Here is a 227,872-nt window from a genome sequence, read left to right on the forward strand (position 1 = left end):
GTCACCTTGCCCGCAGCTTTGTCGTCAATGTAAGAATAACGAGTAAGTTACGATGAAAAGAATGTTAATCAACGCAACTCAGCAAGAAGAGTTGCGTGTCGCCCTTGTGGATGGGCAGCGCCTGTACGATCTGGATATCGAAAGTCCTGGACACGAACAGAAAAAAGCGAACATTTACAAAGGCAAAATCACCCGCATTGAACCAAGCCTTGAAGCTGCATTTGTCGATTACGGTGCTGAGCGTCACGGTTTTCTCCCTCTGAAAGAAATCGCTCGCGAATACTTCCCTGCTAACTATAACTCCCACGGTCGCCCGAACATCAAAGATGTGCTGCGCGAAGGTCAGGAAGTTATTGTTCAGATTGATAAAGAAGAACGTGGCAATAAAGGCGCTGCGCTGACCACCTTTATTAGTCTGGCAGGAAGCTATCTGGTACTGATGCCAAACAACCCGCGTGCGGGTGGTATCTCTCGCCGTATCGAAGGCGACGACCGTACCGAGCTGAAAGAAGCGCTGGCAAGCCTTGAGCTGCCGGATGGCATGGGACTTATCGTTCGTACCGCAGGCGTAGGCAAATCTGCCGAAGCACTGCAGTGGGACTTAAGCTTCCGCCTGAAGCACTGGGAAGCTATCCAGAAAGCAGCTGAAAGCCGCCCTGCTCCATTCCTGATCCACCAGGAAAGTAACGTCATCGTGCGTGCTTTCCGTGACTATCTGCGTCAGGACATCGGCGAAATTCTGATTGATAACCCGAAAGTGCTTGAGCTGGCTCGCCAGCACATCGCTGCACTGGGTCGTCCGGATTTCACCAGCAAAATTAAACTGTACACCGGTGAAATCCCGCTGTTCAGCCATTATCAGATTGAATCCCAGATTGAGTCTGCCTTCCAGCGTGAAGTGCGCCTGCCATCAGGTGGTTCTATCGTTATCGATACCACTGAAGCGCTGACCGCAATCGACATCAACTCCGCACGTGCAACACGCGGTGGCGATATCGAAGAAACAGCCTTTAACACCAACCTTGAAGCAGCCGATGAAATCGCCCGCCAGTTGCGCCTGCGCGACCTGGGTGGCCTGATTGTTATCGACTTCATCGACATGACCCCGGTTCGTCACCAGCGCGCGGTTGAAAACCGTCTGCGTGAAGCGGTGCGTCAGGACCGTGCGCGCATCCAGATTAGCCATATCTCGCGTTTCGGTTTGCTGGAGATGTCCCGTCAGCGTCTGAGCCCGTCACTGGGTGAATCCAGCCATCACGTCTGCCCGCGCTGCTCCGGCACCGGTACCGTCCGTGATAACGAATCTCTGTCCCTCTCTATCCTGCGTCTGATCGAAGAAGAAGCGCTGAAAGAGAACACCAAAGAGGTTCACGCCATTGTGCCTGTGCCAATTGCGTCCTACCTGCTGAACGAAAAACGTGCAGCGGTTAGTGCCATCGAAGCACGTCAGGGTGGTGTTCGCTGCATTATCGTGCCAAACGATCAGATGGAAACCCCGCACTATCATGTGCTGCGTGTCCGTAAAGGCGAAGAGACAACCACGCTCAGCTACCTGCTGCCGAAGCTGCATGAAGAAGAGATGGCTCTGCCTTCCGATGAAGAGCCTGCCGAGCGCAAATTGCCTGAGCAACCTGCGTTAGCCACCTTTATCATGCCTGAAGCACCACCTGAAACGGCGCTGGAAAAACCTGCTGCAAAACCTGCAGCACAGAAATCAGCAGCCACAGTGGAAAAAACCCAACCGGATCAACCAGGTCTTCTGAGCCGCTTCTTTGGTGCGTTGAAGAAAATGTTTGCCGGCGAGGAAGCTCAGCCAGAGCAACCGAAAGAAGAGCCTAAAGCGACCAAGCCTGAGCGTCAGCAGGACCGTCGTAAGCGTCAGAACAATCGCCGCGATCGTAATGACCGCAACGACCGTAATGACCGCAGCGAGCGTCGTGACAACCGTTCAGACAACGATGAAGGCCGTGAACAACGTGAAGACAACCGTCGCAACCGTCGCGAGAAACAACAGCAAAATGTTGAAGATCGTGAAATTCGCCAGCAGGCGGGCGATGAGTCTGAGAAGAGCAAACAGCGTGACGACCAGCAGCCACGTCGCGAGCGTAACCGTCGTCGTAACGACGAGAAACGTCAGGCGCAGCAGGAAGTCAAAAACCTGAACCGCGAAGAGCCTGTCGAACAGCAGGACGGTGAGCAGGAAGAACGGACTCAGGTTATGCCGCGTCGCAAGCAGCGCCAGCTTACTCAGAAAGTTCGCTTCGCCACCGAAGCTACCGAAGAGCCAGCCATTGTCGCCGCTGAAACAAGCGAGAGCGCAACCGGTACCCAACTGGCAAAAGTTGATCTGCCTGCTGTGGTAGAAAACACGGTTGAGCAGGATGAAAACGGTGAAAACCGCGATAATGCCGGTATGCCTCGCCGTTCACGTCGTTCTCCACGCCATCTGCGCGTCAGCGGGCAGCGTCGCCGTCGTTATCGTGACGAGCGTTACCCTGCTCAGTCACCAATGCCATTAGCCGTGGCATGCGCATCACCTGAAATGGCATCCGGTAAAGTCTGGATCCGCTACCCGGTCGCTCGTCCGGAGCAGGTTGTGGAACAACAGGTGGTGACAGAAGAGTTGATTGCGCCAGTCGCAGCAGTGGAAGAAGCCGTAGCTGAAGCAGCCATCGTGGTTGAACCGCAAGCTATTGAGGTTGAAAACCCGCATGCCGTGACGGTAGAAACCACGCATCCGGAAGTGATTGCCACCCCGGTTGATGCTGCACCGCAGCTGATTGCTGAAGAAGATACCGTAGTGGCAGAAGAGGTCGCGGAAGAAGTACAGCCTGCTGCTGTTGAAGATACCGCTGAAATCGTGGCCGAAACCGTCACTGAAAATGTGGTTCAGGATGTTGAGATTGTCGCTGAACCTGTTCGTGCAGCCGAAGAAGTGAAAGCACCTGAGGTGAAACCGGAGCCGGTTGTGTCTGCTCCAGCTTCTGCCCACGTGGCGACAGCTCCTATGACGCGCGCTCCGGCACCTGAGTACGTGCCTGAAACCCCGCGTCACAGTGACTGGGTACGCCCTGCTTTCAATTTCGAAGGCAAAGGCTCAGCAGGTGGTCATAGTGCAACGCATCAGGCGACTGCACCGGCGACTCGCCCGCGCTCTGTCGAGTAACGGCATCAAGTAAAAAGCCGACCTCCGGGTCGGCTTTTTTATTGCTTGTTTACAGGCTTTCTCATTCCGGCAATGTCCGGCATCACCTGCTTCATCATCTCAAGAAAACGACGTAAACGCGCCGGATAGTATCGCGACCAGGGATAAACCAGATGGACTGGCAGAGCCGCAGGTTGCCACTCAGGAAGAAGATGAATCAGGCGCCCTTCCTCAATATCCTCTTTCACCGTCCAGCTGGAGACCATCGCGACACCCAGCCCGGTTAATACCGTATTGCGCGCCACGTACAAACTGTCAGTACTGAGACGCGGCGTAATGGCGATACGCGTTGGTTGTGCCGAGCCGTCAAATAACTCTATATGTCGCTGATAAAAGGTACTGATGGCGATCCAGGGAAGTGCCTGCAAATCCTCTGGCGTTTTGACCTCCGGAAAACGCGCCAGCAGTACCGGGGATGCCACGACGGAGCGCGGCACCTCTGCCAGTTGCACTGATACCGTCGCCGGATCGACCTCAGCCCCTACTCGGATCGCGCAATCAATGTTGTCACTCAGGAAATCTACCGACCTGTCATGCAACATCCACTCAACGGACAACTGCGGATAACGATGCAAAAATTCGGTTAATGGCTTCAGAAACTGATCCTGCCCGAAAGCGTGCGGTACACGCACCCGTAATACCCCCACCGGTTCATCTTCAGCCTGTCCGACTTCATCCTCAAGTGCCAGCCAGCTGTCAATCACGCGCCGGGCGTGTTGATAGCAGCGCTCACCATCGTCAGTAAGTCGGGTCGCATGGGTTGTACGCAGCAGCAAGCGAGCCCCCAGCAGGGTCTCCAGAGACTGCAAACGTCGGCTAACCGTGGCCTGAGTGGTTGAAAGCTGCCTTGCCGCTGCTGATAACGACCCGGTTTCAACGATACGAACAAACGTTCGCATCAATTCCACTCTGTCTAAACGCTCAACTCGTTTCATACACCTCCCTGACATACGTTTAACGTATAAGCGTTTTACCACCAGGCTGGCTACCCTCGCAAGGCAGACTGATAAAAAATAGCCCCACACGACGAATGAGGAACATCTTATGAACACAACGACTTCCCCCCACGCAGCCAGCCGCTGGGTAATTTTCATGCTGGCGCTGGGCGCTGGCTTTAGCGTGGCATCCATCTATTACGCACAGCCCCTTCTTCCGCTAATGGGGGCCGATCTTCATCTGAGCATTGAAGGCATGGGGTTAGTACCAACCTTAACTCAGGCAGGTTATGCGCTCGGCATTCTGTTCCTGCTTCCACTGGGCGATCGTCATGACCGCAGGACGTTAATCCTGATTAAAAGTGCGGCGCTGGCGCTGTTCCTGCTGGGCTGTAGCCTGACCGGGCAACTCCATTCCCTGTTGCTGGCAAGTTTACTTATCGGCATGGCCGCCACCATGGCACAAGATATCGTTCCGGCGGCGGCTATTCTCGCGCCGGAAGGGAAGCTGGGTAAAACCGTGGGTACGGTAATGACGGGGCTGCTGATGGGCATCTTGTTGTCGAGAACTGTTAGCGGCGTGGTGGGAGAAGCCTTTGGCTGGCGCGTCATGTACCAGCTGGCTGCGGTGAGCATTGCGTTTATCGGGGTGATGATGTGGATTGTACTTCCCCGTTTCGCCATTCACTCCACGCTGAGCTACCCCGCGCTGATGCGTTCTATGGAACATCTGTGGCGTCGTTATCCGGCATTGCGCCGTGCAGCGCTGGCACAGGGTTTTCTCTCGATTGCCTTTAGCGCCTTCTGGTCCACGCTGGCGGTTATGCTTCTGGAGCGTTATCACCTGGGTAGTGCCGTAGCCGGTGGTTTTGGTATTGCGGGTGCAGCAGGTGCATTAGCCGCCCCGCTGGCGGGTGGGCTGGCAGATAAACTGGGAGCCGGAAAAGTCACACAGCTTGGCGCATTACTTGTGACCGTCTCGTTTGCCCTGATGTTCCTGATGCCTGCTTTGGGAATTCACGGGCAGCTGATTCTGATTGCCGTCTCCGCCGTTGGGTTCGATCTGGGTCTGCAGTCCAGTCTGGTGGCCCATCAGAATCTGGTCTACAGCCTTGAACCACAGGCCCGGGGCCGCCTTAATGCTCTGCTCTTTACCGTTATCTTTATCGGCATGGCACTGGGCTCAGCCATAGGCAGTAATATTTACTCGCTGGCGGGCTGGACGGGCGTGGTCGCTCTGGCAACCGTCTGTGGCGTCATTGCGCTGGGGATCCGTCTGGTTGAAAGCGCCCGAGTCGCCTCCACACCAGCAGAAGTTGCATAAAAAAATGCCCAATCCTGACGGATTGGGCAGTAAAACATGCCCAGTTTCAAGACATGTTCCAAGAGGTCAAGATGTTATTTGTTCAGCTGGAACAGAGACATGCCCTGCATATCGCTAAACGCTTTATAAGACGCCTGCAAGGCCGCCTGCTGCATGGTGTAAGAGGAAATTGCCGCATTCCAGTCAACGTCCACAAGATCGCTCATTTGCGAAGTTTGAGAGAGCGAACGGTCATTACTCAACGTGTTCAGTTTATCCAGTTCGTTAAGCTTGGTACCCAAATCGGCCCGCACGGTTAATACATTATCAAGTGAGTTACGCAACCCCCGGTTTGCAGCATCAATAGCTGCATTCTCCTGATCCACCTTAGTTTGATCGTCACCGACGGGTGTGTTCAACGAGGTGATAGCATTATCCAGTATCTTGAACAAATTCTTTTCCGGCGTTCCACCACCCGGCTCCGGTGTTGCATTGCTGGTAAACGTGGCGAAAACCTCTGTGCCAGTGTGGCTGATCTGCATGTTTCGCGCAGAATCCACCTGCTGGTTAATCGGGGTAGTACCACCGATATAATCGCCGCTGGTTTGGTCAAACGCGACATTATCCGTCTTATAACCTGCGAAGATATATCGTCCATTACCGTCAGTGCTGTTGGCCAGGTTCATAAGCTGATCGCGAATCCCTTGCAGATCCGTCGCCAGCGATGCCCGATCGCTGTCACTTAATGTCCCGTTCCTCGCATAAACAACTTTTTCCTGAGCGCTCTGAATGGCCGTTGTAACCTGAGAAAGGACACTCTCCTCAAGTGATACTTTCTGCGTTGCAAAGGTACGCGCAAGATCGAATTGGCTATTCTGGGCCTGAGCCTGAGACAGAACAATTGCCTGCGACGCCGCGATAGGATCGTCCGACGGACGATTGACGCGCTTTCCGGTGGACATTTGCTCGCCGTAGTTCAGCCACTTGCTTTGAGAGTCGGTGATCCCCCGCATGTTCTGATCGTACATCATCTGGGTGCTAATACGCATTTTTCACCTCAACCTTAGCGAATATTGATAATTGCATCGAAGAGCGTACTGGCAGTTTGTAGAACCTGCGCATTGGCCAGGTAATACTGCTGATAACGCTGCAAATTGCCATACTCTTCGTCGAGGTTTACCCCTGAGATGGACTGCTGCTGCTTAGTTAACTGTGTTTCCACATTCGCTTTCGTCTGGCTGCTCACTTTCAGTGACGCCGTTGAGCTCCCGACGGTACTGACGAGAGAAGCGTATGCATCGTTGAATGTTTTGTTTCCACCCACCACTTTGGCGTTTTGCAGATCAAGCAGTTTTTGACCGTTACGGTTGTCACTCTCACCGCCGTTCTGCACAGATGCCATCGCCAGTTTGGACTCGTCACTGATTGCCAGATCCATGTTCATGATGACATTGGAAACAGGCTTCACAATGAAACTGTCTTTGGTGTTTGCTGTGCCGCTCACATTGACGTTAAGACCGTCAAACGACAGATTGCCGCTTGCATCCGGGCTCATCGTAAAGCTGGTTTTATCGGAGGTACGGGTGACCGTCCAGTCGGTGCCATTAAATTGCAGTTTATAGTCTGTCGCCTGGACTTGTTTGCTGTCCGTTACAGAAGCTGTAACAACGGCCGAACCGCCATTCTTGCTATTGGACAGAACCGCCGGAGAACCGAAGTCGAACAGCTTACCGCCCGCATCACCGTTTGCATCAAAACCGGCTTCATGCTGCGTGTTCATTGCATCGGCAAAGGCCAGTGCCATTTGGTTCAGGGTGTTACGGGCTTTATCCAGATCTTCATTACGGAATGTCAGCAAACCACCTAAAGAGCCGGTCGTAATCATTTTTTCCGGGATCTCAATATTACCCGCAACGTCGTCGACGTAAGCCACGGTCGTACGAGCCGGATCTGCGCTGGACTTAACGGCCGCCAGCTGGTTGGCTTTGCTGCCCTGCACCAGGCTGTAACCGTTGCCGAAAGAGATGTTAAACGTGCCACCATCCTGAACAGAAACTTCCACACCTACGATTTTGTTCAGCTCACTGACGAGCTGATCGCGCTGGTCGAGCAGATCGTTAGGGGATGCACCCGCACCAACACCAGTCAGACGGGAAATCTGATCGTTCAGATTCGCAATCTGTTTGGCGTAGTTGTTGATCTGAGAAACGCTGGTCGAAATTGCAGTATTTACCTGAGAATCCTGATCGCGGAGATACTGATCGTTGGTTTTAAACTGATTGACCAGACCGCCCGCTTTTCCCAGCACCGTCTGGCGTGCAGCCGGATCTTCCGCGTTACTTACCAGCGTTTGCAGACTCTTGAAGAAGTCCTGCAACGTCGTAGAGAGCGAGTTGGTCGTATCGGACAGCACATCGTCGATTTTTGACATCTGCTGATAGCGCGTCGTCAGGCCGCTGCTCTGCGTTTGCGCGGCACGCAACTGGTTGGTGATGAAAGCGTCATACTCACGCTGGACACCGGAGACATAAACCCCGTTACCCACCCAGCCACCGCCGGTCAGCGTGCTGTTAGACGCGCCCAGCACCGTGGTCTGGCGGGTGTAACCTGCCACGTTATAGCTTGAAATATTATTACTGACGGTATTGAGTGCCGACTGCGCAGCACTGAGGCCACTCATGGCGCTGTTAATCAAACTGGACATGGGGGTTCCTTTTATACGTTCAGACACGAGTCCTGATGAAGGTTATCGGCAACCTCCACCGGGACTTGAGAACTTTCAGAACAGATTTTCAATATCTGTGCTATAGGCTTTGCTGACCTTCTCGCCCATGGATTTCAGCTGCTGGATCATGCTGGTGAGCTTACGCGCATAGTTCGGATCGGTCGCATAACCTGCATTTTGCAGAGCCTGAGCCCCCTGCTCCGCCGTCGCCGCCTGGGTAACGGCGGTATAACGCGGATTTCGGCTCAGCAGGCCGACATAATCGGACAACGCTTCCAGATAAGAGCTGTAAACGCGGAATTTTGCTTTGACCTTCACCGCCGCACCGTTCTCGTATTCGGTGGTCGTGATCTCCGTGGTTGGCCCCTTCCAGCCGGAAGTCGCCTTCACGCCGAAGATGTTAAAGCTCGGCTCGCCGTTTTCCTTGCGGATCTGTCGCTGACCCCAGCCCGACTCCAGCGCGGCCTGTGCCAGAATCAGGTGGTGTGGAACACCGCTCTGTTCACTGGCAAGTCGCGCAGGCAGAGAAAGCTGCGCCAGGAAGTCTTTGCTGTCACCGGAGAGGGGTTCATCACCGCCCCCCGTTGTTTTCGGGATCGCCTTACGCACCATCTGCGTCAGCGCCTGGTTCTGATAACTGGTCACCGTTTCCAGGTCGAACTTCATCGGCACTTGCTGCGTCTGCTCTTGCGGCTGAATACCTTGCGCGGCTTCGGTCTGTTTCACAATCATGTCAGCCAGACCGAGACCTTTACCGGCAGTCATCTGCTGCGCAATCTGCTGGTCATACATGCTGGTGTACAGACGCGTTGAATCGCTGCTGAACATCCCATCTTTCGGCAGGGTTTCACGCATGCTTTTCAACATCATCTGTACAAACATCCCTTCCACCTGGCGGGCAACCGGGCGGATATTCGCCGCCGGGTCTTTACCTGCTTTGGTTTTCAGTTCGTTGAGCGACTGGGCGTCCCAGGCGGCACTGGTCAACAGTTTGCTATCGGTCAGCATTAGATGATTTCCAGTTTGGCACGCAAACAGCCCGCGCTTTGCATGGATTGCAGGATGGACATCAGATCCATCGGCGTTGCACCCAGGGCGTTCAGAGCACGCACCACGCTGTTCAGGTTGGCGCTGGAGCGAACGCTCTGCAACGACCCGCCGCTCTGGCGCAGATCAATCTGCGTTTGCGGTGTCACCACCGTCTGGCCACCACCAAATGGCGTATTTGGCTGACTCACGTTCGCGGAGCGGTTCACCGTCACGGAGAGGTTACCCTGCGCCACGGCACAACTGTCCAGAGAAACTTCCCGGTTCATCACCACCGAGCCCGTACGGGAGTTAATGATCACCTTCGCATCCTGCACTGGAACATTCACTTCCATATTCTGGATATCTGCCAGCATGCGCACCTGGTTGCTGCTACCCGTTGAGGTACGGATCTGCACGGTGCGCGCATCCAGTGCCGTTGCATTACCGTAACCGCGGCTGCGGTTGATGGTATCGGCAATTTGCTGCGCCATGGTGAAGTCTTCATTATTGAGCTGCAGGTTGATGGTGTTGCCCGCGCCAAACTGGGTCGGCAACTCACGCTCAATGATGGCACCGTTAGTGATACGTCCGCCGTTCAACTGGTTCACCTGCACGCTGCTTCCGCCTGCGGAAGCACCCGCTCCGCCAACCAGAATGTTCCCCTGCGCCAGCGCATAGACCTGGCTGTCAACGCCTTTCAGCGGAGTCATCAGCAGCGTACCGCCGCGCAGGCTTTTGGCGTTACCCATTGAGGAGACCACCACGTCAATGGTCTGTCCCTGACGCGCAAACGCCGGGTAGGACGCGGTAACCATAACGGCGGCCACGTTTTTCAGCTGCATGTTGGTTCCCGCCGGGACCGTAATACCGAGCTGGGAAAGCATGTTGTTTAAACTCTGAGTGGTGAAAGGCGTCTGGGTGGTCTGGTCACCGGTTCCATCCAGACCAACCACCAGGCCATAGCCAATCAGGGAGTTTTCGCGTACGCCCTGAACGCTGGTGAGATCGCGAATACGGTCAGCCTGGGCAAACGTTGCCACCAGCGCCAGCGCCACGGCGAAGATCGATTTAAACATGGGTCACCTCGCTTACATCGGCGATAAATTAAGGAAGAAGCGCTGCAGCCAACCCATATTTTGCGCTTCGTTGATGTAGCCGTTACCGACGTACTCGATGCGCGCATCCGCCACCTGGGTGGACGGAACGGTGTTGGTGCCGCTGATCGTGCGAGGGTTAACCACGCCCGAGAAACGAATGAATTCAGTGCCCTGGTTGATGGCGATCTGTTTTTCACCCACAACGTGCAAGTTGCCGTTAACCAGAACCTGGTCAACCGTGACCGTCAGCGTGCCGCTGAAGGTGTTGCTGGCGTTCGCGCCGCCTTTACCGTTAAAGGTATTGCCGCCGGACGCGTTCACATCCGCACGCGCGTTGCCGAACAACCCTTCGAGATAGCGTGGCACGGTATCGAAGCCAAAATTGGTTTTGCCATCGCGGCTGGCGTTCGCCGACGAGCTCTTGCTCGCGCTGACGTTTTCCTGCAGCACAATGGTCAATGTATCGCCGACGTTACGCGGGCGGCGATCTTCAAACAGCGGCTGATAGCCGTAATTAATCGGCTGCGCGGTCTGGAAAATGGAGCCGTTTACCACTGGCGCGGGGCCAGGAACGGGTTGGGCAGTCGTCGCACCCTGGACCAAAGGTTTAGACGGGATCCAGGCACACCCGCTGAGGGTGACAGCCAGAACAGTCAGTATCGGATAACGAAACGCCGCGTTTTTTTGCATTGCCTTCATCTTCGAAAACAGGGAGCCGGCGCGGCGTTTACCGCACCGGGCTACACCTTAGAGTTGCGTCAGTTTCTGCAGCATCTGGTCGGTCGTCGACACTGCTTTACTGTTAATTTCATACGCGCGCTGGACCTGGATCATATTCACCAGCTCTTCCGCCACGTTCACGTTGGAGGTTTCAACATAGCCCTGATACAGCAGGCCCGCGCCGTTCAGGCCCGGGGTGCTCTCATTTGGTGTACCGGAGGATTGCGTCTCGGTGTAGAGGTTCTCACCAATGCTTTCCAGACCAGTATCATTCATGAAGGTGGTCAGGTTGAGCTGCCCGACCTGAACCGGCGCGGCCTGTCCCTGCTGGGTCACGCTGACCACACCGTCACGTCCGATGGTGATGCTCAGGGCGTTCGCCGGGATGGTAATCGCAGGCTGAACCTGGAAACCGCCCGCCGTGACCAGCTGGCCGTTCTGATCGACCTGGAACGAACCGTCGCGGGTATAGGCAGAAGTCCCGTCAGGCAGCTGCACCTGGAAGAAGCCCTGGCCTTTGATCGCCACGTCTTTACTGTTGTTGGTCTGAGACAGGTTGCCCTGGCTGTGCAGACGCTCGGTGGCTACCGGACGAACGCCGGTACCGATCTGTAAACCCGACGGCAACGTCGTCTGTTCAGAAGACTGTGCACCCGGCTGGCGGATGGTTTGATAAAGCAAATCTTCGAAAACGGCGCGCTGACGCTTGAAACCATTGGTGCTCACGTTTGCCAGGTTGTTGGCAATCACGTCCATATTGGTTTGCTGGGCGTCCAGGCCAGTTTTCGCGATCCATAAAGAACTGATCATAAGGAGTCCTGTTAACTCATAGCCAGAAGTTGGTTAGCCTTGCCCGCGTTTTCATCCACGCTGCTGATGATCTTCATCTGCATTTCAAAACGACGGGCGCTGGCAATCATGTCGCTCATGGCGGCTACCGGCTTAACGTTGCTGCCTTCCAGAACGCCGGACATCACGCGGATGCTCGGATCGGCCTGTAACGTGGCACCACGCGTCGCCTGAGCCGCCTGGGTCAGACGGAACATGCCGTCATCGCCGCGCTGCACCTCTTTGCCTTCCGCCTTAACCAGCTTCAGACGACCAACGGGCGCAACGGTATTGGCCGGATCGCCCGGGTTCAGCGCCGAAATGGTGCCGTCCGCGGCGATAGTCAGCTCCGAGCCTTCCGGCACGGTCAGCGGACCCGCTTCCCCCATCACCGGATGACCCTGAATCGTCAGCTGGCCCGTCGCGCTCACCTGGATATTGCCGTTACGGGTATAGCCTTCGCTGCCGTCTGCGGTTTGCACCGCCAGCCAGCCGTCCTGCTGCAGGGCAACATCCAGTGGGCGTGAGGTGTAATCCATCTGCCCTGGCGTCATATCTGCGCCAGGGGTAGATGCCGTAACCAGCGTACGGGTTGGCAGGGAAAGCCCTTCAACCGGCACCGCGCGCAGCGCATTAAGCTGGGCACGAAAACCCGGTGTCGAGGCGTTTGCCAGGTTGCTGGCCGTAACGGCTTGCTGATTGAGCGTCTGGCTTGCCGCGCCCATCGCGGTATATATTGCGTGATCCATTGCGCTTTCCTGTTAGCCGCTTAACGCAGGTTAACCAGCGTGTTGAGGATCTGGTCCTGGGTTTTGATGGTCTGCGCGTTCGACTGATAGTTACGCTGCGCGACGATCATGTTCACCAGTTCTTTACTCATATCCACGTTGGAGGCTTCCAGCGCGCCGTTGGTCAGCTTGCCGAAGTTACCGGTACCTGCGGTACCCAGCAGCGCCACGCCGGAGGACTGGCTGGCAGACCAGACGTTATCGCCTTCCGATTTCAGACCTTCGTTGTTGGCAAAGTTTGCCAGTACGATCTGACCCAGAACCTGAGACTGTTCGTTAGAGTAGCTTCCCACCACGGTGCCATCGTCGTTGATCTGGTAGCTCACCAGGTCGCCAGGCTTGTAGCCGTTCTGATTGGTTGCCACCACGCTGTTCGCACCGGTGTTCTGCTGCATGGAGTTCTGGAAGCTCAGGGAGAAAGTCGCCGCCGTCGCACCGCTGACAGAACCGGTGGTGATGTTGATTGCAGGGGTTGCGTTTGGCGTTGCGCTCAGCACACCCGCAGCGTCGTAGTTATAGACACCCGCCAGGTTACCGTTCGCATCAAAGTTCATCTGCGCCGCTTTCGCTGCTGTAGAACCCGCAACGCTGCCGTCCTGAGTGTAAAGATCCCATTTATTGTTGGCTGTCTTAACGTAGTAGACATACATGTTATGGGCGTTACCCTGGCTGTCGAAGACGGTCACGGTCCCTTTTTTGTTGTAGGTATCCGGGTTAGTCGCATCGAACGGGGCAGTTTGAACAGGATCGGTTGAGTTCAGGTTGATCTGCTGCGTCGCGGTGGTGGTCGATTTCGCCGCCATCAGGGTATTCGGGATAGTAATCGCCTGTGGGTTCGCACCGGTCTGAACGGTTGGCGGCGTACCCGCTACCGGGTAGCCCGTCAGCTGCATGCCCTGCATGTTAACCAGCGTGCGGTTTTCGTCCAGCTTGAACTGGCCGTTACGGCTGTAGAACACAGAGCCGTTGGAATCAACCATACGGAAGAAACCGTTCTGGCTGATGGCGACGTCCAGACCACGACCGGTGTTGGTGGTGGTGCCGTCGGTAAAGTCCTGAGTGATGCCCGCAACTTTGACGCCCAGGCCGACTTTGGAACCGGCAAACATGTCTGCAAAGGAAGCAGAACCGGATTTAAAACCATAGGTCGCGGAGTTGGCGATGTTGTTGCCAATGACGTCCAGGTTGGTGGCCGCAGCATTCAGGCCGCTGACCGCTTGAGAAAAGGCCATGACTTACTCCTGATAAGTGTTAAGGCTTAGATAATCTGCCGAACTTCGTCGAGTGTGGTGGTACCTGAGGTACCCAAATCCAGTTTGTTGCCGTCGCTTCCTTTAATCACGCCTTGGACCAGCGCGAACTGCAGCGGCTGCGCCACCAGCTGGGTTGTCCCGTTGCTGGCGCTGATTGCCACTTTGTAGGAACCGTTTGGTGCTTTAGTACCGTCGGTCAGGGTGCCGTCCCAGGTAAAGGTGTGAACGCCCGCCTTCAGCTCGCCGATATCAATGGTACGGACAACCGCGCCAGTGGAATCCGTGATCGTGGCGGTGACCTTCTCAGCCGCCTGCTGGAGCTCAACACCAAACGGTGTGGTGGTCGTTGTGGTGTTGCCTTCGGTGGTGCTGGAGCCCGCCAGAATGGTGGTGCCCGGGATCATTACCCCATGACCAATCAGGCTCGCGGCCTGCAGAGACTGGCTGCTACCAATCTGACCAGAGACGGAACCGAGGGTGGTGTTCAGTTTCTCAATGCCGCTAACGGTGCTGATCTGCGCAAGCTGCGTGGTCAGTTCGTTGTTCTGCATCGGGTTAGTGGGATCCTGGTTCTTAAGCTGCGCCACCAGCAGCGTCAGAAAGCTGCCCTGAAGATCGGCGGCGTTACTCCCGGTGAGGGAGTTAGAACCCGTCGTACTCTTTGTGTTGTTAACACCCGAGTTCGTAGGATCATTCACATTTACGGCGATGGACATGCATGTCTCCTTTACTGGCCGAGAGTGAGTGTTTTGAGCATCATGCTCTTCACGGTATTAAGCACTTCGACGTTGGCCTGGTAACTACGGGAAGCCGACATGGAGTTCACCATCTCACCCACCACATCCACGTTAGGCATTTTCACGTATCCGTTAGCATCCGCGAGTGGGTTGCCGGGCTCATACACCAGCTTATCCGGTGCCTGGCTCTCTACCACATCAGACACTTTCACGCCGCCCGTTGCCGCACCAGGTGCCGCATCAACCTGGAAGACAACCTGTTTGGCACGATAAGGCTGGCCGTCTGGTCCAGTCACGCTGTCGGCGTTCGCCAGGTTACTGGCAGCCACGTTCAGACGTTTGGACTGCGCGGTTAACGCCGAACCGGCGATATCAAAAATATTCAGCAAGGCCATCTATCAGTTGCCCCCCTGCAGGACGTTCATCATGCCTTTGATTTGTCCGCCGAGTAGGGTCAGTCCCGTCTGGTATTTCAGGCTGTTATCGGCAAACTGCGTACGCTCCCGGTCCATATCCACGGTGTTGCCGTCGAGTGAAGGCTGATCGGGAATGCGATAGAGTAAATCGGTCGTTGGCGCGGTCATCGCCTGAGCAGGAATATGGCGCGAGGATGTCATGGCGAGTGCAACACCCGTTCCTTCGGCACGTCCACGCTCCATCACCTTTTTGAGTTCACTGGAAAAATCAATATCGCGCGCCTGATACCCTGGGGTATCGGCGTTAGCGATGTTGGCGGCTAAAATCTCCTGCCGCTGGGCGCGTAAATTGAGCGCTTCCTGCTGAAAACGTAACGCGGCGTCGAGTTTATCGAGCATGTCTCCTCCGCTGATGGCAAAATTTCAGTTCACAGCTTAAATCTCACCCGGTCTCCCCTATCGACGGAATAAGCGCAAAATGCGTCGCTATTTATTCCGTTGATGCAAAACCACTGCAGGTAGAATTCACTCAATTCTGGAAACGGTGGAACTTGCGATGCAAACGTTAAAACGTGGTCTGGTGGCAACTTTCTTGCTGTTTAGCCCTCTGGTGCAGGCTGAAGGCTTACAGGATCAACTGACGGCTTTTTTCGCTGAAAAGCTGGCGGGTTTTAGCGATGACGTCACCGTTACCGTACGCACGCCACCGAATCTCTACCCTACGTGTGATCAGCCTTCATTCAGCGTGGTGGGGTTCACAAAGCTCTGGGGGAATGTGAACGTGCTGGCACGCTGCGCCAACGAAAAACGCTATTTACAGGTTGCAGTTCAGGCGACGGGCAATTATGTTGTCGCCGCCGTGCCCATTGCGCGCGGCAGCGTGCTGCAGACAAACAGCGTGACGTTAAAACGCGGCCGTCTGGATCAGTTGCCGCCACGCACGATGCTGGAAATTAACCAGGCGCAGGACGCTGTCAGTCTGCGCGACGTCGCCCCAGGCCAGCCGATACAGCTCTCAATGTTGCGCCAGGCATGGCGGATAAAAGCAGGTCAGCAGGTGATGGTGGTGGCCAACGGAGATGGCTTTAGTATCAACAGCGAAGGGAAAGCGTTAAACAATGCTGCGGTGGCACAAAACGTCCGCGTCAGAATGACCTCAGGCCAGGTGGTTAGCGGAACCGTCGATTCTGATGGGAATATTCTGATTAACCTATAATCTTTTTAAAGATTTCGCGCCGCTTGCCGATAAATATTCAACTAATGATGATGTCAGGCGCAAACGCCGCGAACCCTCGATGAGGACAACACTATGAGCATTGATCGTACATCAGCCCTGAAGCCGGTAAGCGCTGTACAACCTCGCGAAACGAATGACACGCCAGCGCAGAAAGCGCGTCTGGAAAAACCGTCAACGTCTAACAGCACCAGCGTAACCCTGAGTGATGCTCAGGCAAAACTGATGCAGCCAGGCAGCAACGATATCAATATGGAACGTGTTGAAACGCTGAAAGCGGCAATTCGTAACGGTGAACTGAAAATGGACACCAGCAAAATCGCTGATGCCCTGATTCAGGAAGCACAGAGTTTCTTACAGAGTAACTAACCGTATGAGTCGACTGTCAGAAATACTGGATCAAATGACGGTTGTCCTGAACGACCTGAAAACGGTAATGGACGCAGAGCAACAGCATCTCTCTTCCGGTCACATTAACGGCAGCGCGTTGCAGCGGATTACTGAAGACAAAAGTTCGCTTCTGGCAACGCTGGATTATCTGGAGCAACAACGCCGCGCTGAGCAAGATCCTAAGCGCAGTGCAAATGACGATATTGTTGAGCGTTGGCAGACCATTACTGAAAAAACGCGACACCTGCGCGATCTTAACCAGCATAACGGCTGGCTGCTTGAAGGTCAGATAGAGCGTAATCAGCAAGCGCTTGAGGTGTTGAAACCGCATAAAGAAACCGGACTGTACGGTGCGGATGGTCAGACTGCTACTGCACGTATTGCGGGTGTAAAAAAGATTTCGATTTGAAGCAGCAGCGACAAATCATGCAGTGGGGAGCACCATAAGGTGAACTCCCCTTTTGGCGTTTATGCCGTACGACGGGTGAATTCTTTCACCTTGAACCCCAACACGGCGAGCGTGGCAAAGTAAGCCACCACGCCAACCACCACCACGGCCATCAGCCGCATCAGACGGTATGGCATGGTTCCCTGGGACCACTCCGGCATCACGTACATCATGCCGAGCAGCGCTGCAGACATCACCAGCACCGCGACGATCAGTCGCACAAGGAAACGTGACCAACCCGGCTGCGGCGTGAAGATATCCTGCTTGCGGAGTTGCCAGTACAACAGCCCGGCATTCAGACAAGCGGCCAGACCGATAGACAATGACAAGCCCGCATGCTTCAGCGGACCAATAAACGCCAGGTTCATCAGCTGGGTCATAATCAGCGTCACAATCGCAATTTTCACCGGTGTTTTGATGTCCTGCCGCGAGTAGAAGCCCGGGGCCAGCACCTTGACGACGATCAGCCCCATCAAACCAACCGAGTAGGCAATCAGGGCGCGCTGCGTCATGGCGGCATCAAACGCGGTGAATTTCCCGTACTGGAAGAGCGAGACCGTCAGCGGTTTGGCCAGAATACCCAGCGCCACCGCGCTTGGCAGCGCCAGCAGGAAGCAAAGACGTAACCCCCAGTCCATCAACCGACAGTACTCATCGTGATTGCCACTGGCAAAACTCTTCGACAGCGACGGCAGCAGGATTGTCCCCAGCGCCACCCCCAGCACCCCGGACGGAAACTCCATCAGACGGTCGGCGTAGTACATCCAGGAGACCGAGCCGGACACCAGGAAAGAAGCAAAAATGGTATTGATGATAAGTGAGATCTGGCTGACGGAGACGCCAAGGATCGCAGGTCCCATCTGCTTAATAACACGCATTGCACCGGCATCTTTGAGATTGATACGCGGCAGCACCAGCATGCCTATTTTTTTCAGATGCGGCAGCTGATAAGCCAGCTGCAGCACGCCACCCACGGTCACCGCCCATGCCAGCGCCAGTACCGGCGGATTGAAATGCGGTGCGGCGAACAGGGCAAAGCCGATCATGCTGACGTTAAGAAACGTCGGCGCAAATGCCGGAACGGAAAAGCGGTTCCAGGTGTTCAGTATCGCCCCCACCAGCGAGGCCAGCGAGATCAACAGAATATAAGGGAAGGTAATGCGCAGAAGCTGTGAGGTGAGGGCAAATTTATCTGCCGTATCGGCAAAACCAGGCGCGGTTACCATAATCACCCAGGGTGCTGCCAGCATCCCGACGACAGTCACCACAGCCAGGGCTAGCGTCAACAACCCGGAGACATAAGAGACAAATACGCGCGTCGCGTCCTCACCCTGCTTGCTTTTATATTCCGCCAGGATCGGAACAAAAGCCTGAGAAAATGCCCCTTCCGCAAAAATACGACGCAGCAGGTTTGGCAATTTGAACGCGACGAAAAAGGCGTCCGTAGCCATCCCTGCACCAAAGACCCTTGCCACAATTGCATCGCGCGCAAAACCGAGTACGCGGGAAAACATGGTCATCGAGCTGACGGCTGCCAGCGATTTTAATAAGTTCATTAATGTGAATTTCCACAACCCTACGGATTTGTAAGCCGGGTAAGCGTAAGCGCCACCCGGCGAAACCAACAACCGGCGCTTAGTCTACCCGGATTTCAACGAATTACTATCCGCAGATGTTACAGCGAATTATTCACTCATCGCCTCTCGCCAGAGCCGTTCCACAATGCGTTGCGCCATAATGGCCTGCTCGCCGGACGTTTCAGGAACCGTCTGATTTTGCACACAGGTGATAAAGTGGCGGGCACATCCTGCGAACCCGCGCTGCTCCAGGGTGCTCTGCCAGCCAGGCGCCGGAAGCGTCACCACGCCGTTGCCCTTCTCTTCCCGCCACTCACGCATATCGGTGATTTCGTAAAGCGCACCGTCAGTCACCGCTTGAACGGACTCACGCTGACTGCCCGCACGACGATGCATGCTGGTCGTTACCTGCAGATGGTCAATCGCGAAGTGATGTTCGGCATAGACCATCTCGCCCTGCTCATTCGTCAGGAGCGTCCCGCTTTGCAGCTGCGCATTACCGTTACTGAGCCACAGCGCCGTGTCCACGACGTGCAGATAGTCATCCAGCAGCGTGAAGCGTAAATCGTTGGGTCCGATACTGTCGGTACGGTGTTTATCCATACGGAGCGAGGCCAGACTGCCGGACTGCGCTTTCAGCTGTTGGTAAAGTGGCGCGAAGCGGCGGTTGAAACCCACCATCAGCGTCAGTTTTTTACGCGCCGCCAGCTCAATCAGCCGTTCCGCGTCCTGGACATTTTCAGCCAGTGGCTTATCCACACATACATGAACCCCTGCATGGAGTAGCACACTCACCACCTGATAGTGGGTTGCCGTTGAGGTATGAACAAAGACCGCATCGCACTCGTGGGCTAAATCCTGAAGAGAATTGGCATAAGGGATGCGCCACGTTTCGCAGATCCGCTCAGCCTTCTCGCGATTCGGTGACCACGCCCCCTGAAGCGTCCAGTCCGTTGCCGCACCCAATACCGGTAGCCAGGCTTTTTGCGCGATGCCGCCCAGACCCACCACGCCTACGCGTAATTTTTTCATCCTTAGTCTCCCAGGTGTGCCAGCAACGTATCCAGACGCTGTTTCAGTCCTGCGACCTCGTCTTCCAGCGCGGCCACGCGCGTAACCAAATCATCTTGTTCAACACTTACATCGGTTACCAGAGACTTTACTGAAATATCAACTTCGCCGCTGAACAGATGCATATAGCGGCTTTCACGTTTACCTGGCTCGCGCGCCAGACGCACCACATAAGGCCCCTCTTCACGCGAGGCCAGCCCTTCCAGAACCTGCTCAACTTCCTGCATATCCGCAAACTCATGCATGCGGGAAGCACGAGTACGCAGCTCACCCGGCGTTTGCGCCCCGCGCAGCAACAGCGTGGTAATCACCGCGACTTCTGCGGCGCTCAACCTCAGATTGCCAAATTCGGAATTACAGAAACGCTGCTCATATTTCGTCACACGGTTACCGAAGCCGCTGACGGTCCGCAGGTAGTGCCGTTTGACCAACTCATCCAGCACATCCTGAACTTCGTGTTCACTCAGGTTCATGACTGGCTCACGGTTGGTTTTCTGATTGCAGGCCATCGTCACGGCATTGACAGAGAGCGGGTACTGCTCTGGCGTGGTGACCTGTTTTTCGAGTAAGCACCCAATCACGCGCGCTTCGGTACCGCTTAGCTGATATTTCATCTTTTCTCCTTAACGACCTGCAGTCCAGTCCCGGGTGGTTAATGCTGTCAGAACGTGGTCACGCCATTCTCCGTCTATCAACAGATAATCTTTGGCGTAGCCCTCTTTCTCGAACCCTAATCGCGCCAGCAAATTACCGCTACGCTGATTATGCGGCATGTAGTTCGCCATAATGCGATGGATATGTTGCGTACGCTGCATATAGCGAATAGCCACCGTTAGCGCCTCGTACATTAGCCCCTGTCCCTGCCATTTCTGGCCGATGGAGTAGCCAAGGTAACAGGCGTGAAACGATCCCCGCACCACGTTGGAAAAATTGGCAATCCCAATGATCTCTTTCTCCTCGGGATCCAGTAGCGCAAAATAGAAAGCACTTCCCTGCTTGTGAAATTCCGCAATCATGCTGAGACGAGCCTGCCAGCCAGAAGGGTAACAATGGCTCTCATCCCGAACGGGTTCCCAGGGTTTTAAAAACTGGCGATTCTCGGCGTAATAGTCCGCCAGACGCCAGGCATCACGCTCATGCACCAGACGAACGACCAGCCTGTCCGTTGTCAGACGCACTTTTGGCACATTACTGCGATAGCCAAACATCGATCCCACTCCTTCCCGTCACTTCTGCTTACCCATTAGCTTTACTATACCTGCGCCTGCGCCGTCTGTGAAAACAGTGACATACCATTTTGCCCTCTTTTCACCATTTTCGATGAGAACTCTCTATCAAAGCACCCTTTTGATAAAAAAATATTGTCACGTACAGGGGTGGGAAAAAGCGGAATGACACCGCAGAATGTTAGCGTGCTCACCTTCTTATTTTCCCTGGAGGGAAAATGTCCCGCGTATCACAGGCCAGGAGCCTGGGTAAATATTTCCTGCTCGTCGATAACATGCTGGTCGTGCTCGGCTTTTTTGTCGTATTCCCCCTTATCTCCATTCGTTTTGTCGATCAAATGGGCTGGGCGGCATTGATGGTTGGCATTGCCCTGGGGTTACGCCAGTTTGTCCAGCAGGGTCTCGGTGTCTTTGGTGGCGCCATCGCTGACCGTTTTGGCGCGAAACCAATGATCGTTACCGGTATGCTGCTTCGCGCGGCAGGTTTTGCCACGATGGCGGTCGCTCAGGAGCCCTGGCTGCTGTGGTTCTCCTGCTTCCTTTCCGGTATCGGGGGCACGCTGTTTGATCCGCCTCGCACTGCGCTGGTGGTGAAGCTCATTCGCCCGCAGCACAGAGGGCGTTTTTTCTCGATTCTGATGATGCAGGACAGTGCGGGTGCGGTTATCGGCGCGCTGCTGGGAAGCTGGCTGCTGCAGTATGACTTCCGGCTGGTGTGCGCCGCTGGTGCGGTGCTCTTTATTCTGTGCGCGCTGTTTAATGGCCTGTTCCTGCCTGCCTGGAAACTGTCGACGGTCAAAGCCCCCGTCCGGGAAGGCCTCGGTCGTGTGCTGCGCGACAAGCGTTTCGTCACGTACGTGTTAACCCTGACGGGTTACTACATGCTCGCCGTACAGGTGATGCTGATGCTGCCGATCATGGTTAACGACATTGCGGGAACCCCAACTGCCGTCAAATGGATGTATGCCATCGAAGCCTGCCTGTCGTTGACGCTGCTGTATCCGATTGCCCGCTGGAGCGAACGGCGTTTTCGTCTGGAGCATCGCCTGATGGCCGGGCTTTTCCTGATGACGCTGAGCATGATGCCGATCGGCCTGGTGAACTCCCTTCAGCAACTGTTTACGCTGATTTGCACGTTCTATATTGGTTCTATCATCGCCGAGCCCGCCCGTGAAACGCTGAGCGCTTCGCTTGCGGATGCGCGGGCGCGTGGCAGCTATATGGGGTTCAGCCGGCTGGGGCTGGCGCTTGGCGGCGCATTAGGTTACACCGGCGGCGGCTGGTTATTTGATGCCGGTAAAGCCCTGAATCAACCCGAACTGCCCTGGATGATGCTCGGCGTGGTGGGTTTAATCACACTGCTGGCCCTGTGGTGGCAGTTCAGCCAGAAACGCAGCGCGAGCGGCATGCTCGAGCCTGGCGCGTAGCACTTCCCTTGAGCGGGAGTACACTCCCGCTCCCATTTCTCAGTTTTTTCTGCTGGTTTCTGCAATTTCACACTGACATACTGACGTCACAGGACAGAAGCGCCGATTTTTCGTTGAGGAACACTATGAAGAAAATTGTTTTCGCCGCAGCATTGATTGTCAGCGGTCTGCTGGTTGGCTGTAACCAGCTAACGCAATATACCGTCAGTGAACAGGAAATTAATCAGGCGCTGGAAAAACATAACAATTTCTCTAAAGACATTGGCGTGCCAGGACTTGCCGACGCACATATCGTCCTTTCCAATCTCACCAGCCAGATTGGGCGTGAAGAGCCAAACAAAGTCACTCTGGCAGGAGATGCAGATCTTGATATGTCTTCTCTCTTTGGCAACCAGAAAGCTAATATTAAGCTCAAACTGAAGGCCCTTCCCGTTTTCAATAAAGAGAAAGGCGCGATTTTCCTGCAGGAGATGGAAGTGGTCGATGCTCAGGTTTCCCCGGATAAGATGGCTCCGGTTCTGCAAACGCTGATGCCCTATCTGAACCAGTCGCTGCGTAATTATTTTAATCAGCAGCCTGCGTATGTCTTAAGTGAAGACAAGAGTAAGGGTGAAGCCCTTGCGAAAAAATATGCAAAAGGGATAGAGGTGAAACCGGGAGAAATTGTCATTCCTTTCACCGATTAACCTGAAGGGCGCTGAGGCGCCCTTTTTTTTACGGAAAAGTGTGCAAACGAAAACGTTTCCGCTTATGATTTGTGTCCGGCAAAAACAGCCATCCTAATGACTGATTCCTGACAAGCCGGAGCTTCCATGACTGCACAACCCCAGGTTCTTAAAATCCGCCGCCCAGACGACTGGCATATCCATCTGCGTGATGGCGATATGCTGAAAACCGTCGTGCCCTATACCAGCGAAATTTATGGCCGCGCGATTGTCATGCCTAACCTGGTTCCACCAGTCACCACCGTCGATGCCGCAATCGCATATCGCCAGCGCATCCTTGATGCCGTTCCCGAAGGGCATGATTTCACCCCGTTGATGACGTGCTACCTGACCGATTCACTGGATCCGAACGAAGTGGAGCGCGGTTTTAACGAAGGCGTATTTACTGCGGCAAAACTCTACCCGGCGAATGCCACCACTAACTCCAGCCACGGTGTCACCAGTATTGATGCCATCATGCCGGTGCTGGAACGCATGCAGAAACTGGGCATGCCGCTGCTGGTACATGGTGAAGTCACCCACGCTGAGATTGACATCTTTGACCGTGAAGCCCGCTTTATTGAGACCGTGATGGAACCGCTGCGCCAGCGACTGCCTGCGCTTAAAGTCGTGTTCGAACACATCACCACCAAAGACGCGGCAGAGTATGTGCGTGACGGCAACGATCTTATTGCCGCCACCATCACCCCTCAGCATCTGATGTTTAACCGTAACCATATGCTGGTAGGCGGCGTACGTCCGCACCTTTACTGCCTGCCGATCCTTAAGCGCAACATTCACCAGCAGGCCCTGCGCGAGCTGGTAGCCAGCGGGTTCTCTCGCGCGTTCCTCGGTACCGATTCCGCGCCTCACGCCCGCCATCGTAAAGAGGCAAGCTGCGGCTGCGCGGGCTGCTTCAACGCCCCAACCGCCCTCGCAAGCTACGCGACCGTGTTTGAAGAGATGAACGCACTGCAGCATTTTGAAGCGTTCTGCTCCCTCAACGGCCCGCGCTTCTATGGCCTGCCGGTCAATGACACCTTCATCGAACTGGAGCGTAAAGCAAGCCAGGTTGAGGAATCCATTGCCCTGACGGATGACACCCTTGTCCCATTCCTGGCAGGCGAAACCGTTCACTGGACAGTAAAACGCTAAATATTCAGTGCCCCTTGTTGTCAAACCGATAATATGCCTGTATAAATAAACAGTATATTACACAGGGGGCATTTATGCGTATTGAAGTCACCATAGCCAAAACTACCGTCCTGCCTGTTGGCGCGCTGGATGCGCTGGCAGGGGAATTATCCCGTCGAATTAACAACACCTTTCCCGACAATACCGGTGCCGTAACGGTTCGTTATGCGACAGCAAACAACCTCTCCGTCATTGGTGCTGCGAAAGAAGATAAAGATCGCATCAGCGAAATTCTGCAAGAAACATGGGAAAGCGCTGACGACTGGTTCATCACAGATTAATACTGCTCCCTCATTGCGTTTTTTTTGCCGGGTCGCCCCGGCTTTTTTTTCGCCTGAAAATTCTGAAAGTTCAAATTATTCCGATATCTTCTTTAAAAATCGTGAACGAGATGGTGTTTTATTGTTCGAACAATCCTAAAAAGCAGAAAAATGTGTTGCTACCTGTTTATTTTTACCGTCGAAACCCTTATTACTTGGTATACTGAAAAAGCTTCAGAAAAACATGCATTGAACCTCAGAGCCGTTGTCTTCTAACACGCATTAAGGGGGTTATAATGGAAAAGAATAGTGAAGTCATCCAGACCCATCCGCTTGTAGGCTGGGATATCAGTACCGTAGATAGCTACGATGCACTGATGCTGCGTTTGCACTACCAAACCCCGAATCAACTCAACCGTGAAGAAGCGGAAGTTGGACAGACGCTGTGGCTAACAACAGACGTCGCTCGTCAGTTTATTTCTATTTTAGAGGCAGGTATTGCAAAAATAGAATCTGGCGACTATCAGGAAAATGAGTATAAGCGGCACTAAACGAATGCCAACCTTTCACTCAACAGGCACCCTTGCGGTGCCTTATTTATTTCACCCTTGTCTAACCCCGCGTTGTTAATTACTCTGCTCACATAACGTGAGTTTACGAGATGCATATGAGATACGACTTAATCATTATTGGTAGCGGCTCCGTAGGTTCCGCCGCCGGATATTATGCGACACAGGCAGGGCTGAACGTCCTGATGATTGATGCCCACCGCCCTCCTCATACAGAGGGTAGCCATCATGGCGACACCCGACTCATACGCCATGCGTATGGTGAAGGTGAGCGCTATGTTCCTCTGGTGCTTCGCGCACAGGCGCTGTGGGATGACCTGGCGAAACAGACTGAAGATCGCATTTTCGAGCGCACAGGGGTGATCAACCTCGGCCCGGCTAGTTCTGATTTTCTCGCCAACGTCGAACGCAGCGCGAAAGCTTTTAATCTGGACGTTGAGAAGCTGGACGCGACGGGTATTACCGCGCGCTGGCCCGAAATTACCGTCCCGGAAGATTATATCGGCCTCTTTGAAGCCCACTCCGGGGTGCTGCATTGCGAAACGGCGATCAAGACCTGGATCGAGCTTGCCGCGAAGGCAGGCTGCGCGCAGCTGTTCAACTGTCCGGTAGACGCCATCACCCATGACGATAATGGCGTCACGGTAGCGACCCTTGACGGTGAATATTCCGCGGATCGCCTGCTGGTCAGCGCGGGAACCTGGGTTACCCGCCTGCTGCCCGCTCTGCCGATCCAGCCGGTGCGCAAGGTCTTCTCCTGGTTCCAGTCGGATGGTCGTTACAGCGCCCAGAATAAATTCCCGGCCTTCACCGGCGAATTACCCAACGGCGACCAGTTCTACGGCTTCCCGTCAGAAAAAGACGCACTGAAAATCGGTAAACACAACGGGGGCCAGGCTATCTCCTCCCCTGAGGAGCGTAAACCCTTCGGCGCTTACCCACAGGATGGGTCAGAGGCCTTCTCGTTCCTGCGCAATATTCTTCCAGGCATCGGCGGCTTGCTGTATGGCGCGGCCTGTACCTACGACAACACGCCAGATGAAGACTTTATCATTGATACGCTGCCGGGGCATGACAACACTCTGCTCATCACAGGACTGAGCGGCCACGGCTTTAAGTTTGCTTCCGTGCTGGGCGAAATCGCCGCGCAGTTTGCTCAGGGAATAACACCGCAGTTTGATCTGAGGCCCTTCTCACTCTCGCGTTTTAACGGATAATCCCCAACAGGCTCCGGACGTCCCGGAGCCCGTTTCATTCATACTGCATTGCGGAGCGTTATGCGCAGGATCGTTAACTTTCTTATGAATAATATTCGCGAGCATTTTATGCTCTATATCTTATTGTGGGCACTGTTGGCCATTATTGATTTTGTTTACATTGTATTTTATTGAAAAGCCAGACTGACAATAATTGACATTAATTTAGTTTTATTGAAACTCTAAATTTCATCTTGCACGAAGAGATTGAATTACCTTTATCGATCCTTTTCAAAATCGCTGAAATAAATAAAATAAAAATCAATATACATTTATTTCAGTTGCAATATCACACCTTCCCGTTCATTTTTACCCTTCGGTTAATTTGAAAATGGACATTCTGATGCAATTACGTAACTCTTCCCGGCGCTATGGAATAATATCCATATGTTTGCACTGGATATTTGCTATTGCCGTCTATGCTATGTTCGGACTGGGTCTCTGGATGGTAACACTCAGCTATTATGATGGCTGGTATCATCAGGCACCGGAGTTACATAAAAGCATTGGCGTCCTGTTGATGCTGGGACTGGTTATTCGCGTGATTTGGCGACATATTTCTCCACCGCCCAGCGCGCCGAAGACCCACAGTAAATTGACTCGCATTAGTGCCGTTGCCGCGCACATTGCGCTCTATATACTGCTCTTTGCCATCCTCATTAGCGGCTATCTCATCTCGACGGCAGATGGCAAACCTATTAGCGTCTTTGGTATTTTTGACGTCCCGGCAACGCTTAGCGATGCGGGTTCTCAGGCTGACACTGCTGGGGTCGTTCACCTCTGGCTGGCATGGAGCGTCGTGATCCTGTCTGTACTGCACGGGCTTGCCGCCCTCAAACACCACTTTATTGATAAAGACGATACGCTAAAGCGCATGCTTGGCCGCTCGTCAGTTGACTCTGGAGTATAAAATGAAAAAACACCTGCTGGGTATCGCACTGGGTTCTCTGTTATTCACCACCGGTTCCGCCGTGGCGGCTGATTATAAAATTGATAAAGAGGGCCAACATGCTTTCGTCAATTTCCGTATTCAGCACCTTGGATATAGCTGGCTGTACGGTACCTTTAAGGATTTTGACGGCACATTCAGCTTCGACGAGAAAAATCCTGCGACCGATAAAGTCAATGTGACCATTAATACCAACAGCGTCGACACGAACCATGCTGAACGAGATAAACACTTGCGCAGTGCAGAGTTCCTGAATGTCACTAAATACCCACAAGCCACCTTCACCTCTACGGACGTGAAAAAAGCGGGTGATAAGCTGGATATTACCGGAAACCTGACGCTTAACGGCGTAACAAAACCCGTCACCCTGGATGCGAAATTAATCGGCCAGGGAGATGATCCATGGGGCGGCAAACGTGCAGGTTTTGAAGCAACAGGTAAAATTCATCTGAAAGATTTCAATATCACAACAGATTTAGGCCCGGCATCTCAGGATGTCGAGCTGGTTATTTCTGTGGAAGGGGTTCAACAGAAATAATAAATTCGCCCGGCAGGTTTTCACCTTGCCGGGCGTTACCATTATTCCGGGTCGGGGATACCCAGTTTGGTATTCAGGCGGCCGCGAGATTTATTGAAAATCTTATTGCCATTTTCCCGTCCAGCCCGACGGCGACGCTGCTCTTCTTCCGGCAGAATGCTCTCTTCACTGCACAGTTCGCTACAGCAACCGTTAAACTTTTCAGCACAGGCCGGACACTGGATGAACAGCAGATGACAGCCGTCATTTTTGCAGTTGGTATGGGTATCGCACGGTGCTCCGCACTGGTGGCACTGAGCAATCACGTCCTCAGAAATACGCTCACCCATTCGCTCGTCAAAGACAAAGTTTTTACCGATAAAGCGCACCGGCAAACCCTGCTCACGGGCACGGCGGGCGTACTCGATAATCCCCCCTTCAATATGCCAGACCTTATTAAACCCGTTGTGTTTCATCCACGCGCTGGCCTTCTCGCAGCGGATACCGCCGGTGCAGTACATAACGATCTTTTTATCTTTATGTTCCTGCATCATCTCAACCGCTTTGGGCAGTTGCTCGCGGAAAGTATCCGCCGGGATTTCCATCGCATTTTCGAAATGCCCCACTTCATACTCATAGTGGTTACGCATATCAATGAACACGGCATCCGGATCGTCCAGCATCGCATTCACTTCTGCGGCCTTCAGGTAATCACCGACATCCGCCGGGTTAAATTCAGGATCGTCAATGCCATCCGCCACAATGCGTTCACGCACTTTCATGCGCAGCACCCAAAACGATTTTCCGTCATCATCCAGAGCAATATTCAGGCGTAAGCCATCAAGTGCCGGATCGAAGCGGTAAAGGAAATCGCGGAAAGCATTCACTTTACTTTCCGGTACGCTAATCTGCGCGTTGATCCCTTCGTGAGCAAGGTAGACGCGTCCGAAGACATTCAGCGTGGTGAATGCCTGGTAAAGTTCATCGCGAGTCGCTTGCGGATCGTTGATCGTGAAATATTTGTAGAATGAGATGGTTGTGCGCGGTTCGGTTTCAGCCAACATACGCGCTTTTAACATCTCATTCGAAACGCGGTTGTGTAACACTGGCATGGTGTACAAGTCCTGGGATCGTTAGAGAGAATGAAAAATCGGTCGGCATGATATAGCAAACAAAGTTAATTTACATCCACACAATTTACGCTACATTTCACTCGCCCTGGTTAATCAGGCTTAACAATTGCTGTATTCGTGCACGTTTCGAACGCAGATATTTTGGCTATGTCTCAAAAAATGAGACAATAGCGAAACAGGACGTTAGAACACAGGAAAGACATGACCCAGTTACCCAAATTTACCGTCGCCCTTTTGCATCCCCGCTATTGGTTAACCTGGCTTGGCATTGGCTTTTTATGGCTTCTGGTGCAACTTCCCTACCCTGTTATTTTCTGGTTGGGTAAATCTCTGGGCCATCTCGCGCAAAAGTTTATGAAGCGTCGTGCCACAATTGCGTACCGCAACCTTGAATTGTGCTTTCCGCAGATGAGCGAGTCAGAACGACATGACATGGTCTCGAAAAATTTCGAATCTGTCGGTATGGGGCTTATGGAAACCGGTATGGCGTGGTTTTGGCCGGACAAACGTATAGCGCGCTGGAGCGAAGTGACAGGAACCGGCATGGAGCCAGTGCATACGCTGCAGGCGAATCAGACAGGTGTCCTGCTGATTGGCGTGCATTTTCTGACGCTGGAAATCGGGGCGCGAATGTTTGGCATGCAGGCACCGGGTATTGGCGTTTATCGCCCCAACGATAACCCGGTCATCGATTTAATCCAGACCAACGGCCGTATGCGTTCCAACAAAAGCATGATCGACCGTAAAGATCTGAAGGGCATGATACGCGCGCTTAAATCAGGTGAAGTGGTCTGGTACGCCCCTGACCACGACTATGGTCCGCAATCCAGCGTATTTGTCCCCTTCTTTGCTGTTGAAGAAGCCGCCACAACAACCGGCACCTGGATGCTGGCGCGGATGTCCAAAGCCGCCATCGTGCCCTTTGTTCCCCGTCGTAAACCGGATGGTTCTGGTTACGAGCTGATTATGCTGGAACCTGAACTCGCGCCACCGCTGGATGATGCAGAGACCACCGCTCGCTGGATGAACGGCGTTGTGGAGAAGTGCATCATGCTCGCGCCGGAACAGTATATGTGGTTGCACCGTCGCTTTAAAACGCGGCCACAGGGCACGCCTTCCCGGTATTAACTCGCATGCGGTCTTCATGGCCGCATGCTGTTTTAGCATTTAAAGCTCCTCCTCATTGCAGCAATCATAACCCAGGCGCATAATTAGCAGGCTTATTACGTCATGCCTCAGGTGTTCTGCACCTCATTATGCGGATTGTTATGTCACCCTCAGATGCCCCCATAAACTGGAAACGTAACCTCACAGTTGCATGGTTTGGTTGTTTTCTTACCGGTGCGGCGTTTAGCCTGGTCATGCCTTTCCTGCCTCTCTACGTCGAGCAACTGGGCGTAACGGGCCATAGCGCGCTCAATATGTGGTCTGGCCTGGTGTTCAGCGTCACGTTTCTCTTTTCCGCGATTGCCTCACCCTTCTGGGGCGGCCTTGCCGACCGTAAGGGGCGTAAAATTATGCTGCTACGTTCGGCGCTGGGGATGGCCATCATCATGGCATTGATGGGTATTGCGCAAAACGTCTGGCAGTTCCTGATTTTACGCGCATTACTGGGCTTGCTCGGTGGATTTATTCCCAATGCGAATGCCCTGATAGCCACCCAAATTCCGCGTCACAAGAGCGGCTGGGCACTGGGAACGCTTTCAACGGGTGGCGTGAGTGGTGCCTTGCTGGGGCCACTGGCCGGCGGATTGCTGGCGGATAATTACGGCTTGCGGCCCGTCTTTTTCATCACCGCCAGCGTGCTTTTCCTGTGCTTTGTCGTCACGTTGATCTGTATTCGGGAAAACTTCACGCCTGTCGCCAAAAAAGAGATGCTTCACGCAAGGGATGTTCTTACCTCACTGAAAAACCCCAGACTGGTGCTGAGCCTGTTCGTGACGACCCTGATTATTCAGGTAGCTACCGGTTCGATTGCCCCCATTCTGACGCTGTACGTTCGCGACCTGGCCGGTAACGTCAACAATATTGCGTTCATCAGCGGGCTAATTGCTTCCGTTCCCGGCGTGGCGGCGCTCCTTAGCGCCCCGAGACTAGGCAAACTGGGGGACCGGGTGGGTCCGGAAAAGATCCTGATCTGCGCGCTGGTGATTTCCGTTCTGCTGCTTATCCCTATGTCGATGGTGCAATCCCCGTGGCAGCTGGGCGTTCTGCGCTTTTTGCTGGGCGCTGCCGACGGGGCGTTACTCCCCGCCGTTCAGACCCTGCTGGTCTACAACTCCACGAATCAGATAGCCGGGCGTATCTTTAGCTATAACCAGTCATTTCGTGACATCGGTAACGTGACCGGGCCGCTTATCGGGGCAGGCATTTCTGCAAGCTTCGGTTTTCGCGCCGTCTTTATCGTGACGGCGGGCGTGGTGCTGTTCAATGCAATTTACTCGTGGTTCAGTTTATCCCGTGCGTTACGACCGGTGGCTGAATAACACGAACGCCTGACAGCTTATTTTCGCATTCATACTTGCAGGATCTTATATTCAGCTATTATTTCCCTGAAACCTTCTGGAAAACAGGGAGACACCAATGACCATGTACGCCACGCTGGAAGAAGCTATTGATGCCGCTCGTGAAGAGTTCCTCGCCGATAACCCCGGCGTTGAAGAAGAAGATGCTGACGTGCAACAACTTAATATCCAAAAATACGTTCTGCAGGATGGGGATATTATGTGGCAGGCCGAATTCTTTGCCGATGAAGGGGAAGAAGGAGAATGTTTGCCGATATTAAGTGGTGAAGGTGCGCAGGCCGTTTTTGACGGCGACTATGATGAAATCGAACTGCGGCAGGAATGGCTGGAGGAGAACACCCTGCACGAGTGGGATGAGGGCGAGTTTCAGCTCGAGCCACCGCTGGATACGGAAGAGGGTCAAACCGCAGCTGATGAGTGGGACGAGCGTTAATTTACGCTATTCGTAAGGGCCGTGGCTGGCATCGATCGGCAGCAGCAGCGTGTCGAAAATCAGCGAAAACGGTAAATCAAGCACGGTAAGATAGCGCCACGCGGAATCACGAACATCCCATTTCACACCCGGGTAGTACTGATTACCGTGGCCCTGCCCTGGAATGGTGCGACTGATGATGCTGCCGCAGCCGCTAAGCAGGCATGCCATCATGACGACGATGATAATTTTCATCTCAAACCTCTAAAAAAATACCGGCGATTAAGCCGGTATTTTATTTGGCGGGTGGCGCTTCGCTACCCACTCTACTTAACAACTTACTTCGCCTTCAACGCCAGCGGGTTCAGTTTCAGTTCTTTATAGTAATTTACCCACGAAGAGTATCTCTCCGGAGCGGACCAAACGCGGTAGTGAAGACGCGCCATCGTGACAGGGTCGCTCAACAGGACCAGACGGCGGTCGCGATTGAGTTTTTCCGGGGTCTCGTTCAGCGCCTGCTCAACGTGGCGATCGCGGGCAATCTCCAGTACCTGGCTGGCACGGTGGCGTGCTGTCGCCATCGCCGTTGCCAGCGCGTTGAACGACGGGTTAAACACGGCGTGCATAAAACCATCATCCAGCGTGCGATTGCGGTTCTGCTCCAGATATTTGTCGGTATCGACCAGTACCTGCGGCGGGGAATACTCTTCCGGGATCAGGAACAGCTTCCAGCGTTTGGTTCGCAGGCCAACCGTTGAGCGGCTGGAGATGACCGATACAAACGGGGACAGAATCAAGGAGAATACAATCGGCGCCAGCCAGAACAGGAAGCGCAGATCCAGCCACGCCATCCCCGCCGCCCACACCAGGCCCAGCAGAAGTTGCGAGCCATGACGCATAAAGGCTTCACTCCACGGCGTGGAGTCGTCATCACGCTGCGGTGAATTCCAGACCACTTCCCAGCCCAGGAACGCACTGACCACAAACACGGTATGGAACAGCATACGCACCGGCGCCAGCAGCACGGAGAACAGCACTTCCAGCAGGAGTGAAAGGGTCACGCGGCAGAAACCGCCGTACTCTTTCGAGCCTTTGCACCAGATCAGGATGATGCTGAGCAGCTTAGGCAGGAACAGCAGCACCATGGTGGAGGCAAACAGCGCAATCGCCAGCTCCGGACGCCACTGCGGCCACACCGGGAACAGCTGGCGCGGTTGCAGGAAGTATTGTGGCTCAGTCAGGGCATGCACCACCTGCAGCGCAGTGGAGAGCGCAAGGAACATAAACCACAGCGGTGCGGAGAGATAAGACATCACGCCCGTCAGGAACACCGCACGGTGAACCGGGTGCATCCCTTTTACCAGGAACAGGCGGAAGTTCATCAGGTTACCATGACACCAGCGGCGGTCACGTTTAAGCTCATCCAGCAGGTTCGGCGGCAGCTCTTCGTACGATCCCGGCAGGTCGTAGGCAATCCAGACGCCCCAGCCAGCACGACGCATCAGCGCCGCTTCTACGAAGTCATGCGACAGAATAGAGCCGGCAAACGAACCTTCACCCGGCAACGGTGCCAGCGCACAGTGTTCAATGAACGGCTTCACGCGGATAATGGCGTTGTGGCCCCAGTAGTGCGATTCGCCCAACTGCCAGAAATGCAGACCCGCAGTAAACAGCGGCCCGTAAACACGGGTGGCGAACTGCTGACAGCGCGCATAGAGCGTGTCCATACCGGATGCTTTCGGCGATGACTGAATAATACCGGCGTTCGGGTTGGCTTCCATCAGACGCACCAGACCGCTCAGGCAGTCACCGCTCATGACGGAGTCAGCATCCAGCACCACCATGTAGCTGTACTGGTTACCCCAGCGACGGCAGAAGTCATCAATGTTGCCGCTTTTACGCTTCACACGACGACGACGGCGGCGGTAGAAGATCTGGCCTTCGCCCTGCACTTCCGCAATCAGTTCCATCCAGGCTTTTTGCTCTGCAACGCAGATATCCGGGTTGTAACTGTCGCTCAGGATGTAAACGTCGAAATGCTCCACGTTTCCGGTCGCCTTAACGGACTCCCAGGTCGCACGCAGCCCCGCAAATACGCGGTCAACGTCTTCGTTACAGATAGGCATAATCAGCGCAGTACGGTGCTCAGGATTAAGGGGTTCATCCCCGACCGTTGACGCGGAAATACTGTATTTGTCACGCCCCATCAGCAGCTGCAGGAAGCCCATCAGTGCGGTCCAGAAACCGGCCGATACCCAGCAGAACAGGACAGCGAACAGCAGGAGGATGCCGCTCTGAAGGATATAAGGCAGCAACTGCATAAAGGAGACCCAGAGATCCTGGCCCATCATGTCAGTCGGGTTGATGAACGCCCAGCCCTGGTAAGGCAGAATGGTTTTCATATACCAGGTCGCGACAACCGTCTGTGCCAGCGTCAGAAGCAGCAGGATGTAACGACGGATTGTCCCCACGGTACGCCATTTCTGTTCAGAAGCCTGCTCTTCTTTCGTCAGGCGAGACAGATAGCGCGGCGTTACATCACGTCCACGCAGACGATCCCAGAAGCGGCCAACGGGGTTGGTACGCCACGGATCGGGGAACATCGAGGAACGCGTAGCCTTCGGCATTGCCTGAAGCTGATCGCGTCCTTCGTCGTCTTTAATCAACTGCCCTTCTGCCAGCGAGTCCGGCCATGCCTGCTCCAGACGAGCCTTAACTGACCCCAGCGGCGTATCATCATCCCGGGAAAACTGATGATGTTCACCATCCAGCGCGGTATGAACCGCGCGGATGTCGCTCTTAGGCAGTGCCGCTTTTTCGATATCCGTCAGCGGCATGGCATCAATATATTCAGATGTATTATTCATTGGCAGGTAGCTGGTAGCTCCAGGTTTCACTCAGCGGCTGATCGTCACTGACCAGCGCAGCACGCATTTCAGTGGTCTGCTTCGGATCTTTCACTTTCACACGCAGAGTCAGACGCCAGCCCTTCGTTATCGGGTTGTAACGCACGGTATTCTCAACGATTTCACCGTTATCCCCAATGCTGGCCTGAGCAGCAACGGCGGTATCCGGTGACAGTTTCTTCATATCCTGGCCTGTGAAGTCCACAACAAAGGCCACAGTGCCGTCAGGCTGACGGATAAGATTAGACTGTTTCACATCCCCCGTTGAGCGGCGAGTCTGCACAACATACGCGCTATCCGGCGCATGCAGCTTATCTTCGTCGCGGCTGAAGGTAATGGTGTACTTGAAGTTCATCTCTTTACCGGCTTCCGGCAGCTGATCCGGTGTCCAGTAAGCCACGATGTTATCGTTAGTTTCATCGTTGGTTGGAATTTCAACCAGCTCAACCTTCCCTTTACCCCAGTCACCTTTCGGCGTGACCCAGGCACTTGGACGCAGGTCATAGCGATCGTCGAGATCTTCAAAACGAGAGAACTGACGACCACGTTGCAGGAGGCCAAAACCTTGCGGGTTTTCCATCGCAAAACTACTTACGGCCAGATGTTTCGGGTTATTCAGCGGACGCCAGATCCACTCACCGTTACCGGCATGAATAGACAGGCCATTGGAATCGTGCAGTTCCGGGCGGAAGTTCGTTGCTGGTGACGGCTGGTTTGGCCCAAACAGGAACATACTGGTCAGCGGTGCAACACCCAGTTTGCCCACTTTATCACGCAGGTAAACTTTAGACTGCACGTCAACCACCGTGTCACGACCTGGCATAATCACAAAGCGATAAGCACCGGTTGCACGTGGGGAATCCAGCAGCGCGTAAATGGTCAGACGTTTGTCCGTTGGTTTTGGACGTTCAATCCAGAACTCGCGAAAACGTGGGAACTCTTCACCTGATGGCAGCGCGGTATCAATAGCCAGACCGCGCGCAGAAAGCCCGTATACCTGCCCCGCGCCGATCACGCGGAAGTAGCTGGCACCAAGCATGCTGACGATTTCATCGTTTTTATCTTTGCTGTTGATCGGGTAAAGCACCTTGAAGCCTGCGAAGCCCAGGTCTTTCACCGTATCTTTGTCGTGTTGCACATCGCCGAAATTAAAATAATCCGGGCTGTACTTGATCTTACGTACAGCCGTTGCCGTCACTTCATTGATGGCAACAGGCGTGTCGAAGTACATACCCTGATGATAAAACTCAAGCTTGAACGGGGTCTTAATAGTGTTCCAGTACGCTTTGTCGTGATTGAACTGGATCTGCTGATAGTCCGCATACTTCATGTCGCGGAAAACGGAGGGCAAGTTACTTTTCGGCGCTTCGTAGCTCTTGCCTGCCATCGATTTTGCCTGTTTTGCGACATCATCGATGTTAAAGGCCAGTGCCGATGAGGTATACAGTGATAACACGACTGCAGCACCTAACCAACGCATTTTCATCATCTGTGGTTTATGTTTCATAATAAGTAAGCACTTCCCCCTTTGTGTGCTTATATCGATCCGATCCATTTTAATGGAAACTCAGGCAATCCGACAACATTATCACTGCTTTGTTCAGCTGCTGGCTCATGGATTAAGCAAATGAAAGAACCCGCGATTCACTTTACGTGCTTATCCTGGAGACAGGGTGTCGGTCTTGGTGTAGGGTTGGCTTCGAATGTAACCATTATGAGTCTTAGGGATAAGACGAAAAGTCTGAGAATGCACAAAGTTATATGAGCTCAACACCAACAGAACGTGAATATTTCCTCGACTCGATCCGGGCATGGCTGATGCTATTGGGGATCCCCTTTCACATCTCACTGATTTACTCCAGCCACACCTGGCATGTTAATAGCCAGATGCCCTCCTGGTGGCTGACGTTGTTTAATGACTTTATTCACGCCTTCCGTATGCAGGTGTTTTTTGTCATATCCGGCTATTTCTCTTACATGCTGTTTCTGCGTTACCCGCTCAAACGCTGGTGGAAAGTGCGCGTGGAACGCGTAGGTATCCCAATGTTGACCGCCATTCCGCTGTTGACGCTGCCGCAGTTCATTATGTTGCAATACGTCAAAGGCAAGGCGGAGAACTGGCCGAATCTTTCATTGTATGAAAAGTACAACACGCTGGTCTGGGAGCTGGTGTCCCATCTGTGGTTCCTGCTGGTTCTGGTAGTGCTTACGACGGTCAGTGTGTTGATTTTTAGCCGCCTGCGCCACCATTTGAGTTATAAAGCCGATACCTTTTTCGCCAATATTACGATGGGCAAACTGACGGTGCTCTTTTTGCTGTTAGGGGTCGCCTATGCCGCCCTGAGACGTACCCTGTTTATCGTCTATCCGCCGATTTTAAGCGATGGGTTATTTAATTTCGTGGTGATGCAGTCGCTGTTCTACATTCCGTTCTTTTTAATCGGTGCGCTGGCATTTATTCATCCAAAACTTAAATCACTGTTTACCACTCCTTCGCCATGGTGCGCGCTGGGGGCTACACTCGCGTTTGCGGCTTATCTGCTGAATCAGCGCTACGGTAGCGGCGACGCCTGGATGTATGAAACGGAAAGTGTGATCACCATGCTGCTGGGCTTGTGGATGGTCAATGTGGTATTCGCGCTCGGCCACCGCCTGCTGAACTTTAAGTCCACTCGCGTGACTTACTTCGTTAATGCATCGCTGTTTATTTATCTTGTGCATCATCCCCTGACGCTGTTTTTCGGGGCTTACATCACGCCGCATATTACATCCAACACGCTGGGTTTCTTTACCGGGCTGGTGTTTGTCGTCGGTGTTGCCATCGTACTCTATGAGATCCATTTGCGGATCCCACTTCTGCGTTTTCTCTTTTCAGGAAAACCACCCGCGAAAGCGTCATAAACAACGGCGGCGCACTCAGTGCGCCGCCGTTGTTTCAGGCTTCTGATTCCTGCCCACGCTGGGTCAGAAGCCGTTGATAAAGATGGGTGGTTTCTTCGTCAAAACAGACAAAGATAACCTTTTCAGGCATCGGTTTGAGCGACAGATAACGGTAAACCGTTTCTACGGCGATAGTCGCTGCAGCCGCTTTCGGATAGCCATATACGCCGGTACTGATGGCCGGGAATGCCATCGTTTTATAGCCATTATCGGCAGCCAGTCGCAAACAGTTTCGGTATGCCTCCTCCAGAAGACTCGCTTCATGCTGGTCACCACCGTGCCAGACGGGACCTACAGCATGAATAACCGCTTTGGCAGAAAGATTGCCTGCAAGCGTAATCACCGCATGACCAGGAGGGCATTCTCCCTGCTGTTGACGCACGACTTTGCAGGCCTCCAGCAACTGCGGTCCCGCAGCCCGGTGGATAGCACCGTCCACACCACCTCCCCCCATCAAAGATGGATTGGCCGCATTGACGATAACGTCGACGTGCATGGTCGTAATATCGCCATGAATGATTTCAATTTGCGGTTTCATAAAACCCCTCTGCAACCCGCCTTTTTCTTAAGTGTATCGCAGAGGAGCCAGGGAGAAAAAACTATCAGACAACATCCTCTTCCGCCGCGGAGCGGAAGAGTGAATTAGCGATACTGGATCTGGACAATCGCGAGCGTTTTTTCAGGATTAAGGTATTTCATGCTGAGAGTGGCGAGGCTGGAATCGGTCACCGTGCCATTAAGCGCCTCTTCATAACTGACCATTCGCGTTTGCATACGGTTATTATCCGGGCATGACATGGCAAACTGTCGCTGTTGCGGCGTGACTTCACAGGGGTCTGCAACAATGGCACCACGAAAATGAATTACCCCACCATTTGCAAGGGTGGCTGAATAAGCGGGGAGAATGAAAGCAGAAGCGATCAAACCCAAGCCTGTAGCAAGCTGAGCTAAATATTTGGTCATTATATGCACTCCTCAATGAGAATCGTCCTTGAGGGGTAAACGCGCTTCATTAAGGCAAACGAAGGCTCGCGTTACGGAACATCACTACTCAGTTCCTGATATCAGCATAGCTCAACGCCGTAGGCCCGCCACATTCATAACATATTGATTTAATGAATGATTATAAACTCTTTTCCGCCGGCGACCATTGTTGTGATAAATGAAGCGACTTTCCATCAGTAATGGTGACAACGATTTTTACCGTATCCCCCGCGTCAATATTTAAACTCAACCGCATTAAATCAATCGTCTGATTAGCGGGTATAAAAAGTGTATTTTGCTGTCGCGAAGAGCTTTGCCCGCCCTGCCCTTCCCGCACAGAGACAATCTGGACCTGGCAATCGCACGGCTCCGTCAGAGTAACCTGCGGAATAATGGTGGTCATATTTTCCTGCTGTGACGTTTTAAACGTGATTTGGCTGGAAAGCGCGGCGAGGAGAATTAAGGTATTCATGATGAACTCCCGAAAAAAAACAGGGCAGATGCCCTGTTTTTTTGTAGCACAGATTTCAGAATCAGTACTGATGAGCTGTCGCGTGGTTACCAAAACCAATCTGGGTAACGTTGACAGTTGAGTTAGAAGCAGTCTGGTCGACCATTGCACCGTTAAGGCCACCGTACTGGCTAACATTCATAGTAGAATTTTTACTGTTCCACTGATCAAGTGTTGCACTGTTGCCGAAACCGTTCTGGGTCAGGTTAATTTTACTGTCATCAGACCCCTGACCAACATCAGCACCGTTACCGCCACCGGTCTGGCTAATATTCAGAACTGAATTTCTGGCATCTGTCTGCAATGCTACAGCAGAGTTACCGCCACCGTTCTGGTAAATATTCAGGGTAGAATTTGGGCCACCGTATCCGCCATGGCCATGTCCATGACCCCATCCGCCCTGATCAATCAGACCAGCCATTGCACTACCAGAAACTACGATTGCTGCGAGTGCTGCCACTTTGATAAATTTCATGGTAAACCCCCATCGGATTGATTAAAGTCGTCGCGAAATAGTTAGCGCTGGATGACGCGAATTGCCATTTGCGACTGTTTCTGCACTACAACTGCGGTTTTCTGTGTACCGTACTGCGTAATGTTTGCTCTATTACCCGACCCTTTCTGGATAATTTTCGCACTATTACCATATCCATCTTGCGTAATACCTGCATCGTTCCCGTTGCCGCTTTGATCGATCCAGGCCATATTGTAACTCCCTGATTGATCAACTTTCGCTCTGTTACCTGCCCCATCCTGGGAAACTATGGATAATAGTTTTGAACCGTCCTGGTGAACCTGAGCGTCATTTAGAATGCCCCGTTGACCAATAATGGCTGCCTGATTTAAAGATGAAAGACTTAATTCGTTAACCGCGAAATTATATTCAGTATTCGCCATATCTGAATTAGCCGCGGTTACAAATCCAGGCGCACCCAGCAATGTAAACATCATAAATAACGATATGTTTTTCATGTTGTCACCCTGGACCTGGCTATTTAAGAACTCCATAACCATGTAACAATGATATTGTTAAAACGACTCGTGATGTGTTAACGCGTCGTTACGGTGAAGAGTATGTCCGCTGAAACATTTTAAATATCTCACCCACGCGGCTTATTTTTATTTGTCGGGTCACCACAAAGTCGTAATTTAAGGAAAAAATTGCTTTAAACAGGACAGCTTATTTTTTTATTAAACATTTCTTCTCGCCAGCTTGTACAACATCGCGAGGGCTGTCCACGCTTCATCCCGCCTTGTTTAAACGGAACGGCAGGATGCCATTTTTCTCATCGCGTGACACGAGGCGTGTTTTCTTAAGACAGAAACATCGTCATTCCATGACTTAGAAAAAATCGGCATCTCATACCTCTCAACAATCATTAAAAAATAACAAATAAACAATAAAATCAATTAATTATAAATATTTGTATGATTTTTAAAATCTGTGCACACATATTTGCATGTACAACTTTATTATCAAAATGCGGCATTCAATACCGCCAAATATCACAAATTAATATTGATTTTTACATTTAGTTACATGATTAACACTTGCTTTAAACTTCGTAAAAGCTAGATTGAAATTAGATGTACGAAATTGGTTTTATATTTACCTCCCTGTGGAGGTTATGGTCTGATTCTACACACAGCAGTGCAACATCTGTCAGTACTTCTGGTGTCCTCTTTTTACAGGAGGACAGCTGCCAGGTGCCAAAAAAAAGTGGGGTTTCATCATGTATAATGAAGTCCATAGTTTACATGGTCATACATTACTGTTGATCACAAAACCTTCTTTGCAAGCGACAGCTTTATTACAACATTTAAAGCAATCTTTATCACTGAGCGGGAAATTGCATAATATTCAACGTTCTTTCGATGATATTGCACCTGGCAGCATTATTCTTCTCGATATGATGGAAGCTGATAAAAAGCTTATCCATTACTGGCAGGATATTTTAAGCAGGAAAAACAATAATATCCGCGTGCTATTGTTGAATACGCCTGATGAGTATCCTTTCAGAGATATTGAAAGCTGGCCGCATATCAATGGCGTGTTCTACGTCACGGAAGAAGAGGACCGGGTGGTAGAGGGGCTGCAAGGTATATTGCGCGGAGAGTGTTATTTTTCGCAAAAACTTGCCAGCTACCTCATCACACACTCCGGAAATTATCGCTATAACAGTTCAGAGTCAGCACTGCTAACGCACCGTGAGAAAGAGATCCTGAACAAGTTACGCATTGGTGCTTCAAATATTGAAATCGCCCGTTCGTTATTTATCAGCGAAAATACGGTAAAGACGCACCTTTATAATCTTTTCAAGAAGATAGCTGTGAAAAACCGAACTCAGGCGGTTTCGTGGGCAAACGATAACCTCAGGCGTTAATCACATGAAGCGCACGTTGAGTTGGATCGCCGCAGCGAGTTTCCTGCTCGCTGCCGGGAATCTGAAGGCCGTCGAGGTCGAAGTTCCCGGATTGTTAACAGACCACACCGTCTCATCGATCGGGCACAGTTTTTACCGTGCCTTCAGTGATAAATGGGACAGCACATACACTGGAAATATAACAATCAACGAGCGGCCCAGTGCACGATGGGGAAGTTGGATAACAATAACGGCTAATCAGTACGTTATTTATCAAACGTTTTTATTCCCCACAAAAATGGACTTCGACAAAAACGTATCCTTAGCACTGGCACAATCAGAAGACGCTATTAATCGCCTGCAAATAGATAAAGCCCTATTAAGCACCAGCGATTTAGCAAAAGACGAGTTCTAGCGAACCGATATGCGGAGGCTGTCATGCGTATTGCATATGCAGTTGTTTCGATAATGCTGATCACCCCCATAAGTTGGGCCGGGAACATGACGTTCCAGTTCCGTAACCCTAACTTTGGCGGTAACCCTAACAACGGTGCGTTCCTGCTGAATGAAGCTCAGGCGCAAAACTCTTATAAGGACCCGAGTTATAAGGATTTTAGCGTTGATACCCCGTCTGCTCTGGACAACTTCACACAGGCTATTCAGTCGCAGATTTTAGGTGGGTTACTGACCAACATTAATACCGGTAAACCCGGTCGAATGGTCACCAACGACTTTATTGTCGACATCGCCAACACGGACGGACAGCTCCAGTTGAATGTTACCGATCGTAAATCAGGAAAAACCTCAACGATCCAGGTTTCCGGTCTACAAAGTAATTCAACTGACTTTTAAACAACAGCAAAATAAGGACAATGATCATGCAGCGCTTCCTGATATTTGTTGCAGTGTGCTTATTGAGCGGTTGTTTAACTGCTCCACCTAAAGAAGCTGCAAAACCTACTTTAATGCCTCGGGCCCAAAGTTATCGTGATTTAACACATTTACCGTCACCAACCGGTAAGATATTTGTCTCTGTTTACAACATTCAGGATGAAACCGGGCAATTTAAACCTTACCCGGCAAGTAACTTCTCCACAGCGGTGCCGCAAAGCGCCACTGCCATGCTGGTTACCGCACTCAAGGATTCACACTGGTTTATTCCTCTGGAACGCCAGGGGCTACAGAACCTGTTGAATGAACGTAAAATTATTCGTGCAGCACAGGAAAACGGCACCGTCGCGGACAATAACCGGACGCCTCTGCAATCTCTGGCAGCCGCGAATGTCATGATTGAAGGTTCGATTATCGGTTACGAAAGTAACGTTAAATCGGGTGGTGTAGGAGCACGTTACTTCGGTATCGGCGCTGATACCCAGTATCAGCTCGACCAAATCGCCGTTAACCTGCGTGTGGTTAACGTCAGTACGGGCGAAGTGCTCTCTTCGGTGAACACCAGCAAAACCATTCTGTCTTATGAAGTGCAGGCTGGGGTATTCCGCTTCATCGACTACCAGCGTTTGCTGGAGGGTGAAATTGGTTACACCTCTAACGAACCGGTCATGATGTGCCTGATGTCTGCCATTGAAACCGGCGTTATCTTCTTAATTAACGATGGTATCGATCGCGGGTTGTGGGATTTGCAAAACAAAGCAGACGTGCAGAACCCGATCCTGGTGAAATACCGCGATATGTCAGTTCCTCCGGAATCCTGACAGGAAGCGCATAAAAAAGGCGAGATGATTATCTCGCCTTTTTTTATTCACTCACCGCAGTGATGCTTTGCGCTTTTTCCCGCCGCGCCGCCAGCCAAAGACCGCTGTTCTTCATGGCGTAGCCAAACAGCAACCCCAGCGCCAGCGAGGGGACAACCAGTTTCCAGTCACCCTGCCCTGCAAAGGTCGCACACGCCCCCATAAAAGTTCCCGGCACGAACGAAAGCAACAGATGTTTTGCCTGGATGCACATCAAAAAAGCAACCACGCCCGTCATGACATACCCCAGCATCTCCAGATGCGGGGCCAGCGCGCTGCCTTTCATAATCACCAGTGCCCAGATAACACCGCTCATCAGGGTGCAGCCTGAAATAAAGAGACCTTTAACACCCCCCTGCGGGCAGGCGAAATAGGCCGTGCAGCCAAGAAACCCAGCCCAGCTGAGCAGCCCGAGAGACACGGCTACCCATCCCCAAAGCCCGGAGAGAATACCAGTGGTTAATGCGATACAAAGTAATATGTTCATGGTGCGCATCTTAGCAGAAGCGCACCATAGAAATGAGATCACTAGCACATTACGTGCAAGTTGAAATGTATAGTTGCATAGTTAATGTGATCTAAATCACTCTTCGTATTCTTCTTCCAGCTCATCCCACATTGCCGCGATGGCGTCTCGAGTCAGCGGAGCCAGCGTTCTCCAGAATGGCGAAGTCGCATGTGCTTCGACTTTGCCAAGGAACGTTCCGACCCATGGCAACAGATACGTTTCGAACAAGGTTTCGATAGCTTCATTCTCATCATCACCTGCGTTGTCTTCGATCCAGGATGCAGCCAACAGCAGCGTACCAATATGGTCGGCTGGTGTATCGCTCAACGGCATACCGCGAGTGGAGAGGAAAGCACGGACTTCCGCTTCTGTCGCCCCTTCCTGCCAGGCAGAACGGTATGGCGAAACGCGGCATTCATCACCCACGAACAGCGCATTGTAGTCGGTCGCTACCTGCTGCATATCGCAGCTTTTTTGCAGACGCTCCAGTAACTCATCCTGTTCCAGCGGCCAGTTCTGCGCCAGTTTACCTTCACGAATTAACGTAAAGAGCGGAACCAACAGAGGGTCTTGCGGCTGGCGATAATAGAGCGTACCCAGCACGCGACAAAGGATGGAGAACTCGTTCATTTTTATTATTCCATTACACAATTAAAGATCGGCAAATTCGTCAATCGGTTCCATGCCGCGCGACTCGAGGAAATCGAGCAGCCGGCGTGGGGTCACGTTCAGGATTTGCGCTTCCGGGAAGTTAACGTCATTAAGCACCTTCAGGCACTCACTAAAATCACCCAGCGTAAACGCGGTATGGGAGTCAGAGCCCAGCGCCACCATACCTCCGGCATCTCGCACGGCAGCGGCCACTTCACGGCAGTTTGCTTCACTGCCCTTACGCGAGTGAACAAAGGAGGAGTTGTTAATCTCCAGCGCCACGCGGTGTTTCGCTGCCGCCTGAGCGACAGCCTGAATATCAATCGGATATTTTGGATTACCCGGGTGGCTTATAATATGCACATTGCCGCTGGCAATAGTGGCAATCATCGCCGTGGTGTTTGTCTCTTTGTCTTGTGGAGGGAATACCGGCTCGTGGAAACCGGCCAGGATCAGATCCAGGGAAGTGAGCATCGGACCGGTGCAGTCAATTTCACCGTCGGTATTTTTAATGTTCGCCTCGATACCACGCAGTATCCCAATGCCGTCAACCAGACGTGGCCAAATCCGCATATTCACAAAATGCCAGTAGTGCGGCGCATCCGCCATGTCCGGGCCATGATCGGTTATCGCGAACAGCTTGATGCCTTTAAGCTTGGCCTGGGCGATATAATCGTGGAGATTGCTATACGCGTGGGTGCTGGCGACGGTGTGCATATGCAGGTCAACGGGATACATCTCTCTCTCCTCTGCGGTTTTTCCAAAGGATAGCAGTTATCAGCGGCGAATATTAGCAAAAACCCGGCGAACGCCGGGTTTCTCTCAGTAGCCGCGCTGCCTGTCGACCTGTCCGGTGACTGCATTACCCTTTTCCATTTCGCTAATGGTATGGGATATATACGCCACCGCTTCTGCCGGACGCGTCACGGCAGCCACGTGCGGGGTCATGGCCACACGCGGATGCGCCCACAGAGGGCTTTCCGCAGGCAGCGGCTCGCGGCTGTAGACATCCAGCATGGCGCCTTTTAGCTTTCCGCTGTCCAGGGCCTTCAGCAGATCGGGCTCGACCAGATGCACCCCGCGCGCCAGGTTCATCAGGTAGCTCTCATCGGCTAACAGGTTGAGCAACGATTCATTGATGATGCCGACTGTTTCCGCCGTGTTGGGCAGCAGGTTGATGAGCACGCGCGTGCCGTTGAGAAAGTCCGGCAGTTCATCCGTGCCGGCAAAGCTCTTAACGCCTGGATAATCCTTGCGGCTGCGGCTCCAGCAGCGCAGCGGAAAGCCCCACGGTGCAAGCGCTTCCGCCACTTTTGAACCCAGCACACCAGCACCGAGGATACCAATGGTAAAATCTTCGCGCTGATAATCAGGCAGCGGTTCCCAGTGGGATTGCTGTTTTAATGCCTGATAGTCATCAAAGCGGCGGAACCAGTGCAGAACCTGGCTCACGGCATACTCCTGCATTTGCTGGCCCATACCGGTGTCTTCGAGACGGAAAAGAGGAATATCTTCCGGCAGCATTTCCGGGTGAGCCTTCAGCTTGCTCAGAATGGAGTCCACACCGGCGCCCAGGGCAAAGACAGCTTTCAGTTTACGCCCCTGCAGCATTTCTACCGGCGGATGCCAGACCAGCGCGTAGTCAGCATGTTCGTTGTCACCCCGCTTCCACTCGCGAACGCGTGCGCCGGGTAACGCCGCGGTAAGCGCCTTGATCCAGTATGCCGCATCAAACGTGGGGTGATAGAAGAGTATATCCATAGTCATTCCTGCCTTTTATTGCGCTGAATTATTCTGATTTTCAACTGGATTGCCAGCATAACAAATTTATTGCGCGACTGTGCTGCTGATAAAAAAGACGCTTTCAGCACATTTAAGAATCAGGTTGCCTGAAGTTTGTCTAAACACGCTAAATTACTGAAAAAGTGAGTTGACGGCAGTTCGGCTTTTCCTTACATTAGCGCCCGTCCCGGTAACAACGGGATGACAATATGGTGAGGTGTCCGAGTGGCTGAAGGAGCACGCCTGGAAAGTGTGTATACGGCAACGTATCGGGGGTTCGAATCCCCCCCTCACCGCCATATTTAAAGAAGAGCTCGCATGAAAATGCGGGCTTTTTTTTCGCATGTCGCACTCATGCAGGGGGGATGAGAATCCCCGACCGGGGTTCGACAACTGGCGACAGCCAGTTGGACAGACTGAGAGCGCAGCGAACAGGCTGCCCGCAGGGCGAGCAAAGCGAGTCAATCCCCCCCTCACCGCCATATTTAAAAAAGAGCTCGTACGAAAGTACGGGCTTTTTTTTCGCATATTGCACGCTGCGGGGGGATGAGAATCCAGAGACTCCCTGCGCTCTTTATGTCGGGTGGCGCTGCACTTACCCGACCTACAAAAAACTATTCTTCAACCATCTTCGCATATTCTTCGGTCAGAAAATCCACCAGCGTCCTGACAGAAGGTAACAACCCGCGTCTTGATGGATAAACAGCGTGAATCACTTCCCGTCTGGGTTCCCAGGCCTCAAGTACCCGAATCAGTTCGCCTGACGCCAGCTGATCCTTCACCATCAAAATCGGCAGCTGCACCACGCCGATGCCAGCCATGGCAGCTTCACGTAGCGCAAGCATATCGGTGGTGATCAATCGAGGGTGATAATGGATCTCCGCTTTAGCACCTCCAGGCCCGGACAGTGCCCATTTATGAATATGTTTCCCCTCGTTCATGCTTAGCCCGGGCCAGGCACTGAGTTCAGACGGGGCTATCGGTTCTCCCATGCGTTGAATCAACGCCGGACTCGCGACCAGACAATGCCCCCTGTCAGCCAGCACCCTTAACACCAGATCGCTGTCATCAAACGGGCGAGGGCGGACGCGGATCGCGATATCCACGCCCTCTCCCACCAGGTCTACCCGTCGATTGGTAGCCTCAAGCTGAAGATTGATGCCGGGATAACGCGCCATAAATCTTGCCAGCATCGGACCAACATGGACATGCAACAGGGTTATCGGGCAGGTGATCCTGACAATGCCGCGCGGTTCTGCCTGCAGTGCCGCCACGGCCTCTTCTGCCGCCTCCGCCTCCACCATCATCGCTTTACAGTGCTGATAGAAAGTCTGCCCGACCTCAGTCACCGTAAATTGCCGGGTTGTTCGGTGGATGAGCCGCACGCCAAGGCGCTCTTCCAACTGCGCGATCCGGCGGCTTAGCCTGGACTTTGGCAGGTCAAGCGCCCTTCCCGCCGCCGCAAAGCCACCGTAATCCACCACCTTCACAAACCAGACGAAGTCATTGAGATCCTGCATAAATCCTCATCGTTCCATTATTAGAACAGTGAATGCCATTTTCACTATCTACCGGGATATTAAACCTGAATATAAGCTAATTGCATCAACTGAACATCAGGAGTTCATCATGAAAAACGTAACAGGTGTTTATACCGCTCCCCGACAGCACTGGGTGGGCGACGGTTTCCCGGTCCGTTCAATGTTCTCTTATCAGACGCACGGGGAGCCTCTCAGCCCGTTCCTGCTGCTGGACTACGCGGGCCCATACACCTTTCCGGCAGATGGTGCGAAACGCGGCGTAGGCCAACATCCTCACCGGGGTTTCGAAACGGTCACTATCGTCTATTCCGGTGAAGTCGAGCATCGTGACTCCACGGGCAAAGGCGGTGTAATTGGCCCCGGCGACGTGCAGTGGATGACGGCAGGCGCAGGCATTTTGCACGAGGAGTTCCACTCCAGCGCGTTCTCGCAGAAAGGCGGAGAACTCAAAATGATGCAGCTTTGGGTCAACCTTCCGGCGAAAGACAAGATGGCGGCACCGGGCTACCAGAGCATCACCAAAAGCGACATTCCAGTCGTGACGCTTTTGGATAACAGCGGCACGCTGAGAGTTATTGCCGGTCGCTACCAGGATGTGACCGGCCCGGCTCACACCTTTTCACCGCTGAATGTCTGGGATATTGCGCTGAATCAGGGAAGCCATTTGACGCTCAATCAGCCAGAAGGCTGGAGCACCGCGCTGGTGGTACTGGAAGGTAACGTCACGGTAAACGGCACGGCTGAAGCGGGTGAAGCGCAACTGGTCGTCTTAAGCCAGCAAGGCGACAAAGTGCATCTGGAAGCCAGTAGCGATGCAAAAGTGCTGCTGATGGCCGGTGAGCCACTGAACGAACCCATTGTGGGCTACGGCCCGTTTGTCATGAACAGTAAAAGCGAAATCAACGAAGCCATTCGTGATTTCAACTCCGGCCGCTTCGGCCAGATCTGAACGTAATAAAGGAGAAGAAAATGTCCACACCTGCAAATTTCAACGGAGCGCGTCCGGTTATTGATGTGAACGATGCGGTGATGTTGCTTATCGATCACCAGAGCGGTCTTTTCCAGACCGTTGGGGATATGCCAATGCCGGAACTGCGTGCCCGTGCGGCAGCGCTGGCAAAGATCGCTACCCTGGCGAAGATCCCGGTAATCACGACAGCGTCCGTTCCCCAGGGGCCGAATGGCCCGCTTATCCCGGAAATCCACGCCAACGCGCCGCATGCGCAGTACGTACCACGTAAAGGAGAGATTAACGCCTGGGATAACCCGGAATTTGTGGCGGCAGTGAAAGCCACCGGGCGCAGCACGCTGATTATCGCGGGTACCATCACCAGCGTTTGCATGGCTTTCCCGTCAATTAGTGCGGTTGCTGATGGTTATAAAGTCTTTGCGGTGATCGATGCGTCCGGTACCTACAGCAAAATGGCACAAGAGATCACCCTGGCTCGTGTCGTCCAGGCTGGCGTAGTGCCAATGGATACAGCGGCAGTCGCCTCAGAAATCCAGCGAACCTGGAACCGTGAAGACGCGGCCATGTGGGCCGAGGTGTATACCCACATCTTCCCGGCTTATCAGCTGTTGATCGAAAGCTACGGCAAAGCACAGGAAGTGGTAAAAAACAGCGAAGTGCTCGATTCACAGCGTTAATCCGGCTCTAAGCGACATGAGCTGATTAAGGCTTAACCGAACAGGCACTAAAGCAGAAAATCTGCTTGACCGTTTTAGCGCAACTCCCTATAGTAGCGCCCCGTTGCCCCCCAAGCGGTCAGGCAGCAAAACAATATGGTGAGGTGTCCGAGTGGCTGAAGGAGCACGCCTGGAAAGTGTGTATACGGCAACGTATCGGGGGTTCGAATCCCCCCCTCACCGCCATCTTTAAAGAAGAGCTCGCATGAAAATGCGGGCTTTTTTTTCGCATGTTGCACTCATGCAGGGGGGGATGAAAATCCCCGACCGGGGTTCGACAACTGGCGACAGCCAGTTGGACAGACTGAGAGCGCAGCGAACAGGCTGCCCGCAGGGCGAGCAAAGCGAGTCAATCCCCCCCTCACCGCCATCTTTAAAGAAGAGCTCGCATGAAAATGCGGGCTTTTTTTTCGCATGTTGCACTCATGCTGGGGGGGATGAAAATCCCCGACCGGGGTTCGACAACTGGCGACAGCCAGTTGGACAGACTGAGAGCGCAGCGAACAGGCTGCCCGCAGGGCGAGCAAAGCGAGTCAATCCCCCCCTCACCGCCATATTTAAAGAAGAGCTCGTACGAAAGTACGGGCTTTTTTTTCGCCCAAAAGCAGAGCGAGTTTCAGCTAACTTGCAACCAATCTTAAACAAACATTTCACTCGCCAGACACAGTTTATCACCGCTGATAAACTAGGCGGTATCCCCCCTGGAGAGCGGAAGGTTATTGTCATGCAATATGAAGAACAGCAGCTAATCAACGGCCTTTTCGAACGTCTGAAACAGACCGAACACCAAAACAGCCAACGGGATGCCGATGCAGAGCGTCAGATCGCGGAATTCGTCAGACAGCAGCCTGCGGCCCCCTACTATATGGCGCAATCGATTTTGATTCAGGAAGCGGCGCTGAAACGCCTACAGACCCGGGTTCAGGAGCTTGAAAGCGAATTAGCCGCGCAAAAAAGCAAACCCTCGACGGGCGGCAGTTTCCTCGGCGGCCTGTTTGGTGGCGGGAAAAGCAACCCGCAGCCGGACAACAGCTGGAATGCCCAGCAGCAACAGCCACCGGCGCAGGATTATTCACGGGCGGCAGCGCCGGCTTCGGCTCCTCGCGGCGGCAGTTTTATGGCAGGCGCGCTGCAAACAGCCGCTGGCGTGGCCGGTGGGGTCGTGCTGGCCGAGATGCTGACCAGTATGTTCCATCAGTCGCGGCCGGAAGAGATCGTGAACATCATCGAAGAACCGACAACGCCCGCCGGTAATGAGTCGTTTATCGGTAATCAATACGGCGACGTTAATAATGTCTCTGACACCCGCTTCCTCAACCAGGACGATCCGTTCGGCAATAATAACGACACCTGGCAGAACGACGATGCAGATGACGACTACAGCGATGATGACGACAGTTTTATTTAACGACGTTAACTAAAGTGGCTTTAAACATACAAGGGAAAAAAACAAAGCCCGGTTTCCCGGGCTTTGAACAGAACAGCAAACTCAATAATACGCTTGCAGCGTGCGCTGACACAGCGCCGATCGCACGCAGTCATCTTTGGTGAAGCGGACCACCCCAATCATCTCATCTTCCTCAAAACGTGACATAGCGTCGCTCAGTCCGGATTTCACGCCGGATGGCAGGTCACACTGGGTAATATCGCCGTTAACGATAACCGTCACGTTCTCCCCGAGGCGCGTCAAAAACATCTTCATTTGCGCAGCGGTCACGTTCTGAGCCTCGTCAAGAATGACGACCGCATTTTCAAATGTACGTCCGCGCATATAGGCGAACGGCGCGATTTCCACCTTGCCAATCTCTGGCCGCAGGCAGTACTGCATAAAGGAAGCCCCCAGTCGCTTCACCAGCACGTCATAGACAGGCCTGAAGTATGGGGCAAACTTCTCCGAAATGTCTCCGGGCAAGAAGCCGAGATCTTCATCAGCTTGCAGTACCGGACGGGTGACAATAATCCTCTCCACGTCCTTATGGATCAGCGCTTCCGCCGCTTTGGCTGCACTGATCCAGGTTTTCCCGCATCCGGCTTCACCGGTTGCAAAGATGAGCTGTTTACTCTCGATAGCATTCAGGTAGTGCGCCTGAGCCTCATTGCGCGCCACAATTGGAGAATTGTCACGGCTGTCCCGCGCCATGCCAATTGCTTCTACGCCACTCATCTGCACAAGCGAGGTGACCGATTCTTCTTCACGCTGTTTATGGCTACGTGAATCCCGTCTCAGCACACGTTTTGCTTCGCGACGAGCTTTGATCACTGCTTTTTGTCTTCCCATGGATAGCACCTTGAGTTGTTGGTATTCATCACACGCGCCAGTTTCAGCACGATTATGCGCACGAACATCAGAGGGTTGGCTTCCTTGTAAGCCATTGCTTGCTTTATCGGATGACGATACGGAACAGCTACGCGCACCGTTCTGCACGTCGGTCGAATGAGATTCTTGAGGAAGGGGGGAGAATTTAGTAGTGAGGAAATCGCTGCCGGAGTCTGAGCCTCCGCGCCGGGTGCTGCGGTTGTTGTGTTTACCATGTCCAGTACAGGACGCAACCATTCGCGATCTCCATAGTGATTCAGCATCACTGCCGGGAACTACCGCTGTCTTATCTTAATTACATCAGGTGTTATCATAAATGCAACATTTATTTTACCTGATTGCAACCTTTAAGACTGTCCCTACAGTTGAAATCAGTCTCATACAGAAATATTACAGAAATATAACAACAGAATCGTCATATGAAAAAATAATGTCCCTGCGAACGTGGCGCAGGGACAGCGATCAGGCCTCAATCAGCCCTTGAGCGAGATACGCGTGTTGATCGCGTACGCCTGGCAGGGCAAAGAAATAGCCGCCGCCGATAGGTTTAATGTACTCTTCCAGCGCTTCTCCATTTAGCCGCTTCTGCACGGTCAGGAAGCCTTTTTCCAGATCGTGCTGATAGCAGACGAACAGCAGCCCCATATCAAGCTGGCCGGAGTTGGTTACGCCCAGAGAGTAGCTGTAGCCACGGCGCATCATCAGGCTGGACTGCGTATTTTTGGTGCGCGGATTAGCCAGACGAATATGGCTGTCCAGCGCAATCACATCGCCATTGGGATCTCTGGCGTAGTCGGGCACGTCATGCTCGTTCTTCATGCCGAGCGGTGCCCCACTCTGCTTATCACGACCAAAAATCGTCTGCTGCTCTTTGAGCGGTGTGCGGTCCCAGAACTCCACGTGGAACTGAATAATCCGCACGGCCTGATAACTTCCCCCAACGGCCCATGTTGGTTCGCCCTGATCGGCAGTGACCCACACCACCTCCTTCATGAGCGCACCATCGTGGCTGTCCGGGTTGGCCGTACCGTCCTTAAAGCCCAGCAGGTTAACCGGCGTCTCTTTCCCTTTACTGCGGGCAGCATGGTCCGAGATAAACCCTTCCCGCTTCCAGCGCACGCTCAACAGATCCGGCGTGTGCTTGATAATATCCCGAAGGGCGTGGATCACCGTGTCCTGGGTATTGGCGCAAATCTGCAGAAGCAGGTCACCGTGACAGAGAGCAGCGTCCAGCGAGTCATTCGGGAAACGCGTCATTTTCTGCAGCGCTTTTGGCTTCTGTTTTGCCAGTCCATAGCGCGCATCAAACAGCGATTCACCGAGCGAAACGGTCATCGTCAGGTTATCCGGGGCGATAAACGGCCCCAGGATACCGGAGTCCATGGGCGGAAGACGCGGATTTGGCGTTTCCGGTGCCGGCCCGCCTGTGGTGAGAAACGCGATACGTGTCGTCAGCAGACGGAACAGACGCTCCAGATCCGCTTTATCACTCGCCAGTGAGTCAAATGCCACCAGCATCATAGACGCCTGCTGCGGTGTCAGAATGCCCGACTGATGTTCACCGTAAAACGGCTGCGTCTCCATGCGAGCATTAGGGGACAGCGTGCCGGGCGCGCTTTGCGGTTTCGCCGCATGCGCCACCGGACACCCACCAGCCAGCGCAAGAGCGCCCCCCAGCGCCCCTACCCCTTTTAGCAACCGACGACGTGAAGGCTCAACCACCTCGCTTTCGTTATGCTTATTCATCGTGCTTAGTCCAGACCCAGTACGCCACGCAGCAGGGAGAGATCTTCCGCCAGGGCGGTAATCGGGCCTTTAAGCGCGTTGCGGTCGGCATCGGTCAGCTTATCGTAGGTTTCAAAGCCGTCTTTGGTACGGTACTTCGCCAGAATGGCGTCGACTTTTTTGAAGTTAGCATCCACTTTAGCCAGCAGTTCGCCGTTCTCTTTCTGCAGTTGAGGACGCAGCAGATCGACAATTTTTTGTGAACCGTCGACGTTGGCCTGGAAATCCCACAGGTCGGTATGGCTGTAGCGATCTTCTTCACCGCTGATTTTGCTGGCGGCCACTTCTTCAATCAGCCCTGCGGCACCGCCCACCACTTTTGACGGTGGGAAGGCCAGCTCGCTGATGCGCTTTTGCAACTCCAGCACGTCACCGTTCAGTTGCTCAGCGTATTTCTCCATCCCTTTGGTGGAGTTGTCGCCAAACAGGGCTTTCTCCAGACGGTGGAAACCGGTGAATTTCGGATCGGCCGCTTTCTGCTCGAAATCGTCTTCGCGGGCATCAATGCTGCCATCAAGGTCAGAGAACAACTCAGCAATCGGCTCGATACGCTCGTAGTGCTGACGGGTTGGCGCATAGAGGGATTTCGCTTTTTCGATATCACCTGCTTTCACCGCATCGGTAAAGGCTTTAGTACCCGCAACCAGGTCGGCCGTCTCTTTGGAGACATACGCTTTATAGGCGGTAATCGCCTCACCCAGGCTCAGCACCGCCGCACCTTTCGTCGCATCGGCCGTTGCTTCACCTTTGACGATCAGCTTACCTTTAGGGTTAGTCAGCAGACCGCAGGTCATCTCATACTCGCCCGGCTGCAGGTTGGCGGTCATCTTCTGGCTGAAGCCAGGAGCGATATTTTCGCGCTCTTCCACCACCAGTACACCCTTCAGAATTTCCCACTCCAGCGCCTTCTGGCTGTGGTTCTGGATAATAAACTGGGTCTTGCCGCTGTTAACCGTGAGGGTCATCGGCTCACACTGCTTGTCATTGACGGTGACTTTAACCTGAGGAACATCCGCACCCCAGGCGGAGAATGCAGAAGCGAACAGCGCGGCGATGCCTGCGCATAATGCACTACGACGGAACTGAATTGCCATGGCTCTTCCCTTTAAAAGTATGTTGTAACTAAAGTAAATATTATGGTGTAACGCGCGACGCCTGCGTGCCGGTACGCGGCGGCATTGCGAACAGCACCAGCGCCGGAATGAGATAGATAAAGTACATCGCCACTTCGCTGACGCTCGGGGTTTCCTGATAGCCGAAGATGCCTTCGAGCAGGGTGCCGGTCAGTGAATGGGTGGAAAGAACGTTGCTGAGATCAAACGCCACGTCCTGGAAATGGTTCCACAGGCCCGCTTCATGGAAGGCGCGAATCGCCCCTGCGGCCAGCCCTGCCGCCACCAGCAGAATAAACAGACTCGTCCACTTGAAGAAGGCCCCCAGGTTAAGGCGAATGCCGCCCCAGTAGAGCAGGAAACCCAGCACCACAGCCGTAGCAAGGCCCAGCATCGCACCTAACGGCGGCCAAATGCCGACATCCTGCTGAAACGCCGCCAGCAGGAAGAAAACGGACTCCAGGCCTTCACGCGCGACGGCGAAAAAGACCATCATGATCAGCGCCCAGCCGTGGTTATTGCTCTTTTGCAGGGCGTTATCCACCGCCTGCTCCAGCTGTACCTTTACGTTACGGGAGACTTTACGCATCCAGAACACCATCCAGGTGAGGATCACCACCGCGATCACCGCAACGATGCCTTCAAACAGCTCCTGCTCTTTCTGCGGGAATTCACCGGTGGTTTCATTGATCAGGATGCCCAGGCCCAGACAGAGCGCCGCGGCAAGGAACACCCCCACCCACATGACGCCAATCCAGCGTCCGCGCTGGGTTCGCTTCAGATAACTGGCGATGAGACTGACGATGAGGGCAGCTTCGAGCCCTTCACGCAACATAATGAGAAATGGAACAAACATGCCGACACCTTAAATGTTTATCGCAGTCAACTGATGCAAAGAAAGGTAAATTCTTGTGATAGTGATTATCATTACGGCGAAGAGAAAAACAAGCGAAATGTGTGTTGTTTTGATGACGAGTTGTAAACGCAAAGTCTGGTAATAGTTGCTGTCGTTATCGTTAAGTTTATAAGTTATAACGAAAATGCCCATTTACGGTTAATCAGGGCTGTGGCTAAATACCTGCCTCAAACACCTGGTGAAAATTAATTATGTTTAAGATTGTCCATTTCCTGCTGGCGCTGGTGATTATTCTTGCGCTGGCCTGGCTGGTGAGTTTCGACCGCCGAAAAGTTCGCATTCGTTTTGTTTTACAGCTGATTGTCATTGAGATTGCTCTGGCGTTCTTTTTCCTGCACGCCGAAAGCGGGTTATTCCTGATTAAATACGTCTCAGGGTTCTTTGAATCACTGCTGAAATTTGCTGCCGAAGGCACCAATTTTGTCTTTGGCGGAATGGGTGAAAAAGGGCTGGCGTTCATTTTCCTCGGCGTACTTTGCCCGATTATTTTTATTTCCGCGCTGATCGGTATTCTGCAACACTGGCGAATTCTGCCGATATTTATTCGGGTGATCGGCACGCTGCTGTCAAAACTGAACGGTATGGGCAAGCTGGAATCCTTTAATGCGGTGAGTTCATTGATCCTCGGCCAGTCTGAAAACTTCATTGCCTACAAAGGCGTGCTGGGCGATCTCTCCTCACGTCGCCTCTTCACGATGGCGGCTACAGCCATGTCGACGGTCTCTTTGTCGATTGTTGGCGCCTATATGACCATGCTCGATGCCAAATTTGTGGTGGCGGCGCTGATTCTGAACATGTTCAGCACCTTTATTATTCTCTCCGTTATCAACCCGGCGCGCCCGGAAGCGGAGCCGGATATCAAACTTGAAAAACTGCATGAATCCCAGAGCTTCTTCGAAATGCTCGGCGAGTATATTCTGGCTGGTTTTAAAGTGGCGATGATTATTCTGGCGATGCTGATTGGCTTTATTGCCCTTATTAGCGCCGTTAACGCCCTCTTCTCCAGCCTGTTTGGCATGAGCTTCCAGCAAATCCTGGGTTATGTATTTTATCCCCTGGCGTGGCTGGTGGGCATTCCTCTGAGCGATGCCTTAAATGCGGGAAGTATTATGGCAACCAAACTGGTGGCGAATGAATTTGTGGCGATGATTGAGCTGCAAAAAATCGCCCATGAGATGTCACCGCGCGGGCTGGGCATTTTGTCCATCTTCCTGGTGTCGTTCGCGAACTTTGCATCCATCGGCATTGTGGCCGGGGCGATTAAAGGCCTGAACGAGCAGCAGGGGAACGTAGTGTCACGTTTTGGTTTGCGTCTGGTGTATGGCGCGACGCTGGTGAGTCTGCTGTCAGCGAGTTTTGCGGGTTTAGTGTTGTAAATGAGAACGGCGGGATACCCCGCCGTTGTGATTAAAACTGCACGCAAACCGGCTGGTCGACACGCATCACCGATTCCTGCGCGAAGCGGGATTTATAAATCCCGCGTAACGCTTCGATGTTCTTTTCACTCTGCGCATCTTTACCGTGGATAAGCATCAATGCTTTACTCGGTTCACGCGCCACTTTCCCGTCGTTCCCCAACCACTGCCCACGCGCATCAAATACCGTCAGACCGTCACGAAAACGCGGTGTAACGTCCTGATCAACAAACTGCTTCCACTCGTTACTGGTGATCTGCGCCCCAGCCGGACGGTTCAGTCCGAAATAGAGCGTGGTTTGCTGCATCTGGTTATCCGCTTTGCAGGTCTCTACCGCCGCGTGTTGCGATGGCGCAGTGCAGCCAGCCAGCATCAGTAATGCCGCTGCCATTACCCCTGTTTTGATTGTCATGCTTCGCTATCCTCATTGTTATAAGCACATGGATATCACAGGAAATTACGGATTTTGGCAAGAAAAAAGCCGGGCAGCGCTACCGCTTGCCCGGCCTTCAGTGTTCCGAGGGAAAAATTATTCCGGCTGCAGCTTAGTCGGCGGTGCAGAGCGGTAATGCGCATCTGCTTCAGCAAAGCGTTTCTGCATGGAGGCGGACGGCGCTTTACCCAGCAGGCTGAAGACCACAATACCAACGCTGCCGAAAATGAAGCCCGGTATGATTTCGTACAGGCCCAGCCATGCGAACTGTTTCCAGACGATAACGGTCAGCGCACCGATAATCATTCCCGCCAGCGCGCCGTTACGGGTCATACGTGACCACATGACGGAGAACAGCACGACCGGACCAAATGCCGCACCAAAGCCCGCCCATGCGTAGCTCACGAGGCCCAGCACGCGGTTTTCCGGGTTGGCCGCCAGTGCAATCGCCACCAGCGCCACCAGCAGAACCATAAAGCGCCCTACCCACACCAGCTCTTTCTGGCTTGCACCTTTGCGCAGGAAAGCTTTGTACAGGTCTTCGGTGATGGCACTGGAGCAAACCAGCAGCTGGCAGCTCAGGGTAGACATCACCGCCGCCAGGATCGCGGAGAGCAGAATACCGGCAATCCACGGGTTAAACAGAATCTGCGCCAGCTCGATAAACACACGTTCGGCGTTCTGGTTCACCGCGCCCGCCTGTGCCGGGTTATTGTTGAAGTACGCGATACCAAAGAAGCCTACCGCACACGCCCCCGCCAGACACAGGATCATCCACGTCATACTGATACGACGCGCATGCACGATGGTGTGGTGAGAGTCCGCGGCCATAAAGCGCGCCAGGATATGCGGCTGACCGAAGTAACCCAGACCCCAGCCCATCAGCGACACGATGGCAACGAAGTTCAGCCCTTTCAGCATGTCGACGTTTTCAATGCTCTTCTGTTTGATCACTTCCAGCGAATCGGCAAAGCCGCCAACGGTGAAAATCACAATCACCGGGGTCAGGATCAGGGCGAAGATCATCAGGCTCGCCTGCACGGTGTCTGTCCAGCTTACGGCCAGGAAACCGCCCACGAAGGTATACAGGATGGTCGCCGCAGCACCGGCCCAGAGGGCGGTTTCGTAGCTCATGCCGAAGGTGCTTTCGAACAGACGCGCGCCCGCCACAATGCCGGAGGCACAGTAGATGGTGAAGAACAGCAGAATAACCACCGCAGAGATAATGCGCAGGATGCGGCTGTTATCTTCAAAGCGTCCGGTGAAGTAATCCGGCAGCGTCAGGGCGTTATTATTGGCCTCGGTATGCACACGCAGACGGCCTGCCACCAGTTTCCAGTTGATCCATGCCCCGACAGTCAGGCCGATGGCAATCCAGCTTTCTGAAATACCGGAGATGAAAATCGCGCCTGGTAACCCCATCAGCAGCCAGCCGCTCATGTCTGATGCCCCCGCAGATAACGCGGTCACCATCGGGCCTAAACTACGTCCGCCCAGAATGTAGTCGTCAAAGTTCTTTGTTGAACGCCATGCCAAAAACCCTATAAGGATCATGCCAAAAATATAAACGAGAAATGTCACCAGCATCGGTGTGCTAATAGCCATTCAAATTCTCCAAAAAGTCGAGCGACAACCGTCCGGGCTGCCTTGTTATATGATCACCGGAACGTGGTGAATGTATCTTGTGTTTCCGTTGGGCGCGCTATCCTGCCGTATGCGCACCCCGCTGACAAACGATTTAACACTGCATTTACATCAAATTCATCCCTGGCTTGATACAACTTTCCTATAGGTTGCACTCGCTCACACTTATACGGGTTGCACCTTTTAAAAATGTTAAGCACCGCATAAAAACAGGCCTGAGATGCAGAAGCCAGCTCTTTTTTCCAGCTAACCATTCATTAACAATCCATTCATTTTCTGGGTTGCAAACCAGGTCACATTTAACACGGTTGCACAAAGTTGCAACATGGTGGATATTTCACGCTAACGACAGAACACTATTAAAGAACAACAGGAGTTTTGGCATGGGTATGACCACCATGGGGGTTAAGCTGGATGACGCAACGCGCGAACGGATTAAGTCCGCAGCCACCCGCATTGACCGCACACCACACTGGCTAATCAAGCAGGCAATTTTTAATTATCTGGAAAGACTGGAGAGTGAAGACGGTCTGCCAGAGCTGCCTGCCCTGCTGGCTGGCGCGGCGAATGAAAGTGAGGAAGCCCCGATCGCGGGCGAAGACAGTCATCAGCCGTTCCTTGAATTTGCCGAGCAGATCCTGCCGCAATCCGTCAGCCGTGCCGCCATCACCGGCGCCTGGCGCCGTGCCGAAACCGACGCCGTTCCGATGCTGCTGGAGCAGGCCCGCCTGCCAGAAGCGATTGCCGCGCAGGCACACAGCCTGGCGTATCAATTAGCGGACAAGCTGCGTAACCAGAAAACCGCCACCGGCCGCGCCGGAATGGTTCAGGGTCTGCTGCAGGAGTTTTCCCTCTCGTCACAGGAAGGCGTGGCGCTGATGTGCCTCGCGGAAGCGCTGCTGCGTATTCCGGATAAAGCCACCCGTGACGCGCTGATCCGCGACAAGATCAGCAACGGTAACTGGCAGTCACACATTGGCCGCAGCCCGTCGCTGTTCGTTAACGCCGCCACCTGTGGTCTGCTGTTTACCGGCAAGCTGGTCTCGACCCATAACGAAGCCAACCTCTCCCGTTCCCTGAACCGCATCATCGGCAAGAGCGGCGAGCCGCTGATCCGCAAGGGCGTGGATATGGCGATGCGCCTGATGGGAGAGCAGTTTGTCACGGGTGAAACCATTGCCGAAGCGCTGGCAAACGCCCGCAAGCTGGAAGATAAAGGTTTCCGCTACTCGTACGACATGCTGGGTGAAGCAGCGCTGACCGCCGCCGACGCGCAGGCCTATATGGTTTCTTACCAGCAGGCGATCCACGCCATTGGTAAAGCGTCAAACGGTCGCGGGATTTATGAAGGCCCGGGCATCTCCATTAAGCTGTCCGCGCTGCACCCGCGCTACAGCCGCGCGCAGTACGACCGGGTGATGGAAGAACTCTACCCACGACTGAAATCGCTGACCCTGCTGGCGCGCCAGTATGATATTGGTATTAACATCGATGCCGAAGAGGCCGACCGTCTGGAGATCTCTCTCGATCTGCTGGAAAAACTGTGCTTCGAGCCAGAGCTGGCGGGCTGGAACGGGATTGGTTTCGTTATTCAGGCCTACCAGAAGCGCTGTCCGTTCGTCATTGATTATCTGATTGACCTGGCAAGCCGCAGCCGTCGCCGCCTGATGATCCGTCTGGTGAAAGGCGCCTACTGGGACAGCGAAATCAAACGCGCCCAGATGGACGGTCTGGAAGGCTATCCGGTCTATACCCGCAAGGTGTACACCGACGTCTCTTACCTCGCCTGCGCGAAAAAGCTGCTCGGCGTGCCGAACCTGATCTATCCGCAGTTCGCTACCCACAATGCCCACACCCTGGCGGCGATCTACAGCCTGGCCGGACAGAACTACTACCCGGGCCAGTATGAATTCCAGTGCCTGCACGGCATGGGTGAACCGCTGTACGAGCAGGTCACCGGTAAAGTGGCGGACGGCAAGCTGAACCGTCCGTGCCGTATCTATGCCCCGGTGGGCACCCACGAAACCCTGCTGGCGTACCTGGTGCGTCGTCTGCTGGAAAACGGCGCGAACACCTCCTTCGTTAACCGCATCGCCGATACCACCCTGCCGCTGGACGAGCTGGTGGCCGACCCGGTACAGGCGGTGGAGAAGATGGCTGCGCAGGAAGGCCAGATTGGCCTGCCGCATCCGAAGATTGCCCTGCCGCGCGAGTTGTACGGCAAAGGCCGCGTGAACTCGGCAGGTCTGGATCTCGCCAACGAACACCGTCTGGCCTCTCTCTCCTCTGCCCTGCTCAACAGCGCGCTGCAGAAGTGGCAGGCGAAACCAATGCTGGAGCAACCTGTCGCTGATGGAGAAATGCAGCCAGTGATTAACCCGGCGGAGCCAAAAGATATCGTCGGCTACGTGCGTGAAGCGACTGACGCGGAAGTGGATCAGGCGCTGGACAGCGCAGTAAATAACGCCCCTATCTGGTTCGCCACCCCTCCTGAGGAACGTGCCGCCATTCTCGAACGCGCTGCGGTGCTGATGGAAGATCAGATGCAACAGCTCATCGGCATTCTGGTGCGCGAAGCGGGTAAAACCTTCAGCAACGCCATTGCCGAAGTGCGCGAGGCGGTCGACTTCCTGCACTACTATGCCGGCCAGGTGCGTGATGATTTCGATAACGAAACCCACCGTCCGCTTGGCCCGGTCGTCTGTATCAGCCCGTGGAACTTCCCACTGGCGATCTTCACCGGCCAGATTGCCGCTGCGCTTGCGGCGGGTAACAGCGTGCTGGCAAAACCGGCAGAACAAACCCCGCTGATTGCCGCCCAGGGCATCAACATTCTTCTGGAGGCCGGCGTTCCGGCGGGCGTGGTTCAGCTGCTGCCTGGCCGGGGGGAAACCGTCGGTGCGAAGCTCACCGCCGATAACCGCGTGCGCGGCGTGATGTTCACCGGCTCGACCGAAGTGGCCTCCCTGCTGCAACGCAACATCGCCACCCGTCTTGACGCGCAAGGTCGTCCGACGCCGCTCATCGCGGAAACCGGCGGGATGAACGCAATGATCGTTGACTCCTCCGCGCTCACCGAGCAGGTGGTGGTTGACGTTCTGGCTTCCGCCTTCGACAGCGCCGGCCAGCGCTGCTCCGCCCTGCGCGTGCTGTGCCTGCAGGATGACGTGGCCGACCACACGCTGAAGATGCTGCGCGGTGCAATGTCCGAATGCCGTATGGGCAATCCGGGCCGTCTCACCACCGATATCGGCCCGGTGATCGACGCGGAAGCTAAAGCCAACATCGAAAACCACATTCAGACCATGCGCGCGAAAGGCCGTCCGGTATTCCAGGCGGTGCGTGAAAACAGTGAAGATACCCGCGAATGGCGGACCGGCACCTTTGTGCCGCCAACGCTGATTGAACTGGCGAGCTTCGACGAACTGAAAAAAGAGGTTTTCGGTCCGGTACTCCACGTGGTGCGCTACAACCGTAACAACCTTAACGCGCTGATTGAGCAGATCAACGCTTCTGGCTATGGCCTGACGCTGGGTGTCCATACCCGTATTGACGAAACCATCGCTCAGGTGACCGGTAGCGCCAAAGTGGGCAACCTGTACGTCAACCGTAACATGGTGGGTGCAGTTGTGGGCGTGCAACCGTTCGGCGGCGAAGGCTTGTCCGGTACGGGTCCAAAAGCGGGTGGTCCGCTCTATCTGTACCGTTTGCTGGCGAACCGTCCGGAGAACGCGCTGGGCGTCACCCTGGCACGTCAGGACGCAGACTATCCGGTGGATACGCAGCTGAAAACCGTGCTGACGCAGCCGCTGGAAGCGCTTATCACATGGGCGGAAAAACGTCCTGAACTGCGTGCTCTCGCGCAGCAGTATGGCGAGCTGGCGCAGGCCGGTACCCAGCGTCTGCTGCCGGGTCCAACCGGCGAGCGCAACACCTGGACGCTGATGCCGCGTGAGCGCGTGCTGTGCGTGGCGGATAACGAGCAGGATGCGCTGGTGCAGCTGGCTGCTGCCGCGGCGACCGGTTGTGAAGTGCTGTGGCCGGAAGATGCGCTGCATCGTGACCTGGCTAAACAGCTGCCGAAAGCAGTCTCGTCCCGCATTCACTTCGCGAAAGCGGATGCATTGCTGACGCAGCCGTTTGACGCCGTTATCTACCACGGTGATTCTGACCAGCTCCGTGAACTGTGCGAGCAGGTTGCTGCCCGCAGCGGGGCGATTGTTTCGGTGCAGGGCTTCGCCCGCGGTGAAACCAACCTGTTGCTGGAGCGTCTGTACGTTGAGCGCTCACTCAGCGTCAACACCGCCGCCGCAGGGGGTAACGCCAGCCTGATGACAATCGGCTAACGCTGTGCTAATAAGGCTCCGGAGACGGAGCCTTATTTTATTGGGGAGTGTATGAAACGATTTCTTATTGCGGGCGCAGTAATGCTGATGAGCGCCAGCGCATTGGCCGATGAGTGCGACAAAGCGACCACTCAGCTTGAACTAAACACCTGTAGCGCGCAGCAGTATCAGGCTGCCGATAAAAAACTCAACCAGACGTACCAGGCCGCCATCAAACGCGCGGCAGCCCCCCAGCGAGATCTGCTGAAAAAGGCGCAGCAGGCCTGGATTGCCCTGCGCGATGCGGACTGCACATTTATCGGTTCGGGTACGGAAGGAGGCAGCGTTCAGCCAATGATCGTTAATCAGTGTCTGGCGGAAAAAACCGTGGAGCGTGAAGCGTTTCTGACCTCGCTGATGCAGTGTGAAGAGGGCGACTTAAGCTGCCCTCTCCCGCCGGGAAACTAACGCACGCGGATCCCTTCAATGATCATCTGCTGCACATTTTCCAGCGTGCTCTGGAAAAACGCCTCATCCTGGAGCGTTTTTCCGGTCACCGCCTCAACCTGGGCCGCAAAGTCAGCGTAATGCTGAGTGGAGGCCCAAATCATAAAGATCAGATGATGCGGGTCGACCGGTGCCAGTTTCCCGCTGGCGACCCATCCGGCAATAATGGCCGATTTATCATCAACCAGCTGCTTTAAATCCCCCGTCAGTTCCGCCTGCAACAGCGGCGCGCCCTGCAGCATCTCCAGACAGAACAGCCTTGATGCCTGCGGGTAATCACGCGACACCTCAAGTTTCAGGCGGATGTACTCCTTAATAGCCACCAGCGGAGCCAGCTCTTCACGGAATGCCTTGAGGGGTGCCAGCCAGATATCAAGGATCTGCTGCATCACCGCCACATAGAGCGCCTCTTTCGACGGATAGTAGTAGAGCAGATTGGTTTTGGACACCCCGGACTGCTCCGCCACCTGTTCCAGGCGCGTGCCGTGAATACCAAACTGTGAAAAAGTCTCCAGCGCCGCGCTGAGGATCGCCTGCTTCTTGGCGCTCACGGCCTGCGAACGTTTACCGGGTGTTTTCACTGCGCCTTGTGTCATTCCTGCTCTCCATTTTCTGCATTGCCCTCAGCATAGCAAAACCCCTGTCTCGCCACGACATCCTGCACTCCGATCGCGCATGAGTGCCTGTTTTCTGTGCAATGTTTTTGACCATTTAGTCCACATTTTATCGCATCAAACCACCAACTTCTGGTTAACACATTAATAACACTGCCATTTTCAAAACTGGCACTGCCTTTGCAAAAACACCGTTACACCTGCGACGTAATGAAGAGAGGTTCGTGATGAAAATTGGCGTATTCGTCCCTATCGGCAACAACGGCTGGCTTATCTCGACCACTGCACCGCAATACATGCCGACCTTCGAGCTGAATAAAGCCATCGTGCAGAAAGCGGAGCACTACCATTTCGATTTTGCGCTTTCGATGATCAAGCTGCGCGGCTTTGGCGGCAAAACCGAATTCTGGGATCACAACCTGGAGTCCTTCACTCTGATGGCCGGGCTGGCCGCGGTAACCTCGCGTATTCAGATCTACGCCACCGCCGCCACCCTCACTCTGCCACCTGCAATTGTGGCGCGTATGGCCTCCACCATCGACTCCATCTCCGGCGGGCGCTTTGGCGTCAATCTGGTGACCGGCTGGCAAAAACCGGAGTATGAACAGATGGGACTCTGGCCGGGTGACGATTACTTCTCTCGTCGCTACGACTACCTCACCGAGTATGTGCAGGTTCTGCGCGATCTGTGGGGCACCGGCAAAAGCGATTTCAAAGGTGACTTCTTCACCATGAATGACTGTCGCGTCAGCCCGCAGCCTTCTGTCCCTATGAAAGTCATTTGCGCCGGACAGAGCGACGCGGGGATGGAATTCTCTGCTAAATACGCTGACTTCAACTTCTGCTTCGGAAAAGGCGTAAACACGCCTGCCGCCTTCGCCCCGACCGCCGCACGGATGAAAGAGGCCGCCGACAAAACCGGGCGCGACGTAGGTTCCTACGTGCTGTTTATGGTGATTGCCGACGAGACCGACGACGCCGCTCGCGCCAGATGGGAGCGTTACAAAGATGGCGCAGACGAGGAGGCGCTAAGCTGGCTCACCGAACAGAGCCAGAAAGATACCCGTTCCGGCTCAGATACCAACGTGCGCCAGATGGCCGACCCGACCTCCGCCGTCAATATCAATATGGGCACGCTGGTTGGCTCGTACGCCAGCGTCGCCAGAATGCTGGATGAAGTGGCCGCAGTGCCTGGCGCTGAAGGCGTCCTGCTGACCTTCGATGATTTCCTCACCGGCGTGGAAACCTTCGGCGAGCGTATCCAACCGCTGATGCAGTGCCGCGCCCATATTCCCGCTATCACAAAGGAGGTTGCGTAATGACGACACTTGCTGCACGTCCGGAAACCATCACGTTTGATGCACAGCAGAGCGCCCTGATTGTGGTGGATATGCAAAACGCCTACGCCAGCCAGGGCGGCTATCTGGATCTGGCGGGGTTCGACGTTTCCGCCACCAAACCGGTGATTGAGAACATTAAAACCGCCGTAGCCGCTGCCCGCGCCGCCGGGATGCTCATCATCTGGTTTCAGAACGGCTGGGACGATCAATACGTGGAGGCTGGAGGCCCTGGCTCGCCCAACTTCCACAAATCGAACGCCCTGAAAACCATGCGCAAACAACCCGAGTTACAGGGCAAGCTGCTGGCAAAAGGCGGATGGGATTACCAGCTGGTGGATGAACTGGTTCCTGAGGCAGGCGATATCGTGCTGCCCAAACCACGCTACAGCGGCTTTTTCAACACCCCACTCGACAGCCTGCTGCGCAGCCGGGGTATTCGTCATCTGGTCTTCACCGGCATTGCCACCAACGTTTGTGTGGAATCCACGCTGCGTGACGGCTTTTTCCTTGAGTATTTCGGTGTCGTGCTGGAAGACGCAACGCATCAGGCGGGGCCGGAATTCGCCCAGAAAGCGGCTCTGTTTAATATCGAAACCTTTTTTGGCTGGGTGAGTAATGTGGCTGATTTCTGCGACGCCCTGAATCCCCCACTCGCCCGTATTGCCTGAGGAGACACATGATGCCGAAATCCGTAATCATCCCCGCTGGCACCAGTACGCCGATTGCCCCGTTTGTTCCCGGCACCCTTGCCGATGGCGTGGTGTATGTCTCCGGCACGCTGCCATTTGATAAAGACAATAACGTGGTGTTTATCAACGACCCAAAGGCGCAAACGCGCCACGTGCTGGAGACGATCAAAAATGTGATCGAAACAGCGGGTGGCACCATGGAGGATGTGACCTTCAACAGCATCTTTATCACCGACTGGAAAAACTACGCCGCGATTAACGAAATCTACGCGGAGTTCTTCCCCGGTGATAAACCGGCCCGGTTCTGCATTCAGTGCGGGCTGGTGAAGCCGGAGGCGCTCGTTGAGATTGCGTCCGTTGCACACATCGCGAAGTGAGGCCGCCATGAAACTCTCTGTCTCACAGCCCCCGTATGAGGGGGCGCCCGTGGTGGTGCTGATTGCCGGACTCGGTGGCAGCGGCAGCTACTGGCTGCCCCAGTTGGCCACACTGGAGAAGGAGTATCAGGTGGTGTGCTATGACCAGCGCGGTACGGGCAATAATCCCGCCACCCTGCCGGAAGGTTATAGCCTTGCTGAGATGGCCGACGAGCTGGCGCAGGCGCTGAATGATGCCGGGATCACGCGCTACTGCGTGGTAGGCCATGCGCTGGGAGCGCTGGTGGGTCTGCAGCTGGCGCTCGATAAACCAGAATCGTTGACTGCGCTGGTGTGCGTCAACGGCTGGCTGACCCTAAACGCCCATACCCGCCGCTGCTTTCAGATCCGCGAGCGTCTGCTGCATGCGGGTGGTGCGCAAGCGTGGGTAGAGGCACAGCCGCTGTTCCTCTACCCGGCTGACTGGATGGCCGCCCGCGCGCCGCGTCTTGAGGCAGAAGACGCCCTGGCGCTGGCCCACTTTCAGGGCAAAGCCAACCTGTTGCGCAGGCTGGACGCACTGAAAAAGGCCGACTTCAGCCGCCACGCCGCACGCATTCGCTGCCCGGTACACATTATCTGTTCCGTTGACGACATGCTGGTGCCCTCGGTGTGCTCCACGGAACTGCAGGTAGCGATCCCACACAGCCACAAGGCGGTGATGCGCCAGGGCGGCCATGCCTGCAACGTCACCGAACCTGACATCTTTAACACCCTGCTGCTGAACGGGCTTGCCAGCCTGCTGCACAGCCCTGAACCCGCTTTATAAGGAGTTTTGATGAGCGAAGCCATTAACCCCACCGCGCTGGAGACGTTATTTACTGGCGCGCGCACTCACAACGGCTGGCAGGACATTCCGGTCAGCGACGAGACGCTGCGCGAGATCTACAACCTGATGAAATGGGGACCCACGTCCGCCAATTGCTCCCCGGCGCGGATTGTGTTTGTACGAAGTGCAGAGGGAAAAGAGAAGCTGCGCCCGGCCCTCTCCAGCGGCAACCTGGAGAAAACCCTCACCGCCCCGGTTACGGCCATTGTGGCCTGGGACGGGGAATTCTACGAGCGCCTGCCCGAACTGTTCCCGCATGGCGATGCCAGAAGCTGGTTTACCTCAAGCCCGGCACTTGCCGAAGAGACCGCCTTTCGCAACAGCTCAATGCAGGCCGCATACCTTATTTTTGCCTGTCGTGCCCTGGGGCTGGATACCGGCCCAATGTCCGGCTTTGACCGACAAAAAGTCGATGAGGCCTTTTTCACCGGCACAACGCTTAAAAGCAATCTGCTGATCAACATTGGCTATGGTGATACGAACAAACTTTACGGACGCCTGCCGCGTCTGGACTTCGACGATGCCTGCGGGCTGGCGTAAGGAGCGATGATGACAGTACCGGATAAACAAACCTTTCGCGACGCCATGGCCTGCGTCGGGGCAGCAGTCAATATCATCACTACCGACGGCCCGGCAGGGATGGCAGGCTTCACTGCCAGCGCCGTGTGCAGCGTCACGGATTCACCGCCCACTTTGCTGGTGTGCCTGAACCGTGGCGCATCGGTCTGGCCGACCTTTAGCGCAAACCGCACGCTTTGCGTGAATACCCTGAGCGCCGGGCAAGAGCCGCTATCCAACCTGTTTGGTGGTAAAACCCCCATGGAGGAACGTTTTGCCGCCGCCCGCTGGCAGACGGGCGACACGGGTTGTCCGCGTCTGGAAGAGGCGCTGGCCTCGTTTGACTGCCGTATCAGCCAGGTGGTCAGCGTGGGTACCCACGACATCCTGTTTTGCGACATTGTTTCGATTATTCGCCACCCCGCGCCGCAAGGGCTGGTGTGGTTCGACCGCGGCTACCACGCGCTTATGCGACCCGCCTGTTAACCCTCCTTAAGGAGATAGCTCATGGCAATGTTCGGATTTCCCCACTGGCAGTTGAAATCGACCTCCACAGAACCTGGCGTGGTCGCGCCGGATGAAAGGCTCCCTATCGGGCAAACCCTGGTGATGGGCGTCCAGCACGCGGTCGCGATGTTCGGCGCCACGGTGCTGATGCCGATGCTAATGGGGCTAGACCCCAATCTCTCCATTTTGATGTCAGGTATCGGTACGCTGTTGTTCTTTTTTGTCACCGGCGGGCGCGTCCCCAGCTATCTGGGCTCCAGCGCCGCTTTTGTGGGGGTGGTCATCGCCACCACCGGATTTAACGGCCAGGGGATCAACCCTAACCTGAGCGTGGCCCTCGGCGGCATCATCGCCTGCGGTCTGGTCTACACCCTGATCGGTCTGGTGGTGATGAAGATCGGAACACGCTGGATCGAACGCATGATGCCTCCGGTTGTGACCGGGGCGGTGGTGATGGCGATTGGTCTGAACCTCGCGCCAATTGCGGTCAGAAGTGTTTCCGGCTCGCCGTTTGAAAGCTGGATGGCGGTGATCACCGTGCTCTGTATCGGTCTGGTAGCGGTGTTCACCCGGGGTATGATCCAGCGGCTGCTGATTCTGGTCGGGCTGATTGTCGCCTGCCTGGTCTATGCCCTGCTGACCAATGTTTTTGGCCTTGGCAAACCGGTCGATTTTACCCTGCTTCATCAGGCTGCCTGGTTCGGCATGCCGCAGATCACCTCTCCCACCTTTAACACCCAGGCGATGATGCTCATCGCGCCTGTGGCGGTGATCCTGGTGGCAGAGAACTTAGGCCACCTGAAAGCAGTGGCGGGGATGACCGGGCGCAGTATGGACCCGTATATGGGCCGCGCATTTGTCGGTGACGGGCTGGCGACTATGCTCTCCGGCTCGGTGGGCGGCAGTGGCGTGACCACCTATGCCGAGAATATCGGCGTGATGGCGGTGACTAAAGTCTATTCGACACTGGTCTTTGTGGCGGCAGCGGTGATGGCCATGCTGCTCGGTTTCTCACCGAAATTCGGGGCTTTGATCCATACCATTCCGTCGCCGGTGATTGGCGGGGCATCCATTGTGGTGTTTGGGCTTATCGCTGTGGCCGGCGCGCGTATCTGGGTACAGCATCGCGTCGATCTCAGCCAGAACAGCAACTTGATTATGGTGGCGGTCACGCTGGTACTGGGCGCGGGCGATTTTGCCCTGACGCTGGGCGGGTTTACGATTGGTGGAATAGGTACGGCGACCTTCGGGGCGATTCTGCTTAACGCCCTGCTGAGCCGCCGGAAAGCGGCCGCACCGCAGGGCGAGGTCGTGCATCAAGAGTCGTGATTTAACACAGCGCTGTCATTTTCCGGCAGCGCTTTTTTCTTCCGTTTCAGCTTTAGCTCACTCACCAACACCCCAACGACGATAAACGCCGCACCAACCAGCGCCAGCAGCGGTAAACGTTCTCCAGCGAGACGCCCGAAAATCCCGGCCCAGACGGGTTCTCCTGTGTAGATCACCGTCGCCCGCGTCGGGGATACGCTGCGCTGCGCCCAGTTCATAGTGACCTGAATAATGGCGCTAAAGATGCCCAACCCCAGCGCGACCACAATCAACCCGGTGGACATCGGTGGCACGGACTCCCCTGCCGGAACCATCGCAGCAAACGCCACTAGCGATGCCGTAGCGAGCTGCACCACCGTCACGCGCTTAACGTCAACCTTGCCCGCCCAGGCGCTGATCAGAATAATTTCCGCGGCAATGGCAATGGCCCCCACCAGGGTGATGATCTCCCCCGGCCCCAGTGCCAGCAGGTTGTTTTCCGGCCCGGCAAGTAAAATCAGACCAATAAACGCCAGTACGATGCCAATACAGGACATCAGCCCCGGTAGTCGCCCAAGACACAGCCACTGCAGTAACGGCACCAGCGGTACATACATGGCAGTGATAAACGCCGATTTACTGCTGGATATCGTCTGTAACCCCCACGTTTGCAGGCTGTAGCCCATCGCAATTGCCACCCCGATTGCGATGCCCGCCTTAAGCTCTTTAAGCGTCAGTCCACGCAGCGTTTTAAGCGATATCAGCCCCACGGCAATCGCTGCCGTCGCAAAGCGCAGACCAACAAAAAAGAACGGATCGCTGAGGGTCACCGCGTACTGGACGGCCAGAAAGGTCCCGCCCCAAAACATGGTGATAAGAATGAGGATGGCTTCCTGCGGTTTAACGGAGAATTTGAAGCGTGAGACAGACATGCGGCACCAGAAATTAAACTCAATTCTGTAGTGTGCGTTGCCTTTGGTTACAGTTCAATGTTGCAGAAATAAAAAAACCGCCGGGAAACCCCGGCGGCAGGGGTACAGCACGGCATATTACTTGTTACTGCCATGGCTGTTTTTACCCCCTTTTTTGCCAGCCTCTGATGCGCGCTGAGGGTCATTTTTGAAGTTACCCCCGCTGGACTGGCCACCTTTACGACCTGCTTCTGATGCTCTTTCACGGTCTTCAGCGAAATTACCTGAACCACCACGATGGTTTGCCATCTCTAACCTCCAGGATGTGAAACATTAGACATCATATTGCATTCAGTAAAAGAGGATTCTTTCACCTCGCGACACCAGGTGAGTACCTTTATCTGTGTCACGTGAGACTAAGCTTAGTGGAGTGAGGCGATCAGGCAAGTCACAGGTAATATCCTGCAACATGATCTCAGCCTTTCGTATGAGATTGCGTAACGGCCATTAATAAGCCTTTCTTATCGTTTCAAAAATCGACCGCCAAAAAGTTGTTTCATTTTGCTACAAAGCGTTTTCTCATCCATTTTGTTATAAATCAAAGAAATGCCGTTCATTTTTGCAGTCTGGCTGTGATGGCATATCTTTAAATGAACGCAGCGATCCGCTGCCAGAAAAAACATACGAGGAGTGATGCAAAATGGCAAAAGTTCTGGTGCTCTATTATTCCATGTATGGACACATCGAAACCATGGCTCACGCGGTAGCAGAAGGTGCAAACAGGGTGGATGGCGTTGAGGTTGTGGTGAAGCGCGTACCGGAAACCATGCAGGCAGAAGCCTTCGCGAAGGCCGGGGGGAAAACGCAAAATGCCCCGGTCGCCACGCCTCAGGAGCTGGCAGATTACGATGCCATTATCTTCGGGACACCCACCCGCTTTGGCAATATGTCCGGCCAGATGCGCACCTTCCTCGATCAAACCGGCGGGTTATGGGCCTCAGGCGCATTGTACGGCAAGCTTGCCAGCGTCTTCAGCTCCACCGGAACCGGTGGCGGCCAGGAACAAACCATCACCTCAACCTGGACGACCCTTGCTCATCACGGAATGGTGATCGTGCCGATTGGCTACGGCGCACAGGAGTTATTTGATGTTTCTCAGGTACGTGGCGGGACACCTTACGGTGCAACCACCATTGCCGGTGGCGATGGCTCCCGACAGCCGAGCAATGAAGAGCTCACTATCGCCCGCTATCAGGGTGAATATGTCGCAGGTCTCGCCAAAAAACTGAACGGCTAACCCAACAGGAGGACAAGTATGCCTACTCAAGAATCAAAAGCCCACCGCGTGGGTGAATGGGCAAGTTTACGCAATACCTCTCCGGAGATTGCCGAAGCCATTTTTGAAGTCGCAAAATATGACGAGAAGCTGGCAGAGCAGATTTGGGAAGAAGGCAGCGATGAAGTGCTAATGCGCGCCTTCGAAAAGACGGACAAAGACGCGCTCTTCTGGGGTGAGCAAACCATCGAACGTAAAAACGTCTGAAACAATCCCCCCGCCAGGGCGGGGGGTATCTTCTATTTCGCCGCGTTGTTGATTACCGCATTGAATTTATCGACCGGACAGAAACCGTTGGCATCAACCGGACATCCCTTCAGTTCCAGCGTCACGCGCTGCGCCGGAGACTGCAGCGACAGCACGCTGGCGTTTCGCAGTTGCTCCGAGCTCTGATAGACATACTCAATTTTCATCAGCTCCTGATTGGCATTTTTGTCATGCCAGCGCTGGAAGACAATCTTGCCGCCAATCGGGGTACGTTCGTGCTGGTCGTGCAGTTGATACGGTTTGAAATCCAGCGCGGTGAGCAGCGAAGCAATGTTCGAATCATGCCCCACCAGCACGGTGATTTTTGGCGCTTTGGCCTGATCGGTCACCAGGGCTTTGTCGATATATTTCACCAGCGGTTTCGCCACGTTTTGCGCCACTTCGGTGGAGGTAAACAGCGAATCCTGATAGCCGTTCTTCAGCTTCGACAACACGCGCCACTGCTGGTCGGTTTTGATTTCTCCCCAGGCCACCTTATCGGCCGGGAAACCTTCGTAATACTGCAGCGTAAACGCATCGACCAGCGAGTTACCCACTTTCAACGGTCCGGATACGCCTGGCTCTTTTTCATAGTCTGCGCTGAAGGTATCTTTCGCATCCGCCAGAGAGCATATTTTCTTCTCTTTGCAGGACGGCGAATCAGCGTAATTGGTCATCTGCTCCAGCAGCTTATAGCTTTCTCCGAGCTGCATTTTCTGCCGTTCCGCTTCCATCGCCTTCAGCGCTTTTTCGCGGAACTCAGGCGAGTTATCGGTAATCACCGGATTAAAGGTCGGATCCATGGTGCCCATTTTTTCCTGGTGATGCACAGGGATATCGCATCCAGGGAAGGCCCCCGTGATGAAGAACTGCGCGGTGGCAACGGTACGTTGCAGACTGTTGGCATAGGCGTAGACGCTATCCGCTGGCGGACATTCTCCCGTCTTCACCATCCCCTGCTCAGCCAGCCATTCCCGCATGTAATGGCCCATGTAGACTTCAAGCACGCCACCTTTGGTGGTGAGCTGACCGCCTGGTACCTCCCATTGCGGCCACTGCTTCGGCGTCGATTGTTCCAGTACGCTGCCGTTATTGGCGAGCGGCGCGCGTAGGTTATGACGACTCATAATTAAAACTTGCTCCAGCTGATACCCTTCCGGCGTCTCTTGCGCCTGCACGCCAAATGTCGCTGAAATGGAACCGGCGATTGCCAGCGCGAGTAGTGCTTTTCTCATCCCTAATTCCTCACTCGTTTTAAATGTCGCGTTTAGTGTGACAGATTCGTAACACTTTTCCGGGAAGCATTTCTCAAACTGATGAATAACAGACTTACCCGGTAGACAGATTAGTTTTATAATAAAACCATACCCCGCCGGAGAATTGACTGTGAAACGTACCCGTCTTGAAGAGAGCACCTGCCCTGTAGCCCGTTCGCTGGATATCATCGGCGACTGGTGGTCATTGCTGATTGTTCGCGACGCGTTGCGGGGTATCACGCGCTTCGGTGAGTTCCAGAAAAGCCTCGGTATTGCGAAAAACATGCTGACCACGCGTCTGAAACTGCTGGTCGACGAAGGTATCCTCACGCTCCAGCCGGCATCCGACGGCAGCGCCTGGCAGGAGTATGTCCTGACCGATAAAGGGCGCGCCCTGCAGACGGTACTGGTTGCGCTGTCGCAGTGGGGCAATGAATTTTTGTTTGCTGAAGACGAATTCGGCACCGTGCTGGTCGATACCGAACGGCGTAAACCTCTGCGTAAACTGGCACTTATCGCCGACGATGGCCGCGAACTGACACCTGAAGAGATAGTGCCAAAACTTCCTTCCTGACCCGCTTCGCCAGGCAAAAACAAAAAATTGCCAGCAAAATGGTTGCATTATAAAACCAAATGACAGAGAGTAAATAAAGTTTCATATTGAAACCAAATAACCCACTTTACTCAGAGGTAACACACGATGACTACGCAACTCACTACCGCCCTGATTACTGGCGCCTCTTCCGGAATTGGCGCTGTTTATGCCGATCGCCTGGCTGCACGTGGTACCAATCTGGTGCTGGTCGCCCGACGTGAAGCACGTCTGCAAACGCTGGCCGCGGATCTTCGTAAGCGCTATGGCGTATCTGTCGATATTCTGGTCGCCGATCTGACCGAGGAAACTGGGATCCGCGCCGTGGAAGAGGAACTGCGCAGCAATACCGCTATCGACACGCTGATTAACAACGCAGGCACGGCGCAGATGGCGCCCTTCCTCGCGGGCGATGTGGCGCAGCATCAGGCGATTAATACCCTTAACACCACGGCATTGATGCGTTTGACGTATGCGATCCTGCCGCGTCTGACGCAGAACAATCGCGGTACGCTGATCAATATCGCCTCGGTATTGTCCCTGCATGTGCGGGCGGGTAGCGCGCTGTACAGTGCCACCAAGGCGTGGGTGCTTAGCTTTACCCGCGGACTACAGGAAGAGTTTGCCGACAGCAATGTGCGTATTCAGGCTGTTTTACCTGCCGCCACGGCTACAGAGATCTGGAGTCATTCTGGCGTGACGGTTAACGATCTGCCGGAAGGCTCGGTGATGACGACCGACGATATGGTCGACGCATCGCTGGCGGGTCTGGATCAGGGCGAACTGATCACCATTCCACCGATGCATGACGTCAGCCTGTGGGAACGCTACGAAGTCGCACGTCTTGAGCTATTTAACAGCGCGCGCACCGGTATTCCTGCACCGCGCTATGTCAAACAGTAGTCTATCGTTTGAGCTGGTCGCCGTATTCACGCATCCAGGCGGCCAGCGGCGAGAGCGCGCCCTGTAGGGTTAACCCCAGTTCAGTTATCTGATACTCCACACGCGGCGGGATCTCCGGGTAAATCGTGCGCGACACCAGCCCGCGCTGCTCGAACAAACGCAATTGTTTCGTTAGCTCTTTTTGCGTAATGGGAGCGGCGGCGCGCAGCAGATCGCCAAAGCGAACCGGTGTATTCAACACAATCAGGCGATAGAGGATCGGGATCGCCCATTTACCCGAAATCAGGTTCACAAACTGGGTCATCGGACACAGATAAACGTCAGATTTTTTTTCGCCGGGAACATCGAGTAATTCCGCCATCGCACACCTCTTGCCTCATTAGTATCCAAACGGTACCTGGTTTCCTTTCGATACTAACGTTTCTATAGTGCTTTCTCCAGAGTCATTTCAGGAGAAGAACATGGGTCGTTTAGCAGGTAAATATACGCTGATTACCGGCGGAACCAGCGGCATAGGCCTTGCCACCGCGCAGGAGTTTATCGCCGAAGGGGCGCACGTGGCCGTCACCGGACGTCATCCGGAAACCCTTGCCGAAGCGCAACGCATTCTGGGCGACAAAGCCTGGGTGCTCCCCTCTGATGCGGGAGATATCGCCGCACAAAAAGCGCTGACGGAGACGCTCGCCTCGCGCTGGCCGCGGCTAGATGCCGTCTTTATCAACGCCGGAGACGTGACGCACGGTCTGCTGGAAGAGTGGCAGGAAGATGCCTGGGATCGTCTGATGCGCATCAACCTGAAAGGGCCGTTTTTTTTGATTCAGGCCCTGCTACCGCTGCTCAATAATCCTTCCTCAGTGATCCTCTGTGGGTCCGTGAGCGCGCGTATCGGTCTGCCTACCAGCAGCGTTTATGCGGCAAGCAAGGCGGGCTTACTGTCGCTGGCCCGAACGCTATCAGCAGAGCTGCTGTCGCGCGGCATTCGCGTCAACGGTTTAAGCCCGGGTCCGGTAGAAACCCCGGCGCTCAACAAGCTGGGGTTAAGCGCCGAAGCGCAGAAAGCCTTACAGGGGGATATTGCAAACCTTGTCCCGCTGGGAAGAATGGGGACGCCGAAAGAGCTGGCGAAAGCCGCACTCTATCTGGCCTCTGACGAATCGAGCTACACGGTAGGTACGGAACTGCTGGTCGACGGCGGAACAGGAAACCTGTAGTTCAAAAGGCGCTGATGCCGGTAACAATGCCGACGTACAGCGCCGCCCATACGGCCGCAGAGAACAGACTGACAACGTAAACCTTCGCCACGTTAAGCCTGAGCATACCCGCTGCCAGCGGTACGATATAGCGCAACACCGCCAGAAAACGCGCAGTGAACAGCACCAGCACGCCGTTTTTCTGTAGCTGATGTTGCACCCGTAAAAATTTGCCGGCATGTTTTGCGGTGAAGCGTGCCACCCACCGCGTGTTCCCCATCAACTGACCGATATGGTAATTCAGCACCGAACCCACCGTTGCGCCCATCACCACGGCCAGCCATGCCAGCGCAGGATGCATGCTAGCCTGGCTGACGGTAATGCCCGCCAATAGCATCACCGAGGCAGGCGGCAGCACGGAAGAGATCAGCGCCGTCGATTTACTCAGTGCCATGATAAACAACACCGCAAAAAGATGTGCCGGATAAAGCGCAAAATGATTCAGCAGATTGTCGAGCCATGTCATTTTCCCCTCCTCCATTTTTCTTTTCACTCTCCATTTAAAATGAACAACCTTAAATAAACCTTCAACATTCCATTAATAAGATTCTCCTAAACCATTCTTAAACATTATTTAAAATTCTGAGCGGCAAAATAAAATAAGCGTATTATTTCTTTCGTTTTACAACGATCTCGTTATGGCGAGGCTCCTGTACAAATACACGTTATCGCTCTGGTGGGTTCGAGAGAACCGGCACAGGGTAAAACAGGCACTGTCGAATCAAGGCTTTGTCAGTATAACTTCCCTCGCGGGATACGGTGTACAGTGCTGAAACCAGGACGTGGGGATCTCCTCTTCGACATGCCCTGTCTTGCTCGCCCCTGAGAGATTTTATTATTCAAAGGGAATTCACTATGTCTTACGCTATTCACAACCAAAACCTGGCATTCAATGACAGCGCCATCGCGCAATATATGAATACCGATTTTATTGTCCTCGATATTTCATTATGCGTGGCGCTGGCACGCGAGCAATTCTTTGAGAAATTAAAAGATGATGATATTCCGTCGCATATTTTTATCGAAGATAATGGTCGCCTGGCGGGCATGATTGCGGTGCGCAAATTACTGCAGACCACCGATACGGTACAACCGGTGAGAGCGCTGATGATCTCGCAGTTTCTGCAGGTCAAACCGGAGGATGAACGCGCCGATGTCGCCGGCCTGCTGGCGCACGGTGGTGCGGATGTCGTGCCCGTGGTCACCCATGGAAAGCTGGTTGGCTGCCTCACCGAGCGCGAAATCGCGCATCTGCTGGAAGATGACGTCACCGAAGATGCTCAGCTTCAGGGGGCGACGCTGCCGCTGGAGAAACCCTATCTGGAAACCAGCGCCTTCAGTCTGTGGAAGAAACGCTCCGTCTGGTTGCTGCTGTTGTTTGTCGCAGAAGCTTACACCAGCTCGGTGATCCAGCATTTTGAAGAGGCGCTGGAATCCGCCATCGCACTGGCGTTCTTTATCCCGCTGCTGATTGGTACCGGTGGTAACAGCGGAACGCAGATCACCTCCACGCTGGTGCGCGCCATGGCGCTGGGGGAAGTGCATCTGCGTGATGTTGGCCGCGTGCTGCGTAAAGAGATGAGCACCTCGCTGATGATAGCCGCCACGCTCGGCCTGGCCGGGTGTATTCGTGCCTGGATGATGGGCATTGGGATGGAAATCACGCTCATCGTCAGTCTGACCCTGGTCTGCATTACGCTGTGGAGTGCGATTGTCTCGTCCGTCATTCCGATGGTGCTTAAGCGCTGTGGCATTGATCCGGCCGTCGTCTCCGCGCCGTTTATTGCCACGCTGATCGACGGTACCGGGCTGATTATCTACTTCAAGATCGCGCAATATACGCTGGGGCTGGAGTAATTTAACGCGCCTTGTCGTCCAGGCTAAGGCCGTTAATGTCTGCTTAAGTTATTTCTTCTATAACTCACCTTATAACCCTGTAAGGTGAGTTAAAAATGAAAAACAGCTATGCACGAAGCCAGATAATAATTCACTGGCTGGTCCTACTGGTGATTATCGTCGCCTATGCCACCATGAACCTGAAAGGGTTCGCACCGAAGGGAACACCCGCGCGAACCACTATGGGGCTGATCCACTACACGGCAGGGCTAAGCGTTCTGCTGCTGATGATCCTCAGAGTGGTGCTGAAGCTGCGAAACAGCGATCCGGATATTGTTCCTGCCCCGCCACGCTGGCAGGAGATTGCCTCAAAATCCCTTCACGGATTGATCTACCTGATGTTCATTTCACTTCCTCTGCTGGGCATGGCCTCTCTTTACTTCGGTCAGATTGAGTGGTCGTTTTTCGGGATCGCACTGCCCGTCGCGGCCACACCAGACGTGAACCTGCAACACGGGCTGAAAGAGGTCCATGAGATCGTCGCCAATGCCGGTTATTACCTGATTGGTCTGCACGCTGCCGCTGCGCTGTTTCACCATTACGTCATGCATGACAACACCCTGGAAAGGATGCTGCCCGCATTACGAACCCGGAAAAACACTAAATAGACGCCAGCGATGTGACCGCGAGCCCAAACGCCTCAATCGCCAGCGCGACATCTTCAGCCATCACCGACTCCGCCGGATGGTGGCTGATGCCCCCCTTGCAACGCACGAACAGCATCCCGACCGGCCAGCGCTCCGCCAGGGCGATGGTGTCATGCCCGGCACCGCTGGGCAGGGATAACGAGCGCCCTTGTACCGACTCAACGGCCTCCCCCAGCAGACGCTGCAAACGCGTATCGCACGGCGTGGCGGCGATGCGGTAAAACTCTTCGGCAGCAAAATGCATCCCGCGGCGGGCCGCTATCGACCGCGCCTGCAACAGCAGTTCACCGAGCAGCGCATCAAGCGGCGCATCCTGCGGGCCACGAATATCAAGCGAAAGCGCAACCTCGCCCGGGATCACGTTCACCGCACCGGGAAAACAGCGCAGCTCACCGACCGTCGCGACCAGATTACCGCCGTGTTGCAGAGTGGCGTTTTCAATCTGCACCATCCATTCAGCGGCCGCCGCCAGTGCGTCTTTGCGATGATTCATGGGTACGGTCCCGGCATGGCCGGCTTCACCGATAAAGCGACAGTTGAGGCGGCGTGCGCCGTTAATGGCTTCCACCACCCCCAGCGCCAGACCTTCCTGCTCCAGACACGGCCCCTGTTCGATATGCAACTCGAGACAGGCGCTGAAATCGTCCTGATGTCGTGCCGCCATTGCCACGCGTGAAGGATCGAGTCCTGCCTGCACCATCGCCTGCGCCACGCTGATGCCACCGGCATCGCACGTCTCCAGCCAGCCCTGCGGCCAGGTTCCCGTCAGACCACGGCTACCTAATAGCGTGATGCCAAAGCGGGTGCCTTCTTCGTCGCCAAAGCCAACAATCTCGATAGCCTGCGCCAGGCGAATCCCCTGCTGATGCAGACTGTCCACCACTTCGATGGCGGTGAGCACTCCAAGCATACCGTCGTAGCGCCCGGCATTGCGCACCGTGTCCAGGTGAGAACCGAGCAACACCGCCCGGGCGCCCTCTCGCTCGCCTTCGTAACGTCCGCAAATATTACCCACGCTGTCCTGCCAGACGGTCATCCCCGCCTGGCTCATCCACTGCCCAACCAGCTGGTTGGCCTGTAAATGCTGCGCGGAGAGATACACCCGTGTCAGCGCATCCGGGCTTTCGCTGATGGCGGCCAGCGCGTCGGCGCGCGCCATCACCCGTTCTGCCGCCGGGCTCATTCTGGCGTCTCACTGCGATAGTGATCCCACGCGGCCTGCATCGCCGCGCCCTGCGTAGTGGTAAATTTCAGGTAATTGAGTACCGACTCCAGCGCGCTCAGGGTGGTCATCACGCAGTCTTTACGCGCGTTGTAGCCCATAGTGCCAATGCGCCACACTTTGCCGTGCAGCGGGCCAAACGACGTGCCGATTTCAATCCCGAAATCCTCCAGCATCAGCTTGCGCACCCGATCGCCATTCACGCCCTGAGGGATCACCACCCCCAGCACGTTGTTCATCTTGTGCTGCAGGTCGCCGAAGGTTTCCAGCCCCATCGCCTGAATGCCTTTCAGCAGCGCATCGCCGTGCAGCTTGTGGCGAGCGATGCCGTTATCCAGCCCTTCCTGCAGGATCAGACGCGCGCATTCGCGGGCGCCGAACAGCGCGGTGGTCGCTTCGGTGTGGTGGTTGAGACGCTCTGGCCCCCAGTAGTCCATCACCATACCGAGATCGAAGTAGTTGGAGTAGATCATCTCCTCGTCGCCGTCGCGGTGGGCATCGGTACGAATGCCCTCCTCAACGCACTTGCGGCGGCGGATCGCCTCCTCCATTCGCGCGCTAAGGGTGATCGGCGATGTGCCCGACGGACCGCCGAGGCACTTCTGCATCCCTGCCGAGACCGCGTCCAGCCCCCAGGCGTCAGTCTCCAGCGCGTTACCGCCGAGCGAGGCCGTGGCATCGGTATAAAACAGCACGTCGTAACGGCGGCAGATGGCACCCAGCTCCGCGAGCGGCTGCAGCATGGTGGTGGAGGTATCGCCCTGCACGGTCAGCAGCAGGCGCGGGCGCACGCGTTTGATGGCATCTTCAACCTGGTCTGGGGTGAACACCTCGCCCCAGGGGACTTCGATGGTGTGTACCTCCGCGCGGCAGCGGCGGGCAATTTCGCACAGCAGATGACCGAAGCGGCCAAAGACCGGTACCAGCACTTTGTCCCCTGGAAGAATGGCTGACACCAGAATCGCTTCTATCCCCGCGCGGGATGTGCCGTCCACCAGCATCGTCCAGCGGTTTTCGGTGCGGAATACACCGCGATAGAGCGCCATCACCTCGTTCATGTAGTGGGTCATGGCCGGATCGTACTGGCCGATCAGCTGGCTCGACATGGCGCGCAACACGCGCGGGTCGGCGTTGATCGGGCCCGGCCCCATCAGCAGGCGCTGCGGCGGGTTGATTTGCGGAAATTGAGCGATGTCCATCTTTGTGTCCTTAGGTTAATTGAGGCCGCGCACGGAAGAGATGAACTGTTTCAGTTCTGTGGTCTGCGGGTTAGCAAACAGCGTTTTGCTGTCGCCCTGCTCCCAGACTTTCCCCTGGTGCATAAACACCACGCGGTCGCCCACTTCGCGGGCAAAATTCATTTCATGGGTAACAAGTATCAGCGTCATCCCTTCGGCCGCCAGTTGCTCCAGCACTTTGAGCACTTCGCCCACCAGCTCCGGGTCAAGCGAGGAGGTGATCTCGTCACAGAGTAAAACTTTAGGCGACATCGCCAGGGCGCGGGCAATCGCCACGCGCTGCTGCTGGCCCCCGGAGAGGCTCGACGGGTAGTAATCCAGACGGTCACCCAACCCGACTTTCTCCAGCATGCGCTGCGCCAGCTCCCGACATTCGGCGGCGCTTTTCTTCAGCACCCGACGCGGAGCGAGCATCACGTTTTCCAGCGCCGTCATGTGCGGGAACAGGTTGAAGCTCTGGAACACCATACCGACCGAGCGGCTGATTTCACGCGCCTGGGAATCCCGGTCGGTAATGGTCATGCCGCCGAGTTTAATGCTGCCGTCCTGATACCCTTCCAGACCGTTGATGCAGCGCAGCAACGTGCTTTTCCCCGACCCGCTGCGTCCGATAATCGAAATGACCTGGCCCATGTCGATATCCAGATCGACCCCCTTGAGCACGTGGTTATCGCCGTAGTACTTCTGCACCTGATTAATGGTGATGAGAGGCATTGAATTTCGTCTCCAGATAGCGGCTGTAGCGGGACAGCGGATAACACAGAATAAAGTAGCCCAGCGCCACCAGCGCAAAGACCTTAAACGGCTGGTACGTGACGTTAGTCAGCATCGTCCCGGTCTTGGTCAGCTCGATAAAGCCGATAATCGACGCCAGCGCAGTACCTTTGATCACCTGCACGGCAAAACCGACCGTTGGGGCGATGCCGATACGTAGCGCCTGCGGGGCGACCACGCGAAACAGCGTCTGGCCAAACGTCAGCCCGAGACAGCGCGACGCTTCCCACTGGCCTTTTGGCAGGGCGCGAATGCTGCCAAACCAGATATCGAGCAAAAAGGCACTGGTGTAGAACGTCAGCGCCAGCGAGGCGGCGGTCCACGGCGAAACGTCGATGCCGAACAGCGCCACGCCAAAGAAGGCCAGGAATAGCTGCATTAGCAGCGGCGTGCCCTGAAACAGCTCGATATAGCCGCGGATGATGCACCTGACCGTGCGTCCACCCGTGAGGCGCAGCAGCAGGAGCGGCAGCGTCACCACCGCCCCGCCGACAAACGCCACCAGCGACAGCAGCACCGTCCAGCGCCCGGCCAGCAGCAGGTTGCGAATAATGTCCCAGTCGGTAAAGGTGGTCATCATGCCTGCACCCCCAGCCATTTCCGTCCTGCCGCCATCATCAGCTGGCGCAGGGTAATCGACAGCGCTAAGTAAATGCCGGTTGTCACCAGGTAAACCTCAAAGCTCAAAAACGTACGGGACTGGATGAGGTTGGCGGCGAAGGTCAGCTCTTCATACGAGACCTGCGACACCACCGACGAGCCGAGCATTACGATAATGCACTGGCTCACCAGCGCCGGGTAAATGCGCTGCAGCGAAGGCGGCAACACCACGCGAATAAAGGTCTGCAGGCGGGTGAGCCCCAACACGCGTCCGGCCTCCCACTGCCCTTTCGGCGTGACCTGAATGCCTGCCCGGATAATCTCGGTGCTGTAGGCGCCAAGGTTCACCACCATCGCCAGCAGTGCCGCTTCCCCGGCGGTCATTTTCAACCCCAGATTAGGCAGGCCGAAAACGATAAAAAACAGCTGTACCACAAACGGCGTGTTACGAATAATCTCCACATAACCGCCCCAGATCCGGCTGAACCACGTCGCCCGCCCGCTGCGAATGGCCGCCCCAAAAATACCGATTGCCAGGCCGCCGAAAGTTGCCATAACGGTCAGTTGAATGGTGACCCACAACCCCGCCAGCAACTCCGGCCAGTGTGGCCAGAGTTCGGAGAAATGAAGTTGCTCTGTCATCGGCTCAGGCGCCAAGGTTTGCCGGCAGCGGAGCTTTCAGCCATTGCTCAGACAGGCCGTTCAGCGTGCCGTCTTTGATGCCTTGCTCAATCAGCGCATCCACTTTTGCTTTCAGCGCCGGTTCATTCTTTTTCAGCCCAATAAAGCACGGTGAGTCCTTCAGCATAAAGCTCGGTACCGGGGCTTTAGCCGCGTTCTGGCGGGAAATGGCCGCTACCACCAGGTTGCCGGTGGCCACATACTGCACCTGCCCGGAAAGGTAGGCAGACAGCGTGGTGTTGTTGTCTTCATAGCGTTTCACGTCAGCGTCTTTCGGTGCCAGGCTGGTCAGCACCATGTCCTCCACCGCCCCGCGCGTCACGCCGATGGTTTTTCCGCTCAGCGCGGCGGCATCTTTCAGCTCTGCCCCTTTCGGGCCAAACACGCCGAGGAAGAACGGTGCGTAGGCGCGGCTAAAATCGATCACCTTCTCGCGCTCCGGGTTTTTACCGAGGCTTGAAATGACCAGATCCACCTTATCGGTTTGCAGGTACGGCACGCGGTTGGCGCTGGTCACGGGTACCAGCTGTAGCTTGAGCTTCATCTGTTTAGCCAGATAACGCGCCATGTCGATGTCATACCCCTGCGGCTGCAGATCGGTCCCCACCGAGCCAAACGGCGGGAAATCCTGCGGAACGGCGATGCGGATGGTGCCGCGTTTCTCAATATCCTGAAGCTGGTCCGCCTTTGCGGGCAGTTGTGTGAAGAGACATACGGCCCCGGTCAGTGCAATCAACAGTTTTTTCATGGTGCTTCCCCGTAACGTTAACATGAAACAAAAGATTCTTTGAATGTGATTTTGCAACTAATGTGCCAGATAAGGCGAAGCGGGAAATATTCTTCTAAAGCCATATAAAACGGAGGCTGGTCGAAAAAACGCGTGTTTTCCCGACCCGCCAGATGCACCATTTAGATGCAAAGCACCAGCCTGATGCCCCATTATCGTTGTTCGAGTTCGTCCAGTTGCTGGTAGAGGGAGGCAATCTCGTGAATGCGCGGACGGCCTTTATCGAGAATCTCATGCAGGAAGGCATTCGCCAGCAGGTTGATCAGGCTGTTGACCGAGGAATAGCTGTCATAGGCCGAAACGCTGTCCAGCGGGGCGCAAAGCTGCCAGCTTGCCAGCGGAAACAGGCTGTGCGCCTGCGGCTCGCACATCAGCAGCACCGGAATTCCGCTTTGCTGAAGCTGCTGCATCAGCGGGCGGACAATACGCGGGCGACGGCGAAAAGCCATCATGATAACCAGGTCGTCAGCGGTTAAATCTACCAGCTCCTCGCTCAGGCTCTGCCCGGGCTGCGGCAGCACCAGCACCTGTCCGCGCGCCTGCAGCAGCTGCTGGCGGAGATGCAAGGCTGCCGGATAGGCGTTACGCATACCCATAATGATAATGCGCCGCGCTTTCACCATGCAGGCCATCGCCTCGGCAAACTGCTGCGCGTCGAGAGTATTGACCCACTGGGTCAGGTTCGCCATCTCCTGTTTATAGTGACGTGCCAGCAGCGTATTACCCTGCACCGCGTCACGGTTATCGGTAAGCGGCATCCCGCTCTGGCGCAGCGTGCGCAGTTCGTCGCGCATGTCCTTATATTTCTCATAGCCCAGACGCTTAAACAGGCGGCTCACGGTGGCTTTCGACACCCCGCTGAGCTGCGCCAGCTCAGCGCTGTTGTAGCTAATCAGGTCGTCAAAGTGATCGAAAATAAAATCCGCCACCCGCTGCTCCTGCGGCGACAGTGACGGGTATTGTGCTTTCAGACGTTCATCCAGTTGTTCCATAGCGCCTCTGTAACTTTTGTTTCATCACATTTTGCCTTTGATTCTACCTTTCATTATACGTGCCAGTTTACTGAAACTTTTCTTTCAGAACTGGAACAGCTTTTGCAGCACCTTGTGACTTTCAAAGTTACGAGGACGCTTCATGCAAAGTAATGTCTCCACGCACGGCATGGCCGTTGCACCCCACCATCTTGCCAGCCAGAGCGCGCTGGCAGTACTGCGCGAAGGCGGCAGTGCGATAGAAGCGATGGTCGCAGCGGCAGCCACCGTTGCCGTGGTTTACCCGCACATGAACGGGCTGGGTGGCGATGGCTTCTGGCTTATCGTGCCGCCGGAAGGCGATCCGATCGCCATTGACGCCAGCGGTGCGGCGGGTTCGCTGGCAACGCTCGCCGCCTACGACGGGCTGGCACATATTCCCCATCGCGGACCTCAGGCGGCGCTGACCGTCGCCGGAACGGTCAGCGGCTGGGACGAGGCGCTTAAGGTCTCGCGCGAGATGACCGGCAAGGCGCTGCCGCTGGCTCGCCTGCTGGCCGACGCCATTGATTACGCGCAGAATGGCACGCCGGTCACTGCCTCTCAGGCCAGCGCCACGGCCAGTAAATACGAGGAACTGAAAGAGATCCCAGGATTCGCGGAAACCTGGCTGGTGGACGGCAAACCGCCGCAGGTCGGGAGCCGTTTTTACCAGCCCGCCATGGCCTCAACGCTCAAACGCCTGGCAGAGGACGGTCTGGACAGCTTTTACCGCGGCCCGCTGGCAGAGTGCCTGGCGCGGGGAATGGCGAAACTGGGTCTGCCCGTTACGCTGGCCGATTTACACGCGCATGTCGCCCGGCGCACCACGCCGCTGCGCTTGCAGCATCAGCAGGGAGAAGTCTTTAACCTCGCCCCGCCGACGCAGGGGTTGGTTTCACTGGCGATACTCGGCATCACCGATCGCCTGAATATGGCGAAGGCCGACGACGCCGAAACCATTCACCGCATCGTTGAAGCCACCAAGCTGGCCTTTGGCCTGCGCGATGCCCACATCACCGACCCGCGTGAGCTGAAAACCGATATCCAGAGCCTGCTGGAACCCGCTGCCCTTCAGACGCTTGCCGGACACATTGACGACAGCCGCGCCGCACCGTGGGGCACCGGAAAAGGCCCCGGCGATACGGTGTGGATGGGGGTAATGGATAACAGCGGGCTTGCCGTGTCGTTTATCCAGAGTATTTATCACGAGTTCGGCAGCGGCGTGGTGCTACCCGATACCGGCATCGTCTGGCAGAACCGGGGCGCCTCTTTCAGCCTCGACCCCGAACATCTTCTGGCGCTTGCCCCTGGCAAACAGCCCTTCCATACCCTCAACCCGGCGGCGGCACGGCTGAACGACGGGCGCGTGATGGTCTACGGTTCGATGGGCGGAGACGGACAACCACAAACCCAGGCCACGCTCTTTACCCGCTACGTCGTTCAGGGCGTTCCGCTGCAGGAGAGCATCTCCCGCCCGCGCTGGCTGTTGGGACGCACCTGGGGACAAACCTCGGACACGTTAAAACTGGAAGGCCGCTTTACCGCTGAGACGGTTTCTCAGCTCCGGACGCTGGGTCATGAGGTGGAAATATTCCCTGACTTCAGTGAAGCCATGGGCCACGCGGGCGCGATTGTCCGCCACCCGAACGGCCTGTTCGAAGGGGCATTTGACCCGCGCAGCAACGGCGCGGCTGCCGGATTCTGAGGAGAAAACAATGACAACACAACAACCCGACTGGCACGCGTATCTGGCGCAAATGGAAACCGTGCTCGGCGTGACGCTGGACGCCCCCCGTCGCGCCGAACTGCAATTGCAGTTCAGCCGCATTGCCGCCATGGCCGCGCCGCTGATGGCGCTGCCGCTCGACGACCGTCTGGAGATTGCAGGAGTGTATAAAGCATGACGCTACACGAGATGAGTATCAGCGCGATCCAGCAGGCCCTGAGCGCGGGCGAGCTGAGCGCGAGAGAGATAGCCCGCCAGACGCTGGAGGCGATTACCCGCGTTAACCCGCAGATCAACGCCTGGACCGCCGTAACGGAAGAACGCATGCTGGCCGAGGCCGAAAATATTGACACCCTGCGCCGGGAAAAACGCCCGCTACCGCCGCTGGCAGGCGTGCCCTACGCGGTGAAAAACCTGTTTGACGTTGCCGGACACACCACGCTTGCAGGGGCGGAACTGTTCAGCCAGCGCCCTGCCGCTGCCGCAGACAGCTTTGCGGTGCGTCAGTTGCGCAGTGCCGGCGGGTTGCTGACCGGGATGGTTAATATGGATGCCTACGCCTACGGCTTTACCACTGAAAATAGCCACTACGGCGCGACGCATAACCCGCACGATCTGGCGCGCATTGCGGGGGGATCGTCAGGCGGATCTGCCGCCGCCGTTGCCGCCGGGCTGGTGCACTTTTCGCTCGGAACCGACACCAATGGCTCCATTCGCGTTCCGGCTTCCCTGTGCGGGATATATGGCCTGAAGCCCACTTTTGGCCGCTTATCGCGCTCCGGTAGCCATCCTTTTGTGGCAAGTCTGGACCATATCGGCCCGTTTGCCCGCCGCGTGAGCGATCTGGCGTCGGTATACGACGCGCTGCAAGGGCGGGATACCAGCGACGGTTTTCAGGCAGAAAGCTCGCGCGAACAGACGCGTCCCTTGCTCGATCGCGGGCTTGATGGTCTGCGCTGCGCCGTGCTTGGCGGCTATTTCACCACCTGGTGCGACGCGGACGCCCGCGACGCCGTAGCGCGGGTGGCAAAAGCGCTCGACGTGCAGGATGAACTGCATTTCCCGGATGCCGAACTGGCACGTTCCGCAGCGTTTATCATCAGCGCCTCCGAAGGAGGAAATCAGTACCTGCCCGCGCTTCGCGGCGAGCCTGAACGATTCGAACCACACTCGCGTGAGCGGCTGCTGGCCGGGGCGATGATCCCCTCCGCCTGGTACATCCAGGCCCAGCGTTTTCGCGCGCACGCCCGGCAGGCGTTCAAAACCTTATTCGCCCAGGCTGATATCCTTATCGCCCCGGCAACGCCACGCAGCGCCACGCTGATTGGCGAGCAATTCATGGAAATCAACGGTCAGCAGCTACCCGTACGCGCCAGCATGGGGATGCTGACGCAGCCGATTTCGTTTCTGGGTTTGCCCGTCACCACCGTTCCGCTACGCACCGCCGTAGGTGCGCCGATTGGCCTGCAGTTGATTGCCGCGCCGTTTAACGAGCAGGCCTGCCTGCGCGTGGCGCGGGTTCTGGAAGAGAGAGGAATAACCGATGCCCGTCCGGCGGAGAGTGCAGCATGATGAATCACGATGACATTAACCTCCCGTGGGTGGTTACAGAGGTGACAGCCGCGTTTTACCGCTATGAAGACGCGCTGGTGAGCAACAACATTGCGGTGCTGGACGAGCTGTTCTGGCACGATAAAAACACCGTGCGGCTGGGCGCCGGAGAAAACCTGTACGGCATTGAGGAAATCCGCGCCTTTCGCGCGGCACGTCCGTCCGCCGGGTTGCAGCGGACGTTGCGTCGCACCTTGATCACCACCTTCGGTGAAGATTACGCCGTGTGCAGCACCGAGTTTACCCGCGAAGGCACAGAACGCATTGGACGCCAGCAGCAGACGTGGGTGCGGTTTGCGTGTGGGTGGCGGATCGTGGCGGCACAGGTGAGTGTGATGTCGTAAGATAGCTGGCCGGGTAAGGCGTAACCGCCACCCGGCTAAACACGACACATTACTTCTGAAACGGATGCACTTCCCGCCAGTGGTCGGCAATCTGCTGACGGGTACAGACCCACACCCGCTCATGCTGCTGCACATAATCAAGAAAGCGCTGCAACGCGCGAAAACGCCCCGGACGCCCCAGCAGGCGGCAGTGCATGCCGATGGACATCATCTTCGGCGCGCTTTCCCCCTCTTCATACAGCACATCAAAGCTGTCCTTCAGATACGTATAAAACTGCTCGGCGGTGTTAAACCCCTGCGCGGTCGCGAAGCGCATGTCGTTCGCATCCAGCGTGTATGGCACAATCAGGTGTGGTTTACGGGTACCGTCGCCGCACGCCACTTCCGTCCAGAAGGGTAAATCATCGCCATAGTAGTCGCTGTCGTAGTCAAAACCACCGTGCTCCACCACCAGCTGACGCGTGTTAGGGCTGTCGCGTCCGGTGTACCAGCCGGTCGGCGGCTTGCCAAACAGATCGGTCAGCACATGCACCGCTTTCTGCAGATGTTCACGCTCCTGGCTGATGTCCATATTCTGATAATGGATCCAGCGCCAGCCGTGACTGACCACGTCGTAATCCGCCGCTTTGATCGCCTCAACGATCTCCGGGTGACGCGCCAGCGCCATCGCCACGCCAAAGACCGTCAGCGGCAGACCGCGCTTTTGAAATTCATTGTGGATCCGCCAGAACCCGGCGCGGCTGCCGTATTCGTAGAGGGAGTCCATGGACATATGTTTATCGGGGTAGCTGGCTGCACCGATGATATCCGACAGGAATTGCTCTGAACCGGCATCGCCGTGCAGAACGTGGTTTTCCGCCCCTTCTTCATAATTGAGCACAAACTGCACGGCGATGCGCGCCTGATTCGGCCACTGCGCGTGCGGCGGAGTACCTGCGTAGCCACGCAGATCCCGCGGGTAATCCTGTTCAAAAAGCCCCATTGCCACCCCCCAAAATTAAAATGGATTTAATGCCTGAAATTGTCCGCTTAACGTTTTGTTCTCGGGGAACGCCAGGTCCCCATACTTGCTGGTCGATAACCCCAGCGCTACCAGCGACTCCACCATTTTTACCGCCGCGCTGACGCCGTCGATGACCGGCACACGCAGCTCGCGCGTCAGCTCCTGCGCCAGCGTCGCCATACCTCCGCAGCCCAGCACAATGACCCCGCAGCCATCTTCTTTCAGTGCCTGTATACAACGCGCGCGCACTTTTTCCTGCGCCAGACCGCTGCCGTCTTCCAGCGCCAGCACCGGGAGATCGATGGCGTGCAGGGCTGCACAATGATCCTGGAAGCCATACTGGTGCAGCAGGTGACGGGCGATGATCAGCGTGCGCGGCAGCGTGGTGACAATAGAAAAGCGTGTCGCCACCAGCGTGGCCATATGCATGGCGGCTTCGGCAATGCCGACCACCGGCCCCTGCGCCAGCTCGCGCGCCGCCAGCAGGCCCGGATCGCCAAAGCAGGCAATCACGTGACCCGATACGCCCTGCTCTCTGCCTTTTTTGATCTGCTCAAGGACACCAACGGCGGCAATGGCCTCATCAAAATGGCCTTCTATCGACGGCACGCCTGCAGTCGGACAGACCGCGAGGATCTCCGTACCCGGCGAAGCCACCGCCCGGGCCGCCGCGCCGATGGTTTCCGTCATCGCGAGGCTGGTATTGGGGTTGATCACTTGTATACAGACAGACATTACGACTCCTTGTGGCCGGCAAACAGCCGGGCAAAATCAGGCAGGCACTCGCCCGCCCGCTCGAAGCAGAGGCTGGCGACGATATGTTCAAAATGGTGCATCAGGGCATCGCTTAGCGGCTGGAGCGCTTTCTGGCGCAGCAGCTCCACAAGCTGTTCGTGATCGTTACAGCGGCAACCCTGACGCCACGGCGCGCCCCAGGTGGCAATCACCAGCGACGAGCGCTGGCTCAGGCTGGTCACCATCTCCGTCAGCACCTGGTTGCCGGAGATGGCCTGCAGCTGAATGTGAAAATTGGCGGAATGGCGGATTGCCGCCGGGCCGTCGTACGCCTCGTGCGCCTGCTGCTCCTGACGAATAATGGCTTCCAGTGCCGCCAGATGTGGCGGCTGGCAGTGGGCCAGCACGTCCGGCAGGTTGGCGACCTCCAGCAGAGCACGTGTGCGAAAGATATGTTGCGCCTCTTCTACTGTCGGGCTGGCGACATGTGCACCACGTTTGGGCGTTAACGTGACCATTTGCACAGCCGCGAGTCGTTGCAGCACCTTGCGGATACCCGTGCGGCTCACGCCGAAGACCTCGGCCAGCGCTTCTTCCGGCAACTTACTCCCCGGCAGCAGCTGATGTTCGACAATCGCAGTCATCAACGCCTGAAAGATGGATTCGTCTTTGTCTTGCAGGTCTGGCGCGGCGTGCAGACTGTTTACGTTGTTCATTACCCACTCCACTTTTTACTTTTCGATATCGAATCGTATACATAAAAATAAAATATTGCATACAAGATTTATTATTTTGGCCTGGATCCTGCAATACCCGTTGCACTCCCACTTAACGGGTTTTCATTCACAGGAGCAGGTTTCATGCCAAACAGACAAAATACGCAGCAAGGTACGGCCGCTGATTCCGGTGCGGTTTACAGCCCACGGCTTTGCAATGAGGATCTGGCACCGACGCGTGACCAGAACTGGAGCTGGTACAACATCTTTTCTTTCTGGATGTCCGACGTTCACAGCATGGGGGGCTATGTAGTCGCCGCGAGCTTCTTTACGCTCGGGCTGGCAAGCTGGCAGGTGTTGCTCTGCCTGCTGGTGGGGATTTGCATTGTACAGCTGTGCGCCAACCTGGTGGCCAAACCGAGCCAGATGGCGGGCGTGCCCTATGCGGTGATCAGCCGTCAGGCGTTTGGCGTCTTCGGGGCGAACATTCCGGCGGTGATCCGCGGGCTTATCGCCTTCGCGTGGTACGGCATTCAGACCTATCTGGCCGCCAACGCCCTGATGCTGGTGGCGCTGAAGTTCTGGCCATCGCTCTCTTCGCTCACCACCGACGCGTTCCTCGGGTTGTCGCACCTGGGTTGGATCTGCTTTGCCATTATGTGGGTATTGCAGGCGATGGTCTTCTGGCACGGCATGAGCGCCATCAAGCGCTTTATTGATATCGCCGGTCCGGCGGTGTACGTGGTGATGCTGGCGTTGGCGGGCTGGATTGTATACAAGACCGGGTTCGACGGGATCTCCTTTACCCTTGCCAGCAAATCCCTGAGCGCGGGCGAGCAGACCTGGCAGATGATCACGGCGACCGCGCTGGTGGTCTCTTACTTCTCCGGCCCGCTGCTCAACTTTGGTGATTTCTCGCGTTACGGCAAAAGCATGGGTGAAATTCGCCGTGGAAACCGCTGGGGACTGCCGTTTAACTTCCTGCTGTTCTCCATCGTTACCGTGGTGATTGTCTCCGGCACCCAGTCGCTGTTTGGCCGCATGATCACCGACCCAATTGAAACCGTCAGCCGCGTGGGCAACGATCTGGCCGTGGCCATCGGTCTGCTGACGATGATCACCGCTACCATCGGGATCAACATCGTGGCGAACTTTGTCTCCCCGGCGTTTGATTTCTCTAACTGTTCGCCGCAGAAAATCAGCTTCCGCACCGGAGGGATGATTGCCGCCGTTGGTTCGATCCTGCTCACCCCGTGGAACCTGTTCAACTCTCCGGAGCTTATCCACTACACCCTGGACGTGCTCGGGGCATTTATCGGCCCGCTGTTCGGTATTCTGATTGCGGACTTCTACCTGATTAAGCGCGGGAAAGTCTCTGTGGACGATCTGTTCGACGACACGCCAAAAGGCAAATACTGGTATCGCAACGGCTTTAACCCGAAAGCCATCGCTGCGCTGCTTCCGTCCGTTGGCATAGGGCTGGTGATAAGCTTCATCCCGGCCCTGCACGAAGTGGCGAACTTTAGCTGGTTCATCGGCGTCTTCCTCGGTGGCGTGACCTACCGCTGGCTGGCTCGGGAAGAGCGCGAAGTGGCTGCTGCCCCGCAATTTAACTCCCGCGTGGCGACGCAAAAAGAGTAACCCTTCCTTCTGGCCGCAGGTTTCCTGCGGCCTTCCTCAAGCTGGCACCCTTTTTGCTCATTCTCATGACTCCGCTACGCAAACATAAAGGCAGGAACCATGATGGAATACCAGACAGCGATCCGCGGTGCATTTTTTGATATTGCCCAGGTCTGCGACAGTGCAGACGCTATCGCCCAACACGCACGCTATCTTGAGGACGGACTGCTGTTCATACAGAACGGTAAAATTCAGGCGCAGATGGCGTGGCAGGATGGCGAGCAGTATCTTGATCCTCACAAAGGCTACACCGACCTGCGCGGCAAACTGCTGATGCCCGGTTTTGTCGATACCCACGTCCATTATCCGCAAACGGAGATGATCGGCGCGTTTGGCGAGCAGCTACTGGAGTGGCTGACCACCTATACGTTCCCGGTGGAGAGCCAGTTTTCCGATGAGGTGTATGCGAAAGAGATTGCCGAATTTTTCATTAACCAGCTGGTGAGCCATGGCACCACTACCGCGCTGGTGTTTTGTACGCTGCATCCCGAATCGGTCGAGGCGCTGTTTACCGAAGCCCTGCGCCTCAACATGCGCCTTATCGCCGGCAAGGTGATGATGGACAGGAACACCCCGGACTATCTCAGCGAAGACGCCAAACAGAGCTACCGGCAGACGCGGGAGCTGATCCAGCGCTGGCACCACCGGGGACGGTTGGGGTATGCCATTACCCCGCGTTTTGCACCGACGTCTTCACCCGAGCTGCTCGCGGCGGTGAGTTTACTCAGAGAAGAGTTTCCGGATACGTGGATGCAGACCCATCTGAGCGAAAACCCGAATGAAGTAGCCTGGGTGAGCGATCTCTGGCCAGAGCACGAACGTTATCTGGACGTGTATCACCACTACGGCCTGACCGGCGAGCGCAGCGTGTTTGCCCACGGGATCCATCTGCATGAGAGCGAATGGCGCTGCCTGCATGAGACCGGCTCCGCTGTCGCATTTTGCCCCACCTCCAATCTGTTTCTCGGTAGCGGGCTGTTTCGCCTGCCCGCCTGCTGGCAGCACAAGGTGCGGATGGGCATCGGCACTGACGTAGGCGCAGGCACCACCTTCAGCATGCTGCGCACCCTGGGGGAAGCCTATAAAGTGGGTCAATTACAGAGCTATCGCCTGCGCGCCAGTGAAGCGTTTTATCACGCCACGCTGGGTGGCGCGCACGCGCTCAGGCTGGACGACAAGATTGGCAACTTCACACCGGGTAAAGAAGCCGATTTCATCGTGATTGACCCTGACGTGACGCCGTTACAACGCCTGCGCAATCGTCGCTGCAAAGATATCTACGAGCAGCTTTTCGTGCTGATGACTCTGGGCGACGAGCGCAATATCAGCGAGACCTGGGTCAACGGCGAGCGGGTCTGGTCAACTGCCCCGGTAGGTTGACCACCCACCGGGCGCAATCACAAACGGCAGATGGAAGTGCTCCTCTGCCGTTCCTCCCGTCACAAAATCAATTTGCGCACAGGGATAGAGGGTGTCGCGGCCAGTTTCGCGAAACCATTCACCGATCTCCGCCACCAGCCGATAGCGGCCTGCGGGCAGAAAGGGAACGAACGTGGTAATGCGCCCCTGCGCGTTGGTCACGTCCGTAGCCAGCGTTTTTCCTTCCTGTTGCAGATAAACCGTCACCCCCTGTGCCGGTTTTCCCGTCGAAATATCCAGAATATGCGTACTTAAGGTGCTCATTCGTTTATGACTCCTTCCAGCCGTAGTAGCGTGATTTCCCGCAGCTGTTCCAGCGCGACACGGACTTCCTGCGCATCGCTGTTCTCCAGCCGCGCGTGCAGCGCCTGTAAAATGTCCTCTCCGCTGCGGCCTTTGGCGCGGATCAGAAATACGCGTCCGAAACGGGCTTCATAACGGGCATTACCTTCGCGCAATGCCTGCGCAAGGGTTGCGTCGCGGTCATTCACCGCCCCCTGCTCCTGACGGGACAGCGCTGCCTCGGCCTGTGAACCGGTTAGTTTTTCCCCGATGCGCGGATGCGCGCTCAGGGCTTGCGCTAACGCCGCATCATCCCAGGTTTGCGCCTGTGCCGTGGCCGCGTTGAACAATGCCTCCCGGCTCGGGTAAGGCCGACCGCGAACCAACGCCTCGGCCCAGGCAGGAATGGCTACGCAGGGGCGTAGCAGTGCAAGAGCATCTTTGTCAGGAAGATGATTGAAGTCGTGCAGTGCGATCATAGTGGCTCCTTTATCACAATCCTTCTGGCTGTTGCACAAATCGCGCCACTTTTACCGCGCCAGCGCACCTTAGCAGTGCAACGTCACCTCTCACAATGCCCTTTTCGCCGCTCTGCAGCCTGGTACGCAAATTGCTCACTCTCATTACACCCTGCAAAAGGAGAGAAGCATGAGAGCAATCGTCATTGGCGCGGGTATTGGCGGCCTGAGCGCCGCCGTCGCGCTGAAGAAAGCGGGCATCGACTGTACCGTGTTTGAAGCCGTAAAAGAGATCAGGCCCGTCGGGGCGGCCATCTCCATCTGGCCTAATGGGGTGAAATGTATGCAGCACCTCGGCATGGGCGACATCATCGAGACCTACGGCGGTCCGATGCGTTTTATGGCCTACAAGGATTACCGACGCGGCGAGACCCTGACCCGCTTTAGCCTTGCCCCGCTGGTTGAGCGTACCGGAGGGCGTCCCTGCCCCGTCTCGCGCGCTGAACTCCAGCGCGAAATGCTGGACTTCTGGGGGCGCGACAAGGTTCGGTTTGGCAAGCGCGTCGAACATGTCAGTGAAGATGACGCTGGCGTCACGGTGACCTTCACCGATGGCACTACCGCAACCGGGGATTTCCTGATTGCCGCCGACGGCAGCCACTCGGCGGTTCGTCCGTACGTGCTGGGATATACGCCCGAGCGCCGCTATGCGGGCTACGTTAACTGGAACGGGCTGGTGAAGATTGATGAAGAGATTGCTCCCGCTCACCAGTGGACAACCTTCGTGGGGGAAGGCAAACGCGTGTCGTTGATGCCCGTCTCCGGCGGTCGTTTCTACTTCTTTTTTGATGTTCCGCTTCCCCTCGGGCTGGCAGAAGATCGCACGACGGTGCGGGCCGATCTCACCGGCTACTTCCGCGGCTGGGCGCCGCCGGTGCAGAAGCTCATCGCGGCGCTGGAACCTGAAACGACCAACCGCATCGAAATTCACGATATCGAACCGTTCGACAGCCTGGTACGCGGCAAGGTGGCGCTGCTCGGCGATGCCGGGCACAGCACCACGCCGGATATCGGCCAGGGCGGTTGCGCCGCCATGGAGGATGCAGTGGTGCTCGGGGACTGTCTGCGTGAAAACCATAACATCATGCTGGCACTGAGACAGTACGAAGCGCTGCGCTGCGACCGGGTTCGCGACCTGGTGCTAAAAGCCCGCAAACGCTGCGACGTCACCCACGGGAAAGATATGGCGCTGACGCAGGCCTGGTATCAGGAGCTCAAAGAGGAGACCGGAGAGCGCATCATCAAGGGTCTGTGCGACACCATTCAGGGCGGACCATTAGGCTGAACACAAGAGGGATAACGATGAAAATAGAACCGACTCCACCCGCCCATTGTACCTTTGAGCCTGAGGACTGGCTGCGCCTGGCGAAATGCTGGCACCCCGTCGCCCGAGCCTGCGACGTCGGCCCGGCACCGGTCAAAGCGACCCTGCTCGATGAACAGCTGGTGATTTACCGGATCCACGATCGGGTCGTGGTCGCCCGTGACGTTTGTCCTCACCGTGGCGTACCGCTGACGCTCGGCTTTCACGACGAGCACGGGATCATCTGCCCTTATCACGGTTTACGCTTTGGGGAAGATGGGCGCTGTAACCGCATTCCGTCCAGCCCCGACCAACCCGTTCCGGCGAAGCTGAACCTGATTAACTACGCTGTGGAGGAGCGCTTTGGGTTGATCTGGACCTGCCTGGCGTTTGACCCGGACAATCCTGCGCCGCTGCCCACCATGCCGCACTGGGATGACGACGGATTTCAGCAGATCAACTGCCCGGCGTTTGAGGTAAACGGCTTCGCCGGACGACAGGTGGAGGGCTTTCTGGACGTGGCGCACTTTGCGTGGATCCACACCGATACCTTTGCCGATCCCAATAATCAGCTTGTACCCGCCTATCAGCCGCAGGAGACGCCGTTCGGCTTCATGGCGGATTACTGGAGTTCTGTTAGTAACTATCCCGCCAGCTCGGACGTGCAGGCGCCGGAAGGGTTTCAGTGGCTACGCCATTTTGAAATGCATCTGCCGTTTACCGCCACCCTGACGATTCATTTTCCGGGAGAATCGAGGCTGGTGATCATGAATGCCGCGTCGCCCGTGTCATCACGCGTCACCCGCATGTTCGCCCCTATCGCGCGTAATTTTGACCTGCATATTCCGGTGGAAGATGTGCATGCCTTCAATCTGCGCATTTTTGAAGAGGATCGTCTGATGGTCGAAACTCAGCGCCCGGAAAGCCTGCCGCTGGACCTGACGCTGGAAGCCCATATTCCCGCAGATAAAAGCTCAATTGCCTACCGCCGTGGACTGAAAAAAATGGGCTTTGGCGAATTTTTCCTGGTATGACGGAGGCCGATATGTTGAGCGTGATTGTTGACGGGATTTGGCGTGAGGGCGACAAAAGCCTCGCCGTCAGGCTGGTGGCTGAAAACGGCGAAGCGCTGCCGGCATGGCAGCCCGGGGCGCATATTGACGTGCACCTGCCCTGCGGGGTGGTGCGCCAGTATTCCCTGACCGGGTCATGTCAGGACGAGAGCTATCTTATCTGCGTGGGCCGGGAAACCGCCTCGCGCGGCGGGTCGCGCTATGTGCACGATACGCTGCGTCCCGGACAGAAATTATTGATCTCTGCCCCACGCAACCTGTTTCCGCTTCTTCCGGCAGAACGGGTTTTGCTGCTGGCGGCGGGCATTGGCATTACGCCGCTGTATGCGATGGCCCTGCAGCTGAAGGCGGCCGGAATGCCATTTACGCTGCACTATTACGTCAGAAACCGCGAAAGCGCGGCGTTTGCGCGCGAACTCTCGCCGTTTGCTGAGTGCATCATTCATACCGCCAGCCCGCGCACAGTGCTGGCAGAGCATCTCCCGGCGGCTGAGGCGGGACTTCACGCCTGGATCTGCGGTCCGGCAGGATTCATGGAAAAAGTGCGGGAGGTCGCGACGGCGAAGGGTTGGGAGGACGCCCAACTTCACAGCGAGGCGTTCCAGCCTGTTGCCCCTCTCTCCTGCGGTGAAACGGGTGAGATTTTTACGGTCAAACTGGCCTCCACCGGCGAGCGCTGGCCGGTGCCAGCGGATAAAACTATCGCCCAGGTGTTACAGGCAAACGGCGTGGACGTGCCGCTGTCCTGTGAAATGGGGATCTGTGGGGCCTGCCTGACGCCGGTGATCGACGGCGTGGTGGATCACCGGGATAGCGTGCAGTCGGAAGCGGAAAAAAGCGCGGTAAATCAGCATGTGGCGCTGTGCTGTTCGCGGAGTCATTCCGGGGAGCTGGTGATCGGGTTGTAAAACGAAATAAATAGCCTCCGGCATAGCCGGAGGGTTTTCAAACAAGTCGTCCGGATAAGGGGTAATTAATATGACTGGCCTGCTCGCGCGCCAATGTCTCATCGCCCTGTAATCGCGCCGCCAGGGTAAAGGCGAAATCAAATACGTTACCCAGCCCGCGGCCGCACAGCAGATTGCCGTCTTCCACAACGTCGGCATCAACGTACATGCCATCGCTGACGGTTTTCCACAAATCGCCGGAACAGACATAGCGACGCCCCTTGAGCAGTCCGTTGCCGCTCAGCACGCGGGCGGCGGCGGAGCAAATCGGGCAGATATATTTGCCCGCTTCATCATGCCGCCGAATGAAGGCGATCGCCTCCGCACTTTTCCTCATGTTAACGCCGCCTTCCGGGCCGCCCGGTAACACCACGGCGTCAAAGGTCTGATCAACGCTGGCCTTCAGGGTGCTATCCGCCACCATCGAGATGGCGTGATAACTCACCACTTCGCAACTCTCGCCGCAGGCAATCGTCTGAACCGTAATATTCAGGCGGCGCAGGATATCGATAGTGACAATCGCTTCCCCCTCTTCAAAACCGGGGGCTAATAGCACGGCTACGCTTTTCATCTTGCTCTCCATGGCTTAAGGGTTACCAGTACGGATGCCAAATCTGTCGCAGCCGCGCCAGCAGCTCAAGATAGAAATAGTCCCCCCAGCTACAGCACTGATCGACGCCCTTACCGCTGCCCATATGATAAACCGAGTGCTGCAGCAGCCCTTCGGTCGGATCATCGTCACGAGCAAGGTAGTTATCGGTCAGCGACTGCGCAATGCGCAGCGCCATCTCTTCATAATACGCACGGTTTGCGTCGAGCGTCGGCAGCGCCTTGACCAGCTCCAGCAGGCCGCAGGCGGCAATCGCCGCCGCTGAACTGTCGCGCACGGCGTCGGTACCGAGCAGGGCCAGATCCCAGTGGCAAACATCATCTTCCGGCAGACGGTTGAGGAAGTAATGCGCCAGGCTGCGTGACAGCTCAACCATCTGCTTATCGCCGGTATGCTGATAGCTGAGCAGGAAGCCGTAAATGCCCCACGCCTGGCCGCGCGACCAGCACGAGGTATCGCTGTAGCCCTGATGGGTGTTGCCAAAGCGCGGCTCGCCCGTCTGCACATCCATATACCAGGTGTGATACGTCGAGGCATCTTCACGCACGATATAGTTCGCGGCCTGTCCGGCGTGAGCCGTCGCCGCTTGCGCGTAACGTGGGTCGCCGGTCTGTTCGCTGGCCCAGTACAGCAGCGGCAGGTTCATATTGCAGTCGATGATCATTCGCCCCTGCTGCTCCGGGTCGTTTAAATCACCCCACGCCTGAATAATATTGGCCGTCGGGTTAAAACGCTCCATCAGACGCTCGGCAGCCAGCAGCGCCGACTGGCGAGCGGCTTCGTTGCCGGTGAGCCGCCAGGCGCTGATGCAGGAGAGCGAATAGAGGAACCCGAGATCGTGCGTTGCGGTGTCGATACGCTGCTCAATGCGCCTGGCGAACGACGGTAAATAGCGCTCGGCAGCTTCGCGATAATGCGCTTTGCCGGTCATCTCCCAGGCCAGCCACAGCTGGCCTGGCCAAAAGCTGGTGGTCCACTCCACGTTATCGGTGCGCGGCCAGACCCCCTTCTCACAGGCTTCGCCGGGGAACTTATCGCCGAAGGCGACAATATTGTTGTCGATCTTGCGCGTTACGCGGGTTAAGGCCGCTTCCAGCTTCTGGCTCAGCGCCAGGCGATCAACCTGATGCAGTTCGATTGGCCGCAGCGCTTCGGTGATAACAGATTTGGTCATAACAACTCCTGAATTAATGTTTGGCCGGTTCAACCGTGGCGGTCTCTAAAGCCGGAGCAAAGGGGCGTGAGGAATCGCGCGTCGACTGGCAGCGCGACAGCGTAAAGGCGGAAATCAGCGTAAATATCAGGGCGCAGCAGCCCATCAGCAGATAGGTATGCTCAAAGCCTATCCTGTCGTACAGGTAGCCGGCAGGCGGAGCGACCACAATCGAGCCAACGTAAATCATCGCCTGGTAGCCCAGCAGGTACATCGTGGCGTTAACCCGACGATGGAAATGTTCGGCGATGTATTTGAAGACCGATATCAGCAGCAGCGCGATCTCGACGCCATAAAACGGTTTGATGATGGAGATAACAATCGGGTCGCTGGTCAATCCGGAGGCGATCAGCCGTGCTCCTACCACGCAGCCGCAGAACAGCAGGCCGCGCTTAGCGCCGTAGTGGTTCACCAGCCACGGGATAAACATCATCATTACGAACTCCATCCCCGACTGGACGGTGCTCAGGTAGCCGTACCAGGCATTTCCCTGCTCTTTGGTGGCGAAGAACGATACGAAGTAGCGCGGGAACTGCTGTTCGGCGATAAACATCATCCACGCCACCCCGGCGACGTAGAGGCTGAACATCCAGAATTTGCGGTTTTTCAGCAGCATCAACACATCGGCAAAAACGATCTTATTGGCGGAGATGACGCTGTTATTGCGCAGCTGCTCATCACCGATTTTGAGGCTAATCAGCACCAGCAGCATCAGTACCGAGGTACCGCTGCTGAGCAGAAAGTTGGCCAGCGGCGTGAAGTTAAACAACAGCCCGGAGACCGAAGCCGCCATCGCCCAGCCCAGCGAACCCCACATTCTGATGCGGCCAAACTCCAGCCCGTACAGGCGGCTAAAGCGGTCGGCGTAAGATTCAGACGCCGCCACGCCGGCGTACCAGCCCAGGCTCAGATACAGCGCGCCGATGATAATCCCCGCCATCGCATGGCTTTGCAGCAGCGGCTGATACACCAGCGCAAAGAACGGCGCCATCAGCGCAGAAATGGTGCAGACAAAATAGAGCAGCCACTTGCTCATGCCGATTTTGTCCATGATGTAGCCGTACACCGGCTTCAGGACCACCGCGAAGACGCCATTGATGGCGAACACGCTGCCGATGGTGATGCTATCCAGGCCCACTTTCTGGCTCAGCCACAGGGCGTACAGGCCAAAGCTGGATGACCACGTGAAAAAGTAAAGGAAAATAAAGGTACTCATTTTGCACTGTGCGGCGCGTACGGACGATGATGTGCTCATAGCGATGCCTCCTGGGCCAGAACGAGCGTCATTTCTTGTCGTGCCGTCACGAAGCGTACCGCATCATCGCTAATGATGGCCTGTGGACAGCGTTGCGGATCGAAGTCGGCGGCATTTCCCGCCCACACCGCGCTTATCAACACATGCTTACCGGGGTCGAGTTCGCCGCGCAGCAGCGGCACCGCCGCGCGCTCGGCGAACAACAGATTACTGTTTGGCGGCGTCAACACCGTCTCGCCGCGGCGGGCGTGCGGATGCAGACAGAAAATGGCTGATACATCCTGGGGATTGCGTAACCAGCAGGCGTTGTCGCTCTCGTGTACCTGCGGCTGCGGGCGGTTCGCCAGGCTAAAGCCACCCTCCGCGCAATCCAGCGCGCGCCGGGTATTGATACGATGGACGCGCAGTTGCCAGTCGCCCAGCGCCAGCAGCCAGCTCTCAATCACCACATCGCGCCACGGCAGCCAGATGCTGTAAATGGTGCCGTCTGCGGTGACCACGTGCTGGCATTCGCGGCGGCCACGCCAGTAGTTATCTTTTTCGGCCAGCAGCAGCATCGAATCGGGCGCGGCGTGGTTCAGGCCGTAGCGCCCGCGTTCGATGGTGAAGCCAAAGCGGGTGGAATAGGCAAATTTGCAGTATTTCGCTTCGGTATTGACGAAGTTGTTTAGCTCCAGCTGGCCGGAAGTCAGCATCCACAGGTGATCGGCCTGACGCACCACCACCTGATCCGCGTGGGCTATCGTGTGCTGGACGGGCAACGGCGGCAGCGGCAGCTCAGCCGCCTGCCAGAAGGCATCGCCCTCTTCTAATGCCAGCACCAGCAGGGTCTTCAGGCCCCAGTACGGCGAACCCGGCGCGTTGTAGTCTTCCGCCATCGCCAGGTTCGGGTAGCTGTAACCGACGCTGAGTACGCCGTCGCGGTCGAACATCGGCTGCTTCAGCCACCAGCGCAGATGACGCAGAACGATGCCCTTTATGACGCCGGGCGAAAAGACCTCCAGCCCGGCGAAGGCCGCCGCACTCCAGAACGCCGCCTCGGCAAAGCGGTAGGTCAGGCTCCGGCCAAACGGGATCGCCGCGCCGTCTTCGGCGAAGAAATGGATGAAGTCAGAGGAGAAACGCGCGGCCCGGTGACGCAGCGTTGCGCAACGCTTTGGATCGACATCGACCATGAGCTTCGCGTAAATCAGGCCATAGAAATGAAAGCCCATTGAGATGTAATAGTCGCGCGGCCGGCCCGGACCATCGGCGTACCAGCCATCGCCCAGATAGTAGTGCTCCATGGCAGCAAAATGATTTTCCAGCACCTGCGAGTTGGCCGGCATGCCGCAATAATGGAAGCCGACCTGCACCAGAATCGGAAAGAAGTGCCAGTTGTTATCGGGGATCTCCTGGGTCTCGCACTGCTTTAGCCAGCGCCATAAATTCTCTTTCTCGGTCTCAGAGAAGTGTGCCAGTACGGTATCGCCCGCCAGCGCCAGCAGCAGCCCGTAGGCCGCCATCTCGACGATTCGCTGATCGTAAGGCGCGACGTCGCCCCAGTAATCGGCATGTTGCGGATTGGTACCGTTTTTGATCGCCTGTAAATAAAAGGAGAAATGTTGCGGCTCACTGCCGCCAGCCAACAACGGCGTTACGCCCCACAGGAGACGGGAAAACGTTTCCATACTCGCGACCTGCTGGCCGTAGTGAGCGGTAAAGTTCGCTAAATCAATGCGGCTGGCGTCGTTTTTAAAGTAAGGCGCCACTGCGTTTAGCATATCGTTAACCAGCCGTAGCACCTCTTCACGACTTGTCAGTGGATTATCCAGATTAATATTTTCAGGTTGCACAGGGTCCTCCCGCATTACACGAGGGTAGAGATAACTTATTGTTATTAGGCTTTTTAAAGCCACGAGTGCGACGTCTGGATGAAGAGTAACTGCTTTTATTCCCGGCACTGAGTGAGCAGACTCACAAAATTGAACCGCCATTTCATTTTTGCTGGATTTTATCGATCGTGAGGAGGATAAATTACAAAAGATGGCCTAAAAATTTAAATCTGTTGTCCTGGAGGTAAAATGGGTGAAACGCAGCTGCTGGAACGCATTACGCTCGATCGGCAGGCCATTTCTTTTAACCGCCTGTACGCCAGCAGCGCGATTTACTACCACTGGCATCAATGCGTTGAATTGCTCTACATTTCCAGCGGCTACGGCATCGTGGTGGTGGATAATCAGCACTACACCGCCCGTCCGGGGCGATTATTTATCTTCCCGCCCTTCCGTTTGCACAAAGTGCAAGTCGATCATAGCGATAAAAACCCCTATCACCGCACCACTATGCACATTGAGCAAGCGGTCGTCGAAAGTGCGCTTAGCGCCTTCCCGCGCCATCAGGCCAGGTTCGCCGCGCTGGCCGCCAGCAATCTGCCCGCGCAAATCTACGATCTCAGCGAGCACGCGGCGTTTATCGAGAGGATCCTTGAGCAGTTCCAGCGCCTGGAGGGCAACGAGCAGACCGAGGCCTGCGAGGTGGCATTTCTGGTGATGCAGCTCATGACATTTCTTCCCGAGCAACCTCAGCCCTACCCGCCGCGCCAGCAGACCGTCGCCTCGCGGATTATGAGCTGGATAGAAGCCCACTATGCCAACAAGTTTTCGCTCGACCAGCTAGCGCACGACCTGGGGCTTTCGCGCAGCTATACCTCACGCATTTTCCGCCAGCAGACCGGGGGCAGCATCCACGAATATTTGCTGACCCGGCGGATAAAAAGCAGCTGCGATCTGTTACGGTACAGCGATGAGAGTATTGACACTATTGCCCTGGCCGTCGGGTTTAGCGAGGTGACCTATTTCATCACCTGCTTTAAAAAGATGATGCGTCAGACGCCGCTGCAGTATCGACGTCGTATCCTCAGCACCAGAATGCCCTGTTAACGGGGTTTTGATGACTGGCCCAAAGCTGAACGCTTTCCGGCTACCTGCCGGGCTGGGGTTTCCTGTACACAAAAAAACCTGCGATACTGCTATCGCAGGGTTTTTACTTTTCCGTCATGCCGGAACCGGCAACTCAATGCCGCTTTGCGCCAGTTGCCCCATCTCGCAGTACATTGCGCAGGCCGCACTGACGATAGACATAGCCAGCGCGGCGCCGCTCCCTTCGCCAAGACGCATGTCAAGATGGATAAAGGGCGCCAGCCCAAGGTGCTCCAGCGCACGTCTGGCACCTTTTTCGGCGGAAAAATGAGAGGGAATACAGTAGCTCTTAACCTCTGGTGCAATCTGACAGGCGGCGATGGCCGCGGCATACGAGAGAAAACCGTCTAACACCACGGGTAATCCGCATGCGCCAGCGCCCAATATCACTCCGGTCATGCCCACCAGGTCATAGCCGCCGACTTTGGCCAGAACATCAACCGCATCTCGCGCATCCGGCTGGTTAATGCGTATCGCCTGACGGACAACGGTTTCCTTATGTTGGACCCGATCCTGAGGTAAATTGGCCCCAATCCCCACCACATCATGCGGATCGCTATCGGTCAGTACGCTGATGATTGCCGAAGCCGGTGTCGTGTTGGCAATACCCAGCTCGCCAACGCCAAAGATGGAGATCCCCTCCTGAGCGCGTTGTTTAACGAGGCTGGCGCTCGCCAGCAGCAGGTGCTCGGCATCCTGACGGCTCATCGCCGGACCCTGAGCAATATTACCGCTGCCACGCGAGAGTTTAAGGCTGAGCATATTGTCGATAGGCTCACCGTCAATACCGATGTCAACGGGCAGTACCGACGTCTGGCTATTGCGGGCCAGCACGCACACCCCGGTCACCCCCTTTTGCATATTGACGGCCTGAAGCCAGGTCACCACTTTCGGCGTCACGGCCACACCTTCATCAAATACGCCATGGTCGGCGCACATGACGATAATCTCTTTTTGCAGATTATCGAGCCTGTCGATTCCCCACATTCCCGAAAGCTGTATAGCCAGGCTCTCCAGCCGACCGAGGCTGTTTGTCGGCTTTATTAAGCCATCAACATGCCGCGAGGCCGCCTGAATCTTCTGTTTATCAAGCGGTCTGATGGCCGCCGCCAGCTCCTTCACTGTCCCCATCCTCACACCCTCATTCCTCAGTTTGCCAAACGTTTCTGCCATTAAATACGCGTAACACCCAATGCCCGGCCCGATTTTCAACGACCGTGTAGGCATCGTGACTGAACGGGAAATGCCACATTGCCGCCACGGGCATCCCTAACCAGGTTGCCAGCAGCAGGCTCAGCACGCCCTGATGCGCCACAATAAGCGTGTCTTCGCGCTTCTGCAGTTGACTCATCTCATCCGCCGCCGCCCTGACGCGCGCGGCGAAATGCGGGAACGCCTCGCCGCCGTCGGGCGTGGCGTTTTGCCAGTCATCCATCCAGCTCTGCCACGACGCGGGATGTTCTTTTTCGATGTCGCTGAAGTGCCGCATCTCCCATTCACCAAAATCCAGCTCATTAAGACGCGCATCAACATGGATATCATGGGCTGTCGGCACGATAAGCCGCGCCGTTTGCTGCGAACGCTGGAGCGCGCTGACGCGCGTGTGCCCGAACGCGACCCCGGACAGGTACCCGGCAACACGCTGGCTTTGCGCAATACCCTGCGGCGAGAGCGACAGATCGGTGCTCCCGTAAAACACGCCGCTGATGTTAGCGGTTGTTTGACCGTGCCGAACCAGAAAAATACGCATACATCAAACCCACAGAAGCGCCAGAAGGAAGGCCATTTCGCCGATCTCCTCCATCGCGCCCAGGGTATCCCCCGTCAGCCCGTTCAGTCGGCGGCTTAAAAAGGTCTTTACGGCGTTGACGACAATCCAGGTGATAACGCTGGCGACCAGCCCCTGCATCCCCGCCAGCAGCCCCACGAGCGCCACGCCGATGCAGAGGGTGATGAGCGTCTCTTTGCCGCTGATATGGCCGAGATAGGCGTTTGCCATCCCTGCACCTTCGCGCGCGTAGTGCTGCCGGTACATGACCAACACCATTCCCGTTCGCCCGACGATCGGCGCGCACACCAGCAGCGCAAACAGGGTATGAACCGGAAGGTGAGCCAGGGAGATCGCCGCTGCGACCTTGATAAGAATGCAGAATACGATAGCCAGACCGCCGTAGGTCCCCAACCGGCTATCGCGCATAATCTCCAGCATCCGTTCGCGGGTGCGGGCAGAAAACACGCCATCACAAGTGTCCGCCAGACCGTCCAGATGAAACCCACCGGTCAGCAGCACCAGCGCCAGTACCCAGGCGACGGCACCTATATAAATCCCCCCGCCGGTCTGGCTCACCACCAGATAGCCTAAGGCGGCCAAAACCCCAACGATCAGGCCCACCACGGGGAACCAGGGGACGCCACGGCCATACTGTGAAAATTCAACGCCGTCGCTCCACTTTTGCGGCACCGGAATGCGGGTAATAAATCCCAGCGTCGCCCACAACATTTTTAACGGCATTTAATCTTTACTCCAATTCCCGAGACAACCAGCCACACTTCCTGTGCCGCCTGCGCCAGCCTTTGGTTCGCGCGACCGGCAATATCAACAAAATGACGCGCCAGCCGATTCTCGGGCGTGATGCTCATGCCCAGCTCATTGGTCACAATATAAACCGGCGCCGCCGACTGCTGGCAGGCCGCAATCAGGTCGTCCACCTGCTGTTGCAACACCGCCTCAAGCGCGGAAAAATCGAGGGTCTCCGGCGAAGCGCCGCCGCTGGCGTCATAGAGCAGGTTCGACAACAGAGTGGTGACGCATTCCAGAACCACGCCTTCGCCCGGCTGCACCTGATGGCGAATCACGTCGCCCAGATCGCGATACCCTTCCCAGGTTCGCCAGTGCGCAGGACGCTGTGCGCGGTGCTTGTCAACGCGCAGCGCCATCTCTTCATCGGTAATCACCGACGTCGCGATATACAGCACGCGCTCGCACTGCTGCGCCGCCAGCTGTTCGACGTGCGCACTTTTCCCGCTGCGCGCGCCTCCGGTGACTAAAATCATGCCCCCACCTCCTGATGCTCCTGCATTATTTGATAGATCTTTTTAATATCAATGTGTTCTCTCATCGCGCTGGCTAAGAGATCAAACTGTTGCGCTTTGTAGCCCGCGTAATCTACCGCAACGTCTAATGGCGCCAGTCCTTTGCGCTGGCGTAAGCCATCCACTATCGCGCGCGTGAAGGCATCGTTATCGAACAACCCATGGAGATACGTCCCTATCACCTGCCCGTCAGCGCTGATGGCGCCGTCCGCTATGCGCTCGCCCTCTTTTTCCAGAAACAGTGCCGGATAATCGTCGGCTGTCAGCCGGGTCTCTCCCATATGAATCTCATAGCCCTGCACCTTAATGCCCGCGGCCGACTTAAGCCACGCCGGGAGCGCCGACGCCATCTGCGCCGAAACCTGCGTCGTGGTTTTTCGCTGCGCGAAGCGGGTCACGGTATGGAGTAGACCCAGCCCTGGCTGGGTTCCCATACCAGATTCCACCTCATCGATGATGGTGTCGCCAAGCATCTGGTAGCCGCCGCAAATGCCCATGACGGGTACGTTCTGCTGGTGTGACTGGAGCACCGCGTGCGCCATACCGCTTTCCCGCAGCCAGGCCAGATCCCCCAGCGTATTTTTACTGCCGGGTAGAATCACGAGGTCAGCCCCCGCCAGCTCCTGGGGATAACGGACATAGCGCACGCGAACATCGGGCTGCGCCGCCAGGGCGTTAAAATCGGTGAAATTGGAGATATGCGGTACCTGCACCACGGCGATGTCGATATCGCGCCGCGCGGTTCGCAGGTATTTTCCCTTTTGCAGCGCCACGCCGTCTTCATCTTCCAGATCGACATCCAGCCACGGCATAACGCCCAGTACCGGCACGCCGGTCAGATTTTCAATCTGCTCAATGCCCGAGTAAAGCAGCGCAACATCGCCACGAAATTTATTGATGATGACCCCTTTCACGCGCGCCCGCTCGTGGTCGTGCAGAAGCGCCAGCGTACCGTAGATGGCGGCAAATACGCCGCCTCTGTCAATGTCCGCCACGAGGATCACCGGGCATTGCGCCATTTCGGCCATGCCCATGTTGACGATATCGCGATCGCGCAGGTTGATCTCCGCCGGGCTGCCCGCACCTTCCAGCACCAGCACGTCATACTCCCCGGCCAGGCTGTTATAGACATCGCGGATCTGCTCCCGCAGGCGCGGTTTGTACTCGTGGTAGCTGACCGCGTCCATATCGGTCGCCACCTGTCCCATCAGCACCACCTGCGCTTTACGGTCGCTGGTTGGTTTTAACAATACCGGATTCATCCGTACGTCCGGCGTAATCCCCGCCGCCTGCGCCTGAAGGATCTGCGCGCGACCCATCTCTTTTCCCTCCGGCGTGATACCGGAGTTGAGCGCCATATTCTGCGACTTAAACGGCGCGGTACGCAGGCCATCCTGATAAAAAATCCGGCACAGCCCCGCCACCAGGACGCTTTTGCCGACGTCAGAAGCGGTGCCCTGCAACATAATTGCCTGCGTCATGAGGCCTCCTTCATTGCGTTTTGTTTTCGCATGCGGCTGAAAAATTCATCTTCGGTTTTACACAACGGCAGGCCAAGCTGCGCATGCAGTTTGACGAGCCAGGGCTGCGTTAATCCGGCCCGTTCCATCAGTTCGCCGCGGGCGAAGACCTCACCCGGCGCGCCGTGCGCCAGCACTTCTCCGTGGCGCAGCACGTAAACGGCATCGCTGACTTCGTAAATCAGGTCAATATCATGGCTGGAGATCACCACGTGGTTCCCTTGCGCCACAATGCGCCTGATGATCTCGATCATCTGCGAGCGTCCTGAAGGATCAAGCCCGGCCGTGGGTTCGTCCAGCAGAAGATAGCGCGCCCCCAGCACCAGCGCCCCGGCAATGGCGACCCGCTTCTTTTGCCCATGGCTCAGGCACTGGATCGGCTGCAGGCGAAAACGCTGCGCGTCGACCAGCGTCAGCGCATCGTCGACGCGCCGCGCAATCTCCGGTTCCGCTACGCCCAGGTTACGCAGGCTGAAGGCGATGTCGCTATCAATATCGGTATAGAAGATCTGCTGATCGGGGTCCTGAAACACCGTTGTGACCTGCTGACGGAGCGCCAGCAGTCCGCGCTTGCTGTAGTCCAGCGGCTTCCCCTGCCACAGCACCGCCCCCTGCTGCGGCTTCAGCAGACCGCTCAGGTTCATAAATAACGTCGACTTTCCGCAGCCATTAGCTCCCACTAGCCCGGTGACGGCATGCGTCGAAAAATCCAGCGTCAGACCTTTGAGTACATGCGTCTCCTGATAGCGAAACCAGAGATCGGCAGTGGTCAGCATGGTGCGATTCCTTACAGGGGAAAATCACCCTGGTAGAGTTTAATATCCAGCGTGGTCGCCATCTGCTGATAGCGAATCAGCACCCGGGTAAACAGCAAACCGACCAGCATCGCCAGCGAGCGATAACTTTTTGGCAGGCTACGATAGCCAAAACGCAGCGTCTGCGCGCGGTGAATCGCCAGCGCTTCGTCTAACAGAATAAAAATAAAGCGCCAGGTCAGCAGAATCTGCTCGGTAAGCAGGCGCGGCACGCGCGCCCGCTTAAGCAGCACAATCAGCTGAGGAAACGGCAGGTTCAGCACCAGCCAGAAGGTTGCCGCCAGCGCGGTAAGGCTGCGCCAGAAGGTTTCATTCGCGGCGGTCAGCCCGGAAGCGGTTATCCCCAGCCAGTAGTGCCCCACCGGAACGCTCATCGCCAGCGTATGCGGATCACGGGTGACGCTAAAGAGGATCGTCAGTACCCCGACCAGCAGAAAGCCAAACGGCAGCGACATCCAGCGACACCAGCGCCAGAAGGTCATCCGCAGCAGCCAGCAGGTCAGTCCCGCCGTCAGCGCCAGGACGATCCCCTGCCCCAGCGGCGGCAGCGCAAACGCCAGAGTCATCAGCGCCAGCCAGAGCAGAAACTTGCGTTCCGGCGCAACCTGAGCCCAGCGGCTCTGGTAGCTCAGCCTGTCAAGCCCGGTCATCACGGCGCTGTCTGCCTTTGGTGTAGCCCAAAATATAGAAAATCACCGCTGCGCCAATGGACCCCTGGAGCGTAAACAGCAGACTTTCAATTTCACCGCTGGCGGGTTCATAGAGTGGCGTGAACCATGGCGTGTAATGCGGTGCCACAACCTGGATTTGATTTTCGGCTTCACCATCCGAGCCACCAAATTCGCCACCGTGATCGATAAAAAATGGCATTACGATCAGGGCGAGCACCATCGCCAACAGCATCAGTGTCTTTTTCATCTCAGTATCCTTGCACGGTAATCAGCCGACGTTTGGTCAACTGGTCATAAATCATGACGGTTAACAAGCCCTCCGCGATGGCAATGGGGATTTGCGTCAGGCAGAAAATGCCCATGAATTTCACCATCGAGCCCGCGGCACCCGTCGCCGGGTCCGGGAACGCCGCGCCAAGCTGGACCGAGGTGACAAAATAGGTCACCAGATCCGCCAGCATGGCGCACAAAAATACCCCGACGTCACGGCGAAGCCCGGCACGGCAGGCCATCTTCCACACCATGTACCCGACAACCGGCCCAATCACCGCCATCGACATGCCGTTCGCGCCAAGCGTGGTTAACCCGCCGTGCGCCAGCAGCAGCGCCTGAAACAGCAGCACGATGGCACCGAGAATGGCGACGACGCCCGGCCCGAACAGAATCACGGCGAGCCCCACGCCGGTCGGATGCGAGCAACTGCCGGTTACCGATGGGATCTTCAGCGCCGACAGCACGAAAATAAACGCCCCGCACAGCGCCAGCAGAACTTTCTGGTGATTATCCTCCTGCACGATACGACGCAGGCGCACCAGCCCGTACCATAGACACGGTAAGAAGAGCAGCCACCACGCCAGCGCCCACATCGGCGGTAAAAACCCTTCCATGATATGCATCGCGAACGCCTGCTCCGGTACCACCATCAGCAATAGCGCCGCCGCCAGGCCACTTAATGACAGCTGTTTAAGCTGTTGTTCGAGTTTCATTGCGCATACTCCCACTGTTTGTTGACCAGAATGGTCGAGAAATAGGGTAACGGTTGGTCATCAGCAACCTCATCCAGATGCCGCCAGCACTGCTCGCCGGGGAGCGTGGCCTCTGACATCATCAGTGCACAGTTCAGCAGCCCGGCCTGCGTCAGTAGCGCTTTGATGCGCGCAAACCGGCCATAGACCTTCATCAGCACCAGACTGTCGTGTTGCTGCAGCGCCAGTGCAATTTCTGCTTCCGGCGCAGTACAGGAAATCACCGCCAGCGACTGCTGTTCCATCGCCAGCGGCATTTTTGAACGCGCGGCAATCGCGGCAAACGACGTCACGCCGGGCACAATCTCCAGCCAGTCCGGGCTGCCAATGCGCTGAAGTAAGAACACCCAGGTGCTGAACAGCATGGCATCGCCCAGGGTGATAAAACCAACCTGTTTCCCGTCGTTCACCTCACGCACTAACGCATCGGCCACCGCATCCCACACCGCCTCCTTTTCAGCACTGTCGGCGCTCATGGGAAAGTGGCAGCAGCGGATTTCGGTCTGTTCGCCGATAAACGCCCGGACGATAGAAAGCGCCAGGCTATCGCCGCCTTTGCGGCCCGCCGGGGCGTAGAGAATATCCAGCGAACCAAGGATCCGTGAGGCACGCACGGTGATAAGATCCGACGCGCCCGGCCCGGTACTCAGGGCGTACAGTTTGCCGCTCATGCCGCCTCCTCCAGCGCCATACTTAGCGCCTGCTGTAAATGAGCGACGAACATTGCGCGTACCGCCGGGTTTTCACCCAGCCCGCTCAGCCACGGCGTCGCCGTGATCCCGGCGGCGTTAAACAACGTCTTCCAGGAGTCCTCGTCGTCAGAGGCCATATCGTTGATGGCGTGATCGCCTGCCACCAGCATCAGCGGCATCAGATGCACGGCGGTGACGCCTTCTTTACCGAGGCTCTCAATCAGGATGTCGACTTCCGGATAGCTCTCCACCGCGCCGACGCGGGCCGGGAAGCCCTGGGCCATCATCATGTGGTCGAGGCAGGCATAGGCCGCAAAGGCGTGATGGCTGGCACCGTGGCCCATAAACACCACTTTTTCCTTTGTCCCAAGCGTCGGCATCTGCTGTTGCAATGCGCGCATCAGCTGCGCGTAATCGTCGTGGCTGCTCAGTAGCGGTACCCCCAGCGTCAGGCGGGAAAACAGCGGACGCAGGCTCTGCACTTCACGGACAATTTTCTCGTACTCATCGCCGTTGATGATGTGCAGAGACTGAATCGCCACATCCTGATATCCCTGAGCCGCAAGATTTTTCAGCGCCTGCAGCGGCGTATCGATCTCAATGCCGTCACGCTGTTTGAGCTTGCGAATGATCATCCCGGAGGTGAATGCCCGAAACAGCTTGCGGTCAGGGCAGCTTTCCGCCAGCGCACGCTCGCACGCTACAATATTCTTCTCGCAGGTATCGTGGTAGCTGGTACCAAAGCTGACCACCAGAAGCGCCTTTTTCATCTCTAACTCCTTAAGCAGCGGCCAGCCAGCGCGCTAAACGCCCGGCGAATGCGGCCTGACTTTCCAGTAATTCCTCTCCCGTCACCAGCGGTGCCGGGCGTGTAATCACGATGCAGGGGATGCCCGCATCCAGACAGGGTTGAACCTTCTCCTGATAGCCACCTTCTGCGCCGGAGGCTTTGGTTATCATCACGTCAGCCCGGCACTGGCGATAAAACGCCGCGTTAAATTCAGCGCTGAAGGGCCCGCACATAGCAAAGATCTCGGTAACGCCAAAGCCAAGTCCGGCGCATTGCTCGATGACCTCCGGCACTGGCAAAACCCGGGCCATCAGCGTTTTCTCCGGCAGACCTGCGCGCCAGCGCGCCAGATCTTTACTGCCGGTGGTCAACAGCACCCGTTCGCCCAGCCGCCGCGCGATGTCGCAGGCCTCTTCAATTCCCGGCACGCTGTAGAGCAGCGGATGCGTCAGCTCGCTGAGTTGTTCGGGGCGCTGATAGCGGCTAAGTAACACGCCCACCGTTTCACAGGCCGTCAGGATGTTGCGGCTGAGCACCTCAGCGTAGGGATGCGAAGCGTCAATCACCCAGCGGGTCCTGTTTTCCGCCAGCCAGTCAACCATCTGTTGTGGCTCCAGGCGGCCACAGCGCACCTGACCGTTAATGTCTCCCGCCAGCCTCTGCCCGGTGGGCGTCGCCACCGACAGGGTGTAGGCCACGCCCGCCGCATCCAGTTGCTGGCAGATCGCGCGGGCATCGCTGGTGCCGCCCATGACCAACACGTCGCCATAGTTCACAGCACATAGCCCCGGGGGGTGATCATCAGCCCCTCCTGAACGAAGGTGGCTTTATTTCCGACGATCACCAGGCTTGTCATATCGACCGGTTCAAAGTCCATGTCGCCCAGGGTGGTCAGCCACTTCTCCTGCTTTTTACGCCCGGCAGACTTCACTACCCCTACCGGCGTTTGCGGGCTTTTGCTGGCGGACAGCAGCTCAAACGCCCGTGCCAGATGGCCCTCGCGCCCCCGGCTGCGCGGGTTATAGAAACAGATGACGAAGTCCGCTTCTCCCGCGGCGACAATACGTTTTTCGATGACCGGCCACGGCGTCAGCAGATCGCTTAAGCTGATGTGGCAAAAATCGTGCATCAGCGGTGCGCCAAGCAGAGATGCGGCGGCGATACTGGCCGTCATTCCGGGGATCAGGCGAACCTCAACGTCCAGCTTCTGTTTGCTGACCAACTCCAGCACCAGCCCCGCCATCCCATAAATACCGGCGTCGCCGCTGCTGATAAGCGCGACGTTATGCCCGGCCTGCGCCAACTCGATCGCCGCCTGACAGCGTTCAATCTCTTTGCACATACCGGTTTTGATCACCTGTTTGTCGCCGGTGAAGGCCTTCACCAGATGGGTATAGGTTTTGTAGCCAACGATGATTTCTGCCGCCTGCAGCGCGTCTACGGCTTCCATGGTCATCATGGCCTGCGAGCCTGGGCCGATTCCAATTACGGTTAACATCAGTGTGAAACTCCCAAAGTGATAGTGACGCCCTGTTCGCGCAGGGTTTCGCCTCGTAGTTGCCCATGGCTCAGCAGCAACGCTGCCGGTCCCGAGACGCTTCCCACTCCAACCGTCTGGCGTACAAACGGTGAGGCCGGAAAGCGATGTTCGTGCTCACGCAGCGCGTCAGCGGTAAAGGTTTCAAACGGCACACCCCAGCAGGCGGCAAGCTGGAGCAGACCCGCTTCGTCTTTTTTAAGGGAGACGCTGCCAATCGCTTTTAGGGCCAGCGGGTCGAACCGTTGCGCCTCAAGCTGACGCGCCAGCAGCGTCGCCAGCAGCGGAAACGGCGTGTCGCGTCGACAGCCGATGCCCGCCACGACCCGCTGAGGGACCAGCTTCCAGTGCGGCAATGGCAGTTCCGGCAGCGTGTTTCGCAGCGTAATACACACCAGCGCATCCAGTTCCGGCAGGTGCTGCAGGTCGCTCACGGTGATAAACCCGCGCCGATCGCACCGACTGACGTCGTCATCGAGTTCCGCATCCCACCACAGCCCTACCCGCTGGTGGCTCACCAGCATCTGGTTGACGATTTTTACCGTCGTTCGGAAATCGCTCATTCGGGCATTCAGCTGGAAAGCAAGGGTATCCAGCGCGGCCATCTCGTTGACGTCCGTGGCGGTGGTAATCACCGGGTCAGCCCCCAGTATTCCCGCCAGGTGGCGGGTTAACGCATTCGCACCACCAGCATGGCCGGAAAGCAGGCTAATCACGTGCTGCCCGCGTTCATCGATCACCACCACCGCCGGGTCGCTCAGTTTGTCGTGGATTAACGGTGCCAGGACGCGCACCGCAATGCCGGTTGCGCCGATAAAAATCAGCGACGGGTAGTGCGTGAACGCCTCGCGAACCGCCGGGGCAAAGCCGCCGTCGAAGGGAACAAAGCCCTCTTCCTGCAAACGCTCGCTGGTAAAGCAGGTTACCGGCAGCATCGCCGCCAGCCGCTTCGCCAGCCACACGCCGCCCGGGGTCAGGCAAAAAAGCGCGATGGACTCAGGCTTTACGGTATTCATGGCTAAAATCCGCGGCATAGAGTTTTGAGTAGTGATACTCCTCGCCCAGGAATTTCCCGACCAGAATGAGCGCCGTTTTGCGGATCCCCGCCTCGCGTACCTTGTCGGCGATGTCCGCCAGCGTGCCGCGTACGGTCTGGCTTTCCGGCCAGGTCGCTTTATAAATGACGGCAACGGGCGTGGTGTCTGGATAACCGCCTTCAATCAGGCGTTCCGCCACCCGATGAATACGCTGGACCGAAAGATAAATCGCCATTGAGGTCTGATGGCTGGCAAATGACTCCAGCTGTTCACGCGCCGGCACCGGCGTACGACCTTCGAGGCGGGTAATAATCAGGCTCTGCGAGACTTCAGGCACGGTGTACTCCACCCCAAGCTCCGCCGCAGCGCCGAGGAAGGCGCTGACGCCGGGCACCACCTGCCAGGCGATTCCGCGTTTGGTCAACTCTTCACCCTGTTCCCGGACGGAGCCGTAGAGGGAGACATCACCGGTCTGTAAACGCACCACCGTTTTTCCGGCCATTACGCCCGCCGCCATCAGGTCGATTATCTGTTCTAAATGGAGTTCCGCGCTGTCGTGGCATTCGGCTCCCTGTGGGCAATAGGCCAACAGTTCGGTATTGATAAGCGAGCCGGCATAGATGACCACCTGCGCCTGCTGCAGCAGCCGGTATCCCTTGAGCGTAATGAGCTCTCGATCGCCGGGACCAGCACCGACAAACCACACGCAACGGGAATCAAACGTCTCAGACATGGTGTTCTTCCTTCTGACAGGCGATAACAAAAACGGGATTGTTCGGTTTGAAATAGTGGCCACTGCCAAGCGGGGCCAGTGCGGAGACCTGCATTTGCAGGCAATCAATGTCCTGCGCGCCGATCTGCTGCAGATGGGCCAGCGCGGTATTGAGGTTTTCCATCAGGATAAACGTCATCACCAGACGTCCGCCCGGATGTAGCTGGCGCATGGACCAGTCAATAAGCGATGTCAGATGGCCACCGCTGCCGCCCATAAATACCGCATCGGCCTTATCCGCCACCGGCAACGGCGCTACGCCCGGCAAAATAGCGATATTGTGACAGGCAAAATGCTGGCGATTTTCTGCAAGCAGCTGCAGAGCCGCAGGGTTACGTTCAATGGCCGTCACGCGCAGCGAGGGAAACTGCAGCGCCGCCTCTATCGACACACTTCCGGTCCCCGCGCCGACATCAATCAGGTGGCTGGCGCGGTGCAACGCAAGCTTTGCGATGGCAAGGGCGCGTACCGCCTCTTTGGTCATCGGCACCGTTTCGCCGCGCAAAAACAGTTCATCTTTCATCGAGGATCACCACTGCATTCATTTCATAGTCGGCACTGACCTCACTGACGGGCAGCCAGTGGATCCGTTCGTTTTCCATTGCCAGGTTTTCACCAATCACCATCCAGCGATGGCCCTTACCGCGTGCCACCAGCTGCGCGGCAATCTCTTTCGGCCCGCACTGGCTATCGGTGACCATCGCCACTTTGCGATGCCGTGCAAGCTCATCAACATTTACGCTGCGACCATGGCTGCTGGTGAGCCACATCTCATTCATATCAATGCCCGCCTGCGCACACAGGTACTGCACCGCGCTGATGCCGGGAATAATGCGCACGCGCGCAATACCGAAATGCGCCACCATTCGCGTTCCGATACCGTAAAACAGCGGATCGCCGGAGGCGACAATCACCACCTTTTTCGCCTGACGCGCCTCTATCCAGGCCAGCAGCGCCGGAATGTTAGCGCCCGGGACAAACGTCTCGCCGCAAAACGCCGGGAACTGCAGCAGATGACGTTTTCCGCCGACCAGCGCATCGGCACACTCAATGGCTTCACGCGCAGCGGGCGTCATCAGATGCAATCCCGCAGGCCCCATTCCCACGACCGTTAACATTGCAGCTCCCGGGCAATCGCCTCGACCGGGCGGTTGCTACCCAGCACCTGGTTATCAAAGGAAAACAGAATGGCGTCACAGGTCGGCGGAGTTTTGGTAAAGCGCAACATCTGCATCACGCGCAGGCAGATACGTTTAGCGAGGTGGCCGTAAATAGGCTGAAAACCCCAGGTTTCGATATGCTCCATCGCCGCCTCGGTGGTATCGCAATCGCTGACGAGGGTCAGTAACTCCAGCGGCGCGCCGAGCAGCGCCAGATGCGCCACCAGCGTTTCCATGCGCGCATCGGCGATATGGCTGTGGGTGTGGAAAATCCCGGCGGCAATTTTGATGAGTTTGCCGGGATGGCCAACCAGCACTATCTGGCGAAACCCCAACCGCACCGCCTCTTCGATCATGTAGCCGACAAAGTTGCTCATGGTGACCACGACATCTTCATCAATGCCCATCTGCTCGCGGACAAAACGCTCGCCATGATTGCCCGGCACCAGCACGACCCGTTCCAGCCCCGCCGCGCGTTTAATCTCCAGCTCCAGAGAGAGCGAGCGTTTCCAGCTCTCCTCTGACATCGGTGTGACAATACCGGTGGTGCCGATGATCGAAATCCCGCCCAGGATCCCGAGGCGTGAGTTGTAGGTTTTCTGCGCCCGCGCTTCGCCTTCAGGCGCAAAGATTTCAACGTCAGCCCCACGCGTCGGACCAATCGCCTCGCGCACTGCGGACTCAATGGTGTGACGCGGCGTGCGGTTGATCGCCGCACTGCCGATGGGCAGGCCAATGCCTTTACGCGTGACGGTCCCCACGCCTTCGCCACCCGAAAGCGTAATCTCGCCACTGTCGTTGAGCGTCACGCGGGCGAAAATCAGCATGCCGTGTGTGGCGTCGACGTCATCCCCCCCGTCTTTGCGGATGGCCGCAATCGCCTGCTGACCTTCAATGTGCGGCGACTCCACGTTCAGACATAGCGTGACGCCGGAGGGGGTCACAATGGAGATCTGATGAATAAGATGCTGGCGCAGCACCATCAGTGCGGCGACTTTCGCTGCCGCGGTCGCGCAGGAACCGGTGGTGTAGCCTTTACGTAACGCCTTCCCGTTATGCCATACCGGGGCATCGAAGGTTGAATCGCTCATCGCGCCCCCTGCAGGTAATAGAGCATGGCGTTCACAATCGCCGCCGCCACATTGCTGCCGCCTTTGCGCCCAAGAGCCGCAATCGCGGGCAAATTGCTGTGCGTCAGCGCCTCTTTCGATTCCGCCGCTCCCACAAACCCCACCGGAACACCCACCACGCCGCTGACGGCAACATCATGCTCAAGCAGGCGAAACAGCGCCGTTGGCGCATTGCCAAAGACGAAGACCTTCTCGCTCTCTTCCGTCACCGCGATATCCACCGCCGCCATCGAGCGGGTTATTCCCTGCGCTTTTGCCTGCGCCACCACCCGCGGGTCGCTGATATAGCAGCGACATTCACCCCCGAATGTCGCCAGCAGCGTTTTGTTGATCCCGGAGAGCGCCATCGTGGTATCGGTATAGATAACTGACGGGCGACGGAGCGCCGCGCAAAGCTGTTCCAGCGCATCATCTGAAAACCAGAGAATATCCAGCCAGTCAAAATCTGCGGTGGTATGGATCACCCGCTTGACGATCGCCTCATGCAGCGGGCTGGCAAACCGGTATTCCGGCCGCGTTTCGCGAATGATTTCGCCAATGATGTCGAAACTTTTGGCTTCAATCGCCTGGGGTTGCTGGATGTATTGCATTGTCTCTTGTCCTCAGGCCACGCCAACCATCAACCAGCGTGCTGCGATAAACAGCGCCAGCGCCAGGGTGGAGGAAACCCACATCAGTCGAATCGTTCGGGAAATGTCGTCTACCGCAATCGGGCGCTGCGCGTCGCCAATCCACGGCTTTTCTACGCGCTGGCCAAAATAGTCATTGGGTCCGCCAAGCCGGATGCCCAGCGCGCCGGCGACCGTCGCTTCTGCCCACGCGCAGTTGGGGCTGCTGTGGTTGTAGCGGTCGCGCCAGCCGACGCGCAGCGCACGGGAGAAATCGTCACGGCATAGCCACGCCGCGATGCTCAACAGAAGCCAGCTCAGACGAGCGGGGATATAGTTCGCCAGGTCATCCATACGGGCGCTGACCATGCCGATCGCACGGTATTTTTCGTGCTTGTAGCCCACCATTGAATCGAGGGTATTCACCGCCTTATAGGCCATCGCCAGTGGCGCACCGCCCAGCATGAGGAAAAACAGTGGGGCGATAACGCCATCGACCGTGTTCTCCGCGACGGTCTCCACCACCGCCCGGTTGATCTGTTCCGGCTGAAGTTGAGACGTATCGCGTCCCACTATCCAGGAGAGTTTTTCGCGGCTTTCATCAAGGTCGCCCGCTCGCAGAGGACGTTCAACGTCCCGTGCAGCGTTTGCCAGACAGCGCCCGGCCAGCACGGTAAACATCATCCACACTTCAATCGCCCAGCCCAGCCAGGGATGAACCATCCGTCCGAGCGCCAGCACACCCCAGGATATGCCCCAGGTCAGCCCCACTACCGCCAGCCACATGACGCCGCCGCCAACGCGTAGCGCCGTGTCGCTATGACAGCAGCGGCGAATACTCCGCTGCATCGCATTGATCAGGTTGCCTATCCAGCGCACCGGATGCGGCCAGTTTTGCGGGTCGCCGATGATGACATCGAGCAGCCACGCGACGCACCAGGCCAGCAGGGTCATAGCGCCCCCCTCGCCGCCGTCAGCCAGCGGTTGAGCATCATGGGGCGTTGGGCAAAGTGGAGGTGCAGATAGCTTGCGAACGTGTTGCCAACCTGCCAGCCGCCCGCCCACTCCTGCATCGTTACGCCATCGCGTACTTTGCGACACGCCAGTACCGCGGGGGTTTGGGGAGAGAAGTCGGAATAGTGAAATTCATGCCCACGCAGCACCTCTCCGCTATCGGCCAGCAGCGTGGGCTGGCGCGCCTGCGCCTCACAATAGCCAAAACGGGTCAGCCGTTTACCCATCCTGCTGTGGCCAGGGATAACATTGGCCATCCGGTGCGTGGCCCCCTCCCTATCTTCGAGCGTGCTGCCGAGATACATCAGCCCACCACATTCGGCGTAAATCGCTACGCCTCGCCGGTGCGCCTCCCGCAGGCTGGCCAGCATCGTGGTATTTTCCGCAAGCCGTGCCGCGTACAGCTCCGGGTAACCGCCCCCAAGCCAGACCATCTGGCAGTCAGGTAAATGGGTATCGCGCAGCGGGCTAAAGTGGATAATGTCGACCCCGGTACGTTCGAGCAGCGTGATGTTATCCGCGTAATAGAAGTTGAAGGCCTCGTCATCGGCCATCGCGAGCGTCAACCCGCGCCCGGCGTCCCCGTCAGGGAGCGCGGGCCAGGAGCCCTGCGGCAGCGACGCCATCTGGCTGAGCGAGAGAAGTTGCCCGATGTCCAGCGTACGTTCGAGAATGGCGGAAAAATTCTGCCAGGTCTGCAGGTCCGCGACCGACTCCCGGGCGGTGACCAGTCCCAGATGGCGCTCGGGCAAACCGACGCCTTCAACGCGGGGGACATAACCCAGAACGGGTACCGTGCAGTAGTGTTCAATTGCCGTTTTGAGCAACTGATAATGTGATTCGCTGTTGACGCGATTGACAATCACCCCGGCAATATTGAGGGTGGGATCAAATCGCTGAAAGCCCATTACCGTGGCGGCAATTGAAGTCGAGACCGCCTTGCCATCCACCAGCAGAATCACCGGGCAGCCCAGCTGTTTTGCCATCGCGGCGGTGCTGCAATAGTTCGGGTCGGTGCCGTAGCCGTCATACAGCCCCATCACACCTTCAATCACCGCGATATCCGCCTGCTGCATATGCTCGCAGAACAGCGCGTTGAGTATCGGCTCAGGAAGCATGAAGCTGTCGAGGTTGCGGGAGGATGTACCGCTGACTTTGGTATGCCAGCCGGTATCAAGATAGTCAGGGCCCACTTTATATGGCTGGACGCTTAACCCACGCTGTTTTAACAGACTCAACAGGCCTAGCGTCACCGTGGTTTTACCACACCCGCTTCCGGTACCTGCAAGAACAAACGCGTACTGCTTTGCCGCCATGGCCCTGATCCTGTCCAGGGTGGTCGGGAGGTATAGATACACGTAACCCCAGTCTTTCGACTGTATGATGCATCAGTACAACCCACTTCCCACCGAAGTTGTTGAACGTTCCCGACAGGCAGGTCTTCTGGCTTAGCGTCCTCCTCGCCCGTCCTTCCCAATCTCACGATCAGTGGTCATTACGGGGTCGTCAGCATCACAGCAGCGGGGGCTGCGGGGGATTATCACCCCCTTCCCTACCACAAATGTGGCAAACCGGTCGGCTTACATAATGAGAAAATAGCGCGTTATAAAACAGCAATGCTATTTACGGTGTTTCACTTCATCTTAGGCAAATACTTAACCGTAATGAAATACACGCTGAGTAAAATGTGGCGCCAGAATAATTGACGCCTTCCTCAATAACTCAACGTTTTATCACAAAAAATTAAAAGCAAAGATAATTACGCTTAAAATCTCAATATTTATTGCGCTATGACAAGTTATTGCACCACTTGATATTTTTTCATTTTATCGTGATCAAAATTCATTAAGGCATTAAAACCTGGCTATCACATAATATTGCTATTCAACGTAAGTTCGTGTGGCTTTATTGATGCGTTACGTATTCAGCAGAATCGCAGAATAATATGTAGATTATCCAGGCGGGAATTTGCGGTATATCAAGGTACGAGGGATATCCTCATGACACTATGCTTCAGAATTTGCAGACCAGAAAGGTGGAAACGTGGCTGTTGCGCAATGCCCCGCGTCATGCGGTGAGCTTATCCAGGGCTGGATTTTGGGCAGTGAGAAACTGGTCTCCTGCCCTGTCGAATGGTACAGCACGGTTGAGGTGAGCTACGGCTCAGCCCAGGCGGATGAACGCCCGCTGTCGCGCGCGATGGTCGAGCGGTTATTGCAGCACTGGCACTACCCGGCGCAGTTGAGCCAGGATATCCGCATTGATGTGCATTCGACCATCCCGATTGCCAAAGGGATGGCCAGCAGCACCGCAGATATTGCCGCCACCGCCGTCGCCACCGCCCACCATCTGGGGCATCAGCTTGACGAAAGCACGCTGGCAACGCTTTGCGTTTCGCTCGAACCCACCGACAGTACCGTGTTTCGCCAGTTGACCCTTTTCGATCATAACGACGCCTCCACGCAGATTGCCTGCGACGCCCAGCCCAATCTCGATCTGCTTGTTCTCGAAAGTCCGCAAACGCTGCGCACGGCCGATTACCACCGCATCCCGCGTCAGGCGGGGTTACATGCCGGTGCGCCAGCGCTGAAGCGTGCTTGGGAAAAAGTACAGGAATCCTGTATGACGCAAAACCCTTACCGGATGGGAGAAGCGGCAACCCTCAGCGCCATCGCCAGCCAGACGCTGTTGCCTAAACCGGATTTTGACGCACTGCTCTCACTGGTGGAGGAGTGCGGCATCTACGGGGTGAACGTGGCGCACAGCGGCAGCGTCGTGGGGTTGATGCTGGACAGAAATAAAGACGATGTCGATTATGTGAAATGGCTGTTAGCGAAAAAACAGCTCACCCGCCACTGGCCTGAACAACACCTGCTGCGGATGGTAAAAGGCGGCGTGACGCTACTCTGACAGCAACTTGTGCTGAATGAGCCACTCGACCTGCTGCTTAACCTCTTGCTCGTGTTCCTGCGCTAAAGCCTGTTGCAGCGGAACATGCCGGAAAAACGCGTCCCAAAATGCACGCTTGCGCTCCCGATCACTGCACGCGCTATTTACCCTTTCACGCAGCACCCCCGCCAGCCGCACGATTTCCCGCATGCCCGGAGGAAGATGGGCTGCGACATGCGCTTTGAGGATCTTGCTGTACACCGGCGCATTGCCCCCGCAGCTCAGCGCAATAATGATCGGCGAATGGTCAATAATAGCCGGCGAGATAAAGGTGGCAGCAGAAGGGTCGTCTGTGACATTGCAAAACAGACGCTCCGCGCTGGCGGCCCTGGCGACCTGACGGTTCACCTGCGGATCGCTGGTTGCGGCAATGACCAGCCAGCATGATTGCAGATACTGCGGCGCAAACGTCGCCGGGACCCACTCGATGTCACCGCACGCGTGCAGGCTGCCGAGTTCCGGCGTCAGGGTAGGCGCAACCAGACGCAGCTCAGCCCCGGCAGCCAGCAGCCCCTTTGCCTTATGCGTCGCCACCTGCCCGCCACCGACGATCAGGCAGAGCTTACCCTTCAGGTTGCAAAAAATCGGGAAATAGTCCATCGCCTAGCCTTGTAAAACGTCAGCCAGCGCGGCAATAAACCGACGGTTCTCCGCTTCAGTACGCACGGCAATCCGATAGTAGTCGCGATCGAGCCCGGGATAGTTTTCGCAGTGGCGAATAAGGATATGGTGACCAAGCAGTGCCGCTTTCAGGTCGAAACCCTGACGCAGGCAGCGGAAGAAAATAAAGTTGGCCTGCGGCTCCCAGACCGCCAGCGAGGAAAAGCGCGTCATCGCCTGCCACAGGAAATCCCGCTCCCGGGCGATAAAGGCGTGGCTGCGAGAAATATAGTCCTCATCCAGCAACAAATGTTGCCCCACAAGCGCCGAGAAGGCATTCACGGACCAGGGCTCGCGGGTGCGTTTCAGCTGGCGAATAGTATGCGTATTTCCGCTGAGCAGATACCCAAGGCGCAGCCCGGGAATAGCAAAAAACTTGGTCAGAGAACGCAGCAGGTAAAGATAGCGTGACTCAGCCAGCCGTGGCACCAGCGTGGAGCCCTGCGGCAGAAAATCGATGAACGCTTCATCCACAATCAGCGAAATCTCCAGCGTTTCGCACAGCGAGGCCAGCCGGGCGAGAAGATCGGCATCAGGCATGAGTCCGGTAGGGTTATTCGGCGTTGCGATAAACAGGCAATCGGGCCTGTGCGCACGAACGGCGTCCAGTATAGAAGCATCCACCTGGAACCCGTTCTGCTCACTCAGCGCGTAGTCGATTATCTGGCAACCCTGCTGCTGTAATGCCCGGCGATATTCGGCAAACCCCGGCACCAGCAGCATCGCCCGGCGAGGGGCAAGCGTTCGCACCAGGCCATAGATCAGCTCCGTTTCGCCATTCCCGGCAATCGTCTGGTCGTAGTCACACCGACTGGCGCTGGCCAGCGCCTGATGAAGATGGCGGTATTCAACGTCCGGGTACTGCGTGATGATATCCAGATGGGACACAATGAGCGACCTGACGCGCTCGGGCAGGCCTAACGGATTGATGTTCGCGCTAAAATCCAACAGCAACTCGGGAGCGATCCCCAACTGCAGCCCCGTTTCCAGGACATTACCACCATGCTCACTCATTCGTTTCACTCGGCCATTTCGAAAATGTCAGGATAACATCAGACAACAACCTGATTCAGCGCGATATGCGATGCAGAAAACGCCAGTATCTCCTGCAGGTTGACCACCTCACCGACAACAATCAGCGCAGGAGCATGCAGTTTTTGACGCTCAACCTCGAGGTGGATATCGGTCAGCGTACCTTTGGCAATCTGCTGACGAGACTGGCTGGCATACATCACTACCGCCACCGGCGTCCCGGCAGACATGCCTCCCTCGATGAGCTGCTGGCAAATTTCCGTCAGCCGGGTCATTCCCATCAGAACGATCAGCGTTCCGTTGATTTGCGCCAGCGCATGCCAGTTTTGCGGGTCGTTCCCCTGGCACATATGACCGGTCACAATATGAAAACTGGAGGCGTAATGACGGTGCGTGACCGGGATCCCGGCATAGGCCAATCCGCCAATCGCGGAGCTGATCCCCGGCACGACTTCGAACGCCAGGCCGTCTTTTGCCAGCTGCTCGGCCTCTTCCCCCCCGCGGCCAAAAACGTAGGGGTCACCGCCTTTCAGACGCACCACCTGCCGCCCTTCCCCGGCGTGCTTGACCAGCAAGGCATTGATTTGTTCCTGAGGTACCGGATGATGACTTGGGGTTTTACCGACATCAATAATCAGACAGCTTGCCGGAGCCTGAACCAGAAGCTCAGGGTTAACCAGGCGATCGTGAACAATCACCTCCGCATGGCGGATACAGTGCAGACCTTTTACCGTAATTAAAGACGCATCGCCAGGCCCTGCCCCTACAAGCCAAACCTTCCCTTTACTCATCGTTATATCCTCAGATTAAATATTCAAAGACGTAAGAAAGCGGGTAATTAAAATTAGCGCTGAATTATACCCACCTCCAGATGCCAAAAATTTGATGTATTTATCACTCTCCCTTAATTGCACGAGTGGCATTTATGACCAATATCAATAAAACAGTAAATAGCTTCTTCTATCTGCCCACATGGCAATACCCCTCCTCCCCTCATAAAAATTAAAAAACATATTTACCAGCATCAGAAATAAAACAGGCGCTCGATCACAAATATTACAATGCTTTTGTCACCAACGTTTACAGATAAATATCAAAGCCAAAATAAACCCACGCCAACACATTGAATAACAATGACTTTCATCAAAACACCATTACCATCATCATTTTTGGAAGGATTTTTTGAAAATAGATCAATTGCTTCCTTTTCGTCTTCAAAAGACACTCCAATACCATTAACAGTCCGAATACCCATTAACTATTTTTAATACCCATAATATTTTTACAATCAGCCCTACAGAGGATTACCCATGAAGAAATCAACACTTGTTATTGGCGTCATTGGTGCTGACTGCCATGCGGTAGGCAATAAAGTTCTGGACCGTGTTTTTACTTCCCATAATTTTCACGTAATCAATCTTGGTGTGATGGTGAGCCAGGATGAATATATTGATGCGGCCATCGAAACCGGGGCTGATGCTATTGTCGTTTCATCCATCTACGGCCATGGCGATATCGACTGTCTGGGGCTGCGTGAGCGCTGCATCGAACGCGGTATCGGCGACATCCTGCTTTTTGTGGGCGGTAATCTGGTCGTGGGTAAGCACGATTTTGCCGACGTCGAAGCCAAATTCAAAGAGATGGGTTTCAACCGCGTTTTCGCCCCAAGCCACGACCTGGAAGACGTCTGTCAGCTGATGGCGAACGATATACAGCAGCGTCAGCGCGTTGAAGAGCTTTGTCTCGAAGAGGGCTTCTGATGCAAATCGTCTCAGTCGACATTGGTTCGACGTGGACCAAAGCAGCACTCTTCACGCCGGAGGGTGATGCGCTAACGTTGGTCAACCATGTTCTGACCCCGACGACGACCCACCACCTGGCGGAGGGGTTCTTTACCAGCCTGAACCAGGTGCTAAACGTTGCCGATGCGCGACCTTTGCTGAACAGCGGGGACGTTACGCTGAAATACTCCTCGTCGGCAAAAGGTGGGCTCGCCGTTGCCGCAATGGGTCTGGTGCCGTCGATCACCCTGGAATCGGCCAAAGTCACCGCCCATTCGGCGGGTGCCAAAATTGCCCAGTACTACTCCTACAAACTTAACCGCCACGATATCCGGGCACTGGAGGATTCCCCACCAGACATTCTGCTGTTCACTGGCGGTACAGACGGCGGAGAAGAGAGCTATGGTCTTGCCAATGCCCGCGCGCTGGCAGCGTCAACGCTGGATTGCGCCATTATCTACGCTGGAAACCGCGATATTCAGGACGACGTGCAGGCTATTCTTGGCCACAAAGATCTGATTACGGTCGACAACGTTTTGCCTGACCTCGATCACCCGAATCCGTATGCCGCCCGCAAGGCCATCTGCGATGTCTTTCTGTCCCGCATTGTGAAGGGGAAAGGACTGGACGTTATCGTCGGGGAAACCGGCGAGGAGCCGATGCCAACACCGTGGACCGTCTACGAGCTGGTGAAAGCGATCAGCGACGTCGACAGCGCGTGGAAAGAATTCATGCTGATCGACATGGGCGGTGCCACCACCGACGTCTATTCCGCCAGCGCCAACATGCTCTCCCCGGATACCGTTCTGCACGGCGTGCCTGAGCCGTTTGTGAAACGCACCGTCGAGGGAGACCTCGGTATGCGCGTCTCGGCGGTGGTGGTCGGCGAAAGTACACACGAACTGGTGAACGCGGTGTTTGCCCATCAGCCTCAGCGCAAGGAAGCGTTTTATGGCTATCTGCGCCATCTGGTCGCACATCCGGATTATCTGCCTGTCACCGAAGAAGAAAAACATTTCGACACGCTGCTGGCCGGGCTGTGCGTTGGGTACGCCAGCGAGCGCCACGCTGGCACCAAAAAACAGGTCTGCACCTGCGTAGGTAACGTCGATTTGCAGGTGGGGCGCGATCTGACCACCGTGCGCAAAGTGGTGGGCTCCGGGGGATGGCTCTCCCGCGCCAGTCAGTTTGATGTTCACCGCTGGCTGAAGTACCGCGAGCTGGACGACAGCAGCAGACGCGTGCTTTTACCCGGGCAGTTTGACTATTACCGCGATGCAAAAGGTCTGCTTCCTCTGCTGGCAAATGTCGCCAGGCTGGACCCGCAGGCGGCGGCTCGCACCAGTATTCATTGTTTAACCCTATAAAACCTAAGGCAGCAACGAATGGAACTTCGAAATAAAAAGCTAACCCATGACGAATTCATGACTGAGCGGCAACAGGTCTTACAAACCTGGCATACCGGCAAGGACGTTGAGAACTTCGAAGATGGCGTGAAGTACCAGCAAACCATTCCTGAGCAAAAACGCTTTTCTCACGCTCTACTGAAGGCGGATCAGGAAGGTAAAACCCTGAGCCAGCCGCGCGCTGGCGTAGCGCTCATGGATGAACATATCGCCCTGCTCAAAACGCTGCAGGAAGATTGCGATTTGCTGCCCAGCACCATTGATGCCTACACCCGTCTGAATCGCTATGAAGAGGCAGCGGTAGGGATCCAAAAATCCATCGAAGCGGGCACCTCCAAGCTTAACGGCTTACCGGTCGTTAACCACGGCGTCGCCGCCTGCCGTCGCATGACTGAAGCGCTGGAGAAACCGATTCAGGTACGTCACGGCACGCCGGATGCGCGCCTGCTGGCGGAGATCGCAATGGCCAGCGGCTTTACCAGCTATGAAGGCGGCGGTATCTCGTACAACATCCCGTACGCTAAGCGCGTCACTCTGGAAAAATCCATCCGCGACTGGCAGTACTGCGACCGCCTGATGGGCCTGTACGAAGAGAACGGCATCCGAATCAACCGCGAACCGTTTGGCCCGCTGACCGGCACCCTGATCCCGCCGTTTGTGTCCCACTCGGTGGCGATTATCGAAGGTCTGCTGGCGCTGGAACAGGGCGTGAAGTCAATCACCGTCGGCTACGGCCAGGTCGGTAGCCTGACGCAGGATATCGCCGCCATTCAGGCTCTGCGTGAACTCTCCCACGAATATTTCCATAACCACGGCTTTGACGATTACGAGTTGAGTACCGTCTTCCACCAGTGGATGGGCGGCTTCCCGGAAGATGAGTCGAAAGCATTTGCCATTATCTCCTGGGGTGCAGCGGTTGCCGGTATGTCCGGTGCGACCAAAGTGATCACCAAGAGCCCGCACGAAGCGTTCGGTATTCCGACCGCTGCCGCAAACGCCCAGGGGCTGAAGGCCTCGCGTCAGATGCTCAACATGGTCAGCGATCAGAAATTCCCACCGTGTGCCGCCGTCGAGCAGGAAGTCGAGCTCATTAAGAGCGAAGTCCGCGCCGTGCTGAAGAAAGTCTTCGAGCTGGGCAACGGCGATGTCGCGCGCGGAACGGTGCTGGCGTTTGAAGCTGGCGTGCTGGACGTACCGTTTGCTCCCGCCTCCTGCAACGCGGGCAAAATCCTGCCGGTGCGTGATAACGCCGGTGCGATTCGCGTGCTGGAAGCCGGCGCGGTTCCGCTGCCGAAAGATATTCTCGCCCTGCATCACGATTACGTCGCCGAGCGCGCGCGTTTTGAAGGACGTAAGCCCTCATTCCAGATGGTTGTTGATGACATCAACGCGGTATCCCACAGTAAATTAATAGGAAGACCATAATGAAAATTAAACAGGCCCTTTTCACCGCAGGCTACTCCTCATTCTATTTCGACGATCAGCAGGCCATCAAAAACGGTGCCGGGCATGACGGGTTTATCTATACCGGCGCTCCGGTAACGCCTGGATTTACGTCTGTTCGTCAGGCGGGTGAATGCGTATCCGTACAGCTGATTCTGGAAAACGGCGCGGTGGCGGTGGGCGATTGTGCAGCGGTGCAATATTCAGGTGCAGGCGGTCGCGATCCGCTGTTCCTGGCTGAACACTTCATTCCATTCCTTAACGATCACATCAAACCGCTGCTGGAAGGCCGTGACGTTGACCGGTTCCTGACGAACGCCCGCTTCTTTGACGAACTGCGTATAGATGGCCATCTGCTGCATACCGCCGTGCGTTATGGCCTGTCGCAGGCGCTGCTCGACGCGGCGGCCCTGGCGACCGGTCGTCTGAAAACGGAAGTCGTTTGTGACGAGTGGCAACTGCCGTGCGTCCCGGAAGCCATTCCATTATTTGGTCAGAGCGGTGACGACCGCTATATCGCCGTCGACAAAATGATCCTCAAAGGCGTTGATGTACTGCCGCATGCGCTTATCAACAACGTGGAAGAGAAGCTGGGCCTGAAAGGTGAAAAACTGCGTGAGTATGTACGCTGGTTATCCGACCGCATCTTAAGCCTGCGTACCAGCCCGCGCTATCGCCCGACGCTGCACATTGACGTGTACGGCACTATCGGTCTGATTTTCGATATGGACCCGGTCCGTTGCGCCGCGTATATCGCCAGCCTCGAAAAAGAGGCCCAGGGCCTGCCGCTGTACATTGAAGGGCCGGTGGATGCGGGTAACAAGCCGGACCAAATCCGCCTGCTGACCGCCATCACCCACGAGCTGATGCGTCTGGGTTCCGGCGTGAAAATCGTTGCCGATGAGTGGTGTAACACCTATCAGGACATTGTGGATTTCACCGATGCGGGCAGCTGCCACATGGTGCAGATTAAAACCCCGGATCTGGGCGGTATTCACAACATCGTTGATGCGGTGCTGTATTGCAACAAACACGGCATGGAAGCCTATCAGGGCGGTACCTGTAACGAAACGGAAATCAGCGCCCGCACCTGCGTGCACGTGGCCCTCGCCGCTCGCCCGATGCGCATGCTGATCAAGCCGGGCATGGGCTTCGATGAAGGTCTTAACATCGTGTTTAACGAAATGAACCGCACCATCGCACTGTTGCAAACTAAGGATTAAAAGATGGCACGTACATTTAAGATCTTATCGCCAACGGCAATCCTGGGCTATGGCTTCCCGGAAGAGAGTTTTCGTAAAGCTATGGAAGAATCGCCGGATCTTATTGCTGTTGACGCGGGCTCTTCCGACCCTGGCCCCCACTACCTGGGGGCAGGTAAGCCTTTCACCGATCGGGCGGGGGTAAAACGCGATCTGCGCTATATGATCGTGGCTGGCGTTAAGCACAATATTCCGGTGGTGATCGGTACCGCGGGTGGCTCCGGTGCCGCGCCGCATCTGGAGTGGTGCCGGCAGATAATCCTCGAGATTGCTCAGGAAGAGAAACTCTCATTCTCTATGGCGCTGATCCCGTCGGATGTCGATAAAGCCACTGTGCATCAGGCGCTGGACAACGGGAAAATCACTGCCCTGGATTTCGTCCCTGAGCTGACCCACGAGGCCATCGAGGAGAGCACCTATATTGTCGCGCAGATGGGTATCGAGCCTTTCCAGCGGGCTCTTGCGGCCGGGGCGCAGGTGGTGCTGGGCGGACGGGCATACGATCCGGCCTGCTTTGCCGCACTGCCTGTCATGCAGGGCTTCGATGAAGGTCTGGCGCTGCATTGCGGTAAGATCCTTGAGTGCGCGGCGATTGCTGCTACGCCGGGATCTGGCTCCGACTGCGCGATGGGCATCATTGACGATAACGGCTTTACGCTGAAAACGTTTAATCCGAAGCGTAAATTCACCGAAACATCGGCTGCAGCGCATACCCTGTATGAGAAATCCGACCCGTATTTCCTGCCGGGACCGGGCGGCGTCCTGAACCTGAAAGGGTGCAGCTTCAAAGCGATCAACGAGGGCGAAGTGTACGTCAGCGGTTCCCGCCACGAAGAAACGCCGTATGCGCTGAAGCTGGAAGGCGCACGCCGGGTCGGCTTCCGCTGCCTGACCATTGCCGGTACTCGCGACCCGATCATGATTGCCGGGATCGATAATATCCTCGAAGAAGTGCAGGTCAGCGTGAAGCGCAACCTCTCGCTGAATGACGACAGCATCCGCATGACGTTCCACCTGTACGGAAAGAATGGCGTGATGGGCAACCATGAGCCAATGCAGTCTGCCGGGCACGAGCTGGGAATTTTGCTGGACGTGGTGGCCCCCACCCAGGATATCGCCAACAGCGTCTGTTCGCTGGTGCGCTCTACCCTGCTGCACTACGGCTATGAAAACCGGATCGCCACAGCGGGCAACCTCGCGTTCCCGTTCTCCCCTTCCGATATTCAGAGCGGCCCGGTGTATGAGTTCTCAATCTATCACCTGATTGAAGCGAGTGACGCGCTACGGTTTGATTTCCACATCGAGCAGGTCACGCCAGAAGGAGTTCAGTTATGAAACACAGTATTTGCTCACTGGCGCAGGTCATTCGTTCTAAAAATGCGGGGCCGTATGAGCTGGTTCTGGATATTTTATTTAAAACGCGTGAAGACTATCAGCGGGTAAAAGCCTCGGAGCAATTAACGCCACAGCTTATTGCCCGTTTATATAACGTTAAGCCTGACTTTATACATCGCATTATCTGGTTCGACCCGGCCAATGCGGTCAAAATCGTCATGCCTCGCGATATTATCTCCGGCAACGTCGGTGACAATGATGTTTATGGTGCCCAGCAGCATGCGCCGTTATTAAGTATTGAGTTTGAGCTGTAACACTACAAATACAACAACGTCCATTGGGATATAGATATTTGCTGTATCACTGTATTCCAGATAATTCATGCGGTTGGTCACAACAAACGTGCGTCTGAGCGGTTCGTCATGGCTCAGACGCACGCGACCCTACACATTAACCAACCTTTATCCGATGGAGTAAACATGAAAAAAATAAGCTTAACGAAAATGATCATATTAGGTTTGATACTCGGCATGATAGCCGGGGTGGTCATTAATAATATGGCATCAGCAGATACAGCAAAATCGTATTCACAAGATATTTCTATTTTCACCACTATATTCTTACGTATGGTGAAAATGATTATCGCCCCACTGGTCATTTCAACCCTGGTGGTCGGCATAGCCAAAATGGGTGATGCTAAAACACTCGGCCGTATATTCTCCAAAACCTTTTTCCTTTTTATTTGTGCCTCGCTGCTGTCGATCGCGCTGGGGCTGGTTATCGTCAATATCTTCCAGCCTGGCGCAGGCATTAACTTTGTCGCCCATGACGCCGGGGCCGTCGCGGCCGTTCAGTCCGAGCCGTTCACGCTGAAAGTGTTTATCTCTCACGCGGTACCGACCAGCATCGTTGATGCTATGGCCCGCAACGAGATCCTGCAAATCGTGGTGTTCTCGATTTTCCTCGGCTGCAGCCTGGCGGCAATTGGCGAGAAAGCCGAGCCCATCATTAAGGTGCTCGACTCTCTGGTGCATGTGATGCTGAAGCTGACGGGCTACGTCATGCTGTTTGCACCGCTGACCGTGTTTGCCGCGATCTCCGGATTGATTGCCGAACGCGGTCTGGGTGTGATGGTCAGCGCCGGTATTTTCATGGGCGAGTTCTACATGACGCTCGGCCTGCTGTGGGCGATTCTGATTGGCCTGTCCACGATGATTGTCGGTCCGTGCATCAGTCGTCTGACAAAAGCGATCCTCGAACCTGCGCTGCTGGCCTTTACGACCTCAAGTTCAGAAGCGGCTTTCCCGGGCACGCTGAACAAACTGGAAAAATTCGGCGTCTCCTCAAGGATTGCCAGCTTTGTCCTGCCCATCGGCTACTCCTTTAACCTGGTCGGCTCAATGGCCTACTGTTCGTTTGCTACCGTGTTTATCGCCCAGGCGTGCAACATCGAACTGAGCATTGGCGAGCAGATCACCATGCTGCTGATCCTGATGCTGACCTCGAAAGGGATGGCGGGCGTGCCGCGTGCATCGATGGTGGTTATTGCCGCCACGCTCAACCAGTTCAACATTCCGGAAGCGGGCCTGATTTTGCTGATGGGCGTCGATCCGTTCCTCGACATGGGCCGTTCCGCCACCAACGTGATGAGTAACGCGATGGGTGCCGCTATCGTCGGGCGCTGGGAAGGCGAACACTTCGGCGTCGGCTGCCGCGGCAAGGTTCCGGCCAAAGAAAGTACCACTTCAGACACAGAAATCGCCATGTATTGATTACAAAGGCCAACCGTCGTTGGCCTTTTATCTTCCGATTTACAGGATAGCCCCATGAAGATAAATATTTTCGGCGTCAGCCTCTTATCCGTCAGCCTGTTGTTTAGCGCCGCCGCGCTGGCGCAACCCGCCCCGGACTACGCGCAGCTGCTTGAGCAGGCTCACCAAAAATTTAAAAGTAATCATGAGGGGAAAGTCGCCGATTACATCCCTGCCCTGGCGACCTATAGCCCCAACAATTTCGCCATCACCCTTGCCACGGTCGACGGCAACATTTACCAGGTCGGCGATGTCAAAAAAGCGTTCCCAATGGAGTCGCTGAGTAAAGTGTTCACCCTGGCGCTGGCGATGGAGCAGCGTGGCCCGCAGGAGGTGCTGGATAAACTCGGTGCCAGTGCGACCGGTCTGCCCTTCAACTCCGGCTTAGCGGTTGAGCTGACCAAAGGTGCGCCGGAAAACCCGCTGGTAAATGCGGGGGCGATGAGCACGGTAAGCCTGATCGAGGCGAAAGATAAGACCGACCGCTGGAACAAAATTCTCAATAACCTGAATGCGTGGGCCGATGCCTCGCTGACCGTCAACGAACCGGTGTTCAAATCAGAAATGGAGACCAATCAGCATAACCAGGCGCTGGCGATGCTGATGGCGTCCTACAACAGCTTTTATGGCGATACCCGGGAAGCTGTCGAAATCTATACCCGCCAGTGTTCCGTAGATATCACCGTTGAGCAGCTCGCCAAAATGGGCGCAGTGCTGGCGAACAAAGGCAAATCACCTTTCAACGGTAAGCAATTGCTGAATGAACGCTACGTACCGCAGGTTCTGGCGGAAATGGCGATTGCCGGGCTGTACGACAGCAGCGGCAAATGGCTGTACTCCGTTGGGATCCCGGCGAAGAGCGGTGTCGGCGGCGGCATGGTTGCCATCGTGCCTGGGCAATACGCCATCGCGGTCTATTCGCCACCGCTGGATGCCGCCGGGAATAGCGTCCGCGCCCAGCAGACGATTGCGTATGTTGCCGGGGCGACGCAGGCCAACCTCTTTTTAGCCCATTGATCCTAACAGCCTGTGATTTTGTCAGCCGGGCGCGGCAGCTACGCCAGCGCCCGGCAAAAACGACCACAAAGAGAGAAGTATTATGTCTAAACCATTTGTCTGGCAGGAATTGTTTGTTCAAAGTAACGATACGACGGAATATGAACTCCTCAGCACGCAACACGTTACGGTGACGGAGTTAGAGGGCGAGGAGGTCATTAAGGTGGCGCCTGAGGCATTGACCCTACTGGCCCAGCAGGCCTTTTATGAAGCCTCATTTTTCCTGCGCGCCGGACATTTAACGCAGATAGCCAGCATCCTGCACGACCCGCAGGCCAGCAGTAACGATAAGTATGTCGCCCTGCAGCTGCTGCGTAACGCCGAGGTATCGGCAAAAGGCGTTCTGCCAAACTGTCAGGATACCGGCACGGCCACCGTCGTGGCGAGCAAAGGCCAGCACGTCTGGACCGGCGGTGATGACGCCGAAGCGCTGAGCAAAGGGGTTTATGCCACCTTTAGCGAGTGTAACCTGCGCTATTCGCAAAACGCACCGCTGGACATGTATACCGAGGTCAACACCCAAACCAACCTGCCGGCACAGATAGACATCAGCGCCACGCCGGGGAGTGAATATCGCTTCCTGTTCGTCAATAAAGGCGGCGGTTCGGCTAACAAAGCCGCGCTGTTTCAGGAAACGAAATCCATTCTGCAGCCGGAGAAGCTCACCGCGTTCCTGATCGAGAAAATGAAGTCGCTCGGTACCGCGGCCTGTCCACCGTATCACATTGCCTTTGTGGTCGGCGGTCTCTCTGCAGACCAGGCGCTGAAGGTGGCGAAGCTGGCCTCAACAAAATATTATGACAACCTGCCCACCAGCGGGAACGAGCTGGGCCAGGCGTTCCGCGACACGGCGCTGGAAGCCACGCTGCTCAACGCCAGCCGCGAATTCGGCATCGGCGCCCAGTTTGGCGGCAAGTACTTCGCGCACGATATCCGCGTCATCCGTCTGCCGCGCCACGGCGGTTCCTGCCCTGTCGCCATGGCACTCTCCTGCTCCGCCGACCGCAATATCAAAGCGAAAATCAACAAACACGGTATCTGGCTGGAGAAGCTGGAACATAACCCAGGGAAATATATCCCGGAGGCCAGCCGTGATGAAAACGACGCCCAAGCCGTACAGATTAACCTGAACCGCCCGCTGCGTGAGATCCTGCGCGATATGTCCGCCCTGCCGATCGGCACCCGGCTGTCGTTAAGCGGCCCGATTGTGGTCGCCCGCGATATCGCCCACGCAAAAATCAAAGCGCGGCTGGATAACGGCGAGCCGATGCCGGAGTACATGAAAAACCATATCGTCTATTACGCCGGTCCGGCGAAAACGCCGGAGAATCAGGCCTGCGGCTCCCTCGGTCCAACCACCGGCGGGCGCATGGACGGCTACGTCGATGCTTTCCAGGCCGCGGGCGGAAGCCTGATCATGCTTTCCAAAGGCAACCGCAGCCAGCAGGTCACCGATGCCTGCCATAAGCACGGCGGCTTCAACCTCGGCAGCATCGGCGGTGCGGCGGCCCTGCTGGCGCAGCAGTATGTGAAAAGCCTGCGCTGTCTTGAGTATCCCGAACTGGGCATGGAGGCGGTGTGGATGATGGAGGTCGAAAATCTGCCCGCTTTTGTGCTGGTTGATGACAAAGGGAATAATTTCTTCAGCCAGTTTGAGCAGCAGCATCGCTGTGCATCCTGCCCTGCCGGACATTAAGGATCCATTATGGAAGCGCGAGCTAACGCAGACAGACACCGCCAACGGCAGCAAAAGCGTAAAGAGCAGGTTGATACCCGCGTAGCGGCGGCGACAGAGAAGAGAGGAATTCTGATCGTCTTCACTGGCAACGGAAAAGGCAAGTCCACTGCTGCCTTCGGCACGGCAACGCGTGCCGTCGGGCACGGTAAAACCGTTGGCGTCGCGCAGTTTATTAAAGGTCAGTGGGATAATGGCGAATACAACACCCTGCATCCGCTCGGCGTCGAGTTTCACATTATGGGCACCGGCTTTACCTGGGAGACACAAAACCGGGAGACGGATATTCAGGCCGCAACGGCGGTATGGCAGGAGAGTAAACGCATGCTGGCTGACCCGAGCTACGACCTGGTGGTTCTGGATGAGCTCACCTATATGCTGGCTTATCACTATCTGGATACTCAGGAAGTGATCGCGGCGGTTGAGAACCGTCCGGTGCAGCAGACAGTGATCGTCACCGGACGCGGCTGCCACTCGCAATTACTGGCGCTTGCCGACACAGTTAGCGAAATGCGCCCGGTAAAGCACGCATTTGACAGCGGTATTCAGGCACAGGAAGGCATTGACTGGTAAGCATGTCGGTACCGGATGGCGCGCTATGCTGTCGCCATCCGGTATTTTTACTCCACCGGAGACACTACTGATTTTTGTAGTAGCCACTCGCGGAAGGTCTGTAACGGCAGGGATTGAGCCTTTTCCTCCCGCCACGTCATGATGAAGCGATTGCCGGTGCGGATAGGAACATCACAGGGGGTAACCATCTCGCCACAGTCCAGGTCATGCTGGATGGCGAAGCGGGGAAGCAGCGCGACACCAAGATTCGATCGTACTGCGGCAATCAGCATCGAGAGGAGGTCAAAACGCGGGCCAAGATTCACATCCGGACTGGTAATACCGGAAAGCGCAAACCACTCCTGCCAGCCATTGATGCGAGTGCTTTGGTGTAACAGTGGAAATTCTCTTAGCAGCTCCTCAACCCCCAGTTTCTGCTCCGCACTGGGGAGCAAGCTTCGGCTGCAGACCGGCAGGATCTCCTCTTCAAATAAATAATCGACCTCCGACCACGGAGGACAAAAATCTGCGCGCATAATAGCCGCATCGTATTCACGATTTAAAAAATCGCCGATATTAGCCAGCGAGTGAATGTTGACAATAATATCAGGATTTAATTTATTAAACTCCCATAAATTGGGGATCAGCCAGTGCGTACTGAAGGTAGGATTTACCGCTAACTCCACCACCTGAACGGCAGGCTGCCAGCTCATTATCATATTTGTATCGCGCTCCAGCCTATTAAGCGTCTCTTTCACGATATTCAGATAATGCTTTCCAGCTGCATTTAGAAAAATCCGTTTTTTGGCATGGTTAAATAATGAGGTGTGTAAAAACTCCTCCAGGGCCGTCACCTGTCTGAACACTGCACTCTGCGTTAACGCCAGTTCTTCTGCCGCGCGGGTATAGCTTTCGTGACGCGCCACAACTTCGAACGTCACCAGCAACTCGCTCTTGGGGATTTTTCCTCTCATCATGTCTTCCATTCATGGTGGATAATAGTAATTTTTTGAAGCGAATAAACCCTGCTTCAGAACGATACCGCCATTATATTTCAGTTACGCTCTGTCGGCAGTGATCCACACCATGATTTAATCAGTTTTGCGTGTCAGACCAAACTATTTGCAGAAAATTAAATGAAACATGAAAAATTATTAAGAACCTGTTCACTATGATGTCTCTCGTAATGGAGACAGCATCTTATTATACGAAAAAACGTATGGGCATTAAAAATAGTAATAGCCAGGGCTGGACGTTAAAAAATATAAAACAAATCATTATGCTAAAATTTGAGCAGGATTTTGTCCGTCCTGTTGATAACGCGTTGTGCACCCAGGTTGCCAGGAACCGCCCCTGCGGTTGATATTCACTGGTATGCCAGAACGCCGTTCCAGCGTCACATCAGCACGACTGAATCGCATGCTGAAACCGGCTCAAAAAAAACAGGCCGCATAACGACCTGGTTTTCAAATTCGGTGGAAGCGTTGACCACTTTTCTCACATCGAATTTTCAGCTCAAGCGTTCCCAAAATTAAGAAGCAACATAAAACTTCGATAAATTTGGTAAAAGACTCATAGCATATTATCCTTATCAACGCACATGGAAATTGGTGATGACAAACTTCCCAAAACGTAGCTGTTTTTAAAACGATGTATAAACATATGAATTTCTGGACGTTGAAAATTAAAAACGTTTGCTTTAAACACATCATTACTGATTGTATCAGACTGGTTTATGACAACATTAACATTGAAAATATTAAGCTTACCATTTTCCGTCCATTGATAATCGAAGTGGACCTCTCTCGATACCTGGAGCTTTGATTCAGAGTTATCATTCTCACCGGTAAACGTAATGACCCCCTCATCATTCTGACTTAGAATAAAATGCGTCAATAGCGTTAAATTTCCAACAGGTGGGGCTTTAGGGAATGTAGTGAGAGAATAACATTCAAAGCGTTTGTCATTCTCATTATTTTGATATAACCAATAGGTAACACTACATAGTACTATGCAAAACATAGTGAACATGAAAGCCATTAATTTATATGATTTATTTTTCATAAATATAAATATCCTTGCAACCGGCCAATCCATGTAGTGGATCATTTTTTCTCGCCGTGCATCGACTTAGCATAACACGTCCCATTTGATTATAAACAAACATATCATCAGGTTGAAAGATATAAATTGCATTAGGAATACAGGGCAGTTTATGCTCAACTATCATTCCACGTGCAATATTCATTTTAACCTGAGTCATTTCCTCCGAACTTTCGTAAAGCGAAAAGACCAAACATGATTCTACTTTTCCGATTGAATGCAGTTGTACGGTAGGTATCACTTTTGAAGTCGATGGCCAGTACTGAAATACAAATATTATCGTAAAAATAAACACCAGCCCTAAAAGAGCATTAAGAAAATAATGTTTTTTATCAAAAGCAGGGCTATTTTGTTTTGGTATCTCGTTCGAACCACTGTCATCATGAAGTATTGTTTCCTCAGTTATTTCAACATCATTTGGAGAGGTTATTGTATCCAAAGGTTCAGGTTCAGGCTTCACACAGGTAAAATTTTGCTCACTAAGCGTTGATACGTCTTCTTCATCATAATCTACATTGACCTTAATCAGAAAACCCTGCTTCGGCACAGTAATAATGATTTCATGCTCCAGACCCACATTCCGAAACGCTTTTCTTAAAACAGAAAGATATTGATTCAGAGAGTTGTTAGAAGCCTCTTGTCCGTAGGCATCCCACACAGTCTCAAAAAACTCGTCACGACTAAGTACAACACCCTGGTTTTTAAGTAAAAAAGATAAAATCCTGATCGCTGTAGTGGACAAAACTATCGATGTGCCAGAGTTTTTATTTTCCAACACCCCGTTCTTATCATCAAATGCAACAATATTATCTATCAAATATTTCATTAATTTTCATCTTCAAAAAATAGAAACGGAACTATTGAATACAATATGAATCCAGATTAAACCCATGGTAAATATAGCAGATTGATTCGGAAAATCTAGTTGATAGCAGATTACATCTTTTGCAAAAATGAATGATTCACCCAGAAATACCAGACAAATTGAAGAATTCCATATTAATAACCCAATTATAAAAAGAGATTGAGTTATCGATATTTACTTTATCCATAATTTTCCTTTTGTGTTTACTGATAATTTTATTACCAATACCCATTTCTGACGCCATCTCCTCTGTCGTGTGCTTACCCTCTCTGATTATTTTAATCAGCATTTTTTCTTCGGGCGTGAGTTCACTAAGAACATGACAAAGCTGACAAGCAGTTCGATGATGGTTGCTATTGATCACCCGGGTGATTGTTTCAAATATACAAGATATAGGTTGTCGCAGGTTGATTATCCGCCTTAAAGCGGAACATGACGTTACCAGGTCGTCCACCACATCGATAACTTTCATGTTAAGACGTTCGTATTGACAAAAACACGTAGCACCATGCGTGAGCTTGTTCACGAAGATGATAACTTCCTGCGAGTCGTTCATCGACATCAGTTCACTCAGGTTGCTCATGACAACCAATCTCTTGCCAGTCATAAACTCGAGGTAACCTGAAAGCTCCGCCTTAGCATAGGGGTCGATATTATCAAAATAGATATGAATCAGATTCATGTAGTTCTACTCAATTAAGAAAGTTTGTAAAAAAAACATCTTTCGGAACCGGTCTGGAATATAAAAAGCCCTGATGGTAATTCACACCAATTTCGTCCATCTTTCGCTTCTGAATTTCATTTTCAATACCTTCAGCTATTATGGTCATATCAAGCTGGCGAGAAAAAGCATAGAGTGCTTTTAAGACATCAGCATACTCCATTCTATTTTTTGTATTCTTCATTAAAGTCTTATCCAACTTGACAATTGAAATGGGTGCATAATGGAAATAAATCACCCGAGAAAGCCCACTACCAAAGTCATCCAGCGCAAATCGTACCCCTTTCTTTGCCAACAGTTTTATAACTTTGACAGTTGTTTTATCAAATTGCAGAACAGAACATTCGAGTAATTCGATAACTAATCCAACTCGCCCATTGAAAGCATTAATAAAACGCTGACAATCCTCAACAAAACCGTCATAATGAAAATGTGCAGCACTGATATTAAATGAAAAATAAAATCGGTCAGGGAACAAATCCACTTTATTTTTAAAAAAATCAACAACCTCATGCATAATGACTCTGGTGGCAGAGACCAATTTACCCTCTTGTTCTATCTTGTCGATAAAATCAATCGGTGGAATGACGGCACCATCTTCGCGTTTTATCCTCATCAGAACCTCTGCACCTGTCAGGTTATTATTAGACGAATCAATAATAGGCTGAATATAGGGAACGATATTTCCTCCCATATAGGTGTAAACATCACTATCGGTTAAAGTCAGATTTTCCATATTTTTAAACTCAGAAATAAAAAAGACTAAATTATTTATCATTGATAACTAATGGTAAAAATAACACTCGAATTTGCTTTCCCAGGCGTCACAACATCTGAGTACTGATAATATCTCGCGGCAAGAGGTAACTTAATCGTTGCAGCACCATCACTCGTAGTGTTGTACGTCCATGAATTTGAAAAATTCCATAGCGTCGGATTCGTCGTGTTTTTATAACCAATTTGCACACCGATTCCTGTCGCACTTGAACCACCTCCGTCATTATTGAGTGCAATAACCCCATTTGCGCTATCAATAATACCGGTACTTGCCGTCAGAGAAACAACCAGACTATTTGCCGTTGCGCTGCCTGAAGGCGTAGTGCCGCCACTGGTGTCGCCGGTGGTTGATGATTTTTGTGGGTTACTGGTGGGGTAGTACCCCAAAAATGCCGGGCAATCCTCCAGAATAATCGACGAGTCAACCCATTCTGAAGCTGACCCTTTTCCCTTAAATGTTGTCCGCAGGTCGTGTTTTCCGAGATCTACGTTCACATTTGGCGTTGTACAGGTTCCTGTAGTCACACCAACGACACCAGAGAATTTCAGCGTCCAGTAATTCAACGGCAGCCCGGTATATCCAGCAGTTTCAGGTGTATACAACACTATCGTAGGTAACGATGAACCATTAACGAAACCAGCAGAAATTGCACCTGTTTTAATCAGTGATATATCAACATTTCTTGAAAAATAATAAATATTGTTAAGATTAGCGCTTGAACTATAATTAATTGTTAATGTTTTATACGGTAATGCTTTCGTAAAAGCGTGTCCTGAATACCACACAACCGCACCTACACCAGGCAGATTCGTTGGGTATACTACCGCCCCACTATAAGGAGATCCCGCAACAGATACTGGCGTAGACGGTTCATTAGACACACTAAATAATAGGGGAATGCCACTCATTACACCATTGCATTTAAGGCCAAACCCATTGGATGTAATTGTCAGGCGATATATTACACTACCTATCGGCAAATCAGCACCTGATAATATTGTCGAAGAGAGTGGTACTGTATTTGACTGCGGAGTCAGGGCAGAGCACGAGATATCAGCCAGAGCATCCGTCACAGGCACAACAATAGCCAGCAGTGCTATAATAAAAACTTTCATTACATTTAACCATTTAATATATAAATGTTGGCAACAGAGCAGCCATGAATGCATCACACTTTGAATGCACCTTTAATTACTCTATATTGAATGCCGGGAGGAATAGATTAATAATAGCTAATCAGAAATGTTACCGCTGAATTTGCTTTGCCCGGTTGTGCTCTACTTTCCGTTTGAATATACCTTGCTACCAGAGGAATATTGACACTGCCTGATGAACCCAGCGTCATGGTATAGCGTTTTTCCTGTAAAAAAGTGACCGGAGTTTGAGAGGCACTGGTCCCGTAAGCCAATTGAATACCAATACCTGATGCGCTATCAGCCGACTCTGATAAAGCAAAGACCCCATTGCTGGATTGCAGTACTGAAGTATTAGGCGTTAACGTCACTCCCAATTTATTGGCCGTTACCGCACCGATACTGATAGTGCCATTTTCTGACCAGCTATTTTTATCACCATCATCAGCAGTACCATAAAACACAGGGCAGTCAGTCAGTTTAATTGAGGCATCGACCCACTCCGTTGTACTCCCGGTAGCACGAAACACCGAAATATCGTGCTTACTCATATTCACCGTCACATCTGGTGTCGTACACGTCCTGGAAACAACGTTGATTGTGCCACTAAAGCACGCTTTTAATAGAGAAACAGGTGAGTTTACGTTCCCAAGCGACTCATTCATACAGGGTAAATTACTGCCCAATATCGTGCCCGGCGTAATATTGCCGATTTTAATAAGAGAAATGTCCCAGGTAAGCAATCCATTTGCTATAATACAATTCGATGAACCGCTGCATCCTCCCCCGAAAACTTTAGGAAAAGCGTCCCCGGAACGCCAGAATGCCACACCTATTCCAGGCACCCCTGTTTCATATACCTTTCCTCCATATGGAGAGCCATTCCAGGAGGAAAGCGGCTTTGGCGTACTGGTATATAAAAACTGAGTATCATAGATACGATCGGTACATGATGTCGCCGCATTACTATAACCAGGCCGATACGTCTGCCTGTATAGCACAGTACCATTTGGAATTTCTGCTCCTGCTGTAATATTACCAACAGATAAAGGTATCGATGCTATAACTTCCTTCTGAATAGGGCTATCTGAAGTAAATGCACAAGTTGCCATTGCGGGCTTCAAGAATAAGCCAAACAGCATTATACAAATGTAAAAAAAACTCTTCATTTTAGATTCTCAAAATTTATCAGGACAGCACGCATGAAAATCCAATCCGGATTTGCAAAAGCATTCTATGATTATTAATTAAACCAGCTAATTAATACATGTAGTAATCAGCCTCATCTTCATCGTTATCAACAATCCCGACATCATCATATTCAATGAATACGACGAATGAACACAGCAGTGCGTAAATAAATACAGCGATGACCTTTACCATAAAAAGATTAAACCATTTCATCTCTGATTTTAATCCTGGCACGTTGATTCAAATCGGGATATAGCGGTTTTCCCGGTGGCCTGTGTTCCCGGCATAATGCGATAAGGAATGAGACAGCGTTGATTCTCACGTTCTCCCCAGCGAATCTGTAAAGTGTCGTGTTCTTTGGCAACCCGGGCATAAATAACCCCACCCTGACCTACTGATCCGACATTATCCCCTTTGCTGTCCAGCACATCGGCACCAAAAGGCAGAGGCTGCGATCCGTCTCGCGTGACGTGAACCAGAATCGGGTATCCCTTGCGAGTGCCGTATTTCACCAGCACAACTGAACCGGCGTGAGGCACCACTTTCTGGCTGGTATTATCGAGCTCGATGGTATCTGACAGTCCTTGTGGATCGAGGCTGACCTCATTCATTTCATACGGATTAAGATACGGCACAGCTGCGTGACCAAAATGATCTACCCGCACACCGCTATAGCCACCCACGCGCGCGCCCGCAGCACCATCGGCTTCAATAATGGCGAATGTATCGCTGATGTATGGCGTCATCATGATGCCATTTTGATAACCAATAATGGTTCCACTCAGACCCGCTGAACTACTCTGGTAGTTTTTGCCTACCCCTGTAGAAACCGTCATATTGGCTACCGGACTACGATACTGCGCGTTCGCGCTACCACTGGTACCCGCGCCGTTGCTGTAATGGCTGGCAGTCATACCATAGCTGTACTGGTGATCTTCACCCGCAGACCCCGCCACGCCGAGCTGTTGTCCGGTATTACCGTTGCTGTCACGCGTGAACGAGGTGGTCAACTGTGGCGTATTTGAGCTTCCGATACTGCCCAGCGGCACGGAAAAGTTGAGCTGATAAGTCGTTTCCATATTCCCGCTGCCGTTACGCGTGCGTCCGGCATTAATGCCGTAGGTAACGGAGTGGAATACATTGTTATAGCCAAACTGATATTGCAGATCTGACTGGGTATCTTTACCCCAGTAATCCTGTACGTAGCCGGTCAGATAAAATTGCCCATAGCCCGCAGGCAATCCCTGGTTTATCGTCGCGGTAAATCGGTTTCTTGCACGATAGAGATTACCCGGTGTTCTCCCGTTATTAAGTGCATCCTGGATCTGCATTGCAGAGTAATAATCCAGGTATCCTGATGTGGAATAACGGTAAGCAGCGATTGCAAAATTACTGTTGGTTTCGGGAACAAATTTGCTGTATGTCACGCGGTAACTCTGACCGCTGCGGTCTTTACTGTAATCGGGCTGATTACTGTCCAGTTTTGTCCTTGCATGCGTGGCGTCGATAGCCACTGCCCCTGCCAGAGTATTTATCGCGGTACCTAACTGGGCCGCATAGTAGTGACTGTTGAACTGTATGCCGCCATAGCCAGTAAAGGTATTGCTAAGCCCCTGCTGCCAGGATAACTGGTACAGTTCAGGATGCGACGACAGGCTCGTATCGTTAAGCTGGCCCGCAATAAAATCATAGTGGTGTGTTCCCGGACGCAGTAACTGATTCACTGAGGCAAATGGAACTTTGAAATTTTGAACTGCGCCATCTGCTTCGGTTACCGTGACATCCAAATCCCCACCGGCGCCCGTTGGGTATAAGTCGTTAATGTTAAACGCGCCAGGGGCCACGGTATTTTCATAGATAACCTGCCCATTCTGACGCACAGTTATACGGGCATTCGTGCGCGCAATACCCCGAATCACCGGCGCATAGCCTCGCTCAGATTGTGGCAGCATGCGTTCATCATCAACCAGTTCCACGCCACGAAACGGCAGCGTGTCGAACAGTGCGCCGCTGGTATTATTTTCCCCCACCACCACACGGCCACGCAGTGCGGTTAAATCCCGCTGCACATAAGTGTTCGTACGCTGATATGACTTACCTGTCTGTTCCTGCCAGGTCAAATTACCGTTATGGCGGAACTGCCAGGGGCCGACATTGATCCCGGCATTTAATCCCAACCATGCGGAGTCAGTGGTGTTACCGTGAGAGCGCATGGAATAATAGCTACCGTTATAGCTGAGTAGCGCAGCAGGAACGCCGTAATCCCAAAGCTCAGGGTTAACATAACCCCGCCCCTGGTTTTGCAATCTGGCCTGAGGAATCGACAAATCGAGGCGCTGAGCCCCCGAGTCATAGGTACTCGATATCCACGGTAATAGCTGATTAACAGGCAGGCATGATGAATTTTCATCACCCGCTTTCATTTGTGCGAGAACTTCAGACGGCAGTTGTTCCGTATCAAGATTGAGATGCATCAGCGTCGATGGACTCAGACATAACTGAACAGATTTATCTTCCTGCTCTTTGAACTGAATGCTTTCGGTACCAATATTCATATTGTTGACAAAAACATCCGCTTTATAGATCCCCGGCAGCGCGGTTGCCCCGTGTTCAAATCGTGAAATATCGACTTTATGCACCGAACCGGGGCTCAAAAAGATCGGATCAAATTCAACGGTAGAAGCACCGGAATGATTATCGGGTTGGGCATAACTATAAAAGCTTCCGCTGGACGCCATAAATATAGCTGCCAGACGAGTCAGTCTAAAAGGCAGGGACCTGTTCATCATCGAAATACTCGGATTAATTTAATATAAATTCTGCAGTTTTTACGGCGCCCCAATCATTAATAAAATCGTAGGACAGTTTCTCACCAGGACGCAGCGCAACACCATTCTTCACTTTCACGGTGATTGATGAATAGGGTGGAATCATGTCTCCTTCTGCAAGAATTTTGTGGTTCTCCCCTGTGGTATGTACGCCCAAAAGGTTGACGTAATACGGTGAATCATTTTTCGCAACCAACGTGTTACTTTGCGCAGTCCAGCGAACTGACTCTGCAGAATGATATGCATCACCTGTGAGTTCAGCAGGTCGGAAAAACAATTTTATTCGGGAACGAAAAGCCACCTGTAAATGATTGGGTGTAACAGCATCATGCGCTCTCGGCGGAATTTCCAAAACATTCACCCAGAATAAGCTTTCACGATCTTTCGGTAAACCCATCCCCCCGGGATAAGAAATACGTAATGTCTGCCCTTTATCCGGATCGATTCTGTTCATCGGTGGCGTTAATAAAAATGGAGATGAGATAGTTTCCGGAGATGCATTCACATCGCCTGTATCAATCCAGCTCTGAATCAGAACGGGTGTTTTGCCTTTATTATTGACTTTTAATGTCACCTCTTTTTCTGATTCAGGAAAAATTACACGCGTTCCGCTCAACACCACATTCGCATGAGCTGCGCCGAGGGTTAATGTACCAATAGTCAGCGTATTAATGGCAAATTTAATTGCAGATAATAATTTCATCATGGTATATGCACTTGTTATCCCGGCATTACGCCGGGATAGACATCTGTAAAGTTGATTATTTGTATTGCAGGTTATAAACAACGCTGGAGGCAACTGCCCCAGCAGATGCGGTGTCTTCTGCATAATATTCAACGGAATATGGCATCGTTACGCTGGTTGCGCTGGAAATATCAACGAAGTTATTTGTGTTTTGTTGAGTAGAGCTACCCACAAAGATAACGTTTGTATTAGTACCGTCACGCAGCTGCAGGGAAACGTTTTTAGCACCGGCAGTATCCGTCTGCTTTAAACGACCAGACGTGTTATCAACAGTAGCCCCGGTCTGGAAATAAGCGGCAACCGTTTTTGCACCATCAGCGCCCACGGTGCAGTTTGTTAACTGCAGATCAAAATTAGTACGCCCCGTAGTCATGCCCGAAGTCTTAAGTTCAGTTGCAGGTACGGTAGGCAGTACCACGGTAGCATCAGCCCCCTGACCATTCACACTCACTTCACAAGTAGTGTCAGTGACTTCACCATTGAAAGTGATGGTGCCGGTGGAGGTTGCATTCGCCATTGAAACCATGCCAAAAGAGAACATTACACTGCTGATAGCGACTGCAAATTTGTTAAGTTTCATACTCTGTTTCCATTAATTATTTCATACGATATAAAACTCGGCTACAGCCTCAATCAGGATGGGTTTTCTTCCTTATGAGGCTTACTCCTGCGTCTTTCTTTCAGGTATCTTGCCGAACTGACTTCATCTGCCTTACATCTTCATGCTCGGGCGATCAAGACAGAACAATCTTATACATATAATAAAATTATCGACAGATAATCCCGATAAATACAATCAATATAAACATATATACCATAAAATTAGTATTTTATAGGTTTTAATACCAATAAAGAAAAATAAAAACATCATTATTAAGAGTTAATGCTTTTTAATTTAAATTTAATTGTTTCCAAAAATGTTATATTGTTATTTTATGGTTAAAATAAATAACTAATGGTTTATTATATTGATGCAAAAATATAGGCAACTATTCTTAAAGGAGTAACGACAACGATGATGAAGCGAAAATAATTTCTTTCCTGACAGACTGACATACTGAAAAGAACAACCGGTAATAGCTGCATTAGTTATTTTCCGTCTGTAATGCTATTGGACTGTGTCGATAAAGTCGGTGCCATAGGCTTCAAATAATGACTTTCGGAATCATCCCCCCTTTACCGATCGTTGTTCTGATAAGCTATTGCTAAAATTTCAAGATAACGCAAGGAAAAATGAATACTCAATTTTGTGTAGACTGCCAGCACTGCATATTTTCTGAGATCTGTCAGGAATGTATGTTCACACAGAGTGTGCCTGCTTTTACGCACGCATTGCAGCGAAGAGTTCAAATCAGGCAGGGGCAGTGTTTATTCACCGCAGGGGAAGAAGTAAAGCACCTTATTGCCGTTCGCAGCGGATGCTTCACCGTGGTTGATGAGGACAAGACTTTATTAGCCGTTTACACACCCGGCCAGCTTATTGGTGGTGAAAACTTGTATCATAGCCATTACCACACTACGGCCATTGCCGTGCAGGATGCGGAAGTATGTATGATAGATTACTCGGCAATGTATGGTTTATCACAGCTAACGCTGGGAACATTTAGCCACACGATAAAATTATTGTCTGAAACAGCTGATGACAATCTAAAAATGATAAAGGTTCTGCTTCAACATGATGCTTTCAAGAAAGTGGCAATGTTTATTCTGCTTATGTCAGAAAGGAATAAAGCAAAATCTTTTACAGCAACACCCTTTTCCCTTCCTCTCCAGCAAAAAGAGATTGCCAGTCTGTTGGGCATAACCACTTCTACTTTACGTCGTTCTATTGCAAGACTGGAAGCGGAAAAATGTATTGCCCTTAAATCTCGAAAAATATTGATCAACGATGCAGAAATGTTACGAAATAGCACTGTGTTTCATAGCAAAAGCCGCATTGATCAGAGCAATGATTAGAGTCAATCCCTGCCCTCTCTTCCATTATCCAATGGGACAAGCTCCGGATGATTTTTACTATTGTGGAGAAAGTTCCCAAAAAGTATTAATAACAATAAAATCAATTGCGAAGAAATAGTTTTTATTTAGAATGCATTCCGGCTGGCTACCATTCAATACTCGCACTATCGAAATATAGCCAGCTTGCCGCAGCCCGTTCTTGCATACGACGTGGCTGCGGTAAATCTTCAATCTCTCGAAAAGATGCAAAACATTCTTTATATTTTCATGCTGCTGTCGCGGGAAACGCCTTTAGCAACCACATTGTCGTGACAGTTACCGCAATGGTCCATGATCACCCCCAACAATTGTGATATCAGGAACGGACGTCACTCGGATTCTGTGTACTGGCTGAATTACCACCACTAATCCAGAAATCACAGTCCTTGTCGTCATGCTTCTGTATTGGGTGGTATGAGTGGTCAGTATGTCGGACGGTAGTGGCAGAGATAAAGCCAAATTCGAAACCCTGCGATATTGCTATCGCAGGGTTTCGAATTTGGCGGAAGCGTAGACTGCTTTTCGCAAAACTAATTTAGTCCAATGCAATCTAATTAACCCTTCAATATCAGCAAGTTATTTACATCCCTCATGTAAAGCTGTTCAATCACATCCACTGAAAGCCACTCTCAATGGCATACCCAATGGCATACTGAATTTGCAGGTAAACCCATGGCTGTAATTACCGATACCAAAGCACGCAACTTAAAACCTGAAGATAAACCCATCCCTCACGGCATTGTCACCGGACTTGCTCTGCATCCCTCTTCAAAGCGTGGCAAAGGCAAATGGGTTCTCCGTTTTGTCAGTCCACAGACGCAAAAACGTCGTAATGCAGGTCTGGGCATTTACCCTGAAGTCAGCATCGCGGAAGCAGGAAAGCTTGCGAACGCGATGAGGGAACAAATTGCTACCGGAGTCGATCCGCTCGAATTGCTGCATGCCGAAAAGGTCGTAATCCCATCCTTTGAAGCAGCTGCCCGTAAAGTTCACGCAGAGCTCCTGCCCGGCTGGAAGAATGAGAAGCACGGTCACCAATGGCTGACGACACTGGAGAAACATGTTTTCCCTACTATTGGTTCCGTGCTGATCAGTAACATAACCGCGGCGAACGTTGCCACGGTGCTTCGCCCTCTTTGGCTATCTCGTTCAGAAACGGCGAGGAGGACTAAGCAGCGTATTCATACCGTTATGGCGTGGGGTTGGGCGCATGGTTATTGTTCTGCAAATCCTGTCGACGTGGTGTCGCTTCTGTTGCCCCAGCAGACAAGTGCCAGCCTACGCCGGGTTCACCAGCCTGCGATGCCCTGGCAAAACATCCCTCTGTTCATCGCGACTCACCTTGACCGGAAAGAAAAGTATGACGTCAGTCGGGCAATTTTAACTTTCGTCATCCTGACCGCCTGTCGATCTGGTGAAGCCAGAGAAATGCGCTGGTCTGAAGTCGACTTTCAGAGGTGCATCTGGACGATCCCTGCAGAGAAAATGAAAGCCGGTGTGCAGCATCGGGTTCCTTTATCAAACCAGGCGATGGCTGTTCTCAACACAATGCGCTGGATGCATAAAGATCTTGTATTCCCTTCCCCTCGGAAACAGATAGTTTTATCGGATATGGCCCTTACCTCATTTCTGCGCAGAGTCGAAGCTGAAAGCGATGTGCCGGGTCGAGTGGCTACAGCGCATGGGTTTCGTTCAAGCTTCCGTGACTGGTGTAGTGAGCATGGCTATCCGCGCGATCTGGCTGAACGCGCGCTGGCGCATACGGTCCAAAATAAGGTGGAAGCGGCCTATCACCGTACCGATTTGCTGGAGCAACGGAGACCGATGATGCAGGCTTGGGCGAATTACGTCATGAACAGCAGTAATTAACCCTGTTACCCGCCTCCTGTGGTTGTCAGGAGTGCGGGGATTCAGTGTGCTAATTTTTTTCAGCAACAACGCCGTCCAAAACACCTTTTTGTTCTGGCATTTTTTTCCACCATTTCAACAAAGTATCAGGAAGTGCATCTTCAGTGAGATCAATCAATCGTCGGTTCTGCTCACTTACTTTGACCTTCTTATTTATTTTTTTTGTTTCTTCATTATAAGCAACGATAAAATCCCATAGTGCGCGAGCAACAATCTCTGCCTGCTCTCTTTCACTCAACCCAATAAGTTCAGGACCTTTTTCCTTAAGCAATTCAGCCGCTTTATCCTTTACTATCTGGTTTTTATCTGCTTTGGCCTTACCGCCAGCCGCCGAAGCCTTTACTTTATTCCGTTGCTGAACGCCAAGATAGTTTTGCAGAAGATAATTTCCTTCATAAGATCCAAGATAATGCATCGCCTCCATAAGGTGATGAATACCTTCCTCCTTGCTCTTATGCTGATAGAGATACAAACTCAGATGGTAATGCAGCAAAGCATATTCAGCTCCATACTCAATCTTCCCTTCGTATCGCCACCCCCGTTCAAATTGAGATATTACGGATTTCAAATAGTCCTCATACGAATAATGAAACCCAGGTGCTGTCCGCTGCCGTTGGGCATCATCCAGTGTCTGCTGAATATAATATTTCAGTGCTTCAATCCCCTGAAATTTTTTGCCTGACGCTTCATCTGTTACAGCTATCCAGTCAAACTGTCCCGCTTGGCCCATCCTCTTTAATTTACTTAAAAAACAATCAGATGAAGTTATAAAAAATTGGTTTTCATCAGCCATTGCACACATAATCCATCCTCGTTAAATGCCATTTTCCTTACAAATTGTGCCAACAGTAATTTTTTACTCCAGCACAAGTCTGCCGTTGTTTTTCGGCCTCCGTTATTCTCGCTCCACCCCAATGAGACCTGACTGGAGCATATTCCCAAATGACCAAAAATTTTGTGCAGATACTGCGGATTCCTGTCGTTGCCAAACACCTCGGTGTCGGTAAGTCCACGATTTATGACTGGATGAACGAAAAATCACCGCGCTATGACCCGACGTTTCCACGCCCGATCCGCCTGGGCAAATCATCCGTTGGCTGGTTGGCTTCGGAACTGGACGAATGGCTGCTTAACCGTGCAAACGCTCGCGGCTAAACGCAAATGTTAAACCATACATGTCATGCAAAAAATTTTTTACTGCATGACCAACAACATTCAACGCCATTGATACATGCATCACCACAAAAAACCGCTGCAAATAATGCAGCAATAAATATCAATCCGGCACTGATGAGTTTTTGCTTCATCGGTGCCACAACAATAAGAAGAAGCGCCATGACTGGTAATAAAAAAATCAACGGGCAAGTTCTGCCAGATATCGAAACCGATGATCCAGCAGAAGCCATCACTATTTCACAAATGCCAATGAGCGAACCTGACAAATTAAATCCGTGCATCGTGAAGCGCACGCAGTTAAACATCTCCGATATTAACGGTAGACCTGAAACTATTCAGATTGAAGTTCGCAAAACACGCACGTTTGTTAAGCAAGAGGATAAGCAATCAACACTGCCGAAAGTAGCGCGGACTGATACAAACCAAGAAGAAGGAACAATGCCGACTGCACCCGAAACAGCATTGATGGACCAGCTGACTGCTGATACAGACGAACACGCCACCAGCGTGCCTGTACTGAAAACCGACGCAGGGATCAGCGATATTAGTAACAACGACGCTTCAGTTGATGATTCACCTTCAAACCAGAACGATGGTTTAGTAAAAACTGCCGCTAGCTCCACTGAAGCGGACTCACTTCCGGCACCTGCAACATGCGATGTACCTTTTACTGCGCCTGAAGCTTTGCAAGCTGAAGTCGCACCACAAACGCTTGCTGAACGCTGCGAAGCAGATCGCAACTTGCTGACACTGAAACGTCAGCCTTCAGTTATAGCGCCTCCGGATCCAAACTTCCAGGCTGGTTATGTCAGTTGGTCTGACCTGGTGCATAGCCGCTGGGTGGAATATTTCATCCATACCCCGCAGGTCAAAAAGTTGATTGCACTTGCTGTAAAAGCAGCACTCGGCACCAGCGCATGGGGTACCCCGATTCAACTGGTAAAAATGCTTGAGCGTATTCGTAATCTGGAAGACGAACAGGGTTGCTATAACGTTGTTGACGACAAGCCATTGGGCTTCCCGCACGCATGGCTCAAAGCCGGGCTTTGTGCCGTCTATCCGCCAGAGAATGGCGGTGGGCTGGTCGCCGAAAACTTCTGGATCGCACCGGAAATCATCGTTAAAAAAAATAATCAGATGTTACCCGCAGCCGCTGACCTGGCGAAAACCAGCGTCAGTCGGTTAAATTACGCCACAAACAATATGGCCCCAGGGCCGTGCCTGACAAAGAACAAGTTCATCACACGTTGCCTGGAAGGGAAAAGGGAAAATCACGTGCTGGAGTTCATTCGTTGTGGGATGCCACACGTCACCGGAGCTCCCATTATCGACCGGGAACCACCTGTCGTCGAGTTGCCATTACTCGGCCTGCTGTACCGTGAATGCACGCGTCATAAATATTTTGACCAGTACTGTAAGGGGCTGGAGCATCTGAATCTGTTGTTTGCCGAGCAAAGTGGTGTTCTGGAGGCTACTGCGCTGCTCTGTTTTGATGCTGTGACGATGGGCAACCCGGATAACATCATGGGTACACTGCTGCAAATGGCGACCGATACGTACCTGACAGCGGAGACTGAGGAAGCCCGTCAGGCCGGAAAAGATGCACTGATCGCACGGGTGCACGGCTGGCTGTATGAAACTTTTCAACTGGATATTTTGAGTGCTCCGCAAAAATTTGAGAAAAAGCTCTACACCCGCATGTTCAGTCACCCGCCGGTTCACCTGCACTGGTAACATTGACTAACCTTACGGCCCCGGATGATCCACACATTCGGGGCTTTTTTGCCAGCAGGGAAGCCTCAATGACAAAGCCAGCAAAAGACCGTAAACAAGCCCACTGCACCCGATGCGGTAAACTCGCCGCAACAGCTGCATTAAAACAAAAGCGTTATCTGTGTAAAAAACATTACCGGAAGTACGTCGAACGAAAGCGCCTGGAATACCTCAGTCCTCCTTTGCCGAAAGCACCGCCCCTTTCTCCCTGTGTCCGTCAGAACTGCGCTAATTTTGCCCCTCCGGGTAAGAAGTATTGCTGCGATGAATGCGCGCGACTTGCCCGCCGGATCATCGATGATGACAGCATCATGTGGCTGAACGCTTCTTCGTGGATGCGGAGTACAGAAGCTATGGTAAAACGCCATCCGCTGCAGTTCGCGTCACTGCAATGTGGTGATAATGACCAGCCCGACCGCGAACTGATAACACTGGCAGCGTTGCTGGAAGCTGCTGTCGATGTGGAATACTTTCAGCGCGGCGAGGCAGTGCAAACCACCGGCAAAAAAAGCAAAAAATGGCGCTTAAAGCTGAAACCGAAGATGCCGGTGCAACTCGGCCACCGCTATCCGGCCTCGGAAGGCGGCAGTAACGCCCGTCATGCATTAGCCCTCACACCCACGCTGATTAATAAAAAGCTGAACGCACGCGTCTTTGGCCCCGTGACGGAGTGGGGGGAAAAGTATTTTGGTGAAAATATTCGAATTAAGGGTAAGGTCATCCCCTGCAAGGGTGGGTTACTGCGGCAGATCCTGACGGTCAGTAATCAGACGCAGGTTACCAGGGTGCTACGTGGGAGTACGATGAAGATCTCACGACGCCAGAAGAGTACGAAAACAGAGCTACCTGCCCATCCGCTCATGCAGATGCTTCTGCATGAACTATTAAAACACGGCCCAAAAGATTGTCTGTATGGTCTCAAGGATATCTTGTGCTGTTTACCTGTCGGATATAATGAGATCATCGCCATAGCCTGCTTTATTGCGCTTCAAACACAGGATGTCGACAGCCTGCTAAAAACCCTCGCGATTCACCGTTTATTTCGCAGCCACAGGGGGATATCGCCACTGATTATTCAGCAAAGTGCGGTTGCCATGAATCTGCAAACGGAAGACTCACACCGTGCTCTCTACGGTACTTATGTCTACGATGTGCTGAGTAAAGCCCGAAAGGCTATTCGTCGATGCTTCGGTATCGACTTTGTGAAAGACCCCGACAAAATGGTCAAAACTTACCAGCGTATGTTCACCAGGCCACCAGCAGATTTTACGCTTAATCAGTTGGTATTGCTTCACCGTCGGGATCCGCGCCATCCGTATTATCGGTGTTGGCGGAAGATCAACGCTGCCGATTCGCCGAAATCATCCGCGTAGTGCCCGTCAAACTGCCAAAGATATCTTCGTTACAGGGTCTAACTTGACCCCACTTGTCTGCATGGAGAGATTTCCGCCGCGCTCCACTAACTTAATGCTACAATCCCACAACTTGTTGTGATCTTGAGCATCACGATAATCCGGACTGAGTTCCCTTTAAGGGATCTACTATTCCACACGGTTACCTCACCACCCTGAAAAATTAACATTTTCGGTTATGTTCTTTGCAACAATATAACCATGCTCTGCTATTTTATCGAAATCTTCAGTTCTAAATTTCTTAAGCGACGTAGAATAACCGCATGAAAATCTAGAAAGCTCATCATGTTGTTTTTTTACATTAGGGTTACTTATTCCGAAGTAAAATCCATTTTGAGACTTCATGATGTAGTTTACAAAAGCTCTAATCCTTAACGATCTCGACTGTTCTGAAATAATGTCGGCGACCCTTTTTAATCGCCATGGACTCAGTGAAAATGCATCAAACCCAACTTGTAGTGGGGCACCGGCATCAGAGCAAATTATTATTTCACTATCTTCTTTTGGGACCTGTTTGCTATGGTCAAAAAAAGGTTCAAGGCCCAAATTATCATATACACCACCATCATATATTCTAAGTTTCTTATAAGGTAGACTTACCTCGCTACAATTTAACCTATCGCCCCACTCACCTTTTAACCAACGAAAATGAGCCGTAGACAATGAGTACGGACCAATTCCACCAGGGAATGCTGCTGAAACTGATACAGCATCTGAGAGCAAAAAATCATTAGGACATGCATATCCTATAGTATAATCACCAATACTATCATTACGAAATCTAAATCTTTTCCCTGTCTCTGCGGTCGTGCCGTTTATAGACCACTCAGGGTATTTTCGAATATCAGAAAGCTTATATGTCACTCCCCATTTTTTATTTAAAACCTGAGAAAGTAGATTAGCTCTAGAGAATACAAACCTCCAGTTTTTAGGTTTCAAGAGCATTTTTATCATACCGGACTGTAGGCTTTTTTGGCACATTTCATTTCTTACCTCATCATAGACATGAGAGAGATAATAATTGGATGAAGGCCATTCCCCACTAGATTTTTGATAAATTAAACTCACAAGTAAACTGCCACCAGAAACTGTTGATATTTTACTTATGCTTTCAAGTTTTCCCTTTTCTGCAAGTAATCTCAACATACCTGCATGAAATGCCATTGCTCGTGTCCCACCACCTGATAAAGCCAGCGATATTTTTTTATCGAGAGTTCCATAAATCATCAGCCCTACCTCGCTTATGCTTTGATCCAAATCATATAAAAATACTTATCATCACATCATTATATTGAGCTACAAGAAAAAGGCAATATCATAAGGTTAGTCAATGGCTGCGGATTCTAAGTACACTCGATTTCGTTCGTACATGCTTGAAGATAAAGGTGGTTCATATTCTTACTTTGATGGGAATTTTTTTACATTAATTGAAGCGAGACTCAACAATGCCAATAGACAGAATTTAAATGATGAAATGGCATTATGTGGAGCATCTAAAATACATTGCCTCCATATTACCTCATGGGATAGTGATCATTGCAAATATTCAGAGCTGGAAGAAATACTTGGCAGCTTCAAGCCAGGAAAAATAGAGTATCCAGGATATGAGCCGCATACTGACAATGGTGAAAAGTGTTTGGAGGCAATATTCAAATATCAGAACGAAACTCTACGCCAGAGAAATAAAAAAATCACAGCAATTTCAATAACACCTTCTTATATCAAGAGTCTGGATAAAGCAAGGGCGCTAAAATATTCTGATGTTGTTTATAATCCATTGGAAATAGACACTAATAATGCAAATAATAGATCCACAGTAAAAATATTCAGAACAGGGTCATTTAACGTGCTAAGTTTGGGTGATGTCGAAAGTGAAAACATTGCTTCATACTTAAGAGAGTTATCCACTATAAAAAATGAAGTGGATGTAATGATAATGGCTCACCATGGAGCTGATAATGGTTTCACTACGTCGGCCTTCTTAAAGAAAGTTAAACCACTGGTTGCAGTGGTAGGTTCTAATTTTGCGAATCAATATGATCACCCAAAACAAGAAATAAGAGACATCCTGTATCAGGAAGGTATCAAGCTTTGTACAACAAAAACAGGTGATGTAGTTATTTATTCAATCAAAACTAACACTGGTGAATTCCGAGTAGATAACTACATTGCGAAAGGCCAAGTAATTAACAGCACAAAAGATTTCATTGCAAAGAAAAGGGAGTTATTAAAACACAGTCCTGACACTCTTACTGCAAAACTAAAATACAGTAAAAGAATCTATTGAAACAATAAACAGCACCGCAGCAACTGTTTCAATAATTCACTCCAGATAAACATTCATAAAGAAGTAGGTCAAAACCTATGGCCTGCTTTATCACCGGGAATGAAATTTCACTTATTGGCTTTTTTAAATTATATTTTTATCATCTAAATAGCCGCGCGGAATAGTAGATCCCTTAAAGGGAACTCAGCCCGGAGTGTGTGATCTGATCAATCGCTGAATATCTCAAATCACCAAGGGGACTGAGCGATGCCGATCATTGACCTGCCCCCCGAAAACTAAGGTGTTCTGCTGCAAGCAACGTTTTCTCTTGGCCCACGCTTTACAGGTTAGTGATCTGCACCCAATTTTTTGACACAAAATTTTCTATAGAAAGGTCTGCTCCTGGTACTTACCTGCCTCTCAGACTCCCATCTATGGATCATTTCTTCTTCTCCTTACTTTCCTGGAGTGGGAATAGCCACCAGCGCAAAGTGGCGCGCGAGCGACACGTCGCTTCCTGTTGCATCCACGTGACCTGCTGGCGTGCGCACGGCACGTCGTCAGGGCTCGTCTATGCTCACTGGCTACGCAGCATGTCGTCGACTCGCTGTCCCCTCTAATGAAGTCACTGCTGTCGTAGCCTTCACACGCTCGCCCGCATCACAGGCTGACTGGTTAGCGCGCTGGTCGCACGCTATTACTAACGCAATCAGGCTTTCCCCTGCACGTATATCCATTTGCAATCCGTCTGTGCTCGTGCACTTATCTGTTCTGTCTGTGCGCATCAGGCACCGGTTATGGAGGCGCTGATGCAGGCCAATCCGCAGGTTCGCTACGTCTTTAAAGAGTGGCCGATTTTTGGCGCACGCAGGCCGACGTCGATGGATACCGCTGAGACCGGTTTGCAGATCTGGCACCAGAAAGGCGCAGCCACGTACCTGGCTTACCACAATGCAGTGTTTGCAACCGGGCATAATGAAGGCAAATTAACGCGGCAGGACATCCACCGCGCCTCAGTGAAAGCTGGTAAACCGCATTCTGAGGAGAATACTGGCTTGTACGTTATAGCACTCACAGATCTGAATCCCACATCAAATCACTCAACCTGAGTGAGCGATTATTCCGAATGAACACTCAAAATGAGCGAATTATTTTTATTACGCTCACACATCACCGCAAATAGCGTTTATTTCCCATTCGAAAGTGACTTTTGTCACATTTTATCAATCAGTTTCAGCAGATAACACGACCGTGTATCCCTCACCGAGACTGATTATGTCATTTGATATCCGTTCCACCCTGTTACAACTTCTGTCGCTGGACGCCATTCCCGGCTTCGAAGGTCCGGTGGCTGATGTTATTGAGCCACAACTTGCCCGCCATGCCATCTGCACCCGCCGCGATGTACTGGGCAACGTGATTGCACAATATGGCAGTCAGGACCCCGACGCGCTTCGGGTCATGGTATTCGCCCATATGGATGAAGTCGGGTTTATGGTGCGCAAAATTGAAACGAACGGATTTATTCGTTTTGAACGGGTTGGTGGCCCGGCGCAAATCACCATGCCCGGCTCAACGGTCAACCTGCAGGGCAGTAAAGGCAACGTTCCTGGCTGCATTGGTATCAAATCCTACCATTTCAGCAAAGGCGACGAGCGCACTCAGCCGCCATCCATTGACCATTTATGGATAGATATCGGCGCAGCCAGCAAACAGGACGCGCTCAGCATGGGCATCAACGTCGGTACGCCCGTTACCCTGAATAATCCCCCACGCCTCCTGGGCAACAACCTGGTTTGTAGCAAAGCGCTGGATAACCGTCTGGGATGCACTGCCCTGCTGGGTCTTGCAGATAAAATCGCCGACCAGAAGCTGGATATCGCGCTATTTATCGTCGCCGCCGTCCAGGAAGAGTTTAATATTCGCGGCATCCTGCCTGCCATCCATCATGTGCAACCCGACCTGACCATCGGTATTGATATTACGCCTTCCTGCGACACTCCGGATCTGGTGGATTATGCCGATCTGGTGATTAACCAGGGACCGGGTATTACCTGCCTCAATTACCACGGACGCGGTACGCTGGCCGGGCTAATCACCTCACCTGCGGTACTCAACTGGCTGGAGAGCACGGCGGCGGCGCACCAGATCCCGGTTCAGCGCGAAGTCGCCCCGGGCGTCATTACCGAAAGCGGCTATATCCAGCTCCAGCAGGAGGGCATTCTTTGCGCCGGGTTGTCTGTCCCCTGCCGCTACACTCATTCACCCGCTGAAGTCGCCAGCCTGCGCGACCTGCAACACTGCATCGACCTGCTGGCCTGTCTGGTTCTGGCAAAAGCCAACACCTTCCCGTTAACTGCAAAATCCCTGAGGACTTCATTATGAAAAAGATCCTTGTCGCCTGTGGCACCGGCATGGCGACGTCCACCATGATCGCCCAGAAAATCACCCGTTTTCTGGCTGATAACCATATCCAGGTTTCCACCAGCCAGTGCAGCCTGAGTGAAATTCCACTTAATAAGCAGGGGGTCGATCTCATCGTCACCTCCATGAAAACCAGCACCGACTACGGCGTTCCTGTCCTGAATGGCGCGCCGTTTCTTACGGGGATCAATGATGCGACAGTCAGGCAGCAGCTGATTGATTTGCTGAAATAAGCGGGAGAAAATCACCATGCTTGACTACTTTCTGTCTCTGGGGGGCACCGTATTCGTCCCCGTCATCATGTTTATTATCGCGCTGATTTTCCGCATCCCGTTTCTCCAGGCAGTGAAATCCGGCGTCACTATCGGCATTGGCTTTGTCGGTATGGGGCTGGTGATTGTGATGGCGATAGACAGCTTAAGCCCGGCAATTAAACTGATGATCGCCCGTTTCGGGCTGCACCTGAATCTGCTGGACGTGGGGGCTGGCCCGGCATCCGGCGTGGGCTATGCCACCGCCGTTGGCGCTATCGTGATCCCCGTTATCTTCCTGTTCAACATTGTGTTGCTGGTCACGCGGCTTACAAAAACCATGAACGTGGATATCTATAACTACTGGCACTACGCCATTACCGGGGCCATCGTCAATATTCTTACCGGCAGCCTGGTCTGGGGCGCAGTCGCAGCCATGTGCCACGCGGCGTGGTCGTTGAAAATGGCCGATATCAGCGCTAAACGGGTGCAAAGCATCGTCGGTCTTGAAGGGATCTCCATCCCCCAGGGCTGGGGCACCAGTTCGGTTCCCATTGCGCTGGCGCTGGAATGGGTCTACCAGCGTATCCCGTTTATGAAAAACAACAACATCGATGCCAGCGAAATCCAGAAGCGTTTCGGCATGATTGGAGATCCGGTGATCATCGGTGTGATCCTGGGCATTCTCTTTGGCCTTGCTGCCGGATACGGCTTTAAAGACCTGGCGAATCTGGTTATCACCGTAGCCGCCATTATGGTGCTGTTTCCGCGCATGATCCGCCTGATTGTCGAAGGATTACTGCCAATTTCCGACGGCGCACGCCAGTTTCTTCAGAAACATTTCCATGGCCGCGAGCTGTATATCGGCCTTGACAGCGCCGTCACCCTGGGTCATCCCACGACCATCGCCGTAGGCCTGCTACTGATCCCCGTCATGCTGATTATCGCCGGTTTCCTGCCGGGCAACCGGGTGCTGCCGCTGGCGGATCTTCCCGTTGCCCCGTTCTTTGTCTGTATGGCAACGGTGATTCACCGAGGCGATTTTCTGCGCACCCTGATAACCAGCATCATCACCATGATAATGGTCCTGCTGATTTCCACGCATTTCGCACCGTTCTTTACCGACATGGCCGCGAAGGGGGGCTTCAGTCTCGCCCGGGGCGGGGCACAAATCACAGCGCTGTCGGTCGGCAACCCGTTCGCCTGGTCGATTAGCGAACTCATGGGTATGGGAATTATTGGCATCATTATCTGTATGGGTATCACCGCACTGGTCGTTATCGGTTTACGCAATCGTGAACTTTCCGCATGATTTTTATCTGTTAATGGAGAAGTAAGTATGTCCTGGCTTAAAACTGTTGTAGGTAGCGATAAAGCGGTCATTGCCATGTGTCACCTGCGTGCGTTACCGGGAGATCCGGGTTTTGACCACCAGAAAGGCATGAACTGGGTTATCGACAAAGCGCACGACGATCTGATGGCCCTGCAAAACGGTGGTGTGGATGCGGTGATGTTCTCCAATGAATTCAGCCTGCCCTACCTCACCCGTGTAAAACCGGAAACCACCGCCGCGATGGCGCGCATTATCGGGCAGTTGATGGGGGAAATCCGCGTGCCTTTTGGGGTGAATGTCCTGTGGGATCCGGTGGCGTCCTTCGATCTGGCGATGGCGACCGGCGGCAAATTTATCCGTGAAATCTTTACCGGTGCCTACGCCAGCGATTTTGGCATCTGGAACACCAGTGTGGGGGAGACTATTCGCCACCAGCACCGGATTGGCGCATCAGAGGTGAAAACGCTGTTCAATATCGTACCGGAAGCCGCCGTGTATCTGGGCAACCGGGATATTCGCGCCATCGCCAAATCCACGGTATTCAACAACCACCCGGACGCGCTGTGCGTCTCCGGCCTGACGGCTGGCAGCAAAACGGATACGGCGATCCTGAAAATCGTTAAAGAGACGGTGCCGGAAACGGTCGTTTTTGCCAACACCGGGGTGTGTCTTGAGAACGTGGAGGAACAGTTGTCTGTCGCCGACGGCTGCGTGACCGCAACCCATTTCAAAAAAGACGGGATATTTGACAACTTTGTCGATGAGGCCCGGGTGGCCCGCTTTATGGAGAAAGTGCATCAGATGAGAGGATAAAACGAGGCCGTTTTGCAACGGCCCCGCCCCATCATGACAACGGCCCGGCTCCTTCGCCAAAAGTTCGCCGGGCCTTTATTAATCGCTATTACGCGAAAGGAGTCAATATGCTGATCCTGCATTCCCGTCTGGCCCAGGCCAGAAAGCGGGCAACAGACTGGCGACAGGCGCTGGAAGTGGCGCTTGCTCCCCTGCATTCCACGGGCTATACCCACGCGGGTTATTGCCAGGGCGTTATCGATAATACGCTGGAATGGGGGCCGTATTATATCGTCGCCCCCGGCGTCGCCCTGCCCCACGCGAGGCCGGAACAGGGTGCAAGGGCTAACGGTATCGCCGTCACCACTCTTGAGGAGCCAGTATGTTTCGGCCATGAAGACTGCGACCCGGTATGGCTGCTGTTTGCGCTGTGTGCCACCGACGCCAGCGCCCATCTGGCCACCATTCAGCGCATCAGTGCGCTGCTTGACGATGAGGACCTGCTGGCGCAACTGCGTGAGGCACACACCGACAGCCAGCTACTGTCTTTACTGAACGCCTGTGAACATCAGGAGGAATAGATGCAAACACTTCATCCGTCCCTGGCCTCTGCCGATCCGCTGATCCTCGGTGAAACCCTCATCCGGCTGAATGCCCTGCCCGTCGGCACGCTACACATTGATATTGAAGACACCAGTTTTATCAGCAATATCACCTTCGGTATGAAAACCATCAACGCTGTCGCCCACAGCACGCCCCACCTTCTTTCCTTTCACCTGATGCTGGCCAACCCACGTCCGTGGCTTGAGTGGATTGCGCCTCTCAGGCCCGGCTGGATTTTTTTCCACGCGGAAGCGCTGGCTAATCCTGCCGAAGACCTGGCCGCCATTCGCCGCACCGGAGCCAAAACCGGGCTGGCGCTAAATCCGGCCACACCCGTTGCCAGCTACGCCTACCTGCGCGAACACCTGGATGGCCTGCTTATCATGACCAGCGAACCCGACGGTGAAGGCCAGCGTTTTATTCCGGCAATGGTGGGCAAAGTGGCTGATGCCGCCGCACGCTTCCCAAAAACCGCCATCTGGGCCGACGGCGGTGTGGATCCCGCCGTTGCGCCAGCGCTACGGAAAAGTGGCGCACAGCACCTGGTGCTGGGGCGTACCGTCTTCAGCCACAGCGATATATCCCGGGCCTTACAGGCATTTGCGGGGGAATAACATGAGCCAGCAGCGCAGCGAACGGATCGGCAATATTCTGCATTACCTCTGGCTACACAACCAGCTCAGTATCCAGCAGGCCCATGAGCTGTTGGACTACGCCCTGGCCACGCTGCGGCGGGATTTTAACTATATTGCCAGCCACTATCCAGGCATGGAGCGCTACCACGGGGGGCTGCGTTTTAGTGTCAGCAGTGCGGATAAAGAGTTTGTTTTCGACATGAAAAAGAGCATCAATACCGATGCAAAAAAGGAGATTGCCCGGCTGGCGCGCCAGTACATTCATCCCAACGACTTCATCATTCTTGATTCCGGCACCACCTGCCTTGAGCTGGCGCACATACTGGATATTCCCGCCCGCGTTGTGACAACCGATGTGAATATTGCTCACAGCCTTGCGCAAATGAGTCATGTGGAAAGCTATATTATCGGCGGAATGATCCGCTCAGGCTATTTTACCGTCGGTGAAAGCCTGGCTACGGAAATGCTGAACACCTTCTCGGTGGAACAAGCATTTATTTCCTGTGATGCACTGTCGCTGGATGCCGGTATTACCAACGCCACGCTGTTTGAAGTGGGTGTTAAGAAGGCCATCATCCAGCGCGCGAAAAGAATTATTCTGCTGGCCGACCACAGTAAATTTGAGCAAACTAACCTGTATACCATCAGCACCCTTTCCTGTATGCACTGCGTCATCACTGACAAAGCACTCCCGGATGCTATTTACAGACGTTATAAACAGGCGGGGGTCAATATTATTCGCTAACAGCCCATGCCTGTGGCATGGGCTGAAGGTACGATTACACTGCCGGGATTGATAATTCTGAATGGAAGATATTATTGGGGTCGATGCTGGCTTTGGTGGCCTGAAGCATCGCCGCCTTGTCACCATAATAGAGTGACAGCCACTGCGGGTCTACCATCGTTTTGGCCTCGTCAGTATATTTCATATCAACATCCGGATAGTTGATATAACACCCTTCGTAGTTATCACTATCATAAGGTTTGCCGCCATAATCGGCAAAATATTCCGTATAGAAGCGCCACATCCAGTCGAGATAAAACTCATCATCAGCGGCATCCAGCCAGTAAACCTGAAACTGCGATTTCAGTATCGAATGGCGCTGGTGTATCGATGTCGGATCGGTTGTTTCGTTATGGGTATTGATGCAACCACCATAGCTGTCGTACTGCACCAGCATCTGGTTGATACGTGTTTCAGCGGGATTGTTCAGCCAGGCCCATAAAGTATTCAGTTCCTGCTGCCCGAACTGTCCTTTCTGGTATGACGATTTATATTTACCCCTACGGTTATCACCCGATGTATTCATGGTCTGGGTTGCATACAGCCAGTCCATCAGGCGAGCATCGCCCACCGGATCCTGCAACATCCTGCCAGGCTGGCTGGTTGCCAGCATTGGCCCGTGCGTTTTCACCTCTTCGTTCACCTGCGGCGTAAAGCCCGCCGCCGAGTTCATGGCATTCACAAAATCAATAAACGGCTGATCCTGCACGCCGCCCACGGTACCACTCATACCGGTATACTGGATGACCAGTTTGATATCTCCGGCAGTCCTGTGCTGTACCTTTAGCAGCGTAAAAAGTCCGCCGTTGGCAAGCGCCGGATCGCTGTTACTCCAGTCAGCATCATGATCGGCAAACCACTGCCAGTAGGTGCGCATGAAGTTATCAAACTGCGCCTGCGTGGTGAAATTGCTCCAGGGATAGGCCAGCGTTAACAGATAGACCGTCTGCGGTGCGACAGGCAGTTCGCTGAAATAGTAATTCAATATGATGCCAAAGTTCCCCCCCCCAGCGCCGCGACAGGCAATAAACAAATCCCGCTCGCTGCCGGTGCTGTTAAGACTGACGTGTTTTACTACCAGTCCTGTAGCGCTGCCGTCCGACACCAGAATATCCACGCCCGACAGCCAATCCACCGTTGTACCGTGCATCCGGGACAGCAGGCCAAAACCCCCACCGGCAATATGCCCGCCTGCGCCGACTGCATAGCAGGAACCGCCCGGAATGGTGCGGTTTGCCGATTTATACAGGCTGTTATAACCATCCCAGTTCTGATTGCCGCTGGAAAGTGAGAATTTGTAATGTGCAGAAGCATCCCAGGGTGAAGTCACATTACCGGTTTCATCGTAACGCATTCCCTTCATCTCACTGAGATCGATAATCGCCAGTGGCTGGCTGCCATCCTCTTTCAACTTGTTGGCAACCAGTCCTTCATAGCAACTTCCCCCGCTGCGCACCGTGATCCGCCGTCCCTTTGCCAATGCGTCATTACCAGCATCGATCACCGCCTGTGCGGAATCGCACAGATAAATATAATCAGCACCCTCATCGTCAGGCCAGCGCAAATTAAACCCTTTCTGCAACGTCTGAAAACGTGTATCCGTGTTATTCACTACCGTAAAGCCAGACATATAAACCTCTCAAAAAAGGAGAACAACATTAATAATGAGGCGGCCATGACAGGCCATCCCCTGAAGTGACATAACGTTAATATCCTTTCGCAGCATTAAAATTCGTGAGACAGTGACAACTTTTACAATAAACACAAAATCAGGCAATCATTGACAAACTCACAAATTTCGTATCAACTACACACAATTAATTCCCCCAATAATAAAACTGACAATATTATGCATTAATCTTGTCGGAAGACTGCATCTTCAGGGTTAAAACAAATATTTTTCATCCCACTGAAAGAAAACTACTATATTTTTATTTAGTGATGAAATTCATTATTTTCAGTGCAGAAGATGGCGTTGTATTATGGAGTGACATTTTAGGAATGGTTCTGTAAATGTGAAAACACATTTTCAGGATTACAACATTTCGATTCAGGAATCAAAATCTAAATAGCTTATATGGACACCTCTCCGATGCAAGCACCGGCAGGTCTCTTTCTGACAAAGTAGCCACACACATATATCCGGCTTCGTGAGCCCTGATGAACATCCGTACTCTCTGTCCTCATTAGTGCCATGGCTTTTAGCAGCCCAGCTATTTGTCAGGTTCACAGAGAGTCGGTTCTACCTGTCAGCACATCAACTCTTTGGACTTATTAAAATCAGTAGGTTACATTGCTTTGTATTCTGTCTTATTGTTTACCAGCGCCCAGGCCACACGGGCATTCTTATTAGCCAGCGCCACGACGGCTTTATTCACTCCACTCCGGGTGATAATACCTTTCAGCCATCGCTGCAGCCCGTTGCACTGTTCATCCGGGAGGTTAATCACCCGGTAAACCACGGATCGGGCTCCGTGGATAAGTAACCCACGAAGATAACCATCTCCCCGTTTAGTTATACCCAGAAGCCTGATTTTTCCGCCGCTGCTGTGCTCTTTTGGCACCAGCCCCAGATAACTGGCAAAATGTCGGCCATTCTGAAAATCGCTGCCGTCACCCAGAGCGACTGTCAGGGCTGACGCACCCAGCGGCCCGATGCCCGGCATGCTTTCCAGCCGGAGTGTATCCTCATTTTGCTGGCTGATATGGGCAAGACGCACGTCAAGCTCTTTAATCCGACGCTGACTGGCCTGTAGTTCTTGCAGCATTTCGTGAAACAACTGCCGGCTGAGCGTGGTCAGGTCATTTTCCGCGTCTTCCAGATAATCCGGCAGACACGCCATGATCTTGTGCGCACCTTCCGGCATCGCAATGCCGTATTCCAGGCCTAACCCCCTAATCTGATTGATGAGAGCCGTTCTGTTTTTCATCAGGCGCTGGCGAACCCGGTGCAGACACTGAATATCCTGCTGCTCAAGGGATTTTTCCGGTACATAACGCATCCCCGGACGGCTGTCAGCCTCAACAATTGCGACAGCATCATTTTTATCGTTCTTACTGCCCATTCTGAAAGGAGCAACATACTGCGGGCTGATTTGTTTTACTTCATGTCCGTGATTACTGATCTGACGGGCCCAGTAATTTGCACTACCACACGCTTCCATCACAATGCGGGATGATGGCTGTTGAGCAATAAAGGCCAGCAGTTTTTCACGGGTGATCATTTTATTGACTTTCTTCTCACCCTGCACAGAAACGATGTGTACCTGAAATACTCGCTTTGCCAGATCAATTCCGATAATTTGTTCCACGGGACACCTCTTCATAATTGCTGTTGGTTTGCACTTACAGCATGGCTCACTGAAGTCTTTGTGGAGAGGTGTCCATTTCATTAGCGCCTAATACCGCTACACTTTTGCCAGCCCATGTTTGCCTCCAGGGAATGGGCTGACGGTTTCCATAAAATGGCGAACTTTTTCAACAGTTGCCACATTGAGCGGCGCTGATGAATGCGCATTATTGTGTCGTGAAGTGCCTGCCATAGCCGTTCCACATGATTCACCCATGCCGAGTAAACCGGCTGATCAATAACCCTGAACTTCGGTTTCTCCTTCAGCCAGCGCTATGTTCCCGACTTTTGTGGATAATGTAATTGTCCACGATCAGCGTGATGGTTTTCGCCCACCGGTACGTCACTTTAAGCCGCTTCAGCAGGCTGATAAACAGCGCCGAACTTTAGCTGTTGCCGCCCACATAGCTGACTTTGCCCGTTCCGCAGTGCTCCGGCCAGATAGTATTTTTCGTTTTGTCCCGGCGTCACCACGCGTTTTTGTTGCCCGAGTAGCTGCCAGTCTGCACCGATTTTGGGATTGAGATGGATATCCACTTCATCTTCATAAAAAACCGGATGCTCCGCACTGCATTCGTCCAGCACGTTGTGGATTGCCGCCATCTTTTCATCCTTATACGGGTCACGGATACGCAGAGTTGGCGCAGCCCTACGCCACACAAGCCCCGCAGACGGCAACCAGCTACTGACACGCGCGGGAGAGGTACTTGCAGTGGAGCCGACATCAGCGTCACCATTACAGCTGAGATCTTCCCGCTATCCCTTCAGCACTGGCTATGCATTGCCATCGTTTTTTAGCGCTGAACGGTTATTCCGCCAGGGCGGGATGCTGCTGATAATAACCGCCCTACTCTCTCTAACTGCCGGAACCTTGCTACGGCGCTATCTCCTCAAGTACACCACACCGGCTGAAAACCTTCGAAAAGCGCTGGAGCGGGGAGAAATCATTCCGTATTACCAGCCTGTTGTGAACGGACAAACGGGGGATATTGAAGGCCTTGAGGTCCTTGCCCGCTGGAAACATCCGCGTGCCGGGTTTATACCCCCCGACGCCTTCATCCCCGTGGCAGAAAAAAGCGGATTAATTATCCCGCTAACTCACTATCTGATGCACCAGGTGCAGGCCGTCCTCGCTCCGGTTATTCATCACTTCCTCGATAATCTCCATATCGCCATCAATATCACCGCAGCACACGTGAACACGCCGCAACTGGTCGATGAGTGTCAGGCCTTTCTGCAGGCGTTCGGCCAGAAGCCCGTCAGGCTGGTACTGGAAATTACGGAGCGCGAGCCCCTGGACATCACTGCTGACGTGCAGACCCGAATGATGATACTTCGCGAAATGGGGGTAATGCTGGCGCTGGATGATTTTGGCACTGGCTATTCCGGGTTGTCTTATCTGAACGATGCGGCTTTTGACTTCATCAAAATCGACAGGAGTTTTGTCAGCCGCATCAGTGCCGAACCAGAGTCCACCCGCCTGGTGGACTGCGTTATCGATATGGCCCGTAAACTGTCACTAAGTATTGTGGCTGAGGGGGTTGAGACACCCTTGCAGGTTGATTATCTGAATCGTCAGGGTATTCAGTTGCTACAGGGCTATTATTTTTATCGTCCGGTGCCGCTCCCGAAACTGGTCAGAGCGGTCATGACCCGCGAAGCCGACCGCTACAATAAGGCAGCCTGGTACCCTTGCCAGCCAGCAGGTGAGGTAAGGATACCAGACGGCATCTCTGGCATCGTACGAACACTTCGCCACGCCCCGGATGATGGCAGGAAAATTGTCCGTAATACTGTACGAACAAGTAACACCTATAGAACCCAAGTGAGAAAATGACGATCTGCCATGGCAGAAAGGCCACCGACAGCAAATTTAGACGCCAGATCGAGAAACTCGCGCTTGCTGATTTTGCCGAGCACGCAAAAATCGAAGTGTTCAAGGAGTTCCGGAGGAAGTTTTTCGCTGTCATTCTGGTCATTTGCAGGCCCCATGCGTGGAAACAGGGTAAATAATGGTCTGCCCGCGGCGATTTTGTAAACTTATCATGCGTAAACCTCTCGTTTCTGCTCGCCGGTTGTCAGCGCCGGAAAGAATTTTATGGTACAAAGTACCAGCCCTTCATCTTTACTTTCAGGACGCGCCATGGCCTTTTCCATCGATATTATTTCCTGCATAACCGACCGCTTTGTGGAGCTGACCGCCACGGAAAAGCGCATCGCACAGTTTATTCTCGATGACGTGCAGTCTGCCGCCACGCTGCCGATTGCAGAAATGGCGCGGCTGACCGAGACAAGCCAGGCGTCGATTACCCGCTTTGCCCGCGCAATCGGCTGCAAAGACGTGCGGGAGCTCAAGGTGAAGCTGGCTCAGTCGCTGGCGGTGGGCCAGCGCTTTATTCTTGACGTGCCCGACCTCGAAGGCGTGCAGGGGATCTATGAAACTATCATTAACGTGCTGGATATTAACCGTCGGGCGCTCGATCCTGACTCGCTGAAAAAGGCCGTGGAATGGCTGAGCGACGCGCGGCAAATTCTGGCGATTGGCATGGGCGGCGGCTCCACGATCTGCGCCCAGGAAGTGCAGTTCCGCCTGTTTCGCCTCGGGCTGCCGGTCGTCAGCCAGAGCGACGGCCTGCTGGTGCGCATGATGAGTTCAGCCGTAACGCCAAACGACGTGGTGCTGGCGCTCTCGCTCGGCGGCTATACGCCGGAGATTATTGAAAGCGCGGCGATGGCAAGACAGTACGGTGCAAAAGTTATCGCCATTACCCCGGAGGAGACGCCGCTGGCGGCCAACGCCGATGTCGTGCTGCCGCTCATCGTGCGGGAAAACGACTACATCTTTAAGCCAAGCACCTCGCGCTATGCGATGTTAGCGATGGTGGACGTGCTGGCAACGGAGCTGGCGATGGCGAATAAAAATCAGGCGAAGGACCGGCTGCGGCGTATCAAACTGGCGCTCGACAGCCACCGCGGCGGCGTGGACCGGCAGCCTTTAGGGGATTAAACAGATGGAGGGCGCTAACGCTTACCCACACCGCGGTTCGCGCCATCCAACATTTATCTTTTAAAAAGCAGTCATAAACTGCCGGGCTTTTTCTCGCGTTGTTTCCACACTCTGCCCGGCGCGATACAAATCGCCGCCCAGCCCCGCGCCCGCGCAGCCTGCGCGCATGTATTCACCCAGGTTTTCAGGCGTAACGCCGCCTACCGCAAGCACTGGCACCTCCGGCGGCAATACGGCTTTCAGCGCTGAAATATACGCCGGGCCAAACGCCGAGGACGGGAAGATTTTCAGCCACTGCGCTCCCGCTTCCAGCGCGGTAAAGGCTTCGCTGGCGGTGGCGCAGCCGGCACAAACCAGCATGCCTGCTTCTACCGCCCGGCGGATCACCGCAGGGTTGGTATTCGGCGTAACCACCAGCTTTGCGCCTGCCCGAGCCAGAAAATCCACCTGTTCGACTTTCAGCACCGTTCCTGCGCCAATCAGCGCTTTTGCACCGTATTGATCAACCATATCCGGAATACTTTGCTGCCAGTCAGGCGAGTTAAGCGGGATTTCAATATAGCGGAATCCCTCTTCAATCAGCGCCCCGACGTGATCGCCGGCTTCAAACGGCCGGATACCGCGCAAAATGGCGACCAGAGGTTTAGCGTCTTGCATCAAGAATGCTCCTTATGCCCTGCTGGAATGCAGCGTCACCCGCAAGTTCATTGACCGTCATGCCCACCGTCTCAAACGCCAGCCGATAGCGACGGCAAAGCGATTCGCTGCCGACCAGCGTGAGGCTTTCGACCGGGCCGCGCATTGCCGCGACTTCAGCCCCGATCAGCAGACCGGAAAGCCATTCGCTGACGGATTCCTGCGGCAGCTCGCCAAGTACCCTGAGCGCACGCGCTTCAAAGAGAGAGAAAACCTGCCCAGGTGCTTCAAGCCCGCGATGCAGACCAGCCTGAAACGCACCGGCATCTTCACGCTGCTCCGGCAGCCCTTTGCCGATCAGCGAGTTGTTCATCAGAAGATGGTGCAGTTCGCCCGTCATCGCCGTAGAAAATTCACTGACCGCGCCGTGGGTCACCTGCACCCATTTACTGTGCGTGCCGGGCAAAACGAAACGGGAGGCAGGCACAAGCTGCATCGCACCAAGCAGCTGGGTTTCTTCCCCACGCATGACGTTTCGTGATGTCTTCAGGCCCGGCACGATCCACACCTGCGGCGCGACTTCAAAAAGCCGCGCGCTTAATTCATGCAGCGACACCGGACAGGGCAAATACGGCACGGGCTGCCAGCCCGCGTCGCTGCCGATCATGCCGGCCATCACCACCGGTACGGCTTCTCTTTTGCGCCACGGCTCAATGTATTTATCGAACGCTTCACGCGTGGTTTGCCCGGCCAGGCGGCTTACGCCGTAAGGCAACTGCAGGCTGTCCACGCACTGTTGATCCCGGTACAGCCAGGCGCGCAGATGCGTGGAGCCCCAGTCGATAGCGATATAGCTCTCGCTCATCGTGCGTTCTCCGTTGCGCGTTTCCCCAGCGGGACCGGCACGGCTTCGGGCTGGCTTTCACGTTCACGGGTAATCATCTCCAGCGCTTCCTCCCGGCTCATTTTGCTGGCCGGCGTCACCAGGGTCACGACAACCGCAAAGCCCAGGCTCGCCAGCACGGATGGCACGACGGGGTTGCCCCAGAAGCTCATCCAGCCGTCGTTAGCCAGCACAACCATTGACGTCCCTGCCCCGCCAATCAGCGCGGCCAGCGCGCCCTGCCAGTTAAAACGCGTCCAGAAGCGTCCCAGCATCGAGCAGATAAACATCCCGGACATGATCATCGAAATCATTTTGGTGATGTAGCTGATGATGTCGTTGGAGGTCAGAGCGAACAGCAGCGCCAGGCCGATCACCAGCACCAGGAAAATACGCGACATACGAATCGCTTTTTTCGGCGCGGGCATATGGCCGGTCACCAGCGTGTATAGGTCGCGTAGCATGATAGAAACCGCAGCGATGGCATCTGAGCTGCCCGAGGACATGTTTGCAGACATTCCGGCAATCAGCACCGCCATCGCCAGCACCGGCGGCAAAACCTGGGTGGCAAACAGGAAGGCAAAGCCGCTGTTCTCTAACGCCGGGTTCATGGTGTATGCCGCCATGCCGATAATCGCTGGCAGGAAGGAAAAGCCCAGATACAGCAGGCCGGTAATCACGAAGGATTTACGCACCGTGCCCACCGTTTTCGCGGAATAAATACGCTGGCGGTAAGAAGGCGTTGCCAGCACGCCGACGCCAATCACCATCGCCAGAGAAAACGCGGGAAGAATGCCCAGCTTATCAACGGCAAACAGGCTCTGTGCGGTCGGGTCAACGGCCTGCTGAATGTGGCTCCAGCCGCCGACGTGGTGCACGGCAAGCCCGGCCATCAGGATAAAACCAATAAACAGAATTAATGACTGCACGGTGTCAATCCACACCACGGCGGAATAGCCGCCGATGCCGACATAAACCACAAACGCCGCGGCAATAATAATTTTTGCGGTATTAATATCGATACCGCTGGCCCAGGCCAGATATAATCCGCCGCCAAGAATATGCGCCCCCAGCCAGCCGATTGAGGCGATAAATATCAATATCGCCACGACGTTCTTAATTATTTTGCTGCCGCCGGTGTAATAAGAAATCTCTTCGCTCATGGTCATAAAACGCATTTTACGCACCGGCGCAAACAGCCAGGCCACCAGCAGAATACCTACCGCGCCGCCCAGACCGTAGAGCATGCCGGCCCAGCCGTTGGTATAGCCAAAACCTACCGCACCCACGCTTGACCCCGTACCAACCATAGTGCCAACGGTTGAACCCAGCGTTAAAATCATCGGCAACGAGCGTCCGCCTAATAAAAAGTCATCGCCGTTTTTTTGATTGCGCGATACATACCAGCCAAGCGTTATCATGGCGCAGGCATAAATCGCAAACCAAATAAGAAAAGAGTAATTATTCATGGCTCACTTCCAGATTAATAAGATGAAATTAGCCGCCTGAAAAAAACTTACAGGAAACCCGTTGGCACGCACCAAAGGAAGTGCCGGTATTATTTATTAATATTGTTTATAGGGTAGATATACGCCATCTACCCTTTATTACAGCGGGTAAGCGTAGCGCTACCCGCCCTGCGACAGATTTACTTTACGCGCCCGGCGTTATAACAAGTCAAATCCACTTCCACTTTGCAGTCCACAACCAGATCCGCCACGCAGCACACGCGGGCTGGAGGATGGTCGGAGAAGAATTCGCTGAACACCTTGTTAAACGACTGGAAGTAACGTGCGTCGGTCAGGAACACCTTTACGTGCACCACGTCAGCCAGCGTGTAGCCCGCGCTTTCCATGATGTCGACACAGTTTTGAATCGCCAGACGAGACTGCTCGATAATGCCGCCTTCCACGACTTCACCGTCTTTCATCGGCGTCTGCCCGGAAACGTACAGCCAGCCGCCAGCTTCCACCGCTTTAGCAAACGGCAGATGCTGCCCGCCGGTACCGGTACTGCCGCCTACTCCATAACGTTTAATGCTCATTGTTGCTCCTTTGCTTATGGTGGATGGCGCTTAACGCTTATCCACCCAACGGTTCAAATTTGTCATGCTACCGGCGCAGGAACCGCCCGGCGCGCCCGATAACCTGTTTATCCCGGCCATAGCTCATCACGCCGTTGACCATTACCGCTTCGATACCGGCAGCAGGCCGCTGGGGATCGCTGAAGCTTGCCACGTCGCATACCGTTTCCGGGTCGAACATCACGAGGTCGGCATAATAGCCGCGTTTTACCAGGCCTCGTTCCGGCAGCTGGAAACGCGCCGCGGACATGCCTGTCATCTTATGCACGGCGACCGTGAGCGGGAACAGTTTCTCGTCGCGGCTGTAATGCCCCAGCACGCGGGGGAAGGCTCCCCACAGACGCGGATGCGGCATCGGGTCGTTTGGCAAACCGTCCGAGCCGACCATCGTCACCGGGTAGCTCAGCACGCGGCGCACGTCGCGCTCGTCCATGTTGTAGTAAATCGCCCCGGCGGGCATCAGTAATTTGCCAGCTTCGTGAAGCGACATCGACCAGTCCTGCGCAATTTGCTTCAGGGACCGCCCGGCCACTTCAGGATGCGGCTCGGACCAGGTGATGATGATGTCGAACTCGTCGGTAATTTGCTTCATATCCAGCGTCGATGAACTTGCTGAATAGGGATAACAGTCGCAGGACACGTCCTGCTGCTCGCGCACTTTGTCGAACAGCTTTAGCGTTTCAACCGTGCGGCCCCAGTTCTTCGCCCCGGCGCATTTGTGGTGCGATACCACCACCGGCACCTTGCCGTGGCGGCCAATGCGAAACGCCTCGTCTAGCGCCTCCAGAATCGGTTCAAACTCGGAGCGCAAATGGGTGGTGTAAATGCCCTTTTCCGCCGCCAGTTCTTCAGCCAGCGCCATCACTTCTTCCGTCGAAGAATGGAAAGCCGAGGCGTAGGCAAGGCCGGAGCTCAGCCCCAGCGCGCCCTGCTGCAACGCCAGCCTGAGCTGGCTGCGCATGGCGTTAATTTCTTCCGCCGTTGCGGTGCGGAACAGATCGTCCATGTGGTTATTACGCAGCGCGGTGTGGCCGATAAGCGTGCCGACGTTAATCGCCGGGCTTGCCTCTTCAACCGCTTCGGCATAGGCCGCAACCGTTGGGTAAATAAAGTGCTCAACGTCACCGAGTAAATTCATCGGGTCCGGCACGCTGCCTTTCATGGTCGCCGTCGCCGCGCTGATGCCGCAGTTGCCCACGATCACCGTAGTAATGCCCTGACTGATTTTCGGCAGGTATTCCGGCATACGAATCACGTTGATGTCGTCGTGGGTGTGAACATCGATAAAACCGGGTGCCAGCACGCGGCCTTCGCCGTCAATCTCATGCTTTGCCTCGCCCTGAATCGCGGATGCAATCTCTGCGATCCGATCGCCTGCAATCGCGACATCGGCGCGATATTCCGCCCCGCCGCTGCCGTCAATAACCGTTACGTTCCTGAACAGATAGTCGAACTTCATATGTTCCTAACCCCCGTTATGTTCTGGGCTAAAGTTAACCATTTACAAGCGTGAAAAACAGTGAAAAACTACGCAAATCGCATATGATTTCATGATACTTTTATTCAAAAACACGCTTAGTGAAATTTAAATTAATTATTTTTCATTAAGTTAAAAACGATACCCAGTCTGAAAGAAAAGATAACCGCAAAGGAATTATGTTATGAAATACCAAGAAAGTAACCTCGTTCCGCACAAATCCGCCCTGATGTTTACCCCTGCCAATATCCTTAATGAAGATGTTTGCCTGCCAGCCGCCGTGATCAAAAAAGCGGCGATTGAAAACAACATTATATGGATGCAGCGCTATGCCGACGCGCGCTGCGTCTCCCTTGCCCCGCACGGCAAAACCACCATGACGCCGTGGATCTTCCAGCAGCAGCAAAAGGCCGGAGCCTGGGCCGTGGGCGTCGGCAGCGCGTGGCAGGCCAACATCGCGATGGTCAGCGGCGTAAAAAGAGTGCTGATGGTTAACCAGCTCGTCGGCAAAGCGAACATGCAGCTGATTGCGAAGCTTAAAAATGAATACCCGGACGTCGATTACCTTTGCTGCGTGGATAGCGTCGCCAACGCCAGAACCCTTTCGGCGTTTTTCAGCGCGCAAAACCAGACGCTTGATATCCTGATTGAGCTGGGCGTACCGGGCGGGCGCTGCGGCTGCCGCACGGCGGAACAGGCGCGGGCGCTTGCAGAAGAGATGTCGGGTTTACCGGGCCTGCGTTTACGCGGCCTGGAACTGTACGAAGGCGTGCTGCACGGTGAAAATCCGCAGCCAAAAGTAGAAGCGTTGCTGCGCGATGCCGCCGCGCTGGCCTGCCAGCTTGAGCGCTATGTAGACGGAGAGTTTATTCTGACCGGCGCAGGTTCCGTCTGGTATGACGTGGTGTGCAACGTCTGGCTGGAAGCGAAGAAGCCGCAGAACTGCCGCGTCGTTATCCGCCCCGGCTGCTATATCACCCATGACGGGGGCATTTATCAGCAGGCGCAGGATGAGCTTATGGCCCGCGATAAAGTAGCCTGCGATCTGGGCGGGGATTTGGTTTCCGCGCTGGAGCTGGTCGCCATGGTGCAGTCGGTGCCGGAAAGCGACCGCGCGATTGTGAACTTCGGCAAGCGTGACAGCGCATTCGATGCTGGATTGCCGCAGCCTGTAGCACATTATCGCCAGGGCAAAGCGCTGCCGCTGTCCTCCGGAAGCATCAAAGTTACGGGGATTATGGATCAGCACGCCATGCTGAAATTTGAGCAAGGTGCCGACGTGCAGGTGGGGGATATTCTGGTGTTCAGCACCTCACATCCTTGCCTGACGTTCGACAAATGGAAGGCGCTGCTGCTGGTGGATGAGGAATATAACGTGCTGGAAACGTTAGAAACGGCGTTCTGACTCGTCATTAACCTCTCCCTGATTAAGGGAGAGGGTTATTCTTCAGTCATCTGCAAGCTGCTTCGCCATCGTACGCACCGAAACGAAAAACGAGAACTCGCATTCCTTCTCTACTTCATCGACGTCCCGACTGGCATGGGCAAAGTGCCAGCGATTGGCTTTCCCTTGTCGTGCGATCAAAGGGATCCGGCAAGAACCGCAGAAACAATCGCATTGCTTACCTTTCGGTACGTCAGCGACATCAACGTACTGCTGATCGACAAGCCTCAGACCAAAGGGTATACGGTTTATCAACTGCATCTTTGATACCTCCCATCACACAGCTCACCTTGAAACAGTATCTCTCAAGCCTCTGTGGTTTGGCGCTCGATCAAGCCCAGAGCATATTTTTTGATGACTAAAATATTGTGCACTTGATGCCACGCATTTTTAATGCGAGGACAGCAGCTATATAGACAATATTTTCTCTTGGATGTTTTTAGCCATTTGATGATGATTGATCATAGACAAACAGCATTTAGTTTTCTTTCGTGTCTTATTGCCAATGGAAATAAGATCTTCATTATTTACGCATCATCATTGCGGGGTTATTTATGGAAGTACTGTTGTCTGAATCAGGAGCTACACCAGTCTATGCGGCTGAATACGTCAGAATGTCGACCGAGCATCAGCAATATTCCCTGGATAACCAGTCAGGATTTATTCGTGAGTATGCGGACAAAAAAGGGATAACGATCATTCATACCTACAACGATGCAGGTAAAAGTGGACTAAATCTGGCTGGTAGACCGGGTCTGAAAGCATTACTGAATGATGTTATTAATCACAAAATCAATATCTCCCTTCTGCTGGTCTACGATGTCAGCCGATTCGGACGATTTCAGGATACGGATGAAGCAGGTCATTATATCTATCTGCTAAAAACACACGGAGTGAGTGTTATCTACTGTGCGGAACCCTTTGCCGATCAGCACTCGGAGCTGCATATGCTTGGTCTTTCATTCTCCCGCTATGGAGCTGCCAGCTACAGCCGTAATTTGTCTGAAAAGGTATTTATTGGGCAAGCGAATCTGATCCGAAGGGGCTTTCACCAGGGAGGGATGGCTGGATATGGATTACGACGTATGCTCATTGATGAACAGCGAACACCAAAGGGAATTCTGGAGTTTGGTCAGCGTAAAAGTATCCAGACCGATCGCGTTATTCTTATACCAGGACCGCAGAATGAGGTCGATATTGTAAATCAGATCTTCGACATGTTTATCCACGAAGGTAAACCAGAACTGGTCATTGCCTCTGAACTCAATCGAAAACAAATTATCGCTGAGAATAACACTGCATGGACCCGTGGAAAGATCCACCAGATACTGACTAATGAAAAGTATATTGGTAACAACATCTATAATAAAACGTCATTCAAATTAAAACAGCGACACATTATCAATCCTGAAGAGCAATGGATCCGATTTGATGGTGCTTACGACCCCGTCATCAGTACTGAGAAATTTAATCTTGCACGTGAAATCATTCGTGCCCGTTCCCAGGTGCTCTCTGAGGACATTTTGCTTGAAAAACTCCGGGCATTACTGCTGAGAAAGGGACGACTTTCTGGGCTGATTATTGATGAGGAAGAGTTACTGCCATCCAGCAGCGTATACCGATCTCGTTTTGGAAGTCTGTTGAGAGTTTATCAACTCGTTGGATTCAATCCCAAAACTGATTACTCCTGGCTCGAAACCAAAAAATATCTCAAAGGTGTTAATGCAGACATTACCAATACCATCATCAGTAATATCTACCAGTCTGATGGATGGGTTAGTGATTCGTCAAATGCCGGTGTTTTAAACATCAATGATGAATTCACTTTAGCGATCCAGGCAGTCAGATGTCAGAGAACATCTCCAACAAACCTCAGATGGCGGATAAATTTTAATCACACTCTTGCCCCTGATATCAGTATCGCTGCAAGGATGGATAGCCTCAACGAGGCAGTCATTGATTATTATATATTTCCGTCAATTGATTTGATGCTGAATAACATTTACCTGAAGGAGCAAAATCCTTTTAGTTTTGAATTCTATCGATTCGATACCCTTAAACTACTTTATCAACTGGTCAAACGAACTGCGATCCCGGAGGCATAATGAACAGCGACGAAAAAATAAAACTGATTCAAATTTCCAGAATTTATATATCAAACCCAAGAAAAAGGGATAAATTTACTCACGATGAAATAAAGAAAAACATACATCAAATTGGCCTTAAACGCCCAATATCCGTACGTAAAATAATAGATGACACGTATGATTACGCCCTGATTTGTGGACAAGGACGGCTTGAAGCGTATCTTCAGTATGGTGAAACTCATATCCCGGCAATTATTAAAGTTGTTGATGAAGAAACGGGCCACCTGATGAGCCTGACAGAGAATATAGCAAGGAGAAAGCCCCGTGCAACAGAATTACTGGAAAGCGTAAGCCAGTTAAAAAAACAAGGACTCACTGATAAAGAAATAGGCGATTGCCTGGGATACACCACCAGTTGGGTTAATGGCGTGATCTCACTACTTGAAAAAGGAGAGAAAAAGCTACTTACTGCCTTTGAAGCCGGACATATCCCTTTGTATCTGGCGGTTGAAATATCTAGGGCCAATGACGATGAAATCCAGGACTCTCTTACAGAAGCATTAATGAATGGGAAAATTAAAGGCAACCAGATTAACATTATCAAGCGTATTATTGAGAGAAGAAAAGTAGGTGACAAAGGGGCCACGAACAAAGCATACGTACATAAACGCCCTGCCAGAAAATATACACCAGAGGAGTTATCAGATATCTACCAAAAGAACGCTGATGAGCATATACGTATACAGGCTAAAGCAAAATATGCCCGAGAAACATTTCTTGCAGTGAAGGAGATTTTCAGAAAACTGACACGTGATGAACAGTATTGCTTGCTGTTACGGAAAAACAATATTACGGACATGCCCGCCTGTTTGTCTTACATCGATAAGGAGTTAATACAGAAATGATTAAGCAATGCTTCAGTAATCAATTCCAGACTTATCCGGTTGAGGACTTGAAAAAATCCAGATCGCTTCCTGTAAATATTAAATCCAGTACTAAATACAAGCAAATTTTGACATCTATTACAGAAATTGGATTGATAGAGCCAGTTGTTATTTTCATTGGTGATGATGGCATACAAAAAATTCTCGACGGGCACCTTCGCGTAGAAGCATTGAAAGACCTTGGTATCTCTCATGCTCATTGCCTGGTCTCGCCCGTTGACGAGGCTTATTCGTATAACAAACGGGTGAACAGGTTAACGATCCTGCAGGAACAAAAGATGCTGAGAAAGGCAGTTGAATCCGGTGTGCCTGTTGAAAAATTAAGTGTCGTTCTTGGTGTATCGCCCAGCATTATCAATGCTCGTCTGCGCATCTCTGATGGTATAACACCGGAAGTCATCGCTTTGCTGGCTGAAAAAAATATTTCTCAGAATGTTTTTGATGTGCTTCGTAAGGTCAAGCCAGGCAAACAGCTTGATTTTGTAACAACCATGATAACGCTGAATAACTACAGCCGAAAATTTGCCCTCTCTATGCTACATAGCCTGGCACCTGAATTTTTAGTCTCTGCACCAGATAAAATTAGTGAAGACAAAGATGTTGTTAAGACATTAGCACGACTTGAAAAAGAAATGGCGGCACTTCAGATTGAAACACAAAATATCAAAGATGAATATGCTGAAAACAATCTCAACCTTCTTATTGCCAAAGCTTACATCGCTCGCCTTCTAAATAACAATGCTGTATTACACTGGTTGTATGATAACAACATTGAATATCTTGAGGTCTTGAAAACACTTTCAGGTGTAGATAATCTCGATAATATTATCAACAATGGATAGCGTTGCTATTAGCATGGATAAAGGGTGCATGCAAACCGAAAAGATCATGCACCTTTTTTTTAAGTGATTGTCTATCAAAGCCAAACGCCATTCATCGTTCTGTCTCAGACGATCAGTAAATGATACTCCTTCTAAAAAATCATTTACGCTTTACTGCCCCTTCAGGGTGCATCCTGAACATTGATCCGTTGGGCCTGCTTAAACCCATTCGTGCCTGTGTGGCGCTCGCAGCCTGGTTGATCGCAGCAATATCCAGTTTCTCTGGCTCCGTGGCAACAGGTGTCACCATCGACTGGCAATGTTTACGCCGCTGGCGGATCCATTCACGCTGAACATCGGTATGCTCAACTCTATCCATCACCGCCAGCCAGCGGGCCGCTGCTCTGCGCCATAATCCGGCGGCTTCCAGTTTTTCAGCGACGCTGTCGCTCACGTCTTTTGACATCTCTTACTGACTATCCATTGGTTAAATCTGAGTTACACATCTTATTCCCGGCTACAAATAACGCTTGCACAATCGTGGCATCACGGCGGTTCAGGCCAGCGCTTCAGCCATATGTAAAGCGTCTGCACAACAACACCGGCTTCACGGGCGATATCCTTCATTTTTTCGCCAGTGTCATGGCGCTGTCGTGCTCGTCTTAGCGCCCGTTCACGGATCGCACTATCTGTCGTTTTAATCGCCGGTGACTGTTCCCACAACTTTTGCGCTTTCAGGCGGTCCCCGTGCATCCTGCCGATGTACTCAGGATTAAACGGCTTCGCCCGTCCATTAAGTCGATTAGCCTCCTGCATGGCGGCGGCCAGCGCCAGTGGATCAACGTCACCATTTCGGATCTTCTCGTTAATTGAATCCGAATGGCTGCGCCGGTTGGCAAATCCCGCCAGTGGAATTTGCTTCATTATTTGCCACTTCTCACGATACTCCATCGTTGACATGCTATGTGCATGATTCAGATGTCTGTTCAGTGAGGAGTATATTTTCCCGCACTCCAGGCACTGGACGTATTCATGGTTGTGGTGCGCCCAGACCTCTTCTTTGCTGATAAACGGCCCGGTCCGTAACGGGGCGGGTTTGGCCCGATCGCGACTGATTTGTCCGAGCCACCAGGGCATCAATGGCGGCCAGCGTTCAGCAATCAGCGTTTCAATCACCGCCTGCCGGTATTCACAGGCACCGTGCGACAATCCCGTTAATTGCCCGACCTGATGCTGCCGGAGCCCGGACAGCCTGGCACGGGCATAAAGCGTCCATCGTTCCTGGTGCCGACAGTTTGCAAAAGGTGTACCCGTCCAGGCGGTAAAACGTCGGTCACAGTCCCGACAGTGATACATCCGGGGATCGGAGGGATAGCCCGTGATGTTCAGGCTGTCACACCACGGGCAACCCACAGGCTTCATTGCCGGGATCCCCTTGAGGTATCTCACCAGCGCTATCGCATCGGGCTGGAGTTGCCGGGGCAAAATGGCAAGCCAGTCTTCCTGAATGTCAGCTGCCATACTTGCTTACCCCACCAGATGCTTCAGTGCAGCCAGGCCCAGCACTTTCACAACCTCAAAAGACAACTCAATGCCTTTCTTTTTTGCCGTCGCCTTAATGCTTTCCCAGATTGTGGCTGAACGTATGGTATCGAGAAGATCATGGCCTGCCATCGTAAGGTAAGGGGTATCCAAAGACATTCCCGCAAAACCACCAACCGTTCGCAGCACCTCGACGTCCTTGATGAACCCGTTCGTCGTTAACAATTCCAGATGCCCCAGCAATATTGCATATTCCTTTTGCTGCTGTTCCTCTTCCAGATCTTCATACCCGTCATCCAGCCCTGAAAACAAATCCCGCTCTTCTTCGACATTTATTAGTAAGTTTCGCAACAAATCCCAGTCACGTTTCATCGTAACCCCCTCATTTATCTTCAGTCGGTTTCAGCGCCATCGTATTCCCTTCCAGAGCCACAGTACGCGGCTTGTCAGGATCGAGGTCAGCGCGGGCCAGCACCAGTCGCCAGTCATTTTTACGTACATCCGGGGTGCGGAACTGTGCCACCAGCGCCACGTACTGCGCCTTTTCATCCAGTGGCATATCCAGCGATACAGTGGTACCAGGTCGTATCCACATGTCTCTTTCAGCCAGCAGGTCTGCGCTCAGTACCGCACCGGCATCAGACTGCAGGGCCGCATAGTCCGCTTTATCAAACGCCTGCCGGTCTTTAAGCTGGTACACCCATACGTCAGTCGCCAGTGGCATGCCATCTTCATCAGGATTCAGTGCCGCACGGGCAGCGAGGTCAAGATGCAGTGTTTTCACCTGTTTGTAGAAAATAGCCTTCGCCACCGAAGTTGTGCCATCGCTGACCCGCTGAGTCAGGCCGCAGCCGGTTAACGTCAAAGCCAGCAACAGCAGTGCAGTAAATCGTTTCATCATTGTCCTTTCAGTCCTCAACCTCAGTGACCTCGCAGCGCGCGGGGTTCTTTTTCAGTCCTTCGTACCGGCCAAGTTTAATCGTCACGTCGTCCGACATTTCCGGGTCCGGCCCCGTATCATCAGGGTCGTGGCCCAGCAGAAACGAATAGCCCATATACACGCTGTCCTCGCGGTCACGGACGGTCAGTCGCGGTGCAGGCAACAGCCTGCGGGGAAACGTCAGGGAGATACGCGCGTCATAGCGCCAGCCCAGGTACACCCGCAGCAGGGAAAGTAAGTCGTTGTACAGCGCGTAGCCCGGCGGCATCCAGCCCCGTACGTCAGCCCTGCTTTCGGTATACAGCCGGATTTCAATCGTGCTGTTCACATCCCAGGCAAAGCCGCCCAGCACCGGACGGTCATCCAGAACAAATCCGTCCCCTTTCGCGCTCAGGGTCAGCTCCGGGACCTCCACTTTCCGCTTATAGCGCGGTATCACCGTGACCGAGGTATCCGGTGTGACCATCCTCACCACCGAGGCCACGCCTTCGGCTGTGCGCCCCGGCACCTGCAGCGCCGGCAACATGCCAAGAAAACGTGACAGCGGTGTGTCCAGGTGTTCAGCGGTACCGGGAATGCCCAGCCCGGCGAGGCCCAGCAGACACTGTGAAATCCGGTCGGTGCCGCCATCCTCAAACGACGCTGGGTAGCTGTGCTTGCGCCACGTACGGTAATACTGCGTTATCAGCCGGTGGTTGAAGATATCGAGGAAGTGCTCCACCGTTTCATGGCCGTCACGCTGCCGGGTGATGTCATCGATGTAGCTCGTGGGCAACGGGGAGGTAACGCCGTACAGCCCCATAAAGGTGGTTCTGACGGTCGGCGGAGAGTCCGGGTTGTCATCCGGGTTGCATTCAATGCCTTTAAACTCGCTCGCCGGGAATCCCATTCCAGCATGCGGACGCAGACGCACGGGGTCATCGCCGATACGCCAGCTGCTGCCGAGCGGCGGATACTCCGGGTGCGTCTTTTCCAGCCACTGCAGAAAGCGGTAAAAACTGGTGTACGGCAGGCGCGTGCCGAATGCGTCATTCAGCTGCGTGAAGCTGACAGATGGTTTTCTTTCCATCGCAGGCAGTGTCCTGTCGGTTGCAGTATCAGGGTAAGGCGGTTAAACAGGTGCATATCGGCGTACTGAGCGAAGAAGCGGTTCAACAGGCTGCCAAACAGCCAGACGTCGCCCTCTCCCGCAAACAGCGTACTGTCCAGCGTGACTTCGATATCCACGCCCCGTATCAGGCCACGCTTCCAGTATTCGAGGCGGTGGTGTTTAACCTCCACAATGGCATCCAGGCGACGGCTGTTCATCTCATCCTCAGCCCAGTTATAGAGCGCCAGGGTGTTACGCAGGACCTCCGCGTTATCCATCATCCACAAAAAACTGCTGCCCAGCTGACTCAGCAGCTTCCAGTGAAAACGGCGCTCATTGGGCGGGTAACACGGCATGGAGGGCTGACAGAGATTACGCACCCGGACCGGGGTCTGTTGTGTCCCGGAAAGCGTATCCAGCAGCACGCTCTTCAGGGTCATGCGGGGCAGACTGCCATTGGTCCCGGTGAGACTCAGCGCCAGCGGTTCGTCCGGCTGTAGGCGTTCACGTTCAAACTCTTCTCCGCCGAGGATAAGCTTCGTTTCCGTGCGCCCGGAGGGGCCGCGTTGCACACGGGTATGGAAATACCGAGGTGGACGTTCACGCCGCAGCATTCCGCCGTGCTGTTCAAACAGGCGAAACGACGTATAGCACGGCGCATCCTCTTCAAACGAGGCGGCGACCGATTCCACCGCAAAGATTTCGGTATGCGGGTCATCATTTCGCAGCGGCTGTAGCCGGTATTCCGTCTGTCCGGCATTAATCGCCAGCGGCAGCGCATCAAGGCGAAACAGGTTCACCACCGGCACGCAGTGCAGACGCAGGTTCTCTTCGCTGACGGTAAAATCATGCGGCCAGTGCTGTGTGAACTGCAGCTCCAGCTCAAACCACGGCAGCGTTTCGGGCCACGCCACCTGTTCCAGCCCTTCCAGGGAGACGAACATAAACTTCTCGCGGAAGGTGAAGTATTCCAGCAAATGCTGGTAGCCGCTGTACTCGCTCTTCTCCACATCCCAAAGATGCGCGTCTTCATCAAAGGCGCAGGCACGAAAACGCAGGGGTAAAGGCTCACGGTCCACATTACCGGGCATCCGGATAAACGCCTGTGCCACCCGACGGGTCAGGAACAGATGCAGCAGGGAGGCCAGCGGCGCGTCACCGTTGAGGTACACCGGCAGTGCGGAAAGACTGAGTTGCCGCCAGTCGGCGGTGTTACCGCAGGCAAAGCGCAGACGCAGGGCATTGCGGCCGCCGGGTTCAGTGAAAATGGCCGCCTGTTGAAGTGCGAGCGGTTGCAGGGTCAGCGGTCGCGTGGTGCGGTAGCGACAACGAACCCGGTTGTCTCCCACCGGCGCGGAAATCACTTCGGTGTGCATGGCTACCGTGTCGCTGTGTTTGAGCGCATCGGGTTCAGGGGCAATTTCCACCACGCACATCGACGGCAACGGACGCAGATAGTGCGGCCACAGCAGGCTGATAACCCCTTCCGTCAGTTCGGGGTAATCGTCATCCAGTTTCTGGCGCACGCCGCCCATCAGGAAGGCAAAGCCCTGGAACAGACGCTCCACAGATTCGTCCATTTTGCCGTTCAGTGAGAGGCCCATGTATCGGGCTTCTTCCGGATGCAGTCTGGCGAACTCCTGCGCTGCATCACGCAGATAGCGCATTTCGGTGTCGAAGTAGCGAAGGGTTAAATCTTCCATAAAAACTATCTACACATTGTTAGCAGAGGGATAATTCCTGCTCGCAGAACTTGCATTTTCAAAAATCTCTGGCATCGGATTTTTTGCATGAGGGTTTTTCAGCAGTTTGTTCTGAGTGAGTTCACCCGCTTCATTCAAACAAATAAACCATATACCACTAATAATGGTATAATCATTGATTATCGCATCATCCAAACCCTCACTAAAAACGCTCCCATTGACACAAGTGCCATTATTTTTAATGAAAGTGTGATCATATTTTATATTTTGCTTTGAACTAACAAAACTTTGACCATCCATGTCCACCTCAATTTCAATGTGAGTGGCTATCAAACCGTATAGAGAATTAAAAAAATGAAAATCGACCTCATCAACACCATCAATAAACCCTAAATTAATACAAATAATGTTAACATGGCTTTCATCAATAACCTTGACATCATCACTCAAATACTTACGGAACTGTTTCATCTTGGTGTGTATGCAAGAGGATATAACCTCAAACAACGAATCTTTTTTTAGCTGAACAACATCAATAGAACCTTTTCTTTTGAACACAGGGCGTCCATTTTCAGTTGTGGACTCAAAATGACTAAAGGAAGCATTCTCTGTATCAACGCGCATCGGAGTGATTAATTCAACAACTATTTCAACATTATTAAGCTTGACCAAAAAATCAGGCACCCCTTTTTTCTGAGAACCTATTTTTTGTGGTTTAAACCCATGTTCTTGAAAAAATCTAAACAGCTGCAATTCAGATAAAGCCTGACATGATTGATCCTTTCCCCCTCCTAATTTAGGCAAGAAATCATTCCCAATCAAACCAGAACGATACATTTCTGAAAATGCGTTAGCTAGAGATTCTATTTCCTGATCGGTAAAATAAAAATTCCGCTTTACCGCATTCAAAAACAAATCAATTTCCAGTTTCATTTCAAACCTCATTAAAATTAATTAAAAAACAATCAATATAACAATACTCATCTAAGAGCACTGAATCCATTGAACAACATTATTCCCCCCCACAACTCAACCCATTCAAAATGCCATCGCCGGGAAAGTGAAATAATCACGATAATCAATCTCCATGACGTGACTGAACGCTGTATTCACTTCATCGGAAAATTTTTGAATTCTCGTAAACGACAACCTGAACACGCCGATTTCTTGGATATAATCAGCATGTTCAGTCAGCGAGATTAATCTGGCGGACAGTTTTTGCAGGCCGAGACCCGCTTCATCACACAATGTGATCAATGCGGACTCAAGCACAGCGTGTATTTCAGGTTTGATTTTTACCCCACGACGGATCACCAGTGCATAGCGGGCAAAAAACTGAAGTTTTAACTGGTTTATTTTTTTTGTCAGGTCCAGACACTGCCTTTCCACCTCGCTCTTCTGACGTGAAAAGGTGTCATCATTTTCAACAGCAACCATCAGAGCCATGCATTGCGCCACACTCAATTGAAAATTCACCAGATTTGGTAAAAGAAGGTGCAATTCATCATAGAAGCGATTAGCGGCATCATGTGCCCTTTCCAAATCCCTGCGGCGCAGCCAACGCCATGCCAGTATCAAACCACCTACCGCTCCTGCTGCTGTGGCAAGATCGCTGAGAACAGACGTCACAGCCCCGATTGTTTCAATGGCTGAAACCAACTGTGAACTACTCATTGCGCCCGCCTGTGTGCTTTTCCTCAAATGCTTCGATGAAAGCGATAGCTTTATCACGGAGCGCTCTTCGCCACACGTCCCGCTTTACACTTCGTCCGTTACCGTTGATATAAGCCACGGATGTACTTCCAAGATGTCTGCCGGGAATGATGGCATCATCGGTTCTCTCATCGGGCGGAACCCAGACGGCTTTCGGTGCGGTAATGCAATAACTGAATGCCAGTCCTTTATCTGTCGGAGTCTCCTGTTCACCTTCAACCGGGAATACCGTACGAAGACGATACTCCCCTAGGAAAGAGGCGTTGTCGTACCAGCCAACTATTTTCAGCCGTTTATTCCCCTCTTCTGCTGCAACAAAAACCAGCAGCCATCCCTCAGATTTATCCCGTTCGGCCAGACTTGCCATCGGTGCTTTTTTCCCGCCAGCGATTGGGGGAACGTAAATCTGATACTGCTCAGTATCCAGTTCAGTATTCTGCACAAAATTGTACTTTTCATGAGCCTCGCGATCCTGGATGTATCCATGACGACCCCGGACGCGATCACCCTGATAATATTCAGCCCAGCCACATTTGATGAAAGCAATCCTGTTATATCTTTTCATTAATCCTCCATGTCCCGCACGCTATTCCTAGTGGTTGCTGTTGCTGATACATCAACGTTTCCCTCTCCCGTTGCTACAAACACCTGCTGCGGCAGCCTGAATCCTTTAAGCCTCAGCAGCGCAAGCGGGCCAACCCCAGCCTCTGTACGCAGCATCATGTTCAGCGTGTCGCCGTCAGCCGTTTTCCAGCGCAGCACATACGTACTGTTGTCCGTCGCCTTCACCTGCGCCTTATCCAGCAGACGGATAAAGCCCCAGCTTCCGGGATAATCGGCGAAAATACGCTCGCCGGTGTTCACGCTGGTCCAGGTCAGGGTGGTGCGCGGCTTCCACTGACTGTCCGGCCACACATACGGCTGCCAGCTCTCCACCTGGTTGTGGTAATCGAGCTTCTGCTGGTCGAGGAACAGCGTGGTCTGCATCACATCGCGGGCCGGTTTACCCATCAGCTGAAAATGCACGCTGGCATCACCGCCGGTGAACACCACATCGGCCAGCTCGCTGAGCGCATTCAGCGCATCCAGAAACTCCGGGTTAAAGTGCAGGCCCTGGCTGCTGATGGCATCCGGTACCCAGCGACGACCTTCCTTATGCAGCACACCGCCGAGGCTGATTTTCACAAACTGCGTGATGCGCCCGGTGTCATTGCGCAGGTATTGCGACAACAGCGGCAACGAGGCTTCACTCTGTTTGTCAGGCGAGAGCGGCCAGCGGTCATTAAAATCATGCTGCCAGTCATTCACGATACTCTGCTGCCACTGGCTGTTAATGCTCTCTGCGGTCGGGGCCAGCACCTGTTGCCAGGCCTGCTCCATCGGCTGCACGAACAGCGCCTGACCAAAACCGCTCCACTCCTGGCCGAGGCTGGCCGCTACCAGGCTGCCGTAATCGCGGGTGTCGGTCACATCCACCGATTTCCCCTGGAATACGGTCTGCGCCAGCGCCTGCATCATCGCCTGCGGGTCTGCGGTATTCGTCACCTGCTGGAGTTTGAGCCGCACACGGGTCACGCGGGTGAGGAAGGTCTGCAGACTCAGGCTGTCGCTGCCGCCGGTCTGGTTACTCAGTAATGCCAGTGCCGGGCCAAAGGTCGCATCGAGCGGCCCATGCGGTCCCGCCTGCTGGTCGATGGCCTTCGCGTTGTCGCTGTGCAGGATATTCTGCGCCGATTTCACCAGCGAATCAGACAGGGCTTCCTGTGACTGCCCGGCGCGACCCTGAATGTTCAGGGTGTTCATCAGTGCCACCAGCGGCGACTGGCGCACATCGGCCAGCATTGTCAGCTGGTCAATCGCATCCGAGAGTGTGGCGGCATTCTGCCAGTGCAGGCTGTTGAGGAAATCGAGCCACGCCCCGGCGTAGTCGGTAAAGTAGCGTTCCGTCAGACGGGCTTTAAGGGCCTCCGGTGAGATATCAGAGGCTACCTGGTGTTTGCTGTCGGTCAGTACCCAGTCGATTTCATCGCGGCGCTCCTTCACCACCTTCTCAATGGCAGGCTGCACCGCGTTATCCCAGGCTTCACGGGTGAACATGCCCGGCACCACCTCATCGGTGGTAAACAGGCGCGAGGCATCGGTATCGCCGGTCATATCGCTGAGGCGCATATCGGCGTAGTTACGGGAGACCTGTTGCAGCATCTTCTGGTAGAGCGCCGATTCGGCGTTACGCTGACCAATCAGACGCAGTAAGGCGCTGCGTGTGCCGGAGACCAGCTGCGGGTCGGCGGGGGTTTTCCAGTCCGGATGGGACGACAGGTTTTGTGCCAGGAAAGCCAGTTGCTGCGGCCCCTCATACTGCCACACACCCGGTGCCACGCCCTCGCGGCGCGGCCAGAGGGTCATCACCGTGGAGGTGAAGAAAGCCGCGTCCATCTTTTCAGGGCGGTTTAACATCAGCCAGGCTTTCAGCCAGTCATAGGCATTGCGGCTGAGCTTTGTCCGTTTATCACTGTCAGCGGGTAAGGCATTCCAGGCGGTCAGCGTGTCACGCAGTCTGGCGGCCGTGGCATCGCGTAACAGCGGTAACGCGCTGCGGGCATACTCCGGCCACAGACGGGCCAGCAGGTCATCGTTCTGGCTCTGACCAAAACGGTTATACCAGGGCACTCCGTGTTCACTGCGGTACTGCAGGCGCTCCATGTCCCTCTGCAAGGCGTCCAGAGCAATCAGGCGGTCGCCGGTGTTCCGGTGCGTATCACGGGCGGTGGCCGCCAGCTGCTGCGCATCCGTAATCTCATGCCGGTTAGCGCTCCACGAGAACAGCACACCTGCACAGGTCAGTCCCAGCACCATCAGCCCCGCCTGATACAGCATGCGCTCCCACGCCATCCCGGCACGCTGGATTTTCAGCCCCGGCAAATCGTCCAGAATGGCAGTCCAGCTGTTATCCGGCAGCCAGCGCTGTTTGTCGGTCCCCTCCTTCGGATACACCGGCGGGCTGAACATCACCCCGCGCAGCGGTACGGCATAGGGGCATGTGAGCAGCGATACGCCCAGTGCGTGAAAGCGCTCCGCCATCCCGTTGCGCAGCTGCCAGCCCAGACGCAGCAGAAAGTCATGAGCGTGGTCCATCAGCCCCTGCTGTACGCCCGGCGCCATCAGCGTGTCCGGCAGGGATTTCAGCGTATCCACCAGCTCCGGCGGCGTGGTATGGGGTGCCAGCAGGCAGCCCACCGGCTGCGTTTCACGTCCGTCCTGCGGCCAGTCGCTTTTCTGGATTTCCCACAGGTACAGCGGTGCCCGCCAGCCGAGCTTTTTATAGCGTTCGTTCAACTGGCGAACAATAAGGTCGCCCTGCATCGCCTGGCGCAGTTCGCCGTCATAGACCAGTACCACCGCGCTGACCGCGCAGCGTTTGAGTTTACGCAGTACCGCGATACGGGCACTGTCAGCTCCTGAGAGCAGGCTCCCGCCCCACACGGCCACCACGTTGTTGGCTTCCAGCCATCCGGCATCCGCAATACCCGGTACCGCCAGATTCGCCGTGCGGTGATGTCCGGCAATCACCACAAACCGCACTTTGTTGCGCCAGTTAAGCCCGTAGCGATGTTTCAGGTAATCGCGGATTTCGGTCAGGGTGTCCCGCGTCTCATTATTCTGCGGGTCTGAAACAGACTCAGTGTCCGTTTGTTCACCCACATCGTCCGGCTCACTCTGCTTACGGTAACGCCATACGCCCAGCGCACCGCAAACCAGCGCATTCAGGGCCAGCCAGTAAAGCCCCTGCTGCTGGCGTGTCAGCTGCCAGTGCGGCCCCAGCCACCACAACAAACCAGCACTGACCAGCGCCACCAGGAGCATCACCAGCGTGACGCCGGTAATACGGGAAACGTTAAAAAAACGGTTAATCATTACTGAATGCTCCGGTGCTGACGCTGCTTAACAGCACAGCATCACCATCATGAATCATGGCGCACTGCACGCCGGGTTTTGCGAGGGCCATCTGCATCATCAGAGTCACGGTAAACCAGTCATGATACGGGCCGGATTTACCCAGCCAGTGGGGAAGATAATGCTGCTCCGGTAACGGCGCAGGGGTGGCAGAGTTTTTTTCATCCATACCGGTGTCACTGTCATCGGGTTGCGGACGCTGACTGTGCGCTATCAACAATACATCGGCCTGTTCACGGGTGACGGCATCGGTCCACAGACCATTCATGCCTGTCGTTAAAGGCTGGTAACCGAGAAAACGACGAAACGCTGCCGGTTCAGCGGGGGGCGAGGTATGCATTGGGCGATGGAGAGAACAGTGCACAGGAAGTCCCGACACCTGCCCAACCTTCGGTGCCAGCAACCAGATAACAGCCCCTTCGGTAGTAGCCTGCTGCGCATCGCGGTGGTGAATTATCACCAGTTGCGCTGCCACAGAGGGGGATGCAAGCCAGCGGTTTATCTGTCTGGCGTAAGAATTCAGCACAGTGAGCGAAGGCAACAATAATGACACCGGTAATCCCAATGTCTGCCAGGCCCCGGAAAACTGTTGCCACTCATCCTTATCGCACCCTTCAGGCAGTGAGACTTCAACCGGAACGCCTGCCGCAACGAGTTGCTGTAACTCCGGCAGCAGCGGCAGTAACAGGTCATGGAACAGCGCGTTAAACCCGGTAAAGGACGGCAACAGCAGCGGCTTATCTCCGTTCACCGGACCATCGCTGTTAAGCGGGGACAATACCGCCGACGGAAAAAAGGCATGAAACCCCAGCACCGCCACTGACCGCTGCGCCCAGTCCTGCCATTTCAGCGTCGTCAGGCGGTTAAGATTGCTGATGTCTTCCGCATGTTCAGCTTCCACCCCATAGCGGTACATATTCCAGCCAGCAATACCGGCAAACACCAGAATTAACAGCACCACGCAGCCAAAAGTGTACAACAGCAGACGCGGGTCTTTAAGCCAGAAATAGCCGCCACATCCCACCAGCAGTAGCGTCATGACACACAGCGAAAAGCCCCGCCACCAGCCACTCCAGCGTAATGGTTTTACGAATGGGACCGTATAAGGTTCCGGTATCGTCCAGTGCATCAACCTACCCCATTATCGACGTGCTGGTACTGGCAATCACCCGACAGCCACACTGGCATAATGCGCCATCAAAGGCAGCGTCTTTGCCGTCAGATTTCCAGCCGGGCTCTGAACTGACAATACGGTTGATGCCGTGGCCCTGAAGCGGGCAACTGACCAGATCGCCAATCAGGGCGATCTTTTTACCCTCAATAATGGAGGTGGAAGATACATTAATCACTTCACCACCGCTGGTCAGTTTATCGCCGAGACGAATATTCCCCTTTGACATAAAAATTCCTTATTCAACAAAACTCACTAAAAAAATAATACTGATAGCTGTTAACCTCAGTAGTAATAAAAATATTCATATATATATCCATCACTTCCACTCTGTGGCATAGGGATTTCCCCCTCTGTCCTTGGTCGAATATCTCCCGCATCTTTTTTCTTTTGGGTTATCTTCCCGGCATGAGACAACAGGTTAAACCGCTCCCCGCCAGGAAAACCTAAAACATCTGCAATCCGACCATAAAGCTTAAATTGCTCACCTTTTCTCTTCATGGCCCGCTTATATACACCAATGGACAAAAGCAACGATGTAACAACATAGATACATAGGGTGCTGAAAAATGAATTTGTAGAAAAGAATGGATACAAAAATGGGATCAATAGAATTGCAAAAATAAACGATGCCACAATATGAAAAGCATTAGATGATTTCCCTTTGAAGCACTCAGGAGTTATTGAGATTGTCCCTCTTGCAAGGTTGATAATGGCATATACCAGATAGCCATCACCGAATGGCATGGCTGCCATCTCAACGCGATCTCCCGGCCGGATATCTGTCATACCAAACCAGCCTGAAAACGTTTTGCCGTTGATTTTTCCCTTGGTGTAAAGGCAATTCACTTTATCCGACGACCCAGAACTACTTACAGCGCTACCAGAAAATGACTGCGTGAGCATGGCTCCCACCATGCCTTTACCGTCCAGCCGCGCTTTAAATGCCTGCAAATCGCCAGTTGTCATATACGCCTGCGCATCAAACCAGGCTCTGGCCTTGATAAACTCGACCTCTTCTATAACACCGCTGATTTTTATCAGCGGCTCAGGGGGTGGCAGGACTGGCAATGGCGGAAATTTCTCAATCTCATCCGCCAGGAAAACCATTTCAAGACTCTCATCATCAATATAGCTGTTCTGAAGAGCGATCCCCCTCCCGTTGAACTCATCCTCCCCATGCGAAGCCAAATACTCCTGGTGAGATTTCAAGTTATTCTGCAGGCGAAAAGAACTGCCCTCCATATAAGATCTCAGGACTTTCAGATCCTTATAACCATTCGTTTCGTCGAAAATATTATCCCGCCACTGCTGTTTTGTTTCTTCCGGCAACTGTCTGAACCGCAGTTGCGCATCTTCCAGGATCTCTTCCAGGGAGACCCGTCTGAATCGAAGCAACGCTTCTTCGTTATTCAAATCACTCATGCCACTGTTCCTTAAAGCATCGACTGTTGAAGGGTCTGGATACGCTGCGCTTTTTCACGCGCTTCTGCCGCATCTTCCTGTACCAGTTTTTCAGTCAGTGGCAGTCCGAATGTCTCATGTAGAGCTCTGACCAGGCTGTCTTCCTGCTCCTGCCAGGCCTGCGCCCGACCGTCATCTGTCAACTCGCGTGTATTGCCGACGGTCGAATCACTACCAAATACGCATTTTTCACACCAGTCCTGGAGATCGTTATCAGTGAAGATGGCAACAATAGTGGGGGCAATAGCCACCAGAACCATGACTTCCCAACTCGCCAATATGCCTATCACATCCAGGGTTAAGTCAGCAGCTGTTTGGGCTAATAATGAACTTGCATTGTTTGCAATAATGCTTTTTAAAACACCAATAGCCCCCCGTTTTCCTAGTAATTCAAGTAAGCCTTCACTGCTCTGGATCGCAAATGCGCTATCTGACAACACCTTAGCCCCGGACAGCCACACCGCTTTCAGGCGAGCCTCACCCTGCTTATCAAAACTTTCCAGCAGGTCACCTAAGTCGGCGATCACCATCAGCGCAGCAGCAAAGCTCCCACAACTGTTAGCCCGCAATTTCCATTTTGATAACTTAGCCCCCTGCGGCGGCATATTGCCGATGAAGCTGGGAACCCCGGATTGGCTGACGGCTGACATCATCCCGTAAGCGGGCAACGCGACCTGTATCCCGGCACTGGCGGTAAACAATCCGGCAGAGAGAATATTGCTGTAGCTCTTTGCATCGTTTTTAAATTCTTCAAGCTGATTGCTGAGCTCCCACATATTCAGGAACACGCCCAGCAGCTTGATACGTGATACCGCAATATGCCGTTGCCCTTCCGGAGAACGGAGCATCGTTTGAAAATTATCTGAATACTCATTGCTGATAAGTTTGTTCAGGTTGACATTTGGCTCGTTCATATATTTCGCCATTATGTCCCGTCTGAACTTCGTCGCCCCCTGCAACCCGGTATCCATCTGGCTGGTTATCAGCGCCTGGATCTGTTTCTCCTCCACTCCAGCATCAAGTGCAAACAACCATTTGTAGAGCAGTTCATTGGCGGTATCGAGATTCCTGCCCATCACGGTTTTATTGAACACTTCGCTGGTAAACGTGGTAAGCCGACGGTCAGCCCACGCCAGAATTCGACGCACCAGCGACTGATTACCGCTTTTGGACTGCATATCCAGCGCCTCCAGCGCCCGATCGCAGGATTCACCAAACTTACCAAACGCCGACATAAAGCTGTTTACTGTGGTGAGGATCGCCGGTTTATCCGATTCCCTCACGGGATTATCTTTTCTCGCCGCCTGCTTCTTCATCTCATCCAGTACGGGCGACATCTCCTGCATCAGTGCCGGATCGTTAAAGAACTGGCTGCGCCAGAACAGGTTGGTTTTGTCACTGCTGCTGTACGCGTTTATCCACTGTTGAATCAGCTGACGCCCCGCAGGGGCCACGTTCAGTGACGCCACCGCGTAGCCCACAACCTCCCGATAATAGAGGTTATCTTCCACCCGGCTGCTGTTGTGGTCCTGAATACAGATGATAAAACGATTGTCCTGCAGCCAGTCAATACGCAACCCCATCAGCGCACGGGTCTGCTTATCCAGCTCTTTGCACAATTTGTCGTAGGCATCGGCAAACTGTTCCAGTTTCCCGGGTGTCAGTTTTGCGGTGTAGGTACTCCAGTCGTACGCGACGCCCTGACTGTTCGCCCACGCATTGCCCTCTTCATAAAACTGCTTTATCTGCTCGCGGCTGTACGTCCCGCCCATCGTGCGATACAACAGCTGTAAATCCTGTTCCCCATGCAGTTTTGCATATTCCGCCTGCTGCGCCGTGGTCATCTGTTCGACCTGGTTTTTCACCCCGTTTATATTGCGCCAGGTCGAAAACTCCACGCTCAGTTCATCCAGATAGCACTGATGCGCCAGCGCCAGTCCATCAGTCCAGTGAGCCAGTTCATGCGCAATGCCCACCGGGTCCTGCAGTGCCAGTATCAGCGGTGAAATCGGCTTGCCGGAACTCGCCGTACAGCGGGATTTCATCGCCTGCAGGGAGTTGCTGGCGCGGTCAGCCCGCTGTCGACTCCAGGCGTGGAAGGTGGTGTGTGGGGTCACGCTCTCCTGATAAAAACCGTACTGGTTGTCAATAAACGAACTGACCCGATATGTGGGGCGCTCTTCATCGCGTAGCCGTTGTGGGGAGGTGTACTGATAGTCCAGCACTGCATTCAGTGCAGCTTCGTTCGCCTGCACCAGCCCGTACTCCTGTGCCACGATGTGCGAGCACCACTCGGCGGGCGTAATGTTCTGCATCCGCTTCGCGCGGGCGTTTGCATCACGGGTGTAGAGGTCCAGCGCTTCAGCCTCCCACGGTGCATGGGAGAAGGCCACCCAGGTTTCGTATTTCAGCGCCTTTTCACTGAGCGCCATATGCTCCAGGTTGGTGGCCTTATGTACCGGGCGACCGCAGGGCAGTGGGTTAAACACCGGCTGAGCGCCCAGACCCGTGGTGCCCTGATAGTAGAGGTCGCCATTTTCCGCCACGCTCCAGCATTCCCAGTCATACAGGGCATTTTCCGGTAACGCGCCCGTGTTATAGAACACATAGATAAAGCCCTGACGCACGGTACGCAGCGCGTAGTGATAACCACTGAGCGCCGGAAAGGGCGTCTGCGGTGTCGCCCAGGCGGGCAATGTCTCAGTCATCGTGTCCGGGACGATGGCGTAACGCAGCGGCATCAGCACCGGGCCGCTTTTCTGGCAAATGGTACAAATCGGTTCAGCCATTATGCGTTCTCCGTGGGGGGGTGTTGTTCCTGCGCAGTGCATTCACGTCCGTACTGCGCCCAGGTCTGTCGGCTGATATCCCGGATGCGCTCCCGCCACGGCACATCCGCAGCCGGAAAGGAGTAAGGGTCCAGCAGGTAATCAATCTTCGGATGCCGGTCAATGCGCGGATGGTCGGACAGAATGTGGAAAGCCAGGTCTTCTTTCTCGTCATCATCGTGAAAGGCTGGATGAGACCGCACGCGGCCAAGCGCCTCACTGACAAGACGGGCAGCGGTTAACTCCGGGTAACGCGGCATGTCCATCGCCAGCAGGCGGTAACGGCGCAGGGCACGGTTGATAATCCCGGCATCGTGCAGAATAAAATCTGTCTGTTCCTGGGAGAGCCCTAACAAAAAGGTGAGATGCAGCGCACTGTCAGCGCGGTAACGGCGCACCACCGGCTGGCCGTCTCCATCCATGAGTATCCAGCGGGAGAGAATGCCCATCACCCGCTGCTGGCGAAACTCTTCCAGTACCGGCCACAGAATGCTGTTTACCGCCGGGTCGTAATAGCGCATTCGCATCATCTGGTGTGAAGGCTGTTGCTGAATGGCGGTGTGCCCGACCTGTTTCGCCACATCCTCAATGGAGTGCAGGCTGGTGAGCCAGCCACAGACCGAACGGCCTTTTCCCCGGCACAGTTTGTCGGGGTGGATTTCATCCAGTGCCACGGTGATGCTCAGTACCAGCAATTTCCGGTCATCGTCATTGCTGAGGTTCAGCGCCACCAGCCACGGATAATCGGATGCAGAAATGGCCTTGTGCGGCAGGCTGACGGGCACCGGTCTGCGGGCAACCAGCCGGTCAAAGAACGTGGTATCGGTCTGCAGCACCAGCGGCACCGGGTCAATAAACAGGTACAGGGTCTCTGTTGAGCCACGCATCTCCTGCTCAATCAGCGCCAGCATTTTCTCTGCCTGCATCTGTTGTGCCTGTGGGCTGTAGTCAAAGTTGATAGTCAGTGTGTTATCCGTCATCGTTTGTTCTCCTTACAGCGACTCGCCGCCACTTTGTCCGGCCGACGGGGTGCTTTCCGACGCGCATTTCTCCGGCAGGCTGATACTGCCCTGCATCGATGCTGCCCCGAGTTTTTCCAGCGTTCCGGCTTTCACCGTCACGTTGCCGGAGCCACCGAGCGTGATACTCCCGCCTTTGAGCTGTATCCACGCCCCGCCGCATTCGAGCAGCAGTTCGGTTTGTGCCGACACGGTGACTTTGCCGTTCTGGCTGCTTATCTGCATGTCTTTCAGCGCGAACATATCCAGCGCGTCGCTTTGTGCCTGGATTTCAACTTTGCCTGCGGCGGCAAACAGTTTGATACCCAGCTGTTTCGCAAACAGACTGAGCGTTTCGGTGACGGCAATACGCAGTTTTTTACCGACACTGATATCCGCATCCTGCCCGGTGGTGGCGATAAGGTTCTGGCCTGCGGCCAGCTGGATACTCGCAGGTGTTACCTGGGCAATACCGGAAGGGGCTGAAAGCAGCAGCGCCTGCTGTTGCAGGTTTTTCAGGGTGCTGTTGAGCAGGTCGGTTTGTTTCTGCACGTCGGCGAGTTCGGCCTTTGCCATTTCGGCAGCGGCCCGCAGGCTGCTGGCTTCCTGTATCGCCGCTTCCAGCTCGCTGACGGCGGCCTGCATGGCAAGCATGTCACCCTGCGCCTGCGGCTGGCCGTCGGCGGTGATGAAAATACCTTTTGCAGCACGGAACACGCCGTGCCCGTCGGTACGCAGTTCAGCCCCTTCACCACGCAGCTGCCTGGCGTCGTCATCCGCGACGTTGTAGCCGAGATTGAGCTGGCTCTTGCCTGAAAAGGGTGTCGAGAGGTGGATATTTTCCTTACCGCGCTCATCCTGAAGACGCAGTTCGTTAGCGGCGGGAGTCAGCAGGATATTGCGTTTGTAGTTGGCAATGGTCACATGGTCAGGATGCAGGGAATCGTGCAGCGACCAGGCGATAAACGGTTTATCCGGGTGCCCGCCGTCAAAGAGAATGGCAACTTCCGTCCCCTGTATCAGCGGCAGGTGCAACCCGAAGTTGTCCCCGGCGTAATCGCGGGCACGTCTGAGCCACGGACTTTCCCCGCCCTGCGGCCAGCTGTCCTTATCAAAATCAAAACGGACCCGGTAGCGGCCCTGCTTATCGATATGGCTGTAGATATCACTGGCCTGTGAGCTGGTGATTCTGGCAGTCAGCGGGACGGTGATACGGGCGCGGGGCTGTTCCGGTGGCCGGAAACTGACCGCATCCCGGTACGCGATACCTTCCGCTTTAAGCCGATAGTGCGACTGGCGGCTGGCTGACGATTCGATGGACGTGACCAGCATCCCGTTCGCAAAAGCACGGGTGGTGTCGCCTTCGGCTTTCAGTACCTGACCGGGCGCAATGAGTGTGGAGTTACTCTCAAGGCTTAAGCCGTGCTGGCGGTTCAGCTGGCGTTCGTGCCGCAGCCGGGCGTAGAAATACCCGCTTTCGGTGTTGTTGCTGTCCGGGCGGGTGTACTGCTCCCCTTCGTTCAGGAAGCCATCGGTATAGTGGTAGTCATTGCCGTAGGTGGTTTTGTCATCATCGTGGGTCAGGTCCGCATCCGCATTCATGATGGCATCAGCGGTACGGTAGTTGTAATCGTGCGTGCTGACCGAACGCTCCGTCACCTGGTGGTGTGCCTGTAAATTCCAGACGGATTCCGCGCGGTTATCGTGCATTCCGGCGGGATTAACCGCAGGCACACTCACATCGTACTGCCATCCCCGGCCTGAATCCCCGAACAGCACCACTTCGTGTCCGGTTTCGCTGTCCTGGGTAAAGTTAAACCAGATACCCACTTCACTCAGCAGGCGGGCAATGAACTCCGCGTCCGACAGCATAAACTGAGTGATGATTTCCCGTGACGGGTACGTATTGCTCAGACGAAACTCAAACAGCCAGCCCGGCCAGTTGTGGTTTTCGCGCAGAATTTTTCCCACCACTTCCGGGACGGACAGGTTCTGGTAAATGGCGCTGCGACGACTGTTATCGAGCAGGGAAAGGCGTGGCTCAAAGGTCAGGCTGTAGGTGGCTTCATCACGGGAAACGGACAGACGCGAGAAACGGGTGACTACCCCGTACAGGGTACGCTGGACCTCCGGGGCAATGGTGTGGCGATAAGCAGCCTGCGGCAGGGTCTGCATAATGAAGGTAACGTTCTTCATCAGCATCATCGCCGGGTCAATGTCCTGGTCGGCGCTGGTCAGCACCACGTCATAGCGATAGCGGGTACTTAACCCTTCGCGCCCCTCAAACGACTCCACGTCGAGCGGGGCGGTGCAGCCTTTAATTTTAAGGTGGTAGCGGTTGAGGCTTAACGCATCCAGAACGGGTGGTATGGTGGTCATCATGGCTTCCTTATGCTGACCCGGCACCCGATGCGCTCCTTGCCGGGATGAATGATGCTCAGCCCGGCAGGGCTGACTGAAGTAAATGCTGTAATGAAGACTGCAGGCCCACTATCAGCCCGGCGGTGACCAGCAATGCCAGCGTGATATGGGCCATGCGGGAGTGAAGTAACCTGCCGCGTACCGTCGGACGACGCTCCACCACCAGCGGTGCAGACAAAGGCCGGTCACCGGCTGGCACCAGTGCATTCAGGGACTCTGCGAGCTCAGCGGTCTTCTCACGCCGGGCATGGTCCGGATATTTATCCATCCACCGCTGGCTGTAACCCATGCCGTACAGACGCTGATAAAGCACCAGCAGACGCGGGTCCGGCACGGCTTCACGCAATAGTGCACGCGTCCGCTCGGGCATCACTTCCCCGGCCCGCAGCTGATGCACGAACACCGACTGCATAGGGCCATGCAACCAGACATGGTTATCGTAAGAAGAAGCCGAGTTCAGCACCGCGTCATCCAGCATGGCACACTGTGCATAAATCACATGGTGAATAAAGCCGTCAGATTCCTTTGCGGCTTTCAGCGTTTCCTGCACGGTCTCCACCAGCGTCATTGCGCGGTTATACAGCGCCTCATCACGTACCAGCGCAGGCTGATGGTGAATATCCATCACGAACAGATAAGTATCCTGCAACAGGGTGTCGATATAAACGCTGGCACTGTCGGCGGAGGCAGAAGAGAACGAATGAGATGAACCGGCTGACAAATCCAAAATAAGTCACATCCTGTGCTGGGTTTCTTTTTTCGCCAAGCTTATTCCTGTTTAAAAACAGATCAATAAGGTGAAGAGTAACAAATAATGATCAGCGGCAGAGAATAACTTCACGAAGCCGCACCACGTCTGAACTCCACCAGGTATGTCCAGTCACATATTCTTTTATTCACCAGGATTAATTTCCCACGCAATTAATTCACTAAATAAATATTAAATTTCAATTCATTGATTGATCGGCGAAACAGATCGATTTTAAAAAATTGATCTGTGAAAACGATCTGACTTTTGTTTCGCCTGTTGTTAGCGTCAGCGCACAACAGGGGACATTGCCCCCTTTGCCTCTGCGGTAGTCGCGTTTTGCCGCATCTCGTCAACATAAGGTTGCTATGAACAATGTCATAAAAAAAACGGTGCAGACCGTGCCACTGTTGCTTTCATGCCTGGGGCTATTAGCCGGATGTGATGGTAATACAAACACTGTAAAGGACCAGGTTTACCCTGAGATTGACAGCTCTATGCCTTTGGGAAAGGCACTAAAAACACGCACGGACTGCGAAGACGGAGAGTGGGACTCTTACAGCGATGATCGTGGGCGCGACGTAGTGAGTTATACCTGCACGCTGCCACAGCTTTACCTTGATACCTTTAAAAACAAGGCGCTGGCGCAATCCAGTACGCCTGAGAATGAAAAAAACAAGTTAGATCAAAAAATTGCAGAATTCGAAAACAAAAAAAATGATGTCCCTCACCTGAAGGATTATTTACTGGCAAATTACGCAAAACTGGTCACCCTGAATGCGGTGGACAAAGATACGCTGAAGCAGGCTGCTGATGATCTCTTTTCCAGTCACTCAACCATCAACACCAGCGGTGCGCTCACTCCACCGTCCAGAGAGACCGCGGATAACGAATGCCAGTCTGCCCGTCTGCCGTCATGTGATGAGTATTACACCACGCAACTTACCCTGACTGACCTGTTCAACGGGCTGACAAAAGCACTGGGCTACAGCGGCACACATACCACCTTTATCCTTCCGGCACCTGACGCAGAGATTTCGGATGTCAGTATTTTTAGCAGTGACCGCAGCAACGAGGTATTAAGCGATTTTTATCAGTTGCTGAGATCGCTGATTGATATTCAGCGCCCTTTCCTGTCAGCAGACACTATCGCCCGGGATTACACTGCGCTTATTCCCAAAATCGATGCCAAAATTGATACCTATATTGCCACTCAAAACGAGCATTACAGCAAATGGCTGTCGGGCTACAACGTTACAGTGGGTAATGCCACGTTCACATCGGTCAAAGAGAGCTTTTACTGGTATATCGATGACAACAGTGATCCAGTAGATAGTGGTGGCACCCTCACTTTCTCCCGCAACGGGAAATCTGAAACCGTCCGAATGAGAGATCGCGACAGTTATCTTGCCGTCGCTTATCAGTCCTTTCCTTCTGACCGCATCCCCACTATTTACCTGGATGCCATGGGCTTCTACTACTACAACGCATGGATGATTAATTCACGCGGTGGTATCTGACCATCAGGCTCAAAAGGAACTGACGAATGAAAAATCCTCTCACAACCGGCACGATCCAGCAGGCACTGGAATGGGCATACGACAAAGCCGTCAACGGCAACGTACCAGGCCTCGATAACGCGCAGCAAATGGCGCTCAGCTATATGGCAAAGAACGGCAGCCCCGAAAACCAGGCGAACGCACTGATCCGCTGGCAGAACACCAAAGCGGGTACCAGTGGCTTTGTGACCGGACTCGGCGGTGCATTCACTCTGCCGATAGCCATCCCGGCGAATATTACCAGCGTGCTGTATATCCAGATCCGTATGATTGCCGCCATTGCGCATATGGGCGGTTACGACCTTCGAAACGACCAGGTGAAGACGATGGTCTACGCCTGCCTGTGCGGTAATGCCGCCAGTGAAGTACTCAAAACAGCCGGAGTGAAGATCGGCACAAAGCTGACGGAGCAGGCCATCAAAAATATCTCCGGTGCCGTGCTGACGAAAATCAATCAGGCCGTGGGTTTTCGTCTGCTGACCAAATTCGGCAGCAAGGGCGCAATCAACCTGGTCAAACTGATCCCCGTAGCCGGTGGCATTATCGGTGGCACATTTGACAGCATCGCCACCAATATTATCGGCAACGTTGCCCGCGCGACGTTTATCGAATCAGTGACGGTGGAATAAATTCGGTGCCGTTTATTATTCTGTTTCTGCTGGTTTTTGGCGGCTTTATTGCCCTGACGCGAGGAAAGTTACCGGGCTGGTGTTATATCGCCGCCTGGTTTCTGTTGCCCATATTTTTCGTAGCAATCCTCCTTTGGGTTTGTATTTTTTCAGGATGGTATTAATTACCACACAAAGGTTAATACGTTAACGAAAGGAAAACATAATGCGTTCAGCCTCCTTATTTGCCGTTGTACTGACGGCATTTTTTACCGTTTCCGCTGCTCGTGCCCAGGTTTTTACCTGCACATTCCAGAACGGTGCCTCAATAAAAATCGACGACCATTATGACGGGGATTTGCAAAAACAGCCGTCAAAAGTCATTGATTATTATCACTACAACCCGACGGGACAGAAAGACCTCCACCTGACAGCAGTTGCAATGGGCTGGGCAAATCAGAATCACATGATCACGGAATATTACCGGTTTCAGAGTCGCGACTATAACTACATCGCCCTTCATGACGGAGCGATGAACTTTGACGGGCTGAAGGTCTACAAAGGCTCAACACTGGTTGCAAAACAAGCCTGCACAAACGGAGGCTGGTCACCCGCACTTGATCCCACGAGTTCGATACTACCCAATGACATGGACGGGGATATCGCTGACACCTATCTGGGATAGACAGGGCCTCTCACTTTCGCGGACGCAACTAAGCCGCATCAATCACTTGTGTCGTTGTATATTCAATAATCGTAACTGAATGAGCCTGCATACCAATGCAGGCTCATATATCAAATGCGAAGGTATTATCCAGCAATAAAAGAAACTCTACCCTTTTGGAGGGTAATCGTCTTTCCCGTAAGAATTTTTCTCGCGGATTTTGCTGTCTTTCCCCTGAATGATTAACTCGCTTTTTTGATTAATAGCGATATCTCTGGCCGCCTGGATTGCATCTTTCTGAGTGTCATGTAAAGAAGTTGCCTTGTTATTTCCTTCGCCGACAACAGCCCATTTGTCGCCACGTGTAGTTACCCACTGGTTTTTACCCATTTTGAAACCTCACATAGATAGTTACCTACTCTGCCACTGATTTTAAAACCAGTGCTGGTTGAGTATACAGATTCAATTTTTCGGGGCGAACACATTTTGATCAAACCAAGGGCAGCAATCACAACATCTTGTTATTCAGGCTACGGCCTGCACTTCTTTGCTGTAAATTCCCAGCCCACACACCGGGCAGCACTTTCGGCCAGAGTAATCGAGGCTGCACTCAATACAGTGCCAGTGACGTACAACCACAACGGGTTGCACTTTCTGTAACTGACGCTGCAACGCGAGCTGTCGTCGTTCTGCCAGTGAAAGATCGTCGAAGTACGCGCACTTCTGTAACTGTGCCTGCGTGAGTACCGGGGTGTCGTGTTCGAACCAGGCCTGCTGCCCGCCCGTTGCGCGATGAAAACGCATCGGGCAGTCACAGTGATGACAGGTGTACGATGCCACCGAATCAGCAACGACGTTAGCCGCCCTGATAACGTGACCTTCGGCATTTAAGGCCATATAAGCTTTACGAATTCGCATGAGATGCTCCCTGCCCCACATCGCCGACAGGCAATAGCTGAAACGAGTGAGATGACTGAAGTGAATAAAAATGGGGTTACATCTCATAGCACGGATCGGTATTTATTTACCGCAAGGTCATCACGGGCGTACCTCATGCACGGACAGCACGTTCGATATAGTTGTACTTATTGAGTACAACCGCCCATTCCTCAAGGGCAGCCTTCAGTGCCACCAGCATCAGAACCTCTCCGCAATAGCCGTGCCAGATGGAATAACGCAACAGCTGACTTTTCTGCGGATAGCGCCCACCCACAATCAGATTCTCAGCCACAATGGCACGGGCCTCCTGCACCATCAGACAGACGACGCTGTCGGGTACCGGCCAGTGCACCTCCGGACATAACGACAACGTCTTACCCGCCGTGAATAACCAGTGGACATACTCCGGCTCTTTTCGGAGCACCTTCACCCGCCACGCCAGACGCGCGGTGATACGACATTTTAACGTCTCAAGCGCGTCGCCGATGTCTTCTTCTGCTTTCCCGGCCCGCAGTCTGACCAGCAGTGGTGGCGTCGGGTCTCCCGTTGCAGACTGCTGTATCTCAGGACACTTCAGCAGTGCCGCAATGCATTTGTCATGATAGCTGCGCAGATAGGTCTCCAGCCCTTTGTCACGCAGGACGCTCAGGGCGCTTTGCACCAATGGCCTGAATTTTACAAACCGCTGCGTGTCAGCATCGACAGCACCCGTGCGCGTGATAAGCCGGGAGGCCACGAACGCGTCGTACCGCAGCATGCTGTCTACACGTGGGTCCACCATCAGTGAGGACAGACTATTTTCCCCGAGCGCATCAGCCCGCTGAAACAATGCCTGACCGCTTTTTTGTGCATCCGCGAGCAGCAGACGGGAATAGCTAAAATCACACATGTCGGGTGACCTCTGAACGTAATACCAGATACAACTTACAAATACGCATGCCGACTCCTGCGTTCACGGGTGCTTGCGGGGACGACCCCGACGACTGGGTGCCGGGACATCACTCAGACCAAAGCAATAGTTGCTGTAATCCTTCTGCTCCGTCTTTGCCAGGTAGCCCAGCATCCGGGTCAGTGATTTTCGCTGCTCAGGGTCGGCGTAATGCAGTACCCGCTGACCATCGTAGGGATAACGTTTACGGTCTCTGGTGCAGTCATGGAACCAGCCATCACCGCCGGTGTAGTGTCGCCAGTAATCCACCAGGGCGTAGATAAATTCCTGAGGTACCCGGTGGTGCTGTCCGTTGAGATAAAACACCGCGTGATAGTGGATGCCGTGCTGCGGGGTGAACTCCTGAACCCAGGCATACCCGACGATGCCATCCAGCTCCTGCAACGCGTACTCCGCCAGCAGGTACATTTCACGTGCGCTGTAATCGTCACGACGTATGCGGTGCAGTACCGTCCCGTTCAGAAAAGAGAAATCCATACGAAATGGAATGAGTCGGGAATAGCGCTGGCTCAGGGCATCAGCGTGCTGGCTCAGTAAAGCAGACAGGTGAGGGTCAATGGTGTATGACATGTTCAGCTCCAGTGGAAATGAGTTACATGTCATGGGGTGATGCGGTAATTTTTAACTGAGGAACTCACCCGCATCAGAAGCGCCTGTAACGCATTCTGAGCGGACTTCACTGACGGCTAACACATTGACGCAGCAGAACAAATAAAACGCTCTGACGGATCGCTGAACGCGTTTAACTTACCAGTTCAGCTGAGTTTTCCCCTCCGTTGTCTGGACGATCTCACTGGTCTGAATTTCCCGGTGATAGCCGTAAGCATCGGCGTACTTCGTCAGGCCAGTAGCGGCATCGTTTTCTGGTTTGCCCTGTGTCTGAATAACCTCACCACTTCGGGTGGTCATTGTGTAAGTGGTGGTGCAGCCCACCAGCAGCAGAGCCGCAAGCGAAATCCCTGTAAGATAAGTCAATTTAGACATGCTGAATGTCCCTTTAGCGTGGTAAAGCAGAGCACGTTACCGGATCCGAAAAAAAAGAGATGAATGATTATTGCGCTGCATAAAGAATTCAGGGGAAAAGACAACCGGGCTGATTACAACCCGGTACGTCAGATTACTGTCCGCCCGCTTTGCTGATTGCCGCCTGCAGCATTTCCTGGCTGGCGCCCCCCGGCACCACCGTCACGTTATCGGCTGTCGCACCCGATACCGGCATCACAATCAAACCTGGCGTGCCACGAAAGCCAAGGTTCTGTGCCAGCGCATCGGTTTGTGCCAGCGTATCCAGCATCTCTGCTTTTTTGCCTTTGAGCTTACCGGCCTTCACTGAGGCGTGGATGATGTCCTGCTGCGTTAATTTGCCTTCATTATGCCCGGTCGCGAACACTGCATTGTGGTAAGCCAGATACGCGGCTGCGCCTCTCTGGTGCCGGATCTGCAAACCGGTCTCAGCAGCATCCATCGACGCCGGCCAGCGTTCACCAAAAATCGGCCACTCTTTAAAGACGTAGCGTACCTGCGGATTGGCCTGCATCAGGCTTTCCATGATCGGAGCCTGGTGGGCACAAACAGAGCACTGGTAATCAAAAAACTCCACCAGCGCAACTCTGGCGTCAGCCGGGCCGTAAGACGGAGTGGAAGGATCATTCAGCAGAGCGTCCTGATGCGCCAGTACGGCTGTGGTTATGGCGTGCAGCTGCTGCTCGTGTTGCTGAGCCTGTAATTTCTGACTGACCTCCAGCAGCACCTCAGGGTGAGCCAGCAGATACGCCTTAGCGACCTCACCAATCCGGGCTTCCTGTTCCGGAGTAAATGCCAGCACAGTCGCAGGAGCCAGAGCCGGGGCTACAGTAGTCGGAGCGTTCTGAGTCTGCGCAGGAGCAACGGATCCAACGCCCGTCGCAGCAGGTACAACCGCTTTATCCTGAGGCGGTACGGATGCCGGTGCTGCTGAACGCTGGGTAGACGATATGGTGACGGGTGGTTGATCCGTTACAGGGCCTGACGGAGCCGCAGAACTCGCAGTGGTAACGGCTACTGTCGGTGCTGGTGCTGACGCCTGCGGGGTGACTGGTGCTACCGGAGTCGTCGGAGCCGTGACCGATGCCGTATTCGACGCACTACTGGCAGCCACGTCTGGAGATGCAGACACCGATAATGAGAACAGTGCCCCCGTCAGCATCAAGGCCAGTGGGGAATATTTAAATGTCATAGGAATGAATCCATGCAAGAAACAACGAATGTAAAAGTAACCGAACACTGGTTACCAAAAGGATAGAGCGAGTGTTTCAGTCTCACGCTCACCGGAATGCGGATCATACTGAGCGCAGGTGATACTGTTCATGCTGAAAATTGTTTCCTGATGATACCGGTGGGAACATCGGGCTGCAGAATGCCACTGAAAGCACATTGCTGTATTCGGATATTCACCCCGTCAAATGTTAGTGGCAAACACAGAAGAATGGTACCGGCAGATTAATACGCCCCCAGGAAGTAGATACCCGGTGAACTATCTGCTACGGCTGACATGACTTCACTCTGGAATTTAACTGTTGATATATTCGTAATACGGAACACTATCACCCGTTCATCGATTACAGAACAGAAGCTTGCTGGCGTTATATCGAAACAATAATTGCTCACCAGTGACATTAGCAGTGATAGTCGCAGGGGAAGATTCAAAGCTCGTCTGATTGCTGACACGTTAAATATGCCCGAATGATGCTGACAGTTATTGATGGGTAGTCACTGAAAATCAATGCATAATAATGATTAGCGGTAGAGGATCAGTCACGCATGTGAATACGAGAGAATGAATACACCTTCAATAACATTAACATAGCCTTTAATTATCGACACACTGCCACTCCGACAAAAGCGAATCATCAAATCCGCAGAGAATATCATCCCGATGGATAAATATCGGGAAAACTCCCACACAGCGAAAAATAACCACTGCCCACAGGAGATATAACAACTCATTCCATTTCAGCAGATTTCCACCAGGCATCCGGTAGTACTTCAGGCTGTGCAGCAAGCAGATGCCTCTCCCGCAAAACACGCCGTTTTTATTTACACTAAAGCTACATGCTATAGAGTCCACGACGCCACCATTGCCACAGACATAACCCGATGGACTCCACCAGCCCAACCTTGAGTGGCACCCTCTGGCATACGAGAAATAGCTTCAGCCTCCCAGCGCCGGCATGTTTCAAAAGACCACTTCCGAATCAAAAATGGATGTTCAATTCACGAAAAGGCTACCGGGCCACAGACCGCAAGGTCACGCTAGTTTGGTAGCTAAAAATACGTAAAAACGTGATCACTTTTTTCAGAAAAAAATGCAGTAAGAGTAAGAAGCCGGAAAGAGGTATCCAGAGACAGTGCCTGGAACTCAAGGCGGATGTTATTTGTACAAATTAGTAAGTGAAATATCGGTACTACAGAAGGGTTGTAAAAAGTGACAATGTAATAAGCGCATCAAATCAGGCGATAAAATGAGCACCCAAAATGTAATTAATATGTTAACAACACTAAGAGTAATTAATGAAGTAACGGCGGGAACAAAAATAGATTACCCTGAAATAATTCAACGTGGGCTATCGGTCAGCACATTATACCTCACGGCATAATGCTGCGTGAGCCAGGTGATGTTTAATATTTTTCAGGCCCCGCCTGATAATGAGAAAAACGGCATCAGAATATCGCTTTCGATTTTTTCCCGTCAAATAACCAGAATTCAGGGAGGTAAAATGCGCCATCATAATCAAACTTAAATTCAATCATTGAATTTGATGTCGCTACTTTACCATCATTCCCCGAGTAATACAGTGAATCATCGCTTATGAGCGTATCGCAATGCCAGCAGCCATTGGATATGCCATATGAACGACGCCTGGATTTAAGCTGACCAATACCACGCGAATTTAAATTCAGGCAATTCATATTTTCCTGCAACAAATCTTTGGCCCGTTCATCACCAAAAAACAAATCTGCCACAAACATGCCGCTGTGATCGCAGATACCAATACGCTCGATAATATTGGTGGGTTTTCTACAGCGTCGGCAATTGACCGTTCGTGGCTGAATACTCGCAATCAATGGTTTGCGTCTGTCAGGGAACCATGACAGCTTCCCGGCAAATACGCCTGCAATAAAATCATCAACGCAGACATCAAACTGAGGTAGATAAAAGTCCCCTGATTCATTCTGCCGAATGCCAAATACCGGTAAATTATAATCCTGATAAATACCATGACTGTAATATTCACTTCTTTTTCGCAACTTCCGTAACCACAATGTACGGTGAATACCGGCCTCCGTAAATTCAGCCTGCCTGTCTTCAATCCAGCGGTCATCGCACTGCGGAAACTGGACCATAAAAGCGAGCGAAACATTATTACGGGTACAATACACATCAGCTACTGCTGGTATCCCATCAAACATACCTATCTGTTTTTCAGTCATGACCGACCAGCCAGCAGCAGTGGCTTGCTGAGCAATTAAAAATTTGAGGTAAAGATGCTCCGGGCTATCAGCCACATACGGGCAGTGACTACCGGACTTGTGCGCAAAGAAGAAATTACCGAGTGTGCTTGTTTTGGGGAACGCGCTATGACCACAGCACGGCATCACCAGAGAATGTGCTTTGTAAGTCATTTTCAGGTTTTCCCACGCCAGTTCTTCAAATTCGAACGAATGAATATCCAGCCCATCCAGCAACGCTCTTAATGGCATATATCCGGCCCCTCAGTCACACCATTTAACCTCTGATAAAAGTACCTTCTGTCGCCAGGCGCGGAGAGGCAAAAATGGCGGAATCGAATTGTAAACTCACCCGGTCAAACTCGTAACGACACTACCATGGCATCGGGCTTATACCACAGCTTAATCTCGCTGGAAAAAACCAACGTCAAACGCCCCCGCTGACAACAGAGCTCTTACTTTAGGCACTGGCAAAACGCGTAATGTTCTGGTCGAAATGCCGATCCCATTACTTATCAAAACCAACAGATAAATAAGGGCTATTCTCCTGTGCAGTCCCTCTTCGGATTGATGAAAAGCAGGATAGAGAGAATGGGTGCATCAGATTTTTTACTGGATATGGCTTCCAGGTTTCTGCCGGATAAAAAAGCGGAGCGTGAAGCGCTTGAGAAATTCCTGATACTCTGGCGCCAGGAAGGGCATGACCCGCTCCTGGCAGAGTATTATTTTGCACAGGCAACAGGACATCGTTACGCTTCGTATCGCGAAATACAATTCATCATGAATACCACAGAGCCGCTCAAAACTCTCTGGATGTACAAAAGCGTGAATCGCAGCCAGAGCGTTGTACGGTTTAATGGCGAAGGTCAGGCAGAGACAACAGACAGAGCCAGATGGTGTACCCGATGCATACTGATAGCGATAGATATCGCATTCGTCCTGCTCTTTTTATTTACGTCATCATCGACGCTCAATGACATGACCATTTTCCTCGATGCATTCAGGCACATGACAGTATCAGCGACGCTTATGCTCAGCTTAACGGCCTCCATTCTGGAAGTTTTCATCTCAGTACTCATTCTGCTGATGACCGCATTCGTATGGTGGGACGTGTTAAATGCCAGGTATTTTGCTGATTTCTACAATGCTAACCGATGCTGAAACACACCTTAACCCCAGTATCATTGCCACAATTTTAATGACCTTTTAAATTTTGCGAAAAGACCATACAGGACGAATATTCGATGTCATTAAGCCCAGAGGAAAAACTGCAGCGTAAACTCATTATCGGCGAATGGGTGATGATAGCGGGTCACATTGAAAAAATGCTGAAAATGGATTTTGGTTCGAAAGAAAAAGGGCTTCGCAAGTTAGCTTTACAAGCTAATCTGCCACCTGAACTATTCGACATGATTAATAGCCTTGCTGGATACCGAAACAAACTGGTGCATAATGTCGACTGGCAACTTAAATCCAGACACCGTGAAAGGTTCCAGGAGTTATCCGATAAAATCTTCGCAGAGCTATCACGACTACTTTCAGAAAAAGAACAGCAACAGCAGTGGGATCGTGAAGATACACAACGATATGAAGCCCGGTTACTGCGCTGGAAACAAGATGCCGAAATGCGTCTGCGCCTGAAACAAAAAATTGATACCCGTCTTGCAACTATTTCGCTCAGTGCAGCTACATCTACCCGGCCAGGTTCTGGCGAAGCAAACAGTACCAGTGATAAGACGGCCAAAGTATCAAAATATGTGGCAATCGTTGCGGCGGCAGGAGCTGGCATAGTGGCAGCAGTAGGTATGTTTGCCATGCAAAAACGTAAATAGCCAGACAAGCTGGGCAATAGTAGCCTGAATAGTACAATGACCACCGGGAAGATTGATGCAATCGCTTTGCTTTCTGGCATATCTGCCTTCGTCATTTTCTTCGACACCCGTACCATGGTCAAAGACTCTGCAACCTGACCTGCTCCTTCAGCTCAGCAAAAGTTCGATTTCTTCAACAAAGCCGAACTGGACTGCAAAATCCCCACGGTCAGGTAAATACGAAGTATACCTTATCGCGCTATGCTCATTACTAAGCGCAAGATGATGAACACAGCGTGCTGAACGAAGCGCTGTACGGCAAAACTGAGAGCCGCCGTGCATTTTTGCTTTAAAAGAGTGTGGTAACAAATAGCTGTAACCAGAGCTACTGTAAGGAAGCGGCACACATGGCTAAAGCACCCACTCCAGTAAAATTTGACAGCACCACGACGTTCACAGGGCTTGATTTCATCGCCCGCAGCCTGGTGCAGATGGAAGCCAACGGTACGGCGCTATGCCCCGAAGCAATCACCGGTAATATGACCGGCGAACAAAAAGAGATTTTCATGGCGCGCCTTCGTTTTCATCGCCTAAGGCAAAAGCAGGTCAGCGCCTGATAAAAGGCCTGACCCTGTACATAGCCGACTATCTGAGGGAACACGATGCGCCCGCTACTGATTGCTGTTTTGTGTTCTCTGACACTGTTTATTGCTGGTGTACTGGTCACTAACCTGCAACTCTGGAACTCTGCCCGTAACAACATTCTCACAGCAGCCCGCCAGTCAACCAGCAGGATTGAGGCTATCCTTGATGAAGCGCGGCTGGCGACCAACGCCGTATTACCGCTGGCACAGGGGAGCTGTTCACCCGATACGCAGTTCGCACTCAGCCGTGAAGCCGCATTGCGCCCTCACCTGCGGGCTGTCGCCCTGCTGAAAGGCGACACTGTCTGGTGCTCGTCCTTCACGGGTCGCTATCCGATGGCATTTCATCAGGAAAGTATTTCAGTTGCACCATTAACACTCTATTCCGGAGACCAGATTGCGCCGGGGGTTCCTTTACTGGTCTGGCTGACACCCGCACCCGGTGGTTATGTTGCCGCCAGCATCAGCGATATTCATCTGCGGGATGCCCTGCTGCCGGTTCAGGATAACCGGCAACTGACACTGATTGTCGGCAACCGGCTGCTGACCCGCAAGGGCGAAGTACTTGCAGTAGAGCCGACATCAGCGTCACCATTACAGCTGAGATCTTCCCGCTATCCCTTCAGCACTGGCTATGCATTGCCGTCGTTTTTTAGCGCTGAACGATTATTCCGCCAAGGCGGGATGCTGCTGATATTGACCGCCCTGCTCTCTCTGACTGCCGGAAGTCTGTTGCGGCGCTATCTGGCCAAATACACCACGCCGGCGGAAAACCTTCGAAAAGCGCTGGAGCGGGGAGAAATCATTCCGTATTATCAACCTGTGGTGAACGGACGAACAAGGGATATTGAAGGCCTTGAGGTCCTCGCACGCTGGAAGCACCCGCGTGCCGGGTTTATTCCGCCCGATGCCTTTATCCCTGTGGCAGAAAAGAACGGGCTGATTATTCCCCTGACCCGTTATCTGATGCACAAAGTGCAGGCCGACCTGGCGCCGGTCATTCACCATTTCCCGGATAATCTGCATATCGCCATCAATATCGCCGCAGCACACGCGAACACGCCACAACTGGTCGATGAGTGTCAGGCCTTTCTACAGGCGTTCGGCCAGAAGCCCGTCAGGCTGGTGCTGGAAATTACGGAACGCGAACCACTGGACATCACCACTGAAGTGCAGAACCGGTTGATGAAACTTCGCGAAATGGGGGTGATGCTGGCGCTGGATGATTTTGGTACTGGCTATTCCGGGTTGTCGTACCTGAATGATGCCGCCTTTGACATCATCAAAATTGACCGGAGTTTTGTCAGTCGCATCAGTACCGAACCGGGATCAACCCGTCTGGTGGACTGCGTTATCGATATGGCCCGTAAATTGTCATTAAGCATCGTGGCGGAAGGAGTTGAGACATCATTACAGGTGGAGTACCTGAACCGTCAGGGCATTCAGCTGCTACAGGGCTATTATTTCTACCGTCCGGTGCCGCTCCCGACACTGGTCAGAGCGATAATGACCGATGAAGCCGCTTCCACAACAAGATTGCCCGGCCTCCTTGCCAGTCTACAGGAGGGCTCCCCCTCTCAGAGCTCCCATTAATACAACACCAGAATTCATGTTTCAGTCGGATTTTTCAATCCCTGTGATAGGTTTACGCTCTGCGCAAGCGTTATGGCCGGGATCGTGGTAAATAATGTTCTTAATTAATATTGCGTCAAAAGTAACACCGATAAAATATAAGGCTATTTAGTTACGTTCTGAAACCAGTTTTCCCGATGAAGCGATTATCGCCTCACGTATCATCCCTTATGCAGGGATGTGCCCACCGTTGTGGCGGCTGTGCACAAATATTAATTATTTCGGGATAGAGATTTACGATGAAAAAATTCGCAATGATGCTGGGTGCATGCGCTCTCCTGGCCTGGGGTGCTGCTAATGCGGCAGACGGTCAGGCTGCGGCGAAAGCCAAATCAGCCTGTCAGGCTAATCCGACACAATGTTCGCAAGCTAAATCAGATGCAAAGGCGCAAGCACAGAAAGAAGCAAAGGCAGCCAAAGATGCCTGTGCTAAAAATCAGAGTGCCTGTGAGAATGCAAAAGCAAAAACCAGAAGCGCTGTGAAACAATAACTCGCCATACCCTGCGGCAGATTTTCCCTGCCGCGTTTTCACTGCTACTATTCGCGTAACACTTTTTCACTCCATTGAATCTGCATAAGGTCTCACTATTTCCCTCAATATGAAATCCGACTCTGCCACTCACCACTCTTCGGCTCCAGAACAAACCGTTGCCGATCTTGCTCACTTAGCCTGGTGCGCGCTGGTTGCTTTAAAGCTCGAACAGCACGAGGGTCAGGCTCTGTCGACATTGATGGTACATACATTTCTGATTCGCTGGCTTGCTGGTGCCCAAAAACAGCGCCGTTTTCCGCGCTCCGTTGCTCCTGATATCGAGAGCCTGCTAAAACTTGGACGGCAAAAAGGTCTAGCCGCCGGATTGCACCAGCGACTGGAGTATTTGCTCGAATCCTGTTCATCTCCGGTTTCTTCCCTGTCCGATCTGTTCCAACTGACTTACGCCATTGAAGCGCTCAAAGCTCAGGGCTGGATCAACGCCGCCGTGGCCGATTATGAGTGGGACTTGTCAGCGCTGGCCGCCGAATACGGCGACGTTTCCGCACTGCTGGTCAGAAAATCCGATTTAGTGCGTCACTTTAGCGATGAAGGTCAGCTCACCGGGCACGTGGAATTTCTGGTGAAAGGAGAACTGGATACAGTAGTTGCGGAATTTGATATCCAGACACTTCGCTACACCACTGAAACCACAATGGAAAATTGCTCAATGCTGACACTCCTGCCAGTCTGAACCTCCGTGTAAATGCGCCAGATCATCCGTTTTCAGCACCACCAACCCATTTCCAGCTATATTGATTTCACCTGATGAATTAAACACCGTTTTTCATATTCTGATAAAAATGCAGTTCCCAGCCCATTGACCTGAAGTTGTCGGAGTTGCTCCGATGTCAGTCCTGCCTGTGGTGCGGCAACATGATATTCATGGCTAATATCCACACCCTGCACTGCAGGATCATCCGTATTGAGACTTACCCGTATACCGTGTTCCAGAAATTGCTTTACCGGATGTCTCTTCAGTGAAGCCACAGTGCTCGTCTGAATATTCGACGTCAGACATGACTCGATACCAATGCCGTGCTTCACCAGGTAATCCATCAACGCCGGGTCATTGATGGCCTGCACCCCGTGACCAATGCGCTCCGCCTTCAGTTCAAGAACCGCTTGCCAGATGCTTTCCGGCCCGGCAGCCTCTCCGGCATGCACAGTGATATGCCAGCCAGCATCACGGGCACGTGTAAAATGCTCCCTGAATAAGTCCCCCGGCCAGCGAAGTTCGTCGCCGGCAAGATCGAGGGCAATAATACTATCGCGATGCTCCAGTAGCGCGCTGAGTTCTTTTTGACAGGTCTCCTGACCATAGGTTCTGTTCAGAGAACCTATCAGCCGAACCATGACTCCCGTATCCCGGCAACCGGCCTGCACCCCATCGACCACTGCTTCAATGACCCCCGGTACAGAAAGATTGTGCGTTGCGGCCATATACCCAGGTGAAAATCGCAGCTCGACATAATGCAGGCCATTTATCGCCATATCTTCAACACTTTCATATGCCACACGTCTGCAGGCATCAAGAGATCCCAGAACCTTAACGCCCCAGTCAAGCTTCGCCAGAAAACTCATCAGATCGGGCTCATTATTCATAACCTGAACCCAGGGTCGCATATCCTCAGGAGTGGCTGCCGGGAGCGATACGTTAAACTGGTGCCCTAAATCCAGGATTGTCTTCACACGAAGGCTACCGTTCAGATGACGATGGAGATCAGTTAAAGGGTAATGCTGGTCTATCATGGTGACATGTATCCAGAGAACAGGGTCAATAATTAAATAGTCATCTATCCCCATCTGTGAATGAACGGGATAAGTGAAGCACATCATATCGCTATGACTGACGTGAAACTTCTCATGTTATGTAACCATTTATCCCAGAGTACGCCATGCTTTACTACCCGACGGTTTCCCTTTACTTCCTGATTATCAGGGCTCTACCACTTTCTACCGCACGCTTGCCCACCACATTCACCGACAAGCTAACACTTTTGCTCAGTGGCGTTATGGCAGTCAGGTGATCTGAGGGAGCCGACGGTGTACCGGTGGTCCCTGGCGCAGTTGCCCCCGCCAGGGCCCTGCACCAGATAGTCGATGCGTCTTACAACACGCTGGCACACACTCCTGCCTTAAACTCCCTGGATGGCATTAACTCTTCGGAATCCGGCATGCGATTTCTCGAAGCGGTAGTTACCCGATTTCGCTCGGGAGAAATGCCGATGCGGGCCCGAAACAGCGTGAAGGCGACAAGAAAACACCGCAGGGCCACTATTACATTGACAGCCGTAATACGCACTCCCGGTTCAGTCTCAGCCTGCACATTTCTTACCCGGATAAGACTGATATCCAGCAAGCAAAAGAAAACAGTTATCCGCCTGGCGAAAACATCATGATCCACGGCGTTCCTAACGGGTGGGGATGCTCAGTCCACTGTTTCGACACATTGACTGGACCGATGGCTGCATTTCGGCGACAAACGACAATATGCGAGAAATCTGGCAAAAGGTACCAATCGGCACACCGGTTGAGATTGAGCAATAACGAAGACGCAGGCAGCAGGCTCATCTTAAGAAATCCGGTACCCGATAACACAAACTGCCTTTGTTGGCGGAAAGCCTTCAGCCAGTGACTTAATCGCTGTAACCAGAGTTCGACGCAATGAACAGCAGCTGCACTCCGACGTTCAAAACGTCCAAAAAACGCTATTGTCTGAGCACAAACACGCAATATTTTCTTGCTGCTGCTGTATCAGTATGCGCGGGCTTCAGTTGAGCAAAGTCCGCAGGCTAAAAACATCTTTTCTTTACTGCGGGAATTGTTGTTTTTACTTATTTCGCAAGGAACACCATGGGTCATTTCCTCTTATTTCCACAACTTACTCATGCCGTGGAATGGCTTAAGGGGCACAGTAGTATTGTTGTCCAGTACGGCTGGAACATTGTTGCTGCCTTCATTCTGTTTTTCATCGGTAAGCTCGTTTCGCGCCTGGTTTCTGGTGGCCTTCATAAATTGCTGCTAAAGCGCAAAGTAGACTCCACCATTGTTCATTTTTTTACTGCGCTGGTGCGCTATATCACGCTGGCCTTCGCCGTTATTGCTGCGCTGGGGCGTCTGGGAATAGAAACATCCTCCATCATTGCCGTGATTGGTGCCGCAGGGCTTGCCATTGGTCTGGCATTACAGAGCTCGCTGTCAAACTTTGCAGCCGGGGTGCTGCTCGTCTCACTGCGCCCTTTTCGGGCCGGCGAAACAGTGCAGGTAGGGACCGTGACCGGTACTGTGCAGCAGGTACATATCTTTTCCACTACGCTGTTAACTTCGGATAACAAAGAAGTCGTCATTCCCAACGGTAAAATCATTGCCGACAGCATCATTAACTATTCACGTCATACTTACCGCCGTATTGATCTGGTGATTGGCGTCGGTTATCAAAGTCGCATTGCGGATGTTAAAGCCGTTATGCTGACTGTTATCGAACGCGATACACGCATTGACCGGGCGCATGGGGTGACAGTACGTCTGGGTGAACTCGGAGCCTCATCACTGAATTTCTACGTCCGGGTATGGGTTCGCAACGCCGATTACTGGGATACGTACTTTGATTTGCTGGAGAACATCAAGGAAGCACTGGATGACAATGCCATTGATATCCCTTATCCACAAATGGATATTCGCGTGCAACAGCTCACCAGTGTACAGTCCACCGCTTTAACAGAACGGATTGCAAACTAAGCTCCAAATATTTTCAAACCCATATCACTTCTGTGTAACTCTCTGGCCGGACTCACCTTTGCGGGTGGCTCTGGCCTTTTCTTTTGCAGTTAATCAGGAGTGCTAATGGAGCCGATTTATCCCCACGACGACGAACACGAAGAGTATGACGAGCACAGCAGCGATGCCGTCAATAACGACAGCGACCCGGAGGAAGCGTATGAAGGCCGTCCCCGTAATCTGCATGCCATTGCTGGCTGGCTCTACGACAAGGCCGTGAGCGGTATTGCCGGTATTGAGTCAGCAGAAACGCTCGCTGCCCGTTATCTCGCGGATGCCAGAGGCGACCCGTCGCTTGCCGCCCGCAACCTCATTTACTGGGAGAGCATCAAAGCGGGCAGCAGCGGTTTTCTCTCAGGCATGGGCGGCGTGGTGGCATTGCCGGTCACGCTACCGCTGAACATCACCAGCGTGCTGTTTCTCCAGACCCGTCTGGTGGCTGCACTCGCCTGTCTCGGCCAACACCGGCTGTCAGATGAACGCATCCGGGCACTGGCCGGGCTGTGCCTGTGCGGGAATGCCGCCAAAGCGCTGCTGCAGGACCTGACGCTACAGGCCGTTGACCGCTGGACGGCAACTGTCGCACAGCAGGTTACGGAGAAAACTCTCGCCCTGCTGGCAACCCGTGCCGGTCTGGTCAGCGCGGAGAACATTGTGCGCCTGATACCGCTTGCCGGTGGCGTGGTCAGTGGCGCGGTGGACATCGCCTCCACGCGCACCATCGGGCATATCGCCCTCACCACCTTTTTAAAACCTGTACCTCAACCTGAAGGATTACCCAATGAGCTCTAACTCTGGCGCTGTCGTTAAAGGCATTTTTCTGCTGCTGATTTTCCTGGTGATTTTCAGCGTACCGGAGAAATCACGCAGCGAATCAAAATCAGCCTGACCCTGTATAGCTATCGCTAATTACACGATAAATCCACCCAGTCAATGCCTGGCATCACAAACATTATTCAAATTGATTTTACTGATGTTTTTTAGTTCAGTTGATCGTCCGTAACGATCAATCCCTGCATTTTTCAAAGAAACAAACGATCAATCTGCGCAGGCGATTTTGCTATCGTAATGGCTCATTGTTTGTTCCGTTTCAGGGAGTTAAAACCCGCCACAACACACTGCCGACGCGCCCGCGTCATTCTTTTTCTGAACCGTTAATCCTGCCCTGCTGCAATTTCCCTTTTACCGGAAAGGCTGTCGCACGCCTGTGCGATACCGGGGCGCTATTGTCTGAAAAACAAGGAGTTTTAAATATGTCGAGTATCACCACCCTTAAAGAAAAGCTTGCTACCCCTACGCTGCATCTGGCCCTGCTGACCGTTGCCACCGGTGGCGTCTGGCCGCTGATATGGCTGTACAAAAACCAGGACACACTCATGCAGGAGACCGGTCAGCGCTTTTCGTCGTCTGTACTGATTATCTGGATGGCGGTCTGCTTTGGTCTGGGTGCTTTCCTGCGCCCGTATTCCATGCCGCAAATCGACGAGATGAACTACATCCACACGCCAGTGGTGATGATTGCCATTACAGGCATTCTCAGCATCGCTCTGATGGTGTTGTATATCGTCTGGGCCTTTAAGGCACGTGCGGCGCTGCAGCACTATGCGCTGACGCAGTTTCAGCTGGAACTGAAGATGAACCTCTTCTACACCTTTGCCTTCAGCCTGTATTACGTCAACTACTGTATCAACGCCATGCCGGATGCGCTGGCAAAACAGCAGATTTTACGTGCGCATCTGCAGCAACAGCCGGTGATGCAGGCAGTACCTCAGCAGCCTGCACCGGGTACCACCAGTGACGGGAGTCAGCAGCCATGAAACGTTTCACACTGACAGTACTTTCCTGGCTGCTGGCATCGGCCAGTGCCATGGCCGTCGTGACAGAGCAGGAGTGGGGCAACTGGTACGGTAATACCGGCGGGATGGAGTTTGCACTGACCACCCGCAACCAGGCGGGCGAGGAGCTGAGCATCAGCTGCAGCAATCAACAGATGGCCGTCACGCTTCGCTCACGGCAGGAGAACTGGTCAGCCACCTCCACCGAAGGGCTGGACAAGCTGTACCTGATGATTAACCGGCAGGCGTATCAGTTAGGCAACGAAAAGTTGTTCCCGAATGAACCTGCTCCGGCGCAGCTGGTATTTGAAGCCCTAGCACATACCGGAGCCCGTGACACGCTGGTCTTTACCTCACAGCAAACCGGTGATTCAAAACCGTTCAGCGCCCGTGGGCTCAGTGAAGCCCTGAAAGGTAAAACCTGGCAGGACTGCCTGAACCAGTAAAGCAGTCGCCCTTTACTACACGCACCATAACCCCGGCCCGTTCAGTGATGAGCGGGCTTTTTGCTTTTAAGGAGACCACGATGTCTGCATCAGAGAAAACTCTGTTACCCGATGGCCCTTTCATCCGTGCTGAAGCCGGACGGGGACTCAACCGCTTTATTGCCAGCGACGGCATCCCGCTGACGGTTGAACCCGACGTCTGACTATACACCCACAACCTCCCCTTATAACCGCCCTGCCGTGTCATACGCCGCAGGGCTTTTTCGTTTTTATGTCCTAAGGAGTTTTCAGCATGGTCCGATTAGCCAGCCGCTTCGGTGCGGTACATCAGATACGCCGTGACCGGCCCTTAACCCGTGAAGAGCTGCAGCGCTGCGTACCCAGCGTATTCAGTGCCGACCGGCATGAGTCCCGCTCAGACCGATACGCGTATATCCCCACCATCACGCTACTGGAGAACCTGCAGCGCGAAGGGTTTGAGCCGTTCTTTGCCTGCCAGTCCCGAGTTCGCGACCCTGAGCGGCGTGAGCACACCAAACACCTGCTCCGCCTGCGTCGCGCCGGGCAAATCACCGGGGTGCAGGTGCCCGAAATCATTTTGCTCAACAGTCACGACGGCTCCAGTTCGTACCAGATGCTGCCGGGGTACTTCAGAGGAGTGTGCACCAACTCGCTCGTCTGCGGAGAGTCATTTGGTGAGATTCGGGTACCGCATCGCGGAAACGTGGTGGAGAAAGTCATTGAAGGCGCATACGAGGTGCTCGGCGTGTTTGACCGCGTGGAGGAAAAGCGTGACGCCATGCAGTCGCTGCTGTTGCCCCCACCCGCACAACAGGCCTTCGCTAAGGCGGCGCTGACGTACCGCTTTGGTGAAGAGCATCACCCCGTGACTGAAGCGCAGGTGCTGGCACCGCGTCGCTGGCAGGACGAGTCCGGCGACCTGTGGACGGTGTTTAACCGACTCCAGGAATCGCTGATAAAAGGCGGGCTGTTCGGTCGTTCTGCACAGGGCAAACGCAGTCACACCCGCGCCGTAAAAGGCATTGATGGCGACCTGAAGCTGAACCGGGCGCTGTGGGTGATGGCAGAAGAGCTTCAACAGGCGCTGCGCTGAGGGCAAAAAAACTCCACCTGATACCACCGGTGGAGAGGTGCAACGTCTGCAAGGGTACTGGCGCAAAACAGTCCCGTTTCACTTAAGCATAACCGGGCGATGACAACCCGGCGTGCTCGCTATCACATTTCTCATTTTCACTTAACAAATTCATTTATCAGGAGTTATTTATGACTGACGCAATATTCCCGCAGCCACAACCAGCCTTGCCGGTCATCACCGCGACATTAGTCCCGGATGAAGAGCGCGTTGCCTTCTGGGGTCGTCACTTCGGAAAGGTCCGCCAGTGGGTGTTCCTCGAACCGCAGGTGTTCTCCTGGCTCGACCTGTGGAGCACCGACTATCAGGGGGGCGTGTGGGAGTTTTATACGCTGTCCAACGGTGGGGCGTTTCTGGTGCCACCGGAGCAGGCGCATTACACGCTGTTTAACGAGCACAATGGCAATGACGCGGAGCTCAGCACCGAAGCCACCGGCATTGCCGTGTCGCTGATGGCCTGGAGTCATCATGCCTGCCGTACAGGGTGCACAGCCATTGGGGAGCATTTTTACCGCCTGCGCGGCTACGCCCTGGCGCATCCGGAATGCAGCGGCATTATGCGGTTAATTGACTGAGGAGGTGAAGATGAACATGGCACTCTCGCTGGTTCCTCCACCGTCACAGCCGGATTTATTCTGTATTCCGCAGCCCTCCGCTGAACGGCAGGAATTAACCCCGTACGCGCAGCGCACTATCCGTCGTGCCATCAATCTGCTGGAACGCCACCTGCATCAACCCGGTGTGGCGTTTACCTCGCCAGAGACCACCCGCGACTGGTTACGTCTGCAACTGGCCCCGCTGGAGCGGGAAGTCTTTATGGTGTTGTTGCTGGATAATCAGCATCGCCTGCTGACCCACGAAATTCTGTTTACCGGCACAATAAACCACACCGAAGTTCAGCCACGGGAAGCGGTGAAGTTTGCCCTGTTCCACAATGCCGCAGCGGTGATTCTGGCGCACAATCATCCTTCAGGGGAGAGTGAACCCAGTCACGCTGACAGGGTGATAACAGAACGACTGGTCAAAACACTGGCTCTGGTTGACATCCGCGTCCTGGACCATTTTGTCGTCGGCCACCGCGAAATCCTCTCGTTTGCGGAACGGGGGTGGCTGTGAACATCATCCCCAAACGTCAGGCCATGCGCCTGTACCGGCAGACACCGGGTGCCCGTCTGTCAACGTACTGTCGCGGTCATTATCGCTGGACCGGCAGCGTCTGCCATTACGCTGGTCGAAAGGTGCGGGATATCCCCGGCGTGCTCGCAGTTTTTGCCGAACGTCGTCAGGACCGCCACGGTCCGTATGCTGTTCTGCGCTGCGTCACCCTTAATTAATCCACTCTTCGCATCCTTACTCTAAAGGAAAACCTTTATGTCACAACACACCACCGCTCCTGTCTGGGGTCTGCGCAGTGATATTACACCCTCGTTTGGCGCTCGCCTGGTCCAGGAAGGTAACCAGCTGCACTATCTTGCTGACCGAGCCGGACTGAACGGTGAATTTACGCCGGAGCAGTTGCAGGCGCTGGAAACCACCTTCCCGCTGTTTGTTAAGCAGATGGAGGCGGCGCTGAAAAGCTGTCAGCTTGACCCGCGCAGGGCAAAACGTCACCGCTGCACGCTGAACGGCCTGACCTGTGAATCTGACACCAACGGCTCATTCGGCTACGTGTACACCACGATTTACCCGACCGACACCGCGCAATAACACCACTCCGTTCCCCACCCGGACACGCCGGGCAAAGCTCTTTCTTTATCAGGACAATCCCATGCAAAACACTCTCGCCCTGCCTCCACCGGCAGCGGTTACCCCACGCCTGTCACCCCTGGAAGCCTGGCAAAAACTGCTGGCCCATCTGCTCAACCGGCATTACGGCCTTGAGCTCAGCGATACGCCGTTTTCTGACGACACCGTCATTCAGGAACACATCGACCGTGCGCTGTCGCCGATGGACGCTGTGAATTACGTCGTTGAACGCTACGGTCTGGTACGCACCGACCGCACCGGGTTCAGCATCACCGAACAGGAGCCGTTTTTAACCCCGACTGACATTCTGCTGGCCCGCCATGCCACCGGCTTAAGCCGGGTGCGTTTTCCCGCTCCCGCCACCACAGCATAACCCGCTCACGCAGCGTCGCATCTGGCGCTGCGCTCCACTTACCCCGAAGGACCCTTTATGTTCGATTTACTGATGAAACGACACGGACAATTGTTGCTGAAGGATGCGGGATGGCCTGCACACCTGGTGTGGCAATGGCAGCTCTCGCACAGCCAGGGCGATGGCTGCGCGTTTTACGGCTGGCTGCACCGTGACCAGTTGCTCACCCTGCTACCACACCTGGCCCGGCGTCAGTCCCTGTCCGGTGCTGTAACGCAGCACCTCACCGTGTTGCTGACCCTGAATGACATCACCGTTGCACTTAAACGCAATGCGCTGAGCATCCATTACTGCCACGCAGGTTGCATTACCACCGTGGCTGAGGGTTTTCCCGATGACGAAGACCCGGCCTTCATCACGTTCTTCCGGGCGCTGCAGGCCGATATTCGCGACCTGTGCACCCTGGCTGAACAAACCGGCTATCGTCTTCTGGATGCCACCACACCACAATCGGCAAACGAAGTTCTGTTCAGTCGCCAGACGCAGCACTTCGAACTGCGGGCTGTCGCGGATATGCCGGATGCCACGTACCGGTTCGACGATGACATTGACGAAGCGGCTGTTGACCTGTGCCTGCACAGGCTGCTCTCACACAACACCCGCCTGTTAACCGTACGTCTGGAGATTATCTGCCACACCACCGGCGACATTATCGCGCAGCAGTGGCTGCCGGAGACACTGATTGAAACCGACGATAAACCCCGGCACTGGCTCAGCCGTGACGCCGTACACGAGCTGATTCTCGAAGCCCGCGAGCATATCAGCCAGCAGTTGTCCGCCTGGCAGAGCTTTTACCGGGCGGCTTAAAAGGAAACTATACAATGAAAATTTCAGTGAATATTGAAGCCGGAGCGCTCGCCGCGATGCCGCTCAACGGGGGCCGCATTGCCGTGGATATGGACGGCATTGAGCTGAGCCAACTGGTCGATGCGGTCAACACCCATGGCACGCTGCTGCGTATCGCTGACCAGACGGGTCAGATTGTTGTCGAAGACTCCCTGCCCTTCGGCACACGGCTTAACGGCCTGTGCTGCAGCACTGCACATATCACCGCTGTAGATAACACCCGACTGGAGCAGTTATCGAAGACGGGCCACGGTCAGTGGATCCTCGATACCGGCTACGGGTATCTGCTCCGGCTGAACGCCAGACGCCACCCTGCACTGCGTCTCAAACAGCTCGGGCTGTCGAAAGCCTGCCGCAGACTGGTCGTCACACTCACCCGATACCACCATATCGATATCCTGCATCTGGATGCGGATGGCGACACCCTGCCAGGCGTTGATACGTTCGATTGGTGATCCACCGTGCTACTGACATTCTCCGTCAGTGGCCTGTGCAATCTTGTATAAAACGGAGAAAAAAATGACCATACACTACCAGCGCATTAACGGAGCAGACTGGCGAAACATCTGGGTCACCGGCGATCTGCATGGCTGCCACAGTTTGCTACAACAAAAGCTTCAGGAAGTTGACTTTGATACCGAACAGGATCTGCTGCTGTCAGTCGGTGATCTTATCGATCGCGGTGAGGAAAATCTCGAATGTCTGGCGCTACTGAAACACCCTTGGTTCCGGGCAGTACGCGGCAACCACGAGCAATATTTACTGGATTATCTGCAGGCTGCTGATGACGGGGACGAATGGCAGTGCTATGGCGGCCACTGGTTCTTCGAACTCAGTCACGCAGAACAGAAAGCGGTATCAGCACTCCTGCCGCTCATTGACGCACTACCGTTAGTGATCGAGGTGCAA

Annotated in this window: 233 protein-coding genes, 2 tRNA genes, 3 other RNA genes, 2 pseudogenes and 2 riboswitches (1 of these 242 cut by a window edge); of the genes and pseudogenes, 111 read left to right on the top strand and 129 right to left on the bottom strand. The window is 53.9% G+C overall.

The window, feature by feature from the left end; translation table 11 throughout:
- The first annotated feature begins 52 nt into the window (after positions 1–52).
- Positions 53–3,166 (top strand): ribonuclease E, encoded by a 3,114-nt coding sequence (rne, locus tag JGF26_RS01455; protein WP_134707534.1) that lies wholly within the window; start codon positions 53–55, stop codon positions 3,164–3,166.
- 38 nt (positions 3,167–3,204) lie between these two features.
- On the opposite strand, the gene JGF26_RS01460 is transcribed toward rne, so the two are convergent.
- Positions 3,205–4,140, bottom strand: a complete 936-nt coding sequence (locus tag JGF26_RS01460; protein WP_203250353.1) for a LysR family transcriptional regulator — start codon at positions 4,138–4,140, stop codon at positions 3,205–3,207.
- Positions 4,141–4,249: 109 nt separating this feature from the next.
- On the opposite strand from JGF26_RS01460, the gene JGF26_RS01465 reads away from it, so the two are divergent.
- The gene (locus JGF26_RS01465) at positions 4,250–5,464 is read left to right on the top strand and encodes an MFS transporter (RefSeq protein WP_134707533.1); all 1,215 of its coding nucleotides are present in this window, start codon (positions 4,250–4,252) and stop codon (positions 5,462–5,464) included.
- A gap of 74 nt (positions 5,465–5,538) precedes the next feature.
- On the opposite strand, the gene flgL is transcribed toward JGF26_RS01465, so the two are convergent.
- From flgL to flgB, 11 genes are all read right to left on the bottom strand, one after another.
- On the bottom strand, positions 5,539–6,492 hold the full coding sequence (flgL, locus tag JGF26_RS01470; protein ID WP_028019057.1) for a flagellar hook-associated protein FlgL: 954 nt from the start codon (positions 6,490–6,492) through the stop codon (positions 5,539–5,541).
- Positions 6,493–6,506: 14 nt separating this feature from the next.
- The gene (gene flgK / locus JGF26_RS01475; RefSeq protein WP_134707532.1) at positions 6,507–8,147 is read right to left on the bottom strand and encodes a flagellar hook-associated protein FlgK; all 1,641 of its coding nucleotides are present in this window, start codon (positions 8,145–8,147) and stop codon (positions 6,507–6,509) included.
- Between the two features lie 75 nt (positions 8,148–8,222).
- The gene (gene flgJ / locus JGF26_RS01480) at positions 8,223–9,176 is read right to left on the bottom strand and encodes a flagellar assembly peptidoglycan hydrolase FlgJ (protein WP_049007893.1); all 954 of its coding nucleotides are present in this window, start codon (positions 9,174–9,176) and stop codon (positions 8,223–8,225) included.
- Positions 9,176–10,273 carry a flagellar basal body P-ring protein FlgI gene (locus tag JGF26_RS01485; protein WP_028019060.1) on the bottom strand — a complete coding sequence of 366 codons (1,098 nt, stop codon included), beginning with the start codon at positions 10,271–10,273 and terminating at the stop codon, positions 9,176–9,178. Before JGF26_RS01485 ends, flgJ begins: the two co-directional genes overlap by 1 nt.
- A gap of 12 nt (positions 10,274–10,285) precedes the next feature.
- Positions 10,286–10,984, bottom strand: a complete 699-nt coding sequence (flgH, locus tag JGF26_RS01490) for a flagellar basal body L-ring protein FlgH (protein WP_032666985.1) — start codon at positions 10,982–10,984, stop codon at positions 10,286–10,288.
- Between the two features lie 57 nt (positions 10,985–11,041).
- Complete coding sequence (gene flgG / locus JGF26_RS01495; RefSeq protein WP_008500810.1) at positions 11,042–11,824, bottom strand: flagellar basal-body rod protein FlgG; 783 nt, start codon at positions 11,822–11,824, stop codon at positions 11,042–11,044.
- An 11-nt stretch (positions 11,825–11,835) separates the two neighbouring features.
- On the bottom strand, positions 11,836–12,591 hold the full coding sequence (locus JGF26_RS01500) for a flagellar basal body rod protein FlgF (RefSeq protein ID WP_023311138.1): 756 nt from the start codon (positions 12,589–12,591) through the stop codon (positions 11,836–11,838).
- Between the two features lie 20 nt (positions 12,592–12,611).
- Positions 12,612–13,862: a flagellar hook protein FlgE gene (gene flgE / locus JGF26_RS01505; protein WP_028019062.1), complete on the bottom strand. Its 1,251-nt coding sequence runs from the start codon at positions 13,860–13,862 to the stop codon at positions 12,612–12,614.
- Positions 13,863–13,888: 26 nt separating this feature from the next.
- Positions 13,889–14,599, bottom strand: coding sequence for a flagellar hook assembly protein FlgD (gene flgD / locus JGF26_RS01510; protein WP_028019063.1), 711 nt, complete (start codon positions 14,597–14,599; stop codon positions 13,889–13,891).
- Between the two features lie 11 nt (positions 14,600–14,610).
- Positions 14,611–15,015 (bottom strand): flagellar basal body rod protein FlgC, encoded by a 405-nt coding sequence (gene flgC, locus JGF26_RS01515; protein WP_013097138.1) that lies wholly within the window; start codon positions 15,013–15,015, stop codon positions 14,611–14,613.
- A 3-nt stretch (positions 15,016–15,018) separates the two neighbouring features.
- Positions 15,019–15,435, bottom strand: a complete 417-nt coding sequence (gene flgB, locus JGF26_RS01520) for a flagellar basal body rod protein FlgB (RefSeq protein WP_028019065.1) — start codon at positions 15,433–15,435, stop codon at positions 15,019–15,021.
- A gap of 157 nt (positions 15,436–15,592) precedes the next feature.
- Between flgB and flgA the strand changes: the two genes are divergently transcribed.
- The 3 genes from flgA to flgN all read left to right on the top strand — a co-directional run bounded on the left by flgA (position 15,593) and on the right by flgN (position 17,069).
- Complete coding sequence (flgA, locus tag JGF26_RS01525) at positions 15,593–16,252, top strand: flagellar basal body P-ring formation chaperone FlgA (protein WP_028019066.1); 660 nt, start codon at positions 15,593–15,595, stop codon at positions 16,250–16,252.
- Between the two features lie 93 nt (positions 16,253–16,345).
- Positions 16,346–16,639 carry a flagellar biosynthesis anti-sigma factor FlgM gene (gene flgM, locus JGF26_RS01530; RefSeq protein WP_028019067.1) on the top strand — a complete coding sequence of 98 codons (294 nt, stop codon included), beginning with the start codon at positions 16,346–16,348 and terminating at the stop codon, positions 16,637–16,639.
- Between the two features lie 4 nt (positions 16,640–16,643).
- On the top strand, positions 16,644–17,069 hold the full coding sequence (gene flgN, locus JGF26_RS01535; RefSeq protein ID WP_028019068.1) for a flagella biosynthesis chaperone FlgN: 426 nt from the start codon (positions 16,644–16,646) through the stop codon (positions 17,067–17,069).
- A gap of 59 nt (positions 17,070–17,128) precedes the next feature.
- Here the strand turns inward: flgN and murJ are convergent, their stop codons facing one another.
- The 4 genes from murJ to rimJ form a co-directional block, all read right to left on the bottom strand.
- Positions 17,129–18,664 carry a murein biosynthesis integral membrane protein MurJ gene (murJ, locus tag JGF26_RS01540; protein WP_108090225.1) on the bottom strand — a complete coding sequence of 512 codons (1,536 nt, stop codon included), beginning with the start codon at positions 18,662–18,664 and terminating at the stop codon, positions 17,129–17,131.
- A gap of 129 nt (positions 18,665–18,793) precedes the next feature.
- Positions 18,794–19,717, bottom strand: coding sequence for a Gfo/Idh/MocA family oxidoreductase (locus JGF26_RS01545; protein ID WP_134707531.1), 924 nt, complete (start codon positions 19,715–19,717; stop codon positions 18,794–18,796).
- 2 nt (positions 19,718–19,719) lie between these two features.
- Positions 19,720–20,370, bottom strand: a complete 651-nt coding sequence (locus JGF26_RS01550; RefSeq protein WP_134707530.1) for a YceH family protein — start codon at positions 20,368–20,370, stop codon at positions 19,720–19,722.
- A 9-nt stretch (positions 20,371–20,379) separates the two neighbouring features.
- A complete protein-coding gene (gene rimJ / locus JGF26_RS01555; protein ID WP_013097146.1) occupies positions 20,380–20,964 on the bottom strand; it encodes a ribosomal protein S5-alanine N-acetyltransferase in 585 nt (194 codons plus the stop codon).
- 236 nt (positions 20,965–21,200) lie between these two features.
- Here rimJ and mdtH point away from each other — a divergent pair, with 236 nt between their 5' ends.
- From mdtH to JGF26_RS01600, 9 genes are all read left to right on the top strand, one after another.
- Entirely contained in the window at positions 21,201–22,409 is a 1,209-nt protein-coding gene (mdtH, locus tag JGF26_RS01560) for a multidrug efflux MFS transporter MdtH (protein ID WP_134707529.1), read from the top strand.
- 125 nt (positions 22,410–22,534) lie between these two features.
- On the top strand, positions 22,535–23,095 hold the full coding sequence (locus JGF26_RS01565) for a lipoprotein (protein ID WP_028019073.1): 561 nt from the start codon (positions 22,535–22,537) through the stop codon (positions 23,093–23,095).
- A gap of 126 nt (positions 23,096–23,221) precedes the next feature.
- The gene (gene pyrC / locus JGF26_RS01570; protein ID WP_028019074.1) at positions 23,222–24,268 is read left to right on the top strand and encodes a dihydroorotase; all 1,047 of its coding nucleotides are present in this window, start codon (positions 23,222–23,224) and stop codon (positions 24,266–24,268) included.
- A 74-nt stretch (positions 24,269–24,342) separates the two neighbouring features.
- Positions 24,343–24,588, top strand: a complete 246-nt coding sequence (dinI, locus tag JGF26_RS01575; protein WP_028019075.1) for a DNA damage-inducible protein I — start codon at positions 24,343–24,345, stop codon at positions 24,586–24,588.
- A gap of 275 nt (positions 24,589–24,863) precedes the next feature.
- Positions 24,864–25,118 carry a biofilm formation regulator BssS gene (gene bssS, locus JGF26_RS01580; RefSeq protein ID WP_008500827.1) on the top strand — a complete coding sequence of 85 codons (255 nt, stop codon included), beginning with the start codon at positions 24,864–24,866 and terminating at the stop codon, positions 25,116–25,118.
- A gap of 116 nt (positions 25,119–25,234) precedes the next feature.
- A complete protein-coding gene (solA, locus tag JGF26_RS01585) occupies positions 25,235–26,353 on the top strand; it encodes an N-methyl-L-tryptophan oxidase (protein WP_134707528.1) in 1,119 nt (372 codons plus the stop codon).
- Positions 26,354–26,413: 60 nt separating this feature from the next.
- Entirely contained in the window at positions 26,414–26,527 is a 114-nt protein-coding gene (locus tag JGF26_RS01590) for a YceO family protein (protein WP_032639612.1), read from the top strand.
- A gap of 208 nt (positions 26,528–26,735) precedes the next feature.
- The gene (locus JGF26_RS01595; RefSeq protein WP_108090233.1) at positions 26,736–27,302 is read left to right on the top strand and encodes a cytochrome b; all 567 of its coding nucleotides are present in this window, start codon (positions 26,736–26,738) and stop codon (positions 27,300–27,302) included.
- 1 nt (position 27,303) lies between these two features.
- Positions 27,304–27,879, top strand: coding sequence for a YceI family protein (locus JGF26_RS01600; RefSeq protein ID WP_108090234.1), 576 nt, complete (start codon positions 27,304–27,306; stop codon positions 27,877–27,879).
- Between the two features lie 41 nt (positions 27,880–27,920).
- On the opposite strand, the gene JGF26_RS01605 is transcribed toward JGF26_RS01600, so the two are convergent.
- Positions 27,921–28,970, bottom strand: a complete 1,050-nt coding sequence (locus tag JGF26_RS01605; RefSeq protein ID WP_028019079.1) for a rhodanese-related sulfurtransferase — start codon at positions 28,968–28,970, stop codon at positions 27,921–27,923.
- Positions 28,971–29,192: 222 nt separating this feature from the next.
- Between JGF26_RS01605 and JGF26_RS01610 the strand changes: the two genes are divergently transcribed.
- The 3 genes from JGF26_RS01610 (at position 29,193) to JGF26_RS01620 (ending at position 31,949) form a co-directional block, all read left to right on the top strand.
- On the top strand, positions 29,193–30,119 hold the full coding sequence (locus JGF26_RS01610) for a Kdo(2)-lipid IV(A) acyltransferase (protein WP_134707527.1): 927 nt from the start codon (positions 29,193–29,195) through the stop codon (positions 30,117–30,119).
- Between the two features lie 140 nt (positions 30,120–30,259).
- Positions 30,260–31,477, top strand: a complete 1,218-nt coding sequence (gene mdtG, locus JGF26_RS01615) for a multidrug efflux MFS transporter MdtG (protein WP_028019081.1) — start codon at positions 30,260–30,262, stop codon at positions 31,475–31,477.
- Positions 31,478–31,574: 97 nt separating this feature from the next.
- Entirely contained in the window at positions 31,575–31,949 is a 375-nt protein-coding gene (locus JGF26_RS01620) for a MysB family protein (protein WP_023311118.1), read from the top strand.
- Between the two features lie 6 nt (positions 31,950–31,955).
- Here the strand turns inward: JGF26_RS01620 and JGF26_RS01625 are convergent, their stop codons facing one another.
- The 3 genes from JGF26_RS01625 to mdoG form a co-directional block, all read right to left on the bottom strand.
- Positions 31,956–32,183: a YceK/YidQ family lipoprotein gene (locus JGF26_RS01625; protein ID WP_013097162.1), complete on the bottom strand. Its 228-nt coding sequence runs from the start codon at positions 32,181–32,183 to the stop codon at positions 31,956–31,958.
- 83 nt (positions 32,184–32,266) lie between these two features.
- Positions 32,267–34,795 (bottom strand): glucans biosynthesis glucosyltransferase MdoH, encoded by a 2,529-nt coding sequence (mdoH, locus tag JGF26_RS01630; RefSeq protein WP_134707526.1) that lies wholly within the window; start codon positions 34,793–34,795, stop codon positions 32,267–32,269.
- Positions 34,788–36,341, bottom strand: coding sequence for a glucans biosynthesis protein MdoG (gene mdoG / locus JGF26_RS01635; protein ID WP_028019083.1), 1,554 nt, complete (start codon positions 36,339–36,341; stop codon positions 34,788–34,790). Before mdoG ends, mdoH begins: the two co-directional genes overlap by 8 nt.
- Before the next feature lie 254 nt (positions 36,342–36,595).
- On the opposite strand from mdoG, the gene mdoC reads away from it, so the two are divergent.
- Positions 36,596–37,735 carry a glucans biosynthesis protein MdoC gene (mdoC, locus tag JGF26_RS01640; RefSeq protein WP_108090235.1) on the top strand — a complete coding sequence of 380 codons (1,140 nt, stop codon included), beginning with the start codon at positions 36,596–36,598 and terminating at the stop codon, positions 37,733–37,735.
- Between the two features lie 34 nt (positions 37,736–37,769).
- Here mdoC and ymdB read toward each other — a convergent pair whose 3' ends face one another.
- The 5 genes from ymdB to csgB form a co-directional block, all read right to left on the bottom strand.
- Positions 37,770–38,312 carry an O-acetyl-ADP-ribose deacetylase gene (gene ymdB, locus JGF26_RS01645; RefSeq protein ID WP_028019085.1) on the bottom strand — a complete coding sequence of 181 codons (543 nt, stop codon included), beginning with the start codon at positions 38,310–38,312 and terminating at the stop codon, positions 37,770–37,772.
- A 104-nt stretch (positions 38,313–38,416) separates the two neighbouring features.
- The gene (locus tag JGF26_RS01650; RefSeq protein ID WP_134707525.1) at positions 38,417–38,737 is read right to left on the bottom strand and encodes a type 1 fimbrial protein; all 321 of its coding nucleotides are present in this window, start codon (positions 38,735–38,737) and stop codon (positions 38,417–38,419) included.
- A 160-nt stretch (positions 38,738–38,897) separates the two neighbouring features.
- Positions 38,898–39,230: a curli assembly chaperone CsgC gene (gene csgC, locus JGF26_RS01655; protein ID WP_128348393.1), complete on the bottom strand. Its 333-nt coding sequence runs from the start codon at positions 39,228–39,230 to the stop codon at positions 38,898–38,900.
- 61 nt (positions 39,231–39,291) lie between these two features.
- Complete coding sequence (gene csgA / locus JGF26_RS01660) at positions 39,292–39,744, bottom strand: curli major subunit CsgA (protein ID WP_134707524.1); 453 nt, start codon at positions 39,742–39,744, stop codon at positions 39,292–39,294.
- Positions 39,745–39,785: 41 nt separating this feature from the next.
- Entirely contained in the window at positions 39,786–40,241 is a 456-nt protein-coding gene (gene csgB, locus JGF26_RS01665) for a curli minor subunit CsgB (protein WP_028019089.1), read from the bottom strand.
- A gap of 761 nt (positions 40,242–41,002) precedes the next feature.
- Here csgB and csgD point away from each other — a divergent pair.
- From csgD to csgG, 4 genes are read left to right on the top strand one after another with little or no spacing between them, the layout of a single operon-like run.
- Entirely contained in the window at positions 41,003–41,653 is a 651-nt protein-coding gene (gene csgD, locus JGF26_RS01670) for a biofilm master transcriptional regulator CsgD (RefSeq protein ID WP_028019090.1), read from the top strand.
- Positions 41,654–41,657: 4 nt separating this feature from the next.
- Positions 41,658–42,047, top strand: a complete 390-nt coding sequence (gene csgE / locus JGF26_RS01675) for a curli production assembly/transport protein CsgE (RefSeq protein ID WP_028019091.1) — start codon at positions 41,658–41,660, stop codon at positions 42,045–42,047.
- 23 nt (positions 42,048–42,070) lie between these two features.
- On the top strand, positions 42,071–42,484 hold the full coding sequence (gene csgF, locus JGF26_RS01680; protein WP_028019092.1) for a curli production assembly/transport protein CsgF: 414 nt from the start codon (positions 42,071–42,073) through the stop codon (positions 42,482–42,484).
- A 26-nt stretch (positions 42,485–42,510) separates the two neighbouring features.
- Positions 42,511–43,344: a curli production assembly/transport protein CsgG gene (gene csgG / locus JGF26_RS01685; RefSeq protein ID WP_028019093.1), complete on the top strand. Its 834-nt coding sequence runs from the start codon at positions 42,511–42,513 to the stop codon at positions 43,342–43,344.
- Between the two features lie 43 nt (positions 43,345–43,387).
- Here the strand turns inward: csgG and JGF26_RS01690 are convergent, their stop codons facing one another.
- The 4 genes from JGF26_RS01690 to ghrA form a co-directional block, all read right to left on the bottom strand.
- Positions 43,388–43,870: a DUF1097 domain-containing protein gene (locus JGF26_RS01690; protein ID WP_075204560.1), complete on the bottom strand. Its 483-nt coding sequence runs from the start codon at positions 43,868–43,870 to the stop codon at positions 43,388–43,390.
- Between the two features lie 96 nt (positions 43,871–43,966).
- Positions 43,967–44,521, bottom strand: coding sequence for a molecular chaperone (locus JGF26_RS01695; RefSeq protein ID WP_128348391.1), 555 nt, complete (start codon positions 44,519–44,521; stop codon positions 43,967–43,969).
- Positions 44,522–44,542: 21 nt separating this feature from the next.
- Positions 44,543–45,280, bottom strand: a complete 738-nt coding sequence (locus tag JGF26_RS01700) for a phosphatase (RefSeq protein WP_049007577.1) — start codon at positions 45,278–45,280, stop codon at positions 44,543–44,545.
- Positions 45,281–45,364: 84 nt separating this feature from the next.
- The gene (gene ghrA, locus JGF26_RS01705) at positions 45,365–46,303 is read right to left on the bottom strand and encodes a glyoxylate/hydroxypyruvate reductase GhrA (RefSeq protein ID WP_134707523.1); all 939 of its coding nucleotides are present in this window, start codon (positions 46,301–46,303) and stop codon (positions 45,365–45,367) included.
- Between the two features lie 232 nt (positions 46,304–46,535).
- Here ghrA and JGF26_RS01710 point away from each other — a divergent pair.
- Together JGF26_RS01710 and JGF26_RS01715 are read left to right on the top strand one after the other, a co-directional pair.
- A tRNA-Ser gene (locus JGF26_RS01710) sits at positions 46,536–46,623 on the top strand.
- Positions 46,624–46,669: 46 nt separating this feature from the next.
- Positions 46,670–46,806: non-coding RNA, RtT sRNA (locus JGF26_RS01715), on the top strand.
- A gap of 132 nt (positions 46,807–46,938) precedes the next feature.
- On the opposite strand, the gene JGF26_RS01720 is transcribed toward JGF26_RS01715, so the two are convergent.
- Complete coding sequence (locus JGF26_RS01720) at positions 46,939–47,844, bottom strand: LysR family transcriptional regulator (RefSeq protein ID WP_049007328.1); 906 nt, start codon at positions 47,842–47,844, stop codon at positions 46,939–46,941.
- Positions 47,845–47,953: 109 nt separating this feature from the next.
- On the opposite strand from JGF26_RS01720, the gene JGF26_RS01725 reads away from it, so the two are divergent.
- From JGF26_RS01725 to JGF26_RS01750, 6 genes are all read left to right on the top strand, one after another.
- On the top strand, positions 47,954–48,814 hold the full coding sequence (locus JGF26_RS01725; RefSeq protein ID WP_128348389.1) for a pirin family protein: 861 nt from the start codon (positions 47,954–47,956) through the stop codon (positions 48,812–48,814).
- Positions 48,815–48,834: 20 nt separating this feature from the next.
- The gene (locus tag JGF26_RS01730) at positions 48,835–49,512 is read left to right on the top strand and encodes an isochorismatase family protein (protein WP_134707522.1); all 678 of its coding nucleotides are present in this window, start codon (positions 48,835–48,837) and stop codon (positions 49,510–49,512) included.
- A gap of 137 nt (positions 49,513–49,649) precedes the next feature.
- A tRNA-Ser gene (locus JGF26_RS01735) sits at positions 49,650–49,737 on the top strand.
- A 46-nt stretch (positions 49,738–49,783) separates the two neighbouring features.
- Positions 49,784–49,921, top strand: a non-coding RNA gene (locus JGF26_RS01740) — RtT sRNA.
- A gap of 46 nt (positions 49,922–49,967) precedes the next feature.
- Positions 49,968–50,105, top strand: a non-coding RNA gene (locus JGF26_RS01745) — RtT sRNA.
- Between the two features lie 170 nt (positions 50,106–50,275).
- A complete protein-coding gene (locus JGF26_RS01750) occupies positions 50,276–50,959 on the top strand; it encodes a DUF2076 domain-containing protein (RefSeq protein WP_134707521.1) in 684 nt (227 codons plus the stop codon).
- Positions 50,960–51,040: 81 nt separating this feature from the next.
- Here the strand turns inward: JGF26_RS01750 and phoH are convergent, their stop codons facing one another.
- The 4 genes from phoH to efeU form a co-directional block, all read right to left on the bottom strand.
- The gene (gene phoH / locus JGF26_RS01755; RefSeq protein WP_008503509.1) at positions 51,041–51,829 is read right to left on the bottom strand and encodes a phosphate starvation-inducible protein PhoH; all 789 of its coding nucleotides are present in this window, start codon (positions 51,827–51,829) and stop codon (positions 51,041–51,043) included.
- A 501-nt stretch (positions 51,830–52,330) separates the two neighbouring features.
- Entirely contained in the window at positions 52,331–53,614 is a 1,284-nt protein-coding gene (gene efeB, locus JGF26_RS01760; protein ID WP_134707520.1) for an iron uptake transporter deferrochelatase/peroxidase subunit, read from the bottom strand.
- 5 nt (positions 53,615–53,619) lie between these two features.
- Complete coding sequence (gene efeO, locus JGF26_RS01765; RefSeq protein WP_028019103.1) at positions 53,620–54,747, bottom strand: iron uptake system protein EfeO; 1,128 nt, start codon at positions 54,745–54,747, stop codon at positions 53,620–53,622.
- Between the two features lie 40 nt (positions 54,748–54,787).
- Positions 54,788–55,621: an iron uptake transporter permease EfeU gene (efeU, locus tag JGF26_RS01770; RefSeq protein ID WP_129324469.1), complete on the bottom strand. Its 834-nt coding sequence runs from the start codon at positions 55,619–55,621 to the stop codon at positions 54,788–54,790.
- Positions 55,622–55,872: 251 nt separating this feature from the next.
- On the opposite strand from efeU, the gene JGF26_RS01775 reads away from it, so the two are divergent.
- Positions 55,873–57,057, top strand: a complete 1,185-nt coding sequence (locus JGF26_RS01775) for a nucleoside transporter C-terminal domain-containing protein (RefSeq protein WP_028019106.1) — start codon at positions 55,873–55,875, stop codon at positions 57,055–57,057.
- A gap of 31 nt (positions 57,058–57,088) precedes the next feature.
- On the opposite strand, the gene JGF26_RS01780 is transcribed toward JGF26_RS01775, so the two are convergent.
- The gene (locus JGF26_RS01780; protein ID WP_134707518.1) at positions 57,089–57,508 is read right to left on the bottom strand and encodes a DUF3574 domain-containing protein; all 420 of its coding nucleotides are present in this window, start codon (positions 57,506–57,508) and stop codon (positions 57,089–57,091) included.
- A gap of 117 nt (positions 57,509–57,625) precedes the next feature.
- Positions 57,626–59,134: a sodium/proline symporter PutP gene (putP, locus tag JGF26_RS01785; RefSeq protein ID WP_108090243.1), complete on the bottom strand. Its 1,509-nt coding sequence runs from the start codon at positions 59,132–59,134 to the stop codon at positions 57,626–57,628.
- 422 nt (positions 59,135–59,556) lie between these two features.
- On the opposite strand from putP, the gene putA reads away from it, so the two are divergent.
- A complete protein-coding gene (putA, locus tag JGF26_RS01790) occupies positions 59,557–63,519 on the top strand; it encodes a trifunctional transcriptional regulator/proline dehydrogenase/L-glutamate gamma-semialdehyde dehydrogenase (RefSeq protein ID WP_203250354.1) in 3,963 nt (1,320 codons plus the stop codon).
- Positions 63,520–63,570: 51 nt separating this feature from the next.
- Entirely contained in the window at positions 63,571–63,966 is a 396-nt protein-coding gene (locus JGF26_RS01795) for a lysozyme inhibitor LprI family protein (RefSeq protein ID WP_128348382.1), read from the top strand.
- Here JGF26_RS01795 and rutR read toward each other — a convergent pair.
- Positions 63,963–64,601, bottom strand: coding sequence for an HTH-type transcriptional regulator RutR (gene rutR / locus JGF26_RS01800; protein ID WP_028019111.1), 639 nt, complete (start codon positions 64,599–64,601; stop codon positions 63,963–63,965). The genes JGF26_RS01795 and rutR overlap by 4 nt on opposite strands.
- Positions 64,602–64,846: 245 nt before the next feature.
- Here rutR and rutA point away from each other — a divergent pair, with 245 nt between their 5' ends.
- Genes rutA through rutG form a run of 7 tightly spaced genes read left to right on the top strand, consistent with a single transcriptional unit; the run spans position 64,847 to position 70,287 of the window.
- On the top strand, positions 64,847–65,938 hold the full coding sequence (gene rutA, locus JGF26_RS01805) for a pyrimidine utilization protein A (protein WP_028019113.1): 1,092 nt from the start codon (positions 64,847–64,849) through the stop codon (positions 65,936–65,938).
- The gene (gene rutB, locus JGF26_RS01810) at positions 65,938–66,627 is read left to right on the top strand and encodes a pyrimidine utilization protein B (protein ID WP_028019114.1); all 690 of its coding nucleotides are present in this window, start codon (positions 65,938–65,940) and stop codon (positions 66,625–66,627) included. The genes rutA and rutB overlap by 1 nt, the downstream gene beginning before the upstream one ends.
- Before the next feature lie 11 nt (positions 66,628–66,638).
- On the top strand, positions 66,639–67,025 hold the full coding sequence (gene rutC, locus JGF26_RS01815) for a pyrimidine utilization protein C (RefSeq protein ID WP_028019115.1): 387 nt from the start codon (positions 66,639–66,641) through the stop codon (positions 67,023–67,025).
- Between the two features lie 7 nt (positions 67,026–67,032).
- Entirely contained in the window at positions 67,033–67,833 is an 801-nt protein-coding gene (rutD, locus tag JGF26_RS01820) for a pyrimidine utilization protein D (protein WP_129324465.1), read from the top strand.
- A 9-nt stretch (positions 67,834–67,842) separates the two neighbouring features.
- Entirely contained in the window at positions 67,843–68,433 is a 591-nt protein-coding gene (locus JGF26_RS01825; RefSeq protein ID WP_028019117.1) for a malonic semialdehyde reductase, read from the top strand.
- A gap of 9 nt (positions 68,434–68,442) precedes the next feature.
- Positions 68,443–68,937: an NADH-dependent FMN reductase RutF gene (rutF, locus tag JGF26_RS01830; RefSeq protein WP_134707644.1), complete on the top strand. Its 495-nt coding sequence runs from the start codon at positions 68,443–68,445 to the stop codon at positions 68,935–68,937.
- A gap of 21 nt (positions 68,938–68,958) precedes the next feature.
- Positions 68,959–70,287, top strand: coding sequence for a pyrimidine utilization transport protein G (gene rutG / locus JGF26_RS01835; protein WP_134707516.1), 1,329 nt, complete (start codon positions 68,959–68,961; stop codon positions 70,285–70,287).
- Here rutG and JGF26_RS01840 read toward each other — a convergent pair.
- Positions 70,275–71,198: a DMT family transporter gene (locus JGF26_RS01840; RefSeq protein WP_134707515.1), complete on the bottom strand. Its 924-nt coding sequence runs from the start codon at positions 71,196–71,198 to the stop codon at positions 70,275–70,277. The two genes, rutG and JGF26_RS01840, sit on opposite strands and share 13 nt — an antisense overlap.
- Positions 71,199–71,315: 117 nt before the next feature.
- Positions 71,316–71,486 carry a general stress protein gene (locus JGF26_RS01845; RefSeq protein ID WP_001273664.1) on the bottom strand — a complete coding sequence of 57 codons (171 nt, stop codon included), beginning with the start codon at positions 71,484–71,486 and terminating at the stop codon, positions 71,316–71,318.
- Between the two features lie 391 nt (positions 71,487–71,877).
- Between JGF26_RS01845 and wrbA the strand changes: the two genes are divergently transcribed.
- Both wrbA and JGF26_RS01855 read left to right on the top strand, forming a co-directional pair.
- On the top strand, positions 71,878–72,474 hold the full coding sequence (wrbA, locus tag JGF26_RS01850; protein ID WP_028019123.1) for an NAD(P)H:quinone oxidoreductase: 597 nt from the start codon (positions 71,878–71,880) through the stop codon (positions 72,472–72,474).
- Positions 72,475–72,492: 18 nt separating this feature from the next.
- On the top strand, positions 72,493–72,720 hold the full coding sequence (locus JGF26_RS01855; RefSeq protein ID WP_028019124.1) for a YccJ family protein: 228 nt from the start codon (positions 72,493–72,495) through the stop codon (positions 72,718–72,720).
- Positions 72,721–72,752: 32 nt separating this feature from the next.
- Here the strand turns inward: JGF26_RS01855 and agp are convergent, their stop codons facing one another.
- Entirely contained in the window at positions 72,753–73,994 is a 1,242-nt protein-coding gene (gene agp, locus JGF26_RS01860; RefSeq protein ID WP_134707514.1) for a bifunctional glucose-1-phosphatase/inositol phosphatase, read from the bottom strand.
- A 151-nt stretch (positions 73,995–74,145) separates the two neighbouring features.
- Between agp and JGF26_RS01865 the strand changes: the two genes are divergently transcribed.
- Both JGF26_RS01865 and JGF26_RS01870 read left to right on the top strand, forming a co-directional pair.
- A complete protein-coding gene (locus JGF26_RS01865; protein ID WP_028019126.1) occupies positions 74,146–74,589 on the top strand; it encodes a helix-turn-helix domain-containing protein in 444 nt (147 codons plus the stop codon).
- Between the two features lie 126 nt (positions 74,590–74,715).
- On the top strand, positions 74,716–75,510 hold the full coding sequence (locus JGF26_RS01870) for an SDR family oxidoreductase (protein ID WP_128348146.1): 795 nt from the start codon (positions 74,716–74,718) through the stop codon (positions 75,508–75,510).
- Position 75,511: 1 nt separating this feature from the next.
- Here the strand turns inward: JGF26_RS01870 and JGF26_RS01875 are convergent, their stop codons facing one another.
- On the bottom strand, positions 75,512–75,871 hold the full coding sequence (locus JGF26_RS01875; protein ID WP_028019128.1) for a helix-turn-helix domain-containing protein: 360 nt from the start codon (positions 75,869–75,871) through the stop codon (positions 75,512–75,514).
- Between the two features lie 100 nt (positions 75,872–75,971).
- On the opposite strand from JGF26_RS01875, the gene JGF26_RS01880 reads away from it, so the two are divergent.
- Positions 75,972–76,721, top strand: coding sequence for an SDR family oxidoreductase (locus JGF26_RS01880; protein WP_128348145.1), 750 nt, complete (start codon positions 75,972–75,974; stop codon positions 76,719–76,721).
- 1 nt (position 76,722) lies between these two features.
- Here the strand turns inward: JGF26_RS01880 and JGF26_RS01885 are convergent, their stop codons facing one another.
- Positions 76,723–77,226 carry a DedA family protein gene (locus JGF26_RS01885; protein WP_134707513.1) on the bottom strand — a complete coding sequence of 168 codons (504 nt, stop codon included), beginning with the start codon at positions 77,224–77,226 and terminating at the stop codon, positions 76,723–76,725.
- A gap of 159 nt (positions 77,227–77,385) precedes the next feature.
- Positions 77,386–77,555, top strand: a riboswitch (M-box (ykoK) riboswitch).
- Between the two features lie 60 nt (positions 77,556–77,615).
- On the opposite strand from JGF26_RS01885, the gene JGF26_RS01890 reads away from it, so the two are divergent.
- On the top strand, positions 77,616–78,617 hold the full coding sequence (locus tag JGF26_RS01890) for a magnesium transporter (RefSeq protein ID WP_028019131.1): 1,002 nt from the start codon (positions 77,616–77,618) through the stop codon (positions 78,615–78,617).
- 95 nt (positions 78,618–78,712) lie between these two features.
- Entirely contained in the window at positions 78,713–79,264 is a 552-nt protein-coding gene (cybB, locus tag JGF26_RS01895; protein WP_128348144.1) for a cytochrome b561, read from the top strand.
- On the opposite strand, the gene hpxK is transcribed toward cybB, so the two are convergent.
- From hpxK to hpxU, 7 genes are all read right to left on the bottom strand, one after another.
- A complete protein-coding gene (hpxK, locus tag JGF26_RS01900) occupies positions 79,257–80,486 on the bottom strand; it encodes an allantoate amidohydrolase (protein WP_134707512.1) in 1,230 nt (409 codons plus the stop codon). The genes cybB and hpxK overlap by 8 nt on opposite strands.
- Entirely contained in the window at positions 80,483–81,724 is a 1,242-nt protein-coding gene (locus JGF26_RS01905) for an alanine--glyoxylate aminotransferase family protein (protein WP_134707511.1), read from the bottom strand. Before JGF26_RS01905 ends, hpxK begins: the two co-directional genes overlap by 4 nt.
- A gap of 15 nt (positions 81,725–81,739) precedes the next feature.
- The gene (locus JGF26_RS01910) at positions 81,740–82,477 is read right to left on the bottom strand and encodes an amino acid ABC transporter ATP-binding protein (RefSeq protein ID WP_134707510.1); all 738 of its coding nucleotides are present in this window, start codon (positions 82,475–82,477) and stop codon (positions 81,740–81,742) included.
- Complete coding sequence (locus JGF26_RS01915) at positions 82,458–83,114, bottom strand: amino acid ABC transporter permease (protein ID WP_167587169.1); 657 nt, start codon at positions 83,112–83,114, stop codon at positions 82,458–82,460. The genes JGF26_RS01910 and JGF26_RS01915 overlap by 20 nt, the downstream gene beginning before the upstream one ends.
- The gene (locus JGF26_RS01920; protein ID WP_028019136.1) at positions 83,114–83,779 is read right to left on the bottom strand and encodes an amino acid ABC transporter permease; all 666 of its coding nucleotides are present in this window, start codon (positions 83,777–83,779) and stop codon (positions 83,114–83,116) included. The genes JGF26_RS01915 and JGF26_RS01920 overlap by 1 nt, the downstream gene beginning before the upstream one ends.
- A gap of 4 nt (positions 83,780–83,783) precedes the next feature.
- The gene (locus JGF26_RS01925; RefSeq protein WP_028019137.1) at positions 83,784–84,566 is read right to left on the bottom strand and encodes a transporter substrate-binding domain-containing protein; all 783 of its coding nucleotides are present in this window, start codon (positions 84,564–84,566) and stop codon (positions 83,784–83,786) included.
- 191 nt (positions 84,567–84,757) lie between these two features.
- On the bottom strand, positions 84,758–85,597 hold the full coding sequence (gene hpxU / locus JGF26_RS01930; RefSeq protein ID WP_028019138.1) for a MurR/RpiR family transcriptional regulator HpxU: 840 nt from the start codon (positions 85,595–85,597) through the stop codon (positions 84,758–84,760).
- 142 nt (positions 85,598–85,739) lie between these two features.
- On the opposite strand from hpxU, the gene hpxW reads away from it, so the two are divergent.
- The 4 genes from hpxW to hpxZ are packed head-to-tail and all read left to right on the top strand — an operon-like array spanning position 85,740 to position 89,299.
- The gene (gene hpxW, locus JGF26_RS01935) at positions 85,740–87,323 is read left to right on the top strand and encodes an oxamate amidohydrolase (protein WP_134707509.1); all 1,584 of its coding nucleotides are present in this window, start codon (positions 85,740–85,742) and stop codon (positions 87,321–87,323) included.
- A 10-nt stretch (positions 87,324–87,333) separates the two neighbouring features.
- The gene (gene hpxX, locus JGF26_RS01940; RefSeq protein WP_028019140.1) at positions 87,334–87,522 is read left to right on the top strand and encodes an oxalurate catabolism protein HpxX; all 189 of its coding nucleotides are present in this window, start codon (positions 87,334–87,336) and stop codon (positions 87,520–87,522) included.
- Positions 87,519–88,916 carry an AtzE family amidohydrolase gene (locus JGF26_RS01945; RefSeq protein ID WP_108090271.1) on the top strand — a complete coding sequence of 466 codons (1,398 nt, stop codon included), beginning with the start codon at positions 87,519–87,521 and terminating at the stop codon, positions 88,914–88,916. Before hpxX ends, JGF26_RS01945 begins: the two co-directional genes overlap by 4 nt.
- On the top strand, positions 88,913–89,299 hold the full coding sequence (gene hpxZ / locus JGF26_RS01950) for an oxalurate catabolism protein HpxZ (protein WP_108090272.1): 387 nt from the start codon (positions 88,913–88,915) through the stop codon (positions 89,297–89,299). Before JGF26_RS01945 ends, hpxZ begins: the two co-directional genes overlap by 4 nt.
- A gap of 49 nt (positions 89,300–89,348) precedes the next feature.
- Here the strand turns inward: hpxZ and puuE are convergent, their stop codons facing one another.
- From puuE to JGF26_RS01965, 3 genes are read right to left on the bottom strand one after another with little or no spacing between them, the layout of a single operon-like run.
- Positions 89,349–90,281 carry an allantoinase PuuE gene (gene puuE / locus JGF26_RS01955; RefSeq protein WP_028019146.1) on the bottom strand — a complete coding sequence of 311 codons (933 nt, stop codon included), beginning with the start codon at positions 90,279–90,281 and terminating at the stop codon, positions 89,349–89,351.
- A 15-nt stretch (positions 90,282–90,296) separates the two neighbouring features.
- Complete coding sequence (hpxA, locus tag JGF26_RS01960) at positions 90,297–91,037, bottom strand: allantoin racemase (protein WP_134707508.1); 741 nt, start codon at positions 91,035–91,037, stop codon at positions 90,297–90,299.
- Positions 91,037–91,753, bottom strand: coding sequence for a GntR family transcriptional regulator (locus JGF26_RS01965; protein WP_049008408.1), 717 nt, complete (start codon positions 91,751–91,753; stop codon positions 91,037–91,039). The genes hpxA and JGF26_RS01965 overlap by 1 nt, the downstream gene beginning before the upstream one ends.
- A 144-nt stretch (positions 91,754–91,897) precedes the next feature.
- Between JGF26_RS01965 and JGF26_RS01970 the strand changes: the two genes are divergently transcribed.
- Both JGF26_RS01970 and guaD read left to right on the top strand, forming a co-directional pair.
- Positions 91,898–93,394, top strand: coding sequence for an NCS1 family nucleobase:cation symporter-1 (locus JGF26_RS01970; RefSeq protein ID WP_134707507.1), 1,497 nt, complete (start codon positions 91,898–91,900; stop codon positions 93,392–93,394).
- Between the two features lie 102 nt (positions 93,395–93,496).
- A complete protein-coding gene (gene guaD / locus JGF26_RS01975) occupies positions 93,497–94,813 on the top strand; it encodes a guanine deaminase (protein ID WP_134707642.1) in 1,317 nt (438 codons plus the stop codon).
- Here guaD and uraH read toward each other — a convergent pair.
- Entirely contained in the window at positions 94,793–95,116 is a 324-nt protein-coding gene (gene uraH / locus JGF26_RS01980) for a hydroxyisourate hydrolase (protein WP_028019151.1), read from the bottom strand. The genes guaD and uraH overlap by 21 nt on opposite strands.
- Positions 95,113–95,613 (bottom strand): 2-oxo-4-hydroxy-4-carboxy-5-ureidoimidazoline decarboxylase, encoded by a 501-nt coding sequence (gene uraD / locus JGF26_RS01985; RefSeq protein WP_134707506.1) that lies wholly within the window; start codon positions 95,611–95,613, stop codon positions 95,113–95,115. The genes uraH and uraD overlap by 4 nt, the downstream gene beginning before the upstream one ends.
- Before the next feature lie 169 nt (positions 95,614–95,782).
- Here uraD and hpxO point away from each other — a divergent pair, with 169 nt between their 5' ends.
- Genes hpxO through JGF26_RS02000 form a run of 3 tightly spaced genes read left to right on the top strand, consistent with a single transcriptional unit; the run spans position 95,783 to position 98,936 of the window.
- Positions 95,783–96,937, top strand: a complete 1,155-nt coding sequence (gene hpxO, locus JGF26_RS01990; RefSeq protein ID WP_108090277.1) for an FAD-dependent urate hydroxylase HpxO — start codon at positions 95,783–95,785, stop codon at positions 96,935–96,937.
- A gap of 17 nt (positions 96,938–96,954) precedes the next feature.
- Positions 96,955–97,989: a molybdenum cofactor-independent xanthine hydroxylase subunit HpxD gene (gene hpxD / locus JGF26_RS01995; RefSeq protein WP_108090278.1), complete on the top strand. Its 1,035-nt coding sequence runs from the start codon at positions 96,955–96,957 to the stop codon at positions 97,987–97,989.
- An 11-nt stretch (positions 97,990–98,000) separates the two neighbouring features.
- Positions 98,001–98,936, top strand: a complete 936-nt coding sequence (locus JGF26_RS02000) for a PDR/VanB family oxidoreductase (protein WP_134707505.1) — start codon at positions 98,001–98,003, stop codon at positions 98,934–98,936.
- A gap of 37 nt (positions 98,937–98,973) precedes the next feature.
- Here JGF26_RS02000 and JGF26_RS02005 read toward each other — a convergent pair whose 3' ends face one another.
- The 4 genes from JGF26_RS02005 to JGF26_RS02020 are packed head-to-tail and all read right to left on the bottom strand — an operon-like array spanning position 98,974 to position 103,888.
- Complete coding sequence (locus JGF26_RS02005; RefSeq protein ID WP_108090280.1) at positions 98,974–99,546, bottom strand: DJ-1/PfpI family protein; 573 nt, start codon at positions 99,544–99,546, stop codon at positions 98,974–98,976.
- Positions 99,547–99,568: 22 nt separating this feature from the next.
- Positions 99,569–100,759, bottom strand: a complete 1,191-nt coding sequence (locus JGF26_RS02010; protein WP_134707504.1) for a glycoside hydrolase family 88 protein — start codon at positions 100,757–100,759, stop codon at positions 99,569–99,571.
- Between the two features lie 13 nt (positions 100,760–100,772).
- Positions 100,773–102,053: an oligosaccharide MFS transporter gene (locus tag JGF26_RS02015; RefSeq protein ID WP_108090282.1), complete on the bottom strand. Its 1,281-nt coding sequence runs from the start codon at positions 102,051–102,053 to the stop codon at positions 100,773–100,775.
- On the bottom strand, positions 102,050–103,888 hold the full coding sequence (locus JGF26_RS02020) for a DUF2264 domain-containing protein (protein WP_108090283.1): 1,839 nt from the start codon (positions 103,886–103,888) through the stop codon (positions 102,050–102,052). The genes JGF26_RS02015 and JGF26_RS02020 overlap by 4 nt, the downstream gene beginning before the upstream one ends.
- 228 nt (positions 103,889–104,116) lie before the next feature.
- On the opposite strand from JGF26_RS02020, the gene JGF26_RS02025 reads away from it, so the two are divergent.
- On the top strand, positions 104,117–104,974 hold the full coding sequence (locus JGF26_RS02025) for an AraC family transcriptional regulator (protein WP_108090284.1): 858 nt from the start codon (positions 104,117–104,119) through the stop codon (positions 104,972–104,974).
- 114 nt (positions 104,975–105,088) lie between these two features.
- On the opposite strand, the gene cobT is transcribed toward JGF26_RS02025, so the two are convergent.
- From cobT to JGF26_RS02130, 21 genes are read right to left on the bottom strand one after another with little or no spacing between them, the layout of a single operon-like run.
- Complete coding sequence (gene cobT / locus JGF26_RS02030; protein WP_134707503.1) at positions 105,089–106,144, bottom strand: nicotinate-nucleotide--dimethylbenzimidazole phosphoribosyltransferase; 1,056 nt, start codon at positions 106,142–106,144, stop codon at positions 105,089–105,091.
- Between the two features lie 10 nt (positions 106,145–106,154).
- On the bottom strand, positions 106,155–106,763 hold the full coding sequence (cobC, locus tag JGF26_RS02035) for an alpha-ribazole phosphatase (RefSeq protein WP_134707502.1): 609 nt from the start codon (positions 106,761–106,763) through the stop codon (positions 106,155–106,157).
- A gap of 3 nt (positions 106,764–106,766) precedes the next feature.
- Positions 106,767–107,525 (bottom strand): adenosylcobinamide-GDP ribazoletransferase, encoded by a 759-nt coding sequence (gene cobS / locus JGF26_RS02040; protein WP_128348125.1) that lies wholly within the window; start codon positions 107,523–107,525, stop codon positions 106,767–106,769.
- Positions 107,516–108,067, bottom strand: a complete 552-nt coding sequence (cobU, locus tag JGF26_RS02045) for a bifunctional adenosylcobinamide kinase/adenosylcobinamide-phosphate guanylyltransferase (protein ID WP_024908230.1) — start codon at positions 108,065–108,067, stop codon at positions 107,516–107,518. Before cobU ends, cobS begins: the two co-directional genes overlap by 10 nt.
- Positions 108,064–109,587 (bottom strand): cobyric acid synthase, encoded by a 1,524-nt coding sequence (locus JGF26_RS02050; RefSeq protein ID WP_128348123.1) that lies wholly within the window; start codon positions 109,585–109,587, stop codon positions 108,064–108,066. The genes cobU and JGF26_RS02050 overlap by 4 nt, the downstream gene beginning before the upstream one ends.
- Positions 109,584–110,402: an energy-coupling factor ABC transporter ATP-binding protein gene (locus JGF26_RS02055; protein WP_134707501.1), complete on the bottom strand. Its 819-nt coding sequence runs from the start codon at positions 110,400–110,402 to the stop codon at positions 109,584–109,586. Before JGF26_RS02055 ends, JGF26_RS02050 begins: the two co-directional genes overlap by 4 nt.
- Before the next feature lie 11 nt (positions 110,403–110,413).
- The gene (locus JGF26_RS02060; RefSeq protein WP_108090290.1) at positions 110,414–111,091 is read right to left on the bottom strand and encodes an energy-coupling factor ABC transporter transmembrane protein; all 678 of its coding nucleotides are present in this window, start codon (positions 111,089–111,091) and stop codon (positions 110,414–110,416) included.
- On the bottom strand, positions 111,078–111,359 hold the full coding sequence (locus JGF26_RS02065; protein WP_028019167.1) for an energy-coupling factor ABC transporter substrate-binding protein: 282 nt from the start codon (positions 111,357–111,359) through the stop codon (positions 111,078–111,080). Before JGF26_RS02065 ends, JGF26_RS02060 begins: the two co-directional genes overlap by 14 nt.
- 1 nt (position 111,360) lies before the next feature.
- Positions 111,361–112,098, bottom strand: coding sequence for a cobalt ECF transporter S component CbiM (gene cbiM / locus JGF26_RS02070; protein WP_128348122.1), 738 nt, complete (start codon positions 112,096–112,098; stop codon positions 111,361–111,363).
- Positions 112,095–112,808, bottom strand: coding sequence for a cobalt-factor II C(20)-methyltransferase (locus tag JGF26_RS02075; RefSeq protein WP_108090293.1), 714 nt, complete (start codon positions 112,806–112,808; stop codon positions 112,095–112,097). Before JGF26_RS02075 ends, cbiM begins: the two co-directional genes overlap by 4 nt.
- The gene (locus JGF26_RS02080; RefSeq protein WP_134707500.1) at positions 112,805–113,599 is read right to left on the bottom strand and encodes a sirohydrochlorin cobaltochelatase; all 795 of its coding nucleotides are present in this window, start codon (positions 113,597–113,599) and stop codon (positions 112,805–112,807) included. Before JGF26_RS02080 ends, JGF26_RS02075 begins: the two co-directional genes overlap by 4 nt.
- Positions 113,600–113,609: 10 nt before the next feature.
- Positions 113,610–114,395, bottom strand: coding sequence for a cobalt-precorrin-6A reductase (locus tag JGF26_RS02085; RefSeq protein ID WP_134707499.1), 786 nt, complete (start codon positions 114,393–114,395; stop codon positions 113,610–113,612).
- Positions 114,392–115,117 (bottom strand): precorrin-3B C(17)-methyltransferase, encoded by a 726-nt coding sequence (locus JGF26_RS02090; RefSeq protein ID WP_028019172.1) that lies wholly within the window; start codon positions 115,115–115,117, stop codon positions 114,392–114,394. The genes JGF26_RS02085 and JGF26_RS02090 overlap by 4 nt, the downstream gene beginning before the upstream one ends.
- Positions 115,117–116,172 (bottom strand): cobalt-precorrin 5A hydrolase, encoded by a 1,056-nt coding sequence (gene cbiG, locus JGF26_RS02095; protein WP_134707498.1) that lies wholly within the window; start codon positions 116,170–116,172, stop codon positions 115,117–115,119. Before cbiG ends, JGF26_RS02090 begins: the two co-directional genes overlap by 1 nt.
- The gene (locus JGF26_RS02100) at positions 116,153–116,926 is read right to left on the bottom strand and encodes a cobalt-precorrin-4 methyltransferase (protein WP_134707497.1); all 774 of its coding nucleotides are present in this window, start codon (positions 116,924–116,926) and stop codon (positions 116,153–116,155) included. Before JGF26_RS02100 ends, cbiG begins: the two co-directional genes overlap by 20 nt.
- On the bottom strand, positions 116,919–117,488 hold the full coding sequence (locus JGF26_RS02105; protein WP_134707496.1) for a decarboxylating cobalt-precorrin-6B (C(15))-methyltransferase: 570 nt from the start codon (positions 117,486–117,488) through the stop codon (positions 116,919–116,921). Before JGF26_RS02105 ends, JGF26_RS02100 begins: the two co-directional genes overlap by 8 nt.
- Positions 117,478–118,083 carry a cobalt-precorrin-7 (C(5))-methyltransferase gene (locus JGF26_RS02110; protein ID WP_134707495.1) on the bottom strand — a complete coding sequence of 202 codons (606 nt, stop codon included), beginning with the start codon at positions 118,081–118,083 and terminating at the stop codon, positions 117,478–117,480. Before JGF26_RS02110 ends, JGF26_RS02105 begins: the two co-directional genes overlap by 11 nt.
- Positions 118,077–119,216: a cobalt-precorrin-5B (C(1))-methyltransferase CbiD gene (cbiD, locus tag JGF26_RS02115; RefSeq protein WP_108090301.1), complete on the bottom strand. Its 1,140-nt coding sequence runs from the start codon at positions 119,214–119,216 to the stop codon at positions 118,077–118,079. Before cbiD ends, JGF26_RS02110 begins: the two co-directional genes overlap by 7 nt.
- Positions 119,213–119,845, bottom strand: a complete 633-nt coding sequence (locus tag JGF26_RS02120; protein ID WP_049008368.1) for a cobalt-precorrin-8 methylmutase — start codon at positions 119,843–119,845, stop codon at positions 119,213–119,215. The genes cbiD and JGF26_RS02120 overlap by 4 nt, the downstream gene beginning before the upstream one ends.
- 12 nt (positions 119,846–119,857) lie before the next feature.
- Positions 119,858–120,817, bottom strand: a complete 960-nt coding sequence (gene cbiB, locus JGF26_RS02125; protein WP_134707494.1) for an adenosylcobinamide-phosphate synthase CbiB — start codon at positions 120,815–120,817, stop codon at positions 119,858–119,860.
- Positions 120,814–122,193 carry a cobyrinate a,c-diamide synthase gene (locus tag JGF26_RS02130; protein ID WP_134707493.1) on the bottom strand — a complete coding sequence of 460 codons (1,380 nt, stop codon included), beginning with the start codon at positions 122,191–122,193 and terminating at the stop codon, positions 120,814–120,816. Before JGF26_RS02130 ends, cbiB begins: the two co-directional genes overlap by 4 nt.
- A gap of 99 nt (positions 122,194–122,292) precedes the next feature.
- A riboswitch (cobalamin riboswitch) is annotated at positions 122,293–122,468 on the bottom strand.
- A gap of 452 nt (positions 122,469–122,920) precedes the next feature.
- Between JGF26_RS02130 and JGF26_RS02135 the strand changes: the two genes are divergently transcribed.
- Positions 122,921–123,787 carry an L-threonine kinase gene (locus JGF26_RS02135; protein ID WP_134707492.1) on the top strand — a complete coding sequence of 289 codons (867 nt, stop codon included), beginning with the start codon at positions 122,921–122,923 and terminating at the stop codon, positions 123,785–123,787.
- On the opposite strand, the gene JGF26_RS02140 is transcribed toward JGF26_RS02135, so the two are convergent.
- The 4 genes from JGF26_RS02140 to JGF26_RS22485 form a co-directional block, all read right to left on the bottom strand.
- Complete coding sequence (locus JGF26_RS02140; protein WP_134707491.1) at positions 123,779–124,426, bottom strand: bifunctional precorrin-2 dehydrogenase/sirohydrochlorin ferrochelatase; 648 nt, start codon at positions 124,424–124,426, stop codon at positions 123,779–123,781. The genes JGF26_RS02135 and JGF26_RS02140 overlap by 9 nt on opposite strands.
- A gap of 3 nt (positions 124,427–124,429) precedes the next feature.
- Positions 124,430–125,500 carry a threonine-phosphate decarboxylase CobD gene (gene cobD / locus JGF26_RS02145; RefSeq protein ID WP_134707490.1) on the bottom strand — a complete coding sequence of 357 codons (1,071 nt, stop codon included), beginning with the start codon at positions 125,498–125,500 and terminating at the stop codon, positions 124,430–124,432.
- A gap of 38 nt (positions 125,501–125,538) precedes the next feature.
- On the bottom strand, positions 125,539–126,309 hold the full coding sequence (gene cobA, locus JGF26_RS02150; protein ID WP_134707489.1) for a uroporphyrinogen-III C-methyltransferase: 771 nt from the start codon (positions 126,307–126,309) through the stop codon (positions 125,539–125,541).
- A gap of 302 nt (positions 126,310–126,611) precedes the next feature.
- The gene (locus JGF26_RS22485; protein WP_255660306.1) at positions 126,612–126,743 is read right to left on the bottom strand and encodes a hypothetical protein; all 132 of its coding nucleotides are present in this window, start codon (positions 126,741–126,743) and stop codon (positions 126,612–126,614) included.
- Between the two features lie 85 nt (positions 126,744–126,828).
- Between JGF26_RS22485 and glmS the strand changes: the two genes are divergently transcribed.
- The 10 genes from glmS to cobO all read left to right on the top strand — a co-directional run bounded on the left by glmS (position 126,829) and on the right by cobO (position 137,920).
- Positions 126,829–127,278 (top strand): methylaspartate mutase subunit S, encoded by a 450-nt coding sequence (gene glmS, locus JGF26_RS02155; protein WP_028019184.1) that lies wholly within the window; start codon positions 126,829–126,831, stop codon positions 127,276–127,278.
- Entirely contained in the window at positions 127,278–128,666 is a 1,389-nt protein-coding gene (gene glmL, locus JGF26_RS02160; RefSeq protein WP_134707488.1) for a methylaspartate mutase accessory protein GlmL, read from the top strand. The genes glmS and glmL overlap by 1 nt, the downstream gene beginning before the upstream one ends.
- Positions 128,667–128,684: 18 nt before the next feature.
- Positions 128,685–130,130, top strand: coding sequence for a methylaspartate mutase subunit E (locus tag JGF26_RS02165; protein ID WP_028019186.1), 1,446 nt, complete (start codon positions 128,685–128,687; stop codon positions 130,128–130,130).
- A complete protein-coding gene (locus JGF26_RS02170; RefSeq protein WP_028019187.1) occupies positions 130,130–131,371 on the top strand; it encodes a methylaspartate ammonia-lyase in 1,242 nt (413 codons plus the stop codon). Before JGF26_RS02165 ends, JGF26_RS02170 begins: the two co-directional genes overlap by 1 nt.
- A gap of 3 nt (positions 131,372–131,374) precedes the next feature.
- On the top strand, positions 131,375–132,745 hold the full coding sequence (locus tag JGF26_RS02175; protein WP_134707487.1) for an acyclic terpene utilization AtuA family protein: 1,371 nt from the start codon (positions 131,375–131,377) through the stop codon (positions 132,743–132,745).
- Positions 132,742–133,059, top strand: a complete 318-nt coding sequence (locus tag JGF26_RS02180; RefSeq protein WP_049008345.1) for a DUF4387 domain-containing protein — start codon at positions 132,742–132,744, stop codon at positions 133,057–133,059. The genes JGF26_RS02175 and JGF26_RS02180 overlap by 4 nt, the downstream gene beginning before the upstream one ends.
- Positions 133,060–133,224: 165 nt before the next feature.
- Positions 133,225–134,517, top strand: a complete 1,293-nt coding sequence (locus JGF26_RS02185; protein ID WP_049008338.1) for a dicarboxylate/amino acid:cation symporter — start codon at positions 133,225–133,227, stop codon at positions 134,515–134,517.
- A gap of 54 nt (positions 134,518–134,571) precedes the next feature.
- On the top strand, positions 134,572–135,573 hold the full coding sequence (gene glsA / locus JGF26_RS02190; protein ID WP_134707486.1) for a glutaminase A: 1,002 nt from the start codon (positions 134,572–134,574) through the stop codon (positions 135,571–135,573).
- 82 nt (positions 135,574–135,655) lie between these two features.
- Positions 135,656–137,308, top strand: a complete 1,653-nt coding sequence (locus tag JGF26_RS02195) for a class I fumarate hydratase (protein ID WP_134707485.1) — start codon at positions 135,656–135,658, stop codon at positions 137,306–137,308.
- Between the two features lie 9 nt (positions 137,309–137,317).
- A complete protein-coding gene (gene cobO, locus JGF26_RS02200; protein ID WP_108090313.1) occupies positions 137,318–137,920 on the top strand; it encodes a cob(I)yrinic acid a,c-diamide adenosyltransferase in 603 nt (200 codons plus the stop codon).
- 47 nt (positions 137,921–137,967) lie between these two features.
- Here the strand turns inward: cobO and JGF26_RS02205 are convergent, their stop codons facing one another.
- From JGF26_RS02205 to JGF26_RS02250, 10 genes are all read right to left on the bottom strand, one after another.
- Entirely contained in the window at positions 137,968–138,873 is a 906-nt protein-coding gene (locus tag JGF26_RS02205; RefSeq protein ID WP_134707641.1) for a LysR substrate-binding domain-containing protein, read from the bottom strand.
- Positions 138,874–139,471: 598 nt separating this feature from the next.
- A complete protein-coding gene (locus tag JGF26_RS02210) occupies positions 139,472–139,963 on the bottom strand; it encodes a hypothetical protein (protein ID WP_108090314.1) in 492 nt (163 codons plus the stop codon).
- Positions 139,953–140,828, bottom strand: coding sequence for a winged helix-turn-helix domain-containing protein (locus tag JGF26_RS02215; RefSeq protein WP_134707484.1), 876 nt, complete (start codon positions 140,826–140,828; stop codon positions 139,953–139,955). Before JGF26_RS02215 ends, JGF26_RS02210 begins: the two co-directional genes overlap by 11 nt.
- 136 nt (positions 140,829–140,964) lie before the next feature.
- A complete protein-coding gene (locus tag JGF26_RS02220) occupies positions 140,965–141,549 on the bottom strand; it encodes a hypothetical protein (RefSeq protein WP_134707483.1) in 585 nt (194 codons plus the stop codon).
- A 10-nt stretch (positions 141,550–141,559) separates the two neighbouring features.
- Positions 141,560–142,324 carry an EAL domain-containing protein gene (locus tag JGF26_RS02225; protein WP_167587157.1) on the bottom strand — a complete coding sequence of 255 codons (765 nt, stop codon included), beginning with the start codon at positions 142,322–142,324 and terminating at the stop codon, positions 141,560–141,562.
- A 38-nt stretch (positions 142,325–142,362) separates the two neighbouring features.
- On the bottom strand, positions 142,363–143,481 hold the full coding sequence (locus JGF26_RS02230) for a fimbrial protein (RefSeq protein ID WP_134707481.1): 1,119 nt from the start codon (positions 143,479–143,481) through the stop codon (positions 142,363–142,365).
- A gap of 107 nt (positions 143,482–143,588) precedes the next feature.
- A complete protein-coding gene (locus tag JGF26_RS02235) occupies positions 143,589–144,668 on the bottom strand; it encodes a fimbrial protein (protein WP_108090318.1) in 1,080 nt (359 codons plus the stop codon).
- A 243-nt stretch (positions 144,669–144,911) separates the two neighbouring features.
- Complete coding sequence (locus JGF26_RS02240) at positions 144,912–147,428, bottom strand: fimbria/pilus outer membrane usher protein (RefSeq protein WP_238934089.1); 2,517 nt, start codon at positions 147,426–147,428, stop codon at positions 144,912–144,914.
- Positions 147,429–147,492: 64 nt separating this feature from the next.
- A complete protein-coding gene (locus JGF26_RS02245; RefSeq protein WP_238934090.1) occupies positions 147,493–148,224 on the bottom strand; it encodes a fimbria/pilus periplasmic chaperone in 732 nt (243 codons plus the stop codon).
- 55 nt (positions 148,225–148,279) lie between these two features.
- Positions 148,280–148,843 (bottom strand): fimbrial protein, encoded by a 564-nt coding sequence (locus JGF26_RS02250; RefSeq protein ID WP_108090319.1) that lies wholly within the window; start codon positions 148,841–148,843, stop codon positions 148,280–148,282.
- 716 nt (positions 148,844–149,559) lie between these two features.
- Here JGF26_RS02250 and JGF26_RS02255 point away from each other — a divergent pair.
- Both JGF26_RS02255 and JGF26_RS02260 read left to right on the top strand, forming a co-directional pair.
- Positions 149,560–150,219, top strand: coding sequence for a Crp/Fnr family transcriptional regulator (locus JGF26_RS02255; RefSeq protein ID WP_167587155.1), 660 nt, complete (start codon positions 149,560–149,562; stop codon positions 150,217–150,219).
- A 711-nt stretch (positions 150,220–150,930) separates the two neighbouring features.
- Entirely contained in the window at positions 150,931–152,127 is a 1,197-nt protein-coding gene (locus JGF26_RS02260; protein ID WP_134707479.1) for a tyrosine-type recombinase/integrase, read from the top strand.
- 49 nt (positions 152,128–152,176) lie between these two features.
- Here JGF26_RS02260 and JGF26_RS02265 read toward each other — a convergent pair whose 3' ends face one another.
- The gene (locus JGF26_RS02265; protein WP_134707478.1) at positions 152,177–152,959 is read right to left on the bottom strand and encodes a hypothetical protein; all 783 of its coding nucleotides are present in this window, start codon (positions 152,957–152,959) and stop codon (positions 152,177–152,179) included.
- A gap of 149 nt (positions 152,960–153,108) precedes the next feature.
- On the opposite strand from JGF26_RS02265, the gene JGF26_RS02270 reads away from it, so the two are divergent.
- The 3 genes from JGF26_RS02270 (at position 153,109) to JGF26_RS02280 (ending at position 156,488) form a co-directional block, all read left to right on the top strand.
- A complete protein-coding gene (locus JGF26_RS02270; protein WP_134707477.1) occupies positions 153,109–153,321 on the top strand; it encodes an AlpA family phage regulatory protein in 213 nt (70 codons plus the stop codon).
- A 6-nt stretch (positions 153,322–153,327) separates the two neighbouring features.
- Entirely contained in the window at positions 153,328–155,076 is a 1,749-nt protein-coding gene (locus tag JGF26_RS02275; protein WP_134707476.1) for an IF-2-associated domain-containing protein, read from the top strand.
- Between the two features lie 68 nt (positions 155,077–155,144).
- Positions 155,145–156,488, top strand: coding sequence for a hypothetical protein (locus JGF26_RS02280; protein WP_134707475.1), 1,344 nt, complete (start codon positions 155,145–155,147; stop codon positions 156,486–156,488).
- A 186-nt stretch (positions 156,489–156,674) separates the two neighbouring features.
- Here the strand turns inward: JGF26_RS02280 and JGF26_RS02285 are convergent, their stop codons facing one another.
- Positions 156,675–157,754 carry a patatin-like phospholipase family protein gene (locus JGF26_RS02285; protein ID WP_134707474.1) on the bottom strand — a complete coding sequence of 360 codons (1,080 nt, stop codon included), beginning with the start codon at positions 157,752–157,754 and terminating at the stop codon, positions 156,675–156,677.
- 103 nt (positions 157,755–157,857) lie between these two features.
- Here JGF26_RS02285 and JGF26_RS02290 point away from each other — a divergent pair, with 103 nt between their 5' ends.
- From JGF26_RS02290 to JGF26_RS02330, 9 genes and pseudogenes are all read left to right on the top strand, one after another.
- Positions 157,858–158,814 (top strand): hypothetical protein, encoded by a 957-nt coding sequence (locus JGF26_RS02290; RefSeq protein WP_134707473.1) that lies wholly within the window; start codon positions 157,858–157,860, stop codon positions 158,812–158,814.
- Between the two features lie 755 nt (positions 158,815–159,569).
- Positions 159,570–159,821, top strand: a pseudogene (locus tag JGF26_RS02295) (DsbA family protein); the annotation flags it as partial.
- 247 nt (positions 159,822–160,068) lie between these two features.
- Positions 160,069–161,178: a M42 family metallopeptidase gene (locus tag JGF26_RS02300; protein WP_134707471.1), complete on the top strand. Its 1,110-nt coding sequence runs from the start codon at positions 160,069–160,071 to the stop codon at positions 161,176–161,178.
- Complete coding sequence (locus JGF26_RS02305; RefSeq protein ID WP_134707470.1) at positions 161,175–161,450, top strand: PTS sugar transporter subunit IIB; 276 nt, start codon at positions 161,175–161,177, stop codon at positions 161,448–161,450. Before JGF26_RS02300 ends, JGF26_RS02305 begins: the two co-directional genes overlap by 4 nt.
- 16 nt (positions 161,451–161,466) lie before the next feature.
- Entirely contained in the window at positions 161,467–162,780 is a 1,314-nt protein-coding gene (locus tag JGF26_RS02310) for a galactitol-specific PTS transporter subunit IIC (RefSeq protein WP_134707469.1), read from the top strand.
- A 27-nt stretch (positions 162,781–162,807) separates the two neighbouring features.
- Complete coding sequence (locus tag JGF26_RS02315) at positions 162,808–163,614, top strand: BtpA/SgcQ family protein (protein WP_134707468.1); 807 nt, start codon at positions 162,808–162,810, stop codon at positions 163,612–163,614.
- A 107-nt stretch (positions 163,615–163,721) separates the two neighbouring features.
- Complete coding sequence (locus tag JGF26_RS02320; RefSeq protein WP_134707467.1) at positions 163,722–164,174, top strand: PTS sugar transporter subunit IIA; 453 nt, start codon at positions 163,722–163,724, stop codon at positions 164,172–164,174.
- Entirely contained in the window at positions 164,175–164,810 is a 636-nt protein-coding gene (locus JGF26_RS02325) for an epimerase (RefSeq protein WP_134707466.1), read from the top strand.
- A 1-nt stretch (position 164,811) separates the two neighbouring features.
- Positions 164,812–165,576: a DeoR/GlpR family DNA-binding transcription regulator gene (locus tag JGF26_RS02330; RefSeq protein WP_134707465.1), complete on the top strand. Its 765-nt coding sequence runs from the start codon at positions 164,812–164,814 to the stop codon at positions 165,574–165,576.
- A gap of 34 nt (positions 165,577–165,610) precedes the next feature.
- On the opposite strand, the gene JGF26_RS02335 is transcribed toward JGF26_RS02330, so the two are convergent.
- The 3 genes and pseudogenes from JGF26_RS02335 to JGF26_RS02345 form a co-directional block, all read right to left on the bottom strand.
- On the bottom strand, positions 165,611–167,245 hold the full coding sequence (locus JGF26_RS02335; protein WP_134707464.1) for a BBE domain-containing protein: 1,635 nt from the start codon (positions 167,243–167,245) through the stop codon (positions 165,611–165,613).
- 658 nt (positions 167,246–167,903) lie between these two features.
- Positions 167,904–168,926 carry an IS110 family transposase gene (locus tag JGF26_RS02340; RefSeq protein WP_240739499.1) on the bottom strand — a complete coding sequence of 341 codons (1,023 nt, stop codon included), beginning with the start codon at positions 168,924–168,926 and terminating at the stop codon, positions 167,904–167,906.
- A 96-nt stretch (positions 168,927–169,022) separates the two neighbouring features.
- Positions 169,023–169,645, bottom strand: a pseudogene (locus tag JGF26_RS02345) (IS630 family transposase); the annotation flags it as partial.
- A gap of 31 nt (positions 169,646–169,676) precedes the next feature.
- On the opposite strand from JGF26_RS02345, the gene JGF26_RS02350 reads away from it, so the two are divergent.
- Both JGF26_RS02350 and JGF26_RS02355 read left to right on the top strand, forming a co-directional pair.
- Positions 169,677–170,801 (top strand): cyclic diguanylate phosphodiesterase, encoded by a 1,125-nt coding sequence (locus JGF26_RS02350; RefSeq protein WP_134707462.1) that lies wholly within the window; start codon positions 169,677–169,679, stop codon positions 170,799–170,801.
- A gap of 306 nt (positions 170,802–171,107) precedes the next feature.
- The gene (locus tag JGF26_RS02355; protein ID WP_134707461.1) at positions 171,108–171,971 is read left to right on the top strand and encodes a MurR/RpiR family transcriptional regulator; all 864 of its coding nucleotides are present in this window, start codon (positions 171,108–171,110) and stop codon (positions 171,969–171,971) included.
- A 60-nt stretch (positions 171,972–172,031) separates the two neighbouring features.
- Here the strand turns inward: JGF26_RS02355 and JGF26_RS02360 are convergent, their stop codons facing one another.
- From JGF26_RS02360 to JGF26_RS02380, 5 genes are all read right to left on the bottom strand, one after another.
- Positions 172,032–172,628 carry a 2-dehydro-3-deoxy-6-phosphogalactonate aldolase gene (locus JGF26_RS02360; protein WP_134707460.1) on the bottom strand — a complete coding sequence of 199 codons (597 nt, stop codon included), beginning with the start codon at positions 172,626–172,628 and terminating at the stop codon, positions 172,032–172,034.
- On the bottom strand, positions 172,615–173,472 hold the full coding sequence (locus tag JGF26_RS02365; RefSeq protein WP_134707459.1) for a 2-dehydro-3-deoxygalactonokinase: 858 nt from the start codon (positions 173,470–173,472) through the stop codon (positions 172,615–172,617). Before JGF26_RS02365 ends, JGF26_RS02360 begins: the two co-directional genes overlap by 14 nt.
- Positions 173,469–174,959 (bottom strand): sodium:solute symporter family protein, encoded by a 1,491-nt coding sequence (locus tag JGF26_RS02370; RefSeq protein ID WP_134707458.1) that lies wholly within the window; start codon positions 174,957–174,959, stop codon positions 173,469–173,471. Before JGF26_RS02370 ends, JGF26_RS02365 begins: the two co-directional genes overlap by 4 nt.
- A gap of 179 nt (positions 174,960–175,138) precedes the next feature.
- Positions 175,139–175,534 carry a RidA family protein gene (locus JGF26_RS02375; RefSeq protein WP_134707457.1) on the bottom strand — a complete coding sequence of 132 codons (396 nt, stop codon included), beginning with the start codon at positions 175,532–175,534 and terminating at the stop codon, positions 175,139–175,141.
- 67 nt (positions 175,535–175,601) lie between these two features.
- Positions 175,602–177,032 carry a D-aminoacylase gene (locus JGF26_RS02380; protein WP_134707456.1) on the bottom strand — a complete coding sequence of 477 codons (1,431 nt, stop codon included), beginning with the start codon at positions 177,030–177,032 and terminating at the stop codon, positions 175,602–175,604.
- Between the two features lie 202 nt (positions 177,033–177,234).
- On the opposite strand from JGF26_RS02380, the gene JGF26_RS02385 reads away from it, so the two are divergent.
- The gene (locus tag JGF26_RS02385) at positions 177,235–178,455 is read left to right on the top strand and encodes an amino acid deaminase (protein WP_134707455.1); all 1,221 of its coding nucleotides are present in this window, start codon (positions 177,235–177,237) and stop codon (positions 178,453–178,455) included.
- 42 nt (positions 178,456–178,497) lie between these two features.
- Here JGF26_RS02385 and JGF26_RS22495 read toward each other — a convergent pair whose 3' ends face one another.
- Positions 178,498–178,755 carry a competence protein CoiA family protein gene (locus tag JGF26_RS22495; protein ID WP_134707454.1) on the bottom strand — a complete coding sequence of 86 codons (258 nt, stop codon included), beginning with the start codon at positions 178,753–178,755 and terminating at the stop codon, positions 178,498–178,500.
- A gap of 293 nt (positions 178,756–179,048) precedes the next feature.
- On the opposite strand from JGF26_RS22495, the gene JGF26_RS02395 reads away from it, so the two are divergent.
- Genes JGF26_RS02395 through JGF26_RS02405 form a run of 3 tightly spaced genes read left to right on the top strand, consistent with a single transcriptional unit; the run spans position 179,049 to position 182,367 of the window.
- Positions 179,049–180,599: a recombinase family protein gene (locus JGF26_RS02395; RefSeq protein WP_134707453.1), complete on the top strand. Its 1,551-nt coding sequence runs from the start codon at positions 179,049–179,051 to the stop codon at positions 180,597–180,599.
- A complete protein-coding gene (locus JGF26_RS02400) occupies positions 180,599–181,486 on the top strand; it encodes a plasmid partitioning protein RepB C-terminal domain-containing protein (protein WP_134707452.1) in 888 nt (295 codons plus the stop codon). The genes JGF26_RS02395 and JGF26_RS02400 overlap by 1 nt, the downstream gene beginning before the upstream one ends.
- On the top strand, positions 181,483–182,367 hold the full coding sequence (locus JGF26_RS02405; RefSeq protein ID WP_134707451.1) for a plasmid partitioning protein RepB C-terminal domain-containing protein: 885 nt from the start codon (positions 181,483–181,485) through the stop codon (positions 182,365–182,367). The genes JGF26_RS02400 and JGF26_RS02405 overlap by 4 nt, the downstream gene beginning before the upstream one ends.
- A 139-nt stretch (positions 182,368–182,506) precedes the next feature.
- Here the strand turns inward: JGF26_RS02405 and JGF26_RS02410 are convergent, their stop codons facing one another.
- The 17 genes from JGF26_RS02410 to JGF26_RS02490 form a co-directional block, all read right to left on the bottom strand.
- Positions 182,507–182,812 carry a PerC family transcriptional regulator gene (locus JGF26_RS02410; RefSeq protein ID WP_134707450.1) on the bottom strand — a complete coding sequence of 102 codons (306 nt, stop codon included), beginning with the start codon at positions 182,810–182,812 and terminating at the stop codon, positions 182,507–182,509.
- Positions 182,813–182,892: 80 nt separating this feature from the next.
- Entirely contained in the window at positions 182,893–183,867 is a 975-nt protein-coding gene (locus JGF26_RS02415; protein WP_134707449.1) for a MucR family transcriptional regulator, read from the bottom strand.
- Positions 183,868–183,873: 6 nt separating this feature from the next.
- Entirely contained in the window at positions 183,874–184,260 is a 387-nt protein-coding gene (locus tag JGF26_RS02420) for a DUF2513 domain-containing protein (protein ID WP_134707448.1), read from the bottom strand.
- Between the two features lie 10 nt (positions 184,261–184,270).
- Positions 184,271–184,789, bottom strand: coding sequence for a type VI secretion system lipoprotein TssJ (gene tssJ, locus JGF26_RS02425; protein ID WP_134707447.1), 519 nt, complete (start codon positions 184,787–184,789; stop codon positions 184,271–184,273).
- 7 nt (positions 184,790–184,796) lie between these two features.
- Positions 184,797–185,897 carry a type VI secretion system baseplate subunit TssG gene (gene tssG, locus JGF26_RS02430; RefSeq protein WP_134707446.1) on the bottom strand — a complete coding sequence of 367 codons (1,101 nt, stop codon included), beginning with the start codon at positions 185,895–185,897 and terminating at the stop codon, positions 184,797–184,799.
- A complete protein-coding gene (tssF, locus tag JGF26_RS02435) occupies positions 185,861–187,621 on the bottom strand; it encodes a type VI secretion system baseplate subunit TssF (RefSeq protein ID WP_134707445.1) in 1,761 nt (586 codons plus the stop codon). The genes tssG and tssF overlap by 37 nt, the downstream gene beginning before the upstream one ends.
- 9 nt (positions 187,622–187,630) lie before the next feature.
- Positions 187,631–188,554, bottom strand: coding sequence for a hypothetical protein (locus tag JGF26_RS02440; RefSeq protein WP_134707444.1), 924 nt, complete (start codon positions 188,552–188,554; stop codon positions 187,631–187,633).
- A 105-nt stretch (positions 188,555–188,659) separates the two neighbouring features.
- Positions 188,660–189,295 (bottom strand): hypothetical protein, encoded by a 636-nt coding sequence (locus tag JGF26_RS02445; RefSeq protein WP_134707443.1) that lies wholly within the window; start codon positions 189,293–189,295, stop codon positions 188,660–188,662.
- Positions 189,288–189,899, bottom strand: a complete 612-nt coding sequence (locus JGF26_RS02450; RefSeq protein WP_134707442.1) for a hypothetical protein — start codon at positions 189,897–189,899, stop codon at positions 189,288–189,290. Before JGF26_RS02450 ends, JGF26_RS02445 begins: the two co-directional genes overlap by 8 nt.
- Positions 189,899–193,249 carry an ImcF-related family protein gene (locus JGF26_RS02455; protein ID WP_203250355.1) on the bottom strand — a complete coding sequence of 1,117 codons (3,351 nt, stop codon included), beginning with the start codon at positions 193,247–193,249 and terminating at the stop codon, positions 189,899–189,901. The genes JGF26_RS02450 and JGF26_RS02455 overlap by 1 nt, the downstream gene beginning before the upstream one ends.
- The gene (locus JGF26_RS02460; protein ID WP_134707441.1) at positions 193,242–194,417 is read right to left on the bottom strand and encodes a hypothetical protein; all 1,176 of its coding nucleotides are present in this window, start codon (positions 194,415–194,417) and stop codon (positions 193,242–193,244) included. The genes JGF26_RS02455 and JGF26_RS02460 overlap by 8 nt, the downstream gene beginning before the upstream one ends.
- 4 nt (positions 194,418–194,421) lie before the next feature.
- Positions 194,422–194,688: a PAAR domain-containing protein gene (locus tag JGF26_RS02465; RefSeq protein WP_134707440.1), complete on the bottom strand. Its 267-nt coding sequence runs from the start codon at positions 194,686–194,688 to the stop codon at positions 194,422–194,424.
- A gap of 56 nt (positions 194,689–194,744) precedes the next feature.
- Positions 194,745–195,884 carry a putative type VI secretion system effector gene (locus JGF26_RS02470; RefSeq protein ID WP_134707439.1) on the bottom strand — a complete coding sequence of 380 codons (1,140 nt, stop codon included), beginning with the start codon at positions 195,882–195,884 and terminating at the stop codon, positions 194,745–194,747.
- Between the two features lie 11 nt (positions 195,885–195,895).
- Entirely contained in the window at positions 195,896–198,712 is a 2,817-nt protein-coding gene (locus JGF26_RS02475; protein ID WP_134707438.1) for a T6SS effector BTH_I2691 family protein, read from the bottom strand.
- On the bottom strand, positions 198,712–199,731 hold the full coding sequence (locus JGF26_RS02480) for a DUF4123 domain-containing protein (protein ID WP_134707437.1): 1,020 nt from the start codon (positions 199,729–199,731) through the stop codon (positions 198,712–198,714). Before JGF26_RS02480 ends, JGF26_RS02475 begins: the two co-directional genes overlap by 1 nt.
- 12 nt (positions 199,732–199,743) lie before the next feature.
- On the bottom strand, positions 199,744–202,131 hold the full coding sequence (vgrG, locus tag JGF26_RS02485; protein WP_238934091.1) for a type VI secretion system tip protein VgrG: 2,388 nt from the start codon (positions 202,129–202,131) through the stop codon (positions 199,744–199,746).
- A gap of 55 nt (positions 202,132–202,186) precedes the next feature.
- Entirely contained in the window at positions 202,187–202,897 is a 711-nt protein-coding gene (locus tag JGF26_RS02490) for a DotU family type IV/VI secretion system protein (RefSeq protein WP_134707435.1), read from the bottom strand.
- 518 nt (positions 202,898–203,415) lie between these two features.
- Between JGF26_RS02490 and JGF26_RS02495 the strand changes: the two genes are divergently transcribed.
- From JGF26_RS02495 to JGF26_RS02505, 3 genes are all read left to right on the top strand, one after another.
- The gene (locus tag JGF26_RS02495) at positions 203,416–204,438 is read left to right on the top strand and encodes a hypothetical protein (RefSeq protein ID WP_134707434.1); all 1,023 of its coding nucleotides are present in this window, start codon (positions 203,416–203,418) and stop codon (positions 204,436–204,438) included.
- A gap of 26 nt (positions 204,439–204,464) precedes the next feature.
- A complete protein-coding gene (locus JGF26_RS02500; protein ID WP_134707433.1) occupies positions 204,465–205,106 on the top strand; it encodes an EcsC family protein in 642 nt (213 codons plus the stop codon).
- Between the two features lie 205 nt (positions 205,107–205,311).
- Complete coding sequence (locus JGF26_RS02505; RefSeq protein ID WP_134707432.1) at positions 205,312–205,770, top strand: hypothetical protein; 459 nt, start codon at positions 205,312–205,314, stop codon at positions 205,768–205,770.
- Positions 205,771–205,917: 147 nt separating this feature from the next.
- Here JGF26_RS02505 and JGF26_RS02510 read toward each other — a convergent pair whose 3' ends face one another.
- From JGF26_RS02510 to JGF26_RS02540, 7 genes are all read right to left on the bottom strand, one after another.
- Positions 205,918–206,139: a DUF2188 domain-containing protein gene (locus JGF26_RS02510; protein WP_134707431.1), complete on the bottom strand. Its 222-nt coding sequence runs from the start codon at positions 206,137–206,139 to the stop codon at positions 205,918–205,920.
- A gap of 135 nt (positions 206,140–206,274) precedes the next feature.
- The gene (locus JGF26_RS02515; RefSeq protein ID WP_167587151.1) at positions 206,275–206,667 is read right to left on the bottom strand and encodes a putative zinc ribbon protein; all 393 of its coding nucleotides are present in this window, start codon (positions 206,665–206,667) and stop codon (positions 206,275–206,277) included.
- Between the two features lie 133 nt (positions 206,668–206,800).
- Positions 206,801–207,577 carry a hypothetical protein gene (locus JGF26_RS02520; RefSeq protein ID WP_134707429.1) on the bottom strand — a complete coding sequence of 259 codons (777 nt, stop codon included), beginning with the start codon at positions 207,575–207,577 and terminating at the stop codon, positions 206,801–206,803.
- 63 nt (positions 207,578–207,640) lie between these two features.
- Entirely contained in the window at positions 207,641–208,207 is a 567-nt protein-coding gene (locus tag JGF26_RS02525) for an inovirus-type Gp2 protein (RefSeq protein ID WP_167587149.1), read from the bottom strand.
- 177 nt (positions 208,208–208,384) lie between these two features.
- On the bottom strand, positions 208,385–208,621 hold the full coding sequence (locus JGF26_RS02530; RefSeq protein WP_134707427.1) for a YgdI/YgdR family lipoprotein: 237 nt from the start codon (positions 208,619–208,621) through the stop codon (positions 208,385–208,387).
- 133 nt (positions 208,622–208,754) lie between these two features.
- A complete protein-coding gene (locus JGF26_RS02535; protein ID WP_238934092.1) occupies positions 208,755–209,852 on the bottom strand; it encodes a thioredoxin domain-containing protein in 1,098 nt (365 codons plus the stop codon).
- Positions 209,853–211,336: 1,484 nt separating this feature from the next.
- Positions 211,337–212,377 carry a hypothetical protein gene (locus JGF26_RS02540; RefSeq protein ID WP_134707426.1) on the bottom strand — a complete coding sequence of 347 codons (1,041 nt, stop codon included), beginning with the start codon at positions 212,375–212,377 and terminating at the stop codon, positions 211,337–211,339.
- A gap of 339 nt (positions 212,378–212,716) precedes the next feature.
- Between JGF26_RS02540 and JGF26_RS02545 the strand changes: the two genes are divergently transcribed.
- The 6 genes from JGF26_RS02545 to JGF26_RS02570 all read left to right on the top strand — a co-directional run bounded on the left by JGF26_RS02545 (position 212,717) and on the right by JGF26_RS02570 (position 217,439).
- The gene (locus JGF26_RS02545; RefSeq protein ID WP_134707425.1) at positions 212,717–213,286 is read left to right on the top strand and encodes a hypothetical protein; all 570 of its coding nucleotides are present in this window, start codon (positions 212,717–212,719) and stop codon (positions 213,284–213,286) included.
- Between the two features lie 83 nt (positions 213,287–213,369).
- On the top strand, positions 213,370–213,957 hold the full coding sequence (locus JGF26_RS02550) for a hypothetical protein (protein ID WP_134707424.1): 588 nt from the start codon (positions 213,370–213,372) through the stop codon (positions 213,955–213,957).
- 386 nt (positions 213,958–214,343) lie between these two features.
- Positions 214,344–214,553 carry a glycogen synthesis protein GlgS gene (locus tag JGF26_RS02555; RefSeq protein WP_134707423.1) on the top strand — a complete coding sequence of 70 codons (210 nt, stop codon included), beginning with the start codon at positions 214,344–214,346 and terminating at the stop codon, positions 214,551–214,553.
- A 45-nt stretch (positions 214,554–214,598) separates the two neighbouring features.
- The gene (locus JGF26_RS02560) at positions 214,599–216,173 is read left to right on the top strand and encodes an EAL domain-containing protein (RefSeq protein WP_134707422.1); all 1,575 of its coding nucleotides are present in this window, start codon (positions 214,599–214,601) and stop codon (positions 216,171–216,173) included.
- Positions 216,174–216,451: 278 nt separating this feature from the next.
- Positions 216,452–216,703 carry a late histone H1 gene (locus JGF26_RS02565; RefSeq protein WP_134707421.1) on the top strand — a complete coding sequence of 84 codons (252 nt, stop codon included), beginning with the start codon at positions 216,452–216,454 and terminating at the stop codon, positions 216,701–216,703.
- A 109-nt stretch (positions 216,704–216,812) separates the two neighbouring features.
- Positions 216,813–217,439: a DUF2913 family protein gene (locus JGF26_RS02570; protein ID WP_134707420.1), complete on the top strand. Its 627-nt coding sequence runs from the start codon at positions 216,813–216,815 to the stop codon at positions 217,437–217,439.
- 56 nt (positions 217,440–217,495) lie between these two features.
- Here JGF26_RS02570 and add read toward each other — a convergent pair whose 3' ends face one another.
- A complete protein-coding gene (gene add / locus JGF26_RS02575) occupies positions 217,496–218,497 on the bottom strand; it encodes an adenosine deaminase (RefSeq protein ID WP_134707419.1) in 1,002 nt (333 codons plus the stop codon).
- 1,104 nt (positions 218,498–219,601) lie between these two features.
- Here add and mscS point away from each other — a divergent pair.
- From mscS to JGF26_RS02645, 14 genes are all read left to right on the top strand, one after another.
- On the top strand, positions 219,602–220,486 hold the full coding sequence (gene mscS, locus JGF26_RS02585; protein ID WP_134707418.1) for a small-conductance mechanosensitive channel MscS: 885 nt from the start codon (positions 219,602–219,604) through the stop codon (positions 220,484–220,486).
- 105 nt (positions 220,487–220,591) lie between these two features.
- Complete coding sequence (locus JGF26_RS02590) at positions 220,592–221,317, top strand: hypothetical protein (RefSeq protein ID WP_134707417.1); 726 nt, start codon at positions 220,592–220,594, stop codon at positions 221,315–221,317.
- 461 nt (positions 221,318–221,778) lie between these two features.
- Positions 221,779–222,342 carry a DUF4234 domain-containing protein gene (locus JGF26_RS02595; protein ID WP_134707416.1) on the top strand — a complete coding sequence of 188 codons (564 nt, stop codon included), beginning with the start codon at positions 221,779–221,781 and terminating at the stop codon, positions 222,340–222,342.
- Positions 222,339–222,806, top strand: a complete 468-nt coding sequence (locus JGF26_RS02600; RefSeq protein WP_238934093.1) for a hypothetical protein — start codon at positions 222,339–222,341, stop codon at positions 222,804–222,806. The genes JGF26_RS02595 and JGF26_RS02600 overlap by 4 nt, the downstream gene beginning before the upstream one ends.
- An 80-nt stretch (positions 222,807–222,886) precedes the next feature.
- Entirely contained in the window at positions 222,887–223,009 is a 123-nt protein-coding gene (locus JGF26_RS22500; protein WP_275296347.1) for a hypothetical protein, read from the top strand.
- Between the two features lie 89 nt (positions 223,010–223,098).
- On the top strand, positions 223,099–223,920 hold the full coding sequence (locus tag JGF26_RS02605; protein WP_134707415.1) for a DUF932 domain-containing protein: 822 nt from the start codon (positions 223,099–223,101) through the stop codon (positions 223,918–223,920).
- Positions 223,921–224,090: 170 nt separating this feature from the next.
- Positions 224,091–224,534, top strand: coding sequence for an antirestriction protein (locus JGF26_RS02610; RefSeq protein ID WP_134707414.1), 444 nt, complete (start codon positions 224,091–224,093; stop codon positions 224,532–224,534).
- 10 nt (positions 224,535–224,544) lie between these two features.
- Positions 224,545–225,075 (top strand): DNA repair protein RadC, encoded by a 531-nt coding sequence (gene radC, locus JGF26_RS02615; RefSeq protein WP_134707413.1) that lies wholly within the window; start codon positions 224,545–224,547, stop codon positions 225,073–225,075.
- Positions 225,072–225,293: a DUF987 family protein gene (locus tag JGF26_RS02620; protein ID WP_134707412.1), complete on the top strand. Its 222-nt coding sequence runs from the start codon at positions 225,072–225,074 to the stop codon at positions 225,291–225,293. Before radC ends, JGF26_RS02620 begins: the two co-directional genes overlap by 4 nt.
- A 37-nt stretch (positions 225,294–225,330) precedes the next feature.
- Positions 225,331–225,666 carry a type IV toxin-antitoxin system YeeU family antitoxin gene (locus tag JGF26_RS02625; RefSeq protein ID WP_134707411.1) on the top strand — a complete coding sequence of 112 codons (336 nt, stop codon included), beginning with the start codon at positions 225,331–225,333 and terminating at the stop codon, positions 225,664–225,666.
- A 61-nt stretch (positions 225,667–225,727) separates the two neighbouring features.
- On the top strand, positions 225,728–226,078 hold the full coding sequence (locus JGF26_RS02630; protein WP_134707410.1) for a TA system toxin CbtA family protein: 351 nt from the start codon (positions 225,728–225,730) through the stop codon (positions 226,076–226,078).
- A gap of 57 nt (positions 226,079–226,135) precedes the next feature.
- Complete coding sequence (locus JGF26_RS02635) at positions 226,136–226,924, top strand: hypothetical protein (protein WP_134707409.1); 789 nt, start codon at positions 226,136–226,138, stop codon at positions 226,922–226,924.
- A gap of 14 nt (positions 226,925–226,938) precedes the next feature.
- Positions 226,939–227,418 carry a DUF5983 family protein gene (locus JGF26_RS02640; RefSeq protein WP_134707408.1) on the top strand — a complete coding sequence of 160 codons (480 nt, stop codon included), beginning with the start codon at positions 226,939–226,941 and terminating at the stop codon, positions 227,416–227,418.
- Positions 227,419–227,482: 64 nt separating this feature from the next.
- Positions 227,483–227,872, top strand: the 5' portion of a protein-coding gene (locus JGF26_RS02645; RefSeq protein ID WP_134707407.1) for a metallophosphoesterase. Its footprint extends 267 nt past the window's final position; only the first 390 of its 657 coding nucleotides appear in the window; it begins with the start codon at positions 227,483–227,485; the stop codon falls past the right edge of the window.

It is taken from the genome of Enterobacter sp. E1 (assembly GCF_016809815.1).
Classification (GTDB): Bacteria; Pseudomonadota; Gammaproteobacteria; order Enterobacterales; family Enterobacteriaceae; genus Enterobacter; species Enterobacter adelaidei.

Bases quoted from the DNA above. Each gene is read 5' to 3' on its own strand.
- rne (WP_134707534.1), top strand. From the start codon at position 53: ATGAAAAGAATGTTAATCAACGCAACTCAGCAAGAAGAGTTGCGTGTC.
- JGF26_RS01460 (WP_203250353.1), bottom strand. From the start codon at position 4,140: ATGAAACGAGTTGAGCGTTTAGACAGAGTGGAATTGATGCGAACGTTT.
- JGF26_RS01465 (WP_134707533.1), top strand. From the start codon at position 4,250: ATGAACACAACGACTTCCCCCCACGCAGCCAGCCGCTGGGTAATTTTC.
- flgL (WP_028019057.1), bottom strand. From the start codon at position 6,492: ATGCGTATTAGCACCCAGATGATGTACGATCAGAACATGCGGGGGATC.
- flgK (WP_134707532.1), bottom strand. From the start codon at position 8,147: ATGTCCAGTTTGATTAACAGCGCCATGAGTGGCCTCAGTGCTGCGCAG.
- flgJ (WP_049007893.1), bottom strand. From the start codon at position 9,176: ATGCTGACCGATAGCAAACTGTTGACCAGTGCCGCCTGGGACGCCCAG.
- JGF26_RS01485 (WP_028019060.1), bottom strand. From the start codon at position 10,273: ATGTTTAAATCGATCTTCGCCGTGGCGCTGGCGCTGGTGGCAACGTTT.
- flgH (WP_032666985.1), bottom strand. From the start codon at position 10,984: ATGCAAAAAAACGCGGCGTTTCGTTATCCGATACTGACTGTTCTGGCT.
- flgG (WP_008500810.1), bottom strand. From the start codon at position 11,824: ATGATCAGTTCTTTATGGATCGCGAAAACTGGCCTGGACGCCCAGCAA.
- JGF26_RS01500 (WP_023311138.1), bottom strand. From the start codon at position 12,591: ATGGATCACGCAATATATACCGCGATGGGCGCGGCAAGCCAGACGCTC.
- flgE (WP_028019062.1), bottom strand. From the start codon at position 13,862: ATGGCCTTTTCTCAAGCGGTCAGCGGCCTGAATGCTGCGGCCACCAAC.
- flgD (WP_028019063.1), bottom strand. From the start codon at position 14,599: ATGTCCATCGCCGTAAATGTGAATGATCCTACGAACTCGGGTGTTAAC.
- flgC (WP_013097138.1), bottom strand. From the start codon at position 15,015: ATGGCCTTGCTGAATATTTTTGATATCGCCGGTTCGGCGTTAACCGCG.
- flgB (WP_028019065.1), bottom strand. From the start codon at position 15,435: ATGCTCGATAAACTCGACGCCGCGTTACGTTTTCAGCAGGAAGCGCTC.
- flgA (WP_028019066.1), top strand. From the start codon at position 15,593: ATGCAAACGTTAAAACGTGGTCTGGTGGCAACTTTCTTGCTGTTTAGC.
- flgM (WP_028019067.1), top strand. From the start codon at position 16,346: ATGAGCATTGATCGTACATCAGCCCTGAAGCCGGTAAGCGCTGTACAA.
- flgN (WP_028019068.1), top strand. From the start codon at position 16,644: ATGAGTCGACTGTCAGAAATACTGGATCAAATGACGGTTGTCCTGAAC.
- murJ (WP_108090225.1), bottom strand. From the start codon at position 18,664: ATGAACTTATTAAAATCGCTGGCAGCCGTCAGCTCGATGACCATGTTT.
- JGF26_RS01545 (WP_134707531.1), bottom strand. From the start codon at position 19,717: ATGAAAAAATTACGCGTAGGCGTGGTGGGTCTGGGCGGCATCGCGCAA.
- JGF26_RS01550 (WP_134707530.1), bottom strand. From the start codon at position 20,370: ATGAAATATCAGCTAAGCGGTACCGAAGCGCGCGTGATTGGGTGCTTA.
- rimJ (WP_013097146.1), bottom strand. From the start codon at position 20,964: ATGTTTGGCTATCGCAGTAATGTGCCAAAAGTGCGTCTGACAACGGAC.
- mdtH (WP_134707529.1), top strand. From the start codon at position 21,201: ATGTCCCGCGTATCACAGGCCAGGAGCCTGGGTAAATATTTCCTGCTC.
- JGF26_RS01565 (WP_028019073.1), top strand. From the start codon at position 22,535: ATGAAGAAAATTGTTTTCGCCGCAGCATTGATTGTCAGCGGTCTGCTG.
- pyrC (WP_028019074.1), top strand. From the start codon at position 23,222: ATGACTGCACAACCCCAGGTTCTTAAAATCCGCCGCCCAGACGACTGG.
- dinI (WP_028019075.1), top strand. From the start codon at position 24,343: ATGCGTATTGAAGTCACCATAGCCAAAACTACCGTCCTGCCTGTTGGC.
- bssS (WP_008500827.1), top strand. From the start codon at position 24,864: ATGGAAAAGAATAGTGAAGTCATCCAGACCCATCCGCTTGTAGGCTGG.
- solA (WP_134707528.1), top strand. From the start codon at position 25,235: ATGAGATACGACTTAATCATTATTGGTAGCGGCTCCGTAGGTTCCGCC.
- JGF26_RS01590 (WP_032639612.1), top strand. From the start codon at position 26,414: ATGCGCAGGATCGTTAACTTTCTTATGAATAATATTCGCGAGCATTTT.
- JGF26_RS01595 (WP_108090233.1), top strand. From the start codon at position 26,736: ATGCAATTACGTAACTCTTCCCGGCGCTATGGAATAATATCCATATGT.
- JGF26_RS01600 (WP_108090234.1), top strand. From the start codon at position 27,304: ATGAAAAAACACCTGCTGGGTATCGCACTGGGTTCTCTGTTATTCACC.
- JGF26_RS01605 (WP_028019079.1), bottom strand. From the start codon at position 28,970: ATGCCAGTGTTACACAACCGCGTTTCGAATGAGATGTTAAAAGCGCGT.
- JGF26_RS01610 (WP_134707527.1), top strand. From the start codon at position 29,193: ATGACCCAGTTACCCAAATTTACCGTCGCCCTTTTGCATCCCCGCTAT.
- mdtG (WP_028019081.1), top strand. From the start codon at position 30,260: ATGTCACCCTCAGATGCCCCCATAAACTGGAAACGTAACCTCACAGTT.
- JGF26_RS01620 (WP_023311118.1), top strand. From the start codon at position 31,575: ATGACCATGTACGCCACGCTGGAAGAAGCTATTGATGCCGCTCGTGAA.
- JGF26_RS01625 (WP_013097162.1), bottom strand. From the start codon at position 32,183: ATGAAAATTATCATCGTCGTCATGATGGCATGCCTGCTTAGCGGCTGC.
- mdoH (WP_134707526.1), bottom strand. From the start codon at position 34,795: ATGAATAATACATCTGAATATATTGATGCCATGCCGCTGACGGATATC.
- mdoG (WP_028019083.1), bottom strand. From the start codon at position 36,341: ATGAAACATAAACCACAGATGATGAAAATGCGTTGGTTAGGTGCTGCA.
- mdoC (WP_108090235.1), top strand. From the start codon at position 36,596: ATGAGCTCAACACCAACAGAACGTGAATATTTCCTCGACTCGATCCGG.
- ymdB (WP_028019085.1), bottom strand. From the start codon at position 38,312: ATGAAACCGCAAATTGAAATCATTCATGGCGATATTACGACCATGCAC.
- JGF26_RS01650 (WP_134707525.1), bottom strand. From the start codon at position 38,737: ATGACCAAATATTTAGCTCAGCTTGCTACAGGCTTGGGTTTGATCGCT.
- csgC (WP_128348393.1), bottom strand. From the start codon at position 39,230: ATGAATACCTTAATTCTCCTCGCCGCGCTTTCCAGCCAAATCACGTTT.
- csgA (WP_134707524.1), bottom strand. From the start codon at position 39,744: ATGAAATTTATCAAAGTGGCAGCACTCGCAGCAATCGTAGTTTCTGGT.
- csgB (WP_028019089.1), bottom strand. From the start codon at position 40,241: ATGAAAAACATATCGTTATTTATGATGTTTACATTGCTGGGTGCGCCT.
- csgD (WP_028019090.1), top strand. From the start codon at position 41,003: ATGTATAATGAAGTCCATAGTTTACATGGTCATACATTACTGTTGATC.
- csgE (WP_028019091.1), top strand. From the start codon at position 41,658: ATGAAGCGCACGTTGAGTTGGATCGCCGCAGCGAGTTTCCTGCTCGCT.
- csgF (WP_028019092.1), top strand. From the start codon at position 42,071: ATGCGTATTGCATATGCAGTTGTTTCGATAATGCTGATCACCCCCATA.
- csgG (WP_028019093.1), top strand. From the start codon at position 42,511: ATGCAGCGCTTCCTGATATTTGTTGCAGTGTGCTTATTGAGCGGTTGT.
- JGF26_RS01690 (WP_075204560.1), bottom strand. From the start codon at position 43,870: ATGAACATATTACTTTGTATCGCATTAACCACTGGTATTCTCTCCGGG.
- JGF26_RS01695 (WP_128348391.1), bottom strand. From the start codon at position 44,521: ATGAACGAGTTCTCCATCCTTTGTCGCGTGCTGGGTACGCTCTATTAT.
- JGF26_RS01700 (WP_049007577.1), bottom strand. From the start codon at position 45,280: ATGTATCCCGTTGACCTGCATATGCACACCGTCGCCAGCACCCACGCG.
- ghrA (WP_134707523.1), bottom strand. From the start codon at position 46,303: ATGGATATACTCTTCTATCACCCCACGTTTGATGCGGCATACTGGATC.
- JGF26_RS01720 (WP_049007328.1), bottom strand. From the start codon at position 47,844: ATGCAGGATCTCAATGACTTCGTCTGGTTTGTGAAGGTGGTGGATTAC.
- JGF26_RS01725 (WP_128348389.1), top strand. From the start codon at position 47,954: ATGAAAAACGTAACAGGTGTTTATACCGCTCCCCGACAGCACTGGGTG.
- JGF26_RS01730 (WP_134707522.1), top strand. From the start codon at position 48,835: ATGTCCACACCTGCAAATTTCAACGGAGCGCGTCCGGTTATTGATGTG.
- JGF26_RS01750 (WP_134707521.1), top strand. From the start codon at position 50,276: ATGCAATATGAAGAACAGCAGCTAATCAACGGCCTTTTCGAACGTCTG.
- phoH (WP_008503509.1), bottom strand. From the start codon at position 51,829: ATGGGAAGACAAAAAGCAGTGATCAAAGCTCGTCGCGAAGCAAAACGT.
- efeB (WP_134707520.1), bottom strand. From the start codon at position 53,614: ATGAATAAGCATAACGAAAGCGAGGTGGTTGAGCCTTCACGTCGTCGG.
- efeO (WP_028019103.1), bottom strand. From the start codon at position 54,747: ATGGCAATTCAGTTCCGTCGTAGTGCATTATGCGCAGGCATCGCCGCG.
- efeU (WP_129324469.1), bottom strand. From the start codon at position 55,621: ATGTTTGTTCCATTTCTCATTATGTTGCGTGAAGGGCTCGAAGCTGCC.
- JGF26_RS01775 (WP_028019106.1), top strand. From the start codon at position 55,873: ATGTTTAAGATTGTCCATTTCCTGCTGGCGCTGGTGATTATTCTTGCG.
- JGF26_RS01780 (WP_134707518.1), bottom strand. From the start codon at position 57,508: ATGACAATCAAAACAGGGGTAATGGCAGCGGCATTACTGATGCTGGCT.
- putP (WP_108090243.1), bottom strand. From the start codon at position 59,134: ATGGCTATTAGCACACCGATGCTGGTGACATTTCTCGTTTATATTTTT.
- putA (WP_203250354.1), top strand. From the start codon at position 59,557: ATGGGTATGACCACCATGGGGGTTAAGCTGGATGACGCAACGCGCGAA.
- JGF26_RS01795 (WP_128348382.1), top strand. From the start codon at position 63,571: ATGAAACGATTTCTTATTGCGGGCGCAGTAATGCTGATGAGCGCCAGC.
- rutR (WP_028019111.1), bottom strand. From the start codon at position 64,601: ATGACACAAGGCGCAGTGAAAACACCCGGTAAACGTTCGCAGGCCGTG.
- rutA (WP_028019113.1), top strand. From the start codon at position 64,847: ATGAAAATTGGCGTATTCGTCCCTATCGGCAACAACGGCTGGCTTATC.
- rutB (WP_028019114.1), top strand. From the start codon at position 65,938: ATGACGACACTTGCTGCACGTCCGGAAACCATCACGTTTGATGCACAG.
- rutC (WP_028019115.1), top strand. From the start codon at position 66,639: ATGCCGAAATCCGTAATCATCCCCGCTGGCACCAGTACGCCGATTGCC.
- rutD (WP_129324465.1), top strand. From the start codon at position 67,033: ATGAAACTCTCTGTCTCACAGCCCCCGTATGAGGGGGCGCCCGTGGTG.
- JGF26_RS01825 (WP_028019117.1), top strand. From the start codon at position 67,843: ATGAGCGAAGCCATTAACCCCACCGCGCTGGAGACGTTATTTACTGGC.
- rutF (WP_134707644.1), top strand. From the start codon at position 68,443: ATGACAGTACCGGATAAACAAACCTTTCGCGACGCCATGGCCTGCGTC.
- rutG (WP_134707516.1), top strand. From the start codon at position 68,959: ATGGCAATGTTCGGATTTCCCCACTGGCAGTTGAAATCGACCTCCACA.
- JGF26_RS01840 (WP_134707515.1), bottom strand. From the start codon at position 71,198: ATGTCTGTCTCACGCTTCAAATTCTCCGTTAAACCGCAGGAAGCCATC.
- JGF26_RS01845 (WP_001273664.1), bottom strand. From the start codon at position 71,486: ATGGCAAACCATCGTGGTGGTTCAGGTAATTTCGCTGAAGACCGTGAA.
- wrbA (WP_028019123.1), top strand. From the start codon at position 71,878: ATGGCAAAAGTTCTGGTGCTCTATTATTCCATGTATGGACACATCGAA.
- JGF26_RS01855 (WP_028019124.1), top strand. From the start codon at position 72,493: ATGCCTACTCAAGAATCAAAAGCCCACCGCGTGGGTGAATGGGCAAGT.
- agp (WP_134707514.1), bottom strand. From the start codon at position 73,994: ATGAGAAAAGCACTACTCGCGCTGGCAATCGCCGGTTCCATTTCAGCG.
- JGF26_RS01870 (WP_128348146.1), top strand. From the start codon at position 74,716: ATGACTACGCAACTCACTACCGCCCTGATTACTGGCGCCTCTTCCGGA.
- JGF26_RS01875 (WP_028019128.1), bottom strand. From the start codon at position 75,871: ATGGCGGAATTACTCGATGTTCCCGGCGAAAAAAAATCTGACGTTTAT.
- JGF26_RS01880 (WP_128348145.1), top strand. From the start codon at position 75,972: ATGGGTCGTTTAGCAGGTAAATATACGCTGATTACCGGCGGAACCAGC.
- JGF26_RS01885 (WP_134707513.1), bottom strand. From the start codon at position 77,226: ATGACATGGCTCGACAATCTGCTGAATCATTTTGCGCTTTATCCGGCA.
- JGF26_RS01890 (WP_028019131.1), top strand. From the start codon at position 77,616: ATGTCTTACGCTATTCACAACCAAAACCTGGCATTCAATGACAGCGCC.
- cybB (WP_128348144.1), top strand. From the start codon at position 78,713: ATGAAAAACAGCTATGCACGAAGCCAGATAATAATTCACTGGCTGGTC.
- hpxK (WP_134707512.1), bottom strand. From the start codon at position 80,486: ATGAGCCCGGCGGCAGAACGGGTGATGGCGCGCGCCGACGCGCTGGCC.
- JGF26_RS01905 (WP_134707511.1), bottom strand. From the start codon at position 81,724: ATGGACATCGCTCAATTTCCGCAAATCAACCCGCCGCAGCGCCTGCTG.
- JGF26_RS01910 (WP_134707510.1), bottom strand. From the start codon at position 82,477: ATGCCTCTCATCACCATTAATCAGGTGCAGAAGTACTACGGCGATAAC.
- JGF26_RS01915 (WP_167587169.1), bottom strand. From the start codon at position 83,114: ATGACCACCTTTACCGACTGGGACATTATTCGCAACCTGCTGCTGGCC.
- JGF26_RS01920 (WP_028019136.1), bottom strand. From the start codon at position 83,779: ATGACAGAGCAACTTCATTTCTCCGAACTCTGGCCACACTGGCCGGAG.
- JGF26_RS01925 (WP_028019137.1), bottom strand. From the start codon at position 84,566: ATGAAAAAACTGTTGATTGCACTGACCGGGGCCGTATGTCTCTTCACA.
- hpxU (WP_028019138.1), bottom strand. From the start codon at position 85,597: ATGGAACAACTGGATGAACGTCTGAAAGCACAATACCCGTCACTGTCG.
- hpxW (WP_134707509.1), top strand. From the start codon at position 85,740: ATGCAAAGTAATGTCTCCACGCACGGCATGGCCGTTGCACCCCACCAT.
- hpxX (WP_028019140.1), top strand. From the start codon at position 87,334: ATGACAACACAACAACCCGACTGGCACGCGTATCTGGCGCAAATGGAA.
- JGF26_RS01945 (WP_108090271.1), top strand. From the start codon at position 87,519: ATGACGCTACACGAGATGAGTATCAGCGCGATCCAGCAGGCCCTGAGC.
- hpxZ (WP_108090272.1), top strand. From the start codon at position 88,913: ATGATGAATCACGATGACATTAACCTCCCGTGGGTGGTTACAGAGGTG.
- puuE (WP_028019146.1), bottom strand. From the start codon at position 90,281: ATGGGGCTTTTTGAACAGGATTACCCGCGGGATCTGCGTGGCTACGCA.
- hpxA (WP_134707508.1), bottom strand. From the start codon at position 91,037: ATGTCTGTCTGTATACAAGTGATCAACCCCAATACCAGCCTCGCGATG.
- JGF26_RS01965 (WP_049008408.1), bottom strand. From the start codon at position 91,753: ATGAACAACGTAAACAGTCTGCACGCCGCGCCAGACCTGCAAGACAAA.
- JGF26_RS01970 (WP_134707507.1), top strand. From the start codon at position 91,898: ATGCCAAACAGACAAAATACGCAGCAAGGTACGGCCGCTGATTCCGGT.
- guaD (WP_134707642.1), top strand. From the start codon at position 93,497: ATGGAATACCAGACAGCGATCCGCGGTGCATTTTTTGATATTGCCCAG.
- uraH (WP_028019151.1), bottom strand. From the start codon at position 95,116: ATGAGCACCTTAAGTACGCATATTCTGGATATTTCGACGGGAAAACCG.
- uraD (WP_134707506.1), bottom strand. From the start codon at position 95,613: ATGATCGCACTGCACGACTTCAATCATCTTCCTGACAAAGATGCTCTT.
- hpxO (WP_108090277.1), top strand. From the start codon at position 95,783: ATGAGAGCAATCGTCATTGGCGCGGGTATTGGCGGCCTGAGCGCCGCC.
- hpxD (WP_108090278.1), top strand. From the start codon at position 96,955: ATGAAAATAGAACCGACTCCACCCGCCCATTGTACCTTTGAGCCTGAG.
- JGF26_RS02000 (WP_134707505.1), top strand. From the start codon at position 98,001: ATGTTGAGCGTGATTGTTGACGGGATTTGGCGTGAGGGCGACAAAAGC.
- JGF26_RS02005 (WP_108090280.1), bottom strand. From the start codon at position 99,546: ATGAAAAGCGTAGCCGTGCTATTAGCCCCCGGTTTTGAAGAGGGGGAA.
- JGF26_RS02010 (WP_134707504.1), bottom strand. From the start codon at position 100,759: ATGACCAAATCTGTTATCACCGAAGCGCTGCGGCCAATCGAACTGCAT.
- JGF26_RS02015 (WP_108090282.1), bottom strand. From the start codon at position 102,053: ATGAGCACATCATCGTCCGTACGCGCCGCACAGTGCAAAATGAGTACC.
- JGF26_RS02025 (WP_108090284.1), top strand. From the start codon at position 104,117: ATGGGTGAAACGCAGCTGCTGGAACGCATTACGCTCGATCGGCAGGCC.
- cobT (WP_134707503.1), bottom strand. From the start codon at position 106,144: ATGGGGACAGTGAAGGAGCTGGCGGCGGCCATCAGACCGCTTGATAAA.
- cobC (WP_134707502.1), bottom strand. From the start codon at position 106,763: ATGCGTATTTTTCTGGTTCGGCACGGTCAAACAACCGCTAACATCAGC.
- cobS (WP_128348125.1), bottom strand. From the start codon at position 107,525: ATGCCGTTAAAAATGTTGTGGGCGACGCTGGGATTTATTACCCGCATT.
- cobU (WP_024908230.1), bottom strand. From the start codon at position 108,067: ATGATTTTAGTCACCGGAGGCGCGCGCAGCGGGAAAAGTGCGCACGTC.
- JGF26_RS02050 (WP_128348123.1), bottom strand. From the start codon at position 109,587: ATGACGCAGGCAATTATGTTGCAGGGCACCGCTTCTGACGTCGGCAAA.
- JGF26_RS02055 (WP_134707501.1), bottom strand. From the start codon at position 110,402: ATGCTGACCACTGCCGATCTCTGGTTTCGCTATCAGGAGACGCATGTA.
- JGF26_RS02060 (WP_108090290.1), bottom strand. From the start codon at position 111,091: ATGACCGGGCTTGACAGGCTGAGCTACCAGAGCCGCTGGGCTCAGGTT.
- JGF26_RS02065 (WP_028019167.1), bottom strand. From the start codon at position 111,359: ATGAAAAAGACACTGATGCTGTTGGCGATGGTGCTCGCCCTGATCGTA.
- cbiM (WP_128348122.1), bottom strand. From the start codon at position 112,098: ATGAAACTCGAACAACAGCTTAAACAGCTGTCATTAAGTGGCCTGGCG.
- JGF26_RS02075 (WP_108090293.1), bottom strand. From the start codon at position 112,808: ATGAGCGGCAAACTGTACGCCCTGAGTACCGGGCCGGGCGCGTCGGAT.
- JGF26_RS02080 (WP_134707500.1), bottom strand. From the start codon at position 113,599: ATGAAAAAGGCGCTTCTGGTGGTCAGCTTTGGTACCAGCTACCACGAT.
- JGF26_RS02090 (WP_028019172.1), bottom strand. From the start codon at position 115,117: ATGTTAACCGTAATTGGAATCGGCCCAGGCTCGCAGGCCATGATGACC.
- cbiG (WP_134707498.1), bottom strand. From the start codon at position 116,172: ATGAATACCGTAAAGCCTGAGTCCATCGCGCTTTTTTGCCTGACCCCG.
- JGF26_RS02100 (WP_134707497.1), bottom strand. From the start codon at position 116,926: ATGTCTGAGACGTTTGATTCCCGTTGCGTGTGGTTTGTCGGTGCTGGT.
- JGF26_RS02105 (WP_134707496.1), bottom strand. From the start codon at position 117,488: ATGAAAGATGAACTGTTTTTGCGCGGCGAAACGGTGCCGATGACCAAA.
- JGF26_RS02110 (WP_134707495.1), bottom strand. From the start codon at position 118,083: ATGTTAACGGTCGTGGGAATGGGGCCTGCGGGATTGCATCTGATGACG.
- cbiD (WP_108090301.1), bottom strand. From the start codon at position 119,216: ATGAGCGATTCAACCTTCGATGCCCCGGTATGGCATAACGGGAAGGCG.
- JGF26_RS02120 (WP_049008368.1), bottom strand. From the start codon at position 119,845: ATGCAATACATCCAGCAACCCCAGGCGATTGAAGCCAAAAGTTTCGAC.
- cbiB (WP_134707494.1), bottom strand. From the start codon at position 120,817: ATGACCCTGCTGGCCTGGTGCGTCGCGTGGCTGCTCGATGTCATCATC.
- JGF26_RS02130 (WP_134707493.1), bottom strand. From the start codon at position 122,193: ATGGCGGCAAAGCAGTACGCGTTTGTTCTTGCAGGTACCGGAAGCGGG.
- JGF26_RS02140 (WP_134707491.1), bottom strand. From the start codon at position 124,426: ATGGACTATTTCCCGATTTTTTGCAACCTGAAGGGTAAGCTCTGCCTG.
- cobD (WP_134707490.1), bottom strand. From the start codon at position 125,500: ATGAGTGAGCATGGTGGTAATGTCCTGGAAACGGGGCTGCAGTTGGGG.
- cobA (WP_134707489.1), bottom strand. From the start codon at position 126,309: ATGAGTAAAGGGAAGGTTTGGCTTGTAGGGGCAGGGCCTGGCGATGCG.
- glmS (WP_028019184.1), top strand. From the start codon at position 126,829: ATGAAGAAATCAACACTTGTTATTGGCGTCATTGGTGCTGACTGCCAT.
- glmL (WP_134707488.1), top strand. From the start codon at position 127,278: ATGCAAATCGTCTCAGTCGACATTGGTTCGACGTGGACCAAAGCAGCA.
- JGF26_RS02165 (WP_028019186.1), top strand. From the start codon at position 128,685: ATGGAACTTCGAAATAAAAAGCTAACCCATGACGAATTCATGACTGAG.
- JGF26_RS02170 (WP_028019187.1), top strand. From the start codon at position 130,130: ATGAAAATTAAACAGGCCCTTTTCACCGCAGGCTACTCCTCATTCTAT.
- JGF26_RS02175 (WP_134707487.1), top strand. From the start codon at position 131,375: ATGGCACGTACATTTAAGATCTTATCGCCAACGGCAATCCTGGGCTAT.
- JGF26_RS02180 (WP_049008345.1), top strand. From the start codon at position 132,742: ATGAAACACAGTATTTGCTCACTGGCGCAGGTCATTCGTTCTAAAAAT.
- JGF26_RS02185 (WP_049008338.1), top strand. From the start codon at position 133,225: ATGAAAAAAATAAGCTTAACGAAAATGATCATATTAGGTTTGATACTC.
- glsA (WP_134707486.1), top strand. From the start codon at position 134,572: ATGAAGATAAATATTTTCGGCGTCAGCCTCTTATCCGTCAGCCTGTTG.
- JGF26_RS02195 (WP_134707485.1), top strand. From the start codon at position 135,656: ATGTCTAAACCATTTGTCTGGCAGGAATTGTTTGTTCAAAGTAACGAT.
- cobO (WP_108090313.1), top strand. From the start codon at position 137,318: ATGGAAGCGCGAGCTAACGCAGACAGACACCGCCAACGGCAGCAAAAG.
- JGF26_RS02205 (WP_134707641.1), bottom strand. From the start codon at position 138,873: ATGAGAGGAAAAATCCCCAAGAGCGAGTTGCTGGTGACGTTCGAAGTT.
- JGF26_RS02210 (WP_108090314.1), bottom strand. From the start codon at position 139,963: ATGAAAAATAAATCATATAAATTAATGGCTTTCATGTTCACTATGTTT.
- JGF26_RS02215 (WP_134707484.1), bottom strand. From the start codon at position 140,828: ATGAAATATTTGATAGATAATATTGTTGCATTTGATGATAAGAACGGG.
- JGF26_RS02220 (WP_134707483.1), bottom strand. From the start codon at position 141,549: ATGAATCTGATTCATATCTATTTTGATAATATCGACCCCTATGCTAAG.
- JGF26_RS02225 (WP_167587157.1), bottom strand. From the start codon at position 142,324: ATGGAAAATCTGACTTTAACCGATAGTGATGTTTACACCTATATGGGA.
- JGF26_RS02230 (WP_134707481.1), bottom strand. From the start codon at position 143,481: ATGAAAGTTTTTATTATAGCACTGCTGGCTATTGTTGTGCCTGTGACG.
- JGF26_RS02235 (WP_108090318.1), bottom strand. From the start codon at position 144,668: ATGAAGAGTTTTTTTTACATTTGTATAATGCTGTTTGGCTTATTCTTG.
- JGF26_RS02240 (WP_238934089.1), bottom strand. From the start codon at position 147,428: ATGGCGTCCAGCGGAAGCTTTTATAGTTATGCCCAACCCGATAATCAT.
- JGF26_RS02245 (WP_238934090.1), bottom strand. From the start codon at position 148,224: ATGATGAAATTATTATCTGCAATTAAATTTGCCATTAATACGCTGACT.
- JGF26_RS02250 (WP_108090319.1), bottom strand. From the start codon at position 148,843: ATGAAACTTAACAAATTTGCAGTCGCTATCAGCAGTGTAATGTTCTCT.
- JGF26_RS02255 (WP_167587155.1), top strand. From the start codon at position 149,560: ATGTTCACACAGAGTGTGCCTGCTTTTACGCACGCATTGCAGCGAAGA.
- JGF26_RS02260 (WP_134707479.1), top strand. From the start codon at position 150,931: ATGGCTGTAATTACCGATACCAAAGCACGCAACTTAAAACCTGAAGAT.
- JGF26_RS02265 (WP_134707478.1), bottom strand. From the start codon at position 152,959: ATGGCTGATGAAAACCAATTTTTTATAACTTCATCTGATTGTTTTTTA.
- JGF26_RS02270 (WP_134707477.1), top strand. From the start codon at position 153,109: ATGACCAAAAATTTTGTGCAGATACTGCGGATTCCTGTCGTTGCCAAA.
- JGF26_RS02275 (WP_134707476.1), top strand. From the start codon at position 153,328: ATGTTAAACCATACATGTCATGCAAAAAATTTTTTACTGCATGACCAA.
- JGF26_RS02280 (WP_134707475.1), top strand. From the start codon at position 155,145: ATGACAAAGCCAGCAAAAGACCGTAAACAAGCCCACTGCACCCGATGC.
- JGF26_RS02285 (WP_134707474.1), bottom strand. From the start codon at position 157,754: ATGATTTATGGAACTCTCGATAAAAAAATATCGCTGGCTTTATCAGGT.
- JGF26_RS02290 (WP_134707473.1), top strand. From the start codon at position 157,858: ATGGCTGCGGATTCTAAGTACACTCGATTTCGTTCGTACATGCTTGAA.
- JGF26_RS02300 (WP_134707471.1), top strand. From the start codon at position 160,069: ATGTCATTTGATATCCGTTCCACCCTGTTACAACTTCTGTCGCTGGAC.
- JGF26_RS02305 (WP_134707470.1), top strand. From the start codon at position 161,175: ATGAAAAAGATCCTTGTCGCCTGTGGCACCGGCATGGCGACGTCCACC.
- JGF26_RS02310 (WP_134707469.1), top strand. From the start codon at position 161,467: ATGCTTGACTACTTTCTGTCTCTGGGGGGCACCGTATTCGTCCCCGTC.
- JGF26_RS02315 (WP_134707468.1), top strand. From the start codon at position 162,808: ATGTCCTGGCTTAAAACTGTTGTAGGTAGCGATAAAGCGGTCATTGCC.
- JGF26_RS02320 (WP_134707467.1), top strand. From the start codon at position 163,722: ATGCTGATCCTGCATTCCCGTCTGGCCCAGGCCAGAAAGCGGGCAACA.
- JGF26_RS02325 (WP_134707466.1), top strand. From the start codon at position 164,175: ATGCAAACACTTCATCCGTCCCTGGCCTCTGCCGATCCGCTGATCCTC.
- JGF26_RS02330 (WP_134707465.1), top strand. From the start codon at position 164,812: ATGAGCCAGCAGCGCAGCGAACGGATCGGCAATATTCTGCATTACCTC.
- JGF26_RS02335 (WP_134707464.1), bottom strand. From the start codon at position 167,245: ATGTCTGGCTTTACGGTAGTGAATAACACGGATACACGTTTTCAGACG.
- JGF26_RS02355 (WP_134707461.1), top strand. From the start codon at position 171,108: ATGGCCTTTTCCATCGATATTATTTCCTGCATAACCGACCGCTTTGTG.
- JGF26_RS02360 (WP_134707460.1), bottom strand. From the start codon at position 172,628: ATGCAAGACGCTAAACCTCTGGTCGCCATTTTGCGCGGTATCCGGCCG.
- JGF26_RS02365 (WP_134707459.1), bottom strand. From the start codon at position 173,472: ATGAGCGAGAGCTATATCGCTATCGACTGGGGCTCCACGCATCTGCGC.
- JGF26_RS02370 (WP_134707458.1), bottom strand. From the start codon at position 174,959: ATGAATAATTACTCTTTTCTTATTTGGTTTGCGATTTATGCCTGCGCC.
- JGF26_RS02375 (WP_134707457.1), bottom strand. From the start codon at position 175,534: ATGAGCATTAAACGTTATGGAGTAGGCGGCAGTACCGGTACCGGCGGG.
- JGF26_RS02380 (WP_134707456.1), bottom strand. From the start codon at position 177,032: ATGAAGTTCGACTATCTGTTCAGGAACGTAACGGTTATTGACGGCAGC.
- JGF26_RS02385 (WP_134707455.1), top strand. From the start codon at position 177,235: ATGAAATACCAAGAAAGTAACCTCGTTCCGCACAAATCCGCCCTGATG.
- JGF26_RS22495 (WP_134707454.1), bottom strand. From the start codon at position 178,755: ATGCAGTTGATAAACCGTATACCCTTTGGTCTGAGGCTTGTCGATCAG.
- JGF26_RS02395 (WP_134707453.1), top strand. From the start codon at position 179,049: ATGGAAGTACTGTTGTCTGAATCAGGAGCTACACCAGTCTATGCGGCT.
- JGF26_RS02400 (WP_134707452.1), top strand. From the start codon at position 180,599: ATGAACAGCGACGAAAAAATAAAACTGATTCAAATTTCCAGAATTTAT.
- JGF26_RS02405 (WP_134707451.1), top strand. From the start codon at position 181,483: ATGATTAAGCAATGCTTCAGTAATCAATTCCAGACTTATCCGGTTGAG.
- JGF26_RS02410 (WP_134707450.1), bottom strand. From the start codon at position 182,812: ATGTCAAAAGACGTGAGCGACAGCGTCGCTGAAAAACTGGAAGCCGCC.
- JGF26_RS02415 (WP_134707449.1), bottom strand. From the start codon at position 183,867: ATGGCAGCTGACATTCAGGAAGACTGGCTTGCCATTTTGCCCCGGCAA.
- JGF26_RS02420 (WP_134707448.1), bottom strand. From the start codon at position 184,260: ATGAAACGTGACTGGGATTTGTTGCGAAACTTACTAATAAATGTCGAA.
- tssJ (WP_134707447.1), bottom strand. From the start codon at position 184,789: ATGATGAAACGATTTACTGCACTGCTGTTGCTGGCTTTGACGTTAACC.
- tssG (WP_134707446.1), bottom strand. From the start codon at position 185,897: ATGGAAAGAAAACCATCTGTCAGCTTCACGCAGCTGAATGACGCATTC.
- tssF (WP_134707445.1), bottom strand. From the start codon at position 187,621: ATGGAAGATTTAACCCTTCGCTACTTCGACACCGAAATGCGCTATCTG.
- JGF26_RS02440 (WP_134707444.1), bottom strand. From the start codon at position 188,554: ATGAAACTGGAAATTGATTTGTTTTTGAATGCGGTAAAGCGGAATTTT.
- JGF26_RS02445 (WP_134707443.1), bottom strand. From the start codon at position 189,295: ATGAGTAGTTCACAGTTGGTTTCAGCCATTGAAACAATCGGGGCTGTG.
- JGF26_RS02450 (WP_134707442.1), bottom strand. From the start codon at position 189,899: ATGAAAAGATATAACAGGATTGCTTTCATCAAATGTGGCTGGGCTGAA.
- JGF26_RS02455 (WP_203250355.1), bottom strand. From the start codon at position 193,249: ATGATTAACCGTTTTTTTAACGTTTCCCGTATTACCGGCGTCACGCTG.
- JGF26_RS02460 (WP_134707441.1), bottom strand. From the start codon at position 194,417: ATGCACTGGACGATACCGGAACCTTATACGGTCCCATTCGTAAAACCA.
- JGF26_RS02465 (WP_134707440.1), bottom strand. From the start codon at position 194,688: ATGTCAAAGGGGAATATTCGTCTCGGCGATAAACTGACCAGCGGTGGT.
- JGF26_RS02470 (WP_134707439.1), bottom strand. From the start codon at position 195,884: ATGAGTGATTTGAATAACGAAGAAGCGTTGCTTCGATTCAGACGGGTC.
- JGF26_RS02475 (WP_134707438.1), bottom strand. From the start codon at position 198,712: ATGGCTGAACCGATTTGTACCATTTGCCAGAAAAGCGGCCCGGTGCTG.
- JGF26_RS02480 (WP_134707437.1), bottom strand. From the start codon at position 199,731: ATGACGGATAACACACTGACTATCAACTTTGACTACAGCCCACAGGCA.
- vgrG (WP_238934091.1), bottom strand. From the start codon at position 202,131: ATGATGACCACCATACCACCCGTTCTGGATGCGTTAAGCCTCAACCGC.
- JGF26_RS02495 (WP_134707434.1), top strand. From the start codon at position 203,416: ATGCCTTTGGGAAAGGCACTAAAAACACGCACGGACTGCGAAGACGGA.
- JGF26_RS02500 (WP_134707433.1), top strand. From the start codon at position 204,465: ATGAAAAATCCTCTCACAACCGGCACGATCCAGCAGGCACTGGAATGG.
- JGF26_RS02505 (WP_134707432.1), top strand. From the start codon at position 205,312: ATGCGTTCAGCCTCCTTATTTGCCGTTGTACTGACGGCATTTTTTACC.
- JGF26_RS02510 (WP_134707431.1), bottom strand. From the start codon at position 206,139: ATGGGTAAAAACCAGTGGGTAACTACACGTGGCGACAAATGGGCTGTT.
- JGF26_RS02515 (WP_167587151.1), bottom strand. From the start codon at position 206,667: ATGCGAATTCGTAAAGCTTATATGGCCTTAAATGCCGAAGGTCACGTT.
- JGF26_RS02520 (WP_134707429.1), bottom strand. From the start codon at position 207,577: ATGTGTGATTTTAGCTATTCCCGTCTGCTGCTCGCGGATGCACAAAAA.
- JGF26_RS02525 (WP_167587149.1), bottom strand. From the start codon at position 208,207: ATGTCATACACCATTGACCCTCACCTGTCTGCTTTACTGAGCCAGCAC.
- JGF26_RS02530 (WP_134707427.1), bottom strand. From the start codon at position 208,621: ATGTCTAAATTGACTTATCTTACAGGGATTTCGCTTGCGGCTCTGCTG.
- JGF26_RS02535 (WP_238934092.1), bottom strand. From the start codon at position 209,852: ATGACATTTAAATATTCCCCACTGGCCTTGATGCTGACGGGGGCACTG.
- JGF26_RS02540 (WP_134707426.1), bottom strand. From the start codon at position 212,377: ATGCCATTAAGAGCGTTGCTGGATGGGCTGGATATTCATTCGTTCGAA.
- JGF26_RS02545 (WP_134707425.1), top strand. From the start codon at position 212,717: ATGGGTGCATCAGATTTTTTACTGGATATGGCTTCCAGGTTTCTGCCG.
- JGF26_RS02550 (WP_134707424.1), top strand. From the start codon at position 213,370: ATGTCATTAAGCCCAGAGGAAAAACTGCAGCGTAAACTCATTATCGGC.
- JGF26_RS02555 (WP_134707423.1), top strand. From the start codon at position 214,344: ATGGCTAAAGCACCCACTCCAGTAAAATTTGACAGCACCACGACGTTC.
- JGF26_RS02560 (WP_134707422.1), top strand. From the start codon at position 214,599: ATGCGCCCGCTACTGATTGCTGTTTTGTGTTCTCTGACACTGTTTATT.
- JGF26_RS02565 (WP_134707421.1), top strand. From the start codon at position 216,452: ATGAAAAAATTCGCAATGATGCTGGGTGCATGCGCTCTCCTGGCCTGG.
- JGF26_RS02570 (WP_134707420.1), top strand. From the start codon at position 216,813: ATGAAATCCGACTCTGCCACTCACCACTCTTCGGCTCCAGAACAAACC.
- add (WP_134707419.1), bottom strand. From the start codon at position 218,497: ATGATAGACCAGCATTACCCTTTAACTGATCTCCATCGTCATCTGAAC.
- mscS (WP_134707418.1), top strand. From the start codon at position 219,602: ATGGGTCATTTCCTCTTATTTCCACAACTTACTCATGCCGTGGAATGG.
- JGF26_RS02590 (WP_134707417.1), top strand. From the start codon at position 220,592: ATGGAGCCGATTTATCCCCACGACGACGAACACGAAGAGTATGACGAG.
- JGF26_RS02595 (WP_134707416.1), top strand. From the start codon at position 221,779: ATGTCGAGTATCACCACCCTTAAAGAAAAGCTTGCTACCCCTACGCTG.
- JGF26_RS02600 (WP_238934093.1), top strand. From the start codon at position 222,339: ATGAAACGTTTCACACTGACAGTACTTTCCTGGCTGCTGGCATCGGCC.
- JGF26_RS22500 (WP_275296347.1), top strand. From the start codon at position 222,887: ATGTCTGCATCAGAGAAAACTCTGTTACCCGATGGCCCTTTCATCCGT.
- JGF26_RS02605 (WP_134707415.1), top strand. From the start codon at position 223,099: ATGGTCCGATTAGCCAGCCGCTTCGGTGCGGTACATCAGATACGCCGT.
- JGF26_RS02610 (WP_134707414.1), top strand. From the start codon at position 224,091: ATGACTGACGCAATATTCCCGCAGCCACAACCAGCCTTGCCGGTCATC.
- radC (WP_134707413.1), top strand. From the start codon at position 224,545: ATGAACATGGCACTCTCGCTGGTTCCTCCACCGTCACAGCCGGATTTA.
- JGF26_RS02625 (WP_134707411.1), top strand. From the start codon at position 225,331: ATGTCACAACACACCACCGCTCCTGTCTGGGGTCTGCGCAGTGATATT.
- JGF26_RS02630 (WP_134707410.1), top strand. From the start codon at position 225,728: ATGCAAAACACTCTCGCCCTGCCTCCACCGGCAGCGGTTACCCCACGC.
- JGF26_RS02635 (WP_134707409.1), top strand. From the start codon at position 226,136: ATGTTCGATTTACTGATGAAACGACACGGACAATTGTTGCTGAAGGAT.
- JGF26_RS02640 (WP_134707408.1), top strand. From the start codon at position 226,939: ATGAAAATTTCAGTGAATATTGAAGCCGGAGCGCTCGCCGCGATGCCG.